At 54.8% G+C, this 228,321-nt stretch carries 224 protein-coding genes, 1 tRNA gene, 14 pseudogenes and 1 riboswitch (2 of these 240 only partly in view); of the genes and pseudogenes, 116 read left to right on the top strand and 123 right to left on the bottom strand.

Annotated features, from left to right (window positions below; translation table 11 throughout):
* Positions 1-1,701: the 5' portion of an acetate--CoA ligase gene (gene acs, locus K7R23_RS09250; RefSeq protein WP_012907514.1), read on the bottom strand. Its footprint begins 258 nt before the window's first position; only the first 1,701 of its 1,959 coding nucleotides appear in the window; its start codon is at positions 1,699-1,701; the stop codon falls past the left edge of the window.
* 430 nt (positions 1,702-2,131) lie between these two features.
* Here acs and nrfA point away from each other — a divergent pair, with 430 nt between their 5' ends.
* The 7 genes and pseudogenes from nrfA to gltP all read left to right on the top strand — a co-directional run bounded on the left by nrfA (position 2,132) and on the right by gltP (position 10,327).
* On the top strand, positions 2,132-3,568 hold the full coding sequence (gene nrfA / locus K7R23_RS09245; RefSeq protein WP_012907515.1) for an ammonia-forming nitrite reductase cytochrome c552 subunit: 1,437 nt from the start codon (positions 2,132-2,134) through the stop codon (positions 3,566-3,568).
* A 112-nt stretch (positions 3,569-3,680) separates the two neighbouring features.
* On the top strand, positions 3,681-4,244 hold the full coding sequence (gene nrfB / locus K7R23_RS09240) for a cytochrome c nitrite reductase pentaheme subunit (RefSeq protein ID WP_012907516.1): 564 nt from the start codon (positions 3,681-3,683) through the stop codon (positions 4,242-4,244).
* Positions 4,241-4,912: a cytochrome c nitrite reductase Fe-S protein gene (nrfC, locus tag K7R23_RS09235; RefSeq protein ID WP_012907517.1), complete on the top strand. Its 672-nt coding sequence runs from the start codon at positions 4,241-4,243 to the stop codon at positions 4,910-4,912. Before nrfB ends, nrfC begins: the two co-directional genes overlap by 4 nt.
* Positions 4,909-5,865 (top strand): cytochrome c nitrite reductase subunit NrfD, encoded by a 957-nt coding sequence (gene nrfD, locus K7R23_RS09230; RefSeq protein ID WP_012907518.1) that lies wholly within the window; start codon positions 4,909-4,911, stop codon positions 5,863-5,865. Before nrfC ends, nrfD begins: the two co-directional genes overlap by 4 nt.
* Positions 5,858-8,078 (top strand): annotated as a pseudogene (gene nrfF / locus K7R23_RS09225) (heme lyase NrfEFG subunit NrfF). Before nrfD ends, nrfF begins: the two are co-directional and overlap by 8 nt.
* The gene (nrfG, locus tag K7R23_RS09220) at positions 8,065-8,673 is read left to right on the top strand and encodes a heme lyase NrfEFG subunit NrfG (RefSeq protein WP_012907521.1); all 609 of its coding nucleotides are present in this window, start codon (positions 8,065-8,067) and stop codon (positions 8,671-8,673) included. Before nrfF ends, nrfG begins: the two are co-directional and overlap by 14 nt.
* 343 nt (positions 8,674-9,016) lie before the next feature.
* The gene (gltP, locus tag K7R23_RS09215) at positions 9,017-10,327 is read left to right on the top strand and encodes a glutamate/aspartate:proton symporter GltP (protein ID WP_012907522.1); all 1,311 of its coding nucleotides are present in this window, start codon (positions 9,017-9,019) and stop codon (positions 10,325-10,327) included.
* Positions 10,328-10,429: 102 nt separating this feature from the next.
* On the opposite strand, the gene yjcO is transcribed toward gltP, so the two are convergent.
* The 9 genes from yjcO to K7R23_RS09170 all read right to left on the bottom strand — a co-directional run bounded on the left by yjcO (position 10,430) and on the right by K7R23_RS09170 (position 21,047).
* Positions 10,430-11,119 (bottom strand): Sel1 family TPR-like repeat protein YjcO, encoded by a 690-nt coding sequence (gene yjcO, locus K7R23_RS09210; protein WP_012907523.1) that lies wholly within the window; start codon positions 11,117-11,119, stop codon positions 10,430-10,432.
* 241 nt (positions 11,120-11,360) lie between these two features.
* Positions 11,361-12,341, bottom strand: coding sequence for an IS110-like element ISCro4 family transposase (locus K7R23_RS09205; RefSeq protein WP_012904434.1), 981 nt, complete (start codon positions 12,339-12,341; stop codon positions 11,361-11,363).
* 292 nt (positions 12,342-12,633) lie between these two features.
* Positions 12,634-14,781 (bottom strand): formate dehydrogenase subunit alpha, encoded by a 2,148-nt coding sequence (fdhF, locus tag K7R23_RS09200; protein ID WP_081442325.1) that lies wholly within the window; start codon positions 14,779-14,781, stop codon positions 12,634-12,636.
* 196 nt (positions 14,782-14,977) lie between these two features.
* Positions 14,978-15,883 carry an allose kinase gene (gene alsK / locus K7R23_RS09195; protein WP_012907525.1) on the bottom strand — a complete coding sequence of 302 codons (906 nt, stop codon included), beginning with the start codon at positions 15,881-15,883 and terminating at the stop codon, positions 14,978-14,980.
* Positions 15,867-16,562 carry a D-allulose 6-phosphate 3-epimerase gene (gene alsE, locus K7R23_RS09190; RefSeq protein ID WP_012907526.1) on the bottom strand — a complete coding sequence of 232 codons (696 nt, stop codon included), beginning with the start codon at positions 16,560-16,562 and terminating at the stop codon, positions 15,867-15,869. The genes alsK and alsE overlap by 17 nt, the downstream gene beginning before the upstream one ends.
* Positions 16,563-16,572: 10 nt before the next feature.
* Positions 16,573-17,553: a D-allose ABC transporter permease gene (gene alsC, locus K7R23_RS09185; protein ID WP_012907527.1), complete on the bottom strand. Its 981-nt coding sequence runs from the start codon at positions 17,551-17,553 to the stop codon at positions 16,573-16,575.
* Positions 17,532-19,064 (bottom strand): D-allose ABC transporter ATP-binding protein AlsA, encoded by a 1,533-nt coding sequence (gene alsA / locus K7R23_RS09180; protein ID WP_012907528.1) that lies wholly within the window; start codon positions 19,062-19,064, stop codon positions 17,532-17,534. The genes alsC and alsA overlap by 22 nt, the downstream gene beginning before the upstream one ends.
* A gap of 98 nt (positions 19,065-19,162) precedes the next feature.
* Positions 19,163-20,098, bottom strand: a complete 936-nt coding sequence (gene alsB / locus K7R23_RS09175) for a D-allose transporter substrate-binding protein (RefSeq protein WP_012907529.1) — start codon at positions 20,096-20,098, stop codon at positions 19,163-19,165.
* Between the two features lie 58 nt (positions 20,099-20,156).
* Positions 20,157-21,047, bottom strand: coding sequence for a MurR/RpiR family transcriptional regulator (locus tag K7R23_RS09170; protein ID WP_012907530.1), 891 nt, complete (start codon positions 21,045-21,047; stop codon positions 20,157-20,159).
* Positions 21,048-21,394: 347 nt separating this feature from the next.
* On the opposite strand from K7R23_RS09170, the gene rpiB reads away from it, so the two are divergent.
* From rpiB to K7R23_RS09150, 4 genes are all read left to right on the top strand, one after another.
* Positions 21,395-21,838 carry a bifunctional allose-6-phosphate isomerase/ribose-5-phosphate isomerase RpiB gene (gene rpiB, locus K7R23_RS09165; protein WP_012907531.1) on the top strand — a complete coding sequence of 148 codons (444 nt, stop codon included), beginning with the start codon at positions 21,395-21,397 and terminating at the stop codon, positions 21,836-21,838.
* A gap of 74 nt (positions 21,839-21,912) precedes the next feature.
* Positions 21,913-22,242 carry a DDRRRQL repeat protein YjdP gene (gene yjdP / locus K7R23_RS09160; RefSeq protein WP_012907532.1) on the top strand — a complete coding sequence of 110 codons (330 nt, stop codon included), beginning with the start codon at positions 21,913-21,915 and terminating at the stop codon, positions 22,240-22,242.
* Positions 22,243-22,390: 148 nt separating this feature from the next.
* Positions 22,391-23,269 (top strand): hypothetical protein, encoded by an 879-nt coding sequence (locus tag K7R23_RS09155; protein ID WP_012907533.1) that lies wholly within the window; start codon positions 22,391-22,393, stop codon positions 23,267-23,269.
* Positions 23,270-23,327: 58 nt separating this feature from the next.
* Complete coding sequence (locus K7R23_RS09150) at positions 23,328-24,221, top strand: hypothetical protein (RefSeq protein ID WP_012907534.1); 894 nt, start codon at positions 23,328-23,330, stop codon at positions 24,219-24,221.
* Between the two features lie 34 nt (positions 24,222-24,255).
* Here the strand turns inward: K7R23_RS09150 and K7R23_RS09145 are convergent, their stop codons facing one another.
* Complete coding sequence (locus tag K7R23_RS09145) at positions 24,256-24,591, bottom strand: zinc ribbon domain-containing protein YjdM (RefSeq protein WP_024132924.1); 336 nt, start codon at positions 24,589-24,591, stop codon at positions 24,256-24,258.
* 210 nt (positions 24,592-24,801) lie between these two features.
* The gene (kdgT, locus tag K7R23_RS09140; RefSeq protein WP_012907536.1) at positions 24,802-25,800 is read right to left on the bottom strand and encodes a 2-keto-3-deoxygluconate transporter; all 999 of its coding nucleotides are present in this window, start codon (positions 25,798-25,800) and stop codon (positions 24,802-24,804) included.
* Positions 25,801-26,502: 702 nt separating this feature from the next.
* Here kdgT and proP point away from each other — a divergent pair.
* Together proP and pmrR are read left to right on the top strand one after the other, a co-directional pair.
* Positions 26,503-28,005: a glycine betaine/L-proline transporter ProP gene (gene proP / locus K7R23_RS09135; RefSeq protein ID WP_012907537.1), complete on the top strand. Its 1,503-nt coding sequence runs from the start codon at positions 26,503-26,505 to the stop codon at positions 28,003-28,005.
* 215 nt (positions 28,006-28,220) lie between these two features.
* The gene (gene pmrR / locus K7R23_RS09130; protein ID WP_042623084.1) at positions 28,221-28,310 is read left to right on the top strand and encodes an LpxT activity modulator PmrR; all 90 of its coding nucleotides are present in this window, start codon (positions 28,221-28,223) and stop codon (positions 28,308-28,310) included.
* Here the strand turns inward: pmrR and pmrB are convergent.
* From pmrB to K7R23_RS09090, 8 genes are all read right to left on the bottom strand, one after another.
* Positions 28,307-29,386 (bottom strand): two-component system sensor histidine kinase PmrB, encoded by a 1,080-nt coding sequence (pmrB, locus tag K7R23_RS09125; RefSeq protein ID WP_024132926.1) that lies wholly within the window; start codon positions 29,384-29,386, stop codon positions 28,307-28,309. The genes pmrR and pmrB overlap by 4 nt on opposite strands.
* Positions 29,387-30,061, bottom strand: coding sequence for a two-component system response regulator BasR (gene basR, locus K7R23_RS09120; protein ID WP_012907539.1), 675 nt, complete (start codon positions 30,059-30,061; stop codon positions 29,387-29,389). It abuts the gene before it with no gap.
* Positions 30,058-31,701, bottom strand: a complete 1,644-nt coding sequence (eptA, locus tag K7R23_RS09115; protein ID WP_012907540.1) for a phosphoethanolamine transferase EptA — start codon at positions 31,699-31,701, stop codon at positions 30,058-30,060. Before eptA ends, basR begins: the two co-directional genes overlap by 4 nt.
* 97 nt (positions 31,702-31,798) lie before the next feature.
* The gene (gene fumA / locus K7R23_RS09110) at positions 31,799-33,445 is read right to left on the bottom strand and encodes a class I fumarate hydratase FumA (RefSeq protein WP_012907541.1); all 1,647 of its coding nucleotides are present in this window, start codon (positions 33,443-33,445) and stop codon (positions 31,799-31,801) included.
* Between the two features lie 76 nt (positions 33,446-33,521).
* The gene (gene dcuB, locus K7R23_RS09105) at positions 33,522-34,862 is read right to left on the bottom strand and encodes an anaerobic C4-dicarboxylate transporter DcuB (RefSeq protein ID WP_012907542.1); all 1,341 of its coding nucleotides are present in this window, start codon (positions 34,860-34,862) and stop codon (positions 33,522-33,524) included.
* 632 nt (positions 34,863-35,494) lie between these two features.
* Complete coding sequence (dcuR, locus tag K7R23_RS09100; RefSeq protein WP_012907543.1) at positions 35,495-36,214, bottom strand: two-component system response regulator DcuR; 720 nt, start codon at positions 36,212-36,214, stop codon at positions 35,495-35,497.
* Positions 36,211-37,842 (bottom strand): sensor histidine kinase, encoded by a 1,632-nt coding sequence (locus K7R23_RS09095; RefSeq protein WP_012907544.1) that lies wholly within the window; start codon positions 37,840-37,842, stop codon positions 36,211-36,213. Before K7R23_RS09095 ends, dcuR begins: the two co-directional genes overlap by 4 nt.
* A gap of 120 nt (positions 37,843-37,962) precedes the next feature.
* Positions 37,963-38,856 (bottom strand): nickel/cobalt transporter, encoded by an 894-nt coding sequence (locus tag K7R23_RS09090; RefSeq protein ID WP_374952018.1) that lies wholly within the window; start codon positions 38,854-38,856, stop codon positions 37,963-37,965.
* 263 nt (positions 38,857-39,119) lie between these two features.
* On the opposite strand from K7R23_RS09090, the pseudogene K7R23_RS09085 reads away from it, so the two are divergent.
* From K7R23_RS09085 to K7R23_RS08970, 24 genes and pseudogenes are all read left to right on the top strand, one after another.
* Positions 39,120-41,551 (top strand): annotated as a pseudogene (locus K7R23_RS09085) (DMSO/selenate family reductase complex A subunit).
* A 13-nt stretch (positions 41,552-41,564) separates the two neighbouring features.
* A complete protein-coding gene (locus K7R23_RS09080; protein WP_012907546.1) occupies positions 41,565-42,191 on the top strand; it encodes a DMSO/selenate family reductase complex B subunit in 627 nt (208 codons plus the stop codon).
* Positions 42,184-42,954, top strand: a complete 771-nt coding sequence (locus K7R23_RS09075) for a dimethyl sulfoxide reductase anchor subunit family protein (RefSeq protein ID WP_012907547.1) — start codon at positions 42,184-42,186, stop codon at positions 42,952-42,954. The genes K7R23_RS09080 and K7R23_RS09075 overlap by 8 nt, the downstream gene beginning before the upstream one ends.
* A 145-nt stretch (positions 42,955-43,099) precedes the next feature.
* Positions 43,100-43,696 carry a TorD/DmsD family molecular chaperone gene (locus K7R23_RS09070; RefSeq protein WP_012907548.1) on the top strand — a complete coding sequence of 199 codons (597 nt, stop codon included), beginning with the start codon at positions 43,100-43,102 and terminating at the stop codon, positions 43,694-43,696.
* Positions 43,627-44,238: a 4Fe-4S dicluster domain-containing protein gene (locus K7R23_RS09065; protein WP_232796115.1), complete on the top strand. Its 612-nt coding sequence runs from the start codon at positions 43,627-43,629 to the stop codon at positions 44,236-44,238. Before K7R23_RS09070 ends, K7R23_RS09065 begins: the two co-directional genes overlap by 70 nt.
* 411 nt (positions 44,239-44,649) lie before the next feature.
* On the top strand, positions 44,650-45,180 hold the full coding sequence (locus K7R23_RS09060) for a fimbrial protein (protein WP_012907550.1): 531 nt from the start codon (positions 44,650-44,652) through the stop codon (positions 45,178-45,180).
* Positions 45,181-45,252: 72 nt separating this feature from the next.
* Positions 45,253-45,801 (top strand): fimbrial protein, encoded by a 549-nt coding sequence (locus tag K7R23_RS09055; RefSeq protein WP_012907551.1) that lies wholly within the window; start codon positions 45,253-45,255, stop codon positions 45,799-45,801.
* A 63-nt stretch (positions 45,802-45,864) separates the two neighbouring features.
* Complete coding sequence (locus K7R23_RS09050; protein WP_012907552.1) at positions 45,865-48,339, top strand: fimbria/pilus outer membrane usher protein; 2,475 nt, start codon at positions 45,865-45,867, stop codon at positions 48,337-48,339.
* 43 nt (positions 48,340-48,382) lie between these two features.
* Positions 48,383-49,126 (top strand): fimbrial biogenesis chaperone, encoded by a 744-nt coding sequence (locus K7R23_RS09045; protein WP_012907553.1) that lies wholly within the window; start codon positions 48,383-48,385, stop codon positions 49,124-49,126.
* Between the two features lie 18 nt (positions 49,127-49,144).
* On the top strand, positions 49,145-49,768 hold the full coding sequence (locus K7R23_RS09040; RefSeq protein WP_012907554.1) for a fimbrial protein: 624 nt from the start codon (positions 49,145-49,147) through the stop codon (positions 49,766-49,768).
* Positions 49,768-50,826, top strand: a complete 1,059-nt coding sequence (locus tag K7R23_RS09035; RefSeq protein WP_012907555.1) for a fimbrial protein — start codon at positions 49,768-49,770, stop codon at positions 50,824-50,826. Before K7R23_RS09040 ends, K7R23_RS09035 begins: the two co-directional genes overlap by 1 nt.
* A gap of 21 nt (positions 50,827-50,847) precedes the next feature.
* Positions 50,848-51,384, top strand: a complete 537-nt coding sequence (locus tag K7R23_RS09030) for a fimbrial protein (RefSeq protein ID WP_438265332.1) — start codon at positions 50,848-50,850, stop codon at positions 51,382-51,384.
* 22 nt (positions 51,385-51,406) lie between these two features.
* The gene (locus K7R23_RS09025) at positions 51,407-52,069 is read left to right on the top strand and encodes a transcriptional regulator (protein ID WP_012907557.1); all 663 of its coding nucleotides are present in this window, start codon (positions 51,407-51,409) and stop codon (positions 52,067-52,069) included.
* Positions 52,070-52,156: 87 nt separating this feature from the next.
* Positions 52,157-52,354 (top strand): DUF4762 family protein, encoded by a 198-nt coding sequence (locus K7R23_RS09020; protein WP_012907558.1) that lies wholly within the window; start codon positions 52,157-52,159, stop codon positions 52,352-52,354.
* Between the two features lie 62 nt (positions 52,355-52,416).
* Positions 52,417-53,088, top strand: coding sequence for a thiol:disulfide interchange protein DsbA/DsbL (locus K7R23_RS09015; RefSeq protein ID WP_012907559.1), 672 nt, complete (start codon positions 52,417-52,419; stop codon positions 53,086-53,088).
* 4 nt (positions 53,089-53,092) lie between these two features.
* Positions 53,093-54,043, top strand: a complete 951-nt coding sequence (locus K7R23_RS09010) for an ABC transporter (RefSeq protein ID WP_012907560.1) — start codon at positions 53,093-53,095, stop codon at positions 54,041-54,043.
* A gap of 8 nt (positions 54,044-54,051) precedes the next feature.
* Complete coding sequence (locus tag K7R23_RS09005) at positions 54,052-56,160, top strand: peptidase domain-containing ABC transporter (RefSeq protein ID WP_012907561.1); 2,109 nt, start codon at positions 54,052-54,054, stop codon at positions 56,158-56,160.
* Positions 56,157-57,308, top strand: a complete 1,152-nt coding sequence (locus K7R23_RS09000; protein WP_012907562.1) for an efflux RND transporter periplasmic adaptor subunit — start codon at positions 56,157-56,159, stop codon at positions 57,306-57,308. Before K7R23_RS09005 ends, K7R23_RS09000 begins: the two co-directional genes overlap by 4 nt.
* 3 nt (positions 57,309-57,311) lie before the next feature.
* Positions 57,312-59,243, top strand: coding sequence for an ATP-binding cassette domain-containing protein (locus K7R23_RS08995; protein WP_012907563.1), 1,932 nt, complete (start codon positions 57,312-57,314; stop codon positions 59,241-59,243).
* On the top strand, positions 59,240-60,667 hold the full coding sequence (locus K7R23_RS08990) for a TolC family protein (RefSeq protein ID WP_012907564.1): 1,428 nt from the start codon (positions 59,240-59,242) through the stop codon (positions 60,665-60,667). The genes K7R23_RS08995 and K7R23_RS08990 overlap by 4 nt, the downstream gene beginning before the upstream one ends.
* Positions 60,654-61,907: a beta-ketoacyl-[acyl-carrier-protein] synthase family protein gene (locus tag K7R23_RS08985; protein ID WP_012907565.1), complete on the top strand. Its 1,254-nt coding sequence runs from the start codon at positions 60,654-60,656 to the stop codon at positions 61,905-61,907. The genes K7R23_RS08990 and K7R23_RS08985 overlap by 14 nt, the downstream gene beginning before the upstream one ends.
* Positions 61,904-62,698 carry a hotdog family protein gene (locus tag K7R23_RS08980; protein ID WP_024132928.1) on the top strand — a complete coding sequence of 265 codons (795 nt, stop codon included), beginning with the start codon at positions 61,904-61,906 and terminating at the stop codon, positions 62,696-62,698. Before K7R23_RS08985 ends, K7R23_RS08980 begins: the two co-directional genes overlap by 4 nt.
* Positions 62,695-62,946: an acyl carrier protein gene (locus tag K7R23_RS08975; protein ID WP_012907567.1), complete on the top strand. Its 252-nt coding sequence runs from the start codon at positions 62,695-62,697 to the stop codon at positions 62,944-62,946. The genes K7R23_RS08980 and K7R23_RS08975 overlap by 4 nt, the downstream gene beginning before the upstream one ends.
* Position 62,947: 1 nt before the next feature.
* The gene (locus K7R23_RS08970) at positions 62,948-63,685 is read left to right on the top strand and encodes an SDR family oxidoreductase (protein ID WP_024132929.1); all 738 of its coding nucleotides are present in this window, start codon (positions 62,948-62,950) and stop codon (positions 63,683-63,685) included.
* Positions 63,686-63,721: 36 nt separating this feature from the next.
* On the opposite strand, the gene K7R23_RS08965 is transcribed toward K7R23_RS08970, so the two are convergent.
* The 4 genes from K7R23_RS08965 to K7R23_RS08950 form a co-directional block, all read right to left on the bottom strand.
* Positions 63,722-64,894 carry an HD-GYP domain-containing protein gene (locus K7R23_RS08965; protein ID WP_012907569.1) on the bottom strand — a complete coding sequence of 391 codons (1,173 nt, stop codon included), beginning with the start codon at positions 64,892-64,894 and terminating at the stop codon, positions 63,722-63,724.
* A gap of 51 nt (positions 64,895-64,945) precedes the next feature.
* Positions 64,946-65,245, bottom strand: coding sequence for a FidL-like protein (locus K7R23_RS08960; RefSeq protein ID WP_012907570.1), 300 nt, complete (start codon positions 65,243-65,245; stop codon positions 64,946-64,948).
* A 173-nt stretch (positions 65,246-65,418) separates the two neighbouring features.
* The gene (locus tag K7R23_RS08955) at positions 65,419-66,387 is read right to left on the bottom strand and encodes an IS5 family transposase (RefSeq protein ID WP_012904651.1); all 969 of its coding nucleotides are present in this window, start codon (positions 66,385-66,387) and stop codon (positions 65,419-65,421) included.
* Between the two features lie 84 nt (positions 66,388-66,471).
* The gene (locus K7R23_RS08950) at positions 66,472-67,200 is read right to left on the bottom strand and encodes a winged helix-turn-helix domain-containing protein (RefSeq protein ID WP_012907571.1); all 729 of its coding nucleotides are present in this window, start codon (positions 67,198-67,200) and stop codon (positions 66,472-66,474) included.
* Positions 67,201-67,371: 171 nt separating this feature from the next.
* On the opposite strand from K7R23_RS08950, the gene K7R23_RS08945 reads away from it, so the two are divergent.
* The 3 genes from K7R23_RS08945 to K7R23_RS08935 all read left to right on the top strand — a co-directional run bounded on the left by K7R23_RS08945 (position 67,372) and on the right by K7R23_RS08935 (position 70,064).
* On the top strand, positions 67,372-67,752 hold the full coding sequence (locus tag K7R23_RS08945) for a FaeA/PapI family transcriptional regulator (protein ID WP_012907572.1): 381 nt from the start codon (positions 67,372-67,374) through the stop codon (positions 67,750-67,752).
* A gap of 476 nt (positions 67,753-68,228) precedes the next feature.
* Positions 68,229-68,681, top strand: a complete 453-nt coding sequence (locus K7R23_RS08940) for a VOC family protein (RefSeq protein ID WP_012907574.1) — start codon at positions 68,229-68,231, stop codon at positions 68,679-68,681.
* Between the two features lie 99 nt (positions 68,682-68,780).
* The gene (locus K7R23_RS08935) at positions 68,781-70,064 is read left to right on the top strand and encodes a PDDEXK-like family protein (RefSeq protein WP_232796114.1); all 1,284 of its coding nucleotides are present in this window, start codon (positions 68,781-68,783) and stop codon (positions 70,062-70,064) included.
* A 595-nt stretch (positions 70,065-70,659) separates the two neighbouring features.
* On the opposite strand, the gene K7R23_RS08930 is transcribed toward K7R23_RS08935, so the two are convergent.
* Positions 70,660-71,589, bottom strand: a complete 930-nt coding sequence (locus K7R23_RS08930; RefSeq protein ID WP_012907576.1) for a nucleotidyl transferase AbiEii/AbiGii toxin family protein — start codon at positions 71,587-71,589, stop codon at positions 70,660-70,662.
* Positions 71,576-72,358, bottom strand: a complete 783-nt coding sequence (locus K7R23_RS08925) for a type IV toxin-antitoxin system AbiEi family antitoxin domain-containing protein (RefSeq protein ID WP_024132931.1) — start codon at positions 72,356-72,358, stop codon at positions 71,576-71,578. Before K7R23_RS08925 ends, K7R23_RS08930 begins: the two co-directional genes overlap by 14 nt.
* Before the next feature lie 316 nt (positions 72,359-72,674).
* Between K7R23_RS08925 and K7R23_RS08920 the strand changes: the two genes are divergently transcribed.
* The 10 genes and pseudogenes from K7R23_RS08920 (at position 72,675) to K7R23_RS08875 (ending at position 80,287) form a co-directional block, all read left to right on the top strand.
* Positions 72,675-73,001, top strand: coding sequence for a hypothetical protein (locus K7R23_RS08920; protein WP_148222105.1), 327 nt, complete (start codon positions 72,675-72,677; stop codon positions 72,999-73,001).
* A 367-nt stretch (positions 73,002-73,368) separates the two neighbouring features.
* A complete protein-coding gene (locus K7R23_RS08915; RefSeq protein ID WP_162467723.1) occupies positions 73,369-73,638 on the top strand; it encodes a hypothetical protein in 270 nt (89 codons plus the stop codon).
* A 457-nt stretch (positions 73,639-74,095) separates the two neighbouring features.
* On the top strand, positions 74,096-74,389 hold the full coding sequence (locus K7R23_RS08910) for a type II toxin-antitoxin system TacA family antitoxin (protein WP_012907581.1): 294 nt from the start codon (positions 74,096-74,098) through the stop codon (positions 74,387-74,389).
* Positions 74,386-74,727, top strand: a pseudogene (locus tag K7R23_RS08905) (GNAT family N-acetyltransferase); the annotation flags it as partial. The gene K7R23_RS08910 and the pseudogene K7R23_RS08905, both read left to right, overlap by 4 nt.
* 54 nt (positions 74,728-74,781) lie before the next feature.
* A complete protein-coding gene (gene tnpA, locus K7R23_RS08900; RefSeq protein WP_012904569.1) occupies positions 74,782-75,459 on the top strand; it encodes an IS66-like element accessory protein TnpA in 678 nt (225 codons plus the stop codon).
* Positions 75,459-75,806: an IS66 family insertion sequence element accessory protein TnpB gene (tnpB, locus tag K7R23_RS08895; protein WP_012904570.1), complete on the top strand. Its 348-nt coding sequence runs from the start codon at positions 75,459-75,461 to the stop codon at positions 75,804-75,806. The genes tnpA (K7R23_RS08900) and tnpB (K7R23_RS08895) overlap by 1 nt, the downstream gene beginning before the upstream one ends.
* Positions 75,807-75,825: 19 nt before the next feature.
* On the top strand, positions 75,826-77,397 hold the full coding sequence (locus K7R23_RS08890; RefSeq protein ID WP_012904571.1) for an IS66-like element ISCro1 family transposase: 1,572 nt from the start codon (positions 75,826-75,828) through the stop codon (positions 77,395-77,397).
* A gap of 30 nt (positions 77,398-77,427) precedes the next feature.
* Positions 77,428-78,257: pseudogene (locus K7R23_RS08885) on the top strand (type VI secretion system Vgr family protein); the annotation flags it as partial.
* Between the two features lie 51 nt (positions 78,258-78,308).
* A complete protein-coding gene (locus tag K7R23_RS08880; protein ID WP_012907582.1) occupies positions 78,309-79,076 on the top strand; it encodes a PoNe immunity protein domain-containing protein in 768 nt (255 codons plus the stop codon).
* A 443-nt stretch (positions 79,077-79,519) separates the two neighbouring features.
* A complete protein-coding gene (locus K7R23_RS08875) occupies positions 79,520-80,287 on the top strand; it encodes a PoNe immunity protein domain-containing protein (RefSeq protein ID WP_012907583.1) in 768 nt (255 codons plus the stop codon).
* A gap of 119 nt (positions 80,288-80,406) precedes the next feature.
* Here the strand turns inward: K7R23_RS08875 and gss are convergent, their stop codons facing one another.
* The gene (gene gss / locus K7R23_RS08870; RefSeq protein WP_012907584.1) at positions 80,407-82,266 is read right to left on the bottom strand and encodes a bifunctional glutathionylspermidine amidase/synthase; all 1,860 of its coding nucleotides are present in this window, start codon (positions 82,264-82,266) and stop codon (positions 80,407-80,409) included.
* A gap of 192 nt (positions 82,267-82,458) precedes the next feature.
* Between gss and K7R23_RS08865 the strand changes: the two are divergent.
* Positions 82,459-83,020, top strand: a pseudogene (locus K7R23_RS08865) (glutathione S-transferase family protein).
* A 107-nt stretch (positions 83,021-83,127) separates the two neighbouring features.
* Here K7R23_RS08865 and hybG read toward each other — a convergent pair.
* The 9 genes and pseudogenes from hybG to K7R23_RS08820 all read right to left on the bottom strand — a co-directional run bounded on the left by hybG (position 83,128) and on the right by K7R23_RS08820 (position 90,881).
* A complete protein-coding gene (gene hybG / locus K7R23_RS08860; RefSeq protein WP_012907585.1) occupies positions 83,128-83,376 on the bottom strand; it encodes a hydrogenase maturation factor HybG in 249 nt (82 codons plus the stop codon).
* Between the two features lie 18 nt (positions 83,377-83,394).
* Positions 83,395-83,736 (bottom strand): hydrogenase maturation nickel metallochaperone HypA, encoded by a 342-nt coding sequence (hypA, locus tag K7R23_RS08855; RefSeq protein WP_024132935.1) that lies wholly within the window; start codon positions 83,734-83,736, stop codon positions 83,395-83,397.
* Complete coding sequence (hybE, locus tag K7R23_RS08850) at positions 83,729-84,217, bottom strand: hydrogenase-2 assembly chaperone (protein ID WP_024132936.1); 489 nt, start codon at positions 84,215-84,217, stop codon at positions 83,729-83,731. Before hybE ends, hypA begins: the two co-directional genes overlap by 8 nt.
* A complete protein-coding gene (locus tag K7R23_RS08845) occupies positions 84,210-84,704 on the bottom strand; it encodes a HyaD/HybD family hydrogenase maturation endopeptidase (protein WP_012907587.1) in 495 nt (164 codons plus the stop codon). The genes hybE and K7R23_RS08845 overlap by 8 nt, the downstream gene beginning before the upstream one ends.
* A complete protein-coding gene (hybC, locus tag K7R23_RS08840; RefSeq protein ID WP_012907588.1) occupies positions 84,704-86,407 on the bottom strand; it encodes a hydrogenase 2 large subunit in 1,704 nt (567 codons plus the stop codon). Before hybC ends, K7R23_RS08845 begins: the two co-directional genes overlap by 1 nt.
* Entirely contained in the window at positions 86,404-87,582 is a 1,179-nt protein-coding gene (hybB, locus tag K7R23_RS08835; RefSeq protein ID WP_012907589.1) for a Ni/Fe-hydrogenase cytochrome b subunit, read from the bottom strand. Before hybB ends, hybC begins: the two co-directional genes overlap by 4 nt.
* Positions 87,572-88,559 (bottom strand): annotated as a pseudogene (hybA, locus tag K7R23_RS08830) (hydrogenase 2 operon protein HybA). The gene hybB and the pseudogene hybA overlap by 11 nt, the downstream one beginning before the upstream one ends.
* A gap of 2 nt (positions 88,560-88,561) precedes the next feature.
* Entirely contained in the window at positions 88,562-89,680 is a 1,119-nt protein-coding gene (gene hybO, locus K7R23_RS08825) for a hydrogenase 2 small subunit (RefSeq protein WP_012907591.1), read from the bottom strand.
* Positions 89,681-89,958: 278 nt separating this feature from the next.
* Positions 89,959-90,881 (bottom strand): annotated as a pseudogene (locus K7R23_RS08820) (methyl-accepting chemotaxis protein).
* 170 nt (positions 90,882-91,051) lie between these two features.
* Here K7R23_RS08820 and K7R23_RS08815 point away from each other — a divergent pair.
* Positions 91,052-92,092, top strand: coding sequence for an aldo/keto reductase (locus K7R23_RS08815; RefSeq protein WP_012907592.1), 1,041 nt, complete (start codon positions 91,052-91,054; stop codon positions 92,090-92,092).
* 397 nt (positions 92,093-92,489) lie between these two features.
* Here K7R23_RS08815 and K7R23_RS08810 read toward each other — a convergent pair whose 3' ends face one another.
* The gene (locus K7R23_RS08810) at positions 92,490-92,987 is read right to left on the bottom strand and encodes a TIGR00645 family protein (RefSeq protein ID WP_012907593.1); all 498 of its coding nucleotides are present in this window, start codon (positions 92,985-92,987) and stop codon (positions 92,490-92,492) included.
* A 68-nt stretch (positions 92,988-93,055) separates the two neighbouring features.
* Positions 93,056-93,550: an ESA_00282 family adhesion-associated protein gene (locus K7R23_RS08805; protein WP_012907594.1), complete on the bottom strand. Its 495-nt coding sequence runs from the start codon at positions 93,548-93,550 to the stop codon at positions 93,056-93,058.
* A 104-nt stretch (positions 93,551-93,654) separates the two neighbouring features.
* Between K7R23_RS08805 and K7R23_RS08800 the strand changes: the two genes are divergently transcribed.
* From K7R23_RS08800 to K7R23_RS08790, 3 genes are all read left to right on the top strand, one after another.
* On the top strand, positions 93,655-94,065 hold the full coding sequence (locus K7R23_RS08800) for a hypothetical protein (protein WP_012907595.1): 411 nt from the start codon (positions 93,655-93,657) through the stop codon (positions 94,063-94,065).
* Positions 94,058-94,495, top strand: a complete 438-nt coding sequence (locus K7R23_RS08795; protein WP_012907596.1) for a hypothetical protein — start codon at positions 94,058-94,060, stop codon at positions 94,493-94,495. Before K7R23_RS08800 ends, K7R23_RS08795 begins: the two co-directional genes overlap by 8 nt.
* A 76-nt stretch (positions 94,496-94,571) precedes the next feature.
* Positions 94,572-95,456 (top strand): SDR family oxidoreductase, encoded by an 885-nt coding sequence (locus tag K7R23_RS08790; RefSeq protein WP_012907597.1) that lies wholly within the window; start codon positions 94,572-94,574, stop codon positions 95,454-95,456.
* 143 nt (positions 95,457-95,599) lie between these two features.
* Here K7R23_RS08790 and exbD read toward each other — a convergent pair whose 3' ends face one another.
* Positions 95,600-96,025: a TonB system transport protein ExbD gene (gene exbD / locus K7R23_RS08785; RefSeq protein ID WP_012907598.1), complete on the bottom strand. Its 426-nt coding sequence runs from the start codon at positions 96,023-96,025 to the stop codon at positions 95,600-95,602.
* A 6-nt stretch (positions 96,026-96,031) separates the two neighbouring features.
* Complete coding sequence (exbB, locus tag K7R23_RS08780; RefSeq protein ID WP_012907599.1) at positions 96,032-96,766, bottom strand: tol-pal system-associated acyl-CoA thioesterase; 735 nt, start codon at positions 96,764-96,766, stop codon at positions 96,032-96,034.
* A 249-nt stretch (positions 96,767-97,015) separates the two neighbouring features.
* On the opposite strand from exbB, the gene metC reads away from it, so the two are divergent.
* Positions 97,016-98,203 carry a cystathionine beta-lyase gene (gene metC / locus K7R23_RS08775; protein WP_012907600.1) on the top strand — a complete coding sequence of 396 codons (1,188 nt, stop codon included), beginning with the start codon at positions 97,016-97,018 and terminating at the stop codon, positions 98,201-98,203.
* Positions 98,204-98,342: 139 nt separating this feature from the next.
* Complete coding sequence (yghB, locus tag K7R23_RS08770) at positions 98,343-99,002, top strand: DedA family general envelope maintenance protein YghB (RefSeq protein WP_012907601.1); 660 nt, start codon at positions 98,343-98,345, stop codon at positions 99,000-99,002.
* A 25-nt stretch (positions 99,003-99,027) separates the two neighbouring features.
* Here the strand turns inward: yghB and K7R23_RS08765 are convergent.
* Positions 99,028-99,930: pseudogene (locus K7R23_RS08765) on the bottom strand (AraC family transcriptional regulator).
* A gap of 193 nt (positions 99,931-100,123) precedes the next feature.
* Here K7R23_RS08765 and yqhD point away from each other — a divergent pair.
* Together yqhD and dkgA are read left to right on the top strand one after the other, a co-directional pair.
* Positions 100,124-101,287, top strand: a complete 1,164-nt coding sequence (gene yqhD, locus K7R23_RS08760; RefSeq protein WP_012907602.1) for an alcohol dehydrogenase — start codon at positions 100,124-100,126, stop codon at positions 101,285-101,287.
* A gap of 104 nt (positions 101,288-101,391) precedes the next feature.
* Complete coding sequence (gene dkgA, locus K7R23_RS08755) at positions 101,392-102,219, top strand: 2,5-didehydrogluconate reductase DkgA (RefSeq protein WP_012907603.1); 828 nt, start codon at positions 101,392-101,394, stop codon at positions 102,217-102,219.
* Between the two features lie 33 nt (positions 102,220-102,252).
* On the opposite strand, the gene K7R23_RS08750 is transcribed toward dkgA, so the two are convergent.
* From K7R23_RS08750 to K7R23_RS08725, 6 genes are all read right to left on the bottom strand, one after another.
* Positions 102,253-102,669: a carboxypeptidase-like regulatory domain-containing protein gene (locus K7R23_RS08750; RefSeq protein WP_012907604.1), complete on the bottom strand. Its 417-nt coding sequence runs from the start codon at positions 102,667-102,669 to the stop codon at positions 102,253-102,255.
* A 116-nt stretch (positions 102,670-102,785) separates the two neighbouring features.
* Complete coding sequence (locus K7R23_RS08745) at positions 102,786-104,951, bottom strand: YgiQ family radical SAM protein (protein ID WP_012907605.1); 2,166 nt, start codon at positions 104,949-104,951, stop codon at positions 102,786-102,788.
* A 109-nt stretch (positions 104,952-105,060) separates the two neighbouring features.
* Positions 105,061-106,473, bottom strand: a complete 1,413-nt coding sequence (gene ftsP, locus K7R23_RS08740; protein WP_012907606.1) for a cell division protein FtsP — start codon at positions 106,471-106,473, stop codon at positions 105,061-105,063.
* A 76-nt stretch (positions 106,474-106,549) separates the two neighbouring features.
* The gene (gene plsC / locus K7R23_RS08735; RefSeq protein ID WP_012907607.1) at positions 106,550-107,287 is read right to left on the bottom strand and encodes a 1-acylglycerol-3-phosphate O-acyltransferase; all 738 of its coding nucleotides are present in this window, start codon (positions 107,285-107,287) and stop codon (positions 106,550-106,552) included.
* 247 nt (positions 107,288-107,534) lie between these two features.
* A complete protein-coding gene (parC, locus tag K7R23_RS08730) occupies positions 107,535-109,793 on the bottom strand; it encodes a DNA topoisomerase IV subunit A (RefSeq protein WP_012907608.1) in 2,259 nt (752 codons plus the stop codon).
* Positions 109,794-109,923: 130 nt separating this feature from the next.
* Positions 109,924-110,316, bottom strand: a complete 393-nt coding sequence (locus tag K7R23_RS08725; protein ID WP_024132938.1) for a YgiW/YdeI family stress tolerance OB fold protein — start codon at positions 110,314-110,316, stop codon at positions 109,924-109,926.
* A gap of 151 nt (positions 110,317-110,467) precedes the next feature.
* Here K7R23_RS08725 and qseB point away from each other — a divergent pair, with 151 nt between their 5' ends.
* The 4 genes from qseB to K7R23_RS08705 all read left to right on the top strand — a co-directional run bounded on the left by qseB (position 110,468) and on the right by K7R23_RS08705 (position 113,508).
* On the top strand, positions 110,468-111,127 hold the full coding sequence (gene qseB / locus K7R23_RS08720; RefSeq protein WP_012907610.1) for a quorum sensing response regulator transcription factor QseB: 660 nt from the start codon (positions 110,468-110,470) through the stop codon (positions 111,125-111,127).
* Positions 111,124-112,476 (top strand): quorum sensing histidine kinase QseC, encoded by a 1,353-nt coding sequence (qseC, locus tag K7R23_RS08715; RefSeq protein WP_024132939.1) that lies wholly within the window; start codon positions 111,124-111,126, stop codon positions 112,474-112,476. Before qseB ends, qseC begins: the two co-directional genes overlap by 4 nt.
* A 105-nt stretch (positions 112,477-112,581) precedes the next feature.
* Positions 112,582-113,163: an NAD(P)H-dependent oxidoreductase gene (locus tag K7R23_RS08710; protein WP_012907612.1), complete on the top strand. Its 582-nt coding sequence runs from the start codon at positions 112,582-112,584 to the stop codon at positions 113,161-113,163.
* Positions 113,164-113,193: 30 nt separating this feature from the next.
* Positions 113,194-113,508 (top strand): putative quinol monooxygenase, encoded by a 315-nt coding sequence (locus tag K7R23_RS08705; protein ID WP_012907613.1) that lies wholly within the window; start codon positions 113,194-113,196, stop codon positions 113,506-113,508.
* A 51-nt stretch (positions 113,509-113,559) separates the two neighbouring features.
* Here K7R23_RS08705 and K7R23_RS08700 read toward each other — a convergent pair whose 3' ends face one another.
* The 4 genes and pseudogenes from K7R23_RS08700 to K7R23_RS08685 form a co-directional block, all read right to left on the bottom strand.
* Positions 113,560-114,744: an aminotransferase-like domain-containing protein gene (locus tag K7R23_RS08700; RefSeq protein WP_012907614.1), complete on the bottom strand. Its 1,185-nt coding sequence runs from the start codon at positions 114,742-114,744 to the stop codon at positions 113,560-113,562.
* Positions 114,745-114,919: 175 nt separating this feature from the next.
* On the bottom strand, positions 114,920-116,110 hold the full coding sequence (locus K7R23_RS08695) for a glycoside hydrolase family 88 protein (protein ID WP_012907615.1): 1,191 nt from the start codon (positions 116,108-116,110) through the stop codon (positions 114,920-114,922).
* Positions 116,111-116,133: 23 nt separating this feature from the next.
* Positions 116,134-117,401: pseudogene (locus tag K7R23_RS08690) on the bottom strand (oligosaccharide MFS transporter).
* A 33-nt stretch (positions 117,402-117,434) separates the two neighbouring features.
* The gene (locus tag K7R23_RS08685; protein WP_012907616.1) at positions 117,435-119,255 is read right to left on the bottom strand and encodes a DUF2264 domain-containing protein; all 1,821 of its coding nucleotides are present in this window, start codon (positions 119,253-119,255) and stop codon (positions 117,435-117,437) included.
* 164 nt (positions 119,256-119,419) lie between these two features.
* Here K7R23_RS08685 and K7R23_RS08680 point away from each other — a divergent pair, with 164 nt between their 5' ends.
* Positions 119,420-120,271, top strand: coding sequence for a helix-turn-helix transcriptional regulator (locus K7R23_RS08680; protein ID WP_012907617.1), 852 nt, complete (start codon positions 119,420-119,422; stop codon positions 120,269-120,271).
* Positions 120,272-120,444: 173 nt separating this feature from the next.
* Here K7R23_RS08680 and parE read toward each other — a convergent pair whose 3' ends face one another.
* From parE to nudF, 5 genes are read right to left on the bottom strand one after another with little or no spacing between them, the layout of a single operon-like run.
* A complete protein-coding gene (gene parE / locus K7R23_RS08675) occupies positions 120,445-122,337 on the bottom strand; it encodes a DNA topoisomerase IV subunit B (protein ID WP_012907618.1) in 1,893 nt (630 codons plus the stop codon).
* 28 nt (positions 122,338-122,365) lie between these two features.
* Positions 122,366-122,947, bottom strand: a complete 582-nt coding sequence (gene yqiA, locus K7R23_RS08670) for an esterase YqiA (protein ID WP_012907619.1) — start codon at positions 122,945-122,947, stop codon at positions 122,366-122,368.
* Entirely contained in the window at positions 122,947-123,774 is an 828-nt protein-coding gene (cpdA, locus tag K7R23_RS08665) for a 3',5'-cyclic-AMP phosphodiesterase (RefSeq protein ID WP_012907620.1), read from the bottom strand. Before cpdA ends, yqiA begins: the two co-directional genes overlap by 1 nt.
* A 24-nt stretch (positions 123,775-123,798) precedes the next feature.
* On the bottom strand, positions 123,799-124,221 hold the full coding sequence (locus K7R23_RS08660) for a DUF1249 family protein (protein ID WP_012907621.1): 423 nt from the start codon (positions 124,219-124,221) through the stop codon (positions 123,799-123,801).
* Positions 124,218-124,850: an ADP-ribose diphosphatase gene (nudF, locus tag K7R23_RS08655; protein WP_012907622.1), complete on the bottom strand. Its 633-nt coding sequence runs from the start codon at positions 124,848-124,850 to the stop codon at positions 124,218-124,220. The genes K7R23_RS08660 and nudF overlap by 4 nt, the downstream gene beginning before the upstream one ends.
* Before the next feature lie 208 nt (positions 124,851-125,058).
* Between nudF and tolC the strand changes: the two genes are divergently transcribed.
* From tolC to K7R23_RS08640, 3 genes are all read left to right on the top strand, one after another.
* The gene (tolC, locus tag K7R23_RS08650) at positions 125,059-126,540 is read left to right on the top strand and encodes an outer membrane channel protein TolC (RefSeq protein ID WP_012907623.1); all 1,482 of its coding nucleotides are present in this window, start codon (positions 125,059-125,061) and stop codon (positions 126,538-126,540) included.
* Positions 126,541-126,737: 197 nt separating this feature from the next.
* Positions 126,738-127,409, top strand: a complete 672-nt coding sequence (locus tag K7R23_RS08645; RefSeq protein ID WP_012907624.1) for a DUF1190 family protein — start codon at positions 126,738-126,740, stop codon at positions 127,407-127,409.
* A 5-nt stretch (positions 127,410-127,414) separates the two neighbouring features.
* A complete protein-coding gene (locus K7R23_RS08640; RefSeq protein WP_012907625.1) occupies positions 127,415-128,575 on the top strand; it encodes a glutathionylspermidine synthase family protein in 1,161 nt (386 codons plus the stop codon).
* 31 nt (positions 128,576-128,606) lie between these two features.
* On the opposite strand, the gene ygiD is transcribed toward K7R23_RS08640, so the two are convergent.
* Positions 128,607-129,404 (bottom strand): 4,5-DOPA-extradiol-dioxygenase, encoded by a 798-nt coding sequence (ygiD, locus tag K7R23_RS08635; protein ID WP_012907626.1) that lies wholly within the window; start codon positions 129,402-129,404, stop codon positions 128,607-128,609.
* 131 nt (positions 129,405-129,535) lie between these two features.
* On the opposite strand from ygiD, the gene zupT reads away from it, so the two are divergent.
* Entirely contained in the window at positions 129,536-130,309 is a 774-nt protein-coding gene (zupT, locus tag K7R23_RS08630) for a zinc transporter ZupT (protein WP_012907627.1), read from the top strand.
* A 28-nt stretch (positions 130,310-130,337) separates the two neighbouring features.
* On the opposite strand, the gene K7R23_RS08625 is transcribed toward zupT, so the two are convergent.
* On the bottom strand, positions 130,338-130,514 hold the full coding sequence (locus tag K7R23_RS08625; RefSeq protein ID WP_042623240.1) for a hypothetical protein: 177 nt from the start codon (positions 130,512-130,514) through the stop codon (positions 130,338-130,340).
* A gap of 402 nt (positions 130,515-130,916) precedes the next feature.
* Here K7R23_RS08625 and K7R23_RS08620 point away from each other — a divergent pair, with 402 nt between their 5' ends.
* Genes K7R23_RS08620 through dsbI form a run of 3 tightly spaced genes read left to right on the top strand, consistent with a single transcriptional unit; the run spans position 130,917 to position 134,101 of the window.
* Entirely contained in the window at positions 130,917-132,713 is a 1,797-nt protein-coding gene (locus tag K7R23_RS08620; RefSeq protein WP_012907628.1) for an aryl-sulfate sulfotransferase, read from the top strand.
* Positions 132,714-132,740: 27 nt separating this feature from the next.
* Positions 132,741-133,409: a thiol:disulfide interchange protein DsbA/DsbL gene (locus K7R23_RS08615; protein WP_012907629.1), complete on the top strand. Its 669-nt coding sequence runs from the start codon at positions 132,741-132,743 to the stop codon at positions 133,407-133,409.
* A gap of 14 nt (positions 133,410-133,423) precedes the next feature.
* Complete coding sequence (gene dsbI, locus K7R23_RS08610; RefSeq protein WP_012907630.1) at positions 133,424-134,101, top strand: protein-disulfide oxidoreductase DsbI; 678 nt, start codon at positions 133,424-133,426, stop codon at positions 134,099-134,101.
* A gap of 98 nt (positions 134,102-134,199) precedes the next feature.
* Here the strand turns inward: dsbI and ribB are convergent, their stop codons facing one another.
* Complete coding sequence (gene ribB / locus K7R23_RS08605) at positions 134,200-134,853, bottom strand: 3,4-dihydroxy-2-butanone-4-phosphate synthase (RefSeq protein ID WP_012907631.1); 654 nt, start codon at positions 134,851-134,853, stop codon at positions 134,200-134,202.
* A gap of 105 nt (positions 134,854-134,958) precedes the next feature.
* Positions 134,959-135,108: riboswitch (FMN riboswitch) on the bottom strand.
* Positions 135,109-135,240: 132 nt separating this feature from the next.
* Here ribB and ubiK point away from each other — a divergent pair.
* On the top strand, positions 135,241-135,543 hold the full coding sequence (ubiK, locus tag K7R23_RS08600; RefSeq protein ID WP_024132940.1) for a ubiquinone biosynthesis accessory factor UbiK: 303 nt from the start codon (positions 135,241-135,243) through the stop codon (positions 135,541-135,543).
* Positions 135,544-135,576: 33 nt separating this feature from the next.
* Here the strand turns inward: ubiK and glgS are convergent, their stop codons facing one another.
* On the bottom strand, positions 135,577-135,783 hold the full coding sequence (glgS, locus tag K7R23_RS08595) for a cell surface composition regulator GlgS (protein WP_012907633.1): 207 nt from the start codon (positions 135,781-135,783) through the stop codon (positions 135,577-135,579).
* Positions 135,784-136,045: 262 nt separating this feature from the next.
* Here glgS and K7R23_RS08590 point away from each other — a divergent pair, with 262 nt between their 5' ends.
* Positions 136,046-136,675, top strand: coding sequence for an OB-fold-containig protein (locus K7R23_RS08590; protein ID WP_012907634.1), 630 nt, complete (start codon positions 136,046-136,048; stop codon positions 136,673-136,675).
* A gap of 23 nt (positions 136,676-136,698) precedes the next feature.
* Complete coding sequence (locus K7R23_RS08585; protein ID WP_012907635.1) at positions 136,699-138,378, top strand: flotillin family protein; 1,680 nt, start codon at positions 136,699-136,701, stop codon at positions 138,376-138,378.
* A gap of 49 nt (positions 138,379-138,427) precedes the next feature.
* Here K7R23_RS08585 and hldE read toward each other — a convergent pair whose 3' ends face one another.
* From hldE to K7R23_RS08565, 4 genes are all read right to left on the bottom strand, one after another.
* Positions 138,428-139,861 carry a bifunctional D-glycero-beta-D-manno-heptose-7-phosphate kinase/D-glycero-beta-D-manno-heptose 1-phosphate adenylyltransferase HldE gene (gene hldE / locus K7R23_RS08580; protein WP_012907636.1) on the bottom strand — a complete coding sequence of 478 codons (1,434 nt, stop codon included), beginning with the start codon at positions 139,859-139,861 and terminating at the stop codon, positions 138,428-138,430.
* Between the two features lie 47 nt (positions 139,862-139,908).
* The gene (gene glnE, locus K7R23_RS08575; protein WP_012907637.1) at positions 139,909-142,740 is read right to left on the bottom strand and encodes a bifunctional [glutamate--ammonia ligase]-adenylyl-L-tyrosine phosphorylase/[glutamate--ammonia-ligase] adenylyltransferase; all 2,832 of its coding nucleotides are present in this window, start codon (positions 142,738-142,740) and stop codon (positions 139,909-139,911) included.
* A gap of 359 nt (positions 142,741-143,099) precedes the next feature.
* Entirely contained in the window at positions 143,100-144,080 is a 981-nt protein-coding gene (locus tag K7R23_RS08570; RefSeq protein ID WP_012904434.1) for an IS110-like element ISCro4 family transposase, read from the bottom strand.
* Between the two features lie 233 nt (positions 144,081-144,313).
* Positions 144,314-145,615, bottom strand: a complete 1,302-nt coding sequence (locus K7R23_RS08565; protein ID WP_012907638.1) for a CYTH domain-containing protein — start codon at positions 145,613-145,615, stop codon at positions 144,314-144,316.
* A 240-nt stretch (positions 145,616-145,855) separates the two neighbouring features.
* Here K7R23_RS08565 and K7R23_RS08560 point away from each other — a divergent pair, with 240 nt between their 5' ends.
* Both K7R23_RS08560 and K7R23_RS08555 read left to right on the top strand, forming a co-directional pair.
* Positions 145,856-146,470 (top strand): TIGR04211 family SH3 domain-containing protein, encoded by a 615-nt coding sequence (locus K7R23_RS08560; RefSeq protein ID WP_012907639.1) that lies wholly within the window; start codon positions 145,856-145,858, stop codon positions 146,468-146,470.
* A 65-nt stretch (positions 146,471-146,535) separates the two neighbouring features.
* Positions 146,536-147,768, top strand: a complete 1,233-nt coding sequence (locus tag K7R23_RS08555) for a multifunctional CCA addition/repair protein (protein ID WP_012907640.1) — start codon at positions 146,536-146,538, stop codon at positions 147,766-147,768.
* Between the two features lie 122 nt (positions 147,769-147,890).
* Here the strand turns inward: K7R23_RS08555 and K7R23_RS08550 are convergent, their stop codons facing one another.
* The 3 genes from K7R23_RS08550 to folB form a co-directional block, all read right to left on the bottom strand.
* A complete protein-coding gene (locus tag K7R23_RS08550; RefSeq protein WP_012907641.1) occupies positions 147,891-149,462 on the bottom strand; it encodes a glycosyl hydrolase family 18 protein in 1,572 nt (523 codons plus the stop codon).
* A 282-nt stretch (positions 149,463-149,744) separates the two neighbouring features.
* On the bottom strand, positions 149,745-150,566 hold the full coding sequence (bacA, locus tag K7R23_RS08545) for an undecaprenyl-diphosphate phosphatase (protein ID WP_012907642.1): 822 nt from the start codon (positions 150,564-150,566) through the stop codon (positions 149,745-149,747).
* Between the two features lie 99 nt (positions 150,567-150,665).
* Positions 150,666-151,031, bottom strand: coding sequence for a bifunctional dihydroneopterin aldolase/7,8-dihydroneopterin epimerase (gene folB, locus K7R23_RS08540; RefSeq protein WP_012907643.1), 366 nt, complete (start codon positions 151,029-151,031; stop codon positions 150,666-150,668).
* A gap of 106 nt (positions 151,032-151,137) precedes the next feature.
* Between folB and plsY the strand changes: the two genes are divergently transcribed.
* Complete coding sequence (gene plsY / locus K7R23_RS08535; protein WP_012907644.1) at positions 151,138-151,755, top strand: glycerol-3-phosphate 1-O-acyltransferase PlsY; 618 nt, start codon at positions 151,138-151,140, stop codon at positions 151,753-151,755.
* 45 nt (positions 151,756-151,800) lie between these two features.
* On the opposite strand, the gene ttdR is transcribed toward plsY, so the two are convergent.
* The gene (gene ttdR, locus K7R23_RS08530) at positions 151,801-152,736 is read right to left on the bottom strand and encodes an L-tartrate utilization transcriptional activator TtdR (RefSeq protein ID WP_012907645.1); all 936 of its coding nucleotides are present in this window, start codon (positions 152,734-152,736) and stop codon (positions 151,801-151,803) included.
* A 210-nt stretch (positions 152,737-152,946) separates the two neighbouring features.
* Here ttdR and ttdA point away from each other — a divergent pair, with 210 nt between their 5' ends.
* The 10 genes from ttdA to ureG all read left to right on the top strand — a co-directional run bounded on the left by ttdA (position 152,947) and on the right by ureG (position 161,030).
* Entirely contained in the window at positions 152,947-153,858 is a 912-nt protein-coding gene (ttdA, locus tag K7R23_RS08525) for a L(+)-tartrate dehydratase subunit alpha (protein WP_012907646.1), read from the top strand.
* Positions 153,855-154,460: a L(+)-tartrate dehydratase subunit beta gene (gene ttdB, locus K7R23_RS08520; protein ID WP_012907647.1), complete on the top strand. Its 606-nt coding sequence runs from the start codon at positions 153,855-153,857 to the stop codon at positions 154,458-154,460. Before ttdA ends, ttdB begins: the two co-directional genes overlap by 4 nt.
* A 48-nt stretch (positions 154,461-154,508) precedes the next feature.
* Positions 154,509-155,972, top strand: a complete 1,464-nt coding sequence (locus tag K7R23_RS08515; RefSeq protein WP_012907648.1) for an anion permease — start codon at positions 154,509-154,511, stop codon at positions 155,970-155,972.
* A gap of 125 nt (positions 155,973-156,097) precedes the next feature.
* Positions 156,098-156,922 (top strand): urease accessory protein UreD, encoded by an 825-nt coding sequence (locus tag K7R23_RS08510; RefSeq protein WP_197534111.1) that lies wholly within the window; start codon positions 156,098-156,100, stop codon positions 156,920-156,922.
* A gap of 10 nt (positions 156,923-156,932) precedes the next feature.
* The gene (locus K7R23_RS08505) at positions 156,933-157,235 is read left to right on the top strand and encodes an urease subunit gamma (protein ID WP_012907650.1); all 303 of its coding nucleotides are present in this window, start codon (positions 156,933-156,935) and stop codon (positions 157,233-157,235) included.
* A gap of 9 nt (positions 157,236-157,244) precedes the next feature.
* On the top strand, positions 157,245-157,565 hold the full coding sequence (locus K7R23_RS08500) for an urease subunit beta (RefSeq protein ID WP_012907651.1): 321 nt from the start codon (positions 157,245-157,247) through the stop codon (positions 157,563-157,565).
* Entirely contained in the window at positions 157,558-159,261 is a 1,704-nt protein-coding gene (gene ureC, locus K7R23_RS08495; RefSeq protein ID WP_012907652.1) for an urease subunit alpha, read from the top strand. Before K7R23_RS08500 ends, ureC begins: the two co-directional genes overlap by 8 nt.
* 9 nt (positions 159,262-159,270) lie before the next feature.
* Positions 159,271-159,729 (top strand): urease accessory protein UreE, encoded by a 459-nt coding sequence (ureE, locus tag K7R23_RS08490; RefSeq protein WP_012907653.1) that lies wholly within the window; start codon positions 159,271-159,273, stop codon positions 159,727-159,729.
* Positions 159,729-160,403 carry an urease accessory protein UreF gene (locus K7R23_RS08485; protein ID WP_012907654.1) on the top strand — a complete coding sequence of 225 codons (675 nt, stop codon included), beginning with the start codon at positions 159,729-159,731 and terminating at the stop codon, positions 160,401-160,403. The genes ureE and K7R23_RS08485 overlap by 1 nt, the downstream gene beginning before the upstream one ends.
* Positions 160,404-160,412: 9 nt before the next feature.
* Complete coding sequence (ureG, locus tag K7R23_RS08480) at positions 160,413-161,030, top strand: urease accessory protein UreG (protein ID WP_012907655.1); 618 nt, start codon at positions 160,413-160,415, stop codon at positions 161,028-161,030.
* A gap of 39 nt (positions 161,031-161,069) precedes the next feature.
* Here ureG and tsaD read toward each other — a convergent pair whose 3' ends face one another.
* On the bottom strand, positions 161,070-162,083 hold the full coding sequence (gene tsaD / locus K7R23_RS08475; protein ID WP_012907656.1) for a tRNA (adenosine(37)-N6)-threonylcarbamoyltransferase complex transferase subunit TsaD: 1,014 nt from the start codon (positions 162,081-162,083) through the stop codon (positions 161,070-161,072).
* Positions 162,084-162,311: 228 nt separating this feature from the next.
* Between tsaD and rpsU the strand changes: the two genes are divergently transcribed.
* The 3 genes from rpsU (at position 162,312) to rpoD (ending at position 166,384) form a co-directional block, all read left to right on the top strand.
* Positions 162,312-162,527 (top strand): 30S ribosomal protein S21, encoded by a 216-nt coding sequence (gene rpsU, locus K7R23_RS08470; protein WP_001144069.1) that lies wholly within the window; start codon positions 162,312-162,314, stop codon positions 162,525-162,527.
* A gap of 113 nt (positions 162,528-162,640) precedes the next feature.
* Complete coding sequence (gene dnaG / locus K7R23_RS08465) at positions 162,641-164,389, top strand: DNA primase (RefSeq protein WP_012907657.1); 1,749 nt, start codon at positions 162,641-162,643, stop codon at positions 164,387-164,389.
* A gap of 150 nt (positions 164,390-164,539) precedes the next feature.
* Positions 164,540-166,384, top strand: a complete 1,845-nt coding sequence (rpoD, locus tag K7R23_RS08460; protein WP_012907658.1) for an RNA polymerase sigma factor RpoD — start codon at positions 164,540-164,542, stop codon at positions 166,382-166,384.
* Between the two features lie 104 nt (positions 166,385-166,488).
* Here rpoD and mug read toward each other — a convergent pair whose 3' ends face one another.
* Positions 166,489-166,995, bottom strand: a complete 507-nt coding sequence (mug, locus tag K7R23_RS08455; RefSeq protein WP_012907659.1) for a G/U mismatch-specific DNA glycosylase — start codon at positions 166,993-166,995, stop codon at positions 166,489-166,491.
* A 125-nt stretch (positions 166,996-167,120) separates the two neighbouring features.
* Between mug and K7R23_RS08450 the strand changes: the two genes are divergently transcribed.
* The 6 genes and pseudogenes from K7R23_RS08450 to K7R23_RS08425 all read left to right on the top strand — a co-directional run bounded on the left by K7R23_RS08450 (position 167,121) and on the right by K7R23_RS08425 (position 171,831).
* A tRNA-Ile gene (locus tag K7R23_RS08450) sits at positions 167,121-167,196 on the top strand.
* A 186-nt stretch (positions 167,197-167,382) separates the two neighbouring features.
* Positions 167,383-167,784, top strand: a complete 402-nt coding sequence (gene tnpA, locus K7R23_RS08445; RefSeq protein WP_024132944.1) for an IS200/IS605 family transposase — start codon at positions 167,383-167,385, stop codon at positions 167,782-167,784.
* A gap of 36 nt (positions 167,785-167,820) precedes the next feature.
* Positions 167,821-168,498, top strand: coding sequence for an IS66-like element accessory protein TnpA (gene tnpA, locus K7R23_RS08440; RefSeq protein WP_012904569.1), 678 nt, complete (start codon positions 167,821-167,823; stop codon positions 168,496-168,498).
* Entirely contained in the window at positions 168,498-168,845 is a 348-nt protein-coding gene (gene tnpB, locus K7R23_RS08435) for an IS66 family insertion sequence element accessory protein TnpB (protein WP_012904570.1), read from the top strand. The genes tnpA (K7R23_RS08440) and tnpB (K7R23_RS08435) overlap by 1 nt, the downstream gene beginning before the upstream one ends.
* Before the next feature lie 19 nt (positions 168,846-168,864).
* On the top strand, positions 168,865-170,436 hold the full coding sequence (locus K7R23_RS08430; RefSeq protein ID WP_012904571.1) for an IS66-like element ISCro1 family transposase: 1,572 nt from the start codon (positions 168,865-168,867) through the stop codon (positions 170,434-170,436).
* 77 nt (positions 170,437-170,513) lie between these two features.
* Positions 170,514-171,831, top strand: a pseudogene (locus tag K7R23_RS08425) (IS4-like element ISCro6 family transposase).
* A 120-nt stretch (positions 171,832-171,951) separates the two neighbouring features.
* Here the strand turns inward: K7R23_RS08425 and K7R23_RS08420 are convergent.
* From K7R23_RS08420 to ssb1, 3 genes are all read right to left on the bottom strand, one after another.
* Entirely contained in the window at positions 171,952-172,383 is a 432-nt protein-coding gene (locus K7R23_RS08420; protein WP_012907660.1) for a universal stress protein, read from the bottom strand.
* 363 nt (positions 172,384-172,746) lie between these two features.
* Positions 172,747-174,627: a reverse transcriptase domain-containing protein gene (locus tag K7R23_RS08415; protein ID WP_012907661.1), complete on the bottom strand. Its 1,881-nt coding sequence runs from the start codon at positions 174,625-174,627 to the stop codon at positions 172,747-172,749.
* Positions 174,628-175,241: 614 nt separating this feature from the next.
* On the bottom strand, positions 175,242-175,772 hold the full coding sequence (gene ssb1 / locus K7R23_RS08410; RefSeq protein WP_012907662.1) for a single-stranded DNA-binding protein SSB1: 531 nt from the start codon (positions 175,770-175,772) through the stop codon (positions 175,242-175,244).
* Between the two features lie 253 nt (positions 175,773-176,025).
* Between ssb1 and uvrA the strand changes: the two genes are divergently transcribed.
* The 3 genes from uvrA (at position 176,026) to K7R23_RS08395 (ending at position 179,765) form a co-directional block, all read left to right on the top strand.
* Entirely contained in the window at positions 176,026-178,848 is a 2,823-nt protein-coding gene (uvrA, locus tag K7R23_RS08405) for an excinuclease ABC subunit UvrA (RefSeq protein ID WP_012907663.1), read from the top strand.
* A 154-nt stretch (positions 178,849-179,002) separates the two neighbouring features.
* Complete coding sequence (locus tag K7R23_RS08400) at positions 179,003-179,449, top strand: hypothetical protein (protein WP_231851581.1); 447 nt, start codon at positions 179,003-179,005, stop codon at positions 179,447-179,449.
* Positions 179,436-179,765 (top strand): hypothetical protein, encoded by a 330-nt coding sequence (locus tag K7R23_RS08395; protein ID WP_012907665.1) that lies wholly within the window; start codon positions 179,436-179,438, stop codon positions 179,763-179,765. Before K7R23_RS08400 ends, K7R23_RS08395 begins: the two co-directional genes overlap by 14 nt.
* Position 179,766: 1 nt before the next feature.
* On the opposite strand, the gene K7R23_RS08390 is transcribed toward K7R23_RS08395, so the two are convergent.
* The 6 genes from K7R23_RS08390 to dnaB form a co-directional block, all read right to left on the bottom strand.
* Positions 179,767-180,114, bottom strand: a complete 348-nt coding sequence (locus tag K7R23_RS08390) for an MmcQ/YjbR family DNA-binding protein (protein ID WP_012907666.1) — start codon at positions 180,112-180,114, stop codon at positions 179,767-179,769.
* A gap of 2 nt (positions 180,115-180,116) precedes the next feature.
* Positions 180,117-180,533, bottom strand: coding sequence for a secondary thiamine-phosphate synthase enzyme YjbQ (locus K7R23_RS08385; RefSeq protein WP_012907667.1), 417 nt, complete (start codon positions 180,531-180,533; stop codon positions 180,117-180,119).
* A gap of 106 nt (positions 180,534-180,639) precedes the next feature.
* The gene (aphA, locus tag K7R23_RS08380) at positions 180,640-181,353 is read right to left on the bottom strand and encodes an acid phosphatase AphA (RefSeq protein WP_012907668.1); all 714 of its coding nucleotides are present in this window, start codon (positions 181,351-181,353) and stop codon (positions 180,640-180,642) included.
* A gap of 200 nt (positions 181,354-181,553) precedes the next feature.
* The gene (gene tyrB / locus K7R23_RS08375; RefSeq protein WP_012907669.1) at positions 181,554-182,747 is read right to left on the bottom strand and encodes an aromatic amino acid transaminase; all 1,194 of its coding nucleotides are present in this window, start codon (positions 182,745-182,747) and stop codon (positions 181,554-181,556) included.
* A 298-nt stretch (positions 182,748-183,045) separates the two neighbouring features.
* The gene (gene alr, locus K7R23_RS08370) at positions 183,046-184,125 is read right to left on the bottom strand and encodes an alanine racemase (RefSeq protein ID WP_012907670.1); all 1,080 of its coding nucleotides are present in this window, start codon (positions 184,123-184,125) and stop codon (positions 183,046-183,048) included.
* A 151-nt stretch (positions 184,126-184,276) separates the two neighbouring features.
* Entirely contained in the window at positions 184,277-185,692 is a 1,416-nt protein-coding gene (gene dnaB / locus K7R23_RS08365) for a replicative DNA helicase (RefSeq protein WP_012907671.1), read from the bottom strand.
* Between the two features lie 64 nt (positions 185,693-185,756).
* On the opposite strand from dnaB, the gene K7R23_RS08360 reads away from it, so the two are divergent.
* The gene (locus tag K7R23_RS08360; RefSeq protein ID WP_012907672.1) at positions 185,757-186,740 is read left to right on the top strand and encodes a quinone oxidoreductase; all 984 of its coding nucleotides are present in this window, start codon (positions 185,757-185,759) and stop codon (positions 186,738-186,740) included.
* A gap of 179 nt (positions 186,741-186,919) precedes the next feature.
* Here the strand turns inward: K7R23_RS08360 and pspG are convergent, their stop codons facing one another.
* Together pspG and dusA are read right to left on the bottom strand one after the other, a co-directional pair.
* Positions 186,920-187,162 carry an envelope stress response protein PspG gene (pspG, locus tag K7R23_RS08355; protein ID WP_012907673.1) on the bottom strand — a complete coding sequence of 81 codons (243 nt, stop codon included), beginning with the start codon at positions 187,160-187,162 and terminating at the stop codon, positions 186,920-186,922.
* 133 nt (positions 187,163-187,295) lie between these two features.
* Entirely contained in the window at positions 187,296-188,333 is a 1,038-nt protein-coding gene (gene dusA, locus K7R23_RS08350) for a tRNA dihydrouridine(20/20a) synthase DusA (RefSeq protein WP_012907674.1), read from the bottom strand.
* 344 nt (positions 188,334-188,677) lie between these two features.
* On the opposite strand from dusA, the pseudogene K7R23_RS08345 reads away from it, so the two are divergent.
* Together K7R23_RS08345 and K7R23_RS08340 are read left to right on the top strand one after the other, a co-directional pair.
* A pseudogene (locus K7R23_RS08345) lies at positions 188,678-189,024 on the top strand (type II toxin-antitoxin system RelE/ParE family toxin).
* Position 189,025: 1 nt separating this feature from the next.
* Positions 189,026-189,343: a helix-turn-helix domain-containing protein gene (locus K7R23_RS08340; RefSeq protein WP_012907676.1), complete on the top strand. Its 318-nt coding sequence runs from the start codon at positions 189,026-189,028 to the stop codon at positions 189,341-189,343.
* A 136-nt stretch (positions 189,344-189,479) separates the two neighbouring features.
* Here K7R23_RS08340 and K7R23_RS08335 read toward each other — a convergent pair.
* The 6 genes and pseudogenes from K7R23_RS08335 to K7R23_RS08310 form a co-directional block, all read right to left on the bottom strand.
* A pseudogene (locus tag K7R23_RS08335) lies at positions 189,480-190,556 on the bottom strand (conjugal transfer protein TraF); the annotation flags it as partial.
* Between the two features lie 155 nt (positions 190,557-190,711).
* Positions 190,712-191,605 (bottom strand): type VI secretion system-associated protein TagO, encoded by an 894-nt coding sequence (locus tag K7R23_RS08330; protein ID WP_001504485.1) that lies wholly within the window; start codon positions 191,603-191,605, stop codon positions 190,712-190,714.
* A gap of 4 nt (positions 191,606-191,609) precedes the next feature.
* Positions 191,610-191,942, bottom strand: a complete 333-nt coding sequence (locus K7R23_RS08325; protein WP_012907677.1) for a zinc ribbon domain-containing protein — start codon at positions 191,940-191,942, stop codon at positions 191,610-191,612.
* 264 nt (positions 191,943-192,206) lie between these two features.
* Entirely contained in the window at positions 192,207-192,347 is a 141-nt protein-coding gene (locus K7R23_RS08320; protein ID WP_000078910.1) for a Hok/Gef family protein, read from the bottom strand.
* Positions 192,348-192,537: 190 nt separating this feature from the next.
* Positions 192,538-192,798, bottom strand: coding sequence for an Ogr/Delta-like zinc finger protein (locus K7R23_RS08315; RefSeq protein WP_000488107.1), 261 nt, complete (start codon positions 192,796-192,798; stop codon positions 192,538-192,540).
* A gap of 42 nt (positions 192,799-192,840) precedes the next feature.
* Positions 192,841-193,950, bottom strand: a complete 1,110-nt coding sequence (locus K7R23_RS08310; protein WP_012907678.1) for a phage late control D family protein — start codon at positions 193,948-193,950, stop codon at positions 192,841-192,843.
* Between the two features lie 157 nt (positions 193,951-194,107).
* On the opposite strand from K7R23_RS08310, the gene K7R23_RS08305 reads away from it, so the two are divergent.
* The 6 genes from K7R23_RS08305 to K7R23_RS08280 are packed head-to-tail and all read left to right on the top strand — an operon-like array spanning position 194,108 to position 199,693.
* Positions 194,108-195,292, top strand: a complete 1,185-nt coding sequence (locus K7R23_RS08305) for a phage tail sheath subtilisin-like domain-containing protein (RefSeq protein ID WP_012906208.1) — start codon at positions 194,108-194,110, stop codon at positions 195,290-195,292.
* The gene (locus K7R23_RS08300) at positions 195,292-195,804 is read left to right on the top strand and encodes a phage major tail tube protein (protein ID WP_000290462.1); all 513 of its coding nucleotides are present in this window, start codon (positions 195,292-195,294) and stop codon (positions 195,802-195,804) included. Before K7R23_RS08305 ends, K7R23_RS08300 begins: the two co-directional genes overlap by 1 nt.
* Positions 195,805-195,859: 55 nt before the next feature.
* Positions 195,860-196,234 (top strand): tail protein, encoded by a 375-nt coding sequence (locus K7R23_RS08295; protein ID WP_000651572.1) that lies wholly within the window; start codon positions 195,860-195,862, stop codon positions 196,232-196,234.
* Positions 196,235-196,242: 8 nt separating this feature from the next.
* The gene (locus K7R23_RS08290) at positions 196,243-196,398 is read left to right on the top strand and encodes a GpE family phage tail protein (protein ID WP_000333503.1); all 156 of its coding nucleotides are present in this window, start codon (positions 196,243-196,245) and stop codon (positions 196,396-196,398) included.
* Positions 196,385-199,192: a phage tail tape measure protein gene (locus K7R23_RS08285; protein WP_012906209.1), complete on the top strand. Its 2,808-nt coding sequence runs from the start codon at positions 196,385-196,387 to the stop codon at positions 199,190-199,192. Before K7R23_RS08290 ends, K7R23_RS08285 begins: the two co-directional genes overlap by 14 nt.
* A gap of 12 nt (positions 199,193-199,204) precedes the next feature.
* Positions 199,205-199,693 (top strand): phage tail protein, encoded by a 489-nt coding sequence (locus K7R23_RS08280; RefSeq protein WP_000979945.1) that lies wholly within the window; start codon positions 199,205-199,207, stop codon positions 199,691-199,693.
* Between the two features lie 28 nt (positions 199,694-199,721).
* On the opposite strand, the gene K7R23_RS08275 is transcribed toward K7R23_RS08280, so the two are convergent.
* Positions 199,722-200,321, bottom strand: coding sequence for a recombinase family protein (locus K7R23_RS08275; RefSeq protein ID WP_000905061.1), 600 nt, complete (start codon positions 200,319-200,321; stop codon positions 199,722-199,724).
* A 104-nt stretch (positions 200,322-200,425) separates the two neighbouring features.
* Here K7R23_RS08275 and K7R23_RS08270 point away from each other — a divergent pair, with 104 nt between their 5' ends.
* The gene (locus K7R23_RS08270; RefSeq protein WP_001171270.1) at positions 200,426-201,262 is read left to right on the top strand and encodes a phage tail fiber protein; all 837 of its coding nucleotides are present in this window, start codon (positions 200,426-200,428) and stop codon (positions 201,260-201,262) included.
* A gap of 3 nt (positions 201,263-201,265) precedes the next feature.
* Positions 201,266-201,793: a tail fiber assembly protein gene (locus tag K7R23_RS08265; RefSeq protein WP_012907679.1), complete on the top strand. Its 528-nt coding sequence runs from the start codon at positions 201,266-201,268 to the stop codon at positions 201,791-201,793.
* A gap of 28 nt (positions 201,794-201,821) precedes the next feature.
* Here the strand turns inward: K7R23_RS08265 and K7R23_RS08260 are convergent, their stop codons facing one another.
* The 17 genes from K7R23_RS08260 to K7R23_RS08185 all read right to left on the bottom strand — a co-directional run bounded on the left by K7R23_RS08260 (position 201,822) and on the right by K7R23_RS08185 (position 212,680).
* A complete protein-coding gene (locus K7R23_RS08260) occupies positions 201,822-202,355 on the bottom strand; it encodes a tail fiber assembly protein (RefSeq protein ID WP_000972170.1) in 534 nt (177 codons plus the stop codon).
* Positions 202,356-202,357: 2 nt separating this feature from the next.
* The gene (locus K7R23_RS08255; RefSeq protein WP_012907680.1) at positions 202,358-204,211 is read right to left on the bottom strand and encodes a phage tail protein; all 1,854 of its coding nucleotides are present in this window, start codon (positions 204,209-204,211) and stop codon (positions 202,358-202,360) included.
* 2 nt (positions 204,212-204,213) lie between these two features.
* On the bottom strand, positions 204,214-204,744 hold the full coding sequence (locus K7R23_RS08250) for a phage tail protein I (RefSeq protein WP_012907681.1): 531 nt from the start codon (positions 204,742-204,744) through the stop codon (positions 204,214-204,216).
* Positions 204,737-205,633 (bottom strand): baseplate assembly protein, encoded by an 897-nt coding sequence (locus tag K7R23_RS08245; RefSeq protein WP_012907682.1) that lies wholly within the window; start codon positions 205,631-205,633, stop codon positions 204,737-204,739. Before K7R23_RS08245 ends, K7R23_RS08250 begins: the two co-directional genes overlap by 8 nt.
* 3 nt (positions 205,634-205,636) lie before the next feature.
* Positions 205,637-205,987, bottom strand: a complete 351-nt coding sequence (locus tag K7R23_RS08240) for a GPW/gp25 family protein (RefSeq protein WP_000213447.1) — start codon at positions 205,985-205,987, stop codon at positions 205,637-205,639.
* Positions 205,984-206,550 (bottom strand): phage baseplate assembly protein V, encoded by a 567-nt coding sequence (locus K7R23_RS08235; protein WP_174435674.1) that lies wholly within the window; start codon positions 206,548-206,550, stop codon positions 205,984-205,986. The genes K7R23_RS08240 and K7R23_RS08235 overlap by 4 nt, the downstream gene beginning before the upstream one ends.
* A gap of 11 nt (positions 206,551-206,561) precedes the next feature.
* Positions 206,562-207,197 carry a phage virion morphogenesis protein gene (locus K7R23_RS08230; RefSeq protein ID WP_000356347.1) on the bottom strand — a complete coding sequence of 212 codons (636 nt, stop codon included), beginning with the start codon at positions 207,195-207,197 and terminating at the stop codon, positions 206,562-206,564.
* Positions 207,190-207,657, bottom strand: a complete 468-nt coding sequence (locus K7R23_RS08225; protein WP_000920594.1) for a phage tail protein — start codon at positions 207,655-207,657, stop codon at positions 207,190-207,192. The genes K7R23_RS08230 and K7R23_RS08225 overlap by 8 nt, the downstream gene beginning before the upstream one ends.
* Positions 207,644-207,841, bottom strand: a complete 198-nt coding sequence (lysC, locus tag K7R23_RS25935; RefSeq protein ID WP_097738121.1) for an Rz1-like lysis system protein LysC — start codon at positions 207,839-207,841, stop codon at positions 207,644-207,646. The genes K7R23_RS08225 and lysC overlap by 14 nt, the downstream gene beginning before the upstream one ends.
* The gene (locus K7R23_RS08220; protein ID WP_012907684.1) at positions 207,795-208,202 is read right to left on the bottom strand and encodes a DUF2570 domain-containing protein; all 408 of its coding nucleotides are present in this window, start codon (positions 208,200-208,202) and stop codon (positions 207,795-207,797) included. The genes lysC and K7R23_RS08220 overlap by 47 nt, the downstream gene beginning before the upstream one ends.
* Complete coding sequence (locus tag K7R23_RS08215) at positions 208,199-208,744, bottom strand: glycoside hydrolase family 108 protein (protein ID WP_012907685.1); 546 nt, start codon at positions 208,742-208,744, stop codon at positions 208,199-208,201. The genes K7R23_RS08220 and K7R23_RS08215 overlap by 4 nt, the downstream gene beginning before the upstream one ends.
* Positions 208,745-208,798: 54 nt before the next feature.
* Complete coding sequence (locus tag K7R23_RS08210) at positions 208,799-209,122, bottom strand: phage holin family protein (protein WP_012907686.1); 324 nt, start codon at positions 209,120-209,122, stop codon at positions 208,799-208,801.
* Between the two features lie 2 nt (positions 209,123-209,124).
* Positions 209,125-209,325: a tail protein X gene (locus K7R23_RS08205; protein WP_000864897.1), complete on the bottom strand. Its 201-nt coding sequence runs from the start codon at positions 209,323-209,325 to the stop codon at positions 209,125-209,127.
* Positions 209,325-209,819, bottom strand: coding sequence for a head completion/stabilization protein (locus tag K7R23_RS08200; protein WP_012907687.1), 495 nt, complete (start codon positions 209,817-209,819; stop codon positions 209,325-209,327). The genes K7R23_RS08205 and K7R23_RS08200 overlap by 1 nt, the downstream gene beginning before the upstream one ends.
* Positions 209,820-209,921: 102 nt before the next feature.
* A complete protein-coding gene (gpM, locus tag K7R23_RS08195; protein ID WP_000632330.1) occupies positions 209,922-210,722 on the bottom strand; it encodes a phage terminase small subunit in 801 nt (266 codons plus the stop codon).
* A 45-nt stretch (positions 210,723-210,767) separates the two neighbouring features.
* Positions 210,768-211,820: a phage major capsid protein, P2 family gene (locus K7R23_RS08190; RefSeq protein ID WP_001055104.1), complete on the bottom strand. Its 1,053-nt coding sequence runs from the start codon at positions 211,818-211,820 to the stop codon at positions 210,768-210,770.
* A 23-nt stretch (positions 211,821-211,843) separates the two neighbouring features.
* Positions 211,844-212,680: a GPO family capsid scaffolding protein gene (locus tag K7R23_RS08185; protein WP_012907688.1), complete on the bottom strand. Its 837-nt coding sequence runs from the start codon at positions 212,678-212,680 to the stop codon at positions 211,844-211,846.
* A gap of 154 nt (positions 212,681-212,834) precedes the next feature.
* Here K7R23_RS08185 and K7R23_RS08180 point away from each other — a divergent pair, with 154 nt between their 5' ends.
* The 3 genes from K7R23_RS08180 (at position 212,835) to K7R23_RS08170 (ending at position 216,842) form a co-directional block, all read left to right on the top strand.
* On the top strand, positions 212,835-214,586 hold the full coding sequence (locus K7R23_RS08180) for a terminase large subunit domain-containing protein (RefSeq protein WP_000613783.1): 1,752 nt from the start codon (positions 212,835-212,837) through the stop codon (positions 214,584-214,586).
* Positions 214,586-215,632, top strand: coding sequence for a phage portal protein (locus tag K7R23_RS08175; protein ID WP_000087812.1), 1,047 nt, complete (start codon positions 214,586-214,588; stop codon positions 215,630-215,632). The genes K7R23_RS08180 and K7R23_RS08175 overlap by 1 nt, the downstream gene beginning before the upstream one ends.
* A 691-nt stretch (positions 215,633-216,323) precedes the next feature.
* On the top strand, positions 216,324-216,842 hold the full coding sequence (locus K7R23_RS08170) for a DUF4760 domain-containing protein (RefSeq protein ID WP_012907690.1): 519 nt from the start codon (positions 216,324-216,326) through the stop codon (positions 216,840-216,842).
* Positions 216,843-216,932: 90 nt separating this feature from the next.
* On the opposite strand, the gene K7R23_RS08165 is transcribed toward K7R23_RS08170, so the two are convergent.
* The 17 genes and pseudogenes from K7R23_RS08165 to K7R23_RS08085 form a co-directional block, all read right to left on the bottom strand.
* Complete coding sequence (locus K7R23_RS08165) at positions 216,933-217,244, bottom strand: plasmid partitioning/stability family protein (RefSeq protein WP_012907691.1); 312 nt, start codon at positions 217,242-217,244, stop codon at positions 216,933-216,935.
* Between the two features lie 4 nt (positions 217,245-217,248).
* Positions 217,249-218,208, bottom strand: a complete 960-nt coding sequence (locus K7R23_RS08160) for a plasmid segregation protein ParM (RefSeq protein ID WP_000686539.1) — start codon at positions 218,206-218,208, stop codon at positions 217,249-217,251.
* A 76-nt stretch (positions 218,209-218,284) separates the two neighbouring features.
* Complete coding sequence (locus tag K7R23_RS08155) at positions 218,285-221,107, bottom strand: replication endonuclease (protein ID WP_012907692.1); 2,823 nt, start codon at positions 221,105-221,107, stop codon at positions 218,285-218,287.
* A 6-nt stretch (positions 221,108-221,113) separates the two neighbouring features.
* On the bottom strand, positions 221,114-221,479 hold the full coding sequence (locus K7R23_RS08150) for a hypothetical protein (protein WP_000599402.1): 366 nt from the start codon (positions 221,477-221,479) through the stop codon (positions 221,114-221,116).
* Positions 221,480-221,551: 72 nt separating this feature from the next.
* Positions 221,552-221,782, bottom strand: coding sequence for a hypothetical protein (locus K7R23_RS08145; protein ID WP_000013445.1), 231 nt, complete (start codon positions 221,780-221,782; stop codon positions 221,552-221,554).
* 50 nt (positions 221,783-221,832) lie between these two features.
* Positions 221,833-222,093: pseudogene (locus K7R23_RS08140) on the bottom strand (ash family protein); the annotation flags it as partial.
* Between the two features lie 9 nt (positions 222,094-222,102).
* Positions 222,103-222,654, bottom strand: a complete 552-nt coding sequence (locus K7R23_RS08135; RefSeq protein WP_000769444.1) for a hypothetical protein — start codon at positions 222,652-222,654, stop codon at positions 222,103-222,105.
* Positions 222,655-222,668: 14 nt separating this feature from the next.
* The gene (locus tag K7R23_RS08130) at positions 222,669-222,968 is read right to left on the bottom strand and encodes an ead/Ea22-like family protein (protein ID WP_000104288.1); all 300 of its coding nucleotides are present in this window, start codon (positions 222,966-222,968) and stop codon (positions 222,669-222,671) included.
* Positions 222,965-223,210: a MarR family transcriptional regulator gene (locus K7R23_RS08125; RefSeq protein WP_000153674.1), complete on the bottom strand. Its 246-nt coding sequence runs from the start codon at positions 223,208-223,210 to the stop codon at positions 222,965-222,967. Before K7R23_RS08125 ends, K7R23_RS08130 begins: the two co-directional genes overlap by 4 nt.
* Positions 223,207-223,410 carry a hypothetical protein gene (locus K7R23_RS08120; RefSeq protein WP_000985716.1) on the bottom strand — a complete coding sequence of 68 codons (204 nt, stop codon included), beginning with the start codon at positions 223,408-223,410 and terminating at the stop codon, positions 223,207-223,209. The genes K7R23_RS08125 and K7R23_RS08120 overlap by 4 nt, the downstream gene beginning before the upstream one ends.
* A 23-nt stretch (positions 223,411-223,433) precedes the next feature.
* On the bottom strand, positions 223,434-223,844 hold the full coding sequence (locus tag K7R23_RS08115; protein ID WP_000543041.1) for a hypothetical protein: 411 nt from the start codon (positions 223,842-223,844) through the stop codon (positions 223,434-223,436).
* Positions 223,845-223,937: 93 nt separating this feature from the next.
* Positions 223,938-224,051 (bottom strand): hypothetical protein, encoded by a 114-nt coding sequence (locus tag K7R23_RS08110; RefSeq protein WP_000021656.1) that lies wholly within the window; start codon positions 224,049-224,051, stop codon positions 223,938-223,940.
* The gene (locus tag K7R23_RS08105) at positions 224,048-224,290 is read right to left on the bottom strand and encodes a DUF4754 family protein (protein WP_000514277.1); all 243 of its coding nucleotides are present in this window, start codon (positions 224,288-224,290) and stop codon (positions 224,048-224,050) included. The genes K7R23_RS08110 and K7R23_RS08105 overlap by 4 nt, the downstream gene beginning before the upstream one ends.
* A gap of 11 nt (positions 224,291-224,301) precedes the next feature.
* Positions 224,302-224,589 carry a hypothetical protein gene (locus K7R23_RS08100; RefSeq protein ID WP_000159450.1) on the bottom strand — a complete coding sequence of 96 codons (288 nt, stop codon included), beginning with the start codon at positions 224,587-224,589 and terminating at the stop codon, positions 224,302-224,304.
* Positions 224,590-224,599: 10 nt separating this feature from the next.
* The gene (locus K7R23_RS08095; RefSeq protein WP_000813104.1) at positions 224,600-224,950 is read right to left on the bottom strand and encodes a DUF4761 family protein; all 351 of its coding nucleotides are present in this window, start codon (positions 224,948-224,950) and stop codon (positions 224,600-224,602) included.
* Between the two features lie 119 nt (positions 224,951-225,069).
* Positions 225,070-225,276 (bottom strand): hypothetical protein, encoded by a 207-nt coding sequence (locus K7R23_RS08090; RefSeq protein ID WP_000203260.1) that lies wholly within the window; start codon positions 225,274-225,276, stop codon positions 225,070-225,072.
* A gap of 6 nt (positions 225,277-225,282) precedes the next feature.
* Positions 225,283-225,570 (bottom strand): Cox family DNA-binding protein, encoded by a 288-nt coding sequence (locus K7R23_RS08085; protein WP_000004248.1) that lies wholly within the window; start codon positions 225,568-225,570, stop codon positions 225,283-225,285.
* A gap of 115 nt (positions 225,571-225,685) precedes the next feature.
* Between K7R23_RS08085 and K7R23_RS08080 the strand changes: the two genes are divergently transcribed.
* Entirely contained in the window at positions 225,686-226,006 is a 321-nt protein-coding gene (locus tag K7R23_RS08080; RefSeq protein WP_000581442.1) for a helix-turn-helix domain-containing protein, read from the top strand.
* A 96-nt stretch (positions 226,007-226,102) separates the two neighbouring features.
* Positions 226,103-227,107 (top strand): phage integrase, encoded by a 1,005-nt coding sequence (locus tag K7R23_RS08075; RefSeq protein ID WP_000023399.1) that lies wholly within the window; start codon positions 226,103-226,105, stop codon positions 227,105-227,107.
* A gap of 185 nt (positions 227,108-227,292) precedes the next feature.
* Here the strand turns inward: K7R23_RS08075 and K7R23_RS08070 are convergent.
* Positions 227,293-227,535 (bottom strand): annotated as a pseudogene (locus K7R23_RS08070) (conjugal transfer protein TraF); the annotation flags it as partial.
* Positions 227,536-227,820: 285 nt separating this feature from the next.
* Here K7R23_RS08070 and zur point away from each other — a divergent pair.
* Positions 227,821-228,321 carry the 5' portion of a zinc uptake transcriptional repressor Zur gene (zur, locus tag K7R23_RS08065; protein ID WP_012907694.1) on the top strand. It continues 15 nt past the right edge of the window, so only the first 501 of its 516 coding nucleotides appear in the window; it begins with the start codon at positions 227,821-227,823; its stop codon lies off the right edge, out of view.

Here is a 228,321-nt window from a genome sequence, read left to right as displayed (position 1 = left end):
ATGATTCAGGGTCACGTAGGCGTAAATCGCCTGGCCTTTGATGCTATGCGGAATACCGACCACCGCGGCTTCGGCGATCTTCGGATGCGCCACCAGCGCCGATTCAATTTCTGCCGTGCCCAGACGGTGGCCAGAGACGTTCAGCACGTCGTCCACGCGACCGGTGATCCAGTAGTAACCGTCTTCGTCACGCCGCGCGCCGTCGCCGCTGAAGTACATATTCTTAAAGGTGGAGAAGTAGGTCTGCTCGAAGCGTTCGTGATCGCCAAACAGCGTACGCGCCTGGCCAGGCCAGGAGTCGGTGATCACCAGATTGCCCTCGGTCGCCCCTTCCTGCGGATTGCCTTCGTTGTCCACCAGCGCAGGCTGCACGCCGAAGAACGGACGCGTTGCGGAACCGGCTTTCAGCTCCGTTGCGCCGGGCAGCGGAGTGATCATGAAGCCGCCGGTTTCGGTCTGCCACCAGGTATCCACCACCGGGCACTTTTCATTGCCGATCTTCTTCCAGTACCACTCCCACGCTTCCGGGTTGATCGGCTCGCCGACGGAGCCGAGAATGCGCAGCGAGGCGCGGCTGGTGCCTTCGGTCGCCTTATCGCCTTCCGCCATCAGCGCGCGGATCGCGGTCGGCGCGGTATACAGAATATTCACCTGGTGCTTATCGACCACCTGCGCCATGCGCGCCGGAGTCGGCCAGTTTGGCACCCCTTCAAACATCAGCGTCGTCGCGCCGCAGGCCAGCGGGCCGTACAGCAGATAGCTGTGCCCGGTTACCCAGCCCACGTCGGCGGTGCACCAGTAAATGTCGCCCGGATGATAGTCAAAAACGTACTTAAAGGTGGTGGCGGCATACACCAGATAACCGCCGGTGGTATGCAGTACGCCTTTCGGTTTGCCGGTGGAGCCAGAGGTATAGAGGATAAACAGCGGATCTTCCGCATTCATTTCAACCGGCTCATGCTGGTCGTGGGCCTTTTCAGTCACCTCGTTCCACCACAGGTCGCGGCCTTCGCTCCAGTCGACAGGGCCGCCGGTGCGCTTCAGCACAATCACGTGCTCAATACTGTTGACGTTCGGGTTTTTCAGCGCGTCGTCGACGTTTTTCTTCAGCGGGATGGTGCGTCCGGCGCGCACGCCTTCATCGGCGGTGATCACCAGCTTTGAACTGGAGTCGATAATACGCCCGGCGACCGCTTCCGGCGAGAAGCCGCCGAAGATCACCGAATGCACCGCACCGATGCGCGCGCAGGCCAGCATGGCAACGGCCGCTTCCGGCACCATCGGCATATAAATCGCCACCACGTCGCCTTTTTTAATGCCTAAGTCTTGCAGGGCGTTGGCAAAGCGGCAGACGTCGCGGTGCAACTGGCGGTAGCTGATGTGTTTGCTCTGCGAAGCGTCGTCGCCTTCCCAGATGATGGCGGTGCGATCGCCGTTTTCCGCGAGGTGGCGGTCAAGGCAGTTTGCCGCTAGGTTTAGCGTGCCGTCTTCGTACCATTTAATGGACACATTGCCCGGCGCAAAGGAGGTGTTCTTGACGCGAGTGTACGGTTTTATCCAGTCGAGAATTTTTCCCTGTTCGCCCCAGAAGGTATCAGGATCGTTAATTGATTGTTGATATTGCGCCTCATACTGCTGCGGGTTAATCAGGCAACGGTCCGCAATACTGGCGGGAATAGCGTGTTTATGTATTTGGCTCATGGCTTTTGTTCTCCTTGTAAGATGTTAATAATATGTCTCACAAACGTTAAATGTAGGGGCATTTACAGTTTTGTTTAGTATTTGCGCGGCAGATCACGCAATAGGGGAACTGTGCAAATAAGCGGCAATACGTTTTTTGAAGAAGGCCAAAAAAAGTTGCGTAACCCTTTCTGTAACAGCAGGTTATGTTAATTTTTTTGCAGGTGGCCGGGCAGAGGAAAACAGGGGCGGTGAAATGCTAAAACGGAGTGAATAACTCTAAAGTGGTATTTTACATACACTTACAATTGATTAAAGACAACATTTTCTTTGTGGTTTTTTGTTACATCTGGATCAGAGCAATGTCATGACGGTTATGTGCGGTTATCGTCATGGAAAGAATAAAAAGAACCGCCATTGTGAGCAATGGCGCAATCTGGATGAGACCTCTATGGCAAGGATTACACAACGTGCACGCCGTTTTTTCAGCCTGATAGTACCGCTGTTTTTCATTTCTGCTGTTTACGCTGAGCAAACTGCCGCCCCCGCAAAAACCGTTACCGTTGAAGCGAAAAATGAGCTGTTCGCGCCTCAACACCCCGATCAATATCTCTCCTGGAAAGCTACTTCGGAACAGTCGACGCGGGAAGACGCGCTGGCGGAAGATCCGCGGCTGGTGATCCTGTGGGCGGGATATCCCTTCTCTCGCGACTACAACAAACCGCGTGGGCACGCTTATGCGGTGACCGACGTGCGGGAAACTCTGCGTACCGGCGCGCCGAAAAACGCCGAAGATGGCCCGCTGCCGATGGCCTGCTGGAGCTGTAAAAGCCCGGACGTGGCGCGTCTGATCCAGAAAGAGGGCGAAGATGGCTACTTCCACGGTAAATGGGCGCGCGGGGGACCGGAAATCGTCAATAACCTGGGCTGCGCCGACTGCCACAACACCGCCTCCGCCGATTTCGCCAAAGGCAAGCCGGAGCTGAACCTGTCGCGCCCTTATGCCGCGCGCGCAATGGAGGCTATCGGCAAACCGTTCGATAAGGCCAGCCGTTTCGATCAGCAGTCGATGGTCTGCGGCCAGTGCCACGTGGAATACTACTTCGAGGGTAAGAACAAAGCCGTGAAGTTCCCGTGGGACGACGGGATGAAGGTCGAGAATCTGGAGAAATATTACGATGCCATCGCCTTCTCCGACTGGACCAACTCGCTGTCAAAAACGCCGATGCTGAAAGCGCAGCACCCGGAATATGAAACCTGGAGCGCGGGTATCCACGGCAAAAATAACGTCACCTGTATCGACTGCCATATGCCGAAGGTGCAGAACGCCGCGGGTAAACTCTACACCGACCATAAGATTGGCAACCCGTTCGACAGCTTCGCCCAGACCTGCGCCAACTGTCACACCCAGGACAAAGCCGCGCTGCAAAACGTGGTGGCCGAACGTAAGAAAGCGATCGGCGAGATGAAAATCAAGGTGGAAGATCAGCTGGTCCACGCCCACTTTGAAGCGAAAGCGGCCTGGGATGCCGGCGCGACAGAAGCGGAAATGAAGCCGATTCTGCAGGATATTCGCCACGCCCAGTGGCGCTGGGATCTGGCTATCGCCTCTCACGGCATTCATATGCATGCTCCGGAAGAGGGGCTGCGGATGCTGGGCGGCGCGATGGATAAAGCCGCCGACGCCCGCACCAAACTGGCGCGTCTGCTGGCGACCAAAGGCATCACTCATGAAATCGCTCTGCCGGATATCTCCACCAAAGAGAAAGCCCAGGCGGCAATTGGTCTGAACATGCAGCAGATTAACGCCGAGAAACAGGAGTTCATCAAAACGGTGATTCCGCAGTGGGAAGATCAGGCGCGTAAAAACGGTCTGTTAAGCCAATAACCTCACATGTGACAAATTTGCCGGATGACAGCGCAAGCGCTTTATCCGGCCTACGGAAGTCTTGTAGGCCTGATAAGCGTAGCGCCATCAGGCATTATGCAACGGAGTGAATATGAGCGTATTACGTTCGTTATTAACTGCTGGGGTGCTGGCGTCAGGTCTGTTATGGAGCCTGAGCGGGGCAACCGCCACGCCAACGCCGCAGGAGTCTGAACGCTGGGAGGTGACTCCACAGCGTAGCCCGGACGCCGCGTGTCTGGACTGTCACAAACCGGATAGCGAAGGGATGCACGGTAAACATGCGTCCGCCACTAATCCGAACAACAAACTGCCGGTCACCTGCACCAACTGCCACGGCCAGCCGTCGCCGCAGCACCGTGAAGGGGTGAAGGACGTGATGCGCTTTAACGAGCCGATGTACAACGTTGAGCAGCAGAACAGCGTCTGTATGTCCTGTCACCTGCCTGAGCAGTTGCAAAAAGCGTTCTGGCCGCATGATGTTCACGTCACCAAAGTGGCCTGCGCCAGCTGTCACTCGCTGCATCCGAAGCAAGACACGATGCAGACGTTAAGCGATAAAGGACGGATTAAAATCTGCGTCGATTGCCACAGCGATCAGCGCAACAATCCGGACTTTAATCCGGCGTCGGTTCCCTTGCTTAAGGAGCATCCATGAGTTGCACCCGTCGCCAGTTTATCACCCGCGTCGGCGCGCTGGCGGCGGTCAGCGGTACGGCAGGACGCGTGGTGGCGAAAACGTTGAACATCAATGGCGTGCGCTATGGCATGGTGCATGACGAATCGCTGTGCATTGGCTGTACCGCCTGCATGGACGCTTGTCGGGAGGTGAACCAGGTGCCGGAAGGCGTCTCGCGGCTGACGATTATTCGCAGCGAGCCGCAGGGGAGCTTTCCGGACGTGAAGTATCGCTTTTTCCGCCATTCGTGCCAGCACTGCGATCGTGCGCCGTGCGTTGACGTCTGTCCGACCGGCGCGTCATATCGCGACGCCGCCAACGGCATTGTCGATGTGAACCCGGATCTCTGCGTCGGCTGCCAGTACTGCATCGCCGCCTGCCCGTACCGCGTGCGCTTTATTCACCCGGTGACGAAAACGGCGGACAAGTGCGATTTCTGCCGCAAGACCAACCTGAAAGCGGGCAAGCTGCCGGCCTGCGTTGAAGCCTGTCCGACGAAGGCGCTGACCTTTGGCAATCTCGACGATCCTAACAGCGACATTTGTCGGCTGCTGCAACAGAAAACCACTTACCGCTACAAGCTGGCGCTGGGCACCAGGCCGAAGGTCTACCGCGTTCCCTTTAAATATGGGGAGGTGAGCCAATGACAAACGCATCTGCTTTCCACTTTGAATCGCTGGTGTGGGACTGGCCCATCGCCATCTATCTGTTTCTGATCGGCATCTCCGCCGGGCTGGTGACGCTGGCGATCCTCTTACGCCGTTTTCACCCGGAGGCGGGCGGTTCAGAGAGTACCCTGCTGCGCACCACGCTGGTGCTCGGGCCGGGAGCGATTATTCTCGGCCTACTGATTCTGGTTTTCCACCTGACGCGCCCGTGGACCTTCTGGAAGCTGATGTTTCATTACAGCTTTACCTCGGTGATGTCGATGGGGGTGATGCTGTTTCAGCTTTACATGGTGGTGCTGGTGCTGTGGCTGGCGAAAATCTTTGAAAAAGAGCTGATCGCCCTGCAACAGCGCTGGCTGCCGCGGCTGACGCTGCTGCCGAAAGCGCTGGTGCTGATTACCCCGTTCCATCGTCTGCTTGAAACGCTGATGCTGGTGCTGGCGGTACTGCTTGGCGCGTATACCGGTTTTCTGCTGTCGGCGCTGAAGTCCTATCCGTTCCTTAATAACCCGATCCTGCCTGCGCTGTTCCTCTTTTCCGGGATCTCTTCCGGCGCGGCGGTGGCGCTGATGGCGATGGCGTTACGTCTGCGCAGCAACCCACACAGTACCGAAGCGCACTTTGTTCACCGTATGGAAACGCCGGTGGTGTGGCTGGAGATCTTCCTGCTGGCGGCGTTCTTCGTCGGCCTGGCGCTGGGCGATGACGGAAAAATGCGCGCGCTTTCCGCGGCGCTGGGCGGCGGATTCTGGAGCTGGTGGTTCTGGCTCGGCGTGGCGGGACTGGGGTTAATCGTGCCGATGCTGCTGAAGCGCTGGGCCAGTCGCAGCCCGACGTATTACGGCGTGCTGGCGGTTTGCGGCGCCAGTCTGACTGGCGTCCTGCTGCTGCGCTTTTTTATTCTTTATGCAGGACAGCTGACGGTTGCATAATCCAGGCGTCTTCCTTCCTGAAGCCGGTTTTCTGGCGCTGTTATTAAGCTTCGGGGTCAACCTGTTGACCCCGCTTGCCGTGCTGACGGGAATACGGCGGCGCTGGCAGGGGGTGATGCGGCTGGCAGCACTCGGCGTCTGGACGCAGTTTGCCCTGCTGCTGCTCGCCTTTTCTCTGCTGGTTTACGCCTTTCTGACCAGCGACTTTTCGGTGATTTACGTGGCGCAGCACAGCCACAGCCTGCTGTCGTCGGGACTTAAGCTGGCGGCGACGTGGGGCGGCCATGAAGGTTCGCTGCTGCTGTGGGTGCTGTTTCTTTCCGCCTGGAGCGCGCTGTTCGCCTGGCGCTCACGCCGCGAAGCTGACGCGCTGTTTCCGCTGACCCTCTGCGTTCTCTCGTTCATTACCGCGCTGCTGCTGCTGTTTGTGATGCTGTGGTCCGATCCGTTCGCCCGCATTTTCCCGCCCGCTATTGAGGGGCGGGACCTTAACCCGATGCTGCAACATCTGGGGCTGATTCTGCACCCGCCGCTGCTCTATCTCGGCTACGGCGGGCTGATGGTCGCGGCGGGCGTGGCGCTGGCCGCGCTGCTGAGCGGCGGGTTTACTCCCGGGGCAGCCTGGCTGTGCTGGCGCTGGGCGCTGCCTGGCTGGTGCGCGCTGACGCTCGGCATTATTCTCGGTTCCTGGTGGGCCTACTGCGAGCTGGGCTGGGGCGGTTGGTGGTTCTGGGACCCGGTGGAAAACGCCTCGTTACTACCCTGGCTGTCCGCCAGCGCGCTGCTGCACAGCCTGTATCTTTCCCGCCGGAAGGGGATCTTCAGGCACTGGTCGCTGCTGCTGGCGATTGCCACCCTGATTCTGTCGCTGCTGGGGACGCTGATCGTCCGTTCCGGCATCCTGATTTCCGTTCACGCCTTTGCGCTGGATAACGTGCGTGCCGTTCCGCTGTTTGCGCTGTTTACCCTACTGAGCCTGGCCGCGCTCGGACTGTACGCCTGGCGCGCCCGCGCCGGTGAACAGGCGGTGCGCTTCGCCGTCTGGTCGCGCGAAATGCTGATTCTGTCGGCGCTGCTGCTGTTTAGCGCGGTGCTGTTGATTGTGCTGATCGGCACGCTCTACCCGATGATTTACGGCCTGCTGGGGTGGGGACGGCTGTCGGTGGGCGCGCCCTATTTCAACCGCGCCACGCTGCCGTTCGGCCTGCTGATGCTGGGGGTTATCGTGCTGGCGACGATAAAAGGCCGGAAATCTTTGCGTCGCCAGCTTCCGGCGCTGATCGCCCATGTGGGGGTGCTGATTGCGGCAGCGGGAATTGTTCTTTCCGGCGTCAGTCGCCAGGAGATCAGCCTCAATCTGAGTCCGGGACAGCAGGTGGAACTGGCCGGATACACCTTCCGTTTTGATCGTCTTATGCTTGAGGCGAAAGGCAATTACACCACCGAGAAAGCGCAAATCTCGCTGTGGCAGGGGGATAAACGCATCGGCAGCCTGACGCCGGAACGGCGGTTTTACCCGGCGCGTCGCCAGCAGATGATGGAGCCGGGCATTCGCTGGAACCTTGTACACGACTGGTATGCGGTGATGGGCGAGAAAACCGGGCCGGAGCGTTACGCCATGCGGCTGTACGTGCAGAGCGGCGTGCGCTGGATCTGGGGCGGCGGCTTGTTGATGATCGTCGGGGCGTTGTTAAGCGGCTGGCGCGGGAGGAGAGAGGATGCTTAATGTGCCTGAATTTTTGCCGGATGGCGCTGCGCTTATCCAGCCTACAGAGAGAGAAACGTGTAGGCCGCCATCCGGTATGATGATCCTCTTGTTTACCCTTTTATTTATTTCGTTCACCGCCCGCGCCCAGGTGGTCGATACCTGGACGTTCGCCAGCCCGCAGCAGCAGGAGAAAGCGCTCGCGATTGCCAGCCAGCTGCGCTGCCCGCAGTGCCAGAACCAAAACCTACTGGAATCCAATGCGCCGGTGGCGGTCAGTATGCGCCATCAGGTCTACACGATGGTGGCGGAAGGCAAGGATGAGGCGGAAATCACCGCCTGGATGACGCAACGCTATGGCGACTTTGTGCGTTACAACCCGCCGCTGAACGAACAAACGCTGCCGCTGTGGGCGCTGCCGTGTCTGCTGCTGCTGCTGATAGCCGTCGTGATCTGGCGCGTCGCACGAGGTCAAAAAAAGGGGAGGGCGAACGATGACTCAGCCTGAACCGCTGCGCCCGCTGCCGGTAAAGCGACTGGCGGCTGCCGCGCTGCTGATGGCGATCGCCTGTTTCGGCGGGTATCTGCTGACGCCGAAATGGCAGGCGGCGCGCGACGAACAGCGGCGTCTGGCGGACCCGCTACGGGAGTTTAGCGAACCGCAAACGCCGCAGGCGCAACTGCTCGCCCTGCAAAAGCAGATCCGCGCCAATCCGCAGGATAGCGAAAAATGGGCGCTGCTCGGCGAGTATTATCTCTGGCGCAACGATTACGCCGACGCGCTGCTGGCCTATCGTCAGGCGCTGCGCATCCGCGGTGAGAATGCCGAACTTTACTCGGCGCTGGCGACGGTGCTTTACTATCAGGCCGGACAGCATATGACGCCGCCAGCCCGCGAGATGATTGATAAAGCGCTGGCGCTGGATGCCAGCGAGGTGACCGCGCTGATGCTGCTGGCGTCGGATGCGTTTATGCAGGCCGATTACCGGCAGGCGATGTTACTGTGGCAAAAAGTCCTTGATTTGAATTCGCCGCGGGTAAATCGTAGGCAGCTGATCGACTCAATCAACATGGCGAAACTTCTGCAAAACCGGTCGGAATGATTTGGTTTACTTATCGAATGTAGCGAACGCGCTGTATAAAAAATGCGCAAATGAACCGTCAGAACAAAATAATTCCAGAAAGTTATAATTCAAAAATATATCTGTGAAAATCTTTCCATAACAAATAGTTATTCATGATTATCACCATAAACTCGCGTTATTATGCATTATTTCAGCTAAATGCGCCGTTCTGAAAGGGTTGCACTGAATACCCCGCAAATGGTACTGATTATGCGCGTTAAAAAACTCTATTAACCAACGCAACACAAATCATACCCTTTCAGTATGTATCCATTCCCGCCTGTACGAGGGGTCTGGCGCTCCATTGAGGAAGTCCGCTGTTATGAAAAGTTTTAAGTTCAGCCTGGCCTGGCAGATTCTGATTGCCATGATATTGGGCATTTTATTGGGGAGTTACCTCCACTATCACAGTGACAGCCGTGAATGGCTGATAGCTAACCTGCTGTCGCCCGCAGGCGATATCTTTATCCATCTGATTAAAATGATCGTCGTGCCGATTGTTATCTCTACGCTGATTGTCGGTATTGCCGGCGTGGGCGATGCGAAACAGCTGGGGCGTATCGGCGCCAAAACCATTATTTATTTTGAAGTGATCACCACCATTGCCATCATTCTGGGCATTACGCTGGCGAATGTGTTTCAGCCTGGCGCCGGTATCGATATGTCGCAGCTGGCGACGGTGGATATTTCGAAGTACCAGAGCACGACGGCAGAGGTGCAGAGCCACGCGCATGGCCTGATGGGGACGATTCTGTCGTTGGTGCCGACCAACATCGTGGCGTCGATGGCGAAAGGCGATATGCTGCCGATCATCTTCTTCTCGGTGCTGTTCGGGCTGGGGCTGTCCTCGCTGCCGGCTACCCATCGTGAGCCGCTGGTAACGGTGTTCCGTTCAATCTCTGAAACCATGTTTAAAGTGACCCACATGGTGATGCGCTATGCGCCGATCGGGGTATTTGCGCTGATTGCCGTGACCGTCGCCAACTTTGGCTTTGCCTCGCTGTGGCCGCTGGCGAAGCTGGTGCTGCTGGTTCACTTCGCGATCCTGTTCTTTGCGCTGGTGGTGCTGGGGATTGTCGCCCGGCTGTGCGGCTTAAGCGTCTGGATCCTGATCCGCATCCTGAAAGACGAGCTGATTCTGGCATACTCTACCGCCAGCTCCGAGAGCGTGCTGCCGCGTATCATTGAGAAAATGGAAGCCTACGGCGCGCCAGCGTCGATTACCAGCTTCGTGGTGCCGACTGGTTATTCGTTCAACCTTGACGGTTCGACGCTGTACCAGAGCATTGCGGCGATCTTTATCGCCCAACTGTACGGCATCGACCTGTCGCTGTGGCAGGAGATCGTGCTGGTGCTGACGCTGATGGTGACCTCGAAGGGGATTGCCGGCGTGCCGGGCGTTTCGTTTGTGGTGCTGCTGGCGACGCTGGGAAGCGTTGGTATTCCGCTGGAAGGTCTGGCGTTTATCGCTGGCGTCGACCGTATTCTCGACATGGCGCGTACTGCGCTGAACGTGGTGGGGAATGCGCTGGCGGTGCTGGTTATCGCCAAGTGGGAACACAAGTTCGACCGCAAGAAAGCGCTGGCCTACGAGCGTGAAGTGCTGGGCAAATTCGACAAAACCGCCCAGTGATGGTTGACGCGTTGAGTGCCTGATGGCGCTACGCTTATCAGGCCTGCATTCGCTTTGTAGGCCTGATAAGACGCGTGAGCGTCGCTATCAGGCGCTCAGCGTTTACCCGTTGGTTAGCTTCTCAAACTCTTCGCAGCCGGTATCGAATCCTTCGGTACAGCTCAGATTCAGCCAGTGCAGCGCCTTCTGTTTGTTCTTCTCAATAAAGCCCTCCTCGCCGTTGAGGAACATCATTCCCGCCCAGTATTCGGAATAGCCGGTACGGGATATCGCGGAGCTGCGTTTGAAGTACCAGGTCGCCTTATCGTCGTCTCCCGGAATGCCGACGCCGTTGGCGTAAATCAGCCCAAGCAGCATTTGCGCATCAACCGCCACGTCGCTCTCCAGGTTTTGCGACGCGTTTTGCAGCAGGGAAATGGCCCGCGGATAGTCCGGCTTACCGGCCTGAGTGTTCACCAGGATCCGCGCCAGCGTGATTTCGCCCGCTTTACTGCCCGCCTGCGCGGCTTTTTCCGCCAGCGTTTTTGCTTCGGGGTAATCCAGGCTGACCGGATTGGTGATTTTGATCTGCGCCAGCAGCGCGCAGGCGTCCGCATCGCCGTTACTGGCCGATTTCTGCGCCCAGTATTCGGCTTTGCTCAAATCGCCGAAGCTGAACCAGCTTTCGGCGAGGAAATACTGCGCGCGTTTGTCGCCTGCCTCTGCGGCCTGCAAGTACTGGCTCCCCGGCTCAGGATCGGCGGCATGGGTAAAGGCGGTAATAAATAGCGTTAACGCTATAAGTCGTTTCATTTTGTATAGTTGGGTAGGTAGGGAAGAAACAGTATAAAGAGATTGTATGGATAAAAAAACAGCCTCCGCGAAGGAGGCTGCGGACGAGTATGACCTTGCCGGACAGCGGCCAGGCCTGCACGAACCCACTCTGTAGATACTGTTATCGCCTGCAAGCTTTTTTATTTTCCGCCTTACCGGATTGCAGGCATACCAGTCACAGCGCCGTCAGGCGCTGTTTTTTCATCCCTTCCACCATATTTTACGCTGCTACCGGATTATGCCGGGACGCATCGAACGGCACGCCTGACTTCAGAACACCGTACGCCACCTGCGCCAGCTTGCGCATCATCGCACCGATTATCACTTTCCCTTTTTTACCGTTCCCTGCCAGACGGTCACGGAACGCTCTTCCCCATTCCGTTTTACTTACCGCCACCATCGCAGGCATATACAGCGCCCTGCGAAGCGACGCATGTCCGGCTTTACTCATCCGGCTGGCCCTGTTCACACTGCTGCCTGATTCATACCGCCGCGGCGTCAGACCCGCAAAAGCGGCGAACTGCCTGGCATGGGTGAAGCGCTCCTTCAGACCGGTATAAGCCAGTAATACCGCGGACGTTTTCTCCCCGATGCCCGGGATACTTTCCAGCAGCTTCCTGCGGTGCTTCATATCCGGGTCATCATCCGTCAGGTCCTTTATCTGCTTTTCGATGCGCTTAAGTTCGGCATGAAGCCACAGCAGATGGGCGTCTATACTCGGACGCTGCACCTCACGCGCTGTCTCCAGGCGGTTCAGCTCCTGCGTGTGCATGTCCGTCAGCGACTGATGGCGCAGCACCAGAGCCCGCAGGGCCCGTTCAACCGGATGCGGGGCTTCCCACGCCGGAGGGCGCTTCTGACGACAGAACTCTGCCAGCATACGGGCATCCACTGCATCGGTTTTGCTGCGCAGACCTTCACTCTGTGCAAAGGCTTTACCCAGGGCGGGGTTGATGACGGAGACGGTGTAACCGGCATCACTGAGATGAGCGGCAACGTCTTCCATATACGTACTGGTGGCTTCCATGCAGATATGTGCCGGTGCCACGCGATGACCGCTGAGCCAGCGGAGAAGTTCGTCGTGGCCCTTCGGGGTGTTGGCAAATTTTTTGCTGCGGTGACGGCCATCAGGCCGCAACACATCGACATCCAGCTTAGCTTTAGAGACATCGATACCGATAAAATGAAGTTCCTGTTCCATAGTGAGACCAGCCTTGTGAATGCGGATTACCGGGAAAACCGGTCCATGATACTGTCCGGTTTGTCACTTGTGGAGAACGGCGGTCCGCTGCATAAATCTACGTCACAGGTTATTAGCCTGAGGCCTGATACGGCATGCGGACCGCATGGCAGAGAGAACTGGCCGGTTCTCCCTGCACTGAAGGGATAATACAAGGCCTGATAAGATGCGTCAGCATCGCCATCAGGCATTTTGCATACAGCAGCCTGATGGCGCTACGCTTATCAGACCTACCAGGTGGGCCTGATAAGCATCACCCCATTGCGCTTTCGCGCAGACGGGTTTTCAACTTGTTATACTCGTCAATCACATACTGCTCGGCGGCTCGCTGATCGGCGATCGGCTCGACGCGCACGGCGCAATACTTATACTCCGGCGTTTTGGTAATCGGGCTCAGGTTCTCGGTTACCAGCTCGTTACAGGCGCCAATCCACCACTGGTAGGTCATGTAAATCGCCCCTTTGTTCGGGCGATCGCTGACCTGCGCGCGGGTAATGATCTTGCCTTTGCGCGAGTGAACCCAGACCAGCGCTTCGTCTTCAATCCCCAGACGCGCGGCGTCGGCGGTGTTGATCTGCGCATAGCCCGGCTCGTCCGCCAGCGCCGCCAGCGCCGCGCAGTTACCGGTCATCGAGCGGCAGGAGTAGTGGCCGACTTCGCGCACCGTCGACAGCACCAGCGGGTACTCTTCGGTCAGCTTGTCGATCGGCGCGACCCAGTCGCAGGTGAAGAACTGCGCGAGGCCGTTCGGGGTATCAAATTTCTCTTTAAAGAGATAAGAGGTGCCCTGATCGGCGTCTGAGGTATCGCGGCACGGCCACTGGATATAACCCAGTTCGCCCATCTTCTCGTAAGTGGCGCCGTAGAAATCCGGGCACAGATGACGCAACTCGTCCCAGATCTCCTGGGTGTTGTTGTAGTGCATCGGGTAGCCCATCCGGGTGGCGATCTCGCTGATGATTTGCCAGTCCGTTTTCAGATCCCACTTCGGCTCAACCGCTTTGAAGAAGCGCTGGAAGCCACGGTCAGCGGCGGTAAAGACCCCTTCATGCTCGCCCCACGACGTTGACGGTAAAATCACATCCGCCGCCGACGCGGTTTTGGTCATAAAGATGTCCTGCACGATGACCAGCTCCAGATCCTCAAACGCTTTACGCACCGCAGACAGCTCGGCATCGGTCTGTAGCGGATCTTCGCCCATGATGTACGCCGCGCGCACTTCGCCATGCGCCGCACGGTGCGGCAGCTCGCTGATGCGGTAGCCGGTATGGGCCGGCAGGCTTTCCACGCCCCAGGCTTTGGCGAATTTCTCGCGGTTTTCCGGGAACTTGACGTACTGGTAGCCCGGATAGGTATCCGGCAGCGCGCCCATGTCGCACGCGCCCTGTACGTTGTTCTGCCCACGCACCGGGTTGACGCCGACGCTCGGCTTGCCGAGGTTTCCGGTCAGCATCGCGAGGCTGGTCAGCGAACGCACGGTTTCCACGCCCTGGTAGAACTGGGTGACGCCCATGCCCCACAGGATCGACGCGCTTTTCGCGCCAGCGTACATCCGCGCCGCCTGACGAATGTCCTGCGCGCTGACGCCGGTAATATCCTCAACGGACTCCGGCGTGTAGCCTTCGACAATCTTGCGGTACTCTTCAAAGCCTTCCGTACGCGAAGCGACGAACGCCTGGTCGTACAGATTTTCTTCAATAATGACATGCCCCATTGCATTCAACAGCGCGATGTTCGAGCCGTTTCTCAATGCGATGTGCATATCGGCAATGCGCGCGGTTTCAATTTTGCGCGGATCGCAGACAATAATTTTCGCTCCGTTACGCTTCGCGTTAATCACGTGATTCGCCACGATTGGGTGGGAATCCGCCGGGTTGTACCCGAAGATAAACACGAGATCGGTGTTATCAATTTCGTTAATCGCATTACTCATTGCGCCGTTACCGACCGACTGGTGCAGACCTGCAACCGATGGGCCGTGTCAGACGCGAGCGCAGCAGTCAACGTTATTGGTACCAATAACGGCGCGCGCGAATTTTTGCATGATGTAGTTGGTTTCATTCCCGGTGCCACGCGACGAGCCGGTCGTCTGGATGGCGTCAGGGCCGTATTTCGCTTTAATGGCGCTCAGGCGCTCGGCGACATAATTCAGCGCTTCATCCCAGGAAACAGATTCCAGTTTGCCGCCGCGCTGGCGACGAATCATGGGGGTTTTCAGGCGCGGGGTCAGGATCTGGGTATCGTTAATAAAATCCCAGCCATAATAGCCCTTCAGACACAGGGTACCCTGGTTGGTTTTCCCCTGCGCCGCCTCAGCCCGGACGATTTTGCCGTTATCGACCACCAGGTTGATTTTGCAACCTGATGCGCAATACGGGCAAACCGTGACGACTTTTTTCATCGGTCTCGCTCCAGTTAATCAAATCGCGCATACACGCTTCTCGCCCTGAGTATGCATCTTTTATGCCACATTTTAATTGGGGGCTTTCCCTGATATTACGGGCAAAATTTGGTCAAAACCCTGACGAAAAACAGGCTGTCGACAGTTTTGACGTGACGAAAAGGCAATAAGCGACGATAACCGACGTTGCGGAGCATCAGCCAAAACGACTTCGCGCCAGCGTGGCGGCGCCTTGCGCGCCGTTAAAGTCGGAGGAGGAGGCGGCAAAAAAGCGCACAGCCTGAAACGGCAACGGACGGCGCAGATATGTTTGGGTGCGAGTAATCAATTTTTCGCGTGGGAAATCAGGCATATCAATTACTCCGCCGCCGAGAATGACCGCGTCTGGATCAAAAAGGTTGATTGCGGTGGCGATGGCGCGGGCGGCGTTTTCGAGCAGCGTTTCGATAAACGGCTCCCGTCCGGCGTGGCGGAATAAATCGCCCAGTGCATATTCGCGCGGCTGTTGTTCATACCAGCGTTTTAAGGCGAGTCCGGAGCAGATTGTTTCCAGACACCCGGGATTGCCGCAGGCGCACCGATGCGTCATATCGCCGAGGGGAATATGGCCCAGTTCCCCTGCCACACCGTGCGCGCCGGTCCAGGGGGCGCCGTTCATCCACACAGCGAACCCCATACCGGTGCCCAGATAGGCGGCCAGAACCTGCTGTTGCGTGAGATGGTGTTCCGTTACGTCCCAGGAAAGCTGTAGATTGACGTCGCGGGAAAACTCTACCGGGCAGCGCAGCGCATCTTCCAGTTTACCGGCAAGTCCTGCGAACTCTTCTGGCTGCAAAGGCAGATTAGGCGTCGAGATGATGGTGCGTTTATCTTTGCCAACCAGCGCCGGAAAGCCGATGATCAGGCCGGAGCATCGCGCCTGAAATCGCGCGAGCTGTTCGCCGAGCAGGGCGGCGATACCCGCAACCACACCGGGAGCGATGACCTCTGCGGTGCGCTGTTTTGCGCAGTGCAGGACCTCACCGGTATGTGTTTGCAGACAAAAACGGATATGGGTTGCTCCCATATCCACGCCAGCCACCACGTTACGCTGTTTTTGCATGGGGAAGCGCCTCGTTTTTCGCCGCCAGAATTTGCGCGGTCATGATATTCCATGCCTTATCAATGTCCGCGGCATGGTTAAACAACCCGGAGGTGCCGACGATAAAGACATCCGCTCCGGCCGCCATCAGTTGCTGGTAGGTTAGCTGGTTACAGGAGCCATCCACCTCGATCTCATATTGCCATCCTTCCCGCTCGCGCCAGCGTTTTAGTTCGGCAATTTTATCTAACATCTCCGGAATAAACGGTTGGCCTGCGAAGCCGGGATCGACGGTCATCACCGTAATTTTATCGGCTTTGTGAATGTAATACTTCATCGTCTCAACCGGCGTTTCTGGGTTGAGGATCAGACCGACCTTCATGCCGTGGCGGCGAATTTCATCAATCAGGCGGAAGGCCTGGCCGTTGATGGTTTCAGGGTGCAGGGTGATGAAATCGGCTCCGGCCTGAGCAAGCTGGCTAATGTAGTCCTGGGGACGGGTGACCATCAGGTGGCAGTCCAGCGGAATGCTTGCCAGTTTCTTAACCTGGCTGACGAAAAAGGGCGATAGCGTCAGGTTCGGCACGAAATGGCCATCCATAATATCGATGTGAAAATAGTCTGCATGGCTGTCGATAAATTCAATCTGTTCTTTAAACTTCAGCAGGTCCATACACATGAGAGAGGGAGAAATTTTCATTATGAATTCCTTACTTACTGATAAGACGGTCGAGGGCGACAGCCGCGATAATTAGTCCACCCATTACCACCAGCTGGTAATAGGTTTGAACCTGCAGAATATTCAGGCCGTTGTTAATGGTGCCGATGATCAGGCCGCCAATGACCACCGAGAAGATGCGTCCCTTACCGCCGAAGAAGCTGGTGCCGCCAATGATGGCGCTGGCGATGGCATAGGTTTCAAAGCCCATTCCGGCCAGCGGTTCCGCCGCGCCCAGCCTCGCGGTGGAGACGACGCCTGCCAGTCCTGCGCAAATGCCGGAGATAATAAACACCACCAGGATGTGAAATTTGACGTCAATCCCGGAGTAGAACGCCGAATTTTTATTACCGCCAAGCGCGTAGATATTGCGCCCGAGTCTGAGGCGGGTCGTCAGGAACCAGAGGATGAGCGCAATAAGCAGCGAGAAGATCACGGGAACAGGAATGCCGATTACGCTGGCGGCAAAGAAATTGACGAAATCGAACGAAAAGCCATATACCGAGTTGGCGTCAGAAATCACCAGCGTGATACCGCGAAAAATAGCGTTAGTGCCGAGAGTGATAATAAAAGGATGCAAACCGGTCCAGTTGACCAGGCAACCGTTAATCGCTCCCAGCACGCCGCCAACCAGCACGCCGCCAATAATTGCGGCAAAAAAAGGATCGACGCCCGCCAGCATCAGTTTAGCGGTTACCATCCCGGAAAGCGCCAGAATAGCCCCGACGGAGAGGTCAATGCCCGCCACCAGAATGGCGAAGAACTCCCCCATACCGATCAGCACCGTCACGGAGCTTTGCACAAAAATCTGCGTGATATTGTTGGTGGTCAGAAAATATTCGGGTGACAGTGAGCCGAAGATCGCGACGATAATACCGAGGATAAAAAAGGTGCCATATTTATCCCAGAACAGCGGGAAGTTGAACGGCTTTTTCTCGCGCAATTCGCCTTTTACTCTTGTGGTAATGCCCATACCATAATCTCCTCTTCGCTCATGTCATCACGGTTTGTCAGGATTTGCGTCAGTCGTCCTTCGCAGAACACGGCGATGCGGTCGCAGACGGCGATAATTTCAGGAAGTTCAGATGAAACCATCAGGATGACTTTTCCTTCGTCCGCCAGTTGGCGCATCACTTTATAAATTTCGGCTTTGGCGCCAATGTCGATTCCCCTGGTGGGTTCATCGAAAATGATTACTTCCGGATGACAGCACAGCCATTTAGAGATAAGGACTTTTTGCTGATTGCCGCCGGAAAGCTCCGTGATGTTCTGGTTAACCGAGTGGCACTTTAACGCCAGGAGTTCGCGCTGCGCTTCGGCGGTACGCAACTCTTCGCTTTCATCCAGTAGACCCATCGCGCCTTTGTAGCCGCCTGTTTTCAGGCTGCGGCTGATGGCCATATTCTGCGCGATCGAAAAATTGGGGAAAAATCCGTTATCCCGGCGGCTTTCGGTGATGTAAGCCATGCCTTTTTTCACCGCATCCAGAGGCGAGCGGGGAGAGATATCTTTGCCGTTCAGGAGAATTTCGCCACCGGCGCGTTTATCCACCCCAAACAGACAATCCATCAGTTCGGTGCGCCCGGAGCCGACCAGCCCGGCAAACCCTAAGATTTCTCCACGGCTGACGCTAAAGGAGATATCGCGAACCTTTTTCCTGTCGCGGCTGGTGACGTTTTTCACCTCAAACACCGTATCGCGATCGATGTTACCGGTGCTCTCCTTCATGGTGTTAAAGCGGTTTTGTAGCTCGCGGCCCACCATCAGCCGGACGATATCGTCGTTTGACACATCACTTACCATCCCGCTGCATACGCTGCTGCCGTCTTTCATGACCGTATAGCGGTCGCAAATGCGGCGAATCTCCGCCAGTTTGTGCGAGATATAGACAATGGCGGCACCCTCTTTGCGCAGCTGATTCATAATCAGGAATAAATAGTCCACCTCTTTATTGGTCAGTGAAGAGGTGGGTTCATCCATGATCAGCACTTTGGCGTCGAGCATCAGGGTTTTGGCGATTTCCAGCATCTGCTTGTGACTAATTGATAAATTCGCCACTTTTTCATCTAAATCGACCTTTAAACCGACGCGCAATAGCATCATCGCCGCCCGTATACGCATCTCTTTCCAGTCGATAACGTTGACGCCGCAGACTTTTTTTGTCAGATGGCGACCAATATATAAATTCTCCAGCACCGTTAATTCATCAATAACGCTGAGCTCCTGGTAAATAATACCGATGCCGAGCTGGGCTGCTAATTTATGATCCAGCTTGTCATAACTGATATTATTAAGAGTAATGGTGCCTTTGGTCGGTTCATATATCCCCGACAAGATTTTCATCAACGTTGATTTACCGGCGCCATTCTCCCCTAATAAGGCATGTATTTCGTGAGGGTAAATCGTTAAATCAACCGCTTTTAATGCGTGAACCGGGCCAAAGGATTTGCCGATCCCCGCCATTGAAATATATGGCGTGACCATAATTAACCTCTCTGCACCAGACTTCGTGTTAATGCCTGATGGCGCTGCGCTTACCAGGCCTACATCCAGGCGGTAGGCCCTCCGGCATAATGACAGACTTACTTCGTGACCAGAATGGAATCCACCAGCCTGAATTCCGGCGTTTTATCCAGTGGGATGACTTTGCCGGTTTTTGCAGCAGCGACCATCAGTTTAAGGCCGGTCGCGCCGATATCTGCCGGATTCTGGGCGATGGTTGCGGTCATTTGCCCTGCTTCAACCATTTTACGCGCCTCCGGAATACCGTCCGTGCCGACGACCAGTACTTTGCTGGTTTTCCCGGCGTTTGCCACCGCCTGGGCAACGCCCATCGCCATGGTGTCGTTGGCGCAATATATCGCTTTAATATTCGGGTTGCGTTGCAGCACGTTGGTCGCGACATCAAGGGCTTTAATACGGTCCCAGTCTGCGGGCTGGCTTGCCACTAATTTGATTTGGCTTGCTTTTTTAAAGGATTCGGTGGCGCCATTACGCCGCGCTTCGCCGGACGCGTTTCCCGCCTTACCTTCAATAATCGCCACTTCGCCGCCTTCCGCGCCCAATTTTTCGATAATAAACGCTGCTCCTTTTGCGCCTACCGCCACGTTGTCAGTGGTGACAAATCCTTCAACGTTCCCGCCCGCTTTTTTCAGGTTATCCATATCGATTTTTTCATCAAGATTGACCAGATAGATCCCTTTTTTCCAGGCTCTGGCGACGGGCATTACCAGGTTAACGGAGGAGAGCGGCGCAAAGGCGATGCCTTTGTAATTTTTATTGCTGAGATCTTCAAAGAGCTGTAGCTGCGACTGGAAATCGCCTTCTGAAGGCGAGGCAAAAATATCAACGCTGACACCGGATTTTTTTGCTTCGTCTTCTATTCCTTTTTTCATATCCACCCAGAATGGATTGGATAACGTTTTTAATACCACAGCGTAATCGGCGGCGGCAAAAGCGCTGCCGGATAATATCAGGCCAATAGCTGCGCCGCTGAAAAATTTCAGATATTTATTCATGATAATATTCTCAGTGTAGTTTTCAGAGGATTAATCCCGCAGATGCGGGATTAACAATTTATTTCAGCGCGCCGGGAGAAAAGAAATCAACAATCGCGCCGGTTTTTTGCATATTCACGGTTGCCTGTTCAATATTAAGCTGGGCGACAGAAACAAAAAATGCGTCCAGCAGGGTCAGTTGTAATATCCGCGCCGAAGCGTTTCTGCCTAATAACGGCGTATCCGGCGCGGGCGAGCAAATAATAAAATCAGCTAATTTTGCAATCGGTGAATGATAGCTATGGGTGATGCAAATAATTTTTGCGCCATTCTTTTTCGCCAGTTCAACCGCGGCTTTAACATCACTGGTACGTCCGGAATGGGTGACCACCAGAACCACATCGCCTTCTTTAAGTAATGATGCTGACATCATCATAATATGGGCGTCCGGGTAGGTCTGGCAGCGTACGCCAATGCGCAAAAATTTATGCTGCATGTCTGCGCAGATCGCGTTAGAACCCCCCGCGCCGTAGAGATCGCGCTGCCTGGCCTGCGCGAAGAAGCGTGCCGCCCGGTGAATCTCATCCACGTTGACGATCGACTGGCCTTCGATAATGGTGCGCAAGGTGATGTTAAATACTTTATTCACCACATCCTGCGGCGCTTCATCAAAGGAGAGTTCTGCCGGGAGAACCTGCTCCGACTGGGAAAAATAGTCTTCCAGCGCGCTGCGCAGGTTGCGAAAGCCGCTAAATCCCAGCAGCTTCGATACCTTAACAATCATGGCCTCAGATACTGCTAACGCCTCTGCGACATCTTTAATTGCCGGGGCATTGCTGAGATTACCGGGCTTTAGCAACCACTCCACGATCCGGCTTTCATTCCCGGTCATCCCCTCCTGCTTCATACGCAGGTATGGCGCAAGACCGATCCCGTTGGGCAGTTCTGAATCAAACTCTGACTGACTCATTACGTTCTCTTGTCCTTAAAATGTAGACGCCACTATATCACCACAGCGGAAGCAGAAAAGATGTCGGTAACTTCACAAAATCAGTAATTTTATAAAGTTTTTGGTTTCGTGAAACTTTAGCGATGCAGGAAGAGCCTTTTTTAAATAATCCAAAATAAAACAGTATGTTAAGTTTGTTTCGGAAAAGGCGGGCATCTTTTACTTCAGCCAGGCGGCAATTTTAAGCTATTGCTTTGTCTGATTCAGGTATGTAGAACAGACCAAAAGCGCCGGAATTGGCGTTTTATTGGCCTTGATGGTTGTTTAAATCACAAAAAAATTTAACTTGTGAAGTGAGGCGGGTGGATATGAAAAAAATAGCTTTTGGCTGTGACCATGTTGGATACATTCTTAAAGAGGATATCCTGGACCACCTTATGCAGCGCGGTATAGAGGTGATTGATAAAGGCGCCTGGTCCGGTGAACGCACCGATTACCCCTTATATGCCAGTAAGGTTGCGCAGGCGGTCGTCAAAGGAGAGGCCGACGGCGGGATTCTGATTTGCGGTACGGGAGTGGGCATTTCGATTACGGCGAATAAATTTGCGGGGATCCGCGCTGTCGTCTGTAGCGAGCCCTATTCGGCGCAGCTTTCCCGTCAGCATAATGATACCAACGTACTCGCTTTTGGTTCCCGGGTGGTTGGGCTGGAACTGGCGAAAATGATCGTTGACGCCTGGCTGAATGCGGAATTCGAAGGGGGGCGCCATCAACAACGGGTGGAGGCGATAGCTGCGGCTGAGCGGAGATGAATTGAGATTCCTCCGCTACAGCTGCCATTAACCATTTATTAACGTAGAGCCAGTCCATCTGTGAGGCTGACGCTATGAAACGCTATCCGACGCTCTTTTTATTCGGCTTCCTGTCGCTGACCGCGATTCCAGCGCAGGCCGATATTATTGATGACGCCATCGGCAACATTCAGCAGGCGATTAACGATGCTTATCAGCAGGATAACGGTCGCGATTATGACGATGAGCGTGACGACGGCTGGCGCAGCGAAGTGAGCGACGATCGCCGCCGACAGTATGATGACCGTCGCCGTCAGTTTGAGGACCGGCGTCGTCAACTGGACGAACGCCAGCGCCAGCTTGACCGCGAGCGCCGTCAGCTTGACGACGAAGAGCGCAGAATGGAAGAGGATTACGCGCGCTGACAGTATCCATCGTAGCCGCTTCCTGCTCATACTCAGGCGCGGACCGCCATGGCTTTTTAATTAAGAATCTGACAGAGTCTCCTCTGTTTACAGCGCTGGTACGCTATGCAATTATCTTTGCTACCTGTAGGGATGAGGTGGCATTGTTATGGATAATTTTCCGCAACGCGGGTATGCGTTGCTGCGTAATGTTGTTAAGCGAAAAACTCTCCTCGCGATATTGATTATTTTGTGCGGCGGCTACAGTTCATCTGTGTTTGCTAATAAAAATTCTCTTTCTCTGACCTGCAATACCCTTAGCCATGTTTATGCCAGTTATAAAACAGGTTTTTCCGACCTGGGTAAAAATGTTGAAGAGTTAGCTTCACTTTCATTTGAGAAACGGGTCGACATCTTTCAGGATTATTTCGTCAGGAAAGAGTTTGATGAGTATGACTGCGATGGCGGCCTGGATGAAGTCTACGATGGAATAGAGCAATCTCTGCAAAGCGCGACGCAATATGAAAGTGAAGACGAGGCGAAAGAAAGCGTACTCTACGCGCTTTCCTTGCCTGATGCCTGCCTCGCCTACAGAGAGGTTTACAGGCAGCGTATTTCCACAAAGCTGGCGGAGGTGGAACGTCTGCTTCCTGAGATGTTGTCTTTTATCGACGTTCTCATGGTTAAAATGAGATCTAACCAGACCCGTGCAACGTTAAACGAGTATTGTCATTTTGCCAGGAAAACCTGGGAACAGGATCCTGATATCACCAGAGAAGCCTATCGGGACAGTACGCGTATTTATAAACTTTCTCCCTTTTGTGAAAAACAATTCGCGAAGTTTGAAGACAGGGTATTCAACAAGTCAGGTCCCCGGGAAAAAGACAAGCGTCTTGATGGAATGGCGGTAACGATTTTACGCGGTATGCCGGTTTTCGATTTTACCGCGTCAGGTTTAATGGAAAGAAGAGCATGGCTGGCGTTACTGTATAAGGGCAGGGAAGAACAGATGGATCATGCCTGTCATTATCAACGTTTAATCCGCTAAATAGCCCGTCTTTCTGGCGGTGAATGTGCTGTATTTCTCTTAAACGGTGAGAACAGAGATGGCCATCAATAATAGTGAAAAGAGAACGTTGATACTTTACGTTGCTGTCGTGATACTCAGCGGATATGGGTTGCATGACTTTTCGCCCGTGGTATCGGGAACGCTGGTTGCCCTTATTACCGCGGCGCGGGGATTCCAGGTGATTAAATCAGGCATACCCGCCCGCATCATTTTTTGCCTGCTGTTGGGCTGTTCGGTGGCGTTAATTCACACTGGCTGGCAGCAATACGGCTGGGTGCCCGGTATTTTCATTATTTTCGCGGTCATGCTGTGCTTAACGTTCTGGGCGCCGGAGCAAAGTGAGCAGGAGGCCACTGCTGAGACGTTGATACCTGCAGAAAAGGAGCGGCGGGCGTGGCAAAAGCAGCCGGGTTTCACTCTTCGGCAACTGGACAGCCCTTATAGTTTCTTTTCGCCCGCCGGTACGCGCAGAAATGGCATTGTCGCGTATCGTCTCCCTGATATCGTGAATTATCCTTCAGCGAACGACCACGATTGTGACGCCTGGCGCTTTGCTTTTATTGAACGAAGCCTTGCTGTTCTTCCTGGCGGCGGCTACGTTACGCCTGTCATATCCGGTGATGTCAATACCGACCAGATATTTGACTGGGGAATATATGCCTTCAGGAAAGTAACGGGGAAACATTATGGTCTGCGCTATAAACATGCCTGCGTGGAGTTTCCAGCCGGTTGGCTGAACAGCATTGCCGTAGTAGAAAATACCTGTCGCGGCTCTGACTGGCACACGCTGCTTTTTTGCTCAGCGGGCAGTGCGGTGGAGCTTGATTTTTCCGGCACAAACATCAGCCCTGAAAAGCTCTATGCGTTTGCCGTTTTGCTGTCAGACGCATGGGGTGTGCGCCTGACGCTGCGATATGCGAACCACAACTGATCGCCCCCGGCAACATGACGGCAGGCGCAAGAAATCAGTTCTTTTTCACAAACTCGGATTTCAGCTTCATCGGGCCAAAGCCGTCGATTTTGCAATCGATGTTGTGGTCGCCTTCCACCAGACGGATATTTTTCACTTTGGTGCCGATCTTGAGCATGGAAGAGCTGCCTTTCACCTTCAGGTCTTTAACAACGGTCACGCTGTCGCCATCGGCCAGCAGGTTGCCGTTGGCATCTTTCACAATCAGTTCGTCGCTCTCCTGCGCTGGATCCGCATCGTTCCATTCGTGCGCGCACTCCGGACAGATGTACATGCCGTTATCTTCGTAGGTGTATTCAGAATTGCATTGTGGGCAGACAGGTAATGACATGGTGTGTTCCTCAAACGTCAGCAGGGCCAAAAGCCCAAAAAATATGGCAGATTGCCGAAAAAGGCGGCAATTATACACAAAATCCCCAATGTTGTCGGGTCTACTGGCGTTTAAAAATTGGATGACGAAATCAGACGAGACGAAAGAGGGAAAACGTGCGTGGTCGTTAATCGCCCCCTCCCACGGAGAGGAGGGGGCTGAAAGTGAAGGTTAGTGATTCAAAGATTGCGCGGTTTTCTCCTCCGCACCGATCGGCGCCGGAACATTGCCGAAGCGTCTGGCGTACAGCGCGGTAATAATCGGCACCAGAATGGCGGTGACAATCACGCTGGCGGCCACCAGCGCCGTTGCGGAGGCCGCGACCGGTTCAAACGCCGGGTTGATCTGCGCGATAATCACCGGGTTAGCCACCGCAGCGCCCGCCGCAGAAGAGGCCGCCACCCCCGCCGTACCGTTACCGCCGCCGATCACGCGGTCGGCGATAATCAGCGGAATACCGGTGATAATAATTACCGCCACACCCAGCAGAATACCCAGCAGGCCGGTATCGACGATAACGCTCAGGTTAATAGTGTTACCCAGCGCGAAGCCGAAGAACGGGATCAGCACCGGCGTCGCCTTGCTGAAGAATGCGCGCAGATCGTGGTCGAGGTTGCCCAGCGTAAAGCCAATCAGGAACGGCAATACCGCGCCGATGAAGTGATGCGGCTCGAAAGAGGCAAGGCCAGCGGTACCGAGGATCACCATTGTCATCAGCGGACCGGACTCCAGCGACATCAGAACGAACGCGCCGGACTCCTCTTTGGTGCCGTACTGGTTCATCAGGCTGGCGTACAGGCCGCCGTTGGTCATATCCATCGCGGAGACAATCGCCAGCACCGACAGGCCGGCAAAGAAACCGGTCTGAATGCCGGTATCCGGAATAAACGAGGCGGCGATCATGGCCACTACCCACGCCACGGCAATTTTGGTAATCACCAGCGTACCGGATTTACGTAATACCGTACCGGTGGCGCGTAAATCTATCGACGCACCGATACAAAAGAACCAGACGGCGAGAATCGGCACCGTGCCGCTAATCATGCCTTTCGTAAACGAACCAAAATACGCGCCCGTTTCCGGCGCCAGGGTATTTAAAATTGCGCCAAGCAGCAATGGAATCAACATCATCCCACCAGGGATGCGTTCAATAGTGGCTTTAATTTTCATAAACATCCTCACTTCTCGTTCGCAGAATGCGCGAACAAGGCGGCAAAAGGTATTGAAATTCAGTTTGTTATATTGAAAAGACAGGCAGGGGAAGCTGCGTTTTCTTTTCGTGGTACGTAACGATTGCGCCAGCTGTCAGCGGCTTTCGCGCCCCGGTGGTGTTACCTCGTCTCTTATCTTGCATTCATTGGAATATTGATTCAATCAAAACGAAACAGTGTTTTAGTTATCTTTGTCACATAATTAATCTAAACATTCGCACGAACTTTGCTTATTCAAAATAAGCGTAAAGAAGTTGTAAAAAAGCGCGGAAAATTTACATAGCAGGGGAATAGTGACCGCGGTGATTTTTCAGCAGGGAATAAGGATTTACCCAGAGCAGAGAGAGTAAAAAATGTGAACCTGTTACTGAGAAAAAGGGTCTGAGAATCACCTTATTTACGTTGTTTGACGGAATGCGCACATATATGTGAAGTTGATCACAAATTTAAACACTGGTAGGGTAAAGAGGTTATTAACCGCCCAATTCAGGCGTCAACAGGTTCGGTTGTACGACCCTTAACCGGTCTGTGTAAGTAAACCTGCTACGCTTGTTAAAGGAATTGCGCCCGCGCGATTCCAGCGCTCGACGGTGACGTTCGCGCAGGTTGCGCCAATGAACGCGGTATGCAGCGAGACAGGGCTTAGTCTATGAGGACAGCTATGCTGAAAAGGAAAAAAGTAAAACCGATTACGCTTCGCGACGTCACCATTATTGACGATGGTAAACTGCGCAAAGCCATTACCGCCGCTTCGCTGGGTAACGCGATGGAGTGGTTCGATTTTGGCGTCTACGGCTTCGTTGCCTACGCATTAGGTAAAGTCTTCTTCCCGGGGGCAGACCCCAGCGTGCAGATGATTGCCGCACTTGCCACCTTCTCCGTTCCCTTTCTGATTCGCCCGCTCGGTGGTTTGTTCTTCGGTATGCTCGGCGACAAATATGGTCGTCAGAAGATTCTGGCTATCACCATTGTCATTATGTCGATCAGTACGTTTTGTATCGGTCTGATCCCCTCCTATGCCTCGATAGGCATCTGGGCGCCGATCCTGCTGCTGCTGTGTAAGATAGCGCAGGGCTTTTCGGTGGGCGGCGAGTACACCGGCGCGTCGATCTTTGTCGCCGAGTATTCGCCTGACCGTAAGCGCGGCTTTATGGGCAGCTGGCTGGACTTTGGCTCGATTGCCGGGTTTGTGCTGGGCGCGGGCGTGGTGGTGCTGATCTCCACGGTCGTCGGCGAACAGAACTTCCTTGACTGGGGCTGGCGTATTCCGTTCTTTATCGCCCTGCCGTTAGGGATTATCGGGCTTTACCTGCGCCATGCGCTGGAAGAGACTCCGGCGTTCCAGCAGCATGTCGAAAAACTGGAACAGGGCGACCGCGAAGGGCTACAGGACGGGCCGAAAGTCTCCTTTAAAGAGATTGCGACGAAGCACTGGCGCAGCCTGCTGGCCTGTATCGGCCTGGTGATCGCCACCAACGTCACCTACTACATGCTGTTGACCTATATGCCGAGTTATCTGTCGCATAACCTGCACTACTCGGAAGATCACGGCGTGCTGATTATTATCGCCATTATGATCGGGATGCTGTTTGTCCAGCCGGTGATGGGGCTGCTGAGCGACCGCTTTGGCCGTCGACCGTTTGTGATTTTAGGCAGTATCGCGCTGTTTGTGCTGGCGATCCCGGCCTTTATCCTGATTAACAGCAACGTTATCGGCCTGATTTTCGCCGGTCTGCTGATGCTGGCGGTGATCCTGAACTGCTTCACCGGGGTTATGGCCTCCACGCTGCCGGCGATGTTCCCGACGCACATTCGTTACAGCGCGCTGGCGGCGGCATTTAATATCTCGGTGCTGATCGCCGGTCTGACGCCGACGCTGGCCGCCTGGCTGGTGGAAAGCTCGCGGGATCTGATGATGCCCGCCTATTACCTGATGGTGATTGCGGTGATTGGTCTTATTACCGGTATGACCATGAAAGAGACGGCGAACCGTCCGCTGAAAGGGGCGACGCCTGCCGCTTCCGATATTCAGGAAGCCAAAGAAATTCTTGGCGAGCACTACGATAACATCGAGCAGAAGATCGACAATATCGATCAGGAAATTGCCGACCTCCAGGAGAAGCGTTCGCGTCTGGTTCAGCAGCATCCGCGCATTGATGAGTAGGCCGGATAAAGCGTAAGCCGCCATCCGGCAGGTATTGCCTGATGGCGCTGCGCTTATCAGGCCTACAGATTTACCAGGCCTACGGGTGCCGACCTCCAGGAGAAGCGTTCGATGAGTAGGCCGGATAAGGCGTAAGCCGCCATCCGGCAGGGCGCCTTAAGGTTTACTTAATCTCACGCGGGCATACTCTTCTCTGTTTTCCGGAGGAGAGTGTGATGAAAAAACGTATCTGTGAAAGTCTGACAACAATATTCAGCGTTCTGGTGGTCAGCAGCTTCCTGTACATCTGGGTGACCACCTACTAAACCTTCTCCAGCACCACCGACGCGCGGGTGCCCGTGGCGTCGGCGCGGTTTTGCAGAAAGAACTGTCCGCGATGCAGCTGCGTGATGCGGCTGACAATGCTTAATCCCAGCCCGATGCCGCCAAAACGGCTGTCCATGCGCACAAAGGCTTTGCTTAATTCGCCGCACTTGCTCTCATCAATCCCCGGCCCCTGATCCTCAACTCCCATCACCGCCTGCTTCTCTGCGCATAACGTGATACTTATCGTCGTCCCCTGCGGGCTGTAGCGGTGGGCGTTTTCCACCAGATTGCGCAGCAGCATACGCAACAGCGTGGCGTCACCTTTGACCATTACTTCATCGCACGCTTGCGGCAGCAGCAACGTCTGCTCGCGCTGCCTGAGCATCGCGCTCAGCTCATCCCGGGAGGGCAGAATCACATCCTCCAGCAGCCGGACCTGCTGATAATTTCCCGATGAGAATGACTGGCCGACGCGGGCGAGCTGCAACAGCTGCGAGACGCTGTCCATCATCTGGTCCAGCCGCGCCACCAGCGGCGCGACGTCGATATTGTGCGCCTTTGACAGCAGTTCCAGGTGCAGGCGCACCCCGGCCAGCGGCGTGCGCAGTTCGTGCGCCACGTCGGCGGTAAACAGCCGTTCGTTTTCGAGGGTCGTGGTCAGCCGGTGCACCAGCTGATTGAGCGCGGAAACCACCGCTTCTATTTCGAGTGTTGAGCTACGGATGTCGACAGGCGTCAGGTTATCCGCCGTGCGGGTCTCCAGCTCCTTTTGCAGAGTGGCGAGCGGACGGGTAATGCGCCGCACCGCCTGATAACAAATCAGCAGCGTCAGGCTGACCATAAACACGCCGGGGACAATCAGGCTGGCGACCGCCTCGCGGATTTCATGCATAATGTGGCGGTCGTTGTTACGGTTATCCCGCAGCGCCTGTTCAAAAAGCTGAATCTGTTCGGTGCTTTCGTGCCAGAGCCAGAAGGTGCTGATAAGCTGGAAAACCAGCAGAATCAGGCCGATAGTCAACATCAGCCTCTGGCGCAGGGTCATGGGGCGGTGCAGAAAACGCGTCAGCTTCAATTAGCTTTCCTCCGTTGCGGTCGCCACCAGCATATAGCCAAAGCCGCGCACGGTGCGAATACGCGACTTGCCGACCTTGTCGCGCAGATTATGAATATGCACTTCCAGGGTGTTGGTGGAAGGTTCGTTGTCCCAGTTATAAATGTCGTTATAGAGAATTTCCCGATGCACCGGGCTACCGGCCTTCAGCATCAGCCTTGAGAGCAGGGCGTACTCTTTTGGCGTGAGCACCAGCTCTTCACCCGCTTTCCACACCTGCCGACGTCCCATATTGAGGGTCAAATCGCCGACCGTCAGTTCGCTTTCGCCCTGATTATGATGGCGGCGCAGCAGCGCGCGGATGCGGGCGTGCAGCTCCTCCAGCGCGAAGGGTTTTACCAGATAGTCGTCGGCGCCGACGTCCAGCCCGGAAATTTTGTCGGTAAGGGTGTCGCGGGCGGTCAGGATCAGCACCGGCAGGGTATATTTTTTCTGCCGGATACGCGCCAGGAAGTGCAGGCCGTCTTCATCCGGCAGGCCGAGGTCCAGCACCACCAGACTGTAGTGGCCGCTCTCCAGACATTGCTCCGCCGCGCGGGCGGTAGAGACGCCGTCGCAGGCGTACCCTTCCGTTTGCGCCGCCAGGATCAGTCCCTGCAACAACAGCGTATCGTCTTCCACAATCAATATTTTCATTCAGCGATTCTCCTGCAAGGCCGCAGGATGTCATCAGCGGCCCGGTACTGCGTGGTCTGCACGCCGGTCAGTCCCAGCATGGTTGAAAAAAGGTTGTCCTGCGAGTAATCCTGCGTGCGCGCCAGCTGTTGCAGGCAGTCCGCATTTACGCCGTAGCGCTGCTGATAATCCGGCGACAGCCACAGCAGCATCGGCACCTGTTTTTGCGTCTGTGGCGCAATGGCGTAAGGCAGGCCGTGCAGATAAACGCCATCTTCCCCCAGCGACTCGCCGTGGTCGGAAAGATAGACCAGGCTGGTGGTGAACCTGTCCTGGTGCGCTTTCAGGATATTAATTGCTTTATCAATAATATAGTCGACATAGCGCACGGTATTATCATAAGTATTCACCAGCTGCTGCTGTGAGCAGGTCTGGATTTCGTTGCTGTCGCAGGTTGGGGTAAATTGCCTGAACTGCGGCGGGTAGCGGTTGTAGTAGGTCGGACCGTGGCTGCCGATGGTGTGCAGCACAATCACCCCGTCGCCCTGCAAATGGCTGATGTACTCCTCCAGACCGTGGAACAGCACCTCGTCATAGCATTCGCCGTCAATACACTGTCCCTTCAGATTGAGGGCGGTGACGTTCTGGTGCGGCACGCGATCGCACGCGCCTTTGCAGCCGCCGTCGTTGTCGTTCCACAGCACGTTTATGCCCGCGCGCTGAATAATATCCAGCAGGCCTTCCTGATGGTGCGCCAGCTCCGCGTCATAATGCTTGCGTGGCATTCCGGAGAACATGCAGGGGACGGAGACGGCGGTGGCGGTGCCGCAGGAGGTGGTATGCGCGAAATAGATCACATTATCCTGCGCCAGCCGCGGGTTGGTTTCCCGCGGGTAGCCCCCAAGAGAGAAATTGGCCGCCCGCGAGGTTTCGCCGACGATGAGAATGGTCAGGTTTTTGCGCTCACCCGCCGCCATATGCGGGTTGCGATGGGCGTCTTCGCCAATGCGCACCAGCGGCAGATTCGCCAGCCTTTCGTGCGAGTACCACGACCACGAGGCTACCAGGCTGTTCGAGGGGCTGAGCGCCTTCACCAGCTGTTTATTATTACGAAACAGCGAGGCGTAATCCTTATAAAAGCAGGCGGCGACCAGCGCTATCAGCAATACGGAAGCGATGATGCTGACGCTGCGCCACAGTACGCCGCGCAGCGCGGATGAAGCCGGTTTGATTTTAATCCAGCAGGCGATAACGGCGGCGGCGATCCCGCTCAGGCCGAGCGTGAGCGCCATCTGCGGCGTGAGCAGGGCGAACGTTTCGGCGGGGGTGGTATCCATCATATTGGCGATCATTGAGCGATCGATAATGATGCCGTAGGTCAGAATGAAATACTGCGCCGCTGCGCCCGCCAGAATAAACAGACAGGCCAGCGGCCTGTGCAGCCAGAGAAACGAGGCCAGCGACAGAACGATATTGATCGCGCTAAACGCTACCAGCGGCATCGACAGAAAGACCAGCACGTTGCGCAGGGAGTCCAGCGGCAGATCCTGTATGAGCTGCTGATAAAAGGCGATATTCAGGCCAACGGCAAGATAAAACGAAACCAGCAGCAGCCAGGCGAGCAGTCTGAGAGAGGGTCTTTTGAACAGGCGCTTTAACATGGTGGTGAAGTCCATCAACGAAGTCGCGCCGATCTTCGCAGAGTAAAATTAAGCCAACCTTAAGAACTTAAGGTTGGCTTGTGCAGGGAGGCCGGGATTACTTCGCGCAGTTAGCGCACTGTTTGCTGACGATTTGCTGGAAGAAGTCGTTGCCTTTGTCATCCACAAGGATAAACGCCGGGAAGTCTTCCACTTCGATTTTCCAGATCGCTTCCATACCCAGTTCCGGATACTCCACGCACTCCAGATGTTTGATGCTCTGCTGCGCCAGTACCGCCGCCGGGCCGCCGATGCTGCCCAGATAGAAACCGCCGTGTTTGTGGCAGGCGTCGGTCACCTGTTGGCTGCGGTTGCCCTTTGCCAGCATGATCATGCTGCCGCCGTGAGACTGTAGCAGATCGACGTAAGAGTCCATGCGGCCTGCGGTGGTCGGGCCTAACGAACCGGACGGATAGCCCGCCGGGGTTTTCGCCGGTCCGGCATAGTAGATTGGGTGATCTTTGATGTACTGCGGCAGCCCTTCGCCGGACTCGATGCGCTCTTTCAGCTTCGCGTGGGCAATGTCGCGACCCACGATAATGGTCCCGGTCAGCGACAGGCGCGTGGAGACCGGATACTGCGAAAGCTGGGCTAAGATCTCTTTCATCGGACGGTTGAGGTCTACCTTCACCACGTCGCCTTCGCCTGCCTGACGCAGGGCTTCTGGAATGTAGCGGCCCGGATTGTGCTCCAGTTTTTCGATCCAGATCCCTTCGCGGTTGATCTTCGCCTTAATGTTACGATCGGCGGAGCAGGAGACGCCCATCCCTACCGGGCAGGACGCGCCGTGGCGCGGCAGACGGATCACGCGGATATCATGGGCGAAATATTTGCCGCCGAACTGCGCGCCGAGGCCCAGTTTTTGCGCTTCCGCCAGCAGTTCCTGCTCCAGCTGCGTATCGCGGAATGCCTGGCCGTGCTCGTTGCCTTCGGTTGGCAGACCGTCGTAATAGTGCGTACTGGCGAGCTTGACGGTTTTCAGCGTACTTTCCGCTGAGGTGCCGCCAATCACAAAGGCGATATGGTACGGCGGGCAGGCCGCGGTGCCGAGCGTGCGCATCTTCTCAACGAGGAAGTTTTTCAGCTTGCCGGGGGTGAGCAGCGCTTTGGTTTCCTGGTAAAGATAGGTTTTGTTTGCGGAACCGCCGCCCTTCGCTACGCAGAGGAATTTGTACTCGTCGCCGTCGACGGAATACAGGTCGATCTGCGCCGGCAGGTTGGTGCCGGTGTTCACTTCCTTGTACATATCCAGTGCCGCGTTCTGCGAGTAGCGCAGGTTGTCCTCAATATAGGTGTTATATACGCCGCGGGACAGGGCCGCTTCGTCACCGCCGCCGGTCCAGACGCGCTGCCCTTTTTTACCGACGATAATCGCGGTGCCGGTATCCTGGCAGGTCGGCAGAATGCCTTTGGCGGCGATTTCGGAGTTTCTCAGGAACTGCAGGGCGACGTATTTGTCGTTTTCGCTGGCTTCGGGGTCGTGGAGAATGGAGGTGACTTGTTGCTGATGTTCAGGGCGGAGCAGGAAAGAGGCGTCGTGGAAGGCTTGCTGCGCCAGCAGCGTCAGGGCCTGCGGCTCGACCTTCAGGATGGATTCTCCTTCGAACTCGCTCACGCTGACGTAGTCGGAGGTGAGCAGGTAATACTCTGTTTTGTCTTCCCCCATCGGGAAAGGCGCCTGATAAAAGAACTCTTTATTTGACATGTGCTTCCAGCCTGTTGATTTTTCTGAATATTATAAGTGGCGTGCCGCCCGGCGACGAGCGGCACGCGGGATGCCTTTACAGGAATCCGTACATGGCGGCGAAGATCCAGCCAAACACGCAGGATACGCTTACGCCAATCAACCCCGGCAGAATAAAGCTGTGGTTAATGACGAAGCGACCAATGTGGGTGGTGCCGGAGCGGTCGAACTGAATCGCCGCCAGATCGCTCGGGTAGGTCGGCAGAATATAGTAGCCGTAGCACGCCGGCGCGGACGCCACGATATACGCCGGATCGACGCCGATGGCCAGCGCCAGTGGGACCACTGCCGCCAGCGCCGCGGCCTGCGAGTTAACAAACTTGGAAACCAGCAGCAGCACGATCGCGTAGGCCCACGGATACTCTTTCACCATGTTGCCCAGCACGCCTTCGATCTCAGACAGATGCGCGCCGAACATTGTTTCCGCCATCCAGGCGATACCGTATACCGCCACAATGGCGATCATACCTGAGCGGAAGACCTCGTTTTTTGAGATAGACGCGGGATTGGTTTTGGTCAGGATAATAATTAACGCGCCGGTCAGCAGCATAAACATCTGAATGACCAGAACCATCGACAGCGGTTTACCGTTAAAGACCGGACGCAGTTCAGAGAAGGCGCCCAGCAGCGCGACGACGGCAATAGCCGCGAGGAAGATCCACATCGCCAGCCAGTTGCTCTTCGGCAGCTTTTTGTCCAGTAGCGTCGCGGTGTCGCCATAGACGTAGTGATGGTTTTCCGGAACGGAGATGAACTTCTGGAACGCTTCGTCTTTATCCAGATCTTTACCGCGGAACCAGCTGAAAATACCGATCGCCAGGATACCCAGCAGTGTGGACGGTATGGTGATGGAGAGCAGGTCGAGGAACTCGAGGTGTCTGCCGTTGAAGGTAAAGTTGCCCAGCATGGCGACCAGCGAGACGACCGCTACGGAAACCGGGCTGGCGATAATCCCCATCTGCGCGCCGATAGAGCTGGCGGCCATCGGACGTTCCGGACGAATGTTGTTTTTAATCGCCACGTCGTAGATGATCGGCAGGATGGTGTACACCACGTGGCCCGTACCGCAGAGGATTGTCAGCGTACAGGTCACGAACGGCGCGACGATGGAGACATATTTCGGGTTGCGGCGCAGCATTTTTTCGGCGATCTGCAGCATCACGTCCAGACCCCCGGAGGCCTGTAGCGTTGCCGAGGCCGCGACCACCGCGATGATGACCAGCATAACGTCAACCGGCGGTTTACCCGGCTGGAGGTGGAAAACGAAAACCAGAATGACCAGGCCGATACCGCCTAACAGACCCAGCGCGATACCGCCTTTCCTGGCGCCATAAAACAAACATATTAATATTATGATAAGTTGTATACTAAATAGCATTTATTTACCCTCGCGAAAAACAATCAATTTTGATAAATAGATCACAGCCATGTTCTGTTTTTTGTGAATTGGGTGCAGAGCCTGGCGAATATGCGTTTCGTTTAAAAGCGTGATTAATTTGTGAACATTGAATAAGAATTTTCATTGCGCGCAGAGAAATTCTTATCGACTAATTTGATGTTTTCAGGAAGCCGCGCTCCCTGGCGATGGGCAGGTTTGAAAAAGGAAGGCAGAAGCCGTCCTGGCGCTTCTTTTTCTATTGTATTGAAATAGATGAACATCTTTTCTGCTCACAAAATGCGCTTGTCCCTGAGTCGCGGCATGAACGCCTTTGCCGCTGTTTATATTTTTTATCTGTCCGTCGATATTTCCAGACTACTCCTTTTTGGTTAAAAATACAGACTCCATCAGTCAGTTAATACTTTATTAACTTTTGTTAGCGTTTTTGAAATTAAAAACAATGTGACGCCCGGCAATAATAACCCAGAGGACGCGAAGGTGGATAGTTAATATATTTGATCTGGCACAATTTACGAATTTTCTCGCGCCGGCCGCAACGTTATTAATTTTTCATTATTGTAATAATTGTTACCAATATATAACGAAATAATCCGCAGCAGCGCCGTTGGCGTCTACTGACAATATTGCTTAAGTAAAGAATAATGTTCAGCCTGAATACGGTAGCGGTATACCGGACGTCCCGTTACGCCATAATGGATGCTGGTAAACAGAATATGACAGTTAACCAGCCAGATAAGGTATTTACGACAGGAGACGCGGGAGATATTCACCGCATTCGCCAGTTCATCGGTGGAAAACTCATAGTCCTGATGGGCGTCAATCCACTGGCACAGCGTGCGCAGCGTTTGCGGCGTTAAGCCTTTCGGCAGGCGACGGGCGTCCTGCTCGTGGGAAGCGCTGCCGTGAATCAGCTGGTCAAGCTCAGACTGTTCATAATACTGGTGCTTATCCATGTCCCGTTTCTTTTGCAGCCAGCCGGTGAGCGCTTCTGCAAAGCGCGACGCCTGGAACGGCTTGATCAAGTAGTCAACGACACCGTAGTGCAGGGAGTCCTTGATGGTGGCGGCGTCGGCAGCAGAGGAGATCACGATCACGTCGCTTTTACAGCCGGCCGCGTGCAGCTGCGGCAGCAGATCCAGTCCACTCTCTTTTTGCAGATAAATATCCAGCAAAATCAGATCGATGTGCGTATCGCTCTCGAAAATAACCTCTTTGGCCTGGGTAAGCGTAGAGGCGGTGCCACAGCACTGAAAACCGGGGATCTGCGCGACATAGCGGCGATTTAACTCCGCGACCATCGCATCGTCATCGATAATAAAGACATTGATCATGTGCTGGCCCTCTCCCCATCCCAGGGGATCTGTACGAAAAATTGTGTGTAAACGCCGGGTTCGGATTCCACGGAAATATTGCCGCCAAGACTTTCAACTTGTTGTTTAACAAGCGCTAAACCAACGCCGCGTCCAGTTCCTTTAGACGAGACGCCTTTAGCAAAAATAGCGTCGATACGGTCCGGCTCGATGCCAGGACCGTCATCGTTGACTTCACAGTGTAGCCAGCCGTTGCGATAGTATAAGGAGACGCTAATTTCACCGTCGGGCTGTTGCGCTAAGGCATCGAGCGCGTTTTCGATCAAATTTCCCAGTACGGTAATTAATACCGCAACCTGATTTTCATTGCCGCTGTCCGGTACCTGGCTGTCGTGGCTAATCAGCAGCTTATGCCCTGAATCGGAGGTGCGATTAATCTTACTGAGTAAAAATCCCGCGATCACCGGTGATTTTATTTTGCCCAACAGCGAGCCGATCTCTTCCTGATAGTTATTCGCTGTCTTAATAATATACTCTTCAAGCTGCTCATAACTCTTCAGATGTAACAAACCGAGAATCACATGTAATTTATTCATGAATTCGTGGGATCGTTCACGGAGTGAGTCGGCGTAGTTCTCCATGCCGTCCAGCCGCTGCATCAGCTGGCGGACTTCGGTTTTATCCCTGAAGGTCGAGATCGCGCCAATAATGTTGCCGTTGCTGCGTACCGGAACGGTGTTAATCAACAGCAGCCGGTCTTTGATGTTGATCTCTTCGTCGCGATGCGGCGTGCCGTCGCGCAGGACGTCGCTTAAATCCACCACCTGCGCCCACGCGTGGCTCAGGGTGGAAAGCTGGGCATCATCCTGCGACTTACGGTAGTTCAGCAGCTCCTGCGCGGCGTGGTTGATAAGCGTGACTTCGCCGTTATCGTCAACGGCAATCACCCCTTCTTTTATCGACTGCAACATCGCCTGGCGCTGTTCAAACAGGGTGGAGATTTCATAGGGTTCCAGCCCGAACAGGATCCGCTTAAGCACTTTCACCAGCGCCCACGTGCCCAGCAGGCCGACCAGCACGCCAAAGAGCACCGACCAGATGATGCTGCCGCGGCTGTTGTTGATCTGCTCGGTGACCCGGCTTAGCTCCAGACCTATCGACACCACGCCTATCTGCCGGTGCTGGTCGTCATAAACCGGCGTAAACACGCGTAGCGCTTTGGCGAGAAAGCCACGGTTGATGGCGACATTCTCTTTGCCATCCAGCGCCAGCAAAATATCGTCGCCTTTGAACGGCTGGCCAATACGCTGGGCCTCCGGATGGGAATAGCGCAGGCTGTTCATGTCGGTAACGACGATGAACAGCATATCGTTTCGCTTGCGCACCGCTTCGGCAATCGCCTGAATCCCGCTCTCTTCCGGCTTTTTCATCAGCCCCTGGCGAATATCCGGCGAATCGGCCAGCGCGCGGGCCACCGCCAGCGCTTTATCCGCCAGCGCATCACTCGTCATGCGGCTGATTTGGGAAAAGTAAATCAGATGGACCACCAGCAGGACGGAAAACAGCACGGCGCTGACCATTAAAATCACCGTCGTACCGAGTTTCATCGGTCTTTTGCGTAGCTTGCGGCAGGGCAGGGGATATCTCATGGTGGTCCCGGATTGACATTCGAGTCGGTATTATCCCTATTGAGAGGCGTAATTCAAAGGCGCCAGGATCGATCGGCGTAGCAGGCGCGCGATTATCAGATAATTTTTTTCCCGTCTGGCTCAGCAGCCGGCGGCAATATAATCGCCGTTAGCGCTGATGGGGATCACCGTCAGGAACAGGACGGCGGCAAACAGTATCAGCACTACGCCGCCGACGATTTTCGCCGCCGGGGCAAGCCATTGCAGCGTGGAGCCATTATCGAACCACGCCAGCGTCCGGTTACGCGCGTAGCGCACCGCCAGCGACAGCCCCATGATCGACAGCGCGGTGCCGAAGGACATTGTCATCACTGCCGCAATGCCCCAGCTGACAATGCCGAGGGCGTTGGAAAAGAGCAGGATCATGATTGCGCCGCTGCAGGGACGGGCGCCGATGGCGAGGATCACCCCCAGGCGCGTTTTCCATCTGCTGTCGGCGAGATCGCGGCCCACGCCGTGATGACCGCAGCCGCACTTTTCGCTGTGCGAATGCTGTGGGGTGAAGCGGGTGAAGACGACGGGATGTGGGCGCAGACTTTTCAGCGCCTGATAGATCAGAAACGCGCCAAAGCTGCCGATCAGCACGGCGCTGATTTTTTCCACATACCAGCGGCTGGTGCTGAGATCGCCGGAGGCGAGGTTAAAGCCAATCGCCAGAATAAACACAAACAGAATTGCGCTCACCCCCTGCATCAGACTGCCGACAAACGGCACAACCCGCGCGGCCAGCAGGCTTTCCTTATTGGTGCTCAGATAGGTAGTGACAATAAATTTCCCGTGCCCCGGACCGATGGCATGCAGCACGCCATACAGAAACGCGCCGGTCAGCAGCCAGAACCCGCCGCTGTACTGGTGGTTGTTGAGCTGTAGCAGATACATCACCAGATAACGGTGCAGGGTGATTTGCGCCGCCAGACACCACTGAATAAACGCGCCCCAATGCATATGCAGGGTATAGCCGACGGCAAACAGCATCAGGGTCAGGATGCCAGCCAGCGACAGGCGCAGGGAAGGGGCTGCTCTTAACAGGGACATAATTTCGCCTGGTGATGAATACTGCAAAAAGTATAACTGCGGTCAGACAATAAAGGAAAACGTTGCGCTAAGCGGCGCAGCGCTGGTTACTCTTCGACCATTTTTCGCTTGATCGGCGTCAAGCGCCTAACTGCCATACTACTTTATGATGATAATCGCTTACTTATTAATAATAAGTATGGACGCAATGTGGGAAATTTAACATGGAAATAAACAAGTGGCTCAACGCCAGGCTGTCCCGACGAGACGCCGTGACCGGTACGGCAAAAGTCGGCGCTGCCGTCGCCCTGAGTAACGCGATTACCTTACCTTTCTCTACCGCTGCGCATGCGCAGGCCCCTTCTTCCCCGGCTCCGGCTGAAAATGGCGAAACCGTCCGCCACAGCGCGTGCCTGGTCAACTGCGGCAGCCGCTGTCCGCTGAAGGTGATCGTCAAAGACGACCGTATTGTGCGTATTGAACCGGAAGACGCGAAGGATGACGCGGTATTTGGCGAACACCAGATTCGCCCCTGCCTGCGCGGGCGCTCCAGCCGCTGGCGCGTTTATAGTCCGGATCGCATTAAATATCCGATGAAGCGCGTCGGCAAACGCGGCGAAGGGAAATTCAAACGCATTTCCTGGGATGAGGCGACCGCCTTTATCGCTGCGGAAATGAAGCGCGTCAGCGAAAAATATGGCCGGGAAGCCATTTACTATAATTATCAGTCTGGCGCCTACTACCACACGCAGGGGTCGCCAGCGTGGAAGCGCCTGCTTAACCTCACCGGCGGCTATCTGAACTACCACAACACCTATTCCACCGCGCAAATCGCCACCGCAACGCCTTACACCCACGGCAAGTATGTCGGCAGCCACTTTACCCAGGTCGCCCATTCCGATCTGGTGGTGCTGTTTGGCCTGAATCTGTCAGAAACGCGGATGTCCGGCGGCGGTCAGGTGGAGGAGCTGCGTCGCGCGTTGGAAGTCTCCAGAGCGCGGGTGATTATTATCGACCCGCGCTATACCGACTCGGTGATTACGGAACACGCCGAATGGCTGCCGATTCGCCCGACCACCGATGCCGCGCTGGTGGCCGGTATCGCCCATACGCTGATTAGTGAGCAACTGATTGACGAAGCGCAGGTGAATAAATATTGCGTCGGCTACGACAGCAGCACCCTGCCGGAAGGGGCCGCGCCGAACGCCAGCTACAAAGATTATGTGCTGGGCAACGGCGATGACGGTATCGCCAAAACGCCGGAGTGGGCGGCAGAGATCACCGGTATTCCGGCGGCGCGGATTCGCCAGCTGGCGCGTGATATCGCCTCAGCCCGCGCCTGCTACATCTGCCAGGGCTGGGGGCCGCAGCGCCACGCCAACGGCGAACAGACCGTGCGCGCAATTCAGACGCTGCCGGCGTTAACCGGGCATTTCGGTCTGCCGGGCACCAACAACGGCAACTGGCCGTACGGCACGCCGTATGGCGTACCGTTGCTGCCGATTCTGACCAACCCGGTGAAAACGTCTATCCCATGCTATCTGTGGACCGATGCGATTCAGAACCCGGAAAAAATGACCGCCACCACGATGGGGGTCAAAAACGCGGAGCGGCTGAAAACCGGCATTAAGCTGTTCTTCAACCAGGCCGGGAACACGCTGCTGAACCAGCACGGCGAAACCAACCGCACGCGCAAAATTCTCGCCGATGAAAGCCTGTGCGAAACCATTATCGTCATTGAAAACCATATGACGCCGAGCGCGAAATACGCCGATATTCTGCTGCCGGAAACCAGCTATCTCGAAGCGGAAGATCTGGTGGACAGTTCCTACTCGGCGGGGTCGCATAACTACATGATCGCCATTCAGAAAACCATCACTCCGATGTGGGAAGTGCGCAGCACCTACGACGTTTGCGCCGACATCGCCGGGCATCTGGGGCTGCGCGAAGCGTACACCGAAGGCAGAACCCAGGCGCAGTGGGCGGAACTGCACTATCAGCAGATCCGGGAAAAACGCCCGTACCTGCCGGAGTGGTCGGTGGCGAAAGAGATGGGCGTGATCGATCAGCGCGTCGCGACGGAGAAACAGAGCCTGGCCTTTGCCGACTTCCGCGCCGACGCCGGGGCGAACCCACTCTCCACGCCCTCCGGAAAGATTGAGATCTACTCCCGGGCGCTGGCGGATCTGGCGAAAAGCTGGACGCTGCCGGAAGGCGATCGCATCCCGGCGATACCTGAGTTCTGCGTCGTCAAAGAGTCGCATCTTAATAAAACGCTGACCGCGAAATATCCGCTACAGCTGAGCGGTTTTCATACTAAAGGCCATACCCACTCCACCTACACCAACTACTGATGCTGCACGAAGCGGTGCCGGACGAGGTGTGGATCAACCCGATCGACGCCGAAGCGCGGCAGCTGAACTCCGGCGATCTGGTGCACGTGTATAACGATCGCGGCGTAGTGGCGATCCCTTGTAAGGTGACGCAGCGTATTCTGCCGGGCGTGGTGGCGATGCCGCAGGGGGCGTGGACCCGGCTGGATGGCAACGGCGTGGACGTCGGCGGGTGCATCAACACCCTGACCAGCCATCTGCCGTCGCCGCTGGCGAAAGGGAATCCGCAGCATACCAACCTGGTTGAAATCAAACGCGCTTAAGGAGTGAACCGCAATGAAACAGTATGGCTTTTACGTTGACTCCTCGCGCTGCTCCGGCTGTAAAACCTGCCAGGTCAGCTGCAAGGATAATAAAGATCTGGATGTCGGGCCGAAATTCCGTCGCGTCTATGAATACGGCGGCGGCAGCTGGGTGAAAGAGGGCGAAAGCTGGCATAACGATACCTTCAGCTACTATCTCTCGATCGCCTGTAACCACTGCGATGAGCCGGTGTGCGTTTCCGGCTGCCCGACCGGGGCGATGCATAAGCGCGAAGAAGATGGTCTGGTGCTGGTGGACGACAGCGTCTGCGTGGGCTGCCGCTACTGCGAAATGCGCTGCCCGTACGGCGCGCCGCAGTTCGACCCGCAGGCGAAAGTAATGCGTAAATGTGACGGCTGCCTCGACCGGCTGGAGAAAAACCTGCGTCCGATCTGCGTGGACTCCTGTCCTCAGCGCGCGCTGGACTTCGGCCCGATTGATGAACTGCGGGCGAAATACGGCAGTGAAAATGAAATCGCGCCGCTGCCCTCCGCGTCATTTACCCATCCGAACCTGATTATTAAACCGCACCCGAAAGCGCGACCGACGGGGGACAAGGAAGGGGCAATCATGAACATCAGGGAGGTGCGTCATGCATGAGTTACCGCTGGTCTTTTTTACCGTCTTTACCCAGAGCGCGGTCGGCGCGTTTATTCTGCTGCTGATTGGCGGCACGCTCGGCAAGATTGACGCGCGGCGGATGGCGATTGGCCTGTTTTCCGCGATGTGTCTGTTCGGCGTTGGCGTGCTGTTGGGGATCTTCCACGTTGGACAGCCGCTGCGGGCGTTAAATATGCTGCTGCGCGTGGGCCACTCGCCCATGAGCAATGAGATTGCGCTTTCCGCCGTGTTCGCCACGCTGGGCGGCCTGGGTTCCCTCGGGTTGCTGCTGAATCGTGGCGTGGCGCTGTGTAAGGCGCTGGTGTGGCTGGCGGCAATTGTCGGCGTGGTCTTTATTCTGGCGATCCCGCAGATCTATCAGTTGCCGACCGTAGCGACGTGGCGCTCGTCTTATACCACCGCGATGATGGTGCTGACGCCGTTAATTGGCGGCGGTATTCTGGCGGGTCTGTTCGGTCTGCGTCCGGCGCTGCTGGTCAGCGTGCTGGCGATCCTCGTCAGCTTCTGCCTGCGTCCGGGCTATATGTCGACGCTGATGAGCGCCGACGGGGTATTAACCGCCGCTCAGGCCAGCTGGTTTACCGCGCAGGCGGTACTGCTGGCGGCGGGCGTTATGGGCATTGTGGTCTGGGCGCGATTCAGAACGAACGTGGCGGCGCTGGCGGCGACGGCGCTGGTGGTTATCGGCGCGGAGCTGGTGGGGCGCATCGCGTTTTACAATCTCTGGACGCTGCCGATGTAACCTTTCAGGCCGGATAAGCGCCATCAGGCAGATATAGTGCCGGATGGCGGCGTAAACGCCTTATCCGGCCTACATATACGCTTGTTTTATAATTTTGTAGGCCTGATAAGCACCGCGCCATCAGGCGCTTTCCTGGAGTTTAACTATGCCCACCGGTGCTGTACTACCGCGTATTCTCGGCGCGCTATTTTATTATTCCCCGGAAAAACCCGAGGTGAACGCGCTTTTCGACTGTCTGCCCACGCTGCCGGAGCTTTATCCGTGGCGCGATCCGGCGCAGATTACCCGGCTGTGCGCCGACTGGCCGTTGCCGGATGCGCAGAAGCTGACCTGGCAATTTTCAGTCCTGTTTGAAGGGCAGGGCGATATGCCCGTACCGCCGTGGGGCTCCGTCTGGCTGGAGCGGGATAATCTGCTGATGGGCGACACCACCGCGGAATACCGGGCGTTCCTGCAATCTCACGGAATGGTTTTTGATGCACGCCATAGCGAGCCGGAAGATCAGTTTGGCCTGATGCTGCTGGCCTGTAGCGCCCTGCTGGCGTCCGGAAAGCAAGCGGCGGTTAACCAGTTGCTGGAAGCGCATTTGCTGCCGTGGGGGTATCACTATCTGCAAAAATTACGCGGCAACACGGTAAGCCCGTTCTATTCCCGCCTTGCCGCCGTTACGGAATGCTATTTACGCGAGGTAGCGCAGCAGCAGGCGCTGCAACCGGCGGTGAAACGGATCTGGTTCGGATGACGAAGTCAGAGAAATACTATCAGGAGCTGATGAGCCACCGGCACGTCAGCCGCCGGGGACTGTTCCGCGCCTTTGTCAGCGCGGCCAGGCAGAAACCGCCCGCGACGTCGGACTTGCGGCTGCCGCATCCGCTGCCGCCCGGCGCGTTGCCTGACGCGCTTTTCAGCGCGCAATGCACCCGCTGCCATCACTGTATTGCCGCCTGTCCGATGGGCATTCTGACGCAGCATCAGGACGGCTTCCCGCAGCTGGCGATTGACTATGCCGGCTGCGACGGTTGCGGAGCCTGTATCGCTGCCTGCGCAACCGGCGCCCTGCGCGTACAGCCGCGTTTTGATACCGCCCTGCGCCCGCAGTTCAGCAATGCCTGCGTCAATCCGCTTCGTCCTTGCGGCGCCTGCATCGGGGCGTGCCCTGAACAGGCCTGCGCGATCGGCGCGAACGGCGTCCCGGCGGTAGATACCGGGCGCTGCAACGGCTGCGGTGAATGTCGCGTACAGTGCGGCTATGATGCCGTCACCCTGGCGCGCCTGCCGGAGTGACTCTGCAAATGGGGTTATTCAATATAATAACCGCCAGAATATATCCTTTATTGCGAAATATCCTATATCCACTTTTGATTATTCCGATCAATTTTTCCCATTAAAAACAATCACGCGATTAAGATTCTTCTGTTTCTTTTGCGAGATATTGTTTCGCCTTTTATGTTCCTGCGAGTTAACAATGCGTATATAACCCATAGCAAACGTAGTGCTTTGTGGTCAAATTTTGATTTGGTAGCATTTTGCTCAGTTCAAAGGAGTGACGTTAATTAATATCGTATAACTTTCATATTAATTACTACCAGGACGTTTCCGGAACCAAAACAAGAGTTGTTTACCGCATAGCGAAATAACGATCGCGTCGTGATGACTCTTTATTTCACAGGACTTTGGTACAAACAGGATATTGTTATGAAAATGAATAAAGTTGCTCTGACTGTTGCTTTCACTGCCGCTCTGAGCTCTGCGTCTGTATTCGCTGCAACCACAAATGGCCAGATCGAATTCCAGGGTGAGCTGGTGAATACCGCTTGCGGACTGGCGCCGAATTCAAGCCCGGTAATCGTTGATTTTGGTCAGATTCCGGTTTCGGCTCTGGCAAACGGCGCGCGCGCCGGAAACGTACACCAAAACATCGAACTGCAACACTGCGATACCACCGTAGCTGCCTCGGCTGAAGTGACCTACAACCCGACCAGCCTGAACCCGACGGACAACACCCTGGCCGCCTTCACTTCCGGCACCGCCTCCGGCGCGGGTATCGGCCTGCGCGACAGCGCCAGCCAGGACGTCGTCTGGGGTCAGGCAACAACGGCTGTACAGCTGGTTGACGGCACCAACACCATTCCGTTTGTCGCCTATGTGAAAGCAGAAAGCGCAAGCGCGACCGTGGCGGCAGGTTCCTTCCAGTCAACGGTTAACTTCGAGATTGCTTACCAGTAATTAGATTTGACCCGGGTGCGGGGGCCCTCCCGCACTCCTTTCAGCGCCTTATTCGGACCAGGGAGGGACAAGATGAAATCAGGCAACGCGGGCTTATTGTCGCTCTGTTTGTGCGCTCTGCTGGCGACAGATTCTGCTGCTGGATCAACCGTGACGCCGGGAAAATTAGCCATGAGCGGCGAAATCATCGAAGCCGCGTGCAGCCTTGATCCGACAAGCCGTGATGTGCAAGTGGAATTTGGCGACGTCTCCGCCAGCCAGATTAACCGTAATGATGAAGGTAATCTCTCCCGGCCATTTTGGGTGCGCCTTACCGGCTGTTCGATTGTTAAAAGAGGCCTGGATGGTTCGCTTTATCCTTATGCGTCGGTCACGTTTATTGGTAGCGCCGCCGCAGCCGATCCCACCACCTTATTAATTCGCGGCAAGGCCGATGGGTTTGGTATTCGTTTTCGTGACAGCCACGGAGAAATATTAACGCTGGGCCAGCCCTCTCGCGGATATGAACTGAGCGACACCGATAACGCTTTAAAATTTTCCGCATCGCTGGTACCGCTGGAGAAATATATAAAAGCAGGCGAATTTTCCGCCGTTGCGCAATTTTTTATGGATTACAACTAACAATATAACAATAACGCGGCGGGACGCAGGACGTTTTTAACGGACTTATTCGGGACGAAAATCATGTCGGTAAAACTAAAAACAAAGATGACGATAATAGCCCTTCAGGTATTCAGCTGCTGTTATGTTTCAGCGGTCTGGTCCGAGGCAAGCGTTGAATTTAATACCGATGTCCTGGATGCTGCGGATCGCACCCGCATCGATCTGTCGCGCTTTGCGACGGACAACTATGTTACCCCTGGCGATTATCTGCTGGATATCCGTATTAACGGGCAGCAGATTGGTCAGGAGAAAATTCGTTACATCGAGGCCCCCGACGGCAAACGCACGCTGCCGTGCATCAGCAGCGACCTGCTGGCTAAACTGGCGCTGAAGGAAGACGCGCGGCTGCAGGTCACTCCGCTGTATGAGAACTGCTATTCGCTGCAAAGCCTGCCGGGAGCAAAGCTGACCAACTACGCCGGCGTGCTGGAAATCACCGTACCGCAGGCGTGGATGAAATATAACGACCCCGACTGGACGCCGCCGGAGCGCTGGGACGAAGGGGTGGCCGGGCTGATTTTTGACTACAGCCTCAACGGGCAGCTCACCCGTCAGTTCAACAATCATGAGAACTACAGCTCGCTGTCGGGCTACGGCCAGGCGGGCGCTAATATCGGCGGCTGGCGTCTGCGCGGCGAGTACCAGACCAGCTACTACAGCCAGAACCACCAGTTCGATTTCGACTGGAATCAGATCTACGCCTATCGCCCGCTGCCGATGATGGCGGCGAAGCTGACGCTCGGTGAGATTTACCTTAACTCGCAGGTGTTCGACACGCTGCGCTTCACCGGGATCAACCTCGCCAGCGATGAGCGGATGCTGCCGCCTGCGTTGCAGGGCTATGCGCCGGAAATTCACGGCATCGCCCGCAGCAACGCCAAAGTCACCGTCAGCCAGAGCGGGCGCGTTATTTATGAAACCACCGTGCCCGCCGGACCGTTCAATATTCAGGATTTACGCAGTTCGGTGCGCGGTACGCTCGACGTGCGCGTGGAGGAGCAGGACGGATCGGTGTCCACTTTCCAGGTGAATACCACCAATATCCCGTATCTGACGCGTCCGGGCTATGTGCGCTACAACATTTCCGGCGGTACGCCGTCTCGTTATAACCACAAAATGCAGGGGCCAACCTTCCTCTCCGGCGATTTCTCCTGGGGGGTCAGCAACGCGTGGTCGCTGTACGGCGGCCTGCAGTCCTCCGGTGAAGAGTACACCGCGGCCTCGCTGGGTATCGGGCGCGACCTCTATCTGCTGGGAGCGATATCGGTGGACGCCACCGAGTCGTGGAGCCGCACGCCGGAAGGCGAGCGCAAGAAGGGCACCTCTTACAAGCTGAGCTATGCGAAAACCTTTGATGAGTACCACAGCGCCATCACCTTCGCGGGCTACCGTTTCTCGCAGGAAGATTTTCGTTCAATGGCGCAATACCTCGACGAGCGCTACGAGGACTATGACCACCTCGGACGTGAAAAAGAGTTGTATACCATCACCGGCAATAAAACCTTCTGGGCTGATGAAGCGGATAAAGCGACCACGCTCTTTCTGACCTGGACGCATCAGAACTACTGGGACAGGCGCAGCCAGGATCGCTACGGCATGTCGGTCGGGCGCTCTTTCCGCATCGGCAATATCCGCGGCGTGACCGCTAACCTCTCCGCCTGGCGTACAGATTATAAAGGGCGTAAGGACGACTCCATCTCCTTCTCCCTGTCAGTGCCGGTTGGCGACAACAAATGGGCGGGGCTGGATGTACAGACCAATAACGGCAAAACCAGCCCGATGGCCTCTTACACCGATAACAGCGATTACAACAACCTGTGGCGGATCCGCGCCGGCGCCAGCCTGAACGGCAACGCCAGCGTGGACGGTTATTACCAGCATCGTTCGCAGCTGGCGGAAATTAATACCAACGCCAGCTATCAGCAGAACGAGTATATGGCGCTGAGCGCCACCCTGCGCGGCGGCTTCACGGCGACCCGATACGGCGCGGCGATGCACAACAGCGGCGCGACGCTTAACACGGCGCGCGTGATGGTCGACACCAACGGAATTGGCGGCGTGCCGCTCAACGGCGAGAAGTCGCGGACCAACCGCTTCGGCATCGCCGTGGTGCCGGATGTGGTGAGCTACAACAGCTTTGACACCCGCGTGGACGTGGACGCGATGGACGGCGATATCGAACCGTCAAAAGCCATCAGCACCACCACGCTTACCGAAGGCGCTATTGGCTATCAGACCTTCGGCATGGCGAAAGGGATGAAGATGATGGGCACGCTGCGCCTCGCGGATAACAGCGTCCCGCCGTTCGGCGCGGAAGTTTACAACGCCGACGGTATCAGCGTCGCGATGGTGCTGGAGGACGGCCAGGCCTGGCTTGCCGGGGTGAATGCCGATGAAACGCTGAAGGTGATGTGGGGCGGAAAACAGCAGTGCCAGATCACCATTCCGCCAGGCGCGACGGACGGCGGCGAGAACATGCTGCTGCCGTGTCGTTAAGCCGCGACGAAACGAGTTATCTCACTGTAATAAAAGGCCAAACATGAGCAAGAAAAGACATAACGGATATCTGCTGGCGGCGCTGGCGCTGGGTGCGATTGGCGGCTATGCGCAGGCGGGCGTTTCCCTGGATCGGACCCGCGTCATTATTACGGAGAAAGAGGCGTCGTCGAGCGCCAATCTGACCAATACCAGCCCGGATATTCCGTTCCTCGCCCAGTCGTGGGTGGAAGACGAGAACGGCAACAAGATCACCTCGCCGCTGCTTGTGCTGCCGCCGCTCCAGCGGATCAACGGCGGGCAGAAAGGGATCGCGCGCGTCACCAAAACGGCCGGTATCGAAAAGCTGCCGAAGGACAGGGAGAGCCTGTTCTATCTCAACGTCAGGGAGATCCCGCCAAAGCCGGATAAACCGAACACCTTACAGTTGGCGATGCAGTCGCGCATCAAGCTGTTTTACCGCCCGGCGGCGGTGATCCCGAAAACAAAAAGCGAAATCTGGCAGGACCAGGTGGTGTTTCACAAGAACGGCAGCCAGATGACGGCGGAGAACCCGACGCCTTACTACATCACTATCCTCGGCCTGTCGAAAGGCGCCGGACAGAAGATCACCCGCTTTCCGGGGATCATGATCGCGCCAAAATCGAGCAAGCAGTTTGCGGTGACGGACTCCGGCGTGAATCAGTTTTCGATGATGTATGTGAACGACTACGGCGGTCATCCGGAGCTGAAATTTCGCTGCGATGGCAACACCTGTAAAGCGTTGCCGCCCGCTCAGCAGGGCTAATCAAGAGGGAACCTGACAATGCAAAACCGATTTCCATGTATTGCCCTTCTGGCGATGGGCGTGACCTTTTCAGGTCAGGCGGACGTACCGGCGCAGCCGCAGCATAACGCTCAGCTGCAGGCCGGCGAAGACAGCGGCATTGTCCGGTTTCACGGTTCGGTGTTTGCCTCCCCCTGCGTGCTGATGACCGAGGGACGTATTCAGGACGTTGAGCTGGGCGAAATCAGCGCGCAGCGCTTTCATCAGGCGGGCGACCGCAGCCAGCCGGTGCGCTTTACCCTGCACCTCAAGGATTGCCTGAAAGGGGCGTCGCAGTCGCGGGGCAGTCTGGCCTCCGCCACGACCGGCAGCCGCTGGCGCGCATACAGCACCGGCGAACAGGCGGTGCAACTGACGTTTGTCGGCGAGGCCGATATCAATAATACGCAGCTTTTGCGCACCACCGGCGTTAGCCGCGGCGCGGGCATTCGCCTGCTGGATGAAAACGGCAAGGCGCTGGACGTTGGGCAGACCCACGCCCCCTGGCTGATTAACAATGGGGACAGCGAGCTGAATTTGATGGCGGCGCTGGAGTCCACCGGCCCGCACGTTAGCGCGGGGGAGTTCAGTAGCCTGGTGCGCCTGAAAATGGAGTATCTGTAATGAACGTAACAGGCCTGTTGCGCCGCAAATCGTCAGTTTTACTGCTGTGCAGCGCGCTCGGCGCGTCGGGATCGGCATGGTCCGTGGATGGCGAAATCGTGCCGGTCGGCGGCACCTATGACTATCTGGTCAACATCACGAACACAGACATTACCAGCAACCAGCCAGGAACAACCCATACGGACACATTTGACCTTGCCGGGATGTTTCAGGGACAAGCTTACTGTTCCACATCAATGGTAAATGAATCTGTGTACTACACGGCGCAGGCGACATTATCTCAGCCCGGCGTCAATCCCGGCTACCTGAAGCTCAATGACTATATGGACGTCAAAATTGAGATCTTTATTGGCGGGGAAGTGAAAGATTACAAAACCGTACCGTTTGATAACGTCTCAAACAATACCAACCAGAACTATTGCAACGTGCCGAGTACGGTTCTGCCTAACCAGTTCACCTCCGGAGCAAAGGGAAGGGTGACCTTTATGATCACCAAACCCATTATCAACGGCGTGAACTTACAGGGCTCTGAGATCGCTAAGCTGTACGGGCGTCTGGGGCCGGGTCCCATCGGCGGCACCCCGCTGTCGCGCGTCACTATTGCCTCCGGGGTGATCACCGTGCCGGATAAGTGCGTGATAAATCAGGGCACCCCCATCGTTGTCGATTTCAACACCATTCCGGGGACGGGCAGCCAGCTTGACGGCAATAATTTCAGCCGCAACGTGCCGATTCACGTGAAGTGCGAAGGCGGCAGTTTTTCCAACGGGGCGCTCAATATCAAACTGGGAATTCAGCAGCCTAATCCGGCCTTTACGGACGGGTCGTATCTGAGCACCCAGGGAAGCGGCGACCTCGATCGCTCCATGCTGGGCATTGCGCTACGCGATCAGCAGGGCACTCTCATTAAACCGAATACTTTTTATAACGTACCGGGCTTTGCCAATAACGAAGGCGACTGGAATCTGATTGCCGCGCCGGTGGCAAAAAGCGCCACCTCAGTGATTCCGGAAGGTGAGTTCCACGCGTCGGCAACGGTTGTGGCTGAATTCCAGTAAGGAGGCGATATGCATCGCATTATGATTTTCCTCGCCAGTCTCCTGACGCCCCTTTGTACCGCGCCTGCGTGGGCGCAGGGGCAGCTGATTGGCGGCGATCTGAGCTTTAAAGGGGTGGTCGTTGCTTACCCGTGCAGCATTGCGCCTGACTCCGAACGGATACCGGTCGACTTTGGCAAAATATCGACCAAATCGTTGTCGATTAACGGGAAAACCACCCCCGTTCCGTTCACCATCAAATTACAGGACTGTAATCCGAGCGTGTTCCATAGCGTGACGGTGACCTTTAGCGGCACAGAGAATCCCAATCTGGCGGATCGGCTGGCTATCAGCGCCACCGCGCCGGGGAATGCGGGCGGCGTGGGGGTGGGGCTGCTGGAGGCCGACGACACGCCGGTGCGGCTGAACGTGCCGACTACCCCCACGACCGTCAGCGACACCGTGTTGCGGCTGAATTTCCAGGCGTTTGTTGAAGCGGAGCCGGACGCCTTAGCGAACGGAACGCTGACGACCGGGCCGTTCACCGCAACGGCGAATTACACCCTGAACTATCAGTAAGGCAACGACAGGGAATTGTGGTATGGATTATCAATGTTTCCTTTACGATAAAAATTTCTTTTATTCCCAGGGAATTAAAACCGTCATTAGCCGTGTGCTTGCCGGGCAGGCGGAGCTTCTGTTTTCGCTAACGGATGATTATGCCCGGCTCATCACGGCATTACAGATGACGGGAGGTGAAGAAAGCCGCCAGTTAATTCTCTGCGATCTCGATAGTTTGCCACGCGAACGCTTCAGCGCGCTGCAATTAATGAAATCCTTTTACCGCCAGCAAAATAAGCATCTGGTGGTTTTAGTGAACGAACATAATTTACCGCTGTTTTTTACGCTTTATTCGCTATTACCGGAAGCGCACTGGCTGTTAAAAAATGAGCATATTGACTGCATCGCCGCTTTTTTTCAAAACCTCGTCAGTAAAGGTGGCGATAAACGGCGCTGTTTTAGCGACTCGCTGGTGAACTATACCCGGGAAAGACTGCATAGCCGGGAAGGCCATTATGCTATTTCCGGCAATGAATGGTGGCTGATGGAAGAGATCTTCAAAGGGAAATCGCTGTCGCAAATTTCCAGTGAAGTGAATATGGACGTTCGTCGTCTCAGCTATATCAAGCGCCACTTAATGAAGCGGCTCAATATCAGAAACAATATCGCTTTATTCGCCGCGTTTAAGGGAATTATGCCCTGAACCCGCGAAAACCCTTTTCGGCGAAGGCTTTCGCCGGATATCCGGTGCCGATAAGCACCTTTTAATCATAAATTAAGGAAAACAGAGATGAAAAAATTGACTGCTATTGAAGCTGCGAACGTTGTCGGCGGAACCTGTAAGACCTGTGAAACCACGTATCAGAACGTGACCATCGGCGGCGTGACCTCCTGTAAGGCGGTGACGACCTGCACCGACAAACACGGCACCACAATGTCCCTGAGAGATGCGGATACCAGCAAATGTGGCGGTGTTCCGAACCGTTGATAGTCCAACATGCCTGGAGGCGATCGTGCCTCCAGGCTTTTCTTTTACGTGGCGGGAATATTATGGCGACTCACTTTAAACGCATTACGATTATTAGCTATTCGCTGTTTCTGATCGTTATCTCTTCGCTGATGACGGTGCTTTGTTACCATATTTTTGTGTTTAAAACCTTTGCCGCGGATGACGGGCAGACGCAGGCATTCCGTGAAGTCAGCGCAGAGTATGTCGCGAACAGCCCAATCAAAGAACAACGCAGTATCGTTGAGGTGATGTCTTACGGTTGCCATTATTGCGCAGCCAATGAGGATAATCTGGCCGAATTTGCCCGTTCATTGCCACCGGGCAGTACATTTACCTCCATTCATATTGCCGGAAACGATAGCGGGCTTGCTGCCTGGGCGCCGATATTCGCCACTCTGGAAGAGATGGGGATTGAAAAAACGGTACGCGACAGCGCCTATAACGCGGTTATTACCCGTAATGTCAACCTGGCCGATGAAAAAACGCTGGCCGACTGGCTGGCGAAAAATAATATCGACACGGCGAAATTTAACGCGCTTCGCCAGAGTGACGCGGTGAAAAAACGGCTCAGCGAGATGGCGGCCATTACCACCCACTATAATATTAACGCCACCCCGATATTTATTATTAATAAGCGCTATGTCGTCGCCCAGGACCGCGACTTTCCGCAATTTGCCGAGCGTATGCTGCAACTGCTGAAAGAGGAACGGTAATTCCGTGGGCAGATTTTTAATTATCTGGAGCGTCTTCAGCGTCAGACAGCAGTGGCAACGGATCTACGCCGCCCGGCGTTATATGTCGCAGGGGGCAATATTCCTGCTGCGTAAAGTCCTGCGCTACGGACACCTGCCTGCGCTGCTGGCGCTGGCGAGAGGGCTGTGCGCGCTGCGGCTGGCTGGAAGCGCCTTCCGCCCGCGCAATGCGGTGGCAAAGGAAAACGCGCGCTGCCTGGTCGGGCAGGCGGAGCGGGTGGACGCCGTCTGGATCGCCGTCCGCCGCCGCCTGCTGGAAGAGGCGGCAACCTGGGGGCAAAATCCCGAACTGCTGCGGCAGATTCACGCCTGCGCAACGGAGCTGGATGCGGTGGTTGCGCCGCTGCACCGGCAAAACATTCCTTACATTCTGGCGCCGCTGCATACGGTTTCCGACGTGCTGGCGGCGATGGTCGGCGCCAGCGTGATGCCGGGCAGCGCCTGCGTGGTGGTCTCTTCAAGCGCGGAGCTGTATAACGCGCAGATCCGCGCGCTGGGCGGCGTTGCGCTCTCCTATTGTTCGATTCACCAGCCAAATAAAGCGCTGGCGGGCGAGCTGATGACGCTGATTACCGACGTCGCGGTCGGTCGGCAAAATATGATCATTTTTCCTGATATCTCACCGGATTACACCCTCCAGGCCGAAGGCGCGCTGGCGGCGAAGCTGCCGTGCCGCTTGTTCGGGCGCAGCGCGAAGCTGCACAACGGCGTGGTGCGTCTCTCCGGGGTGATTAAGGCGCAGGTGGTGTTCTATCACCTCAGCTATCGCAACGGCCTGCGCATCCACATCCATCCGCCCGTTGATCATCGGGAGATTGCCCGCGCGCTGCCGCGGATCGTTGAAAAGACCTTACAGGACTACCCGCAGGAGTGGCTGCTCTGGCACAGCCATTCGCTCTATTTTATTAACCACTAATGATAAAAATGAAAACCACGATCCCGACGCTCATTTTTCAGGAAGAGACTAACGAATGCGGCCTGGCGTGTGTGGCGATGCTGGCGCAAACGCAAGGGCAATCCGTTTCGCTGGAGACGCTGCGCGATATTTTTCCGGCTTCCGACCACGGCACTTCGCTGGATACGCTGATGAAGATTCTGGCGCGGCTGGGGATCGCCACGACGCCGGTCCTGTTTGAACATCATGAATTACGCGATCTGCCGCTGCCGGCCATCCTGCACTATGGCGCCAGCCACTATGTCCTGCTGGCCTGGCGCAAGGGCAATCAGGTCTGTGTGATGAACCCGGCGATTGGCGAACAGTGGCTGCCGTTTTCCGCGCTCAAGCAGGAGATCAGCGGCTATGCCCTGGTTGTCGAGCCGGAGCAGACGCTGAAGGCCGATCCCGATTTACCGCTGTCGACCGCCGGACAGCGCGCGCCGCGCGCCATGAGTATGCGCGAAACCGCAGCGGTGCCGGGTATCTATCGCCTGATGCTGTTGACCTTCCTTGTCTCGCTGTCGCTGTTCCTGATGCCGACGATGGTCAGCAACGCCATCAACCAGGCGTTTTCCAGCGTGGAGCGCAGCGACTTTCCCTACGGCTGGTTTATCGTAGCGTTCGTGGCCGCTTCGCTGATGGCGCTGGGCGTGCGGGTCATCAGCGAGCGCTTTATCAAACGCTTTGTACTGCTGCACAGCGGAACAGGCTTTGCCCGTTTACTCAGTAATCCGCTGCGCTTTTTCGAAAAACGCGCGCCGGGGGAGATCTTCAGCCGCTTCACCGCCTGGCAGGTGGGGCTGCTGCAAAAGATTGAACTGGATAACGGCCTGCGCTCCGACTGGGTGATTTGCGCCATCGCGCTGGCGGTGATGTTCTGGATCGCGCCGGTGCTGGCGGCTATTTCAGCGGTGGGCGTGACGGTGATGGGAATCATCAGCGTCTGGGCGGTGATCCGCGACCGCTGGTTCACTCAGCAGATACAGCTGAAAAGCGCCACGCTGAACGATTTCTTTATGGAAACCCTGCAGGGCATTCTGACCGTCAAGACCGCCGGTTTGACCGGCCAGCGGCAGGGGCAGTTCGCCGCTCTCAGCCGCGATCTCTTTAGCTGCCTGCAGCGCCAGAAAATCTATCAGCAGGTGAAAGAGGGGCTGTATCAGCTGACCGGCAGCCTGGAGATGGTGGTATTTATGCTGGTGGTGCTGCCGATGGTGCACGGCAAACTCATCTCGCTGGGCGATTTTTTTGCCTACAGCTTTCTGCGGCAGATTTTTACCTCCTACGTCACGCGGATCTTCTACGCCATTATTCAGAAAACGCAGCTGAACGTGATTGATACCCGCGCCCATAGCCTGTTCGCTCCGCAGAACGCGCAACCGCCCGCGCCGTTGAGCGATCGGATGCCTTCCGGCACGACGCCCGATCTCCGCTTTGAGGCGCTGCGCTACGACTACGATCCGGGCAAACCGATCCTCAACGGGGTGTCGTTCTCGCTGAAAGCCGGTGAGCAAATAGCGATTATCGGCGAATCCGGGGCCGGGAAAAGTACCCTGCTGCGGCTGATTGCCGGGCTGTTCGCGCCGCAGTCGGGCGGTTGCTACGCGGGCGAAACGCGTCTGCCGCCGGAGCTGCTCACCCAGTTTGTCTGCCTGCAAAGTCAGGAAGATATTCTGTTCAATGCCCCGGTGCGGGACAACATTACCCTGTTCGACGCGCAGTACCGTGAAAGCGACCGTGGACGCATCGAAGCGCTGCTGGACGCCCTCGCGCTGGGCGACGTGGTGCGCGGCCTGCCGGGCGGGATTGACGCTCTGATCCGTGAAAGCCACGCGGCGCTTTCGCTGGGGCAACGTCAGCGACTGCTGCTGGCGCGGGCGCTGTACAGCACGCGTCCGGTGCTGCTGCTCGATGAGCCGACCGCCAATCTCGATGAAGAGACTGCGGCCACCGTTATGGACACCATTCGCAGCCAGTGCCGGCAAAGCGGTAAGTCGCTGATTGTCGTCACCCACAGCGACAAGGCGCTGGCGCATTTTTCGCGCGTTTACCGGCTTGCCGACGGCCAATTGCAGGCGCTGGAGGCTGACATATGAAGCGCAACGTTCGCTGGATGCTGGCAGGCTGCGGGCTGGCGCTGGTCGTCGCGACCGGCGCGGCGTGGACCTCAATGGCGTCCGATTCGCCAGCGGAAACGCTGCCGCTGGAGACGATTGGCGCTGGCGATATCGAAAAAGTGGTGCTGGTGACGGGCGTCCTGAAACCTGCGGTGCAGGTCAACGTCGGCGCGCAGGTCAACGGACAGCTGCGCAAGCTGTATGTCCGTCAGGGCGACAAGGTGCGAAAAGGCCAACTGCTGGCGGAGATCGACCCGACGCTACAGGAGTCCGATCTCAATAACGCCCGCGCCCAGCTTGCCAGCGCCAGAGCGCAAAAGCTGTCGGCGCAGGCGACGCTTTTACGCTATCGCCAGGAGCTGCAACGCCAGCGCATGATGATGCGCGACGGTTCCGGCGTGCGCAGCGATCTCGAGCAGGCGCAGGCGCAATACGACGCGCAAGTGCAGCAGATCGCGGTGAGCGACGCGCAGATTGTGCAGGCGGAGATGGCGGTGAAAACCGCACAGGCCAACCTCAGCTATACCCGCATCGTCGCCCCTATTGACGGCGAAGTGCTGGGAATCGTCACCCGTGAAGGGCAAACCATCGTCTCCTCGCAAACGGCGCCGACCATTCTGGTGCTGGCAAACCTCGACACCATGCAGGTGCAGACGCGCATTTCGGAGGCGGACGTGCAGAAAATCCGTCCAGGGCAGCCGCTGCGTTTTTACGTCATTGCCAACCCGGAAAAACGCTACAGCGGTACGATGGGCTTTGTGCAGCCCGCGCCGCAGGAGGCGCTGGAAGCGACGGGCGAGAGCCGGATGGGCGGCAATCAGCAGGCGATGGCGGTCTATTACACCGGCGCCTTTGAGGTGCCTAACGCCGATCGCCAGCTCAAAACCTCAATGACGGCGCAGGTGTTTATTCAGATCGCTGAAGCGAAAAACGTGCTGCGCGTACCGGTCGCCGCGCTTGGCCAGGCGCTGGACGCTGAACGCTACACCATCACCACCCTGGAAAACGGCAAAACGCGCGAGCGTATTATCCGCATCGGCATTAATGACCGGCGGTATGCCGAAGTGCTGGAAGGGCTAAAGGCGGGGGATCGCGTAGTGCTCTCTGCGGATACGGTACGGGGGTAGCGTATGACGCCAGTGATTGTTTTACGCCAGGTCTGCCGGACGTTTACCGCCGGTACGCAGCAGATTGCGGTACTGCGCGATATCTCCCTGACCCTGCACGCCGGGGAGATGGTGGCGATTGTCGGCGCGTCGGGATCGGGGAAATCGACGCTGATGAACATTATCGGCTGCCTCGACAAACCGACGTCCGGCGAGGTGCTGATCAACGGCACGCCGGTGCATGAGGCCGACGAGCTGCATCTTGCCGATCTGCGCAGCCGCTATCTGGGCTTTATTTTCCAGCGCTATCACCTGATGCCGTACCTGACGGCGGAAGAGAACATCGCGATTCCGGCGCTGTATACCGCGATGCCGGAAGCTGAGCGTAAAGCCCGCACGCAGCGGCTGGCGCGACAGCTCGGTCTGGAAAACCGCCTGTCTCACCGCCCGGCGCAGCTCTCCGGCGGCCAGCAGCAGCGCGTAAGCATCTGCCGGGCGCTGATCAACGGCGCGCACATTATTCTGGCCGATGAACCGACCGGCGCACTCGACAGCGTCAGCGGAAAGGCGCTGATGGACGTGCTGCACCAGCTTCATGCCGCAGGGCATACGGTGATTATCGTCACCCACGATCGCGACGTTGCCCGCCAGGCGCAGCGAATCATTGAAATCAGCGACGGGCGGATAATCAGCGATGTGCGACATACCGCTGTCCGCCGTTCCGTCGCGCTGCCGGAGCAGGATAACGGGCGTGCGTCGCTGGGACGCAGTCTGCATGAGTCGGTACGAATGGCCTGGCGTTCGCTGCTCGGACACCGGATGCGCGCCTTTCTGTCGATGCTGGGGATCATTATCGGCATTGCCTCGGTGGTGTCGTCAATGGCGGTTGGCGAAGGGGCGCGACAGGCGATCATGAGCGAGATCGGCAAGCTGGGCAGCACCACGCTGGAGATTCGCCCCGGAACGGGATGGGGCAGCAAACGGCCGGATATGGAGCGCGCGCTGTCGCTGGATGATGTGCGCAGCCTGCAGGCGCTGCCGTGGATTACGGGCGTCTCGCCGGTGGTCAGCAGCACCTCGCTCGCGGTGCGCAAAGGACTGGATTCGTCAGTGATGCTCTCCGGCGTGTCGCAGGACTATTTTGCCCTCCAGGGGCTGCGCTTTGTACAGGGGAATGGCTTTACCGCGCGCGACGTCGCGGAGGGCGAACCGGTGCTGATCCTCGATGAAACCGGGCGCGATACGCTGTTTCCCGGCGGTGAAGATCCGCTGGACGGCATCGTGCAGATTGCCGGCGCGCCGTGGCGGGTGAGCGGCATCGCCACGCGGCCCGGCCCGAAAGTGGTGGGCGGCTTTATGGCGGCCTGGGTGCCACATACCGCGCTGCAGCAGCGGCTGACCGGCGAAAAGCCGCTGGAGTCGCTGATTGCGCGCTTTCAGCCGTCTCTGGAACCTCATCAGGCCGCGCAGCGGGCGGAACGGCATCTGCTGCGTGAACACGGCAGGAAGGATTTTTTTATTCAGACCGACGATCAACTGGCGAACGCCCTGCAAAAAACCTCCGATTCGATGTCGCTGCTGATCACCGCCATCGCGGCCATTTCGCTGCTGGTGGGCGGCGTTGGGGTGATGAACATCATGCTGGTTTCAGTGACCGAGCGCACCCATGAAATCGGCATTCGCCTGTCGGTTGGCGCGCGTCCGTCGGACATCATGAACCAGTTTCTGATTGAGGCGGTGATGATCTGCGCCCTCGGCGGCCTGCTGGGCGTGCTCGGCTCGTGGGTGGCGGGGCAGCTTTTCGCCTTCATTACCGATGCGTTCTCAATGGTCTTTACCGTCACGCCGTTACTGATGGCCTGCGGCTTTTCCGCGTTGATTGGCCTGACCTTTGGCTATTTCCCGGCGCGCAGAGCGGCTCGCCTTAACCCGACGGAGGCGCTGGCGCGCGAATGACGACACCTGTTTGTAAGCCGGATAACACGCTGCCGCGCTCCGGTATCTTCGCCGGGGCGACTTGCCTGATCGCGCTGCTGCTTGCCGGCTGTGGGCACCTGACCCGCAGCGACTACCAGCGCCCGCTGCTCTCTCTGCCCGTTCAGTGGCAGGCCGCCACGGATAATCCGTCAGACGACGGCTGGCAGCGTTTTGGCGACCCGCGCCTGACGCGGGTGATCGAACAGGTGCTGGAGAGCAATAACGATCTCGCGGCGGCGGCGATAACGCTGCAACAGGCGCGGGTGGCCGCCGGGTTAACCAATACCAACCTTACGCCGGACGTGACGGTGAGCGGCGCCGCCAGCAACAGCAAAAACGTGCGACGCGGCAGTACGCCGCAGGAGAACTACAGCAGCGGCATCGCCATCAGCTATGAGCTGGATTTGTGGGGCAAGCTGGCGCGTATTCGCGAACAAAGCGAGTGGCAGGCGGTGGCGAGCGAGCAGGATTACCGTGCGACGGTGCTTTCGACCATCGGCACCACCGCGCAGCTCTACTGGCGGATTGCGCTGTATAACCAGCAGATCCGCAACCAGCGCGCCGCGCTGACCATCGCCGAACAGACCGTGGAGCAGGTGGCGTCGTGGTTTAACGCCGGAAAGGTCGGCCGGCTGGATCTGCTACAGGCGCAGCAGGCGCGGCTTGAGCGGCAGAACCAGCTGCGCGCCTATCAACAACAGCGGCGCAGCGCGCGCAATGCGCTGGCGCTGCTGCTTAACAGACCGGCGGAACAGCATACCGATGAGTCCCCGGCGCTGGATGTGAACCAGCAGGTGCCGGTGGCGCAAAAAACGCCGCTGCGCGTGATTGCGCAACGCCCGGATATTCAGGCGGCGGAGTCCCGCCTGCGCGCGGCGCTGGCCGGATACGACGCCGCGCGGCTGCGCTTTTATCCCTCGCTGTCTCTTGACGCGTCGCTGAATGCCGGAAGCCAGGCATTCAGCCAGTGGTTCAGCGATCCAATACGTACCGTCGGCGGCGCGCTGGCCTTGCCGTTTATTCAGTGGAACACCCGGCAGCTCAGCATAAAACAGGGCGATTTAGAGGTGAAGCAGGCGGCGATTGCCTTCCGCTCAACCGCCTACGCCGCCCTCGCCGAAGTGGATGAGGCGATGGAAAACCGGTTGAGCGCGTGGGAACAGCGCGCCCGACTGCATCAGTCGCTGGCCCTCAGCCAGCAACGCTTAACGCTGACGGAAAGCCGCTATCGCGCTGGCGCCGTGGACTTCCGGACGCTGCTCGACGCGCAGGACGATTTGCTGACTTTAGAAAACGCCCTCGCACAAACCCAATACGACTACCTCTACGCCACGATGCAGCTGTGGCTGGCGCAAGGGGGTGGCGAAACGCAATACAGGATAATGCAACATGAAGCTGAATAATCACTTTAAGCGGGTCGTCGTTACCGGGTATGGCGCCGTGACCCCGCTTGGCGCAACGGCAGAGGAGAGCTGGCAGGCGATTATGGCTAACCGGCTCGGCTATCGCTACGTCGACAAGACCGCGCATAATATCAACACCCATTTTCTCGGGCTGGTGGACAACGAACCGGGCCTCGCGGGCGTCCCTGCCGCCATCCGCCGACGGCTGCCGCGCTTTGCCCGCCTGACCGTTGGCGCGGCGCGTCAGGCTATGGAGATGGCGTTTGGCGGGAAGCCGCCGCAGGAGTTCTACAATTCGCTCGACTGCGGCGTGATTATGGGCACCGGCTGGGCGGGGCTGGATGAAAGCTACGAGGCCCAGAGCGAGTTTGCCGCAACGGGCGTCGCCTCGCCGTTTAACTGTTTTTACGCCATGCCCAGCGTGACCACCGCCGCCTGCAGTCAGTTCTGGGGGCTGAACGGCTACCAGAATACGGTGATCGCCGCGTGCGCCACCGGCACTATCGCCATTGGCGACGCCTGGGAAGCGATCCGCAGCGGCAGGGCGCAGATGATGCTGGCCGGGGCCGGTGAATCGCTCACCAGCCACTGCGCGGTATGGAACATTGACGTCCTCGGGGCGCTCAGTAAAGAGCCGTCGGACCCGCAGCGGGCAAGCTGCCCGTTCAGCGCTCACCGCAGCGGTTTTGTCCTCTCGGAAGGGGCGGCGGTGCTGTGCCTGGAAGAACGGGAGGGCGCGCTGGCGCGCGGGGCGACGATCCTCGGGGAAATTACCGGCTACGCCAACTTTTCCGATGCCTGGGATTTCACTTCGCCGGCGGAAGATTGTCTGGCGCGCGTACAAACCATCACCCATGCGCTCCAGCAGGCGGGGCTGGCGCCGGAACAGCTGGACTACATCAACGCGCACGGCACCTCGACGCCGCTGAACGATATCAACGAAACCCAGTCGTTAAAAATGGCGCTGGGCGACGCGGCTTACGCCATTCCGGTCTCCAGCACGAAATCCTATTCCGGGCATTTAATCTCCGCCGCCGGCGCGTTTGAAAGCATTATCTGCTTACAGGCTATCGCCCACGGCGTGATGCCCGCGACCGCCAACTTCCAACAGGCCGATGAACGTTGCGATCTCGATTATATCGTCGAGGGACATCGGGCGGGCGATATCCGCCGCACGCTGAACCTGAGCTTTGGCTTTGGCGGGGCTAACGCGGCGCTGATTCTGGAGAAGCAGAGATGATGGCGCTTCACTATGGTCAGCAGGATGCCAGCCGCTGGGCGGCGTTTTCCGGCGATTACAACCCGGTGCATTTTGATGAGGCGTGGGTGAAAGCGCGGGGCGGCAGCGCGCTCAGCGTTCATGGGATGCGCGCCTTACTGGACGTGAAGCGCTATATCAGCCCGCCCGCCGACAGCGCCCCGTTCCTGAAATGCACCGTGCGTCTGCGCAGGCCGCTGTGGCGGGACACGGCCTATTCTCTTATGCGCGAAGCGAGTAAACGGGTGGCGGCAACGGTCAGGGCGCATCCAGGCGGCGAAACCTGTCTCTCCTGCCAGCTCACGGCGGAGCGCCGTTTTCCTCCTGAGGCAGGCCAAAGCCAGCGGCGACTCGATGCCGCTACGCTTGCCGCGCTGCATCAGGCGTTTCAGCCGCTGCTGCCTGACGCCCAGCAGTGGCATTTTCTCGACGCCTTGCTGTTTCGTCATCTGTTGCAGGACAAAACGCTGCTCCGCCAGCCTGCTGTCGCTGCCATGCTGCCGGAGTGCCGCAGCATGGAGGCGCTGTTTAGCCGTTTTCCGGTGGTGCAGACCCATCAGGAGGTGATTTTCGACAGTCATCTTCTTGCGCCCTGGCGGGCGGAGTCCGTACCACAACATCTGACGGTCGATACACTGCCTGCGCTGGTGGTGGGCGACCTTACCAACGGCGCCGTGGTGCGAATCGCTGCGCGAACCCATTATCAACATCACGCCATCAGCAGCGCCGTGACGCTGAAAGTCGGCGCACTAGACAGAAGGAAAATCACATGAGCCTATATGAAGTAATCTACAACACGATCAGCGAGATGATTTGTGACGCAAAGGATATGGCGCCGGAGGATCTCACGCCGGAGACTACGTTGCCCGAACTGGAGCTGGACAGCCTGGACTATGTGGAGCTGATGGTGCTGGCGAAACGGGAGTTTAACGTGACGCTAAACCCGGAAATGTTTATGAAAAACCCATTTATGACGCTGCGCGAGCTGAGCCTGCGCATTGAGAAAAGCATGGCAGGCTGATATGACGCGGAAATGGATGCTGATCACCGGCGGTAGCCGGGGGATTGGTCAGGCGCTGGTACATGATTTGCTGGCGGAATGGAATATTGTCTTTACCGGGCGTAATGAGGCGGGGATCGCCCGAACGCTGGCAAGCGCGGGCAGCCTGCAGGCTGGACATTGGGTAAAGGGCTTCCGTTGCGACGGCAGCGATGAGGCCAGCGTTTCGACGCTGGCCTCATCGCTACTTGAGACGTTTGGCGCGCCTTCTGCGGTTATCCATAACGCCGGGATGACCCGGGACGGACTGCATATTCATCAGAACGCGCAGGACTGGCAGGCCGTGCTGAACAATAATCTGATCTCTGCGGTGAACTGGAATCAGACGCTGCTGCCCGCGATGATGACGCAGGGGGAAGGTTCCATTGTGTTTATGTCCTCGGTGTCGGCGCTAAAGGGCAACAGCGGTCAGACGGCTTACGCCGCAAGCAAGGCGGCGATGATCGGCCTGACGCGTTCGCTGGCCCGTGAGGTCGGACGCTTCGGCATTCGGGTCAATTGTCTGGCGCCGGGTCTGATTGACGGTGAAATGGTGCAAGCGATCCCGGAGGCACACCTGAAGGCGATGCGGCAGAATATTCCCCTGCGTCGTCTGGGGCGAACGCAGGACGTTGCGCGCGCCGTCGCGTTTCTGGCGGGGGAGGAAAGCGGCTATCTCACCGGGCAGACGCTGGTGCTGGATGGCGGTTTGTCTGCCTGATGAGCGTAAACCGCGAGAGATTGCTGTTCTCGCGGTTTACGTCGCATTCAATTGATTAATGCGCTGGACCAGCGCGCGTCGCTCTTTCACCGACTCCTGGAAGATCTGCAACAGGACCGTGCTGTGCTGCCGTATGATACCCGCCAGTTCAGGCGCGATTTCTGCCGTTTCCCCCACGCGAGCCTTAAATTCCGTCGACAGCGTGACGCCCTGTAATAACGAGGCCAGCCAGATGCTGGCGCGCAGAATTTTCGCTTCCGGCGGGGCGGTGGATTGCGCCACCGCCTTTGTTTGCATCCGGCACCAGCTCGCAATGTCGCGGATCGCGGCAATGGGGTACAGCTCTTGCCAGATGGCATTTTCATCGCCGGTATGCGCCGGTGCGGAACAGCGGGCAAGGGAGGGAAGATTATGCAGCAGGCCGCCGATTTCAATTTTCAGACACTCAATCGGCGCAATGCCCATCTCTTTTGCCAGATAGCCCGATATCCGGCCGACAACCAGAGAGTGCTGGACGCCATGCTGGCTGAAGCCATCAATGATGAATGCCAGCATACCGGCAATGTCGCGAAAATTATGCAAAGAGACGGAATCATTATGAATGCGGGGAATTTCTTTTATATAGTCAATAAATTCTGTTGATTTGATTCGTAACCAGAAGTGTTCGCAGTTTGCTATTTTCCTGAATGCGCTAATATATTCCGGTTTATATAAGAGATGTTCGCCGCCAGTGATTATATTAATAATTTCTGATTTAGCCGATATGATATCGTCTGTGCGGTAGCGCGCGATTAAAACGTCTATACGATCCGCAAGGTAGATGAGATGGCTCTCTTTGGGAACTTTTTCATCCTTTACACAGCCGCCATCGCCGTTATGCCAGCGGATATGATGATACCGCACAATCGAACTCAGCGGGTTCAATAGCGGCACGCTGGCCAGAAGTTCTGCGCCGACCGCCGCGTGGTTGTTCAGCTCATTATCATAGTAACTGAGCGGCTGAAGCCGCGACTCTTCGCTCAGGCCGCCAATATCATGAAGTAGCGCCGCCAGCAGGGTTTTTCGGCACTGCGCAGGCGTGAACTGAGACTCGCGGGCTAAATGCCAGGCGATAAAAGCGGTTCTGACATGATGCAGGTTAAGTCTGGGATTGATCATGTCTATAATTTTTGAAATACAAGCCAGTGATTCTATTAAGTTTATATTCATGATTTGAGAAATTTAACATATGCTGTGCTTCGTGAAAGAAAACCACACAAATTAATCTCGTTTGCAACCATACTGCGGAAATGCGTGGTTACCAAATAATATTGCATTATTGTTAATGCTTTTAAGAAAAATAATTTTTTCGTCCGGACCTTTGCTGAATAGCAAACTATTAGCAATCTCATCATCTACATTGTCAGTGTTGTCGCGCACAACATCGACACTTGTTATTTTATACAGATGCGCATTAGCGTTATACAACTTAAACTTGAGTTGCAAAGTGCGTGAGATTAAATATTTTTTGTGGTTATGGGTGAGCAGACCATCAATATTGACCAGTAAACTGTTATTCATCAGATTGGCAAAAATCAGCCCTTCCGCCTGGATAGTATCGCGGTTGATCGTTTGTGTTACCGAAAATTTTGAGGTACAGGAAAAAGCAGGCGTACGGGCAAAACTGTATATCGCGCCGGCTTTGTTGAATAAATCAGATTTCGGGTAAGTCTCCCCCGTAGCGGGTTGTGTTTTCAGGCAATACGCACGCTTTCAGGCATACCTGCTTTCGTCATTTTGTTCAGCGCTCGTACCAGGGCCATAGCCTCCGCAACCTGACCATCGTAGTCACGCAGCGTCAGTGAACCCCCGAACAGCTGTTTTACCCGGTACATCGCCGTTTCCGCTATCGAGCGACGGTTGTAATCTGTTGTCCATTTCCACCGCGCATTACTCCCGGTCATTCGCTGATTAGCCACTGCACGGTTACGGTCTGCATATTCACCGGGCCAGTAACCCGCACCTTTTCGGGGAGGAATAAGCGCGCTGATTTTTTTGCGGCGCAGTTCATCGTGACAGAGCCGGGTATCGTAAGCCCCGTCTGCCGCGGCTGCCCTGATTTTTCTGTGAGTCTGCCGGATAAGGCCCGGGAAGGCTTCTGAGTCCGTGACGTTATTCAGCGACAGGTCTGCACAGACAACTTCATGTGTGTTGCTGTCAACAGCAAGATGCAACTTTCGCCAGATACGACGGCGCTCTTTGCCGTGCTTTCTGACTTTCCATTCGCCTTCACCAAAGACCTTCAGCCCGGTGGAATCAATCACCAGGTGTGCGATTTCACCCCGGGTGGACGTTTTGAAACTGACATTAACCGACTTTGCCCGCTTACTGACACTGGTGTAATCCGGGCAGCGCAACGGAACGTTCATCAGGGCAAAAATGGAATCAATAAAACCCTGCGCAGCCCGCAGGGTCAGCCGGAATACGCGTTTAATCACCAGAACGGTGGTGATGGCGAGATCAGAATAGCGCTGGGGCCTTCCTCGTGATGAAGGTGTTGCCGACTCATACCAGGCCTGAATCGCCTCATCATCCAGCCAGAAAGTGAGGGAGCCACGGTTGATGAGAGCTTTGTTGTAGGTGGACCAGTTGGTGATTCTGAACTTTTGCTTTGCCACGGAATGGTCTGTGTTGTCGGGAGGATGCGTGATCTGATCCTTCAACTCAGCAAAAGTTCGATTTATTCAACAAAGCCTATCGCGCCGATAAAAATTAAGCCAACGCAGATAAACAGAACACAGATATGCTTAGACATTATTTTTTTCTCTGTAATAAAAGCTTACGCAACCCTCATTATCACACTCCATGAGCAGCAATTGCATAATATTACCTAACGTACCCTGTACCTGTTGCCTGTAGATATACAATTCTTTTGCTTTCGAACAGTCGAAAGGCTGAGCGGTTAAATCAAAACTCCTCTTTACATCCATCAACGACAATGATGCAGGGATAAAAATAACGCAGTGACCTTTTACAATTTTATGAATATCTGCCTCTGGCCTGTACACGCCAGGCTTCATCATCAACAGCAGAAAAGCGATCGTCAGCGCAATAATGCGGGTAAACAGATGATGAAAGGGACTGGTTTGTGCGCTGAGGCTGAGAGAAGCGTCCTTCTCATCCAAAAAAGGCGTTCGATACTCACGATCGTTATTGACGATAGCATCTTCGGAAATTTTGAAACCAATACGCGGAACCGTAACAATGATTTCTTTTTTTACCCCCAGATCGCTGAGGTTTCTGCGCAATGTCGAGATATATTGATTGAGATTACTGTTCGACGCCCTGGCGCCATATTTATCAAAAACGGACTGAAAGATTTCATTGCGCGACAGGATATCGCCGCGATGGTTGAGCAGCTCGGCCAGCAGTCGCGTGGACGTTTGGGATAATTCGATACAATCCCCGGTCAGTAGGTTAACGAGAGACGCGTCCTCGGTATCAAAAGTGATAAATCCCTCTATGTCGAACCTCATGTTCCTCTCCGCGCTTAATCCTACTTCTTACTAACATGCAGCTTTTAAAAAATAAAAAGAAGTTAATATCAGATAAAAAATCTGTTTTAATGAATATTTACAGCTAATGTTGCTAGCTTGTTGCTCATCAATGCATACTGGGCACTCCTTTGCAACCCAGGAGGCTGTGCCATGAAACTTTCGCTATGTGCCTACCCTTCAGGCGCGTTACCCATTCGGTATAATGCACCGTGTAACAATCTGCAGTTGGTAGCGGTGGAAATGGGAATAAGCAGCTTTGCTACGGTCAGGGTTCCGGAGCAAGTATATATTCTTGAATTATTAAAAGATCACAGTGCTAATGGACTTTCTACAAGGGAACTTGCTGACCTTTGCGGCATTTCAATTTATAAAGTTAGGCACTTACTGCTTCCGCTGGAAAAATATGGACAAGTTATACGAGATAAAATGCAAAAACACCATCAATGGTTTTTATCCAGTGAATCTACAGAAGTTATCGAGGATTCTAGCAAGGGGGATTATCATTTGCAACAAACAGTCGTAAATCAATAAGTTAGACTTTATATCGAGATTTTTCCCTGCTAATATCTCGCGAGGCATTCGGAATATTCCCAATAAAAATGTTTGACCTCGCGTCATGGTTTTTTTGTTCCCCCAAATTTTTATTTTCTTTTTCTTCCAGTAACTATCTCCCCTACAGTTATCGCGCCAGGTGACTAAAATTTATTAACAATTTTAACATCGGCTAACAGGTGATAATAGTTTGTCATTGACGTCAGCGTAAATATCCACTGTAAGCCAGAACAGAACAAATTGCTTTGTCACTGTTTATTCCCTTAGTTTACGCGTGGCTAATTATTAGAAGCGTAAGTGAGTTATGTTATGGTGGCATTATCAGGACCACCTTTATCAATCCTGCAAAACAGTCATGCCAGGGCTACGTCGGGAAGTGCGGTTACAAAATTAAAAAAATTCCTTTTAATCGTCAGGCAAGGGCATAATAGGTTAAAGAAAAGACAGGGGGACATATGACAGCAGATTTAAATGACATTGAGGTATTGTTTGTTGCAGGCTTTGGCCCGGTTACGCTCGATACAGAAATCAGTAAAGCGTTTTATAAAGATACCCTCCGCTTGCCTTTAAAACATATGGAAGGCAATCACGATTATATGCTGACGGACGTTGAGGCATTAAAGGGAGTCAAGCATTTTGCGCTCTGGCCTCTGTCTCAGGCGGCACTCTCCTGTTTTGGCGCAGAAGCGTGGCCGGAAGCGATACCCGTTCCCCAGGGATGGGTCGAGTTTGAAGTGCAGGATATTGATGTTGCGACGGATATCCTGATTAAAAAAGGGTATCAGCTGTTAATTGCGAAACGTCTGGAACCCTGGGGCCAGACCGTCACCCGTTTACTGAGCCCGGAGGGGCTGCTGACAGGGGTAACCATTACACCGTGGTTGCGCACGGAAACGACACAGGATTAACGCTGCAGGTATTGAACGGCCTGATTCCGAAGGAGGCCGTTTGAGACGAATAATTGCACTAAATCAAATCTCGTGTCAGTTGGCGGCTACTTGCCAGATATGGGCTATTTACCACATACCGTGGATGGCGTTAGTGTGACGAGTATCGTTTATCAACAGGCTAAGATAATGAATGGCATACAGCAAAATGCCGCGGCGCTTTTGGATAGTGTTGCACGATGGAATGAAGTGACGACCCGGGCTAAATTACGCTATCAGGTCGAACTGGCACCTGATTTCAGCCTTATGGAATGGCTGAAAAATGACGAGCTGGCGCTTTCACGTTATTTACAATTTTTACTTTCTCCTGATGAAACTCATGGTCAGTCAGGGCTGTTTCTGAAGGGATTTCTTTCCCTCATTGAAAGAAGTGGAAGCGATAGCCCTTTAGCTATGGGGGATAAAGTCAGGGTTGATTATGAAGTTACTATCGAAAACGGAAGAAAGATAGACTTGTTAATGACCTCTTCAGGAGGTGTTATTGCTATCGAAAATAAACCATGGGCAGCCGATCAGGAAAACCAACTACGGGATTACGCATTATGGTTGAACAAACGTGAAAGGCCATGGAAATTAATTTATTTATGCAACCATGAACCGGGGGAGCGGACTCTTTCTGAAAATACGCCAGAAGCGCTAAGGCAACATATCCTCACCATATCCTGGCATGACGTCGTTGAATGGCTGAATGCGTGCTTACTACATGTCAGGGCTAATGCAGTCAGAGTATTTGTTGAGTCTTTGATTAAATATATCAGTCAGTCAATTAATGGTAAATTCATAATGGATAATAGTCGGGAGCTGTCAGAAATCATTCGCAAGGATAGTCGTTCAATAGAATCGGCATTTATGATATTTAACCAGATCAATGAGGTTCGCCGTGATTTATTCAACGAATTGATTTCTGATTTAAATGACCGATTTGCGGATTATCCTTTCGTTATTAACGTTACTTATGTCGAGCCATCGAGTCGGTGGGCTGGTTTTTACGTACCGCTAAGCCCTGATGGAGTCTATTCTTTGTGCTGGGAGTTTGACAGAACAAACTATAACGGTTTGTATTTTGGGATCTCAGGAAAAGGTAAGAATGAGCAACATGAAGCTTTAATCAGCGCTGCTATATCGGACATTTTTCCCCATATGCAGGGAAAGCCCAGTAAACTTTGGTCATGGTGGAGCTGGGATCTTGATCCGCAAGGGAAAAACCGTATTCCTCAAAACTGGGGTAATGATGGCGCTATCTGGGCGAAGCTGGGTGAGCGTGGAGAAGACAGTATTTTTGCTGCACTGTGTGAAGTGATTCTGGCGGTTCACGAAAAGCTGGATATGAATCTGTTTCGCTAATGCTTTGCCGGGGCAAGGGGGCGAACGCTTACCTTCTCCTGACCAGACAAAAAACGGATATTACTGTGTGGTGATGCAATTAGCCAATGGCTAAACATGATTGAGATGGTGTTGATTCGCTGTCTGAAGTCGAACAGGCAACGACGGACTGACCGGAAGGAGTAGGTGTGGCTCAAAGGGCAAATAAAATAGTGGCTTCTGTGGTGATAACGACCACAAATCTACCAAAATCCCGGAAAGCAAAACCCACGAAAATCGTTATTTAGCGAATAGGGACTTCGTTATGTGTGGAGTCAGGTCCACACATAACGGTATGAGGTCCACATATAGTGGATGGAGCTCCACACATAACGGTTTGAGGTCCACATATAACCGCGTAAAAACATACTTTCCTTGCCCGCAGGGTGTTAATTCGTCACCCCTGCATTGAGCTGTAAGTTGATATGTCGGGTTAGTCACTTTTGAGATAATATTTGATGGAGTTTATTATTATTTATTGAATTATATGAATATTTTAATCTTTTTTTGAGATATAGCCATCAGGGCGTTGAGATAACTAAGCATCATGGCTCAATTCAATCCCTCAGAACCAGAGCTAAAAATACTGCTTCAGAACCCCCTCCAGCTTACTCACTGCCGCTGCATACTTGGCCGGATTCTTATCATTCAGCACCTCCAGGTTACGCAACTTCCAGCGAATAGCCGGTAGGTGTTGAATTTCAGGATAGCGATACAGCGACCAGTCAGGAGTATTTTGCTTATAGGTGAGCAGGAACTGGCGATCTTTGCCCGTAAGGTGCGATTTCAGCGCCTGCGGTAGCAAGGTTGTGACTGACAAAAGAGAGTCCAGCGAAGTTTCCTGTTGTGTCATCCCTGAAAATTCCTGTGCGTACAGCGTGGCGATCTGGGTCGTGTCCCAGTTTGGTGCCAGCAGTTCAGCAATGGGGCGGGGATGGCCTACCAGATAACAAAGAAAACCGTCAAAGATCTCACGTGTCAGACCCGGTTTCTCCAGCATATTCAGCACGTCAAACAGATCGCGTGGATGCTGGCGGTCAAGCGCAGCGCAGATTTTACCGCCGTAAAGATCCGCCAGCGAGACAACATTCATGGTGGTGAAGCCATATTCCATTTCCACCTGTTCACATACTGGCATTTCTGTTGGTGGCAACAGTAGTCCACGCCAGACCGGACTAACCTCAATCTTTATCTTCGCATCGGCGGTGTTAACGATGATGCGCTTTTCATCCGCTTTATTCTCCTGCCGGATCGCCGTGATCCCTGGCCTGCCATTCAGCGATTTAGTAATACGCATCAGGGCGTCATGGATGGCAACCAGATCGGTATCGCGATCCGCAAAGCTCTTATAAGCAAGATCGATATCCACCGACAGGCGAGGGAAATCCTGTACAAACAAATTGATTGCCGTGCCGCCTTTCAGCGCGAAGCAGGACTCCTTTGCCACAAGCGGCAGAGCAGTCATTAATAGCCTGACCTGTCGGGCATAAATATCACGCAGATCCATCTTCGACTCCTTCCGGTTTAAATGCGCGGGGAACGGTGATTTGATAATCCGGTTCCAGCCAGCCGCCGGGAACAATTTGCCGTTTTCCCGTGCCTGTTTCTATACCGCTTTGATCGAGATACTGAAAGTAAGGATGCTCATTGCGTCGGGCAAGGTAAAGCATCACCCGGTTGGTTTTAACCGAATGACTGGCGCAGAGCAGTGTCTGTAATTTACGCGGGCTGAGAAGATTCATCCCCTGAAACAGAGCGTCGGCATGTTCGAAGGAGATCAACGAAGGAACGCCGCAGGCTATCTCATATGCGGCCAGTTCCGGGACACTGCCCATTAACTGCCGGTCGCCGATATTTAGTTTTGTTGCGAATAGTGTTGTATCGACGGTGAGACCAGAGGTATACAGCGTGACAAACGTCGCGGATTGCTCAAAGGCGGTGAACCATCCCGGCAGTTTGACGTAAGCCGGTAGTGCAAGCCAGATTTGTTGTCTACCCGGTTCGGTATAGTGAGCGTGGCCCTGTAGCGCAAGGCTGGTCAGCCCCGCCACGCGAACTTTTTTCCCCCACTGCGTTTGCAGACAGTAAACTGCGTCCACCCAGTTCGGCTCACGGCCCGTCCGACAATATACGCCGTGCGCGATCCGCCTGAGCCAGTCATTCTGCACATAGAGGTAAGAGAGCTTACGATCTATGCCATTGCGGGTGAGCCATGACTGGAGCAAAACCTGACCGGGGAGGGTGTTCTGCATCAGCCAGTTTAGATAGTTTGCCAAATGTCGTCTCTTGATGGACATAACAGTTAAAATTTAAACCATTATAATGTTTTAATGGAAAATAATATAGGCAGGTGAAGACACTTTTTTCAGTGAATGAGCTTAATGAACATTGGCAACATCCATTATCTATGAAAATCATGTGGTTACTATAATAAAATGTTTGTAAAAAATACTTGTCAGACAGATTACCAGGGAGAGTTATGGCTCAATTACATGTCAGAGTAAAGCCCCGTATACAATAATTTTTAATAAATCATTAACAGGCCCTCAATTATGGCGATTGATTCAAGTATATAGATATATCGAAATACGGTTGAGTCATCTAAAAAAGACAATTGAGGGAAAGGAAAGAGCGATTTCTGTTCATGGTAATCGGTTTATTACACATATTGTTATGCAGTCTGCTACTTTTGATATCTCCAATGGCTCTGAAAAAATTAGTCTTAATGAAATTGAAGAACTATACAAATTATGTAGCTTTGCTGTTACAGCCACACATAAAAAATTAAATCGTAAGTATCCTGATTCATATGTGGCAAATATATTTAAAAATCAGATGAAAAGTGCTGATCTTAAAGAATTAGTACTAAATGATATATTAAAAGAAAGAAATAAAAAATTAAATGGTAATTTTGTTTAACTTTTTTAAAAAATAAAATGCCTCGTCATCGATAACAAATCGCAGTATCATTCCCCGGCGCCTTTAAATTCAGGTGCTGGGTTTGGTTTCCTGAAGATATTCCTTACTGATGACATGTGACGCTTTTTGCGTCTTTTTATGTCATGCACGTTCAGCTACATTCAATAATGAGCTGGGAGAAAGTGTCGCGAGATGCACCGGTGCCCAGTAAGACCGGTAAGACTAAGCTGTCCGGTTCCACTATTGTTAAGGCTGGTCTGTTTTGTGGTGGAGGCTGTTACTACTCTATTCAAATACACCCATTACTTTCCTTTTTCTTCAATGCTGCCACCAACATCTCCGGATTTGAACTTTACTCTGGATCATTTTGCGATTACTCATTCGCGCTGACATAGTTTCTGACAGGGAAGGCTCTATAACCCGCAATGGAAAAGACGCTGATCAGATTAATTTATGCACTGATCTGGTATTTTGCTGCCGAAATGAAGGCCCCGGCTGGTTACGTGTGGCTGATAGCGTGAAGTTTATTGATGAGTTTGCAGCAGGATTAACAGGAATGCCTGAGGTGTTGCGCTTAGCGGTCTGTGATGAAAGAACTAATGAGGTATTTACTCGCCATCCGACGAAAGTTGGATAAAGCCAGAAAGCAAAAACTCAGCCATAGGCTGGGTTCTCTGAATAGTGGTGCCCGGACTCGGACTAACGCCGTAGGCGTTGAACAGCGTGCTTGTCGCGCTGGCCCCGAAGGGGTGAGCCGCTTGCGGCGAATAATCGAACGAAATTCGATGAAGAGTCCGTAGCTCCAAAAGCAAAAACCCAGCCATAGGCTGGGTTCTCTGAATAAGTGGTGCCCGGACTCGGGAACATTCAATTACTTACCAATTTGATTTCTATCATAAATTCTTCTGCTACTTATTGTCAAGACCCAGAGGTTGACCCTCGTTTCTGCTTGTAAAGCATAAAGGTGGATTAGAATGAATAGAAAATCTTTCGGTTCGATACTCCGGTTCGATTCCTTCTGAATTTATCGTAATGACATCTGCGTTACGCGTGTTGTATACTTAATATCCACAGAAACACAAGAGGACAATACCATGCCAGCCGCAAATAGTATGGCGATGAAACGCGAAACCCTGAACCTGCGCATCAAGCCCGCCGAGCGCGATCTTATCGATCGGGCTGCAAAAGCCAGAGGGAAAAACCGCACAGACTTTGTGCTGGAGGCCGCCCGCGCTGCCGCTGAAGAGGCGCTGATCGAACAGCGTATCATTATGGCCGATCCGGAGGCTTATCAGGCGTTTCTGACCCGTCTGGATCAGGCTCCCGCGCCAAACGATGCGTTGCGTAAAACCATGCTGACCCCCGCGCCGTGGGAGCCGGAAAAATGATCTCCGCCCCTGAGCCCCTTCACGCCGGGCATATTCTCACCCCGTTCTGCTGCGGTGTGGATTCGATGGATAACTGGCTGAAACAGCGGGCGATGAAAAATCAGGTCACTGGCGCATCGCGTACCTTTGTATGTTGCGGCAGCGATTCTAACGTACTGGCGTATTACTCGCTGGCGTCCAGCGCGGTAACGACCAACACCGCCCCCGGTCGCTTTCGTCGCAATATGCCCGATCCGATCCCAGTGGTGGTGCTGGGCCGTCTGGCTGTGGATCGGTCGCTACATGGGCAGGGCGTCGGACAGGCGCTGGTGAGGGATGCCGGACTGCGGGTGATTCAGGGTAAGCGTCTCATTTAAACCGTCTGGTCTGTTTCCTCCGGCTCCACAAAAATAATGTCCATCATTTTTAGTGGACACTATCGTATGGAATACCGGACCTGGATTACTGAAGCTTTACGCCTTCACTTCGAAGAACATTTACCTCGGGTTGTGGCCGGACGTCGCCTGGGTGTACCAAAATCAACAGTTTGTAGTATGTTCGTGCGCTTTCGGAGAGCTGGCCTTTCGTGGCCTTTGCCCGCAGGCATGTCGGAGCAGGAACTTGATGCCTGCCTTTACGGACAATTTTCCACGGTACCAGTCGTACGTCCTGAAAGCACCGTTATATCCGAAACCCCCGTGGTAAAAAAACGTCCCCGGCGGCCCAACTTCCCTTATGAGTTTAAAATCGCCTTAGTGGAGCAGTCACTGCAGCCCGGAGCCTGTGTGGCGCAGATCGCCCGGGAAAACGGAATCAACGATAACCTGCTCTTCAACTGGCGCCATCAATACCGGAAAGGTGGCCTGCTGCCTTCCGGAAAAAATATGCCGGCACTGCTTCCCGTGACGTTAACGCCGGAGCCGGATAATAAAATCCCGGCCCCCGCACAGGAACCAGAGCAGATAAATACACCGTCCGACAGTCTGTGTTGTGAGCTGGTTCTGCCGGCCGGAACTCTCAGGCTTAAAGGTAAACTGACGCCGGCGTTATTACAGACACTTATCCGCGAAATAAAAGGGAGCAGCCACTGATGATATCTCTCCCTGCAGGTTCGCGTATCTGGCTGGTTGCAGGTATCACCGATATGCGAAATGGCTTTAACGGCCTGGCATCAAAAGTTCAGAACGTCCTGAAGGATGACCCGTTCTCCGGACACCTGTTCATCTTCCGCGGACGCCGGGGTGACCAGATAAAAGTGTTGTGGGCTGACAGTGACGGACTGTGCCTCTTCACCAAACGCCTGGAGCGGGGCCGCTTCATCTGGCCAGTCACCCGTGACGGCAAGGTGCACCTTACTCCGGCTCAGTTATCCATGCTTCTTGAAGGTATCAACTGGAAGCACCCGAAACGAACGGAACGCGCTGGAATCCGCATATAACCCGTTGTAAAGTGAGGATATGGACACCTCACTTGCTCATGAGAACGCCCGCCTGCGGGCACTGTTGCAGACGCAACAGGACACCATCCGCCAGATGGCCGAATACAACCGCCTGCTCTCACAGCGGGTGGCGGCTTATGCTTCCGAAATCAACCGGCTGAAGGCGCTGGTTGCGAAACTGCAACGTATGCAGTTCGGTAAAAGCTCAGAAAAACTTCGCGCAAAAACCGAACGGCAGATACAGGATGCACAGGAGAGAATCAGCGCACTTCAGGAAGAAATGGCTGAAACGCTGGGTGAGCAATATGACCCGGCACTGCCATCCGCCCTGCGCCAGTCTTCAGCCCGTAAACCGTTACCGGCCTCACTTCCCCGTGAAACCCGGGTTATCCGGCCGGAAGAGGAATGCTGTCCTGCCTGTGGTGGTGAACTCAGTTCTCTGGGATGTGATGTGTCAGAGCAACTGGAGCTTATCAGCAGCGCCTTTAAGGTTATCGAAACACAACGTCCGAAACTGGCCTGTTGCCGGTGCGACCATATCGTGCAGGCACCAGTACCTTCAAAACCCATTGCACGCAGTTATGCCGGAGCGGGGCTTCTGGCCCATGTTGTCACCGGGAAATATGCAGACCATCTGCCGTTATACCGCCAGTCAGAAATATACCGTCGTCAGGGAGTGGAGCTGAGCCGTGCCACACTGGGGCGCTGGACAGGTGCTGTTGCTGAACTGCTGGAGCCGCTGTATGACGTCCTGCGCCAGTATGTGCTGATGCCCGGTAAAGTCCATGCTGATGATATCCCCGTCCCGGTCCAGGAGCCGGGCAGCGGTAAAACCCGGACAGCCCGGCTGTGGGTCTACGTCCGTGATGACCGTAACGCCGGTTCACAGATGCCCCCGGCGGTCTGGTTCGCGTACAGCCCGGACCGGAAAGGCATACATCCACAGAATCACCTGTCCGGTTACAGCGGAGTGCTTCAGGCCGATGCTTACGGTGGCTACCGGGCGTTATACGAATCCGGCAGAATAACGGAAGCCGCGTGTATGGCCCATGCCCGGAGAAAAATCCACGATGTGCATGCAAGAGCGCCAACCGATATCACCACGGAAGCCCTGCAGCGTATCGGTGAACTGTATGCCATCGAAGCAGAAGTCCGGGGATGTTCAGCAGAACAGCGTCTGGCGGCAAGAAAAGCCAGAGCTGCGTCACTGATGCAGTCACTGTATGACTGGATACAGACTCAGATGAAAACACTGTCGCGTCACTCGGATACGGCAAAAGCGTTCGCATACCTGCTGAAACAGTGGGATAGCCTGAACGTGTACTGCAGTAATGGCTGGGTGGAAATCGACAACAACATCGCAGAGAACGCCTTAAGGGGAGTGGCCGTAGGCCGGAAAAACTGGCTGTTCGCGGGTTCTGACAGCGGTGGCGAACATGCGGCGGTGTTGTACTCGCTGATCGGCACATGCCGTCTGAACAATGTGGAGCCAGAAAAATGGCTGCGTTACGTCATTGAGCATATCCAGGACTGGCCGGCAAATCGGGTACGCGATCTGTTGCCCTGGAAAGTTGATCTGAGCTCTCAGTAAATATCAATACGGTTCTGGCGAGCCGCTTACCACGGCCGTGTCCGGGTGCGTTTTCACTGGGACCGTTACTGCCCGGGCAACGAGGAGAGCTCCTGCTGGGTGCGGGTGTCCCAGGCGTGGGCCGGGGCCGGCTTCGGCAACCTTGCCATTCCCCGCGTCGGCCAGGAGGTGATTGTCGACTTCCTCAACGGCGACCCGGACCAGCCCGTCATAACGGGGCGCACTTACCACCAGGACAACCGCGCGCCGGGCAGCCTGCCGGGAACCAGGACGCAGATGACCATCCGCTCGAAGACGTACAAGGGCAGCGGATTTAACGAACTGCGCTTTGAGGATGCGACGGATAACGAGCAGGTGTATATCCACGCCCAGAAGAACATGGACACGGAGGTGCTGAACAACCGCACCACCGACGTGAAGGTGGACCACACGGAAACCATCGGCAATAACCAGCGCGCATTACCGTGGGCGTCGGGCAGACGGTGAAGGTCGGTCAGGAGAATACCGGCGGGCATGACCAGAGCGTGACGGTCGCCCACGATCAGAGCGTGAGTGTGGGTAACGATCAGAAACTGGAGGTCACAAATAATCGTAACAAGAGCGGCGGTAATGACCAGGACAGCAAAGTGTCAGGAAACGATACCGAAGCGGTGGAAAAATCACAGACCATCACGGTGGGGGAGAACTTTTCCCTGACCGTGACCAGCAGTTCAACAATAGATTCAGGCGATGTGATTGAGCTGAAATGTGGCGCCAGCCTGCTGAGAATGGACAGTAGCGAAAAAGTGACCATTACCGGTAGGGCATTTGATTTTGAGGCCGATCGACCAGTCAAAATTACCGGTAACTTCCATCTGTAAAATAGATGAAGATGGTAATGTTATACGTGGAAATAAAGGTAAGGTTGAATAATGAGCGAAAATTTTCAGGTCAGAGATAGCCGTAGAGATAAAGCCTATTTTGATAAATGGATTGAGTTTCAACAGAAAGCTATACTTGAAGATAAAAATGACATTGACAGTATACCTATCCAACATAGAATCCTTGCTCAATTATCCAGCATTCATGACTACATTTTGTCTGTATGTATAATGAAATATGGACGAGGTGATCCAGTTTCTTCTTTCTCTGACGAATTAAAAGAACTGGCACAAATAAGAAAGTTATTTAACGAAAAATTTAACAGTTTAACAGAACTAAGTGACCAAACAAAAAAAATGTATAGTAAGTTAACTCTTTATCTATACTATGATTTTTTTTGCTGGCTGGGTTTTTTGTATTGTTCTGGCGGGAAGAAGTCTGATTTTTTAGAAGTACTCGATCTTTTTGGACATAAAGGAGAAGATGCCTTATTAGATCATGTCGCTGTATTACTTGGTGATACGAACCGCTCCATCGCCAGTAATAACACTCTTGTGTATGGTAAAAAATATAAACCTTTGCTTGATGTTATACTGGCTTCAGAAAACGATCGGCCGGCACTGATGAAGAAATTTGTCGAGGGCTGGTACAGAAGCATGAAACCGGCAGCCTGGCATGGTAATGATAAAGGAGGTGAAGGAGCTTATTTTGGTTACTGGTGCTTCGAGGCTGCACTGGTCGTGAATTTACTAAATATAGATGACTCCTCTTTCAAAGATAATGTTTACTACCCCAAAGACATGATCATAAAAAGATAGAAAAAATAAACATAGAGGGCTGAATAATCTTAGTTAATAATGCCCTCTGCTAAACCATCCATATTTATGTTTACTGTTAATTCAGAAGAAATTATGCGTACGATAGATTTCATTTACCTCCAAAACAAACTGGAAATTAAGACTGTAAATGACATATTCTGTAATAATAATGGAGTCGGGTAATATTAACCACATCGCAGCTTTTCAAAAATGAAGTCAAACTTAAGTCAAGGATGCCAAACATGGTAAAACAGAGATCCATTTCTCCGTGAAATATTAGATTAAAACAACCAAATTGCTTTTGTTAAATAAAGACAATGTAATCATTGGATAATAATAGAAAAATCTCAAGATCCTCCGAAACAATAATATACTGTTAACGAACCACTGAAGCCAGATGTAGATGCTAGCGTTATACCTGGAAATAAAGGTAAGGTTGAATAATGAGCGAAAATTTGCAGGTCAGAGATAGCCGTAGAGATAAAGCCTATTTTGATAAATGGATTCATTTTCTACAGAAGGCTGTATATGAAACAAGGAAAGATATTGACAGCATACCTATCCAACATAGAATCCTTTCCCGATTATCCAGAATTCATAGCTATATTTTGACTAAATGTATTATGAAATATGGACGAGGTGATCCAGTTTCTTCTTTTACGGACGAATTAAAAGAACTTGTACAGATAAGAAAATTATTTAATGAAAAGTTTACCTGCTTAACAGAACTAGGTGAACAAACTAAAAAAATGTACAGCAAGTTAACTCTTTATATCTATTATGATTTTTTTTGCTGGCTGGTTTTTTTGTATTGTTCTGGCGGGAAGAAGTCTGATTTTTTAGAAGTACTCGATCTTTTTGGACATAAAGGAGAAGATGCCTTATTAGATCATGTCGCTGTATTACTTGGTGATACGAACCGCTCCATCGCCAGTAATAACACTCTTGTGTATGGTAAAATATATAAACCTTTGCTTGATGTTATACTGGCTTCAGAAAACGATCGGCCGGCACTGATGAAGAAATTTGTCGAGGGCTGGTACAGGAGCATGAAACCGGCTGCCTGGCATGGTAATGATAAAAGCTATGAAGGTGTTTATTATGGCTACTGGTGCTTCGAGGCTGCACTGGTCGTAAATTTATTAAATATAGATGACTCCTCTTTCAAAGATAATGTCTACTATCCCAAAGACATGATCATAAAAAGATAAAAAATATAGAGGGCTCAATAATCTCAATTAATAATGCCCTCTGCTAAATCATCTGTGATTATAGAAAGATATATCAACCTCTGCCCCGGCCCCATCCCAGGCCGGAGCAGCGCAGTTACCTACTCTTTCACCACTATCAGCGGCTCGATATCGCTCTCTTTCTTAATTACCAGCGACTCATCGCCGCGCAGGCAGGTGCCGCCGTAATTGCCGCCCACGGTAAAGGTACAGACCTGGATATATTTCCCGTCGACCTTTGGCAGACACCAGAGCTGTTGATAGATGTTCTTCTGCTCGGCAAATTTACCGCTGGTTTTATCCAGCAGCTCTTCCTGGTGGCTTACCAGGTCGATATTGCTGCCGCAGCGGCCCGCTATCGGTTTCACCGCATAACCGGTTTGCGCCAGCTCGTCGTTCACCACGAAATCGGTATCCAGCAGATAACGATGTTGCGGGAACAACTGCCACAAAATCGGCAGGATCGCTTTGTTGCCGGGGATCACGGTCCACAGCGGCTCAAAAACCAGCACTTCCGGGCGCAACAGCACGTCTATCAGCCGCACTTCCTGCTCGGTATGCCCTGTGCGAATCGGCACCGCCGCATATTCAGTTTCGCTGACCTCGCGCACCTGCTCGATCGCTGTCTCCCACGCCCAGGTTTTCCAGACGCAGTTCACCAGCCGACCGTCGCCGTCAATCAGTTGCCCGGCTTCATCCCAGCGCAACTCATCCAGCCCGCGCAGGATTTTACTTTCAAACCCGGCCTGATGCAGCGCCTGCTGCATAAACTGCGCGTGGTAGTTCTCCTCAATGTCCTTGTCCTGCATGATATGCACGAAAGGACGCGCGCGGCTGTGCTTCCACGCGCCGGCCAGCTCGTTGATTAATCCTTCCGCCGGATTATGCCCTTGCCCCGCATAGCCCTGTTCCGCCCAGCGTTCGAGAATCAGACCAGCCTCGGTATGACATGAGGCGGAATCGGCGTTGTACTCGTAGACCTTCAGCCCGCGTTCATCCATGCAAAAATCCATACGACCGGTGATCATATGGTGGCGTCGACGCTTCCAGGAAAGGCGCAAACGCGGCCAGAGTATTTTTGGTATATCGAACAGCGCCAGCAGATTATCATCTTTCAGCACCTTGTCAGTAGCGTGCAGATACATCAAATGCAGTTCGTTGGTCGCTTTTATCAGCTCCTGCTCGGCGCTTTCGCTGATGGTGAAAAACTGATACGGGTCCTGATTAATGACATGGCCGTTAGCGGCGATATAGGCTTTTTGCAGCGGATCATGTTCATCCAGCCATTTGCCGTCAAACTGGCCTTTATTCTCCAGCCTTGCGCCGCGGATCTTCAGCGAATCATTGCCAATCTCCGGCTGTGGCAGGCTATGCTGCGTATCCCCGGTCTGGATCATCCAGCCCAGAATCGTAGTGTCGTCAAAGGTATCTTTCAGGGTATAGCAGCCGTTGTCGACCACCATCTCCAGCTCGCGCGTCCACTGTTGACCCGGCGGCAGCGGCATATGAATCACGTTCTGCTCGGCAATACGGATTTTGTTATCCAGCAACTGGGTGATAATCGCTACATGGCCGGTGTCTTTAAACTCTCCGCCCTTCTGCCAGATCAGCAGCGCCCCGGCAACCGGCGCGCGGGCGGAACCATTGGCAAACGCCTGTAGCGGCAGAATATTGTCGTTGACCACTTCGCGTAAGAAACGCAGCGAAAAGATCTCCCACGCCATGCCGACGTCGGTAAACACCACGCCATAGTTAAGAAAAAGAAAACGGCGGGCGAACTCAACGCACTGCCATTTGTGGCCCATATATTCGTTGCCGATGTAGCTACGAAACGCGGCGTCGTCGGCATAGTCCCGTGGGTCGAGGGAGCTGTAATCTGAAGAGTAAATTGCTACGCCACCGGGGGCATAGCCCAACAATGTCCCGAAGGGAGCATCCTGACTGGTCGTTCCTTTGCTCATGCACCTTACCTCAAAGCTGTACAGCCTGAGCAGCATTTGCCTGCTCAACAACATGTATCATCATACACCTCAACGCAGCGGGCAGACGCCTGGCGACAAAAAATAGCCGCGGATAAATGTGCCAATCGGCTAAATGTCCAAATGGCGAACTGCTACACTGCTTCAACACAACTCATCAGAAGGCAGGTCAACATGTCAGATAACGCTTATCAGCCCGCAAAAGTCTGGACGTGGGATAAATCAGGCGGCGGCGCGTTCGCCAACATCAACCGCCCTATCTCGGGTCCGACGCACGACAAAACGCTGCCCGTCGGCAAACATCCGCTTCAGCTTTATTCGCTCGGCACGCCGAACGGTCAGAAGGTGACGATCATGCTGGAAGAACTGCTCGCGCTGGGCGTCACCGGCGCAGAGTATGACGCCTGGCTGATCCGCATCGGCGAAGGCGATCAGTTCTCCAGCGGCTTTGTTGAGGTTAACCCGAACTCGAAGATCCCGGCGCTGCGCGATCATTCGCAAAACCCGCCAGTGCGCGTGTTTGGTGGTGCTGGGCAATGTGTATGACGCAGCCGAGTTCCTGGATGCAGGCAGCTACAAAAACGTGCAGCGCTGGGCGAAGGAAATTGCCGAACGTCCGGCGGTTAAGCGCGGACGGATTGTCAACCGCACCAATGGTCCGCTGAACGAACAGTTGCATGAGCGCCATGACGCCAGCGATTTTGAAAACAATACGGAAGATAAGCGACAGGGATAAACGTATTGCCGGATGGCGGCGCATCACGCGCCGTATCCGGCCTGCGGTTATGCGCTCGTATGCCTGATAAGCGACGCGCCATCAGGCATTGCATCCAGCGGTACGCGTCACGCGCTGGTGACGTCATACTCCATACGGCGCAGCGCGTCCAGCGTGGCTCTGGCTTCATCTTCATCAATAATGCTCATCGCGAAGCCCACGTGCACCAGCACCCACTGTCCGACCAGGTCCGCAGGATCGCCCTCGCAGATCAGGGCGATATTCACCTCGCGCCTGATGCCGCATACTTCCACCTGCGCCAGTTGGTGAATATCTTCACCTACCGCCAGAACCTGCCCAGGAACGCCAATACACATAATTAACCACCCAACGGTTTATTCAACTTCAATACTTTTTACGGTCAGCGAATCGCCGGTATCGACGCGCAGACGATCGCCATGACAATGTGGACACGACGCGTCGTGGCGGAAAATTTCAACCGCCTGACTACAGTCCCAGCACCACGCCTGCGCGGGTTTGTAGTCGATATGCAGCGCGCAGCCCTGCGCCACCGTTCCCTGGCAAACGATATCAAAACTAAAGCGGACGGCGCTCTCCTCAACGCAGGAAAGCGCGCCGATTTCCAGCCAGACGCCGGTCACCCGCGTTACCGCGTGCTGCTCAGCCTGCTGCTGAATAATTTCAACCGCGCTCTGGCACAGCGACAGCTCATGCATGCTCACCGCTCCGACGGCCAAACAGCAGCGCCCGGCGGCTGGTCTGCGGCGCGTCAGGATTGCTGACCGGCAGCGACAGCAGCATCCGCGCACAGTCGTCCGCCAGGCGCATCCCCTCTTCCGCCGACAGGCTGTGATTGAGCGGCGACATCAGCGAACAGGAAAGGTATTGCGATACCCCCTCCAGTTCGCCCACCGTAAAGGTCATCGTGCCATACGGCAGACGCAGGCCGATTTTCTCACTGACTTTGCGCAGCGGCCAGAGCTGATCCGGCCCGGGGAAAATCAAAGCGCTCAGCATCCACGGCGTGACCACGCATCCCGTCCATTGCCCTTCAAACAGCGTAAAGTCAGAGACATACACCGGCATATCGGGATGGAGGAATGAGAGATCGTGCATGGAACGCCGGGCTATTGCCTCAAAAGCGGCCTGAACCTGCGTCCTCGGGGCCGTCCGGAAGCCGGAAATTTCCTCAGACATGGGCAGCCTCCCGGGGGACAGCATCCACACCTGATTCGCGCAGCGCGGCCAGAACCTGCGCAAGCGCAGGTTCAATCATCGCTTCCACCGTCGGCGTCAGGCCGATATGCGGCTCCAGCGACTGCGGGATAACGCCCACCAGCGTCAGCTTTTTCGGAAACTCGCCGGTGAAGCGCAGGGCCGACAAAACGTCGGCCAGGCCCAGCTGGTGCGGGGAAATTTTATTGGTAAACAGCGCAGGCACTTCCTCATCCCGCAGGACCATAAGGGTGCCCGGCGCGTTTTTCCTCGAGACAATGGCGTCCGCGATGATCAGGTGATCCCGGTTCGCCATGTCGCCAAGCAGCTCCATTCCCGCCGTGCCGCCATCGAGGATCTCAACGAAATCCGGCAGTACATAACGCTGCTCTAACGCCTCAACGATCCGTACTCCGATGGCTTCATCGGTCAGCAAAATATTGCCGACCCCTAAGACTAAAATCCGCATTACAGAACCTTCACAGAGACAACTTCGTTCCCGTCAGCGTCGACAACGTGCACCGCGCACGCCATACAAGGGTCGAAAGAGTGAATGGTGCGCACCACTTCCAGCGGTTTTTCCGGATCGGCGATCGGCGTTCCCACCAGCGACTGTTCATACGGACCAACGTCATCGTTAAAGTTGCGCGGACCGGAGTTCCAGGTTGACGGCACAACCGCCTGGTAGTTGCTGATAATGCCGTCTCTGATCACCATCCAGTGAGAGAGCATACCGCGCGGCGCTTCAAGGAAGCCGACGCCTTTAAACTCGCCGGTGGCCGGAATGTTCGGCTTGACGAAGGTGGTGTGGTCGCCCTTGCCGATATTGGCGATCAGCGCGCTGTACTGGTTCTGCAGAATCCCCTGCAGCTCGCAGCAATGAACGGTACGGCCAATGATGCGTCCCAGAGTGGAGTGCAGTTGTGCCACTTCCAGCGTTTTGCCGGTCAGCTTCTGGTAGATGGCGACGATTTCATTCAGCTTCGCCTGCGTAGACTCACGCCCCGCCGCCAGCTTGACCAGCATATTCGCCAGCGGCCCCACTTCGACGGTTTTACCGTAGAAGGTCGGCGATTTCACCCACGAATATTTACCGTCATCCGCCCAGCCGTTGTATTCCGGAATGGTGGTTCCTTCCCACGGCGCCTGCGGCGCTTCGTCTTTATACCAGGCGTGCTTCGCGCTCTCCTGAATACCCTTAATCAGATACTCATCGGAGTGAGAGCTGATTGGCCGGTAGGTCGCCAGATCGGCGTTTTCGATATAGCCGCCCGGGAACAGGAAGCTGCCGTTCTTACCGTCGGTCGGGAATTCCGGCGCGCTCAGGTAGTTCACCGCGCCTTTACCGCGCTCCAGCCACTCCGGATAGAAGGCGGCGATAACCGCAGTATCAACCTTGTAAACATGCTCAACAAAGTCGCTCAGCTTGTCGATGAAGGACTTGATGTACATCAGGCGTTCAAGGTTCAGTACGCCCAGACCGTCGAGGTTAATCGGGTTTGCCACCCCGCCCACCGCCAGGTTCTGAATGTGTGGCGTTTTACCGCCCAGCAGCGCCACTACGCGGTTGGCGTCGCGCTGGCACTCCAGCGCCTGCAGGTAGTGCGCGACGGCGATCAGGTTGACTTCCGGCGGCAGTTTCATCGCCGGGTGTCCCCAGTAGCCGTTGGCGAAAATGCCCAGCTGGCCGCTGGCGACCAGATCTTTAATCTTGTTCTGTACCTTCGTGAACTCTTCGGCGCTGTTCAGATGCCAGCTGGAAACGCCTTTCAGCAGCGCTTCCGCTTTTGCCGGGTCGGCATTCAGCGCAGAGGTGATATCCACCCAGTCCAGCGCGGAAAGCTGATAAAAGTGAACGATATGGTCATGCGTGGTGTGCGCCGCCAGAATGATATTACGGATGTACTGCGCGTTAACCGGCACGTCGATGTTCAGCGCACTCTCCGCCGCACGAACGGAGGAGATGGCGTGCGTGGTGGTGCAGACGCCGCAGATACGCTGCACAATCATCCAGGCATCGCGCGGATCGCGGTTTTTGACAATCTCTTCCATCCCGCGCCACATGGTGCCGGACGCCCATGCTTTCGATACAACGCCATTTTCGATTTCGCAATCGATGCGTAAATGCCCCTCAATACGGGTGACCGGATCAATAGTAATTCTCTGGCTCATGCTTTGCTCGCCTCATGACGATTGTGATCGTTTTGTTTTAAAGGAGGAAGTATCGGCAGTAGACGAATGAGAACGATATAAGCGCAAATCTCAATAGCCACAAAACCAATAGAAATCAACAGCTCTTCCCAGGTCGGGAAGTAGTGGTAGCCGCCGCCTGGATTGAATGCCACCAGCGAATAGGAGAGACGCCAGGTCGCGCAGCCCAACAGCGCGCTCAGCGCCGACAGATACAGCATCCGCGAGTCGTTACGCAGTTTCGCCACGCGCAGCACCGCCAGCGGGAAGACCATCAGCACGACTTCAATCCAGAACATGATGGAATAGAGGTCGCCGGCAAAGGCATACGCTAATTTGTCGCGCCAGATCAGCTCGCCGAAGCGCAGCACAACAAAGATCGCCAGCATAATGCTGATGGTATTCGTCAGTTTGATGAACAGGTGCTTCTCATCCGGCCCCTTGCCTTTCAGCCCCGCCTGCACCAGAGAGCCTTCAAAGATGACGATTGAAAAGCCCATGATAAAAGCGGTGAGCACTGAGAACAGCGGCAGCATTTCATAGCTTTGCCACAGCGGATGCACCTTATAGCCCGCCGAGATCATCAGCGATCCCATTGAGGACTGGTGCATGGTCGGCAGCAGCGCGCCGAGAGCGATGATGAAAAACATCACTTTATTCAGGCGCTGTAGCGACACTTTCCAGCCCAGACGTTCAAACACCGCTGGCGCGAACTCCAGCGCCATCACGCCGATGTAGATGGTCATACAGACCGCCGTCTCGAACAGCACCGAGTTCACGTTGAAGTGGCCCGGAATGTAGAAATACGGCAGGTTCCAGTAACGCCCTACGTCAATGGTGATCGACAAACCGCCCAGCGAGTAACCGAACAGGCTGGCCAGCAGCGCCGGACGCACCAATGGGTGATACTGTCCGCGGTTGAAGACGTACACCGCCCACGCCAGCGCCCAGCCGCCGCAGGCAAAGCCGGTGCCGATCAGCAGGTCGAAGGCGATCCATACGCCCCACGGAAAGCCGCCGTTCAGATCGGAGACAGACCCCAGCCCGAACACCAGACGCTTCACTATCAGGAGCATACACAGAACGATTAACGGCCCGAAGATAATGACCGGTTTACTGATAATTTTGCCGCCCAGCGGTTTAGGATCATGACTCATGATCGTCTCCTCCGTCGTGATGGTCGTTTTTCGTATTACGACGAACCAGCACGGATAAGCCCGCCAGCGCAGCCAGGGGTAATATCATGCCTTTATAAAGCGTGTGTTGAACATGTTCGGAACGCGCGCCGGTAGAGAGGTCATCCAGCTTCGGCAGATCCAGATTTTCGTAAGGCACTCCGGTAAGCACCAGTACTTGCGTACCACCGCCCTCTTTTTCGCCATACAGGTGCGGGTAATACTTCGGCACGGTGTGTACGTAGGTGTCGCCCGTTTTCAGCGTCTGGCGCGGATAGTGATATTGGCTGCCAGGCTTAAGCGCCAGGCGTTTTTTTCGCCTCGGCCATCAGCTCCTCGCGAGTGCCAAAAATCACTGCGCCCGCCGGACAAACCTCCACGCAGCCGGGTAAACCGCCCTTATCAAGACGCTCAACGCCCTTCTGGTTGCACAGTTCACACTTGTGCAGCGCGCCAAACGGGTTGTTGTAGTCGTACTTCGGAACGTTGTACGGGCAGGCGACCATGCAGTAGCGACAGCCAGTGCACACGTCTTTGTTGTAATGAACGATGCCGGTTTTCGGATCTTTTTTCAGCGCCGAGACCGGGCAGACGGAGACGCAGTTCGGATCGACGCAATGCATACACTGCTTCTTAATATACGCGTAGCCGTTCTCTGTCTGATCCTTATTCACACCGTCGCCGCTGCGCCACACCTAGATGATGTTGTTAGTGTATGGCGACAGCTTGTCGTTGTTCGACCAGGTCTGCTCACCTTCCGGGTTGCGCGCCGGGAAGTTGACGTCCTGACACTTGGTGACGCAGGCCTGACAGCCCACGCACAGCGTCGAGTCATACAACATACCGAGCGAACCGGGGATCGGCGGGCGGTTTTCCGCAGCCGCATGGCTGACAGACGGCGCGCCGCCTAACAGCAATGCCCCGCTGGAGGCTGCTTTAATAAAATTACGTCTGTTCACGGTTATTCTCCCCGTGAGTCAGCGTTATCTTTCTTTTGCTGACGCCCCAGTTCACGCACCGCCATCACGCTGACGCCTGCGACAAGACCGACGACCCCGCCGAGCAGCCCGATGGCCCCGGCAGAGACGTTGCCGCCCTCTTTCATCTTCACGTCAGGCTTCTCAGATCGCGGCGTCTGGTTTTCCACGTGAGCAAGCTGGTGAATGCCCTTATGGAACCCCACCCCTTCTTCGTTACAGCCGTAGCAAGGGTGGCCGATCGCCACCGGCCATACGCCGCCGACATCGCAGAATTGCAGCGTGGAGCAGTTGCCCCAGGTTTCCGGTCCTTTACAGCCCAGATGGTATAAGCACCAGCCTTCGCGGTGCCCTTCATCGCCGAACTCTTTGGCAAAACGACCGGCGTCAAAGTGCGGGCGGCGTTCGCAGTGTTCGTGAATCAGGCGGCCATAGGCGAAGGTCGGACGATTTTTCGCGTCCAGCTTCGGCGGCTTGCCATAGGTGATAATGTGCGCGACCGTCGCGAGGAAGTTATGCGGGTTTGGCGGACAGCCTGGGATGTTGATGACGGTTTTGCCCGGCAGGACTTCCTGCAGGCCAACCGCGCCGGTCGGGTTCACGCCAGCGGCGGCCACGCCGCCCCAGGCGGAGCAGGAGCCGATAGCGATAATCGCCGCCGCGCCTTCCGCCGCTTTGCGGATGTGATCCACAATCGGCTCGCCGGCGACCATACAATAAATACCGTTATCTTTTAGCGGGATGGAACCGTCGACAACTAACACATACTGCCCTTTATACTTCTCAAGCGCGTTGTGTTTGTTCTCTTCTACCTGGTGACCAAAAGCGGCGGAAAGCACTTCATGATATTCCAGAGAGATCGTCTCCAGAACCAGATTTTCTACCGTGGGATGGGTCGCACGAAGGAGAGATTCAGTACAGCCCGTACACTCCTGAGCGCCAATCCAGACAACCGGCGGGCGCTGCGGACGGGATACTGACTCGGCCATTTCTGCGGCGGCTTTGCTACTGAGCCCCATGGTAGCGGCTAGTGCTGCACAAAGCTTCATGAAATCACGACGGTTTACGCCGTGAGAATTAATGAGAGTATTATCTCCAGTCATTTTATAGTTATTCCGTTGCGAAGACCTGGCTTTTATTTTGCATCGTTCGCGCAAACGTATCTGCGATCGATGCGCCATTTACCACACTTTTATTATGGTTATGTAGCCTATGATACTGCGACGGATGACTAAAACGAAGGGAGTAGCCAGTAGTGTAATTAATTAAATCGCCTGAATACCCCTTCTGGATCAATCTTCGTATCGAAAGTTTGCCAGTTTGCCATATCGCGGTATAAGGCAGCAGTAGCGATATGGCCTGCCGAACGGAAGATAACGGCTTATAACGACACCCATTCACCGCCTGAAGCATCTGCACGCCGCGTCTCAGGCGAGGCGACAGCCGGGGCGTCGCTTTGCGACAGTCGGAACTGTTGCACCGAACGCTGCAAATCTTCCGTTTGCCGTTCCAGCGCAGCGGCGGCTGCGGACACCTGCTCAACCAGCGAGGCGTTTTGCTGCGTGACGCCATCCATTTGGCTAATCGCCACGCTAACCTGCGAAATGCCTTTGCTCTGCTCCTCAGAGGCGCAGGCAATCTGTTTCATAATGGTGTCCACTTGCGTCCATGGTCGCGCCGGTATCTTTCACCAGTTCCGCACCTTGTTCGACACGGCGAACAGATTCGGCAATCAGCGTCTCTATCTCTTTCGCGGCATTGGCGCTGCGGCTGGCAAGGTTGCGCACTTCGCCAGCCACGACGGCGAAACCACGCCCCTGTTCGCCCGCGCGGGCGGCTTCCACCGCCGCATTCAGCGCCAGGATATTAGTCTGGAAGGCGATGCTGTTAATCACGGTAGTGATTTCAGCAATCTGTTTCGAACTGGCGGAGATGCCGTTCATGGTTTCCACCACCTCCGATACCAGCGAGCCGCCCTTACTGGCGGTACGTGAGGCGGTATCCGTAAGCTGGCTGGCCTGGCGGGCATTGTCCGCATTCAGCTTCACCGTTGCGGTAAGCTGCTCCATGCTGGCGGCAGTTTCCTCCAGCGCGGCTGAGGCGGGTAACAAAACGAAAGTATTGATCGTTGCCCTGGCTGAGCACCGTCATCTGGCGGACAAGATGGCGATCGACCTCATTACCCTCTGCGACGCGGGAAAGAGACCAGGTACTGTACAGCCCGACGCCCAACCACATTAAACAGAAAACACCAAGGATTGTCAGCATGACGACCCGGATGGTGAAATTACGCAGTATTTTCATAAGTGTTCCTTACCTTGTGAGTGATCGCCAGAAGCGAGCCTTAGTTCGTTATCGGCAGAAACAGGCGAAAATATAATCTTTCTTGCTTCCCATATTTATCCGGGTATTGTGGTGTGCCAGGCACAAAATAAAAACGCTGTTTCGAAATTCTTCACAAGAAAGGAGACAACATGTCCTGGAACGCCTCCCCTGACCGTTACGAAAATATGCAGTATCGCTACTGCGGGAAAAGCGGCCTGCGCCTGCCCGCGCTGTCGCTCGGCCTGTGGCACAGCTTTGGTCACGTTCAGGCGCTGGATTCTCAGCGCGCGCTGCTGCGTAAAGCCTTCGATTTGGGCATCACTCATTTCGATTTAGCCAATAACTACGGGCCGCCGCCGGGCAGCGCGGAAGAAAACTTCGGTCGCCTGCTACGCGAAGATTTCGCCCCTTATCGCGACGAGTTGATTATCTCCACCAAAGCCGGATATGACATGTGGCCCGGTCCCTATGGCTCCGGCGGCTCGCGTAAATATCTGCTCACCAGCCTCGATCAAAGCCTGAAACGGATGGGGCTGGATTACGTCGATATTTTCTATTCCCACCGCGTGGATGAAAACACGCCGATGGAAGAAACCGCCAGTGCGCTGGCGCACGCCGTGCAGAGCGGAAAGGCGCTGTACGTCGGTATCTCCTCCTACTCACCTGCGCGCACGCAAAAAATGGCGGAACTGCTACGCGAGTGGAAAATCCCGCTTTTGATCCACCAGCCCTCCTATAACCTGCTTAATCGCTGGGTAGATAAAAGCGGTCTGCTGAACACGTTGCAGGAAAACGGCGTCGGCTGTATCGCTTTTACGCCACTGGCGCAGGGGCTGCTGACCGGAAAATATTTAAATGGCATTCCAGAAGGGTCGCGAATGCAGCGGGAAGGCAAAAAAGCGCGCGGTCTGACGGAAAATATGCTGACGGAAGCGAACCTCAACAGCCTGCGACTGCTTAACGAGATGGCGCAGCAGCGCGGCCAGTCGATGGCGCAAATGGCGTTAAGCTGGCTGCTGAAGGATGAGCGGGTCACCTCGGTGCTGATTGGCGCAAGCCGAACGGAACAGCTGGAAGAGAACGTTCAGGCGCTGAATAATCTGTCATTCAGCACGCAGGAGCTGGCGCAGATAGATAAGCATGTCGCCGACGGCGAGCTGAATCTGTGGCAGGCGTCTTCTGATAAATAAACTATAAGGTTGATAAGATATTTTGCCGGGGGCGCTTCGCTTGCCCGGCCTACGAACACCCGCGCCGGATAAAATGTTTTGCCGGGGCGCTTCGCTTGCCCGGCCTACAAATATCCGCACCGGATAAGACGTTTTGCTGGGGGCGCTTCGCTTGCCCGGCCTACAAATACCCGCGCCGGATAAAATGTTTTGCCGGGGACGCTGCGCTTGCCCGGCCTACAAATACCCGCGCCGGATAAAATGTTTTGCCGGGGACGCTGCGCTTGCCCGGCCTACAAATACCCGCGCCGGATAAAATGTTTTGCCGGGGCGCTGCGCTTGCCCGGCCTACGGATACTCAGTCCGTAGGCCGGATAAGGCATCGCCGCCATCCGGCACCTGGCTGGGGGAATGTCGCTTAGTCGTACTTATGCCGGGTCAACCTGTCGAGATAACCCATCACAAAGGCCGACAGAACGAAAGTCAGATGGATGATGACATACCACATCAGCTTGTTGTCCGGTACGTTTTTGGCATCCATAAACACTCGCAGCAAATGAATTGAGGAGATGGCGACAATTGAGGCCGCAACCTTATTTTTCAGCGAAGTGGCATCCATCTTCCCCAGCCAGTTAAGCTTTTCCCGACCTTCAGAGATATTGAGCTGAGAGACGAAATTTTCGTAGCCGGAAAACATCACCATCACCAGCAGACCGCCGACAAGGGTCATATCAACCAGCGACAGTAAAACCAGAATCAGGTCAGCTTCCGCCATCGAAAAGATATTCGGCAGAACGTGAAAGATCTCCTGAAAGAACTTCAGCACCAACGCAATCAGCGCAAAGGACAGCCCAAAGTAAACGGGAGCAAGCAGCCAGCGTGACGCGTACATGATATTCTCGAAAAAGCGTTCCATAAAATCCTGTCAGGTAGCAAAACCGGTTAACAGTATATCGCAACAGCGCAACACCAGATAAACCTCTCTCAAACGTCCTCCGGCTGGATCCACGGACGCTGATAGTCGGGCCACACCAGCGCGACCAGCGAAGGATAGGCTTCGAGGCTAAATTCGCTGAAGCACTGGCGCAGGTTGAGCACGTCCAGGTCGGAATACGGGACCTCTTCGCCATTAAGACAGCGTTTTTTTATTGTATCGTAGTATTTATACACCGCCGAATTAAGATCGCTGCACCGCCGCTGAGCGTCAAACAGACCCGGCGTGTCATTCAGCTGCGCCATCGTCATGCGCTTTACCGTCGCGTGCAGAAAATCAATATATTCATGATTAACGCGCCAGTACCACACCGGCGTAATCGCATTCATCAGCGCGGAGAAATGGTCCTCCCCCTCCTCTTTCGTCAATAGCAAAGGGGGCAAGTCGGCCTGGCTATTGTGTGGTTTACTCAACTCGCAGATGACAAAATACACCACGCCGCTGAGCAATAGCAGGGCAATAACAGAATAAAAAAGACTGTTCATAAAATGACTCCATTTTTTTTGATTTTAAATTTACCCCATGCTATTGTCAACGCAGCCAGCCAGGCGAAAACAAATATCACATTGATAATAAAGGATATTCTGACATGCTTCCCGAGCATCTTGTCCCGGCGCATTTTCATCTGCTGTCATCAGGATCAACGAATAAGACAGCAGAGAATCCTGATAATTTAACTCAGGGGAAGAAAACGCTTAGCGATTACGAAGCGGATATTTTAATTAGCGCTACCCACACCGGGCAAGCCAAAAATATGTTACTTGAAGAACATGACCGTCATTTCAAAGAGCGCCTTTATCGGGTGGCGAAAATTGAAACTTTTGCCCGCTTGATTAATTCATTACAGGCAGAAGGCGACATTGATGCGCAGGCCTTAAGTAAAATAATCGCCGAAGCCACTACCCATATTAATGAGAACGGTAATGAAATTTGGCTTAATTTAATTACGCGCGAAACAAGTGCTCCCCTGTTCTATTCTCTGGAAGCTGAAAATGAGTGAAGCTGCTGACAATAATGTTTATCTGGCTTTAGATGATAATAAAAGCGATCAATTTGTTTTAAAGCAAAATCTGGCCGCGCTGATCGCCAATAAAAATGCGCTCCTGGAAAGCGTCGCCCAGGATGACACGTCGATTCCCGCCGCGCTGGTACGGCTGAAATGGCAGAATCGGCGGGAAATGTACGCGCTGCAAGTGAAAGAAGAAATTTATGGCGCGACCATCAATGCCATCGTCAGACAACATCCTGAATTACACGATAAAATCTTGGCGAAACTGGAAAACAGCTGGCAGCGACTGCTGGCGCGCGAGACGGCGACGCTGCGCCTGACGCGTAAGCTTGCTGAAGGGAATTACCGCACCCTCAACATCACCACCGTCGCGCTGAATGAACATTTCGCTTCAGCGAAAACGGAACAAACCGGGCGTTAAGGATCGTCCTGGTTCCCCCCTCTTTCCCGCACAGCGTCTACCCTTAAAGGATGATTAACCTGAAGGGAGATACGTTATGACGCAATTAAAAGACCCGACCACCCAGTACTACACCGGTGAATATCCCCAGCAGAAACAGCCCGCGCCGGGCGTGCAGGCGAAAATGACCCCGGTTCCCGACTGTGGCGAGAAAAGCTACGTCGGCAGCGGTCGCCTTAAAGATCGTAAAGCACTGGTGACAGGAGGTGACTCCGGCATCGGACGTGCTGCCGCCATTGCTTACGCGCGTGAAGGCGCAGATGTGGCGATCAACTACCTGCCAGCGGAAGAAGAAGACGCGCAGCAGGTGAAAGCGCTTATCGAAGAGTGCGGACGCAAAGCGGTGCTGATTCCGGGCGATCTGAGCGATGAAACGTTCGCCCGCTCTCTGGTGCATAAAGCGCGCGAAGCGCTGGGCGGTCTGGACACGCTGGCGCTGGTGGCCGGGAAGCAGGTGGCGATTCCGGAAATCAAAGATCTGACCAGCGAACAGTTCCAGAAGACCTTCGCGATAAACGTCTTTGCGCTGTTCTGGATCACTCAGGAAGCGATTCCGCTACTGCCTGCCGGTTCCAGCATTGTCACCACCTCCTCTATTCAGGCTTATCAGCCGAGCCCGCATCTGCTGGACTACGCCTCAACCAAAGCCGCTATCCTTAACTACAGTCGTGGACTGGCAAAACAGGTGGCGGAAAAAGGGATCCGCGTCAACGTTGTTGCGCCGGGGCCAATCTGGACCGCGCTGCAAATCTCCGGCGGTCAGACCCAGGATAAAATCCCGCAGTTTGGTCAGCAAACGCCAATGAAACGCGCAGGACAGCCGGCGGAACTGGCGCCCGTGTATGTTTATCTGGCAAGTCAGGAATCAAGCTATGTTACCGCGGAAGTACACGGTGTGTGCGGCGGGGAGCATTTAGGCTAGCGATAAATCTGTAGTGAAGTGCCCGGTGGCGCAGGCTTACCGGGCCTACATATAAACATCGGTGTAGGCCGGGTAAGGCGTAGCCGCCACCCGGCATTTTCATTACGACGCGTATTCGGCCAGCTCTGTCCGTCGCGGCGGGCTTATTTCGCTTTCGCGACCTCTTCACCCACCAGACCAATCTTCAGGTAACCTGCCTGGTGCAGCGTATCCATTACCTTCATCATGGTTTCGTAATTAACGGTTTTGTCCGCGCGGAAAAAAATCGTGGTGTCTTTCTTCCCGGCCGTCAGCGCGTTCAGCTCGGCGATCATGGTTTCATCCGTCACCGGATCGTTGCCAATAAACATACTGTTATCGGCTTTCACGGAGAGATAAACCGGCTTTTCCGGACGCGGCTGCGGGGTGCTGGAGGAGGCCGGCAGGTTGACCTTCACATCCACCGTCGCCAGCGGCGCGGCCACCATAAAGATGATCAGCAGCACCAGCATGACGTCGATAAACGGCGTCACGTTGATTTCATGCATTTCACCGTTATCGTCCAGATTTTCGTTAAGACGCATTGCCATGAAACATTATCCTACACGTAATTTCTGCGCGGTACGTACCGGATGCGCGGAAGCGCTCGCATCCAGATCCAGGTCACGACTTTGCAGCAGCAGCACCTGCGCGGCGATATCGCTCAGCGTCGCTTTCAGGCCGCCGATCTGACGGGCGAAGATGTTGTAAATAACCACGGCAGGAATCGCCGCCACCAGGCCAATAGCGGTCGCCAGCAGCGCTTCAGCGATCCCCGGCGCAACCACGGCGAGGTTAGTGGTTTGCGTTTGCGCGATGCCGATAAAGCTGTTCATGATGCCCCACACCGTACCGAACAGACCGACAAACGGCGAGATCGCCCCGATAGTGGCGAGGTAGCCATTTCCGCGCCCCATCTGCCGCCCGGCTGCCGCCACGCGACGCTCCAGACGAAAACCGGTGCGCTCTTTGATTCCTTCGTTGTCTTCGCTGCCTGCGGAGAGTTCAAGTTCGTTCTGCGCTTCATTAAGCAACTGCGTGTTCAGGCTTTTCGCGCCAAAGCTGGCGGCGATGTCGCTTGCCTGATCCAGTGAGCGGGCTTCAGCCAGCTGCTGCTGTTCGCGCTTGAGGCGACGCCTCTGCGAGAAGAAGTCGACGCTTTTACTGAAGAAGATAGCCCAGGTGACCACTGACGCCAGAATCAGACCAATCATCACGCACTTCACTACGATGTCAGCGTGCTGATACATACCCCAGACGGAGAGATCCGTCTGCATCAAATTATTACCCACTGTGTATCTCCAGGACGCAAATCACAAAATCTGAGCATAATAATATCAAAACGACGTCGAATTGATAGTCGTTCTCATTACTATTTACATAGTGCCGCACCTTCGGTTTCTTTTCTTTGCGCTTACGCAGTAAAACCTCATGAGGGGCACATTTGGGAAAATATTGTGCTTAATGCCGTCCGATGGGGTGCGGTTTTTACCATTCATGGTAGTTTAGACATCCAGACGTATAAAAACAGGAAAACCCACATGGCAGACAAACAACTGGATACCAGACTGATCACTGCGGGACGCAGCAAAAAGTATACGCTCGGCTCGGTAAATAGCGTTATACAGCGCGCCTCATCGCTGGTCTTTGAAACGGTGGAAGCCAAAAAGCACGCCACCCGCAACCGCGCGAAGGGCGAGCTTTTTTACGGTCGCCGCGGCACGCTAACCCACTTCTCGCTTCAGCAAGCGATGTGCGAACTGGAAGGCGGCGCCGGCTGCGCGCTGTTTCCCTGCGGTGCGGCGGCGGTCGCCAATACCATTCTGGCCTTTGTGGAACAGGGCGATCACGTGCTGATGACCAACACCGCCTACGAACCAAGCCAGGATTTCTGTAGCAAGATTCTCGGCAAACTCGGCGTCACCACCAGTTGGTTCGACCCGCTGGTCGGCGCGGATATTGTTAAGCATATCCAGCCCAACACCAGAGTGGTGTTCCTTGAGTCGCCCGGCTCCATTACGATGGAAGTGCATGACGTACCGGCAATCGTCGCCGCGGTAAGGCGCGTCGCGCCGGAAGCCATCATTATGATCGATAACACCTGGGCGGCGGGCGTACTGTTTAAGGCACTCGACTTCGGGATTGATATCTCCATTCAGGCGGCGACCAAATACCTGGTCGGCCACTCTGACGCGATGATCGGCACTGCGGTTTCCAATGCCCGCTGCTGGGATCAACTGCGGGAAAACGCCTATCTGATGGGGCAAATGGTGGATGCCGATACCGCTTATATGAGCAGTCGCGGGCTGCGAACGCTGGGGGTGCGCCTGCGCCAGCACCACGAGAGCAGCCTGAAGATTGCCGAATGGCTGGCCGCGCATCCGCAGGTTGCGCGAGTGAACCATCCGGCGCTCCCCGGCAGCAAAGGCCATGAATTCTGGAAGCGCGACTTTACTGGCAGCAGCGGTCTGTTCTCGTTTGTGCTCAATAAAAAGCTTACCGATGCCGAACTCTCCGCCCTGCTGGACCACATGGGCCTGTTCAGCATGGCTTACTCGTGGGGCGGTTTTGAGTCGCTGATCCTGGCGAACCAGCCTGAGCAGATAGCGGAAATTCGCCCTCAGGGCGGCGTTGATTTCGACGGCACTTTAATTCGTCTGCATATCGGTTTAGAAAACGTTGACGATCTGATTGCAGATTTAGCCGCCGGTTTCTCCCGCATCGTATAATATTGACGCCGATGGACATGAATGCAGACAAATCGAGCGAAATTGTCTGCATTTGTTGCGCCCCGGATCAAGGCATCCGGGCCTGTTAAGGAGTACAATATATTCATTAAGGCGTAAACGCTGTTCCACAGGAAAGTCCATGGCTGTTATTCAAGATATTATCGCTGCGCTCTGGCAACACGATTTTGCCGCGCTGGCGGACCCGCATGTTGTCAGCGTCGTCTACTTCGTGATGTTCGCCACGCTGTTTTTAGAAAATGGCCTGCTGCCGGCCTCATTTTTACCGGGCGACAGCCTGCTGCTGCTGGCGGGCGCGCTGGTTGCGCAGGGCGTAATGAGTTTTATCCCCACGCTGCTGATCCTGACGACCGCCGCCAGCCTCGGCTGCTGGCTGAGCTATATTCAGGGACGCTGGCTGGGCAATACCCGAACGGTTAAGGGCTGGCTGGCGCAACTGCCGGTGAAATACCATCAGCGCGCCACCTGCATGTTCGATCGCCACGGTCTGCTGGCGCTGCTTGCCGGGCGTTTTCTGGCGTTTGTACGTACCCTGCTGCCCACGATGGCGGGAATTTCCGGGCTTTCCAACCGTCGCTTCCAGTTCTTTAACTGGCTGAGCGGCCTGCTATGGGTCGGCGTGGTCACCAGTTTTGGCTACGCCCTGAGCATGATCCCCTTTGTAAAACGCCATGAAGATCAGGTTATGACCTTTCTGATGATCCTGCCCATCGTCCTGCTGGCCGCCGGTCTGCTGGGTACGGTAGTGGTAGTGATCAAAAAGAAATACTGCAACGCCTGAGCATTACCGCCGGATAACGCTGCGCTTATCCGGCCTGTCCCTGCATCGTGCGGATCCGCGCCGCATCTTCTCCCGGCGTCACGCCAAAATAGCGCTTGAACTCGCGGCTGAACTGCGACGCGCTTTCATAACCCACCCGCATCGCCGCCGCGCTGGCCTTCATACCGTCGTGGACGATCATCATTCGCGCTTTATGCAGCCGGTAGGTTTTCAGATACTGCAACGGCGAGGTGCTGGTGACCGACTTAAAGTTATGGTGAAACGCAGAGACGCTCATATTGGCCTCCGCCGCCAGTTATTCGACGTTGAGGCTTTCCGTGTACTTGTTCTCGATGCGCTTAATCACCCGGCTGATCAGGCTGAAATGGGTCTGGCGGCTCACCAGCGCCAGCAGCGCGCCGCCGCAGGGACCCGTCAGCACGTGATAGAGGATCTCGCGAATAATCTGCTTGCCTAAAATCCGCGCGTCCAGCGGTCGCGCCATCACATCCAGCAGACGCTCCGCCGCGCAAAGGATCTCATCGGAGAGCGTGGCGGAGTTTATCCCGCTCGCCGCCATCGACGGCTGGAACCGTTCATCCTCGCCAATGTCCATCAGCAGCTCCTGCAGTTGCAGGATATCGACGTTAATGCGCATACCGGCCAGCGGTAGCGACGGCGTGGCGAAGGTTTCGCATTCAAAGGGCAAGGGAACGGTCAACAGCAGATATTCATTGGCGTCATACTGAAAAACGCGCTCATTGATATAACCAATTTTATGCCCCGAAAAGAGAAAAATGATACCGGGGTCGTACATTACCGGCGTGCGCGGCGCCGGTTCGGTGCCGTACAGCAGACGAATCCCCGGCAACCGATCGTCAATATTTTCATTACCTTTCAGCTTCTTAATTTTATCTGTCAGCTGTAAACAGATCGCTTCACGGTTCATAGCGGTGTCTTTACTCAATCAATGGCGACGTTTTGATTGTGCGCAAATTTATCGCTTTTCTCCAGCGTTCTGGAGGATCAGGCAAAACATTGGCAGAAATGAGCATTGAGGGACCGGCCGCGCGTGCTCACAATATTTCCCATCAGGCAGACTGACGCCTGCCCTCTTTTTTACCCACATAAGGGAACGAGCAATGAATAACTTTAATCTGCATACCCCGACCCGCATTCTGTTTGGTAAAGGCGCCATTGCCGATCTGCGCGCGCAGATCCCGCAGGAGGCACGCGTGCTGATCACCTACGGCGGCGGCAGCGTGAAAAAGACCGGCGTACTGGCACAGGTTCTGGAGGCGCTGAAGGGCATGGACGTGCGCGAGTTTGGCGGCATCGAACCCAACCCCTCCTACGAAACGCTGATGAAGGCGGTGCAAATCGCCCGCGATGACAAGATTACCTTTCTGCTGGCGGTCGGCGGCGGCTCTGTGCTCGACGGCACCAAGTTCATCGCCGCGGCGGCGCACTATCCGAACGATATCGATCCGTGGCACATCCTGCAGACCAGCGGCAGCGAGATTAAAAGCGCCATCCCGATGGGCTCCGTGCTGACCCTGCCCGCCACCGGTTCTGAATCTAACAAAGGCGCGGTCATCTCGCGTAAAACCACCGGCGACAAACAGGCGTTCCATTCCGCGCACGTACAGCCGGTGTTCGCGGTGCTGGACCCGGTTTACACCTACACCCTGCCGCCGCGTCAGGTGGCGAACGGCGTGGTTGATGCCTTTGTGCATACCGTTGAGCAGTACGTGACCCGGCCGGTTGACGCCAAAATTCAGGATCGCTTCGCCGAAGGCATTCTGCTGACGCTGATCGAAGACGGCCCGAAAGCGCTCCAGCAACCGGAAAACTACGCGGTGCGCGCGAACGTCATGTGGGCGGCGACGCAGGCGCTCAATGGCCTGATCGGCGCTGGCGTGCCGCAGGACTGGGCAACGCATATGCTGGGCCACGAACTGACGGCGATGCACGGTCTGGATCACGCTCAGACGCTGGCGGTGGTGCTGCCTGCGCTGTGGAATGAAAAACGCGACGCCAAACGCGCCAAACTGCTGCAATACGCGGAGCGCGTCTGGAACATCACCGACGGCTCTGAAGATGAGCGTATTGATGCGGCCATTGCGGCAACGCGCAACTTCTTTGAGCAGCTTGGCGTACCGACGCGCCTCTCCGGCTATGGTCTGGACGGCAGTTCCATCCCGGCGCTGCTGGCGAAATTAGAGGAGCACGGCATGACGCAACTGGGTGAAAATAAAGATATTACTCTTGACGTCAGCCGCCGTATTTACGAAGCCGCACGCTAAGCTTTTTTCGCCTCTGCCTTTCGTTTTTGGACATTTCGTCCAGACTTAAGTCACACCACACCACCGGAGGCAGACTCCGGTGGTGAGCACATGAAGGAGGAAAAATGGCAAACCAAACCGTAATTAAGCTTCAGGATGGCAATGTAATGCCCCAGCTGGGGTTAGGCGTATGGAAAGCCGGTAACGACGAGGTCGTCTCCGCCATTCATAAAGCACTGGAAGTCGGCTACCGGTCAATCGATACCGCCGCCGCCTACAAAAATGAAGAGGGGGTGGGCAACGCGCTGGCCAGCGCGGGCGTCCCACGCGACGAGCTGTTCATCACCACCAAATTGTGGAATGACGATCAAAAACGTCCGCGCGAAGCGCTGCTGGAAAGTCTGGAAAAACTCCGCCTCGACTACGTGGACCTGTACCTGATGCACTGGCCGGTGCCGGCTATCGATCGTTACGTTGAGGCCTGGCAGGGCATGATCGATCTGCAAAAAGAGGGGCTGATCAAGAGCATCGGGGTGTGCAACTTCCAGATCAACCACCTTCAGCGCCTGATTGATGAAACGGGCGTGACGCCGGTGATTAACCAGATTGAACTGCACCCGCTGATGCAACAGCGCCAGCTTCACGCCTGGAATGCGACGCATAAAATCCAGACGGAGTCCTGGAGCCCGCTGGCGCAGGGCGGCGAAGGCGTGTTCGATCAGAAAATCATCCGCGACCTCGCGGACAAGTACGGTAAAACCCCGGCGCAGATTGTTATCCGCTGGCATCTGGACAACGGCCTGGTGGTGATCCCGAAATCGGTCACGCCGTCGCGCATTGCTGAGAACTTTGACGTCTGGGACTTCCGGCTTGATAAAGACGAGCTGGGCGAGATCGCCAGACTGGATCAGGGCAAGCGACTTGGCCCCGACCCGGATCAGTTCGGCGGCTGATTTTTCCCCCGGCCCGGCGCTCTGCCGGGCTGCTTATAACCCGTACCGGCAGATCATCTCACCCGGTTCATCTGGTACCGTGCAAACCACCTTAATCACTTTATCCTCAAGCGCGAACGGCCCGCCAGGGCCGCCGCCAAGGTTTCCTTCGTACACCTTACCGTTGGCATTCGCCCGCAGCAGGCTGTGATAAAACCAGTCCATCGGACCTATCGGCAGAAAGAAGATCCATTCGTGTTGGGGTTGAAAGGCAAAGCGACCGTCATTATCTGAAAGCGTCTCGTCCGGCTTATCAGCGGTGCCGACTAAGGTTAATCTGGCGTGAGTGACCGGCCTCCCCCCGCTGTCGATAAGCCGCCCTTCCACTTCCGGCTGCGTCTGGCGATGTATCACGCAACCACTTTGCAGTAAGGCAATCACGATTGCCCCTGCCATCATCCCTGCTTTCATCCCGGATTCTCCGTCCTGATTTATCTTTTCCTGATAACAGCCGGATGGCGCTTAACGCTTATCCGGCCTACGAAACTGATAACAATATACAAGCGCACTGCCGGAGGCGCTAACGCTTATCCGGCCTGGCCGCGTTTTTTACGGGCGACAGGGGTCTGGCGCTGATGCGCTACCGGCGTATGTTTGGTCAGCGCCGGACGGGTATGGCGGTTCTGACGACGCGCTTCACGCATCTCTTCAATGGTCGGCGCCGGCACCAGACAGTCACGGCGTCCGCCGATCAGATGCTTCTTGCCCATCTCTTCCAGCGCCTGACGGATCAGCGGCCAGTTAGCCGGATCGTGATAGCGCAGCAGCGCTTTGTGCAGACGGCGCTGCTTGTCGCCCTTCGGCACCACCACATCTTCACTCTTATAGCCAATTTTACCCAGCGGGTTCTTACCGGTGTAATACATAGTCGTCGAGTTAGCGAGCGGCGACGGGTAGAAGTTCTGTACCTGATCGAGGCGGAAACGGTGGCGCTTCAGCCACAGCGCCAGGTTCACCATATCTTCATCGCGCGTACCGGGGTGCGCGGAGATAAAGTACGGGATCAGATACTGCTCTTTGCCCGCCTGCTTCGAATAGAGATCGAACAGCTCTTTGAAGCGGTCATAGCTGCCCATGCCCGGCTTCATCATCTTCGACAGCGGCCCTTCTTCGGTATGTTCCGGGGCGATCTTCAGATAGCCGCCGACGTGATGGCTCGCCAGCTCTTTAATGTAGCGCGGATCTTCAACCGCAATGTCATAACGCACGCCGGAGGCAATGAGGATCTTCTTGATGCCTTTCAGATCGCGCGCGCGGCGGTACAGGTTGATTGTCGGCTCGTGGTTAGTATCCATATGCGGACAAATATCCGGATAGACGCACGACAGACGGCGGCAGGTCTGCTCTGCGCGCGGCGACTTACAGCGCAGCATATACATGTTGGCCGTCGGGCCGCCGAGATCGGAGATCACGCCGGTAAAGCCCGGCACGGTATCGCGGATTGCTTCAATCTCATTGATGATCGAATCTTCAGAGCGGCTCTGAATAATGCGCCCTTCGTGCTCGGTGATCGAACAGAACGAACAGCCGCCAAAGCAGCCGCGCATAATATTGATCGAAAAACGGATCATTTCATATGCCGGAATGCGGCGGTTGCCGTAGGCCGGATGCGGCACGCGCTTGTACGGCAGCGCAAACACGCTGTCCATCTCTTCGGTGGAGAGCGGAATGGCCGGTGGGTTAATCCAGACATAGCGGTCGCCGTGCTTTTGCATCAGCGCCCGCGCGCAGCCGGGGTTGGTTTCATGGTGCAGAATGCGGGAAGCGTGGGCGTAAAGCACCTTATCGCCCTTCACTTTCTCAAAAGAGGGCAGCAGTACGTAGGTTTTTTCCCACGGTTTTGGACGCGGCGGCTGCACGGTAACGGCTTTAGCCGCCTGCTTACCCGGTACGACCGGTTTGTTATCTGCACACGGCAGATCTTCACCATACGGATGCGGGATCGGGTCGATTTTGCCCGGCGTGTCGAGGCGGGTGGAGTCGACGCCGCTCCAGCCCGGCAGCGCCTCTTTCACCATAATCGCGGTGTTACGCACGTCGCGGATCTGGTCGATGGTTTCCCCCATCGCCAGACGATGCGCCACTTCCACCAGCGGACGCTCGCCGTTGCCGAACATCAGCATATCGGCTTTGGAATCCACCAGCACGGAGCGGCGCACGGTATCGGACCAGTAATCATAATGCGCGGTACGCCGCAGGCTGGCCTCAATGCCGCCGAGAATGACCGGGACATCTTTCCACGCCTCTTTGCAGCGTTGGGTGTAAACCAGCGTGGCGCGGTCCGGGCGCTTGCCCGCGACGTTATCCGGCGTATAGGCATCGTCATGGCGCAGGCGGCGATCGGCGGTGTAGCGGTTGATCATCGAGTCCATATTGCCTGCGGTCACGCCGAAGAACAGATTGGGTTTACCCAGACGCATAAAGTCGTCTTTGCTGTTCCACTCCGGCTGAGCGATGATGCCGACGCGAAAGCCCTGTGCTTCCAGCATACGTCCGCAAATTGCCATGCCGAAGCTCGGATGGTCGACATACGCGTCGCCCGTCACCAGAATAATGTCGCAGCTATCCCAGCCAAGTTGATCCATTTCGTCGCGAGACATCGGCAAAAAAGGAGCAGGTCCAAAACAGGCCGCCCAGTACTGAGGCCAGGAGAAGAGATCTCTGTCTGGCTGGATCAGGGATATTGCGCTCATAGTGCTTCCAAAAATGGTAAAAAAATAATCAAAGGCCGGGGATTATAAGCCGGAACGTAAGAGAAATCGAAAGGTATTCACTCGCCCTTTCGGGCGAGCTGGCAGCGCGTTACGGCGCCGGATTCACCAGAATCTGACCGATAGATCCACGATCGGCCATCTCCAGAGTCTGGCTGTTAAAGTAGAACGGGAAGTGCGCCCAGGAAGGCTGCCCGTAGTAAACCAGCAGTTCAACCTGACCATCCACCCAGACGGTATCTTTCCAGCCGCGGTCTTCCGGGAACGGCATAGCGCCGTTGACGTTACGCACCAGGAAAGAGACGCCTTCAATATGGAACGACTGCGGCATATCGGCGCGCACCGTCCAGCGCTCCCACGTCCCCTGCTGCGCGGTAATATCAATGCGGTTAACGTCCCAGAGCTGACCGTTAATGCCCGGATCGTCGCCGAGGCTGATATCCCGACTGCGAATCGGCGCGCCGCTGATGATTTCATTCGGCAGCAGGCGCATCGGCAGGCTGTCGGTCACCAGCGGCAGCAGCCCGGTAGGACGCAGGGTTAACACCAGCGTCGAGATCAGGATGCTGGACGGCTCAAAGAAACCGCGGATCCTGTCGACGATGCCTGCCGCTTCGCCACAGGTGATCGACACCTCATCGCCGTTGGTCATATCCACCAGGATTTCACGGCGCTCGCCCGGCGCCAGCGACAGCTGCTTCACCGAAACCGGCGCGGGCAAAAGCCCCTGATCGCCAGAGATAACGTGCAGCGCGCGGCCATCACTCATTTGCAGCTGATAGCGGCGCGCGTTGGACGCGTTCAGTAAACGCAGCCGCACCCAGCCGCGGGAAACCTCAACGTAGGGGCTTTGCGCGCCGTTAACCAGCAGCGTATCGCCGATAAATCCGCCGCTTCCCGGCTCGCTGTACTCTGGCGTGCCAAAGTTATCCAGCCGTTTGTCCTGAATAATGACCGGAAAATCATCCACGCCGTAGTGATTCGGGATCGGCAGCGTTTTACTCACCTCATCTTCCACCAGCCACATTCCGGCAAGCCCGTTGTAGACCTGCTGGGCGGTACGGTTGGGAGTATTGGCGTGATACCACAGCGTGGCGGCGCTCTGGCGGATCGGCAGAACCGGCGCCCAGTCGGCATTCGGCGACATCATTCGCGCCGGACCGCCCATCAGCGGCCCCGGCACCTGCAATCCGGCAACGGTCATAGAGACGTTTTCAGTCAGGCGGTTGCTGTAAATAAGCTTTACATCGTCGCCCTTCCAGACGCGAATCGTCGGCCCGAGATAACGTCCGTTGACGCCCCAGACGGACGCGCGCGTCCCCTGGCTAAAGGACCAGTGCGCCCGCTGTAGCGTCATAAATAGCGGCTGGCCGCGACGGGACTCCAGCAGCGGCGGAACGGGCAGCGGCTGTTGCTGACCGGCAGCCTTTGCCCTCAGCGGAACCGCGCCTGCGCACAGTGCGATTCCCGATGCCTGAATGAACTGACGCCGACTGAGTGACATATAAGCTCCATGTAAATCTGGCTAAATAACGGGCAGAAAAGGGTGTCCTGCTTCCTGCAAAATAACGCGAGCTGAATCAAATCTTTCCGTCAGCTTCCCGCTCAGCGACTTCTTGATCAAGCTCGGCAATCTTCTGCTCCATCAGCGCGCGGCAATGAGCAGCCAGTTCGCGAACCTGATCTTTTCCGTACTGGCTGACGTCCACCGGCGGCAGCATCTCAACGATCACCAGACCATTCTTCAGGCGATTTAGATTGATTTTATTCGAGGTATTGGAAACGCAAACCGGAATAATCGGCACGCCAGCGGCAATGGCGGCGTGAAACGCGCCGGTTTTAAACGGCAACAGCCCGCGGCCACGGCTACGGGTGCCTTCCGGAAACATCCAGATAGAGATGCGGCGTTTTTTAAAATGGTTGACCACCTCAGCGATAGTGCTATGCGCTTTCGCACGATTATTGCGGTCAATCAACAGGTTGCCCGTCAGCCAGTAGAGCTGGCCGAAAAATGGGATCCACAGCAGGCTCTTTTTGCCCACGGTGACGGTTGGCGGCTGCACGATATTCGCTGCGGTAACCATATCGAAATTATTCTGATGGTTTGCGATATAGATGGCGTTGCCATAGCTCTCGGCATCGGCAGGTTTGCGGCATTCCACTTTCAGACCGAACAGCGGCGCAAGGCGGCCAAACATATGGCCAAAGGTCGCGACATGTTTTGGATTACGCGGGCTGAACAGGCAGTAAATCGATCCAAAAACGCAAACCAGAATGGAATAAATAACGGTAATAATAAAGCGAAAAATAAATAGCATAACAACCTCTGAAGGCCTAAGAGCCCGGGATTCTACGTCACCTGCTATCAGGTTAGGGTATTGTTAATGTGGCTCTCTGGAAAACTGTATTGTTAATCGCTATTGACGAATAAACAACGGTTTTACGGGAAATTTTAATGTTTATCCGGCCCGACGGCATGATTAAAACCGCAGGCCGGAAAGTGGTAGCAGCGCCATCCGGCACGATGGTATTGCCAGATGGCGCCTTCAGGCGTTTAAAAACATCTTACTCTTCGCTGTCGCCCTGGCTTGCGCGACGCGGCGAATCAATGTCAATGCGATCGATTCGCTGGAGGCCGCGCATCAGCGTACCGCGACGACCGCGTTCACCGGTCACCTTCTGCAACTCTTCAGGACGCAGCTTGATTTTACGCTTACCGACGTGAATGGTCAGCGTGCTCTGCGGCGGCAGAACGTACAGATGCGCCAGACCGTCCTCGCCTTTCAGCGCTTCCGCCGACGGAATGTTGATGATCTTGTTCCCCTTGCCTTTCGACAGCTGCGGCAAATCGCTTACCGGGAACATCAGCATACGTCCGGCCTGGGTGATCGCCAGCAGCATGTCGCTTTCATCGTCAATAACCACCGGCGGCATCACGTGCGCGTTTTCCGGCAGCGTAATCAACGCTTTGCCCGCACGGTTACGCGCCACCAGATCGTTAAAGGTGCAGACGAAGCCGTAGCCCGCGTCGGATGCCATCAGCAGCTTGCGCTCGTCGGCTTCCATGAGCATATGCTCAACGGTAGCGCCCGGCGGCAGCGTCAGCTTGCCGGTCAGCGGCTCGCCCTGACCACGCGCCGACGGCAGGGTGATCGGGTCAATGGCGTAGCTGCGTCCGGTAGTGTCAATAAACACCACTGGCTGGTTGCTCTTGCCTTTGACGTCTGATTTATAACTGTCGCCCGCTTTGTAGTTCAGTCCCTGAGCGTCAATATCATGGCCTTTGGCGCTGCGCACCCAGCCCATCTGCGACAGCACGATGGTCACCGGCTCAGACGGCAGCATATCGTGCTCGCTCATCGCTTTGGCTTCTTCGCGCTCATGCAGCGGCGAACGACGGTCGTCGCCATAGGCGTCGGAATCCGCCTGTAACTCTTTTTTCAGCAGGGTGTTCATTTTACGTTCAGAGGCGAGGATCCCCTGCAGCTGATCGCGCTCTTTCTCCAGCTCATCCTGTTCACCGCGGATCTTCATCTCTTCAAGTTTGGCGAGATGTCGCAGTTTCAGCTCGAGGATCGCTTCAGCCTGGGTTTCCGTGATGCCAAAGCGCGACATCAGCGCCGGTTTCGGCTCATCTTCCGTACGGATGATCTCAATCACTTCGTCGATGTTGAGAAACGCTACCAGCAAACCTTCCAGGATATGCAGGCGCTTCAGGACTTTCTCCAGACGGTAGTTCAGGCGACGACGCACGGTATCGCGACGGAACGCCAGCCATTCGGTGAGGATCTCCAGCAGATTTTTCACCGCCGGGCGACCGTCCAGGCCGATCATATTCAGGTTAATACGGTAGCTTTTTTCCAGATCGGTGGTGGCGAACAGGTGGTTCATCACCTGCTCCATATCCACGCGGTTGGAACGCGGCACCACCACCAGGCGGGTCGGGTTTTCGTGGTCGGACTCGTCACGCAGATCGTCCACCATCGGCAGCTTTTTATTGCGCATCTGGGCGGCGATTTGCTCCAGCACCTTCGCGCCGGACACCTGGTGCGGCAGCGCGGTAATCACCACCGCGCCGTCTTCTTTGGTCCAGACCGCGCGCATACGCACCGAGCCGCGCCCGTTTTCATAAATTTTACGGATTTCAGCGCGCGGAGTAATAATTTCCGCTTCGGTCGGGAAGTCCGGCCCCTGCACGATCTCCAGCAGCTCATCCAGCGTGGTTTTCGGCTTTTCAATCAGGGTGATGGCGGCTTTCGCCACTTCCCGCAGGTTGTGCGGCGGAATATCGGTCGCCATGCCGACCGCGATACCGGTGGTGCCGTTAAGCAGAATGTTCGGCAAACGGGCGGGCAGCATTTTCGGTTCCTGCAGCGTACCGTCAAAGTTCGGCACCCAGTCAGCGGTGCCCTGCCCCAGTTCGCCCAGCAGCACTTCCGCATACTTCGACAGGCGCGATTCGGTATAACGCATCGCCGCGAAGGATTTCGGATCGTCAGGCGCCCCCCAGTTCCCCTGCCCGTCGACCAGCGGGTAACGGTAAGAGAACGGCTGCGCCATCAGCACCATCGCTTCATAGCAGGCGCTGTCGCCGTGCGGGTGGTATTTACCCAGCACGTCGCCGACGGTACGGGCGGATTTTTTAAATTTGGCGCTGGCGTTCAGCCCCAGCTCTGACATCGCGTAAACGATGCGACGCTGAACGGGTTTCAGACCATCGCCAATAAACGGTAGCGCCCTGTCCATGATGACGTACATGGAGTAATTCAGATAGGCGTTTTCCGTGAATTCATGCAGCGCAAGGCGCTCTGCCATATCGCTCATTAATCGTGATTCCTCAACTGTAAGCCCGCCAGATACCCGGTATCTTTTCAGGCAATATTGCCGCAGATACTACCTTATCTGACGCGTTGAGTCACAAAGAAAAGGGCCGCGAACGCGGCCCTGATGGGGATTATTTACTGACTTTCCTGATTTGCTTCACGTCGATTTCAACGGAATTCCAGTCTTTATCCACTTCGCCCTGAATTTCGACGGTATCCTGCGGCGTGACCGTCAGGCCGTACCAGCGCTTATGATCAATATCGACATTAATAGAGCCCGTACCATCTTTGAACAAATAGAGGTCATCGGAAATACGCTCGACGATATTGCCGCGCAGCGTTACCCAGGTGTCATCGCGCAGCGATTTTGCGCTTTCTACCGTCGCGCTGCTCCCGTTAGGTCCGACGAAGCCGCCGCCCTGGGTTTGTGTGGCGGTCGGGCCGGAAAAACCGCCCTGCTGGACCGCGATAGCCGGTGCAGTACTGAGTACCAGAACGGCAAAAATTGCAGCTGATTTTTTCATGTTCATTTCTCCCTTCTCGTCTTTTGCATCCATTAAATAAGTGAATCCTTAACGACTTCTTAAGGCAAAAAAAAGATTTATTTTTTTCTGTACATTGCGGGCGGCAACGGGGTTTACTTGCCCTGAGTGAATCCGACCCTGGGATGAAAAGATGCGAATTTTACTGATTGAAGATGATGCGTTGATTGGCGATGGCATTAAAACAGGTCTGAGTAAAATGGGCTTTTGCGTCGACTGGTTCACCGACGGTCGTCAGGGGAAGGAAGCGCTGCATAGCGCGCCGTATGACGCGGTGATCCTCGACCTGTCGCTGCCGGGAATGGACGGGCGCGACATTCTGCGCGACTGGCGCGAACAGGGTAAACGTGAGCCGGTATTGATACTGACCGCGCGCGATGCGCTGGCGCAGCGGGTCGAAGGCTTGCGCCTCGGCGCGGACGATTATCTCTGTAAGCCCTTCGCGCTTATTGAGGTTGCCGCCAGGCTGGAGGCGTTAATGCGCCGCGCCAGCGGCCAGGCCAGCAGCGAACTATGCCACGGACAGGTAACGCTCAATCCCGGTAACCGGGTCGCCGCGCTGAACGGCAGCGCCTTAGCGCTTAAGCCAAAAGAGTTCGCGCTACTTGAACTGTTAATGCGTAATAAAGGGCGAGTGCTGCCGCGTAAACTTATTGAAGAAAAGCTCTATAACTGGGACGAAGAGGTGACCAGCAACGCCGTTGAGGTTCACGTCCACCATCTGCGCCGTAAGCTGGGCAGCGATTTTATTCGTACCGTTCACGGCATCGGCTATACCCTTAGCGAGGCATAAAAGTGACTCAGCGTCTTAGCCTGCGCGTCAGGCTTACCCTCATCTTTCTGATTCTGGCGGCCATTACATGGGTGGCCTCAAGCTTTGTCGCCTGGAAGCAAACCACCGACAACGTGGACGAACTGTTTGACACCCAGCTGATGCTGTTCGCCAAACGGCTGGTGACGCTGGATCTGGATGAACTGAAGGCCCCTGAGCGAATGGCCCGCACGCCGAAAAAGTTTAAGCACGGCCATATTGACGATGACGTGCTGGTTTTTGCCATCTACACCCTCGACGGCAAGATGGTGCTGCACGACGGCGATAACGGGCAATATATTCCCTACAACTATCGCCGGGAGGGATTTGACGATGGTCAACTGGACGACGACGACGATCCGTGGCGCTTTGTCTGGCTGACTTCTGCGGACGGCAAGTATCGCATTGTGGTCGGCCAGGAGTGGGAATATCGTGAAGATATGGCGCTGGCGATCGTTATCGCCCAGCTGGTACCGTCGCTTATCGCGCTGCCGCTGATGCTGCTGTTATTGATTATACTGCTGCACCGAGAACTTAAGCCGCTGAAGAAAATGGCTGGCGCATTGCGTTTACGCGACCCGGAATCCAGCGAACCGCTCAGCGCGCAGGGGGTGCCGAGCGAGGTGCGCCCGCTGATCGACTCCCTTAACCAGCTCTTTGCCCGCACGCATAAAATGATGATGCGCGAACGGCGCTTCACCTCTGACGCGGCCCATGAGCTGCGTAGCCCGCTGGCGGCCCTCAAGGTGCAGGCCGACGTGGCACAGCTATCTGACGACGATCCGCAGGCGCGCGCGAAGGCGCTGGCGCAGCTGCATACCGGGATCGATCGCGCCACCCGTCTGGTCGATCAGCTGCTAACCCTTTCCCGTCTCGACTCGCTGGATAATCTGCAGGATGTGACGACGGTCGCCCTGGACGAGCTGCTGCAATCGGCGGTGATGGATATATACCATGCCGCACAGCAGACGGATATTGACGTGCGGCTGCACATTAACGCCCGCGACGTGAAGCGCACGGGCCAGCCGCTTCTGCTCAGCCTGCTGGCGCGCAATCTGCTGGATAACGCCATTCGCTACAGCCCGCGCGGCAGTATTGTCTGCGTCACCCTGAATGCTGACCACTTTACGGTCAGAGATAACGGCCCCGGCGTGACGCCGGAAGCGCTGGACCGCATCGGCGAACGTTTTTACCGCCCGCCCGGTCAACATGTTACCGGCAGCGGTCTGGGATTATCGATTGTGCGCCGTATTGCCGCGCTGCACGGCATGACGCTGTCGTTTGGCAATCTGCCGGAGGGAGGATTTGAAGCCACGGTGAGATGGAAATAGCGAATTATTGCACCAGCAGCAAAAGACTTTGTACATTTTTCTCATTTCTCCGTCCCGTCTGCAGGCGTAGAATTAGCCTCAAACGCATTTTGCAGAGGACAAATAATGAGCAACATCCTGATTATCAACGGCGCGAAAAAATTCGCTCACTCTAACGGACAGCTGAACGACACTCTGACCGAAGTCGCGGACGGCACGCTGCGCGGCCTCGGGCATGATGTTCGCATTGTGCGCGCAGACGGCGAATACGATGTGAAAGAAGAAGTCCAGAACTTCGTCTGGGCCGACGTGGTGATCTGGCAGATGCCAGGCTGGTGGATGGGCGCGCCGTGGACGGTGAAAAAATACATTGATGATGTCTTTACCGAAGGCCACGGTACGCTGTACGCCAGCGATGGCCGTACCCGTTCCGACGCCACGAAAAAATATGGCTCCGGCGGCCTGATTCAGGGCAAAAAATATATGCTGTCGCTGACCTGGAACGCGCCGATGGAAGCCTTTACCGAGAAAGATCAGTTCTTCCACGGCGTGGGCGTTGACGGCGTTTATCTGCCGTTCCATAAGGCGAATCAGTTCCTCGGTATGGAAGCGCTGCCGACCTTTATCGCCAATGACGTGATCAAAATGCCGGACGTTCCGCGTTATCTTGCAGAATATCGCGAGCATCTGACCGCGATTTTTGGTTAACTGGTAGCCTGGAATTAGAAGGAGTTAACCATGCTTACAGTGATTGCTGAAATTCGTACCCGTCCGGGTCAACATCACCGCCAGGCGGTGCTGGAACAGTTTGCGAAAATCGTTCCAACCGTACTGAAAGAAGAAGGCTGCCACGGCTACGCGCCGATGGTGGATCACGCCGCAGGCGTCAGCTTCCAGACCACCGCGCCTGACTCAATCGTGATGATTGAACAGTGGGAAAGCATTGCGCACCTTGAGGCACACCTGCAAACCCCGCATATGAAAGCGTATAGCGAAGCGGTGAAGGGCGACGTGCTGGAGATGAATATCCGTATTCTGGAATCCGGAATCTAAGCGTTCTGCGTCATGCCGGGTCGGCAAGAACGACGACCCGGCGGCGGTGCCTTAAGGCAACGCTCTTTTCAGTCTGCGCACCGCTTCTTCCAGTTCAGCCATCGTCGGCGTGGCAAAAGAGAGTCGTAGCGTGCGCTTGTCCGGGTTATCGCTGTAGAAAAATTCCCCCGGCACATAGACAACTTTTTCCTCTAAGGTACGGGAAAGCCAGGCCGTGGCGTCAAAATCGTGACGGAAGGTCGCCCACAGAAACATCCCGCCCTGCGGCATATGGAAAGTGATATGTTCGTCCAGTTCGCTGCGCATCATATCCGCCAGTACATAACACTTCTCGCGATAAGCCTGACGGATTAGCGTAATCTGCTCCGCCAGCCGTCCCAGCGACAGATAGCTGGCGGCCATCGCCTGCGAATGCGCGCTGGTATGCAGATCGGTCGCCTGCTTCACGATGGTCGCTTTTTGGCTGATCCACTCCGGCAATACCACCCAGCCCACCCGCAGGCCCGGCGCCAGAATTTTAGAGAAGGTCGAGGTATAAATCACATGCCCGGCGCAGCCCGCTTCCGCAGCGTGCCGGAACAGCGGTTTCCAGTGCTGGTCAGTGAAGTTAATTTCACCGTAGGGATCGTCTTCGATAATCACGAAATCGTGCTGTTTCGCCAGCTGTACCAGCTTGCGACGACGCGCTTCGCTCAGCACCACGCCCCCCGGATTGCCAAAGGTCGGCACGACATACAGCGCTTTAATCGTATGGCGCTGCAACAGCTGCTCCAGCTCGTCAACGATCATGCCGTCCTTGTCGGTGCCCACCGACAGAATATCGGCCTGCGACAACTGTAGAACCTGCAAGGCGGCAAGATAGGTCGGGCGCTCAACCACCACCTTATCCCCCGGATTCACCAGCGTTCTGACCAGAATATCCAGCGACTGCTGGGAACCGTTGGTGATCAAAATTCGATCCGCCGCGCAGTCAACGCCACGCTCCCGACAGAGCTGGCTGATAGCCTCGCGCAGAGGCGGAAAGCCCTCGCTCAGACCATACTGGAAGGCATCAAGAAACTGATTTTCCATCATCTGATGGGTGGCGAGTTCAAGACCGGTTTTATCGAACAGTTCGGGGCTGGGGATCCCGCCGCCAAGAGAGATGACGCCGGGCATTTTGCTGTGTTTTAACAATTCGCGGATCGCCGACGGCTTTAACGCATCGACGTTGCGGGCGAGATGTGTGTTGTTCATGCTGTTTCCTTATCACGTATTTTGGCGTTCATCCCCGGTATCAGCTATCCACCTGTCGATACCCGCCAGATTACGTTGCGCCCCCGCGTTCTCGCCTCCGCTTGAGCGTAATAGACCTCTCTACCAGAATCAATAAGTCTCTTCCGCGCCTGGCCCTTCCCGGCGCGGAAATAACTTACCAGTACAGCTTCCAGCACTGGGTGAAACGCATCAGCGCTTCCACATAGAAATAATCCCCCCAGCTCGCACACTCATCCACACCCTTATTGCTGGACAGGTGATACACCGAGTGCTTCAGTAAACCGTTGCCCTTCTCGTCTTTCGCCATCAGGTAGTGCGAGGTCAGCGAAGACATTATCCCCATTGCCCACTGCTGATAGCATTCGCGATCCGGATCGGTGACCGGCAGATGTTTAATCAGCTCCAGCAGGCCGCAGACCGCAATCGCCGCCGAGGAGGAGTCGCGCAGCGCGTCGGTTCCCACCAGCGCCAGATCCCAGTGACAAACGGCATCGTCTGGCAGTCGGTTGAGGAAGTAGTTCGCCAGCTTTTTCGACAATGCGACCATCTCTTTATCGCCGGTGTAGATGTAGCTCAACAAGAAGCCGTAAATGCCCCACGCCTGCCCGCGCGACCAGCACGAGTCGTCGGCGTAGCCCTGCTGCGTGTTGCCATAGCGCGGCGCGCCGGTTTCCACATCCATATAGTAAGTATGGAATGTAGAAGTATCTTCACGAATCAGATATTTCGCTGCCTGCGCCACGTGCGCCTTCGCCGCTTCGGCAAAACGCCTGTCGCCGGTCTGCTCGCTGGCCCAGTAGAGCAGCGGCAGGTTCATATTGCAGTCGATGATCATCCGTCCGGCCTGTTGCGGATCGTTAAGATCGCCCCACGCCTGAATGATCTGCGCCTTCTTATGAAAACGTTCCAGCAGCGCTTCCGCCGCCATCAGGGCAAAACCGCGCGCATCGCGATTGCCCGTCAGGCGCCAGGCCGCCACGCAGGAAAGCGTATAGAGAAAGCCGAGATCGTGGGTGTTGGTATCATGGCGTCCGGCAATGCGCAGACCGAATGAACGCACATGCTTTTCCGCCAGTTCACGGAACGTCGCTTCGCCGCTCATCTCCCAGGCCAGCCAGAGCTGCCCGGTCCAGAAGCTGGTAGTCCATTCAACGTTGTCGGTTAACGGGTAATAGCCTTTAACGCAGGTTTCGGCGGGAAATTGTTCACCGAATTCCGTTAAATGACGGCTAATCAGTTCAAGGACATGCTGACGCGCGCCATTCATTTGATCCTGAAATGCTCCCATAGCGATTGGGCTGCCAGGGAAGGCGCGTAACGTCTCCTCAACGATATGGTTTAACATATTTCGGTTCCTTAATGCGTAATTTATCTTGAAGCGTTATTCTCAGCGATATCAAGCGCGGCATTGCTCCGGCGCTTACTTTTACATGCCGACAGGGTAAATGCGGAAATGAGCGTAAAGACCAGGGCGATAATACCCATAATGATATAGGTTTTCTCAAAACCAATACGGTCATACATTAATCCGGCAGGGGACGAGACGACTACGTTACCGACATACAGCATCGCCTGATAACCCAGCAAATACATGGTGGCATTGACGCGTTTATCAAAATGTTCGGCGATATATTTAAATACCGAAACCAACAGTAAACAGATTTCCAGACCGTACAGCGGCTTCAGCACCGAAATTAACAGATGGGAATCGCACAGCCCGGAAATAACCAGCCGCGCTCCTACCAGCGCCCCCACAATCAGCAGCCCCGTTTCGCGCCGACGTAGTTCACGAACAGCGGAATCACCATATACATGACGAATTCCATGCCCGACTGCACGGTGCCAAGATAACCAAACACCGCATTCCCTTCCTGCACGTCGGAAAAGAAGGTGACGAAATAGCGGGAGAACTGCTGCTCGGCGATAAACATCATCCACGCCACGCCCGCGACATACAGGCAAAAGGCCCAGAATTTACGATTCTGCAGCAGGGCATACACGTCCGCCGGCGCGATTTTCTCTTTGGTCAGCACCTCGGCGGCGTTGGCCGCATTGACGTTAACCTTGAGGCTCAGCAGGACGATCAGCATCACCACCGACGCCACGCTGCCGAGCATAAAGTTATACGCAGGAGAGAGGTTGAACAGCAGACCAGAGAAGGAGGAAGCCACCGCCCAGCCAAGCGATCCCCACATGCGGATCTGGCCAAACTCCATACCGTTGAGGCGGCTATAGCGATCGGAATAGGATTCACAGGCCGCCACGCCGGCATACCAGGCAAAGCTCAGGTAGATCGCGCCGATAATAATCCCCAGCATGGTGCTGGACATTAACAGCGGCTGATAAACGTAAATAAAGAACGGCGCCATCAGGGCGGACATAATGACGACAAAATAGAGCAAATATTTGCTCATGCCGATTTTATCAAGAATATAGCCGTAGATCGGTTTCAGAATAACCGAAAAGATACCATTCACCGCAAACACGGTGCCAATCACCGTACCGCTAAGCTGCGCTTTTTGTCCCAGCCAAATCGCTAACAGACCAATACTGGCTGACCAGGTAAAAAAATAGAGGAATATAAAACTACTGATTTTGTAATATTCCACTCTGTTATTCAGTGACAGTTTATTCATATCATCCTCGCCGACGTGTAGAGTGCCAGTTTTTTATAAATCGAACGACAGCTGGCGTGCGCTTCCAGGCTCGCGAATAACGACCTGGTTATTGTTGAGTTCAAGCTGCGGGATCGCCGCATAATTTTTCGGTTTGCCAGAGGCCGCCACCGCACAGCACAGCCAGCTTTCTCCCTGCCCAATCTCTGCGGCGAGCACCGGTACAGAGGCGCATTCGGCAAACATAATGCTGCTGTTTGGCGGGGTAACGACGCTGTCAGCCTGGCGATGAATAACCGGCGACAGATCGACGATCGCGCTGCTGCCGTTGCTGGCGGTAATCACACAGCCGCGCTCGTACAGCTGGTGCTCCGCTTTCTGCACCGCAAATCCGCCCTCTACCGTCTGTAAAATACGGGCGCTGTTGATGCGGTGCAGACGAATATGCCACTCGCCAAATGGCGCAAGCCAGGTATCGATGGTGACGTCATGCCACGGCGACCAGCGGGAGAAAATCGCATTTTCATCCACCCGCACCATCTCGCAGTCGCGTCGGCCACGGTAGTAATTGTCTCCGTCCGCCAGCAGCAGCATTGAATCGCACGCCGCATGTTTAATGCCGTATCGTCCGCGTTCGATGGTGAAACCAAAGCGGCTGGAATAGGCGAATTTGGTGTATTTGGCTTCGGTATTGACGTAGTTATTCAGCTCAAGCTGGCCGGAGGTCAGCAGGGTGACGTGATCGGAGCGCTCGCTGTGCTGCGCTATTTGTCCGGCATGGGGCATTGCCCGCGTTTCGGCAAGCGTGGGAAGCGGCAGCTCGTCCGCCTGCCAGAACGGATGCGTCGACGGCAGGGCAAGGATCAGAAATACCTTCAGCGCCCAGTAGGGAGAGCCCGGCGAGTTGTAGTCTTCGCACATCGCCAGATTCGGGTAGGCAAAACCCAGCGTCAGGATGCCATCGCGATCGAAAACAGGCTGCTGTTGCCACCAGCGCAGATGGCGCAGAATAATCCCTTTGATCACCCCCGGCGAGAAAACATCGAGATCGGCAAAAGCCGCCGCGCTCCAGAACGCCACCATCGCGAAGCGATAGGTCAGGCTGCGGCCAAACGGCACCGAGGCGCCGTCCGCCGCCGACATATAGATAAAATCCTGCGCAAACAGCCGTGAGCGTTCACGCAGCGTGGCGGCGCGTTCGGCATCCTGCGGATTGAGCGTGGCGTACAGCAGGCCGTAAAAATGGAAGGCCATGGAGATGTAATAATCCTTTGGCCGTCCCGGACCGTCGGAGTACCAGCCGTCGCCCAGATAGTACGCCTCCATCATTGCAAAACGGCGGTCGATGGCGTCCTGATCGAACGGCAAACCGGCGCGCATGAAGCCGAGCTGGACGATAATGGCGAAATAGTTCCAGTTGCTGTCGGGCATTTGCGCGTCGGTAATCTGATTCAGCCAGCGATGCAGATTTTCCCGCTCGGCTGCGCTGAACGCATCGGTCAGACGCCTCTGCAACAGGGCAAGGCCAAGACCGTAAGCGGCCATCTCCACCAGACGCTGATCGTAAGGACCGGTATCGCCCCAGTAATGCGGACTTTGCGGATCGGTGCCGAGCTTAATCGCCTGAATATATTTATCCGCAAACGGGACTTCCGCGCCGCCAGCCAGCAGTGGAAACAGTCCCCACAGCGCGCGGGAAAGGCCCTCCATGCAGGCGATATCCACACTGTAATGCGCGCAGGTGTCCCCCAGCGAAAACTGCGCCTGCCCCGCCGGAAACTGCTTATCCAGCGCGCTTAAGATGTCATTAACGGCTCGCGTTACGTCTTCGCGGGATGACAAAGGATTTGATGTTTCTTCAGCAGCCGACCACATAGCCTGTCCTCCAGATTAAGAGGCCAAATCATAGTGAATGGCGGCGAAGCGGAAATGTTAGCTCAGTCACACCCTTGAACGCGCAATAAAACAGCTATTGAGAAAATTTAAAAAAAGGGTTTATAAATGAAATCAGGCCGATAAAAATTTAAATTGGTTGCACTATGAACCTCACGCTGAATGCAGAACATCTGGAACTGATCACGCTGAATGACGCTATTGCGTCATTCAGTCGGCTGTTTGCTAATACGGTTCGCTATCACCACTGGCATCAGTGTCTGGAAGTGCTGTATGTGGAAGACGGGTTCGGCGTGGTTACGGTCGATCATAAGCAGTACACCATGCGACCGGGACGAATGTTCTTTTTTCCACCGTTTACGCTGCATAAAATCATGGTCGACGAGCAGGCGCAGGATCGCTACCGGCGCACCATTATTCATCTCGATCAGCACGCGGTGCTCAAGGTACTGCGCGATTTTCCGCTCAGCCAGCAGCGTCTGCAAAAGCTCAGCGCCCGCGGCAGCGAAGCCTGGGTGATTGATGCTGCGGAGATCCACCGGCATATCGATTTTCTGTTCAGTCGCTATGAGAGCCTGAGCACGCGCAAGCCGCTGAACGCCGAGCACGTTGCCTGCCTGTTGTTGAATCTTCTCAGCATGTTGCCCGAAGACAGGCACAGTATGCAGGAGATCGACAGCGGGATCGCCAGTCAGGTGATGTTCTGGCTTGATGAAAACTACACGCGAAAATTCCGTCTGGATGCGCTGGCAGCCGAAATCGGCAAATCAAAAAGTTACGTTTCACGCCGTTTCCATTATGAAACCGGCGAGAGCATTCTGGAGTATCTCAATACCTTACGGCTCAGAAAAGCCTGCGAGGCGCTGTTGCACAGCAAAGCCAGCGTGCGGGAAATTGCCGGTCAGGTGGGATTCTCGGATGTGACCTATTTCATCAGCGCTTTTGGCAAGGGGATTGGCGAGACGCCGTTACAGTACCGAAAAAGGCATTCCGCATAAAATTGCCGGATGGCGGCCCACAGCCAACCCCAGTCTGTAGGCCCGGTAAGCGGCAGCGCCACCGGGCAAATTTGCCGGAGGGCGACCCACAGCCAACATCAACCCGTAGGCCCGGTAAGCGTCAGCGCCACCGGGCAATTTGCCGGATGGCGGCATGCTTCAAAGACGAAGGACTATGCCTCAATATCGGCGAGATCGCCTTTCTCCTGCAACCAGTTGCGGCGGTCTTCGGAGCGTTTCTTCGCCAGCAGCATATCCATCACCGCGTTGGTACGCTGATCGTCTTCATCGCTGATGGTGAGCTGCACCAGGCGGCGGGTGTTCGGGTCCAGCGTCGTTTCACGCAGTTGCATCGGGTTCATCTCCCCCAGCCCTTTAAAGCGCTGAACGTTCGGCTTGCCTTTCTTACGCTTGAGCTGCTCCAGCACGCCCGCTTTCTCTTCTTCGGTGAGGGCGTAATAGACCTCTTTGCCGAGATCGATACGGTACAGCGGCGGCAGCGCAACGTAGACGTGTCCGTGCTTCACCAGCGTGCGGAAGTGCTTCACAAACAGCGCGCAGAGCAGCGTGGCGATATGCAGGCCGTCGGAGTCGGCATCCGCAAGAATGCAGATCTTACCGTAGCGCAGCTGGCTCAGATCCTCGCTGTCCGGATCGATACCGATCGCCACCGAGATATCGTGAACCTCCTGCGAGGCCAGCACCTCATCAGAGGAGACTTCCCAGGTATTAAGGATCTTCCCTTTGAGCGGCATGATCGCCTGATATTCCCGATCGCGCGCCTGTTTCGCCGACCCGCCCGCCGAGTCCCCTTCCACAAGGAACAGCTCGGTCCGGTTCAGATCCTGGGCGGTACAGTCCGCCAGTTTTCCCGGCAGCGCCGGTCCGCTGGTCAGCTTTTTACGCACCACTTTCTTCGCCGCGCGCAGTCGACGCTGGGCGCTGGCAATCGCCATTTCCGCCAGCATTTCAGCGGACTGAACGTTCTGATTCAGCCACAGGGTAAAGGCGTCTTTCACCACCCCGGAGACGAACGCCGCGCACTGACGCGAAGAGAGGCGTTCTTTGGTCTGACCGGCAAACTGCGGATCCTGCATCTTCACCGAAAGCACGTAGGCGCAGCGGTCCCAGATATCTTCCGCCGACAGCTTCACGCCGCGCGGCAGAATATTGCGGTATTCGCAGAACTCGCGCATCGCGTCGAGCAGCCCCTGACGCAGACCGTTAACGTGCGTCCCGCCCTGCATGGTGGGGATCAGGTTGACGTAGCTTTCGGTCAGCAGCTCGCCGCCTTCCGGTAGCCAGAGCAGCGCCCAGTCGACCGCTTCCGTATCGCCTTCGAAATTGCCGATAAACGGTTTTTCAGGCAGAGTCGGCAGGCCGTTGACCGCCTCGCCCAGGTAGTCGTTCAGCCCATCCTGGTAGCACCAGCGCTGTTCACTGTTGTTGACCAGATCCTTGAAAGTGATTTCGACGCCAGGGCACAGCACCGCTTTCGCTTTCAGCACGTGCGTTAAGCGGGAGACAGAAAAACGCGGGCTATCGAAGAAGGATTCATCCGGCCAGAAGTGTACGCTGGTGCCGGTATTGCGTTTGCCACAGGTGCCGACGACCTGGAGATCCTGGACTTTCTCACCGTTTTCAAACGCAATGTTATACACCTGACCATCGCGGCGCACGTTGACCTCCACGCGCTTCGACAGGGCGTTCACCACTGAGATCCCGACCCCGTGCAGACCGCCGGAGAACTGGTAGTTCTTGTTGGAGAACTTACCGCCCGCGTGCAGGCGGCAGAGGATCAGCTCAACCGCCGGGACACCCTCCTCCGGATGAATATCTACAGGCATACCGCGCCCGTCATCAATGACTTCCAGCGATTGATCGGCATGTAAAATCACGTCCACGCGTTTCGCGTGGCCCGCCAGTGCTTCATCAACACTGTTATCAATCACTTCCTGCCCAAGATGATTGGGGCGGGTGGTATCGGTGTACATCCCTGGGCGGCGGCGCACCGGCTCAAGCCCAGTGAGTACCTCAATGGCATCAGCGTTATAACTTTGCGTCATGGTGTTTAATAGCAATTCGAAATGATTGTCAGCAACTGTGCAGTCCAAGGAAATCGACAATCTGGTTGAAATAATCTTCGAAGCCCGTGAATGCGTGGCAGCCGCCGTCAATGACTGTCTGTCGGCAGGAGGCGTAATACGCCACCGCCTGGCGGTAATCCAGTACTTCATCCCCCGTCTGTTGCAGCAGCCAGATAAGATCCGGCGCTTCCAGCGGGTCAATCTGCATGACTTTAAGATCGTAAATATGACGAGACTCTAGCACATATTGCTGCCCCGTCCAGGGGTTCTCGTTCTGGCCCAGGTAGTCCGTCAACAATTCAAAGGGCCGTACCGCCGGATTAACCACAACGGCAGGCAGCATAAAGCATTGCGACAGCCAGGTCGCATAATAACCGCCCAGAGAAGAGCCGACAACGCCCAGCGGCGCCCCGCCGTGCTCCAGCACGATAGATTCCAGCATTTCCGCGGCGTCGGCCGGATAGGGCGGCAGCTGCGGCACAATCATCTCCACGCCGGGATGCTGTTCACGCAGCCACGCTTTCAGCAGGCAGGCTTTCGCCGAACGGGGTGAACTATTGAAGCCGTGAAGGTAAAGAAGCGTCGACATCAGTAACCTTCGGAATCGGTATCAGGCCGAAACGCGTCGCCCTGTAAACGGCAGATGTCCGTTTGCAGCGTACCGTCGGCAAACAGCTCCAGCGTGCGCCAGCCCGGACTGATGGTGTCGAGGGTAAAGTTGGCGCAGTGCGGTTTGAACTGGACGCAGGTTGACGGCGTCGCCAGCAGGCGGCGTCCATTCCAGTCGACATCCAGATCCTGATGGATATGCCCGCAAAGCAGATGCGTCACGCGCGGGTAGTTCGCCAGCACGCTGTCCAGCTCCGCGGCATTACGCAGGCTGTGCTGATCAAGCCAGCTGCATCCTGCCGGCATAGGATGATGATGTAAAAGCAGAAGGGTGTAGCGTTCCGGCGCTGCGGCCAGCTTATTTTCCAGCCACTCGAGCTGGAATTCGCTCAGTTCGCCGTGAGGCACGCCAAAAACCTGACTGTCGAGAAGCAGAATTTGCCAGTGTTCGCCCGCCATAACGCACTTGGCCGGAGAGATCCCCGCCTCCTGAAGCGCGCTGTACATCGCGGGCTGAAAGTCATGGTTGCCCGGCAACCAGACGCAGGGCGCGCGGAAGCTTGCGATGCCCTCCGCAAAATGCTGGTAGGCCGCAGCGGTTTGATCCTGCGCTAAATCGCCTGTCGCCACGATCAGATCGTATTCCTGCCCGTCGGCATGAATCGCCTCCAGCACGGCCTGGTAGCTCTCCCAGGTATTCACGCCCAACAGCGTTTCGTGCTTCTCGGCAAACAGGTGAGTATCGGTAATTTGTAAGATCCTGACTCTGGCCTCACCAGCCAGAGGAAGGTTTAACAGGCTTTCCAAATGGTGTCCTTAGGTTTCACGACGCTAGTAAACCGGAATCGCCATCGCTCCATGTGCTAAACAGTATCTTAGCCAGTCGGCCAAAAACTGATTAATTTGATGCTTTTCGTCGCGTTGATGCAACTTTTTATTTGGGTAATCATACCGCGCTTTAAAGCGAAAGATCTGCTGGCTTGAACACACTTCGGCCACCATCGCGTCATGATAGAGGCGTACGGTCAGCGACGGCAGGCTCCAGTAGGTGATAGCCGGCGCCGTCTGCTCGATAGTGACAAGCGTAGTGTATCGGGTCGATTCAACGACCGTCAGGCGATATTGTGCGTTTCCTACCTGATAGCTTACCGTTTCGCCGGGTGCGTCATTGCGCGGCAGCAGGCGGCGTAATTGCGAAAAATTGGTTTCGCAAAGACGCATCATTTCCGGGAAGTCAGGTGTATAGCGCTTCATTTTTTCCACTCGTGTATTAACTCTTTATAGTGCAGCTGTAGCCATTGCAGGGCGATGACAGAAGCCGCGTTATCAATTTTCCCCTCCACAACCCATTGGTAAGCCTGCTCCCGGCTTACCACATGAACCCGAATATCTTCGTTTTCATCAGCCAGACCGTGAATCCCCTTCGCGGTCGTGGCGTCCACTTCACCCACCATAATTGACGAGCGTTCGCTGGTGCCCCCGGGGCTTGCCAGATAGCTGAGCACCGGTTTCGTCCGTTTCACCATGATGCCGGCCTCCTCCATCGCCTCGCGGCGGGCCACCTCTTCGACGGTTTCGCCCTCTTCAATCATCCCTGCCACCAGCTCCAGCAGCCACGGCGTATCGCTGGTGTCATAAGCCGCGATGCGCACCTGTTCAATCAGCACCACTTCGTCGCGCTCAGGGTCAAAGGGTAGCAAGACAGCGGCGTGACCGCGCTCAAAAATTTCGCGGCGCACCTCCTGACTCATCTCGCCGTTGAATAAGCGGTGGCGAAAGCGGTACAGATCCAGCGAAAAAAAACCGCGGTAAAGCGTTTCACGTGCAATAATTTCTACATCGTTTTTGGTGAAAGTTACTGGCGAGTTGTCTGATTTACGCATTGTGCCGTCCGTTCTGTACCAATAGTGATTTAAATGTGAATTTCAAGGGCGTTAGCCTGCTGTTTCCGCAACCTTGTGGTAAATTGGTGCAAATTAACGCCTGATGGCACAGAACGCCAACTTTTTGCAGTGGCGGATTCTGCTAGAATCGGCAATTATTTTTACAATTTGATCAGCGCTAAATACTGCTTCACAACAAGGAATGCAAATGAAGAAATTGCTCCCCATCCTTATCGGCCTGAGCCTGTCGGGGTTCAGCACACTGAGCCAGGCAGAGAACCTGATGCAAGTTTATCAGCAAGCACGCCTGAGCAACCCGGAACTACGTAAATCCGCTGCCGATCGCGATGCTGCATTCGAAAAAATTAACGAAGCGCGTAGTCCTTTACTGCCTCAGTTGGGTTTAGGTGCCGATTACACCTACAGCAACGGCTTTCGTGACGCTAACGGCGTAAACTCTAACGCCACCAGCGCCTCTCTGCAATTGACCCAGACGCTTTTCGACATGTCGAAATGGCGCGCGCTGACCCTGCAGGAAAAATCAGCCGGCATTCAGGATGTCACTTACCAGACAGACCAGCAAACGCTGATCTTAAACACCGCCAGCGCCTATTTCAGAGTCTTGAACGCCATTGACGTTCTCTCTTACACCCAGGCGCAGAAAGAGGCGATTTACCGTCAGTTGGATCAAACCACGCAACGTTTCAACGTGGGTCTGGTGGCAATCACCGACGTGCAGAACGCCCGCTCACAGTATGACACCGTCCTGGCGAACGAAGTGACCGCGCGTAACGATCTCGACAATGCGGTGGAAGAACTGCGTCAGGTCACCGGCAACTATTATCCGGAACTGGCGTCGCTGAACGTCGACAGTTTTAAAACCGACAAGCCGCAGCCGGTGAACGCGCTGCTGAAAGAAGCGGAAAACCGTAACTTAACGCTGTTGCAGGCCCGTCTGACGCAGGATCTGGCACGCGAGCAGATTCGCCAGGCGCAGGACGGCCATCTGCCGACGCTGGATTTAACCGCCTCTACCGGCGTCTCTGACACCTCCTACAGCGGTTCAAAAACCCGCGGCGCTGCCGGTTCACAATATGACGACAGCAACATGGGCCAGAACAAAATCGGTCTGAGCTTCTCGCTGCCGATTTATCAGGGCGGAATGGTCAACTCGCAGGTCAAACAGGCGCAGTACAACTTTGTCGGCGCGAGCGAGCAGCTGGAAAGCGCCCACCGCAGCGTCGTGCAGACCGTGCGTTCCTCTTTCAATAATATCAACGCCTCCATCAGCAGCATTAACGCCTACAAACAGGCGGTAGTCTCTGCCCAGAGCTCTCTGGACGCGATGGAAGCCGGTTACTCCGTTGGTACGCGTACGATCGTCGACGTGCTGGATGCGACCACCACGCTGTACAACGCCAAGCAGCAGCTGGCCAATGCGCGCTATAACTACCTGCTTAACCAGCTGAATATCAAATCAGCGCTGGGTACGCTGAACGAGCAGGATCTGCTGGCGCTGAACAATACGCTGGGCAAACCGATTCCGACCAACCCGGACAGCGTGGCGCCGGAAACGCCGCAGCAGGACTCCGCCGTTGATAACTTTAACGGCAATGCTGCTGCCGTACAGCCTGCAAGCGCGCGGACGACAACCTCCTCTGGCAACAGCGGTAATCCGTTCCGCAACTAAGCGTTACCCGATGGCGCTTCGTTTATCGGGCCTACACTCTCGTAGGCCCGATAAGGCGCAGCCGCCATCCGGCATTAAACCGCCGTTGAACGTAAGACAACGTAAAGATCCTCACATTCCGCCGCCTTCTCGCTTCATTTTCAACCACTCATCCTCTATCCTGAGCAGTAATTACCACTGGGTCCTGGAAGACGAATATGAAACGGACAAAATCTATCAAACACGCTGCGTTCCGTAAAAACTGGAGCGCACGTCATCTGACGCCTGTGGCGTTAGCCGTCACCGCGGTGTTTATGCTGGCGGGTTGTGAAAAGAGCGACGAAACCGTGTCGCTGTATCAGAATGCGGATGACTGCTCGACGGCCAATCCGGGCAAGAGCGCGGAGTGTACCACCGCTTACAACAACGCCCTGAAAGAAGCTGAACGCACCGCGCCGAAATACGCCTCCCGCGAGGACTGCGTCGCCGAGTTCGGCGAAGGCCAGTGCCAGCAGGCGCCCGCCCAGGCAGGTATGGCCCCCGAAGGTCAGGCGCAGGCGCAGCAGTCCAGCGGCAGCTTCTGGATGCCGCTGATGGCGGGCTATATGATGGGCCGGATGATGGGCGGCGGCGCGGGCTTTGCCCAGCAGCCGCTGTTCAGCTCGAAAAATCCGGCCAGCCCGGCCTACGGCAAATATACCGATGCGAGCGGCAAAAACTACGGCGCGGCAACGCCGGGCCGTACCATGACGGTGCCGAAAACCGCAATGGCGCCGAAGCCTGCCACCACCTCAACCGTTACTCGCGGCGGCTTCGGTGAATCTGTCGCTAAACAGAGCACCATGCAGCGTAGCGCCAGCGGCACCAGCACGCGTTCGATGGGTGGTTGATCCGCATGGAAAGAGTCAGTATCACCGAGCGCCCGGACTGGCGCGATAAAGCTACTGAATACGGTTTCAATTTTCACACCATGTACGGCGAACCGTACTGGTGTGAAGATGCCTACTACAAGCTGACGCTGGCGCAGGTCGAAAAACTGGAAGAGGTGACCGCCGAACTGCACCAGATGTGCCTGAAAGTGGTTGAGAAAGTGATCGCCAGCGATGAGCTGATGACCAAATTCCGCATTCCGAAACACACATGGGGCTTCGTCCGCCAGTCCTGGCAGACGCATCAGCCGTCGCTCTATTCCCGACTCGATCTGGCGTGGGACGGCACTGGCGAGCCTAAGCTGCTGGAAAATAACGCCGATACGCCTACGTCGCTGTACGAGGCGGCATTCTTCCAGTGGATCTGGCTGGAAGATCAGCTTAATGCCGGTAACCTGCCGGAAGGCAGCGACCAGTTTAACAGCCTGCAGGAAAAGCTCATTGAGCGTTTTGCCGAACTGCGCGAGCAGTACGGTTTTCAGCTTCTGCACCTCACCTGCTGCCGGGACACCGTGGAAGATCGCGGTACGATCCAGTATCTGCAGGATTGCGCCGCCGAAGCGGAAATCGCCACCGAATTCCTCTATATCGACGATATTGGTCTGGGCGAGAAAGGTCAGTTTACGGATCTGCAGGATCAGGTCATCGCCAACCTGTTCAAGCTGTACCCGTGGGAGTTTATGCTGCGCGAGATGTTCTCCACCAAGCTGGAAGATGCTGGCGTTCGCTGGCTGGAACCGGCCTGGAAAAGCATTATCTCCAACAAAGCGTTGCTGCCGCTGCTGTGGGAGATGTTCCCCAACCATCCAAACCTGCTGCCTGCGTACTTCGCCGAAGACGACCATCCGCAAATGGAAAAATATGTCGTGAAGCCAATCTTCTCGCGTGAAGGCGCCAACGTCTCGATCGTTGAAAACGGTAAAACGATCGAAGCAGTGGAAGGCCCATACGGCGAAGAAGGTATGATCGTGCAGCAGTTCCATCCGCTGCCGAAGTTTGGCGACAGCTATATGCTGATTGGCAGTTGGTTGATCAACGATCAGCCTGCCGGGATCGGTATTCGCGAAGACCGGGCGCTGATCACCCAGGATCTCTCCCGCTTCTACCCGCATATTTTTGTCGAATGACCGGAAGTGCCGGATGGCGGCGCAAAGCGCCTTATCCGGCCTCGCCCACCTGCACCGACAGCATACTCAGGCTGCCCATTTCAATGCCATCCACCGGAAGGGTGATGGCCTCTTTGCCATCCCATGTGCCCAGCGCATACAGCAAAGGCAGATAGTGATCTGGCGTTGGATTCGACAACGAACCGCCTTCATGGTCGAGATAGTTGACCAGTGGATGCTGCTCAACCGGCCCCTGCCAGCGCAGATTCGCTTTGACAAAATCATTGAACGACGTTGCCCACGGATAGGGCGAATTGTCGCCATGCCAGCGAACGGTGCGCAGGTTATGCACCACGTTACCGCTGGCTACCAGCAAAATACCTTCATCGCGCAGCGCCGCCAGTTTGCGTCCCAGCGCAAAATGCCAGGCCGCCGATCTGGTGCTGTCGATGCTCAGCTGCACCATAGGGATATCGGCATTCGGGTACATTTTAAACAATACTCCCCACGAACCGTGGTCAAATCCCCAGGCCTCTTTGTCGAGCGTCACTGCGACCGGGGCCAGAAGATCCACCAGATGCTGCGCCAGCTGCGGCGAACCCGGCGCCGGATAGCGCATGTCGTACAATGCTTGCGGAAAGCCGCCGAAATCATGGAGCGTTTTTGGCGCTTCCATCGCCGTCACGCCGGTTCCGCGTGTGTACCAGTGGGCGGACACCACAACAATCGCTTTGGGCCGCGGCAGGCGCTCCCCCAGCTGCCGCCAGCTACGGGTATAACGATTATCTTCCAGCACGTTCATTGGGCTGCCGTGGCCTAAAAACAATGCTGGCATACGAACTGCAGACATGATGATATCCTTACTAAGGGAGTCATTTGATAGTCTTACAATACGCTCTTTCAATGTGTGAAGAACTCAGATAACCATGATGATCATCATCAGTTATTTTGAAGGTCAGGTCGATTTCTAAGGAGATTTTAATGTCAGTACCTTTAATTCTGACCTTACTGGCGGGGGCCGCCACGTTTATCGGCGCGTTTCTGGGCGTACTGGGCCAGAAACCGTCAAACCGTCTGCTGGCATTTTCGCTTGGGTTTGCCGCCGGGATCATGCTGCTGATCTCCCTGATGGAGATGCTCCCCGCCGCGCTGGCCGCAGAAGAGATGTCGCCGATCCTCGGTTACGGCATGTTTATCGTCGGCCTGCTGGGCTATTTCGGCCTGGACCGGCTGCTGCCTCACGCCCACCCGCAGGATCTGGTGCAAAAAACAAAGCAACCGCTTCCCGGCTCGATTAAACGTACCGCCATACTGCTGACCCTGGGGATCAGTTTGCATAACTTCCCGGAAGGGATTGCAACCTACGTCACCGCCAGCAGTAATCTGGAGCTGGGGTTTGGCGTGGCGCTGGCCGTTGCCCTGCACAATATTCCTGAAGGATTAGCGGTAGCGGGTCCGGTCTATGCCGCAACCGGCTCTAAGCGAACGGCGGTATTCTGGGCGGGCATTTCCGGCATGGCTGAAATCCTGGGCGGGGTACTGGCCTGGCTGATCCTGGGGAGCCTGGTGTCGCCGGTCGTGATGGCCGCCATTATGGCCGCCGTCGCGGGGATCATGGTCGCGCTGTCGGTCGATGAGCTGATGCCGCTGGCGAAAGAGATCGATCCCAATAACAACCCAAGCTACGGCGTCCTCTGCGGTATGTCGGTGATGGGGTTAAGTCTCGTGGCGTTGCAGAGCATGGGGCTCGGCTAATCGTCTCGTCGCTGCGCGCAGAATGCGCCTACTTCTGCTCTTTCGCCGTCAGACGTTCTTCGTCCTGGCGGCGCAGTAATTTATTACGAATTTCCAGCAGCGCATCCCGGTCCTGCCTGAACGCTTTGCAATAGCGCTTCATATGGCAATAATAACCAATGGCGACCACAACAATTAATACAATCCAATACCAGGCGATAAACATCCTTTTACCCTTTTAATTTAACATTAATAAATAAATAGCGTTAAAAATTTAACATACCCACGCCGCAACATATTCATATACTCGCACAGTACGCCAACAATTATATGATTTTGATCATATAAAAAGGCAGAATTTATAAATAGTGAATGACAATATTTAAAGTAAACATTGTCGATAAGATCACAATCTCACAGATTACTTATTTACCTGACAGAAACTCACTTTTACTATCAAAAACGTAATATCACCAAACATATTCTTATCACGAATATATGCCTCGTAAAACAATACTCTTTTCACCGTGGAAAAGATTAGTGTTATTTATTTTTAAGTACTAATAATCATTAAACAGAATATATTTGCCATTATCTTATGCTCAGCGTTATATAAGGAGATATATCCATGTTTCATCCCTATCGAAAAACCCTCCTCTCGGGAACCGTTGCGCTCGCGTTAGGCTTATTTGCAACAGGTGCGATTGCTGCCGGCTTTCAGCCTGCGCAACCCGCGGGCAAATTAGGCGCGATTGTTGTCGACCCCTATGGCAATGCGCCGCTGACAGCGCTGATTGAACTTGATAGCCATACTATTTCAGATGTAAAAGTCACCGTGCACGGCAAAGGCGAAAAAGGCGTGCCCGTTTCTTATTCCGTCGGCAAACAATCGCTGGCAACCTACGACGGCATACCTGTTTTCGGGCTTTATCAAAAGCATGCCAATAAGGTTACCGTTGAATATACCGAAAACGGTAAAGCGATGAAGGAAGATTACGTCATACAAACGTCCGCCATCGTGAACCGCTATATGGATAACCGCTCCATCTCAGACCTGCAGAAAACCAAAGTCATTAAGGTTGCTCCCGGTTTTGAAGATCGCCTTTATCTGGTGAATACTCATACCTTTACTCCCCAGGGGGCGGAATTCCACTGGCACGGTGAAAAAGACAAGAATGCCGGTCTTCTGGACGCCGGTCCGGCGGGAGGCGCGCTGCCGTTTGACATCGCGCCGTTCACCTTTGTGGTTGATACCGAAGGTGAATATCGCTGGTGGCTGGATCAGGACACCTTCTATGACGGCCACGATATGAACATCAACAAGCGCGGCTATCTGATGGGGATCCGGGAAACTCCGCGCGGCACCTTTACCGCCGTTCAGGGCCAGCACTGGTATGAGTTTGATATGATGGGACAGGTTCTGGCGGATCATAAGCTGCCGCGCGGATTCCTCGACGCCACTCATGAATCGATTGAAACGGTTAACGGCACGGTGCTGCTGCGCGTAGGCAAACGCAATTATCGTAAAGAAGATGGCCTCCATGTTCATACCATTCGCGATCAGATTATCGAAGTGGATAAATCAGGCCGCGTGATTGACGTCTGGGACCTGACGAAGATCCTCGATCCTCTTCGCGACTCGCTGTTGGGCGCGCTGGACGCGGGCGCCGTCTGCGTTAACGTCGATCTGGAACATGCAGGGCAGCAGGCGAAGCTGGAGCCGGATACGCCGTTTGGCGACGCGCTGGGCGTAGGCGCGGGACGCAACTGGGCGCATGTCAACTCCATTGCTTACGATGCCAAAGACGACGCCATTATCCTCTCATCCCGCCATCAGGGAATCGTCAAAATAGGCCGCGACAAGCAGGTGAAATGGATCCTTGCGCCAGCGAAAGGCTGGAATAAACAGCTTGCCAGTAAATTACTGAAACCGGTGGACAGCAAAGGCAATCCTCTTACCTGCAATGAAAACGGCAAGTGTGAAAATACCGACTTCGATTTCTCCTATACCCAACATACCGCGTGGCTTACCGATAAAGGAACGTTGACGGTATTTGATAACGGCGATGGACGATGGCTGGAGCAACCTGCGCTGCCGTCAATGAAATATTCGCGCTTTGTGGAATATAAAATTGATGAGAAAAATGGAACCGTGCAACAGCTCTGGCAATATGGCAAAGAGCGCGGGTACGATTTTTATAGCCCGATCACCTCGGTAATTGAATATCAGAAAGATCGTGACACCATCTTTGGCTTTAGTGGATCCATTAATTTATTTGAAGTCGGACAGCCGACCATCGGTAAAATAAATGAAATCGACTACAAAACGAAAGACGTTAAGGTGGAAATCGACGTGCTTTCCGATAAGCCCAATCAGACCCACTATCGCGCCTTACTGGTTCACCCACAACAGATGTTTAAATAAGCGAATTATTTTTGTTAAGGATTAATTATGTCTGCAAAATGGATTAATTCAATATTTAAAAGCGTGGTGTTAACGGCTGCGCTGGCGTTGCCCTTTACCGCATCGGCATTTACGGAAGGCACCGATTATATGGTGCTGGAAAAACCCATTCCCGATGCCGATAAAACGCTGATCAAAGTGTTCAGCTACGCCTGCCCATTCTGCTACAAATACGACAAGGCGGTGACCGGTCCGGTTGCGGATAAGGTCGCCGATCTGGTCACCTTTGTCCCTTTCCACCTGGAAACCAAAGGCGAATATGGCAAACAGGCCAGCGAACTCTTTGCGGTGACGATGGCGAAAGATAAAGCGGCAGGTGTTTCATTATTCGATGAAAAATCTCAGTTTAAGAAAGCTAAATTCGCCTGGTACGCTGCCTATCACGACAAGAAAGAGCGCTGGTCAGACGGTAAAGACCCGGCGGCGTTTCTGAAAACCGGGCTGGATGCCGCGGGAATGAGCCAGGCCGAATTTGAAGCCGCGCTGAAAGAACCTACCGTCCAGCAAACGCTGCAAAAATGGAAAGCCGCTTATGAGGTGGCCAAAATCCAGGGCGTTCCGGCCTACGTCGTCAACGGCAAATACCTGATATATACCAAAAATATCAAGTCAATTGACTCAATGGCACAGCTGGTCAGAGAGTTAGCGACGAAATAAACAGGGAAAGGCTTATGGTTGATATTAAGGGGATGTGGAAAGACCTGCGCGCCACGCCGGTGGAAACGCTTGTCAGATGGCAGGAGCAGCGGTTTTTATGGTTACTGATGGCCGTCGCAATGGGCGGGCTCATTATCCTTGCTCACTCTTTCTTCCAGATTTATCTCTACATGGCGCCGTGCGAACAGTGCGTTTACATTCGCTTTGCCATGTTTGTGATGGTCTTTGGCGGTCTGATTGCGGCGATAAACCCGAAAAACATTATCCTGAAACTGATTGGCTGCCTTGCGGCGTTTTACGGCAGCATTATGGGTATTAAGTTCTCTGTGAAGCTGAACGGTATCCATTATGCGGTCCACAACCCCGATCCCGACGCGCTTTTTGGCGTTCAGGGCTGCTCCACCGACCCCACCTTCCCCTTCGGTTTACCGTTAGCGGAGTGGGCCCCGGAATGGTTCAGGCCCACCGGAGATTGCGGCTATGACGCGCCAGTAGTGCCTGACGGCGTAACGCTCAGTTCTGTCCAGCAGTGGTTTGTGGAAATGTATCAGCACTCCGAAGGCTGGTATCTGATCCCGCCCTGGCATTTTATGAATATGGCGCAGGCGTGCCTGCTGGCGTTTGGGCTATGTTTTGCACTGTTGCTGATTATGAGCGGCGCCTGGGCAATCAAGCTGATTAAAGCGAAGTAATCTGCCGCGCTAACAAAAAACCGAAGTCAGCAGGCTGGCTTCGGTTTTTTTATGGTGAGCCGCTACGGGCCCGTCGTCCTGCGACGTTTCAGTCGCGCTTAGCTGGCTTTACGCTCATGCGCCTGACGGTACGCCACCAGGTCTTCAATCGTCACCACGGCCATATTGTGCTTACCGGCAAATTCAATGCACTCCGGCGCGCGCGCCATGCTGCCGTCATCATTGGTCAGTTCACACAGCACGCCTGCGGGTTTAAAGCCGGCCAGGGTCACCAGATCGATGGTCGCTTCGGTATGACCGCCGCGGGTCAATACGCCGCCCGCCTGAGCGCGCAGCGGGAAAACGTGTCCCGGACGGTTCAGATCGGAAGGCTTCGCGCCGTCGGCAATCGCCGCACGCACGGTAGTAACGCGGTCAGCGGCGGAGACGCCTGTGGTCACGCCTTCGGCGGCCTCGATGGTCACGGTAAAGCCGGTGCCGTATGCACTGGTGTTATTTTCCACCATCATCGGCAGGTCAAGCTGTTTGCGGCGATCTTCGGTGATGCACAGGCATACAATACCGCTGCCGTGACGAATGGTCAGCGCCATTTGTTCAACGGTCATGGTTTCTGCCGCAAAGATCATATCGCCTTCGTTTTCACGATCTTCGTCGTCAAGCACCATCACGCCGCGGCCTTCGCGCAGCGCGGTCAGTGCGTTTTCGACACGTTCAAAAGGCGTACCAAAAGAGGAAAGTAGCGTCTGATTCATGGTAAAAAAACCTCACTAAAATTATGGTTACCAGAATCAGGGCAGTCTTAGGAGTGCCGACAAGCGGCAAAAAAATAACGTGAGCGGGTCCATGCCCGACTGGATCGTTACTCTCTCCCATCCGGACTTTAACCGTCGGCCCCGGAATTACACCGGATCTGCTGACCTTTGAGTTTGACCCAAAGCGCTCGCGGGCTTTCAGCCTGAGGCTGATTTACCGCCGGTGGGGAATTTCGCCCCGCCCTGAGAATAAGCGGGTTAACTATAACGCTATTGATTACCGCCTTCAACGTCTTTACCCGTATAAGCTTCACACAATTCTGGTTTATGCCTCGCGCATATCGCACTACAATGTCACTTAACACTTACCAGTTCAGGGAAACCATTATGATTGACCCGAAAAAAATTGAGCAGATCGCTCGCCAGGTTCACGAGTCGATGCCGAAAGGGATCCGGGAGTTCGGGGAAGATGTCGAGAAGAAGATTCGCCAGACGCTGCAATCTCAGCTGACGCGTCTCGATCTGGTGAGCCGCGAGGAGTTTGACGTGCAGACGCAGGTTCTGTTGCGTACCCGTGAAAAGCTGGCGCTGCTGGAACAGCGACTCAGCGAACTGGAAGCGCGCCAGAGCGGTATGAGCGACGAGGTCAAACCCGCGCCCGCCATTCCGCCGGTGGAACCGCAAGAGTAAAAACCGCAACGGGCCGCAGGGCCCGTTGTCGTATCAGTGTTCCACTTCTAATTTTCTCGCCCGTAGCGCCTGCTGGCAGTAGTGGGCGTAACGTTTGCAGAACCAACTGCGGTGCTCTTCATCCATATTGCCGGTGACGGCCTGGATATCCACCGGACGGCCTTCTGCCTGCATTCTGGCGAAACTGCGCGCCAGGAAATCAAAATTGTTCAACGAATAAACCGTGTTGTTCATCAGCATACCCTCCAGTTAGTAAAACTCTGCTAAGGCCATATGCTTTTTCTGGTTTCAGTATTTACCCGGCCACGCCGCAGGGTTGTACATAACGTGCGCAAAAGCGCCGCGTCACCTCACATTTTTCGCCAAAAAATGAGGAAGGCGAAAATCCGTATTCAGAATTAGAAATTATCGCCAGACATGTTATTGTAACAAGACGTAAAAGTAACCTGGACAACTGTTACTAACGTCACCACCAGGGAACACGGTTTCAGAAGGAGAAGGGATGGTTTTATTTGCGGCATATAATAACCCCTATTTGTTTGCTCTTTGTTTTGTCCTGCTTATCGGCCTGCTGGAAATACTCTCTCTGGTCTTTGGCCATTATCTCTCCGGCGCGCTTGATGCTCATCTCAGTCAGTATGACTCACTCACCTCCGGCAATATCGGACAAGCGCTGCACTACCTGAATATCGGACGCATTCCTGCGCTGGTCATACTCTGTTTGCTGGCGGGATTTTTTGGTCTTTTCGGCATACTTTTCCAGCATGGCTGCATCACGGTCTGGCAAGCCCCGCTCAGCAACCTGGCGCTGGCCCCGATCTGCTTTATCCTCGCGGTCCTCGCCGTCCATTATTGCGGAAAAATCATCGCGCCCTGGCTGCCCCGGGATGAAAGCAGCGCCATTGCCGAGAATGACTTTATCGGCAGCATGGCGATTATCACAGGACACTCAGCCACTGCCGGGACGCCCTGTGAAGGAAAATTTACCGATAAATTTGGCCAGACGCATTATTTGCTGCTGGAACCGGAAGAGGGAAAGGAATTTAAAAAAGGGGACAGGGTGCTGATTATCTGTCGACTCTCCGCGACGCGTTATTTAGCCGAACTTAACCCCTGGCCGGATGTTTTATAATTTTAACTGAGAGGGATCTAACAATGGATGAGATTTTTGGCATATTGCCATCATGGATGTTTAGCGCGGCTATCGCGGTCTTCGTTTTAGTCATTATCGGCATTATTTTTGCCCGCCTCTATCGCCGCGCCTCGGCGGAACAGGCATTTGTCCGAACCGGGCTGGGCGGACAAAAAGTGGTCATGAGCGGTGGCGCGATAGTGATGCCTATCTTTCATGAAATTATTCCAATCAATATGAACACGCTCAAACTGGAAGTCAGCCGCTCGACGGCAGACAGCCTGATCACCAAAGACCGTATGCGCGTGGATGTGGTGGTCGCGTTCTTTGTGCGCGTTAAACCGTCGGAGGAAGGCATTGCCACCGCCGCGCAAACGCTGGGGCAGCGGACGCTGTCGCCGGAAGATCTGCGTATGCTGGTTGAAGATAAGTTTGTCGACGCCCTGCGCGCCACCGCGTCGCAGATGACAATGCATGAATTGCAGGATACCCGCGAAAACTTCGTTCAGGGCGTACAGAACACCGTCGCGGAAGATCTGTCGAAGAACGGTCTGGAGCTGGAGAGCGTCTCGTTAACCAACTTTAACCAGACCGAGAAGGAACACTTTAACCCTAATAACGCCTTTGATGCCGAAGGCCTGACCAAACTGACCCAGGAAACGGAGCGTCGTCGCCGGGAACGTAACGAAGTCGAACAGGACGTTGAAGTGGCGGTGCGTGAGAAAAACCGCGATGCGCTGTCGCGTAAGCTGGAAATTGAACAGCAGGAAGCCTTTATGACGCTTGAGCAGGAGCAGCAGGTGAAAACCCGCACTGCCGAGCAGAATGCCCGCATCGCCGCCTTTGAGGCAGAACGTCATCGCGAAGCGGAGCAGACGCGTATCCTCGCCGAACGCCAGATTCAGGAAACAGAAATCGAACGCGAACAGGCCGTTCGTACCAGAAAGGTCGAGGCTGAGCGGGAAGTGCGTATTAAAGAGATCGAACAACAGCAGGTGACGGAAATCGCCAACCAGACGAAATCCATCGCCATTGCCGCCAAATCTGAACAGCAGTCACAGGCGGAAGCGCGCGCCAACGACGCGCTGGCCGAAGCGGTTCGCGCGCAGCAGAACGTTGAAACCACTCGCCAGACCGCAGAAGCCGATCGCGCCAAGCAGGTGGCGCTTATCGCAGCCGCCCAGGATGCGGAAACCAAAGCGGTAGAACTGACCGTGCGGGCGAAGGCGGAGAAAGAGGCGGCGGAGCTGCAGGCGGCTGCCATTGTGGAACTGGCGGAAGCAACGCGGAAAAAAGGTCTTGCGGAAGCAGAAGCGCAACGCGCGCTGAACGATGCCATCAACGTGCTTTCGAACGAGCAGACCAGCCTCAAGTTCAAACTGGCGCTGTTGCAGTCACTGCCGGCGGTGATTGAGAAATCCGTTGAGCCGATGAAGTCTATCGACGGCATTAAGATCATTCAGGTTGATGGCCTGAATCGCGCAGGCGCAGCCGGGGAAGTGACCACAGGCAGCGTAAACGGCAACAATCTGGCAGAACAGGCGCTATCGGCCGCCCTCTCCTATCGTACTCAGGCGCCGTTAATCGACTCGCTGCTAAACGAGATTGGAATTTCCGGCGGCTCGCTGTCAGCGATGGCTGAACCGCTGAAATCCATCTCCCCAGGCGAGCTGGAAGCGGAACAGAAATCTGCGGAAGCCTGATCCCATGACCGCCGGATGGCGCAGCGCCATCCGGCACTTTACAGGACGTTTATTTCTCGCTGTCTTTCTGAATTTTCTTGATGATATTGGTGGTTGAGCAACCGTCTTCAAAGTTCAGCACCAGCACTTCGCCGCCGTTGGCCCACACTTCCTGGCTGCCGGCGATCTCCTCCGGCTTGTAATCGCCGCCTTTAACCAGCAGATCGGGCAGAATACCGGCAATCAGACGCTGCGGCGTATCTTCTTCAAACGAGACAACCCAGTCCACGGCTTCCAGCGCGCCGAGGACGATCATCCGCTGCTCAAGCGGATTCACCGGGCGCGTGTCGCCTTTCAGACGCCGGGTCGAGGCATCGCTGTTTACCGCCACGATTAAACGGTCGCCCAGCTTGCGGGCGTTAGCGAGATAGGAAACATGGCCCGCGTGCAGAATGTCGAACACGCCGTTGGTCATCACCACTTTCTCGCCGCGCTTACGGGCGCTGGCGACCGCCTGTTTAAGCTCGTTCTCGGTCATTACGCCAAAACCGGTTTCCGCACGCCCACGCACCGCGTTTTCCAGTTCGATCGGAGCAACGGTGGAGGTTCCCAGCTTGCCGACCACCACGCCTGCCGCCGCGTTAGCGAAGAAACAGGCCTCTTCCAGCGAATTTCCCGCGGCAAGCGTCGCCGCCAGCACGCCAATCACCGTATCGCCCGCGCCGGTGACGTCATACACTTCCTGCGCCTGAGTCGGCATATGCAGAGGCGCTTTGCCCGGCTGCAACAGCGTCATTCCCTGCTCGGAACGGGTCACCAGCAGCGCGGAGAGATCGAAGTCGGCGATCAGTTTCATCCCGCGCGCCACAATCTCTTCTTCGCTTTTGCATTTACCGGCCACCGCTTCAAACTCAGACAGGTTCGGCGTTAACAGCGTCGCGCCGCGATAGCGTTCAAAATCGGTGCCTTTCGGGTCGATCAGCACCGGAACGCCCGCCTTACGCGCAAGGGCAATCATCTGCTGAACGCTGGCCAGCGCCCCTTTGGCATAGTCGGAGAGCACCAGCGCGCCAATGGAACTCAGCGCCTGGTTGATGCGCTCATGAATCGGCTGCGGATCGACGCCCTCAAATCCTTCTTCAAAATCCAGGCGAATCAACTGCTGGTTACGCGAAAGCACGCGCAGCTTGGTGATGGTCGGATGGGTGGGCACAGAAACGAAGTCGCATTTAACGTTCACATCGGCCAGGGTTTTGCTCAGCGCGCGCGCCGCGTCGTCAATACCGGTCAGCCCGACCAGACGCGAACTGGCGCCCAGAGAGGCGATGTTCATCGCCACGTTTGCCGCACCGCCCGGACGTTCTTCGATGGTATCCACTTTGACCACAGGGACCGGCGCTTCCGGTGAAATACGGCTGGTTGGCCCGTACCAGTAGCGATCCAGCATCACATCACCAACAACCAAGACTCCTGCACGTTCAAACTCTGGCAGCGTAACTTTCATTCCTGTCTCCTGAGAGATTCAAAATTTGCGCGCGATAATAGCACACTTCAAACGGCGACCAGCCACTTCTGCCAGCTTGCCCGCACCAGGGTGCGTTCCGCCGCAAAACAGGTTTGCGCCACATGCCCCGGCAACTCCTGCAAAGCCAGATGGTGTAGCTCATCGCGCAGCGTGGTATAGGCGCGGGTCAACGCCATCGCCTCCTGCTCATCCATAATATCGTTTTGCGCCAGCAGCTCCAGTATGCGCACATTATCCGACCAGCGCGTCAGCTTCGGTTTTTCATGGGCATAGCGCAGCACCAGATACTGCGTAATAAATTCAATGTCGGTAATTCCGCCCTCATCCGCTTTAATATCAAAACGATCGCGATGCTTGTTAGCGAGGTGAGCGCGCATTTTTTCCCGCATTTCACGCACTTCGGTTTGTAAGGCGGCGCCGTCGCGGGGCTGCGTCATAATATCGCGGCGCACCGCGTCGAACTGCGCGGTTAACTGCGGATCGCCATAAACCACCCGCGCGCGCACCAGCGCCTGATGCTCCCACGTCCAGGCTTCGTTTTTCTGGTAGTCGGCAAAGGCCTCAGCGGAGGTGACCAGCATCCCCGCCGCGCCGGACGGCCGCAAACGGGCGTCCACTTCATACAGGATGCCGGAGGAGGTGCGGGTGCTGAACAGATGCATAATGCGTTGCGCCAGCCGCAGATAGAACTGCCGTCCGTCGATTTCACGATCGCCATCGGTCATCACGTCGACAGGGCAGTCATGCAGGAAGATCAAATCCAGATCGGAGCTGTAGCCCAGCTCCCAGCCGCCCAGTTTACCGTAGCCGACCACCGCAAAGCCGCGCCCTTCACGATCGGCCAGATGCGTCGGCTGCCCGTAGCGCGCCACCATTTGCAGCCACGCCTGCTGCACCACCGCGTCAATCATCGCCTCCGCCAGCCAGGTTAAATGGTCGCTAACCTTCATTACCGGCAGGGTGCCGGCGATATCCGCGGCGGCAATGCGCAACAGCTGAGTCTGCTTGAACTGACGCAGCGCTTCCAGCTGTTGCTCTTCATCATCTTCCGGAACGCGCAGCAGATACTGACGCAGCTCATCGCGGTATGCGTCAGTGGCGGTAGGCTGATAGAGGGTGTTGGGGTCAAGCAGTTCATCGAGCAACAGCGGATAGCGGGCAAGCTGGCTGGCGACCATCGGCGAAGCGGCGCATAGCGATATCAGGTGCTTCAGCGCGCCGGGGAACTCGCTCAGCAGTTCAAGATAGGTGGTACGCGTGACGATGCCTGCCAGCAGCGGCGTAATGCGCGACAGCGGGAGGGAAGCATCCTGGCGGGAGCAGACGTCACTGAGCAGATGCGGCATCAGATGATCTAGCACCTGGCGCCCGCGCGGGCCAATCGTGCGTTTATCCAGCTCTTTACGGAAATCGGCAATCAGCGCCAGCACCTGCGTCCGGTCCTCGTCGGTCAGATGAGAGAGCACCGGCGGCACATCATCTTCCTGGAGCGCATCCTGCCACAGTTCGCGCCACTGCTCCGAAAGCGCCTCTTCCTGCGTTTCGCTCTCGTCGTCGCCAATCAGCTCATTAAACACGCGGCGCACGTTCGCCATATGGTCATCCAACGCCCCGGTCAGTTGCTGCCAGTCATCAACGTTCATTCCCCACGCCAGACGCGCCCGGTTAAGTTCATCGCCCGGCAGCGTCTGGGTCTGTTCGTCGTTGATGCTTTGCAACAGGTTTTCCAAGCGGCGCAGGAAAAGATAGGCCGAGCGCAGCTGGTCAGCGTCGCTGTCCGCCAGCAAATGCAGCGCGGCGATAGCGCTTAAGGTGGGAAGCAGAGAACGCGATTGCAGCGACGGCTCGCGTCCGCCGCGAATCAACTGAAACACCTGAACGATAAATTCGATTTCGCGAATGCCGCCCGCGCCAAGCTTAATATTGTCTTTCAGACCACGACGCCGCACCTCCCGGGCAATCATGCCCTTCATATTGCGCAGGGACTGGATGACGCTGAAATCGATATAGCGGCGGAAAACAAACGGACGCAGCATGGCGCGTAGCTCATCGACATAACGACCATCGGTATCACCCATGATCCGCGCCTTCACCATCGCGTAGCGTTCCCAGTCGCGCCCCTGCTCCTGATAATAATCTTCCAGCGCGGCGAAGCTCAGCACCAGCGGGCCGCTGTCGCCAAACGGACGCAGGCGCATATCGACCCGATAAACAAAGCCGTCCTGCGTTGGCTGGTCCAGCACTTTAATCAGCCGCTGTCCCAGGCGCGTGAAGAACTGCGCGTTATCCAGTTCGCGACGACCGCCCCGGGTGGCGCCATGCTCCGGCCAGGCGAAGATGAGATCGATATCGGAGGAAAAATTGAGCTCGCCGCCGCCCAGTTTGCCCATTCCTAAAATCAGCAGCGGCTGCGGAACGCCCGCCTGATTGCACGGCGTTCCCCACTCCCGGCAGCAGGCGTCATACAGCCAGTCGCGCGCGCCGACGATCAGCGTCTCCGCCAGTTGGCTGAGCTGCTGAAGGATAGCGGTATCATCCACCAGCGACAGCGCCTGCGCCCAGGCAATCCGCACCATGATGCGACGGCGAAACAGGCGCAGTTCACGCATCAGCGACGCTTCGTCGCCTACCTCAGCCAGCGCCGCCTCCAGCCACTCGCCGTAGCGTTGCCATTCGTCAGCCTGCGGCGGCGCGTTTTCCAGCTCGCTCAGCCAGTGCGGATGAGCGATAACGCTGTCCCGCACAAAGTCACTGAATGTGAGCACTGACTTCGCCTCTGCGCCAGGCGTAATACACTCTGGCAGCCGTTCAACGATGGTTTGCCAGTACTGCTGTAACGGTGGGGAAAGCGGCTTCATTAAAGGGTTCCTTGTACAGTTGCCGGATGGCGGTGTTCCACCTTATCCGGCCTACAGTTTCTTCCGGCCCGCAGGACTGATAAGCGCTGCGCCATCAGCCATTACCTTATTGCCGGATGGCGGTGTCCCACCTTATCCGGCCTACAGTTTCTTCCGGTCCGTAGGTCTGATAAGCGTAGCGCCATCAGGCATCACCTTATTTCCGGATGGCGGTGTTCCACCTTATCCGGCCTACAGATTCTTCCGGTCCGTAGATACTGTTATCGCCTGCAAGCTTTTTTATTTTCCGCCTTACCGGATTGCAGGCATACCAGTCACAGCGCCGTCAGGCGCTGTTTTTTCATCCCTTCCACCATATTTTACGCTGCTACCGGATTATGCCGGGACGCATCGAACGGCACGCCTGACTTCAGAACACCGTACGCCACCTGCGCCAGCTTGCGCATCATCGCACCGATTATCACTTTCCCTTTTTTACCGTTCCCTGCCAGACGGTCACGGAACGCTCTTCCCCATTCCGTTTTACTTACCGCCACCATCGCAGGCATATACAGCGCCCTGCGAAGCGACGCATGTCCGGCTTTACTCATCCGGCTGGCCCTGTTCACACTGCTGCCTGATTCATACCGCCGCGGCGTCAGACCCGCAAAAGCGGCGAACTGCCTGGCATGGGTGAAGCGCTCCTTCAGACCGGTATAAGCCAGTAATACCGCGGACGTTTTCTCCCCGATGCCCGGGATACTTTCCAGCAGCTTCCTGCGGTGCTTCATATCCGGGTCATCATCCGTCAGGTCCTTTATCTGCTTTTCGATGCGCTTAAGTTCGGCATGAAGCCACAGCAGATGGGCGTCTATACTCGGACGCTGCACCTCACGCGCTGTCTCCAGGCGGTTCAGCTCCTGCGTGTGCATGTCCGTCAGCGACTGATGGCGCAGCACCAGAGCCCGCAGGGCCCGTTCAACCGGATGCGGGGCTTCCCACGCCGGAGGGCGCTTCTGACGACAGAACTCTGCCAGCATACGGGCATCCACTGCATCGGTTTTGCTGCGCAGACCTTCACTCTGTGCAAAGGCTTTACCCAGGGCGGGGTTGATGACGGAGACGGTGTAACCGGCATCACTGAGATGAGCGGCAACGTCTTCCATATACGTACTGGTGGCTTCCATGCAGATATGTGCCGGTGCCACGCGATGACCGCTGAGCCAGCGGAGAAGTTCGTCGTGGCCCTTCGGGGTGTTGGCAAATTTTTTGCTGCGGTGACGGCCATCAGGCCGCAACACATCGACATCCAGCTTAGCTTTAGAGACATCGATACCGATAAAATGAAGTTCCTGTTCCATAGTGAGACCAGCCTTGTGAATGCGGATTACCGGGAAAACCGGTCCATGATACTGTCCGGTTTGTCACTTGTGGAGAACGGCGGTCCGCTGCATAAATCTACGTCACAGGTTATTAGCCTGAGGCCTGATACGGCATGCGGACCGCATGGCAGAGAGAACTGGCCGGTTCTCCCTGCACTGAAGGGATAATACAAGGCCTGATAAGCGCAGCGTCATCAGGCAATAAGGTCGGTTTATCGTTTTCCGCTGTGCAGCCAGAACGGTTGCTGATTGATCGCCTCATTGCGGAAATGTTCAATTTCAATGCGCTGTCGGGTAGCGATAGCGTGCAGCAGCCCCTGCCAGTTTTCCAGCCACGCCTGCACCACCACGGCGTCGTAATAGCCCGCCAGCAATAACGCCGTATCAATATCACGACGAAGCCGCGGTAGCTGATCCTGATACTGGTCACCCAGCGGCTGCGCAAAAACGCTTTTCAGCTCAGCGGCGGTACGGGAAAGATGAATATCCGCGAAGCGCTTAAAGGAATCGGCAAGTTTATCCTGCGCTTTGGCATCAAGGAATGGCCGCCAAGCTTTGGTCACCAGCCACTCGGTCAGCGCCAGTTTCGCCTGCGCCGTCTGCGTGGTGTACACCGCCGTCACGGCAGATACCGCCGAGGCGATCGTCGCCTCCGATTGGGTCAGCAGATCGCGTAAGTGAGTGCTCGCTTTTCTCGGAACAATACCGCCGAAAAGGGTAAGGGTGTGGCGTACCAGCCCCATTGCGGCGGTCACTTCGTCCTTTGCCGCATCAACGCCGCGCAGCCATAGCTCTTCGTGATACTGCCACTGCGCTAACGCCAGCGCCATCGCCGCTTCCAGCCCCTGCTCAACGCTGGCCTTTGCGGGCAGCTTCAGCACCGCTGTCGGTTTGATCTCACGGCGAACGTTCCCCTGAGCCAGATGATAACCGCGCGCCGCTTTACTCAGGCTGCCCTGGCGTAGTCCCGTCTGGGTTACCAGCTGGTTCGCCAGCTTCAGCACCGCCCGGGTATCGCCGCTCAGCAGCTCAAGCTCCAGTTCGCAAATCGGTTCGGCAAACTCGCCAGCCTTCACTTCCCCGAGATCGAGCGCAATCTCAATCCGGCTGTCATCCACCTCCAGCCGCCACTTTTCGCGGTAAAAATCGGTACTGAACAGCGGCTGCACGCGAGAAGCCAGGTCGGTCGGCAGTTCGCCGTTCGGCCAGATCTCCAGCGGAAGCTGCGCTAAATCCAGCGCGGGTTCGCTGAGCGGCACATTATATTCAGGCCGCTGGTGTAACCCTCCGGTCACCTGACCGGCGGTTTTCAGGGTCATTTCATAGCGCCCGTTCTCACCGCGGATCCGTAATCCCATATCGTGACGACGCAGCCAGTTATCCGCCGTCTCGTAGTAAATATTCAGCAGCTGGCTGGGCGCATGATGCTCGCCGCCGAGCGTGTTCAGATGGTCGCGCAGCGCAGTGACCGCGTCGTGATTAACGATAAATTTTAATTCGATTTCCTGAGCCATGGCCTTGTACTTACGGGTTATGTCACAGTTGAAGGGCCGACTGCGAACTTAGTGCACTCTTTATTGTCAGTAGATAGTATTTTGCGCCAGATTGCCATGCAACGGGCAATTTAACGGGCGTAAAAGTTTGAAGTAGTGGCAAAGCGGACACAGATGATTCCGATTGATGCCGAATGCTTTGCGTAGAGACACTGATATCACTACTATCGTTCCACTTTCTATGACAATAACGACAGCCTGATGCCAAAATTACGCCTGATTGGATTAACATTACTTGCGCTTAGCGCCACTGCCGTCTCCCACGCCGAAGAAACGCGCTATGTCTCAGATGAACTAAGCACCTGGGTCCGCAGCGGCCCGGGAGATAATTATCGTCTCGTCGGCACCGTTAACGCTGGCGAACAGGTCACTCTCTTACAGACGGACAACAACTACGGCCAGGTGAAAGACAGCACCGGGCGTACCGCCTGGATCCCGCTGAAAGAACTGAACACCTCCCCCAGCCTGCGCACCCGCGTGCCGGACCTGGAAAATCAGGTCAAAACCCTGACCGACAAGCTGACCAATATCGACACCACGTGGAACCAGCGCACTGCCGACATGCAGAAAAAAGTGGCGCAGAGCGACAGCGTAATCAACGGTCTGCAAAAAGAAAACCAGAAGCTGAAAAACGAGCTGATCGTGGCGCAGAAAAAGGTCAGCGCCGCTAATCTGCAGCTTGATGACAAGCAACGCACCATCATTATGCAATGGTTCATGTATGGCGGCGGCGTGCTCGGCCTCGGTCTGCTGCTGGGCCTGGTCCTGCCGCATATGATCCCAAGCCGTAAACGTAAAGACCGCTGGATGAACTAAATCGCCTTCTCCGCCACACTGTCATATGATTAAAGGAATGTATTTCTCAGGAGAGGTGGTGTGGCGTGAAGATTTATCTGGTCGGTGGTGCAGTGCGGGATACGTTGTTAGGGCTACCGGTTAAAGATAAAGATTGGGTTGTGGTTGGCGCCACGCCGCAGGAGATGCTCGACGCGGGCTACCAGCAGGTAGGCCGTGATTTTCCTGTTTTTCTCCATCCGCAAACGCACGAAGAATATGCGCTGGCGCGCACCGAGCGTAAGTCCGGCCCGGGCTATACCGGCTTTACCTGCTACGCCGCGCCGGACGTCACGCTGGAAGAGGATCTGCAGCGCCGTGACCTGACGATTAACGCGCTGGCGCAGGATGATGATGGCAATATTATCGATCCCTATCATGGTCGCGCCGATCTCAAAAACCGTCTGCTGCGTCATGTCTCTCCCGCTTTCAGTGAAGATCCGCTGCGCGTTCTGCGCGTGGCGCGCTTTGCCGCCCGCTATGCGCATCTGAGCTTCCGCATTGCCGACGAAACGATGGCCCTGATGCGGGAAATGACCCATGCCGGAGAGCTGGAGCATCTGACGCCTGAGCGCGTCTGGAAGGAGACGGAGAACGCGTTAACCACGCGTAACCCGCAGGTCTATTTTCAGGTGCTGCGCGACTGCGGCGCGCTGCGCGTGCTGTTTCCCGAGGTTGATGCGCTGTTCGGCGTTCCCGCTCCGGCAAAGTGGCATCCGGAAATTGATACCGGCGTCCACACGCTAATGACGCTGTCGATGGCGGCAATGCTGAGCCCGGAAGTCGATATCCGTTTCGCCACGCTGTGTCACGATCTCGGCAAGGGGCTAACCCCGCCGGAACTCTGGCCGCGTCATCATGGTCATGGTCCGGCAGGCGTCAAACTGGTGGAACAGCTGTGCCAGCGCCTGCGCGTACCGAACGATATACGCGATCTGGCAAAACGGGTGGCGGAATTTCACGATCTCATCCATACCTTCCCCGTCCTGCAACCCAAAACTATCGTGAAGCTGTTTGATTCGATAGATGCCTGGCGCAAGCCGCAGCGCGTAGAGCAGATAGCGCTCACCAGCGAGGCCGATGTGCGCGGACGTACCGGCTTTGAAGCCGCCGATTACCCGCAGGGACGCCTGCTGCGCGAAGCCTGGCAGGTGGCGCAGTCGGTGCCGACGAAAGAGGTGGTGGAGTCCGGATTCCAGGGCATGGAGATTCGCGAAGAGCTGACCAGGCGGCGTATTGCGGCAGTCGCAAAATGGAAGGAAGAAAAGGTCCCCCGCTAACCAGAGAAACTCGCCCTTATTGCAAGGGCGAGCTAATCAGCGTCATGTTCCTTTAAACCGTTACGTACGTACGGCCGCGTCCATATCGATACGTGACCCGGAGAATACTATTCAGCTCTCATTTACTTAGCGGTAAGAATATCATCAACGATGTTACCCAGCTCATGTTCCGGCGTATCACCACTGATATCCCAGATAATTGCCCCACCGAACCCCTGCTGTTTGATGTAATCCACTTTTTCGCGAATAGATTGCGGATCGTCATAAGTAAGGAATTCTTGCTTGCTCGAGCTGTAGAGATACGGAACGCGTGATTGAGAATCCCAGTAACGCTTGTACTCTCCGCTTGCCAGTTTCGCTTTCAGCACATACCACGGGTTCGTTCCGGTATACTGCCCCACATCATCCCATGCGCCTTTTACAGAAGCATCGCCCGGCGCAAACAGACCCGGCAAACCCGGTTCTATTTGGGTGGAAGGAACCGATCCCCATCCCCTGCCGTAATAGGGAACGCCCATCATCAGTTTGTCTTTAGGGATCTGCCAGACTTCCGCATATTCGCGCATCGCTCCGGCGACATTCAGTTTCTGATCGGCATCTTTTTTGTTGGCAAATAGCGGCGCGTTATGACCGGTTATCGGGTCAAAAGCACCGTGGATGTCATATGCCATCACGTTAATGCTGTCGAGATATTCCGCCGTAACAGCCGGATTAATGTACTTCACATTTTTATGGTTAGTGGTGACGGCAGCCGAGAGCTGATAATACTTATCGTCTTTCCGTCCCTGCGCATCAAGCTTGCTGCGTAACGATTTTACGAGTTTAGTAAACTGATTTTTTTCGGTTTCGTTGTCCGGGTATTCCCAGTCAATATCCAGACCGTCAAATTTCCAGTCGTGGACATATTTAACCATGCTGTCCGCCAGCTTCTCGATCCCTTCATCAGAACTGGTCGCCGCTTCAAACGCCCCCTCCTGCGAGTTATCCCAGCCGCCGACGGAAAGCATAAAGGTCACATTATTTTTTTCGGTTAACTTCTCGAGAGTACGCATTAAATCAGGCGCCTGCGCGGTATCATGCATTGTGACGACGCCATTCTTAACGACGGCAAAGCCATAATTCAGATGGCTCAATCCCTTATAGTTTACCTTATCCGGCGTAAAGAAATTATGCGCCTCATAAACGCCCCATTCAGGGAAATAGCCAATGACCTTACGCTGCGCTTTAACTTTCTTTTTCTCGCTATTCTGCAAATCTACCGCTTGCTGACCGGTATAAGGAGTGAACTGAAACTCTGAATAGATGTTAAAGTTAACTTTATCCCCTTGTTTCCATACCGGATCGGTTGACGGGCTAATCCCCTGATCCACCCACCATTGCGCTGTCCAGTAATAACCCAGGAAGCGAACTTTTTCGCCCCCTCTATAGGTTGAATTTGGATCATAAGGTTGAGATATTATTGCCAGTTCGTCTTTAGCGGCAATCATCGCGTAAGTTGAACCCGGGAAATTATTCTGGCTGCTATCGGTATACGCTTCCCAGCTATAACCCAGATCCTTCGATATCATCATCCACGGGTCAAGCCCGGAAAAAGAGTTCGTCTGGTCGTTGGGAACCACTGAAGCCGCTGAAGCGACTAACGGGAGCCCCAGAGTCGCCAGGATTATGGCCTTCGTGAGCTTATTTAATGTCATAACGCCTCCATTTAATTACAATCCATCAATTAAGCGAATATATTAAAATATTTCCTAATATATCGGAGAGATCAATTAACAGATGTAATTACCGCTGGCAAATATTTATTTTTAATTTCTTTATAAATAAGCCCAGAGGAAAATAAAACGCCTTGATGGTTATCTTTAAATGAGTTTTTATAGAAAGTAACAATACTATCCAGTCAGAGAATTAAATTTATTTATTCATTTTATAAATAAAAGCCGCCCTGATATAAATCAGAATGGCTTTCATTTGTTAAATCAGAAAAAAACGACGTAAACCGCTGCCGCCACGATAAAACGATAAATAGCAAACGGAATAAACGAAATGCGTTTAATGAGCTGCAGGAAGGTTTTGATAGCAATCAATGCAACGATAAAAGCCGTCACAAAACCCACGGCGAACATTGGAATATCCGCCACCGTCAGGAACGACCAGCTTTTGTAGAGATCCAGCACCGTCGCGCCCATCATCATCGGCACCGCCAGCAGGAAGGAGAACTCCGACGCTGCGTACCGGCTCACTCCCATCAGCATCCCGCCGGAAATGGTCGCCCCGGAACGAGAGAAACCCGGCCACAGCGCCAGACACTGAAAACAACCGATCATAAACGCCTGGCGGTAAGTCATATCGTCGAGGCCGGGGGCGCGCGGTTCTTTCGGCTTCAGGCACTCTGCGGCGATCAGCAATAAACCGCCAACCACCAGCGCATACATCACGTTAATCGGGTTAAACAGCGATTTAATCATGTCGTGGAAGAGCAGTCCCAGCACCACTGCCGGGATCATCCCCAGCAGAATATGAATAAGCGTTAAGCGCCCTTTGCTCTCGCCTTCGCGCTGTAGCGGACGACCAAAATGAATGCCGATCAGGCCGAACAGCCGCCGCCAGAACATCACCACCACCGCCAGAATCGACCCCAGCTGGATCACCACCTCAAAGGTCTTTGCCGTGTCGCCCTCAAAACCCAGCAGATGGCCGACGATGATCATATGGCCGGTACTGGAAACCGGTAAAAACTCCGTCAATCCTTCGACCACACCCAGAATCGCCGCAACCAGCAGCGAGTGCATATCACTCATCAATAAACCCCTAAACAGAAAAAACCAAAAAATTGCAGCAAAAGCGATCCTGCCGTAAGACTCTTTTATATCCGTTTGGTTTAATATTTATGAAGTTAATTATTTCCCTTTCAGATTACTGCTACGTTCGATCACCACGCCAACGTTCGCCGCGCGCGCCACCGCGCCGGGCTTGCTGAGTTTGATGCGCACCCACGGCGAATTAAAGCGGCTCAGCAGCAGTTCAGCGACCTCTTCAGCCACACGCTCCACCAGCGCAAAACGTCCGCCCTCGACATGATCGATTACCGTCTGCGCGATATCCGCATAGCTCAGGCAATCGGCAACGTCGTCGCTTTTGGCTGCTTTGCGGTTATCCCACGCCATTTCGATATCGAACACCAGCTTCTGTTCGATGGTCTGTTCCCAGTCATAAACACCAATGGTGGTGATTACCGAAAGTTGCTCTATAAATACAATATCCATCACGACCTGCCCGCTTTTTGGCTCCCCCGGATACCACTTCCGGCGAAATATGCGTATTATCCACAGAAGTAGCGTTTTACACGACATTTTCAAAACGGAACAGCTTATGAGTGCAATCGCGCCTGGAATGATCCTCATCGCGTACCTCTGCGGCTCCATTTCCAGTGCCATTCTGGTCTGCCGCCTTGCCGGCTTGCCCGACCCGCGTACCAGCGGTTCCGGCAATCCCGGCGCGACCAATGTGTTACGAATCGGTGGCAAGGGAGCAGCCGTAACGGTATTGATTTTCGACATCCTGAAGGGGATGTTGCCCGTCTGGGGCGCATACGCGTTAGGCGTTACCCCCTTCTGGCTGGGCCTGATCGCCATTGCCGCCTGTCTGGGCCATATCTGGCCGGTGTTCTTTGGATTTAAAGGCGGCAAAGGCGTCGCGACGGCCTTCGGCGCCATCGCCCCTATCGGCTGGGATTTAACCGGCGTAATGGCGGGCACCTGGCTGCTTACCGTCCTGCTGAGCGGCTACTCGTCGCTGGGCGCCATTGTCAGCGCGCTGATCGCGCCGTTTTACGTCTGGTGGTTCAAACCGCAGTTCACCTTTCCGGTTTCCATGCTCTCGTGCCTGATCCTGCTGCGCCATCATGACAACATCCAGCGTCTGTGGCGTCGCCAGGAGACGAAGATCTGGTCAAAGCTGAAGAAGAAACGCGAGAAAGACGCGGAGTAGATTTTCGCACACGCTCCGGGCCTGACATCAGGCCCGGACAGCGGCTTAGCGCGCCGCCTGATACCCCTCATCCGGCCTGCCTAACCGCTGCTGGCACCACGCCGCCAGAAACTCGACGCAGACCCTTAGCTTCACGCTGCGATATAGCGGTTCCCGATAGACCGCCCAGATATTCGCGCTCTGGGCATACTCAGGTAACACCCGCACCAGTTTGCCGCTCGCCAGAAACGGCTGCACGTCCCACTCGGAGCGCAGCATAATCCCCTTCCCCTCCAGCGCCCATTGCAGCACAATTTCCCCGCTATTCGACGACAGATGCCCGCTCACTTTTACCGATTTTTTCTCCTTACCGTTGCCTAATTCCCAGATCCCGTGCGTCATATCACGCTCTTTCGTCACCAGACAATCGTGGCGGCTTAATTCCTGCAAGGTTTTCGGCTCCGAATATTTTTTCAGGTAGGCGGGCGCCGCGCATAATATCCTGCTGTTTTTTGTTAACAGATGCGCAATATAATAATCCGGTATGGCGTCATTAATCCGAATATCCAGGTCGATATTATCCTGCGCTAAATCGATTTGCCGATCAAAAAGCTCAAAATGGACCTGTAGCTCCGGATAATTGCGCATCAGTTCGGTAATGGCGGGCGCAATATGGCTACGGCCAAAACCGAAGCTACAGCCAATACGAATCATCCCTTCCGGACGCGTTTTAATTTGCGTTACCTCATCCACCAGCCGCTGATAGCGGGTCAGGATCTCCAGCGCATGTTCATAGCACCGTTGTCCGCACTCGGTGAGCGCCACCCCTCTTGCCGAGCGGTTGAGCAGCGTGGTGGCCAGCGCGGACTCCAGAATCTGGATCCGTTTCGTCACGAACGCCGGCGTTTGTCCGAGGGCCGCCGCCGCCGCGCTAAAGCTTCCCGTATGGACAATTTCAACCAGCACCTGCAGGTCTTTCGCTAAAGGATAGTTGTTCAGCATGTTCGGCTTATCCGTGAATAGATTGCCCACAGTGTAATTTCCTTCAGCGCCGTGTTCCCTGCCCTTGCTCAATTTTCCACGTCTTTCAGCGCCATGATTCACGAACTGTTAATTACAGATACACAGGGGCGACAAATAAAAAAACCACAACTTTAGTGGTAGTTTACTGCAGAGAATTTATTTCCAGACAAATAAAAAACTGGAGTTGACATGATGAGCAATCAAAATAAGCAAGACGCGATAAATAAGCTGACGGAAATTGTCGCCGATTTTACCGCGATGATTTCCACCCGGATGCCCGACGACGTGGTGGACAAATTAAAACAGCTGCGCGACGCCGAAACATCGTCGATGGGGAAAATCATCTACCACACGATGTTCGACAACATGCAAAAAGCGATCGACCTGAACCGCCCGGCCTGCCAGGACACCGGTGAAATCATGTTCTTCGTGAAAGTCGGTTCCCGCTTCCCGCTGCTGGGCGAGTTGCAGAGCATACTGAAACAGGCGGTAGAAGACGCCACCGTCAAAGCGCCGCTGCGTCATAACGCGGTGGAAATTTTTGACGAAGTGAATACCGGGAAAAACACCGGCAGCGGCGTGCCGTGGGTGACATGGGACATCATTCCCGACGGCGACGACGCGGAAATCGAAGTGTATATGGCGGGCGGCGGCTGCACTCTGCCGGGCCGCTCGAAAGTGCTGATGCCTTCCGAAGGTTACGAAGGCGTCGTTAAGTTCGTCTTTGAAAACATCTCTACTCTGGCGGTGAACGCCTGTCCGCCGGTGCTGGTCGGCGTGGGTATCGCCACCTCCGTGGAAACCGCCGCCGTGCTGTCGCGCAAAGCGATTCTGCGCCCCATCGGCACCCGCCATCCAAACCCCAAAGCCGCCGAGCTTGAGCTACGCCTGGAAGAGGGGCTGAACCGCCTGGGTATTGGTCCGCAGGGGCTGACCGGCAACAACTCGGTGATGGGCGTGCATATTGAATCCGCCGCGCGCCACCCGTCCACCATCGGCGTGGCCGTCTCCACCGGCTGCTGGGCGCACCGTCGCGGTACGCTGCTGGTCCATGCCGATCTCTCCTTCGAAAACCTGTCTCATACCCGGAGCGCGCTATGAAAAAGATCCTGACGACCCCGATCAAGGCCGAAGACCTGGAAGATATTCGCGTTGGCGATGTGATCTACCTGACCGGCACGCTGGTCACCTGCCGCGACGTCTGCCATCGCCGTCTGATCGAACTCAAGCGCCCAATCCCTTACGACCTCAACGGCAAGGCGATTTTCCACGCCGGGCCGATCGTGCGTAAAAACGGCGACAAATGGGAGATGGTATCCGTCGGCCCGACCACCAGTATGCGTATGGAAGCATTCGAAAAAGAGTTCATCGAGCAGACCGGCGTCAAACTGGTTGTCGGCAAAGGCGGTATGGGACCGCTGACGGAAGAAGGCTGCCAGAAGTTCAAGGCGCTGCACGTGATCTTCCCGGCTGGCTGCGCGGTGCTGGCGGCGACTCAGGTGGAGGAGATCGAGGAAGTGCACTGGACGGAACTCGGTATGCCGGAATCGCTGTGGGTTTGCCGGGTAAAAGAGTTCGGCCCGCTGATTGTCTCCATTGACACCCACGGCAACAACCTGATCGCCGAAAACAAAAAGCTGTTTGCCGAGCGTCGCGGCCCGATCGTCGACGAAATCTGCGAACACGTACATTACATCAAATAACCCTTCCGGAGAGGCGCTGCGCCTCTCCCCATTCGCAGGGATACGACAATGGCACCTTTAGCTGGTTGGTGGCGATACCTGGCTCCGCTGGTGGTCATCGCCATTATTGCTGTTTTGCCCGTCCCCGCCGGGCTTGAAAGCCACACCTGGCTCTATTTTGCGGTTTTTACCGGCGTGATTGTAGGACTCATTCTGGAACCTGTCCCCGGCGCGGTGGTGGCGATGATCGGCATCTCGATTATCGCCATCCTCTCGCCGTGGCTGCTGTTCAGCCCGGCGCAGCTGGCGCAGGACGGCTTTAAATTCACCGCCAAAGCGCTGTCACGGGCGGTGTCAGGTTTTTCTAACTCGGTTATCTGGCTGATTTTCGCCGCCTTTATGTTCGGCACCGGATATGAAAAAACCGGCCTCGGACGGCGTATCGCGCTGTGGCTGGTGAAGAAAATGGGCCATCGCACGCTGTTTCTCGGCTACGCGGTCATGTTCTCCGAACTGATCCTCGCCCCCGTTACGCCGTCTAACTCCGCGCGCGGCGCCGGGATCATCTATCCGATTATCCGCAACCTGCCGCCGCTGTACCACTCGCAGCCGAATGACGCCAGCTCGCGTTCTATCGGCTCATACATCATGTGGATGGGCATCACCGCCGACTGCGTGACCAGTGCCGTTTTCCTTACCGCGATGGCCCCGAACCTGCTGCTGACGGGCCTGATGAAAAGCGCCTCCAATACGACGCTGAGCTGGGGCGACTGGTTCCTGGGGATGCTGCCGCTGAGTATTCTGCTGATTCTGCTGGTGCCGTGGCTCGCTTACGTGCTCTATCCGCCGGTACTGAAGTCGGGCGATCAGGTGCCGCGCTGGGCGCAGGCGGAGCTGAAAGAGATGGGGCCTCTGTGCGCCCGTGAGAAAAAGATGCTGGCGCTGATGGTCGGCGCGCTGGTGCTGTGGATTTTCGGCGGCGACTATATTCACGCAGCGCTGGTCGGCTACAGCGTGGTGGCGCTGATGCTGGTGCTGCGCATCATCTCCTGGGACGACATTATCAGTAACAAAGCCGCATGGAACGTCTTTTTCTGGCTGGCGTCGCTGATAACCCTGGCCACCGGGCTGAACAACACCGGTTTTATCACCTGGTTTGGCAAGCTGCTGGCAAGCGGTCTGAGCGGCTATTCGCCGACGATGGTGATGGTGGCGCTGATCGTGGTGTTTTACCTGCTGCGCTACTTCTTCGCCAGCGCCACGGCCTACACCTCCGCCCTGGCGCCGATGATGATCGCCGCGGCGCTGGCAATGCCGGACATTCCGCTGCCGGTATTTTGCCTGATGGTCGGCGCGGCGATTGGCCTGGGCAGCATTCTCACTCCGTATGCCACCGGCCCCAGCCCTATCTACTACGGCAGCGGCTACCTGCCGACGGCAGATTACTGGCGGCTGGGGGCCATTTTTGGTCTGACCTTTATGGTGCTGTTAATCATCACCGGCCTGGTCTGGATGCCTCTCGTTTTGCTTTAACCCTCGTTGGGGCGGCCGGGCGGCTGCCCCTTTTTTCTATAAGCTTCTCATATGACCGCTTTCACCGCCTGCTGAGGCATACTTTTTTGCCATGCAAACATCCTCACGCAGACAGGGGAAACGCTCTGGACACGGTTGCGCACAAGACACTCACTCGGGGCTGGCAGGCTGAACTGGATCTGCGCTTTACCCGCGCCGCCGACAAAACGCTGCTGACCTCGGCGCGCCACGTTGGCCCCTTAACCGTGCAGCGTCCGTTCTATCCGGAAGGAGACGTTTGCCACCTCTATTTACTCCATCCGCCCGGCGGAATTGTCGGCGGCGATGAGCTGACGCTCTCCGTCACGCTGGAGGCTGACAGCCATGCGTTAATCACCCAGCCCGGCGCGGGAAAGTTTTACCGCAGCGCGGGCCAGCAGGCGCGGCTGCGGCAGACTTTTACTCTCGCCCCTGGCGCCACGCTGGAGTGGCTGCCGCAGGATACGATCCTCTTTCCCGGCGCTGACGCCCGCATCTGCTCCACGTTTCATTTGACTGCTGAAAGTCGGCTGCTCGGCTGGGACGTCATCTGCTTCGGACGACCGGTTATGCAGGAAACCTTTAGCCACGGCGTGCTGAATAACCGCCTCGGGATCCGGCGCGACGGCCTGCCGCTACTGATCGAAGGCCTGCGGATTACGCAGGGTCAGCTGTCCCGTATCGCGCATCAGCCGTGGTGCGGCACGCTGTTCTGCTGTCCGGCGACAGAAACCATGCTCGACGGCGTGCGTGAACGCCTTACGCCGTTCGGCGAATACGCGGGCGCGACGCTTGTCGATTCGCTGCTCGTCGTGCGTTTTCTGGCGGACGACAATCTGCTAATCCAGCGCGCGATGCGCGATATCTGGCGCTTCCTGCGCCCGCAGCTCACGCAAAAACCCCCGCATCTGCCGCGCATCTGGCAAACCTGAGAGACGCCCTATGGAACTGACACCCCGAGAAAAAGACAAGCTGTTGCTCTTTACCGCCGCGCTGGTGGCGGAGCGCCGTCTGGCGCGCGGCCTGAAGCTGAATTATCCGGAAGCGGTGGCGCTGATCAGCGCTTTTATTATGGAGGGCGCACGCGACGGCAAAAGCGTGGCCTCGCTGATGGAGGACGGTCGCCACGTGCTCGCCCGCGATCAGGTGATGGAGGGCGTCCCGGAGATGATCCCCGACATTCAGGTGGAGGCCACCTTTCCGGACGGATCCAAGCTGGTCACCGTCCACAATCCGATCGTATAAGGAGCGGCTATGATCCCTGGCGAATACCGGATCGCGGCGGGCAACATCGCGATCAACAGCGAACGGGAAACCTGCACCCTCGTGGTGGAAAATCACGGCGACCGCCCCATTCAGGTCGGGTCGCACTACCACTTTTTTGAAGTCAATCCCGCCCTGCGCTTCCCGCGCCAGGCGGCGCGCGGATTCCGCCTGAACATTCCTGCCGGTACTGCGGTGCGTTTTGAACCGGGACAGAAACGCGAGGTCGAGCTGGTGCGGGTGGCGGGCGCAGCGCGCATTTTTGGCTTTCGCGGCGAGGTGATGGGCCCACTGGAGACAGATAATGGCTGAAATTTCCCGGCAGGCCTATGCCGACATGTTTGGCCCCACCACCGGCGATAAGGTGCGCCTGGCGGACACGGATTTGTGGATCGAAGTGGAACGCGATCTCACTACCTATGGCGAAGAGGTGAAATTCGGCGGCGGCAAAGTGATCCGCGACGGCATGGGACAGGGCCAGATGCGCGCCGAAGCCTGCGTGGATCTGGTGATCACTAACGCGCTGATTGTCGATCACTGGGGGATCGTTAAAGCGGATATCGGCATTAAAGACGGCAGGATCTTCGCCATCGGCAAAGCCGGTAATCCCGACATTCAGCCTGACGTAACGATCCCGATTGGCGTCGGAACGGAAGCGATCGCCGGGGAAGGCAGGATCGTCACCGCAGGCGGCGTCGATACCCATATCCACTGGATCTGCCCGCAGCAGGCGCAGGAAGCGCTGGTTTCCGGCGTGACGACGATGATCGGCGGCGGCACCGGACCCGCCGCGGGCACCAACGCCACCACCTGTACGCCCGGCACCTGGTATATCGCCCGAATGTTGCAGGCGGCGGACGCTCTGCCGGTGAATATCGGCCTGCTCGGCAAAGGCAACGGCTCGAATCCTGACGCCCTGCGCGAACAGGTCGCCGCCGGGGCGATTGGCCTGAAAATCCATGAGGACTGGGGAGCGACGCCTGCGGCCATCGACTGCGCGCTGACCGTCGCCGACGAGATGGATATTCAGGTGGCGCTGCACAGCGACACGCTGAACGAGTCCGGCTTTGTTGAGGATACGCTGGCGGCGATCGGCGATCGCACCATCCATACTTTTCACACCGAAGGCGCGGGCGGCGGCCATGCGCCGGACATTATCACCGCCTGCGCGCACGGCAATATTCTGCCGTCATCGACCAACCCGACGCTGCCCTATACCGTTAATACCATCGACGAGCATCTCGATATGCTGATGGTCTGCCATCATCTCGATCCGGATATTGCCGAGGACGTGGCGTTTGCCGAGTCGCGCATTCGTCGCGAAACCATTGCCGCTGAGGATGTGCTGCACGATCTCGGCGCGTTTTCCCTCACCTCATCAGACTCCCAGGCGATGGGGCGCGTGGGCGAAGTGATCCTGCGCACCTGGCAGGTGGCGCACCGGATGAAAGTTCAGCGCGGCGCGCTGGCCGAAGAAACCGGCGATAACGATAACCAGCGGGTGAAACGTTATATCGCCAAGTACACCATTAATCCGGCGCTGACCCACGGTATCGCCCATGAAGTCGGCTCGGTCGAGGCCGGAAAGCTGGCGGATCTGGTGCTGTGGTCACCGGCGTTTTTTGGCGTTAAGCCAGCTGTGATTATCAAAGGCGGGATGATCGCCTGCGCGCCGATGGGCGATATCAACGCCTCAATTCCCACCCCGCAGCCGGTGCATTACCGGGCGATGTTCGGCGCGCTGGGCGCGGCGCGACATCACACCCGCCTGACCTTTCTTTCACAGGCCGCCCAACAGAACGGCGTGGCGCAACGGCTGAATTTACACAGCGCCATTGCAGTGGTGAAAGGCTGCCGGACGGTGAAAAAAGCCGACATGATCCACAACAGCCTGCAACCCGACATCACCGTCGATGCCCAGACCTACGAGGTGCGCATTGACGGCGAATTGATTACCAGCGAACCGGCAGACGTGCTGCCGATGGCGCAACGTTACTTTTTATTTTAAGGAGCCGACATGCTGCTATTAACGCAACGCGTTGCGTCAACGGCGCAAGCCACCGCTACCCTGACGCTGCCGATTGATATCCGCGTAAAAAGCCGGGCCAAAGTGCGGCTGAACGACGGGCGCGAAGCGGGGCTGATGCTGCCGCGCGGCCTGCTGCTGCGCGGCGGCGACCGTCTGAGTAATGAAGACGGAACGGAAGTGGTGGAGATCGTGGCCGCCCACGAAGCGGTTTCGGTGGTGCGCTGCGCCAGTCCGTTCCTGCTCGCCCGCGCCTGTTACCACCTCGGCAACCGCCACGTTCCACTGCAAATCCTGCCGGACGAATTGCGTTATCACCACGATCACGTTCTGGACGCCATGCTACGCCAGTTCGACCTGGAGGTGACATTCGCCCATTTGCCGTTTGAACCGGAAGCGGGCGCCTATGCCAGCGAAACTCACGTTCATCACCACGGCCATGCGCACTGATGCGCGACGCCCGACAACAGCTGCGTCTGATGCAGCTCGCCAGCGCCAGCCTGCCGGTGGGATCGTTTACCTGGTCCCAGGGACTTGAGTGGGCGGTGGAATGCGGCTGGGTGAACAGCATTGACGCCTTTGAGCGCTGGCAGCGACAGCAGATGGAACACGCTTTTTTTACCGTCGACCTGCCGCTGTTCGCCCGGCTTTATCGCGCCTGCGAAGAGAACGATCTCGTGGCCGCCCGCCGCTGGACGGCCTATCTGCTGGCCTGCCGGGAGACCCGCGAACTGCGCGAAGAAGAACGCAACCGGGGGGCGGCGTTTACCCGGCTGGTGACAGACTGGATACCGGACTGTCCGCCCGCCTGGCGCACGCTGTTCGCCGACAGCCAGCTCTGCGGGATGGCCTGGCTCGGCGTGCGGTGGCGGCTGTCGCTGAGCGATCTGGCGTTAACCCTGGGCTACAGCTGGATTGAAAGCGCCGTAATGGCGGGCGTTAAGCTGGTGCCCTTCGGCCAGCAGTCGGCGCAGCGGCTGATCGCCTCGCTTTGCGAACAGTATGCGCAGGGCATGGCGCAGGCGCTGGACTGTCCTGACGAACACCTCGGTTCCGCCACGCCGCTGGCCGCTATCGCCTCGGCCCGTCACGAAACCCAATACTGCCGTTTATTCCGCTCCTGAGGAGAAACCATGAGTCATTACAAGCATCCCCTGCGCGTTGGCGTAGGCGGCCCGGTCGGTTCCGGAAAAACCGCCCTGCTGGAAGCGCTATGCAAAGCCATGCGCGACACATACCAACTGGCGGTGGTCACTAACGACATTTACACCAAAGAGGATCAGCGCATTCTGACCGAGGCCGGCGCGCTGGCGCCGGATCGCATCGTCGGCGTCGAAACCGGCGGCTGTCCGCATACCGCCATTCGTGAAGACGCCTCAATGAACCTGGCGGCAGTAGAAGCATTAAGCGAGAAGTTCGGCGATCTGGAGCTGATCTTCGTGGAAAGTGGCGGCGACAATCTGAGCGCCACCTTCAGCCCTGAGCTGGCGGATCTGACCATCTACGTCATCGACGTGGCGGAGGGTGAGAAGATCCCGCGTAAAGGCGGGCCGGGGATCACCAAATCCGATTTTCTGGTGATCAATAAAACGGATCTGGCTCCCTACGTCGGGGCATCGCTGGAGGTGATGGAGCGCGATACTCTGCGGATGCGCGGCGATCGCCCGTGGACATTCAGCAATTTAAAATCGGGAGAGGGTCTGGCGACGATTATTGCGTTCCTGGAAGAGAAAGGCATGTTAAAGGCGTAGGCCCGGCAAACGTAGCGCCGCCGGGCAAGAGAAAAGAGGTTACGCCGCAGGCAGCTCCGCCAGCGGCCAGCGCGGACGCACGCTCACGCCAAGGTCGGCCAGCGCGCCCGCTTTAAAGCGCACCATTCCGGCATAGGCGATCATCGCGCCGTTATCGGTACAAAATTCCGGGCGCGCATAGAACACTTCGCCACGGCGTTTTTGCATCATCTCCGCCAGCTTCGCGCGCAGGGTGCGGTTGGCGCTGACGCCGCCCGCCATCACCAGCCGTTTGAAGCCCGTCTGCTCCAGCGCGCGTTTGCATTTGATCATCAGGGTATCAACTACCGCATCCTCGAAGGCGCGCGCGATGTCGGCGCGGGTCTGATCGTCGTCGCCGTTGCTGCGAATGGTATTGGCCGCAAAGGTTTTCAGGCCGGAAAAGCTGAAGTCCAGCCCCGGACGGTCAGTCATCGGGCGCGGAAAGACAAAACGTCCGGCGACGCCCTGCACGGCCATTTTCGACAGCATCGGGCCGCCCGGATAATCGAGCCCCAGCAGCTTGGCGGTTTTATCAAACGCTTCGCCTGCGGCGTCATCAATCGACTCGCCCAGCAGTTCATACTGACCGATTCCGGTCACGCTGATAAGTTGGGTATGACCGCCGGATACCAGCAGCGCCACAAACGGAAATTCCGGCGGGTTATCTTCCAGCATCGGCGCCAGCAGATGCCCTTCCATATGGTGCACAGGAATAGCCGGCACGTTCCAGGCAAACGCCAGCGAACGACCGACCGTTGCGCCTACCAGCAGCGCGCCGACCAGGCCCGGACCGGCGGTATAGGCCACGGCGTCGATCTCTTTTGCGCTCAGCCCCGCCTCTTTCAGCGCCGCCTGGATCAGCGGTACGGTTTTACGCACGTGATCGCGGGAGGCCAGTTCCGGCACCACGCCGCCGTAGTCAGCGTGTAATTTCACCTGGCTATACAATTGGTTGGCTAACAGACCTTGTTCGTCGTCGTAAATGGCGATGCCGGTTTCATCGCAGGATGTTTCAATTCCCAGTACACGCATGACTTGTTTCTACCTCGCTTGATTACCGCGCAGTTTAGGGCGAATACGGGTCGATGTATACCCTGCGACCCGACTTCGTGTATACTCTGCCCCCTTACAAAAGTCCCTTTCAAAAAAGGCCGCGGTGCTTTACAAAGCAGCAGCAATTGCAGTAAAATTCCGCACCATTTTGAAATAAGCTGGCGCTGATGCCAGCGGCAAACCGATTTAATCAAAGGTGAGAGGCACATGCCGGTAATTAAAGTACGTGAAAACGAGCCGTTCGACGTAGCTCTGCGTCGCTTCAAGCGTTCCTGCGAAAAAGCAGGTGTTCTGGCGGAAGTTCGTCGTCGTGAGTTTTATGAAAAACCGACTACCGAACGTAAGCGCGCTAAAGCTTCCGCAGTGAAACGTCACGCGAAGAAACTGGCTCGCGAAAACGCACGCCGTACTCGTCTGTACTAATCCGTTGAGGGTTAAGGCTCTCAATTCAGACAGAGTTGTAGTTGTAAGGCCGTGCTTCCGAAAGGAATGCGCGGCTTATTTTCGTTTATGAATGCTAACTACTTGCGGGGCTTATGGCTGGACGAATCCCACGCGTATTTATTAATGATCTGCTGGCAAGAACCGACATCGTCGATCTGATCGACACGCGGGTGAAGCTCAAAAAGCAGGGCAAGAATTATCACGCGTGCTGTCCGTTCCATAACGAAAAAACCCCCTCCTTCACCGTAAACGGTGAAAAACAGTTTTACCACTGCTTTGGATGCGGCGCGCACGGCAACGCGATCGACTTCCTGATGAACTACGACAAGCTCGAGTTCGTGGAAACCGTCGAAGAGCTGGCGGCGATGCACAACCTTGAAGTTCCGTTTGAAGCAGGCTCTGGCCCCAGTCAGATAGAGCGCCATCAACGGCAGAATCTTTATCAATTGATGGACGGTCTGAATACGTTTTATCAGCAATCTCTGATGCAACCCGCCGCTACCCCTGCGCGCCAGTATCTGGAAAAGCGAGGACTCAGTAGCGAGGTGATCGCGCGTTTTGCTATTGGTTTTGCGCCCCCCGGCTGGGACAACGTCCTGAAACGGTTTGGCGGCAATAGTGAAAATCGCCAGTCGCTTATTGATGCGGGCATGTTGGTCACCAACGATCAGGGACGCAGTTACGATCGCTTTCGCGAACGGGTGATGTTCCCTATCCGCGACAAGCGTGGCCGGGTGATTGGCTTTGGTGGTCGGGTGCTGGGCGATGCCCTGCCGAAGTACCTCAACTCCCCGGAAACCGATATTTTTCATAAAGGCCGTCAGCTGTACGGCCTGTATGAAGCGCAGCAGGATAATGCCGACCCACAGCGTCTGCTGGTCGTGGAAGGCTATATGGATGTGGTGGCGCTGGCGCAGTACGGCATTAACTATGCCGTGGCCTCGCTGGGCACCTCAACCACCGCCGATCACATCCAGCTCCTGTTTCGGGCGACCAACAATGTGATTTGCTGTTATGACGGCGACCGGGCGGGACGAGACGCCGCCTGGCGCGCGCTGGAAACCGCTCTGCCTTATATGACGGATGGACGCCAGCTGCGCTTTATGTTTTTACCCGACGGCGAAGATCCGGATACGCTGGTGCGTAAAGAGGGAAAAGCGGCATTTGAAGCCCGGATGGAGCAGGCGCTGCCGCTCTCCGCGTTTTTGTTTAACAGTCTGCTGCCGCAGGTTGATTTGAGCACGCCGGACGGGCGCGCGCAGCTTAGCACGCTGGCGCTGCCGTTGATTACCCAGGTGCCTGGCGAAACGCTGCGTATCTATCTGCGCCAGGAATTAGGCAACAAGCTCGGCATCCTCGACGACAGCCAGCTTGAACGATTAATGCCAAAATTATCTGAAAATGGCCCTTCCCGGCCCGTTCCTCAGCTAAAACGCACGACCATGCGTATACTGATAGGACTACTGGTGCAAAATCCGGAACTGGCGCCGCTGGTGCCGCCGTTAGGCGGACTGGACCACAATAAGCTGCCCGGACTTGGCTTATTCGCCGAACTGGTCAACACTTGTTTGTCCCAGCCCGGGCTGACCACCGGGCAACTTTTAGAGCACTACCGTGGCACAAAAGATGCGGCCACCCTTGAAAAACTGTCGTTGTGGGACGATATAGCAGATAAGGATATTGCTGAAAAAACCTTCACCGACTCACTCAACCATATGTTTGATTCGATGCTTGAGCTGCGCCAGGAAGAGTTGATTGCTCGCGAGCGCACACACGGTTTAAGCAGCGAAGAACGCCGGGAGCTCTGGACCCTAAGCCAGGAGCTGGCGAAAAGTAAATGAACAGAAGGCTTAATTGCCGAATATCGTTCGGGAAGATCCCGACAGCCGCACTGAGAGGCAGCGGCAACAATATAAGTACGCCCTCGCTTTAAATGTTGGCGGCAACGCTGGCTGACACCAATCAAACGAATTAAGTGTGGATACCGTCTTATGGAGCAAAACCCGCAGTCACAGCTGAAGCTTCTTGTCACCCGTGGTAAGGAGCAAGGCTATCTGACCTATGCCGAGGTCAATGACCATCTGCCGGAAGATATCGTCGATTCCGATCAAATTGAAGATATCATCCAAATGATCAACGACATGGGTATTCAGGTGATGGAAGAAGCGCCGGATGCCGATGATCTGCTGCTTGCTGAAAACACCACCAGTACCGATGAAGACGCAGAAGAAGCGGCAGCGCAAGTTCTCTCCAGCGTAGAGTCCGAAATCGGTCGTACCACCGACCCGGTGCGTATGTATATGCGCGAAATGGGCACCGTTGAACTGTTGACCCGCGAAGGTGAAATTGACATCGCAAAACGCATCGAAGACGGGATCAATCAGGTTCAGTGCTCGGTTGCCGAGTACCCGGAAGCCATTACTTATCTGCTGGAGCAGTACGATCGCGTTGAAGCTGAAGAAGCGCGTCTGTCCGATCTGATCACCGGTTTCGTCGATCCGAACGCGGAAGAAGATCTGGCGCCTACCGCCACGCACGTCGGCTCTGAACTGTCGCAGGAAGATCTGGACGACGATGAGGATGAAGACGAAGAAGAAGACGACGATAGCGCGGACGACGACAACAGCATCGACCCTGAGCTGGCGCGTGAGAAATTCGCCGAGCTGCGCACGCAGTATGAAGTGACGCGTGACACCATCAAAGCGAAAGGTCGTAGCCACGCGGATGCGCAGGCAGAGATCCTCAAGCTTTCCGAAGTGTTCAAGCAGTTCCGCCTAGTGCCGAAGCAGTTCGACTACCTCGTGAACAGTATGCGCGTGATGATGGACCGCGTGCGTACGCAGGAACGTCTGATCATGAAGCTCTGCGTTGAGCAGTGCAAAATGCCGAAGAAGAATTTCATCACCCTCTTCACCGGCAACGAAACCAGCGAAACCTGGTTCAACGCGGCTATCGCGATGAACAAACCGTGGTCTGAGAAACTGCACGACGTGGCGGATGAAGTCCATCGCGGTCTGCAGAAACTGCATCAGATTGAAGAAGAGACCGGGCTGACCATTGAGCAGGTAAAAGATATCAACCGTCGTATGTCTATCGGCGAAGCGAAAGCGCGTCGTGCGAAAAAAGAGATGGTTGAAGCGAACCTGCGTCTGGTTATCTCGATCGCCAAAAAGTACACCAACCGTGGCCTGCAGTTCCTCGATCTGATTCAGGAAGGCAACATCGGTCTGATGAAAGCGGTAGATAAGTTTGAATACCGTCGCGGTTACAAGTTCTCCACCTATGCAACCTGGTGGATCCGTCAGGCGATTACCCGCTCTATCGCGGATCAGGCGCGCACCATCCGTATTCCGGTGCATATGATTGAGACCATCAACAAGCTCAATCGTATCTCCCGCCAGATGCTGCAGGAGATGGGCCGCGAGCCGACGCCGGAAGAGCTGGCCGAGCGGATGCTGATGCCGGAAGATAAGATCCGTAAGGTGCTGAAGATCGCGAAAGAGCCGATCTCTATGGAAACACCGATCGGCGATGATGAAGATTCGCATCTGGGTGATTTTATCGAGGATACCACCCTCGAGCTGCCGCTGGATTCAGCGACCACGGAGAGTCTGCGCGCCGCCACTCATGACGTACTGGCGGGCCTGACTGCCCGTGAAGCGAAAGTCCTGCGTATGCGTTTTGGTATCGATATGAACACCGACCACACGCTGGAAGAGGTGGGTAAACAATTCGACGTTACCCGCGAACGTATCCGTCAGATCGAAGCGAAAGCGCTGCGCAAGCTGCGCCACCCGAGCCGTTCTGAAGTGCTGCGTAGCTTCCTCGACGATTAATCTCGTCGCATAAGCCTGCTAAAACGCCACCTTCCAGGTGGCGTTTTTTTATCTCTGCGGCGCAAACCCGGTCTGTTAAGTCAGGGCCATCGCCATTACATTTTCTATAACCCGCGCGTAATCAGCGCCTCATCCAGCTCCCGGTACGCTTCAACCAGTTTATCCAGCGTAATGCGGCTCAGGCCGCTGGTATTGGGCAGCACCCAGACCTCCGTCGCGCCAATGGTGATGCTCTGCTTGCCCCACTGCGCACCACGCTGGCTGAAGCCCTGCTCAAATGCCTGCTTGCCCAGAATGGCCAGCGCCTGCGGCTGATAATCTTCTATTTTGGCTATCAGGTTGCGCCCGCCGTCATGCAGCTCTTTGCGCGTGACCTCATTGGCCTGCACCGTCGGCCTGTCGACCAGTCTGGTGACGCCGCAGCGAAAATCCAGTAGCTGTTCAGCCTCCTCCGGCTTCAGCTGACGGTCGGTAAACCCGGCCTGATGAATAACCTTCCAGAAACGATTCCCCGGATGTGCAAACGGATACCCCGTTCCCGCCGAAGAGAGCCCCGGATTGATACCACAGAACACTACCCGCAGTCCGGGCGCTAAAATATCCTTCACCATGATTTCTCCAGAACAATACATCATGATAAAAGTATAACGGATTGAAAATACGTTGTTTAATAAATCAGCACACGTGCGGTTATGGCTGGATTGCAGGACGGAGTTACTTTATAATTCACCGCCACGGCCCCTTAGCTCAGTGGTTAGAGCAGGCGACTCATAATCGCTTGGTCGCTGGTTCAAGTCCAGCAGGGGCCACCAGATATATCAAGGGCTTAGATAAGAGATTATCTAAGCCTTTTTTGTCTATAGAAAACCCCCAGCTAGGCTGGGGGTTCAGTAAAGCTTTCAGCTTTGGGCCAGTTATTAAAACCCCTTTTGATTTGTTAAAACACCTTGCGGTCTGGCAACTGCAAGTGTCAAACAAGAAATCAAAAGGGGGTCCCAATGAGGGACGAAAAGAGCTTAGCGCACACCCGATGGAACTGTAAATATCACATAGTTTTTGCGCCAAAATACCGAAGACAGGCGTTCTATGGCGAGAAGCGTAGAGCAATAGGCAGTATTTTGAGAAAGCTGTGTGAATGGAAAAACGTACGGATTCTGGAAGCTGAATGCTGCGCAGATCATATCCATATGCTTGTTGAAATCCCGCCCAAAATGAGCGTATCCGGCTTTATGGGATATCTGAAAGGGAAACGTAGTCTGATGCTTTACGAGCAGTTTGGGGATTTGAAATTTAAATACAGGAACAGGGAGTTCTGGTGCAGAGGGTACTACGTCGATACGGTAGGTAAAAATACGGCGAAAATACAGGATTACATAAAGCACTGTAAGCGTCTCATTTAAACCGTCTGGTCTGTTTCCTCCGGCTCCACAAAAATAATGTCCATCATTTTTAGTGGACACTATCGTATGGAATACCGGACCTGGATTACTGAAGCTTTACGCCTTCACTTCGAAGAACATTTACCTCGGGTTGTGGCCGGACGTCGCCTGGGTGTACCAAAATCAACAGTTTGTAGTATGTTCGTGCGCTTTCGGAGAGCTGGCCTTTCGTGGCCTTTGCCCGCAGGCATGTCGGAGCAGGAACTTGATGCCTGCCTTTACGGACAATTTTCCACGGTACCAGTCGTACGTCCTGAAAGCACCGTTATATCCGAAACCCCCGTGGTAAAAAAACGTCCCCGGCGGCCCAACTTCCCTTATGAGTTTAAAATCGCCTTAGTGGAGCAGTCACTGCAGCCCGGAGCCTGTGTGGCGCAGATCGCCCGGGAAAACGGAATCAACGATAACCTGCTCTTCAACTGGCGCCATCAATACCGGAAAGGTGGCCTGCTGCCTTCCGGAAAAAATATGCCGGCACTGCTTCCCGTGACGTTAACGCCGGAGCCGGATAATAAAATCCCGGCCCCCGCACAGGAACCAGAGCAGATAAATACACCGTCCGACAGTCTGTGTTGTGAGCTGGTTCTGCCGGCCGGAACTCTCAGGCTTAAAGGTAAACTGACGCCGGCGTTATTACAGACACTTATCCGCGAAATAAAAGGGAGCAGCCACTGATGATATCTCTCCCTGCAGGTTCGCGTATCTGGCTGGTTGCAGGTATCACCGATATGCGAAATGGCTTTAACGGCCTGGCATCAAAAGTTCAGAACGTCCTGAAGGATGACCCGTTCTCCGGACACCTGTTCATCTTCCGCGGACGCCGGGGTGACCAGATAAAAGTGTTGTGGGCTGACAGTGACGGACTGTGCCTCTTCACCAAACGCCTGGAGCGGGGCCGCTTCATCTGGCCAGTCACCCGTGACGGCAAGGTGCACCTTACTCCGGCTCAGTTATCCATGCTTCTTGAAGGTATCAACTGGAAGCACCCGAAACGAACGGAACGCGCTGGAATCCGCATATAACCCGTTGTAAAGTGAGGATATGGACACCTCACTTGCTCATGAGAACGCCCGCCTGCGGGCACTGTTGCAGACGCAACAGGACACCATCCGCCAGATGGCCGAATACAACCGCCTGCTCTCACAGCGGGTGGCGGCTTATGCTTCCGAAATCAACCGGCTGAAGGCGCTGGTTGCGAAACTGCAACGTATGCAGTTCGGTAAAAGCTCAGAAAAACTTCGCGCAAAAACCGAACGGCAGATACAGGATGCACAGGAGAGAATCAGCGCACTTCAGGAAGAAATGGCTGAAACGCTGGGTGAGCAATATGACCCGGCACTGCCATCCGCCCTGCGCCAGTCTTCAGCCCGTAAACCGTTACCGGCCTCACTTCCCCGTGAAACCCGGGTTATCCGGCCGGAAGAGGAATGCTGTCCTGCCTGTGGTGGTGAACTCAGTTCTCTGGGATGTGATGTGTCAGAGCAACTGGAGCTTATCAGCAGCGCCTTTAAGGTTATCGAAACACAACGTCCGAAACTGGCCTGTTGCCGGTGCGACCATATCGTGCAGGCACCAGTACCTTCAAAACCCATTGCACGCAGTTATGCCGGAGCGGGGCTTCTGGCCCATGTTGTCACCGGGAAATATGCAGACCATCTGCCGTTATACCGCCAGTCAGAAATATACCGTCGTCAGGGAGTGGAGCTGAGCCGTGCCACACTGGGGCGCTGGACAGGTGCTGTTGCTGAACTGCTGGAGCCGCTGTATGACGTCCTGCGCCAGTATGTGCTGATGCCCGGTAAAGTCCATGCTGATGATATCCCCGTCCCGGTCCAGGAGCCGGGCAGCGGTAAAACCCGGACAGCCCGGCTGTGGGTCTACGTCCGTGATGACCGTAACGCCGGTTCACAGATGCCCCCGGCGGTCTGGTTCGCGTACAGCCCGGACCGGAAAGGCATACATCCACAGAATCACCTGTCCGGTTACAGCGGAGTGCTTCAGGCCGATGCTTACGGTGGCTACCGGGCGTTATACGAATCCGGCAGAATAACGGAAGCCGCGTGTATGGCCCATGCCCGGAGAAAAATCCACGATGTGCATGCAAGAGCGCCAACCGATATCACCACGGAAGCCCTGCAGCGTATCGGTGAACTGTATGCCATCGAAGCAGAAGTCCGGGGATGTTCAGCAGAACAGCGTCTGGCGGCAAGAAAAGCCAGAGCTGCGTCACTGATGCAGTCACTGTATGACTGGATACAGACTCAGATGAAAACACTGTCGCGTCACTCGGATACGGCAAAAGCGTTCGCATACCTGCTGAAACAGTGGGATAGCCTGAACGTGTACTGCAGTAATGGCTGGGTGGAAATCGACAACAACATCGCAGAGAACGCCTTAAGGGGAGTGGCCGTAGGCCGGAAAAACTGGCTGTTCGCGGGTTCTGACAGCGGTGGCGAACATGCGGCGGTGTTGTACTCGCTGATCGGCACATGCCGTCTGAACAATGTGGAGCCAGAAAAATGGCTGCGTTACGTCATTGAGCATATCCAGGACTGGCCGGCAAATCGGGTACGCGATCTGTTGCCCTGGAAAGTTGATCTGAGCTCTCAGTAAATATCAATACGGTTCTGGCGAGCCGCTTACGTGGGTAGGTGACAATAGCCTCATCAATTTTCTGATGGGGCTTTTTTATGCTTTCGACCTGGCTTGACGATACCCAGACCTGGGCTGAACCCGCTTCACTTTCCTGTTTTCAGCGTGCCATTCTCCTTGAGTGGATTTCTCAGGTCCTTGATTCCACCAATAAAGCCAGTATCCGTAAACGTAAGCTCCCCCGCAGAACTCGTGGTCTGGCTGATTGTGGGCATGGGCCTGTATCGCGACCGCTCCATCACGGACGTTGTGACAAAACTCGATCTCGTCCTGAGTTCACAGGAAGGCGAGACTCTCGCCGCCAGCTCTGTTGCCCGGGCCCGTCAGAGACTCAGTGATGAACCGCTCCGGGAGCTCTTCACCCTGACGGCCAGCCACTGGACGCAGCAGGAAGACAAGGATGACCTCTGGCACGGGCTGCGCCTGTTTGCCGTTGATGGCACGCTTTTTCGTACTCCCGATACGCCCGAACTTGCTGGGCATTTTGAGTACATAAAGCATCGTCCGGACAGACACACCGAGTACCCGATGGTCAGGCTGTGCGCCATGATGTCACTGCGCAGCAGATTGATTCACGGCGTAAAATTCGGCCCGGCAAACTCCGGCGAGGTCAGTTACGCGAAGCAGTTATCGCCGCAGGCGAAGAGCCTGACCCTGTTTGACCGATGTTATCTGTCTGCAGAGTTACTGATTAACTGGCAGCGCAGGCAGCAGGAAGCGCACTGGCTGGTTCCCCTGAAGGGCAATACAAAATACCGCATAGTTGAAACCTTCGCCGGAGGAGACCATCTGGTGGAGATGCAGGTCTCGCCGCAGGCCCGCAAACAGGACAGTTCGCTGCCAGAAAACTGGCAGGCCCGGCTAATAGAATATGAAGATGAATCAGGCGATTACAAAGGTTTTATCACCTCTCTGACAGAGCCGGGGCAGTATCCGGCAGAGGCGCTGCGTTATGTATATCAGGAACGATGGAGCATAGAAAATGGTTATGGAGAACTGAAACAGTTCCAGCTGAGCACAGCCACGCTGTTGCGCAGTCAGAAAGTGAGCGGGATTTACCAGGAAATATGGGGCCTGCTGACGGCCTATAATCTGATACGGATGGAGATGAGTCAGATAGCACGGGAAGCAAAAGTGCCGCCGCTGCGGATAAGCTTCGTGATGGCGATGAGACTAATCCAGGATGAACTTGTCTGGTGCTCACTGGGTAAACCGGGGACGATCCCAACGAAGCTAAAGAAAATGCGGGAGAATGTGAAGCAATTTATCCTGCCAGAAAAGAGAAAACGGCCCAAAAAGAGGACCGTCAGAATCTCAAAAACCCAGTATCCCGTTCACTCAAAACATCTTAAGTGAACGGTGTTATCCGCTTCGGAGGCTTTTTGCCGGATGGCGGCGAAATGCCTTATCCGGCCTACAGACGGTACCCTTTCCCATGCCTGATAAGCGCCGCGCCATCAGGCCTGGGTTTGCGACTTAACGTACAACCAGCACCGGAATCTTCGAGTAGCGCAATATATTGGCGGCCGCCGAGCCGAGTAAGTGAGTGCTTATTCCCGGCTTACGGGAGCCGATAATAATGGCGTCCGCATTCAGCGCAGCCACCGCGCTGTTCACTTCATCACGGATATTGCCGTAGCGCACCTCGAAGTGAATCCGCTCAAGGGGGGTTTTAAACTTTCTCGCCAGCGCCAGCAACTTTTCCCGCGCATCGTTAGCCATATACTCTTCGTATTTTTTGATATCCGAAGCAAAACCGCGAATCGCAGAGGTGTGCAGCTTAGGAAAAACATGCAGGAGGTGCAGCACGCCCTCCTCTTTGTCGAGCAGCCGATCGGCCCAGGCAATCGCTTTATCGGAAAGGTCCATCGCCAGAATATCAACGGGCATCAAAATCACTTTGTTCATCATAATTTCCTTATGTTCACTGACAGGCTATCTGTAATTCCATGAAACGCCTGGCAAGGTTCACTGGTCGTTTTGAAGATTGCCACCCGAGGATAGCTGACTGAACGAGGATGATTGTGATCGCGAGCAATTTTGGTAACTTAATGAAAAGTATGTAGATTAGTTTACCTGAGATGACAAAACTGACACGCCTGCTAAGGAATTTTCTTTCTGAATGCCATAAAAAAGCTCCCGGGCGGGAGCTTTTCGATATGCAGGCAAACAGCGCAAGTTGGGTAGGGCACGTGCGCCCAGAACGGGTTAGCCGTTGCCCCCCCACCGAACCGTACGTGCACATTTCTGTGCATACGGCTCTCCATTGGATCAAACAAAGCTTATTCGGTCTGGCAGTGTTCCTCTGTGAAGGTTAACGTGACAGGTCCGGCAGATCACTAATGTTTTCCTGTTACGGGCAATCATCAGCTTCTTCCAGTTATCTGTACCCGACTTGATATCCTTAAGTTTCCTCACATGGTGGACTTCAAAAGGACCGGTTCTGGTACCGCAATATTCACATTGGCATGCAGCCATCCTGTCCAGCAATTCAGTTCTACCAGAATATTTATGCGTGTTCGGCAATATATCCGGTGAACTGTGTTTTGGCGCACTCCTGTTTTTGAGTCTGAATACCTCCAACTCATATACCTTTCCATTACGATTTTCCCAATAAACATACCTGCCATCCGCTTGCCTTAACCGCCGCGCGATTTTGGTGCGTGACATCCGATGTTTACCTGCCAGCGTCTTATAAAGACTATTTTCCCATATCCAATGCAACTTATTGAGATAGAGAACGGGGGCAAGATTGTAGTAATTCGCATAGCCGCGCATTTCGGCGTTGTACTGACCAATTATTTCATAGTCAGACATGTGCATCATTGCTGGCCGACCAGCACTATTACCATATCCGCCATCGTAATTCCCATAGCCACGTAGAGAGCAGAATTTCAGGATTCTTTCCCTCGGTACACCCAGATGGACGTGTTCCGTTATCGTACGTTTTACCGCATGAGTTTTACTTCCATCTGCATTAAGCCCTACAACACATTTGACCTGTTTGCTTTCTCGGCGTGTTTTAATTTCATAACCGAGAAAAGTGAATCCTTTCTTTGGGTCAATAATGCCAGATTTTTCTTGTGATATTTCCAGATGAAGTTCAGTTTCAACAAAATCGACAACCTCTTTCATTATCTTTTTCGCCTCACTTTTACTTCCTGTCACACCAATCAGAAAATCATCAGCATATCGAACATACCGCATTCTTTTGAATTCAGTATCATCCATAATAACACTGGATAATGTGCGCAATTGTTTCTCCAGTTCATCAGCTTCATTTTTCCATTTTTGGATTTTCTGCTCATCAGCAGGCATTCCTGAAGCGCCGAAACCTTGCCTGATCCATTTAATACGATTTGCCCGGTTTTGTAGTGCTCTTTTGTATATGGGATTGGGTTTCCTCCGTCCTCCTTTGCCGAACTCGGTGATTCTATTTTTCATAAATTCATCAAGCTCGTGGAGAAATACATTGGCAAGAATAGGGGAGATAATACCGCCTTGTGGTGTCCCGCTATGTGTGCCAAAGTAACGCCAGTTGTCCAGATAGCCAGCTTTCAGGAACTTCTTGAGAAGCGCCAGAAATTTGTTATCAGCGATCCGCTTGCTCAGGAATTTCAGCAGCAGACCGTGGTCAATGTTGTCGAAGTAACCTTTGATATCAACATCACATACCCATTTTGTTCCTTTCCAACCGTTTCTGATTTCTTTTAATGCAGAATGACAGGAACGTTTAGGCCTGAATCCATAACTCCAGTCGCTAAAAACCGGTTCATAGATCTCTTCCAATAACATCCTCATTACTTCTTGTATTAATTTATCGTCTCCAGTTGGAATACCTAATGGACGTTTCTTTCCATTCGGTTTTCGGGCATCTTTAGGTATGTGCGTGCGCCGGCAAGGTTTGGGTTTATACGAGTCTGAGTTTATAAGCTGAATGAGATTAATAATCCTGTCCACGCTCATTCCATCCATCGTATTATTATTTATTCCTCTCGTCATGGCTCCCTGATTAGAATAAATATTGGCATAGGCCTGTGCCCAAAGATCTTTATTGCTACACATGATTTTGTGCAGCTTCTTGATCTTATAACCTTGTGTACTGGCTTTGTTTATACCACTTAGAGCATTGAGTGTTCTCTGTGATAGCACTGACTATCGAACCTCGCTTCTATTAGTATAGATCCAACTGACTCCCTTCCCCCTTACGAATATAATTTCATTGATAATTTCTTATCAATTTATATATATCTTTCAGATTGGTTAGCCAATTGCGACTCCATTACAGAGCTACGTTGGGTACTACGGAGTCTCCGTTACCATATTGGTTAATTACTCAACCAACTTAGGTAATCCCGTATTTCTTTGTAGTCAAGGTGCATCCCACTTAGGTTCCACTTACGTTCAATTACCACTCTCACCGAGCAGGTGCCAATATTGTTGGATATAGTAACCTTCTCGACATGATTACTATAAATATTGGTATGACTCCTGAATAACCGTGAGCCATAGATATCCCGAAACCCACTATGAACTATGATTCAATCAATCAGGCTTAACCATATGGGACTTGCAATGGCTGGCGCAAAGTAGGTTATTTCCCCGCAACCAGCCTTTTCCTGACATGCTACACTCCCCTCCCTCTTTCGAGGTTCAAACCCATTACTGGGTAAGGATAAGTCAGGCTTGCAATAGGCATTCCAACAGCCTATGATTAACTCAATGACTTGAATTAACCACTTGATTTACAAAGCAAAACGGCGCACTCAGAACGGGATGTCGTCGTCGAAATCCATCGGCGGTTCGTTAGACGGCGCTGCTGGCGCAGACTGCTGCGGGCGAGACTGCGCGCCGCCGCTGAACTGGTTGCCGCCCTGCTGCGGTTGCTGCGGCTGGCCCCAACCGCCCTGCTGCTGCTGACCGCCCGCTGGCGCGCCGCCGCCCTGACGGCTGCCGAGCATCTGCATCACGCCGCCAATCTGCGGCACGTTGATCTCGGTGGTGTAGCGCTCCTGCCCGCTCTGATCGGTCCATTTACGGGTGCGCAGCTGGCCTTCGATGTAAACCTGGGAACCTTTACGCAGGTATTCGCCTGCCACTTCAGCCAGCTTGCCGAACATCACGATGCGGTGCCATTCGGTCTGTTCTTTCATTTCGCCGGTCTGCTTGTCGCGCCAGGAGTCCGACGTAGCCAGCGTAAAGTTGGCAACTGCGCCGCCACTCGGCAAATAGCGGACTTCCGGGTCCTGACCCAGATTACCAACCAGAATAACTTTGTTTATGCCTCTGCTGGCCATGATCGAGTCTCCTGAAAACGTTTCTTAATAAGTGTAAACGCGGGATTGTAGCATTACCAATAGCGGTTTTACCACGTTGTGACGTCGATTCCGCGAAACGACCCCGGCCGGACATTGTTACACACTACTCTGCGTTTTGCATTCCAATACTGTATATCCATTCAGGTTATATTGTGTCATAATTAACCGTTTGTGATCGCCGGGCGCACCTTGCATGCAGCCGGGCAAAAAGCGTTTAATCCGGGAAAGGTGAATGGATAAGATCGAAGTTCGGGGCGCCCGCACCCATAATCTCAAAAACATCAACCTCGTTATCCCCCGCGACAAACTGATTGTCGTGACCGGGCTTTCGGGGTCTGGCAAATCCTCGCTCGCTTTCGACACCCTGTATGCCGAAGGGCAGCGTCGTTACGTTGAATCCCTTTCCGCCTATGCGCGTCAGTTTCTGTCGCTGATGGAAAAGCCGGATGTCGATCATATTGAGGGGCTGTCGCCCGCTATCTCAATCGAGCAAAAATCGACGTCGCATAACCCACGCTCCACCGTCGGCACCATTACCGAGATCCACGACTACCTGCGTCTGCTGTTCGCCCGCGTCGGCGAACCGCGCTGTCCGGACCACGACGTTCCGCTGGCGGCGCAGACGGTGAGCCAGATGGTCGACAATGTGCTTTCGCAGCCTGAGGGCAAACGCCTGATGCTGCTGGCGCCGGTGATCAAAGAGCGCAAAGGCGAGCACACCAAAACGCTGGAAAACCTGGCAAGCCAGGGCTATATCCGCGCCCGTATCGACGGCGAAGTGTGCGATCTCTCCGATCCGCCAAAGCTGGAGCTGCAAAAGAAACATACCATCGAGGTGGTGATCGATCGCTTCAAAGTGCGCGACGATCTCAGCACCCGCCTGGCGGAATCGTTTGAGACCACGCTGGAGCTTTCCGGCGGAACGGCGGTGGTTGCCGATATGGACGATACCAAAGCGGAAGAGATGCTCTTTTCCGCCAACTTCGCCTGCCCGATTTGCGGCTACAGCATGCGCGAACTGGAACCGCGCCTGTTCTCGTTCAACAACCCGGCGGGCGCCTGCCCGACCTGCGACGGCCTCGGCGTGCAGCAGTATTTCGATCCGGATCGCGTGATCCAGAATCCGGATCTGTCGCTGGCCGGCGGCGCGATCCGCGGCTGGGATCGGCGCAACTTTTATTATTTCCAGATGCTGAAATCGCTGGCGGAGCACTATAAGTTCGACGTGGACGCGCCGTGGGCAAGCCTGAGCGCCAACGTGCACAAAGTCGTGCTGTACGGTTCCGGCAAAGAGAGCATTGAGTTCAAATACATGAACGATCGCGGCGACACCTCCGTGCGCCGCCACCCGTTCGAAGGCGTGCTGCATAACATGGAGCGCCGCTATAAAGAGACGGAATCCAGCGCGGTACGTGAAGAGTTAGCGAAGTTCATCAGCAATCGTCCGTGCGCCAGCTGCGAAGGGACGCGTCTGCGTCGTGAAGCGCGCCACGTCTTTGTCGAAAATACGCCGCTACCGGCCATTTCCGACATGAGCATCGGCCATGCGATGGACTTCTTCAACAATCTCAAACTTTCCGGTCAGCGGGCGAAAATTGCCGAGAAAGTGCTGAAAGAGATTGGCGATCGCCTGAAGTTTCTTGTCAACGTCGGCCTGAACTACCTGACGCTTTCCCGCTCAGCGGAGACGCTCTCCGGCGGCGAAGCGCAGCGTATCCGCCTGGCAAGCCAGATTGGCGCTGGCTTAGTCGGCGTAATGTACGTGCTGGATGAGCCGTCAATCGGCCTCCACCAGCGCGACAACGAGCGTCTGCTGGGTACGCTGATTCACCTGCGCAACCTCGGCAATACCGTGATTGTGGTCGAGCACGATGAAGATGCGATTCGCGCCGCCGACCACGTGATCGATATCGGTCCGGGCGCAGGCGTTCACGGCGGCGAAGTGGTGGCCGAAGGCCCGCTGGCCGCGATTATGGCGGTGCCGGAATCGCTTACCGGACAGTATATGAGCGGCAAGCGTAAAATCGAGGTGCCGAAGCAGCGTGTGCCCGCTAATCCGGAAAAAGTACTGAAGCTGACCGGCGCGCGCGGCAATAACCTGAGAGACGTTACGCTGACGCTGCCGGTGGGCCTGTTCACCTGCATCACCGGCGTATCCGGTTCCGGGAAGTCGACGCTGATCAACGATACGCTGTTCCCGATTGCCCAGCGCGCGCTGAACGGCGCGACTATCACCGAACCGGCGCCGTACCGCGACGTGCAGGGACTGGAACATTTCGACAAGGTGATCGATATTGATCAGAGCCCAATCGGGCGTACCCCGCGTTCCAACCCGGCCACCTATACCGGCGTGTTTACGCCGGTTCGCGAGCTGTTTGCCGGCGTACCGGAAGCGCGCTCGCGCGGCTATACGCCGGGTCGTTTCAGCTTTAACGTGCGCGGCGGACGCTGTGAAGCCTGTCAGGGCGACGGGGTGATCAAAGTGGAAATGCACTTCCTGCCGGATATTTACGTCCCGTGCGATCAGTGCAAAGGCAAACGCTATAACCGCGAAACGCTGGAGATTAAATACAAGGGTAAGACCATCCACGAAGTGCTGGATATGACCATCGAAGAGGCGCGTGAATTCTTTGATGCGGTGCCCGCGCTGGCGCGGAAGCTGCAAACGCTGATGGATGTCGGCCTGACCTACATCCGTCTCGGCCAGTCCGCCACCACGCTTTCCGGCGGCGAGGCCCAGCGCGTGAAGCTGGCGCGCGAGCTGTCAAAGCGCGGTACCGGCCAGACGTTGTACATTCTGGACGAGCCGACCACCGGTCTGCACTTCGCCGATATCCAGCAACTGCTGGACGTGCTGCATCAGCTACGCGATCAGGGCAATACCATCGTGGTCATTGAACACAACCTGGACGTGATTAAGACCGCGGACTGGATTGTCGATCTCGGTCCGGAAGGCGGCAGCGGCGGCGGGGAAATTCTCGTCTCCGGCACGCCGGAAACCGTGGCGGAATGTGAAGCCTCACACACCGCGCGCTTCCTGAAACCGATGCTCTGACCCTCCTCAGCCGCTTCCTGCCCTGGCGGGAAGCGGCCTCCCCGTCCCACATTTTTCCTCATCTTTTCTCATTTTTCACCCGTGAGTATTTGTGATTTGCCGCCCGCCCCGCTCTGACGTTTGATGGCGTCAACGGTTTTGGTTGCGGTAAAAAATGATGAAGTTAACTCACTGGTTTGTGCTTTCCGTCTGCCTGTTTCTGTCCGCCTGCGTCCTTACCGACCGGTATGACGCGAGGGCTTTTCAGCAGTTGCAGACGCTGGAAACGCTCTCTTTGCGCTTTATTAACGACGCCGGGCAATCGCCGTGGGACGGAGAACAGCTGGCGCAGGACGATCGGGCTATTCGCCAACGGTTTTCGCAGGCCTGGATGCTGGCCGAGCGCCTGGGCGACGAACTGCGGCTCGACAATCTGACGATCCTTGAGCGCAGCTACTCGCGGCTGTACACGCGAGTGTTAGCGCGCGGCAAACCTCTCACGCCCGCCCAGCTCAGCCTTTATCAACAACAGACGCAGCGCGCCTGGCAATTAGCCATGCAGGGGGAGTGTCTGAGAACGGATTCCCCCTGCCGCACAGGAGGAGATGATGCCATTCACTGAAAAACGCAACCCGCAGCTCGCCGAAGCAGGACCAGACCAACAATATCTGGCATTTGAGTTTACCCGCCTGCTCGAGCAGGCGCGCCAGGATGATGACGCCGGGATCCGCGAAACCAGCGCGTTCATCGCCCGCATATTACAGGAGAAGGCGTGCGGCTGGCTGGACTTGGAGGATGTCGTCATTTTGCTGGAGGGTCAGCGGGAAATGGCGCTGATACGCGCCAATAACGCGCAGATTGCTCTGCGCAGCCGGATCCATGCAACGCTTATCCGGCTGATCGATCTTGCTCTGACGACGCTACTGAAAGCCTGTTAAGTCAGAGCTGCTTACGCTTCTCTTCCGGCAGGGTATTTACCGCCAGCTGGTAGGAGGCGTCCACCAGGTAGTAGATTTGCGAATCCGGCAGCGAACCATCGAGATAAACGGTGCTCCAGTGCGCCTTGTTCAGATGGCGGCTCGGACGCACGTCGCTGTGCTGCTGGCGCAGCAGTTCCGCCAGTTCGGGGCTGGTTTTCAGAGATACCGCCGGGCGTTCTTCCACCTCTTTCACCATGGCAAAGAGCACGTCTTCAACCTTGATTTGCGTGGCTTTCCAGTCGCTGTGCACGCTCTGTTCCGCGCCGGGTTTCGCCATGCAATATTGCAGTAACTCTGAATTGGTCATCTTTATTCCCCTTGTAGTGTCGCGATAATCTGGCGCGAACCGCCGTGGATACGATGCTCGCCAAGCCAGATGCCTTGCCAGGTTCCCAGCTTTACGCGCCCTTTATGAACCGGCAGCAGCAGCGATACGCCGAGCAGGGAGGATTTGATATGCGCAGGCATGTCATCCGGCCCTTCATAGTCGTGTTCGTAATCGCCGTTATCGGGAACGGTTTTCAGGAAGAAGCGTACCATATCCTGCCGGACGGTGGGATCGCAGTTCTCATTAAGCGTCAGAGATGCGGAGGTGTGTTGCAGCAGCAGATGCAGCAAGCCATTCTCCACGCGCGGCATTTCCGCCAGTTGCCCGAGGATCTCATCCGTAATGAGATGAAATCCGCGCGGCTTCGCGTGTAAGGTCAGGGTTTGCTGATACCACATAGGCTGCTCCTTGTTGAAACGTCTCTATTCAGTTTGCAGCAAGTCAGCGAAAGGTAAAAGCGATGGGCTAATTTTTGTTTAAAAAAACAGCGTACAAGGGCAGATATTAATATTCCGAGTTCACAATCACCTCTTCGCCAAACGCCCCGGCCTGCGGTAACGGTTTGTACGTTGAGTTGGAGGCGCGCAGTATACGTATGCCGCGGATGCCCAGTTCCCGGGCGGCAGCGATGTCGTTATCCGAATCGCCATAGAAGATGCGGATATTTTTGGCCTGTAGCCACTGAATTTTGCTGTTCTGCCCAGGCTTATCGCCGGCAAAAATCACCGGATTCATCACCGTCGCGGGGATCAGAAAGTCATCGGCCAGCGTTTTCGACACCCTTTCATTGCTGGTCTGGCTGCGGCCGGTGACAAAGAAGATGCTGTCGCCGCGGCGAAGATGCAGGGCAATCAGTTGACGCGCCACCTCTTTTGGAATACTGAATTCGTCCCAGCCGTTATTCATCTTCTCCCAGAATGCCGGGTTCTTCAGATACTCTTCGCTGTCCGGCGAGTACATTTTCTTGCCGCGCCAGAAGCCGGGGCTGGAAAACAGCACGGTATCGTCGATATCAAAACCAACGGCCATCGGCGGACGTCCGGTCAGGCTTTTTTCGATCTGGGCGACGGAAACCCAGTGGACCGGCGCCTGCTCCGCAAGCTTCGCGACGTTAGTGCCCGGATTGAGCGGTGAAGGAGAAGAGGCCAGCGCGCTGGCAGTATAGTTTAAGGTAAACAACAAACAGGCGGCGCTCAGCGCCAGCGAGACCTTACGCATACTTTTCCCTTTAAAGTCATTTAGTTATCTATTTTAGGTACGACTGTCCAAAAAACCCCCTGACCTTACCCCCGGAGGCGGGTGAAAGGAAGAATTTTTTGCCGTTTCGTCAGGAAAATGCAGAAAAATAAGATAATCGCGCAGAGAATTTCGTTTTGCCAGATAGCGATATACCGCATATCCGGCAAGGGAGATAAAACTTACATTACGGCGGCAAAGGCTTTTGCCACGCGCTGGACGTTAGCGGCGTTCAGCCCGGCCACGCACATGCGGCCGCTGGCGATCAGGTAAACGCCAAACTCGTCGCGCAGGCGATCGACCTGCTGAGCGCTCAGCCCGGTATAGCTGAACATTCCGCGCTGTTTTAACAGGTAATCAAAATTACGCCCCGGAATGGTCGCCGTCAGCACCGTCACCAGTTCCTGACGCATCGCCAGAATTCGCGTTCGCATCGCTTCCACTTCCGCCAGCCAGTTTGCTTTCAGCGCCGCATCGCCCAGCACCGTCGCAACCAGCTGCGCGCCAAAGTTTGGCGGGCTGGAGTAGTTGCGGCGCACGGTGGCTTTCAGCTGTCCCAGCACCCGCCCGGCGGTTTCCGCATCTTCACACACCACCGACAGCCCGCCGACGCGCTCGCCGTAGAGCGAGAAAATCTTCGAGAACGAATTGCTGACCAGAGCAGGCAGCCCGGCGCTGGCGATAGCGCGAATCGCATAAGCGTCATCGTCCATCCCGGCGCCAAAGCCCTGATAGGCGATGTCGAGGAACGGGATAAGATCGCCTGCTTTCAGGATCTCAATCACCTCATCCCACTGCGCGTGGGTTAAATCCGCCCCGGTTGGGTTATGGCAGCAGGGATGTAGCAGCACAATACTGCGCGCGGGCAACGTTTTGAGACATGTCAGTAAGTCGTTGAAACGCACGCCGTTAGTGGCGTCATCATACCAGGGGTAAGTACTTACTTCGAAGCCTGCCCCTTCAAAGATAGCGATATGATTTTCCCACGTCGGGTCGCTGACCCACACGCCGGAATCCGGAAAATAGTGTTTGAGGAAATCGGCGCCGACCTTCAGCGCGCCGGAGCCGCCAAGCGTCTGAATGGTGGCGATACGCTGTTGCCGGAGAACCGGGTGATCGGCGCCAAACAGCAGCGGCGCAATGGCGTGACGGTAGCTGTTCAGTCCTTCCATCGGCAGATACAGTGAAGCGCCGTGCGCCCGGGCATTCAGCCGCGCCTGCGCTTCCGCTACCGCGTCGAGCTGCGGGATGATGCCGTCTTCGTTGTAGTAGAGGCCGATACTCAGATTCACTTTGTCACTACGCGGGTCATCCTTAAACCGCTCCATGAGCGACAGGATCGGGTCGCCCGCATAGGCGTCAACTTTTTGAAACACGCGATGGTTCTCCGGGTTTACAGACAGGGAATAACAACACAATAAACCGGAAGGATGAGAAGATCGAGAGGATGTTGCGCAGATAATAACGGTATCTGCCGAAGGGCGGCTGCGCCTTATCCGGCGAGATTGCCCGGTGGCGCTGACGCTTACCGGGCCTACGGGTGGCCACCCTTGATGTCAGGCGCGTGATATACCCGTAGGCCGGATAAGGCATTTATGCCGCCATCCGCCGAAATTGCCCGGTGGCGCTGACGCTTACCGGGCCTAGGGGTGAATGTAAGCGCACGCCGCACGATTAATCAATGTACTTCATCGCCACCCTTGATGTCAGGCGCGTGATAAGTTCGTAAGCACTTACTTTTGTTATTTCGGCAATCCGTTCCACGGGTAACCCTTCGCCCCACAAAATCACCGGATCGCCCGCTTTATCCTGCGCTTCTGGCCCCAGGTCGACGCAGATCATATCCATCGCCACGCGACCGACGATCGGTACTTCGCGACCGTTTACCAGCACCGGAGTTCCGGAAGGCGCCGCGCGCGGATAGCCGTCGCCGTAGCCCATCGCCACCACGCCAAGGCGCGTGTCGCGTTCGCTTTGCCACGTACCGCCATAGCCGACCGGTTCGCCCGCCTTATGCTCACGCACCGCAATCAGACTTGAAGTTAATGACATCACCGGCTGGCAGCCGAAATCGGCGCCGGTAGAACGGTTCTCCAGCGGCGACACGCCGTAAAGAATAATCCCCGGACGCGCCCAGTTGAAATGCGACTGCGACCACAGCAGGATCCCGCCAGAGGCGGCAATGGAACGCTGACCCGGTTTGCCTTCACAGAAAGTGTTGAAGATATTAAGCTGCTTTTCCGTCGCCCCGCTTTCCGGCTCGTCCGCACGGGCAAAATGACTGATGATATTCACCGGCTGGCGTACGTTTTTGCATTTCGTCAGGCGCTGGTAAAAAGCCTCAGCCTGCTCCGGCAGCACGCCCAGACGGTGCATCCCGGTATCAAGCTTCATCCACACCGTCACCGGCTCATCCAGGCTGGCGCTTTCCAGCGCGGCCAGTTGCTCCTCGTTATGTACCGCTGTGTGCAGATGCTGCGCGGAGATGGTCGGTAAGTCTGACGCCTCAAAAAAGCCTTCCAGCAGCAGTACTGGCTGCGTAATGCCGCCCGCGCGCAGGCGCAGAGCCTCTTCGAGACGCGCGACGCCAAAAGCGTCGGCATCGGGGAGCGTTCGCGCGGTCTCTAACAGACCGTGTCCATAGGCGTTCGCTTTCACTACTGCAACCAGTTTGCTGGCAGGGGCCAGCTGACGCAGACGCTGCAGATTGTGTCGCAGAGCGCGGCGGTTAATAACAACTGTTGCCGCTTGCATTTGAATTCCTTGAATTATTTGTCCCAAATTTGGCGTTATTGTTGCAGCAAGTTTGGGTGAGGCCAGCGCGCAGCCACCGGAGCGTACTGAAGTACGTGAGGATGGCGAGCACTGCCCAATCCCAAAATCGCAAATAAAATAGCCAAATTATTTATTCGTCGTCGTATTGTGGCCCGGCATAATTATCAAAACGCGACCATTGCCCGTTAAATGTCAGTCGTACCGTACCGATAGGGCCGTTACGCTGCTTACCAATAATGATTTCCGCGATGCCTTTCAGGTCGCTGTTCTCGTGATAGACCTCATCACGGTAGATAAACATGATCAGGTCGGCATCCTGCTCGATGGAGCCGGATTCACGCAGGTCTGAGTTGACCGGGCGCTTATCGGCGCGCTGTTCCAGCGAGCGGTTAAGCTGCGACAGCGCCACCACCGGCACTTGTAGCTCTTTCGCCAGCGCCTTCAGCGAGCGGGAGATTTCGGCGATTTCCAGCGTACGGTTATCAGAAAGCGACGGCACGCGCATCAGCTGGAGGTAGTCGATCATGATAAGCCCGATGCCGCCGTGCTCGCGGGCGATACGGCGCGCGCGGGAACGCACCTCCGTCGGCGTCAGGCCGGAAGAGTCGTCAATGTAGATGTTACGTTTTTCCAGCAGAATGCCCATCGTGCCGGATATGCGCGCCCAGTCCTCATCGTCAAGCTGGCCGGTACGGATGCGGGTCTGATCGACGCGCGACAGCGAGGCCAGAGAACGCATCATAATCTGTTCCGAGGGCATCTCCAGACTGAAGATAAGTACCGGTTTATCCTGCAACATCGCCGCGTTTTCGACGAGGTTCATCGCAAAAGTGGTTTTCCCCATTGACGGACGCGCGGCGACGATAATCAAATCCGAGGGCTGCAAACCGGCGGTCTTTTTATTCAGATCGTCGTAGCCGGTATTGACGCCGGTTACGCCGTCGTGCGGCTGCTGGAACAGCTGTTCGATACGCGCGACGGTGGCGTCGAGCACATCGGCGATATTTTTTGGCCCTTCGTCTTTATTGGCCCGGCTTTCGGCAATTTTAAAGACGCGGGATTCGGCGAGATCGAGCAGGTCTTCGCTGGTGCGCCCCTGCGGATCGAAACCCGCTTCGGCTATCTCATTAGCCACGGAGATCATTTCGCGCACAACGGCGCGCTCGCGCACGATATCGGCGTAGGCGCTGATGTTCGCCGCGCTTGGCGTATTCTTTGACAGTTCAGCCAGATACGCAAAGCCGCCGACGCTGTCCAGTTGCCCCTGACGCTCAAGGGATTCTGCAAGCGTAATCAGATCGATCGGACTGCCGCTCTCCTGCAACCGCCCCATCTCGGTAAAGATATGACGATGCGGACGGGTATAAAAATCATCCGCCACCACGCGTTCGGCAACGTCGTCCCAGCGCTCGTTATCCAGCATTAAACCGCCCAACACCGACTGTTCCGCTTCAATCGAGTGCGGCGGCACTTTCAGCCCGGCAACCTGCGGGTCGCGCTCACGGGCATCAGTCTGTTGTTTGTTGAAGGGTTTATTTCCTGCCATAGTGAAAGGAGTTACCGAAATAGTGATTGGGTCGAAAGATTATCACATTTTTTCTGGAGGAAGCATGGCAACACGTATTGAATTTCACAAGCATGGTGGTCCTGAAGTGCTTCAGGTCGTGGAGTTTACCCCCGCCGATCCGGCGGAGAATGAAATCCAGGTCGAAAACAAAGCAATCGGTATTAACTACATCGACACCTACATCCGCAGCGGGCTTTATCCGCCGCCGGCGTTGCCCAGCGGGTTAGGCACCGAAGCGGCTGGCGTGGTGAGCAAGGTTGGCCGCGGCGTGAGTCATATTAAACCGGGCGATCGCGTAGTGTACGCGCAGGCCGCGCTCGGCGCCTACAGTTCGCTGCACAACGTACCGGCTGACAAGGCGGCTATCCTGCCTGACGCCATCTCTTATGAACAGGCCGCCGCTTCATTTCTGAAGGGGCTGACCGTCTTTTATCTGCTGCGTAAAACGTATGAAATCAAGCCCGACGAGCCGTTCCTGTTTCATGCCGCGGCAGGCGGCGTGGGCCTGATTGCCTGTCAGTGGGCAAAAGCGCTGGGCGCCCGGCTTATCGGCACCGTGGGCAGCGCGCAAAAGGCGCAGCGGGCAAAGGACGCGGGCGCATGGCAGGTCATCAACTACCGCGAAGAGAATCTTGTTGAACGGATTAAAGAGTTGACCGACGGCAAAAAAGTGCGCGTCGTGTACGACTCTGTCGGCAAAGATACCTGGGAAGCCTCGCTGGACTGCCTGCAACGCCGCGGCCTGATGGTAAGCTTCGGCAACTCTTCCGGCCCGGTTACCGGCGTCAATCTTGGTATCCTCAATCAGAAAGGGTCTTTATACGTCACGCGCCCCTCTTTACAGGGCTATGTCACCAACCGCGATGAGCTTACTGAAGCCAGCAATGAGCTGTTCTCGCTGGTAGCCAGCGGCGTGATCAAAGTGGATGTTGCGGACGCGCAGAAGTTTGCCCTGAAAGACGCGCAGCGCGCACATGAAGCGCTGGAAAGCCGGGCCACGCAGGGCTCCAGTCTGCTGATTCCGTAAGGATGAAGCGGATGAAAGAATTAGGGCTTCCACTCGGGAAGCCCTTTCTTTTTTTAGTTCGGCTGTATGTAGGGTACAGCGCGATGAATACGTCAGACGCGCATAGTGACAGATTTGCTAATCAATTCCTATTTGCTTCTGAAGGCAAAGTGACAGGGTGTGATCCTCTGCACAATACCTTAGTAACGCCAACGGTTATTTCGCTGATACTGCGGCACTTTTGGCGATTTGATCGCCTTTATGACCCATACCGCAGCAACAGCCAGCAGCAGCCACGGCAGCAGTTTGATCATCAAAACAAACATCCCGCCGAGGAACATCACGACGGTAGCTACCACCAGCGCGGCGAGAACCCCCAGCAGCGAGACGCCCGTGACCATCAGCATGATAAAAAAGCCCAGCACAAAAAGTAGTTCCAGCATGACGCTCTCCCATAATGAAATTCTGCTCAGATCATTACAAAATTCATGCCAGATTTAATTGCTTGTTTTATCAATAAAATGCCCCGCGACATAGCGCAGGGCGTGGTGAAATTGACTAACTATTGGTGAAATTTTAACGCTTATCTGCAACCAGCTTTAACGCATGCTCAAGGACGTTAATATCGGCGCCAGCTTTATGGGCATTTTCACTCAGGTAACGACGCCACTGGCGCGCTCCCGGAATCCCCTGGAACAGGCCGAGCATATGGCGGGTGATATGTCCCAGGTAAGTGCCGTTACTCAGTTCACGCTCGATATAAGGATACATGGCGCGGACCACGGCAACCGGATCGGCATCCGGACTATCGACACCGAAAATTTCCCGGTCTACAGACGCCAGTATCCCCGGGTTCTGGTAGGCTTCGCGACCAACCATCACGCCATCCATATGTTCAAGGTGCGCTTTGGCTTCCGCCAGCGATTTAATACCGCCGTTAATCGACATCGTCAGGTGCGGGAAATCACGCTTAAGCTGATAAACGCGCGGGTAATCCAGCGGCGGAATCTCGCGGTTTTCCTTCGGGCTAAGCCCGGAGAGCCAGGCTTTACGCGCGTGGATAATAAACGTTTCGCATTCGCCGTGACCGGACACCGTGTCGATAAAATCGCAGAGGAATTCGTAGCTGTCCTGGTCGTCGATACCGATGCGCGTTTTCACGGTTACTGGAATCGACACCGTATTACGCATCGCCTTCACGCAATCGGCTACCAGTTGCGCGTTCCCCATCAGGCATGCGCCAAACATCCCGTTCTGCACGCGATCGGACGGGCAGCCAACGTTAAGGTTGATCTCATCGTAACCGCGCGCTTCCGCCAGCTTCGCACACTGCGCAAGCTGGGCCGGATCGCTACCGCCAAGCTGCAGGGCAAGCGGATGCTCTTCCCCGCTGTACGCCAGATAATCGCCTTTGCCATGAATAATCGCCCCGGTGGTCACCATCTCGGTATAGAGCAACGTCTGACGGGACAGCAGGCGCAGGAAATAGCGGCAGTGGCGGTCCGTCCAGTCGAGCATGGGAGCGATGGAGAAGCGGTGGGCGGGAAAGTGGGCCACTTTCTCAGGTATCCTGCTGGTTTGCAAAGTATTCTGCGGTTCTATATTTTGCTGCATTTTAAACTTTTTGGCGTATTTTTAATTCCTCAGTACACCAAATAGTACACGCATTAATGGTGTATTCAGTTACGGAGGGTGATGAAGATATGGCTTACTATAACACAGGAGAACGTCCTCGCGTGGACGGCGCTCTGTATGTGGGCTTAAAACAAGACGGAAAACGCCTCTGTCGACCCTGTGGAAAGGGAAAAGTATATGGAAAAAGTGAAATTTAGCACTGGCCGGGCTGCCACCTGGCTCAATTAAACCAATACCTCCCCCTCCTTTTTTGTCTATACATTAGCCAATCACCGTGTTAAATTATACCCATATGGGTATAATAAAGCGCATGGATAACGCGGATGAAGCCACTATATTGGGTGGGTGTAGTAGTAAGAAAGATCTCCAGTCATTGCCTGAAGATGTACAGGATATTTTCGGCTATGCCCTGCATCTGGCGCAGGCAGGCGGTAAACACTCCCAGACCAGGCCACTGAAGGGATTTGGTGGAGCTGGCGTAATTGAGGTGCTAGAAGACTTTCTCGGTGATACTTATCGTGCGGTGTATACCGTTAAGTTCGGTGATGCCGTCTATGTTTTGCACGTATTCCAGAAAAAGTCTTCATCGGGGATCGCCACGCCGAAGCCCGATATGGACAAAATACGTGAACGATTGAAAGCCGCAGAAAGCCATGCCAGAGGAGCATAATATGAGCCACGATATTGAAGTCAGCAGCGGCAATGTTTATGCCGATATTGGCAAAGACGATGCTGAAGAAATGCTGGTAAAAGCCCAGCTTGCCACCACCATTGGCAACATCATCAAAAGCCGTCGTCTGACGCAGGAACAAGCGGCAAAACTGCTGGGAATGACGCAACCCAAACTATCCAATATGTTGCGCGGTCAGTTCCGGGGGATCAGTGAAGCCAAAATGCTGGAGTGCCTGACCCGCTTAGGACGCGACGTACAGATTGTGGTAGGAAAGCCGCGCCGGACACCGGGCAGCCTGAAAGTGGTGTTTGCCTGATCACTTAAATAGTCCGATCTTCGGGCCATTTTTAACTCCCCGCGCAAAAACTACCTGCATAGCAGGTAGCATTGATAACGCCCTAAAGGGGGAGGCAGGGAAATTAAAAGGGCATCATAAAGATGCCCAAATATCATCAGAACGTCATGCTCAGCTGCGCGCCTGCGCCCCAGGTTTCGTCTTCCCCGTACAGCCCCATTAAATCCACGTGGACGCGGTTAAAGGGCGAGAATCCGACGCCGCCGGTAAACACATTGCTGTCGTTATCCTTTACGTCAGCGCGATAACCGGCGCGGACAGCCAGCCAGTTTAGCGGACGCACTTCCGCGCCGACGCCCACATACTGGGAGTTATCCTCGCTCTTGAAGCCTTTGGTTTCCGTTAAATCGCCGTCAGCCGTCAGGGTGACGAGGTCGTTATGCCAGGCGACGCCAGCGGTAACCAGCGGGCGAATCTGGTAGGTATCCTGGTAATTTCGCGTTTCACCCGTGAGACCGTGGGTAATGTAAATCGATTTGGTATCAATATCGCGCGAAATAAGGTTCTGCCCGCTGACGCCCAGCGTCCAGTTTTCGCCAAAATCCGCCGCGATCCCGGCATCCACGTTAAAACCGGTATCATCGTTACGATAGCGGCTACTGTTCCAGTCGCTGCTGTCGTAGTTATAGATCGAGGTGGTGTAATTATAGAGCCAGGTTTTTTGCAGTTTCGGCGTGACGCCAATGGAAAGCGGCACCTCGCCCAGCGTAAACTGGCGCGCCACGGCGATGCCGTAATCTGAGACGATTGCCGCCCGCCCGGAGGCCGTCGAGTTCAGGTGTTTAGTAAGCTCATCTGAACCCTGCAGCGCTGCCCGTCCCGCCTCAATGAGCGCGTAAGCATCGCTGCCTTCGATTCTGCGCAGGTAATCGATATCCCCCTGATCGATTGACGAACTTACGCGGCCATGCGCGTACCCTTTCGCCACGAAAGCCACGGACAGCACGTCATTGGGAATGCTGACCGCCAGCCCGGCGCCGGCGTTGGCGCGCGCCGTTTTGCCGCGCAGGTACTCCAGTTCATCGGCGAGATCGCGCGCTGCCCCCTGAAACTGATTCAACACGCCGCGCGGATTCAGTAACACCTCTGCGGGCGTCAGGTTATCCACTACATCGTCGTAGTAATCAATTTTGTCGCTGATATCGTCGATCTCATCCTGAAGATTATCCTTGTTGATGAAAAAAATGATTACTTAATTTATTGATTTAAAAGGATTTATGTCGGCGCGTGTCCACGCAGTGACCACATTTTCGAGTTACAGATAACACAAAGCCCGTTTTCACGGGCTTTGTGTTATCTGTGATTGTGGCTAAGCCACATGATTTAATACTATTTCCAGTTACAAGCAGCTTGAAGCGGTTTTAGCGCGTTTGACAGGCCGTTTAAATTGAAAGTTGCACTTACGGGGCTCTCATTATAAGGCGTTATTTTTGTATACATTTTGCTTGAGTTGGCTAGTTTTCGGATGAAATCAATGTCATTACCTTTATAAAAAACAGCCTTTGTATCTGTAGATACTAGCCAGTTTCGCTCAACTGCTTTCTGTTTATCAAGGCGATAAAGCATGCTGGTTTGTTCAAGGCCTAAATATACATCCCAACTAAGAAATACTTCGGTTTTCTTTTCTCGGCAAGCTATAAAAAGAGTAGGAGTAACCGCTTCTCCAAATGGAGTTCTGATATAATCATCACTTTCTAACGATAAAATTACATTTTTCGAATCATCAATTGGCGATGTAGTAATGGATGTGTGCCATTTTCCTACATCTGTGGCTTTCTCTAATTTTGATTCAGCTTGAACGATTTTATCCTGTGGGAATAGTTTATCGTAGCAGTTTAGTCTGGCTTCTTTATCATTTTCTGCACGACATTTAGATATCTCAGAAAGATTTGGTTGCTGAGCCTCTGTTGTTACTGGCTTTTCCGTTTTAGATTTTGAGTTTACAGATGGAGTAAATGTTGGAGAAAAGAAACGATCATAACAAGATAAACGTCTATCATCATCTTTCTCATCAGGGCATTGATCTCTGCTTTCGAATTTTTCAGCAACTTTCGTTCGAGTCGGTTGTATTGACTTATCGTAACAAGAAAGTCTGTCTTTATTATTTTCTATTGCTCGGCACTGGAGTACTGCATTGAAGTTCTTATGTTCAGTTGCTGCGTGAACAGGCAGTACACTAATTGATATAAATGATGCACCTATAGAAAAAATTATATTTTTCATTTTATTATCCCTTTGGTTTAGTAAGAAATACTAAAATTCCGATAATGATATCGCCAATAACCCATAAGCTTCCAATGGTAATTAAACCTAAGCCCGTACCAATAACTGCACCGGCTTTTTCGGCATCGGATGTGGCATTATTTATTATTTCACTAGTGCCTCCTAGTCCAACTAAAAGCGTATAGATCATAAAAATATTAAATAATATAAAAACCCACTTAATGACCCGTCCAAAAAATGAACGCTTAAGTTTTTGCAGTTGTTTACCACAAGCAGGGCAATACAATGCTGAATCGCTCACCTCTTTCTGGCATTCAGGACATTTGATTAATGCCATGTAATCCGCCTCCTTTGGATTAATACGAGTTGATATTTGTGACAAAACATTTTGATTTTATCAGATTTATTTTTATTGATAAGTGTCAATTTATTAGCTGGTATATAGAGTGAGGCATATAGAAGGGCTGGTCTGTATCAGTATGTGATGCAAAAATCCCACAGTTTCATGGAATTTTTGCATTTAGAGCTGTGAGATAGGGTGCCTTATCGACCTTACCCTAGCAACCGATTGACGGGGGATTACTCCCCCGTCGCGGTTTCCTTACTGCTTACACTGTAAGAACGCCGCAAACTCCGCTCCCCAGAAGCTCATCCGTATTTCACACAGCGAACCGTGTAGCATCCAGATGATGAGGATTGCCGTCACGCAGAATGTGATGGCCATAAGCGATTTTTGCGACATAGCGCTTGCTCCTTTTTTGGGGAGGCGCTAACCTATCACTTGCTAAGGTTAGATGGTCAGGGCCTCGGTTAAACAGAAATGTTTTCCGGGGCCTTTCCACATCTGGCCTTCGGGCATTCCCTCCGACCATCAGCCGAAAGGCACCCGCGCGTAATCTATCGCTTTTTTGTTACTCCGGCAATTCTGCCTGTTAATTCTGAGGTAAAGGCAAACTCATCTGATTGTTTCCCCTGTGTGAAGCTGGCAGCTCATGCCACGGGATACCTTCTGAAGAGTGAACGCCGGAGGCGTGTTTCGATGTGAATTTATGGAAAGCTTCCAGTGTTGAGAAGCATACGCCGCATTCCAGATTGTTACACTGGTAATACTTTTGCCGCACGGTGTTTGAATCATTTTCCGGACGACTGGTGCGGATACGGGCAGATGCGCCACAAAGCGGACAACGGAACATAGCGACCTCCCTTAACGTGGTGCTGCCGCTATTCTAAGTTGCTCACTCTGTTTCCGCTATCCATTCCGGGATTTTTGCCTCAAGCTCAAGCTGCGTGGTAAAGCCGCTGTTATCAATGGTGTGCTCGGCTTTTGCAATAATCCAGTCCTGATTATCAATCTCGCTTTTAAATCCTGTTACCGTGCCATGCATTTCGGGGTAGAGTTCTGCGCGTCCACGTGCCAGTGTGATGGAGAATGATGCGGCTCCGCGTTGTAGCTGCTGCCACTTTGCCGCCGCTGCGCGTCTTGCTGCCTGCTCGTTCTGATAAGTCTTGCGTAACACAAACACATTGCCTTCTGCGCCTTCCATATAATCACCTTCACGGCTGCTGCTTTTCTCTTTTTTGGGTTTTGGCGGTTTGCGGCGTTTCACGCTGACTTTTTTCTTTTTCCCGTAATTAAGATCAAGCCAGTAGGCGCGTACCCCCGTATACGCCTCGCGGTCAGCAATGCGGAACTGATGGCGATCGCTGCTGCTGCGTGTGATGGCGAACGATGGCAACGGCTGGCCCTGTGCGTTCACGCCACCGCCGGGCATGATGAATAACAGATTACCTCTTTTTACCGTGGTGATTGCACCCAACATTTCCGCCATGCGCGTAAGGAAGGACATGTCGCTTTCTTCGGTCTGGTCGGCGTGGTCGATTTCGATATCCATCAGCATTTCGCTGATTTGCGGTTTCAGACCATACCGATGAGCGATGGCGGATACCACGCGCTCAACGGTCACATCATGCCAGGACACCTCACGTTTAACGTTAAATTCATCCCGAAAATCTGCGCTTCTGGCTGAAACCGTCAGCCTGTCCGGCGGTCCTTCGTGAGCGATTTCATCAACAATGTAAGTGCCTTTTTCTGTCAGCGGTTCTCCTTTCCAGCCAATGAGAACCGTCAGGCGCGCGCCCCGTGGCGGTAGCTGCAACTGACCATCTGCATCATCCATCGTGATGGTGAGCTGGTCCGCCTCAAATCCCCGGTTGTCGGTCAGTGACAGGCTCATCAGGCGCTCTGCCACGCCTGACAGCGTTTTACCCTCCGCGAGAATATCAAAATCCGGCATTTTCACGGGGTCTGTGCCCTGACTGAGCAATTGCATGGTGGTGTCGGTCATCTGTTCCCTCCCTGTGCGGCATGGTCGCATGTGCGTGCGGAGGGGGTTACTGCTTTTTGTTGTCGCCGGGTCGGGAGAACGGCGCAGGGGTGAGATTACGCGCGTGGTAGGTGATGATTGTTGCTGAATCATTTAACGGATACAAGGGGCTGAAGCTATGAGTGAAACTCGTTTTCATGGTGCCCGTGTTACGGAAAATACCGACCTGGTAACAGCGATTAACGATGTTGATTCCAGCGTTATCGGTATCGTGGCAACGGCGGATGATGCGGACGCGGAGCTGTTCCCGCTGAACAAGCCCACACTGCTGACCCGCGTCAATGACGTGCTGGGAAAATGCGGAACAACGGGGACGCTTTATCGTGCGCTTAAGGCCATCGCAGACCAGGTGAGCACAAAGGTGATCGTCGTTCGCGTGGCTGAACACAAAGAAGAAGACGGAAAGACGCAGGATCAACTGGTTATCGGTGGTTCTGAGGATGACGGCAGCTATACGGGGATGTATGCGCTGCTTGTTGCAGAGCAGGATGAAAGCATCGGATACCGTCCGCGTATTCTGGCCGCGCCGGAGCTGGACACGGAGGCGGTAACAAAATCCCTGTGCGTGATTGCGGGTAAACTGCGCGCGTTTGTGTATGCCACATGTCATGGTTGTAACACGATGGCTGAGGCGATTACCTACCGCCAGAAATTCAACGAACGTGAGGTGATGCTCTTATGGCCTGACTTCATCGCCTACAACCCGAAAAGTGGCAAAAACGAAACGTTCCCCGCGCCTGCTTATGCGTGCGGCCTTCGTGCGTACATTGACCATGAGCAGGGCTGGCACAAATCGCTGTCCAACGTTCCGGTTAAAAATGTGCTGGGAATGTCCAGGCATGTGTTCTGGTCGTTGCAGGCCGAAGACAGTGATGCCAACAGCCTCAATAACAAAGAAATCACGACCATTATTCGTCGCAACGGGCTCCGCTTCTGGGGCAACCGCACACCGGAAACGAACGCCTACATCTTTGAGGTGTATACCCGAACCGCACAGGTGCTGGCTGATTCAATTGCGGAAGCGCAGTTTGAAACCATCGACAGTCCACTGACGCCTGCGAACGTGAAGGATGTTATCAGTGCCATCAGGGCAAAACTGGATTCGCTGGTTACTGCCGGGAAACTGATTGGTGCGGAGTGCTGGTATGACGTGGTGGATAACGGCACCACGAATTTACGTCAGGGACGTGTGCGTATTCGCTACAAATATACGCCCGTTCCGCCACTGGAAGACATGGAGCTTTACCAGACGTTTACTGATGAATTCTTTGGTCCCGCATTTGCGGTGCTGGGAGGTGCCTGATGGCTGTACCAAAACATCTTCGCTTTTTTACGTTGTTTGTGGATGGTGAAAACGAAGTGGGTAAAGTGACATCCGTCACGCCGCCCAAACTGACGCGCAAAACCGACAGCTATCGTGGTGGTGGCATGATGGGGGCGGTAAGTATTGATCTCGGTCTGGACGACTCCGCGCTTGATGCGAGTTTTGTTATGGGGGGAGCTGTTCGTGCGCTGTTCCTTAAATATGGCGGCACGATTGACGGCACGCTGCTGCGTTTTGCGGGTGAATACTACACCGATGCAGAAAGCGATCTGTATGAAATCGAGATGCGCGGGCGTGTGACGGAAATTGATATGGGGGAAGCCAAACAGGGCGAAGCCACATCACACACTTACGCTGTCAAAAACACCTACTACAAGCTGAGCGTTAACGATCGCCCGCTGTGGGAAATCGACCTGTTGAACCACATCTACCGGAAGGACGGCAAGGACATTGTGCCTGACCGTATCCGTTCCGCGCTTGGGCTTGGCTGATAAGTAATATGCAGGCGGCGCAGTGCGTCGCCTCTGACTGAAAAGGAGACAACTGATGAAAGACATCGATACTGAAACCCGGAATAACACCGTGGCGGATGATGTGACGGCAGGTGAGGATATGGCTGTCGAACGTGGCGTAAAACTGACCCGACCAATTGAGCGTGGTGGCGAAAAAATCACGTATGTGGAGATCACCGGGGCTATTGAGCAGGCTGGATCCCTGCGTGGTCTGTCGCTGTCTGATGTGCTGAATCTGAAAGCGGATACCATGTTCACGCTGTTGCCTCGCGTGACCTCGCCACGACTGGATGAAGTGATGATTAAAAAAATGTCGTCACGCGATTTTATTCAGTTGTGCGCTGTGGCTGTAAATTTTATGAGCGAGCCAGACTCTGGCGCGAAGAGCGTGCAGGAGACGGCAGCGTAATCACCCTGGTGTGCTTTGAGCACATCGAAGATCTGGTGGCGGATATTGCCGCTATTTTTAACTGGTCGCCCGCCGAAATCTTCATGATGACGCCCGGCGAAGTGGTTAGCTGGCGCGAGCGGGCGGCACTTCGCAGCGGGAATGCAGATAATGAAGACTCTTGATATCCGGGTCGCTTTCAGCGCCGTTGACAGGCTGACCCGGCCTGCCGAAAACGCCCGCCGCCTGATGGGGCAGTTTGGTGACTCCATCCAGCGAACTCAGGGGGCGATCAAAAATCTCGAGCGTCAGGCGCGTTCATTTGAGCGCGCCCGTGACGCTGTCAGTAAAGCGGATGCTGGCATATTGAAAGCACGACGCCAGCTTAACGCCCTTAATCAGTTACAACGCACGGGTACAGTGCTCAGCGAAAAACAACAAAAGCTGATGCAGCAGTTAAGCACCCGGCTTGAACGCCTGAATGAATCGCGCACACGGGAAATTCAGAAAATGCGGGAACTTGGCGGAGAGCTGAAACGCCACGGCATTTCCCTGACAGGCAGCGATAACACCATCCAGCAGGCCATCAGACGCACCGAACAGTATAACAACCAGCTTGAACGCGAACGGCAGGCGCTTGCGCGTGTAACGCGGGCGCGTGAGCGGTATTCGCGCGCGCAGGAAACAGCGGGAAAACTGAAAACAGGTGGTGCGCTGGCAATTGGTGCGGCAGCGGCGGGCGGCTATGCTGCCGGGCGTTTTTTGCAGCCTGCGATCGGGTTCGGCAAAGAGATGTCCCGCGTTCAGGCACTGACGCGAATCGACCAGAACAGCCCGCAGTTTAAGGCGATGCGTGAGCAGGCGTTAAAACTTGGCTCTGAAACGCAGTTCACCGCAGGCGATGCCGCCAGTGGACAGGCATTTCTTGCAATGGCTGGCTTCACTCCGCAGGCCATTCAGGCTGCGCTTCCCGGCGTGCTGAGCATGGCAACGGCTGGCGGTATGGATCTCGGCGAGACGGCAGATATTGGCTCAAATATCCTGACGCAGTTCGGCCTTTCTGCTGACCAGATGGACCGGGTCGGTGACACACTCACCGCAGCGTTTACCCGTACCAACACTGACCTTCGCGCACTGGGCGAAACCATGAAATATGCAGGTCCGGTGGCGGGCAAGCTGGGAATATCGCTGGAGCAGGCCGCAGCGATGGCGGGCGTGCTGGCGAATATGGGTATCAGGGGAAGTGATGCCGGGACGGCAATGCGTGCCAGCCTGGCTCGTCTGGCATCACCGCCAAAGGCGGCAGCAGAGGCGCTGAAAGAGCTGGGCGTGTCTGTCTCGGATGCCGGGGGCAAAATGCGCCCGATGGAGGATGTGCTGGCCGACCTTTATAAAGCCACCCGCAAATACGGGGAAGTTGACCGGGTATCGTTCTTTAAGGACATTGCCGGAGAAGAGGCTTTCACATCGTTTATGGCGCTCGTTGATGCAGCGGGTGACGGTTCCTTACCCAAACTGAGAAAAGAACTTGAAGGCGCGCGCGGTGAGGCTGAACGCACAGCAAAGGTTATGGCCAACAACCTTGACGGCGATCTGAAATCACTCGGCAGTGCATGGGAAGGGGTGCGCATCCGCATTGCAGATCTGATTGACGGTCCGCTGCGTTCTGTCACGCAGTGGCTCACGCGGGTGGTATCAAGGGTGACGGCGCTGGCGCAGGCCCATCCGGCACTGACGCGCCAGCTACTGATAGCAGGCGGTGCGTTGCTGGCAATGACTGCAACGGTTGGCTCGTTGTCGCTGGCTATTGGTGTGCTTGCTGGTCCGCTGGCAAAACTGCGTCTTGGTTTTTCTCTCCTGACCGGATCAATGAATGCTGTCATGGTCCTGCCAGCGCTGTGGGGAATGGTGACGGGTTCCGTTTCTTTACTGGGAGGCGCTATCGGGGCGCTGTTCAGTCCGGTTGGTCTTATCGTGGCTGCGCTTGCCGGAGCTGCCGTTCTTATCTGGAAATACTGGGATCCCATCAGGGCATTTTTTGCCGGGGTGTTCAGCGGGATTATGGAAAGGCTGACCCCGCTGCGCGAAACCTTTGAACGGTTTGGTCCTGTTTTTGACGCAGTCGGAAGCGGGATCAGCCAGGTGTTTAACTGGTTTAAATCGCTGCTGTCACCGATGGAGTCCAGCAAGGAAACGCTGGATAAATGTACCAGTGCTGGCGAGATATTCGGTAACGTTCTTGGCGGTGCGTTACAGCTTGTTCTGACACCTGCAAAAATGCTACTGGATACGCTGGCGTGGATACTTGAAAAACTTGGCGTCCTTCCGGATGAAGCGGAAAAGGCGCGCAAGAAAATCGAAGACGCACAGCGTGCGGCCATTCTTCAGGACAAGGTTGCCTTGCTTCAGGGGGACCTGGCGAAAATCAATCCGCCGAAGCCTGTGGAAAATGGCAATGGCACCGGAGGTGATAAACCCAAAGACAACAAACCGCTCACAGACAGCAATACCGGGACGCTACGCAGACTCAGCAAAATTGCTGATAACACAGGTAAGCTGGTTGATGAGACGAAAAAACGCATTGGCCCCGGCGATATTGTCTTTAAGAACCTGCCCCGCGCACTGGCTGTTCGTGGGGAGTGGCAGGAGCGGAAGATTGCGCAGGTCAGTAAGCCTGCCCCCGCAATTAATATCACACCCGTGGTCCCGGCTCCGCTGCCTCCGGCGCTGGTCCCTGTTGTTGCGGCCAGCTCCCGCCCGGTGGCGGAGGCCATACGATCGCCAGTGGCATCAGTTCCTGCAGCTTCCCGTAATCGGGAGCCGGTTGCCTCCGGATTTGGCGGTGAAATTCATGTTCATCTGCATAACGTTGTTACGCAGAATCCCCGCGAACTTGCGAAACTGGTCGGTGAAATGGTCAGGGCAGAAATGGAACGGCGCGCCCGTGCCGGGCGTGGCAGTTTTTACGATAAAGATTGAGGAGTCATGGCCATGATGATGATCTACGGCATGTTTGTTTTTGAGCTGCGCACGCTGCCGCATCAGCAGTTACAGCAAAACAAAAGCTGGCGGCATGTGAAAAATGAACGCGTTAACCGTTCAGCAAGCTGGCAGTATATCGGTGCAGGAGATGATCGCATCGTTCTTTCTGGTGTGCTTTATCCTGAAATTACAGGTGGCGAAGTATCGCTGTCGCTGCTGACCACGCAGGCGTATACAGGACGACCCTGGCCTCTGATTGATGGCGTCGGGCAGATTTACGGCATGTATGTGCTGACTGAAACGAATACGACCCGTTCCGAGTTTGATCGCTACGGTAAGGCGAAAAAGATAGAATTTTCACTGACCCTTGAACGCTGTGATGAGGATTTGCGGGAGCGCCTGCAATCCTCATCGTTCAGTGATATGCTATCCGGCTTCAAAGATAAGGTGACATCATCTCTTAACAGCGCGGCCAGTTCAGTTAAAGGGCTGTTCTGATTTAACACAAAAACCGCTAATGGTCAGATTAGCGGTTTTCATTTTCCTGAGTCTGCCCGGTTGTTTCTTCAGTCTGTATATCGCCTACAGGGTGATAACGATAAATCGTCGATGTGCCAATGCCGTAAATTATTGCCAGTTGTTTTCTGTCGTGCCCGTTTTTGATTAGCCTTGCTATTTGCTCATGCTGTTCTTTTGTCAGCTTCGGTCGACGTCCGCCTGTGCGCCCCCTTGCGCGCGCTGCCGCCAGCCCGGCCAGTGTACGTTCAACAATTAATTCACGTTCCATTTCAGCCAGGGCACCCATCACGTGGAAGAAAAAACGCCCCATTGGAGAAGATGTGTCTATGCTGTCGGTCAGACTGCGAAAATTAATCCCTCGCTCCCGTAGTTCCCCGACGAGAGAAATCAGATGTTTCATGCTTCGCCCGAGGCGATCCAGTTTCCAGACAACCAGCGTGTCACCTTTTTGAAGGCGCTTTAAAGCGCGTTTTAATCCCGGTCGGTCTGTCTTTGTCCCGCTTAATTTATCTTCAAATATTTGTTCACATCCTGCACAAACAAGAGCGTTTCGTTGCAGGTCTGTATTCTGGTCATTTGTTGATACCCTTACATAGCCAATCAGCACACTGAATCTCCCGTCCAAAAGCGCAAATCATGCCATGCAGGCCAGAAACGGCCATTATTTAAAACCTCGGTTTACAGGAAACGGTAAACAGGGCTGGTAACGCCGTGCAAAAAAATGGCGATACCTTGTCCGGTGGGCTTACTTTTGAAAATGACTCAATCCTTGCCTGGATTCGAAATACTGACTGGGCGAAGATTGGATTTAAAAATGATGCTGATGGTGACACTGATTCATACATGTGGTTTGAAACAGGCGACAACGGCAATGAATATTTCAAATGGAGAAGCCGCCAGAGCACCACAACAAAAGACCTGATGACGCTGAAATGGGATGCACTAAATATTCTGGTAAATGCCGTCATTAATGGCAGTCTTGGAGTTGGTACGACGAATGCGTTAGGTGGTAGCTCTATTGTTCTTGGTGATAATGACACCGGATTCAAACAGAATGGTGATGGTATTCTGGATGTTTACGCTAATAGTCAGCGAGTATTCCGCTTTCAGAATGGAGTTGCTATTGCTTTTAAAAACATTCAGGCAGGTGATAGTAAAAAGTTCTCGCTATCCAGCTCCAACACCTCCACAAAGAATGCAACGTTTAATTTATGGGGTGCTTCAACCCGTCCAGTAGTTGCAGAGTTAGGCGATGAGGCAGGATGGCATTTCTATAGCCAGCGAAATACAGATAACTCGGTAATATTTTCTGTTAACGGTCAGATACAGCCCAGCAACTGGGGGAATTTTGATTCACGCTATGTAAAAGATGTTCGCCTGGGTACGCGTGTTGTTCAATTGATGGCGCGTGGTGGTCGTTATGAAAAAGCCGGACACGCAATTACCGGATTAAGAATCATTGGTGAAGTAGATGGCGATGATGAAGCCATCTTCAGACCAATACAAAAATACATCAATGGCACATGGTATAACGTCGCACAGGTGTAAATTATGCAGCATTTAAAAAATATTAAGTCCGGAAATCCAAAAACAAAAGAACAATATCAGCTAACAAAGAATTTTGATGTTATCTGGTTATGGTCCGAAGACGGGAAAAACTGGTACGAGGAATTAAAGAACTTTCAGGAAGACACAATAAAAATTCTTTATGACGAGAATAATATTATTGTCGCCATCACCAAAGATGCCTCCACGCTTAACCCTGAAGGCTATAGCGTCGTTGAAGTTCCTGATATAACAGCCAATCGTCGTGCCGATGATTCAGGGAAGTGGATGTTTAAGGACGGAACTGTGTTTAAGCGGATTTATACAGCAGACGAACAGCAACAACAGGCCGAATCACAAAAGGTCGCGTTGCTTTCTGAAGCTGAAAGCGTTATTCAGCCACTGGAACGCGCTGTCAGGCTGAATATGGCGACGGATGAGGAACGCACACGACTGGAGTCATGGGAACGCTACAGCGTTCTGGTCAGCCGTGTGGATACAGCAAATCCCGAATGGCCACAAAAGCCTGAGTAAAAATTAAGGCCCGATAGCGGGCCTTGTTTCATTCTGGTTGTTCTGGAAACGTTACTGGCAGGCTGGAGGTGTCTGTGGATTCGACCTTCTGCGCATAGAGCATCCACTCGGTTAATTTTTGTTTATTCTCGTTGGAAATGATACCCAGCCGTAGCTGTGAGTCCCATAGCTGGGTTTTATCCCTGACAAGTTGCAATAGGCTTTGCTTTTCATTCTCTGCCTGCTGCCTCTGTTCCTCCTCGGTATAAGTTCGCTTTATCACTACGCCATCTTTGAACATCCATTTACCCGAAATATCAGCCCGGCGATTTGCTGTAATATCAGGAACCTCAACGACGCTTGCGCCTTCTGGATTAATTGCTGAAACATCCTTTTCAATACAAATAATAACGTCGTTGTGGTCATAGACCATTTTCAACGTATCAGGCTGAAAGTTCTTTTGTTCCTCATACCAGTTTTTCCCATCCTCTGTATAAAGCCATTTGATGTTAAATTGCTTTGTTAGCTGGTATTGCTCTTTTGTTTTAGGGTTGCCAGCAGTAATATTTTTTAAGTGCATCATAATTAAATACTCCCCGCGTTATACCACGTTCCATTAATGCAATACTGAATTGGCCTTGCCTGAGTTGTATCAATTAATTCATCACGGTTTCCGTTAACTGAACCCGTAACGACATAACCTGACCTGTCAGACCAGCCGGGACCATTCCATGTCTGAACAGATGACAGACCGCCAAGGCGAATACCTGTAATAAACCTTGAGTTACATTCTGCCTGCGTATATGCACCAACATCTCCCGCTGATGGTTTTCGTGTCGTGGTATAGAAATCTGACCAACCTAATTCAAACCCATAACCATCACGAGCTGACCTGTAGGAAATGCCACCATTTTTATAATTCACACGGAATTGTACGGCAGGACAGCTACCAGCATTTATATTAAAGTGAAGAATTAATGCAGATGCACCACCAATCAGGGCGTTATATGCACCACTATCCCAATTCCATCCAACGGATGTATCACCATTAACAGTATTACCTGTTTGTCGGAGTGCAAATGCATTGACATTTTTGGCACTAATTGAAATATCGCTAGAACCATCAAAACCAACTCCAGCAATTTTTCGTGCTGTTTTCAGCTTTGTTGCAGTAGCGGCATTGCCGGACAGTTCCCCAGAAAGGCCACCGCTGAATGTTTGTCGATTAGTCCAGGTATTCGCTGTACTGAGTAACGGTATTTTCTCCCCGCTTGTGCCGAGTTCTCGTAAACCGAGGTATTCGATAACGGCGGCAACGGTCGATTTCGCAAGAATATCCCGCCCGACTTTTGTCAGAGTTGCCAGGCTGGCGACATCATTCCCCGTAAAATACGGAAACCTGTCTGCCGCAGTAGCAAGCCCGGCCAGCGCCGTCAGGGTGGCATCTTTCGGTTGCTTACCCGCAAGCGCGTTAGTCATGGTGGTCGCAAAATTCGGGTCGTTGCCCAACGCCGCCGCCAGCTCGTTCAGCGTGTTCAGTGCATCAGGTGACGAATCTACAAGGGCGGCAATCGCAGCCATAACGAAAGCCGTGTTTGCGATTTGGGTATTATTCGTTCCCTGTCGCGCAGTTGGTGTTGTTGGCGTTCCGGTCAGCGCAGGACTGTTTAAGGGCGCTTTCTTGTTCGTTTCATCCATTACCGCCTTAACCGCTTTCGATGTCGCGGCCAGTGTTTCAGACGTGCTGTTGGTGGCACTACTGAGCTGGACTATCCCTTTTTGTGCCGTCGTGGCGTCCTGAGCGGTATATTTTGCGTTAGCAAGGTCATACGCGGCCTTTACTGCTTTCGGCGTTGCAGCCTGCGTTTCAGACACGCTGTTAGTGGCGCTACTGAGTTGAACAAAGCCTTTTGCGGTCAGCGAGGCGTCCGGGTGACGTCGTGACTGTTCATGCTCTTTCAGTTTGTCATCCACGTAATCCACTGTGGCCATCACCATGGTGTTATCCACGGTAAGCGCCACGGTGGCTGTGCTGGATACGGTCAGAATGGTGCGAAATGTTTGTGCACGTCCGGACCCTTCGGCAACGGTTGGCTTGTAACTTTCGGCAGTATTGCCCACCGCGATTAAATCGCCGTGCTCATCAAACACACCAATTTCCCGGATCCAGAATCCGCCCGTTTCAGGAGGAATAACCAGCTCCGCAATAATGCGGTTCTGATGTGTTGCGTCCAGGATGACGCGATTAACAGTATGTCGCCACACCTCATGCACCAGACGGGTCTGCTTACTGTCTGGTGTGGGCAACGTGCCGCCACCGTCGCCCACGGCCATATGAGTCAGGCGGACAGGCTTACCATCTGGCGCGGCTGCCTGCGCTAATTTTTTTGCACCCGTATCGGTGATAACGGTTTTAAATTTTCGTGTTGTGGTACTCATGCTTAATCGCCTGGATAAATGGTAATAACTTCACCGTCATAAGTTGCCGCCGCTGCGAAAATATCCCCTGGAATTTCCTGAATGATATTCAGCCCTGTCATGTGGCGGCTGACCGGGCGGGCATCAGCAATCAACCGCTCCATTTCCAGATACATTTCCTCCGTCACGCCACTGTCCAGTGTGCCGACTTCAACGGTAAATGTTCCCGGTTCTCCGCCGAACTCCCACCACTCAGACACGCGAATGAGGTATCCCAGCGGTTCAATGGCCCTGCGCAGTGCGCTGATGGTCCCTTTGTGTCGGTGTATCAGCCATGCATCACGAATAACCTGTCGCTTTGTCTCTTCCGGCCAGTTGCGATCCCAGCGGTCAACGGAAAATGCCCAGGCGAGATAAGGCAGCAGATGCACCGGGCAGGTATCCGGCGACCACAGTGTGTTGAGGTCTACCGGAATGTCTGTAATGCGTGTTCCGATGGCTTCGGCACAACGCATGAAATTGCTGGCTGATGGTGGTAACAACGAATTACTCATTGCGCCCACCTTCGCTGATGGTGAATGACTCACAGCGCGCCGCCTGTATGTCGCTGATGGCCATATTCTGTGTGGGTTCGATTATCTCCACGCGTTGCACACCGTGCACATGCAGTGCGGCAGCAATGGCGGACAACGCCACGTCCTGACCGATAAGCCCCTGCTCAGCCAGCCACTTCCTGAACGACGATTCAGCCGCAGCCAGAATAGGTTCGGATTCCGGGCCGGGATAAAAGTACAGTTTTGCATTCAGCCGCCATGTCACGATTCTGGCACTCTGTACGGTCAGGCGGTCGGCCACCGGGCGGGCATCCTCTGCATTCAGAACGGCGCTAACGGTATTAAGCAACGCCTCCGTTGCTGTGCCGTCGCCTTCAGTGGACAGGATGGAAACCGTCACATTTGCCGGAGACGGACTGATAGCCCGCGCATCACGCACCAGACCGCTGGCGCTGCGGGCAAAATACTCGTATGCACCTGACGGGCCAGCAACACTCAGGCCGTCGTACGCCCGCTGCGCCCGCAGTCTCAGCGAGGTGTCGCTCTCCATCACCGCGTCGGTGGTATCCGTTGCCGGAGTGATAACCAGGCGCTTTGTGTTCATATTGCCCGCGAGGTTGTCCAGGTCTGTCCCGGCGCTGTGGCTTAACATGCAGGCGCGTGCACCCTCATTGACCCGCTGGCGTAACAGCATTTCACGAAACGCTGTTGTCTGGGCGATAACGTTCAGTGGTTCCGATTCCAGCTCCAGCGCGGCGGAGACGGCTTCACGCTGTTCGGCGGGATAAGCCGCAATCATCATGGCCTTTGTGTCAGCCAGAATTGCCTCAAAGTCAGGCTCCGCGATGATGGCGGGTTCCGGTAACTGGGAAAGGTCAACGGCAGGCATGATTTACTCCCTCAGCGTGATGGTTAATTCAACATTCTGCATGGTCTGCATGACAGTGCCCGACAGAGTCACCCCGGCGCGGCCTCCTGCCTTCCAGACAACGTCGATGGCATCCAGGGCAATGCGGGGTTCCCATCGTGTCAGCGCAATCACGGCAGCACTCATGCATTGCAGACGCGTGGTGTTATTCATGGGTTCGTCAATCAAATCAGGCACAAGGCTGCCATATTCCCGTCGCATAACCCGGCTTGCCAGCGGGGTGGTCAGGATGTCCCTGACTGACTGTTTCAGGTGCTCCATATCGTTCAGGTTTCCCGTCCCGTCCGGATTCATTCCTGTGTAGCGGGTTGTCACTGCGGGCCTCCTGTCGAATCGCTGCCGCCTTTCACGCCACCGTGTTTATGCGTATGCACGGTAATGCCGTTTGAGGTGAAATTGCCGCCGCTGTGCGTGATATTGCCGCTCATCTTTCCTCCTTTTGTGACGTCAAGCGTCGCCGTTCTCAGAAGGTTTGTGCATTCCACGACGGGCGTATCCAGTTTCACGCTGACGGATGCCTGCAAAGTGGCCGTTTTCATGCCGCTGGCGCTCAGTGCGCCTGCGTCCGCGTCGTAGCGGAACACCGCGCCATCCGGCGCGCTGACCACGATTTCTTTCAGGCTTTTGCCGGGGGCCGGAATGGTATCACTCCACAGACTGCCGATTATCATGGCGGTTTCCGGGTTGCCGCCGATGCAGGCAATTGCCACCTGTTCGCCTGGTGATGGCGGCAGCCACACATTGAAGGCTCCCGCGCGCGTGGTGTTCCAGCGCAACCAGCCTGTTTCCAGTTCGCCGCTGCGAACGCGCACGCACCAGGATTCCTCATCAACTTCAGAGATGATCCCGGTGCGGATGATGTTGCTCAGCAGTCGCATGAGTTCTGCGCTCACCGTACAGCCTCCGCAATCCGGCCCAGCACCGTGTTATAAATCAGGCGCTCATCTGCCTGGCTGATACCCAACAGCTCACGTACCGGGTAATCGGTGAAAATGCCCGGCGCAACCTGATCGCGCTCACCGAACTGATGAACGCGTGCAATACGTGCGGCCACGCCGCTGTAACCCACCGTCACACCGGAAGTATCCGCACGGGCTTTCAGGTAGCGGGCGGTGCGCAGTTTTACGAACATGGGGACGCGCTTTGTGCTGTCCTGGTTGATGCGCCGGGTGCGTATTTCCAGAAAACGGTCGATGTCATCCCGGTAAAACGTGCGGATATTGTTTTTATCCTCATCCCACCCGGTAATGGTTCGCCCGTATTTCCCCGTGTCGTGATGCCAGTTTTTCAGCGTGCGTGCTTCGTTATTCCAGATAAAGCGAATGCGTTCCTGTATCCGGGTTACGCGGCGTCTGCGTGGTGTCCACGCGGTCCCGTCCGGCGCTTTCTGTGACCGGATACGCGCCTGCTGGGCGCGGCGTAAATCCTGTGCCAGCTTTCTGGCGATGTTATTAATGGCCTGCTGATTCAGGCTGTCGCGGATGGCCTCAAAGGTTTCATCCACACGGGTGAATGCCTTATCCATCGCTTTCACCCCACGTCACATCCTGGAATACATGCGACCAGTCGCCTTCGGAAGAGGGCAGGCGGGGTTTTGGCTCCGGCAGGTGTTCTGCCTGCGGTGTGCCCTGACTGCTGCGCGTGATGCGAACGCGTTCCCGCAGGGGGAGCGTAAACAGGAGATCGGCGCTGTCATCGTCATTGATAACGGCGGAGAATTTGATGTCCTGATTACGCTCAGGGTTGAGCAACAACTGTGGCTGATTTTCGGATAACCACGCCAGCAGCGGCAGCGTGAGGTCATCCAGCTCCCCGGCGTAATCCATGACAAACATCACCATCTGATAGCGGTAAACAAACGATGGGGTTTCTCCTGTCGTTTCAATGTTGCCGCTCTCCACGAAAATGGTGAATTTTTCCGGGTTGGCCTGACACCATCGGCATGAACGGGTCATGGCTTCACGCAGGGAATCAGTTTTCAGCATGGTTGTTATCCTCGTTGTTCAGTCGTTGCAGCCTGCGCTGTTCCAGTAATTCAATGGCCCGTTTATCCGCGTTACAGGTTTCCAGTGCATCCAGAAGGCGGTCGCCCCATATACCGAGATTTCCCCATGTGGGAGTATCAGGGAAGGGGGGAGGCGTTACCGGTATGGTCAGCGTCTGTGGTATAAGCCGGACTGACGGCGCTGGCAGTGGCGCGTTCTGCGTGCCTGCGCAACCTGTCAGTAAAACGAGCGTCAGGCAAAGCGTGGGCGCATTCATCTTTTGCAATATCGTTACGTAGCTGTTCACGTCTGGCCTCTCCGTCCTGATTGCGTTGCTGATTTTCCGTGCGGAGTTGTGCCAGCACCTGCTGCATATCCTGTACCCCGGCGCTGATGATATTCAGGGTGTCGACGGTACTTTTCAGGGTGCTGGCCTGCGCTTCGTTTCTGGCGTTCTCCCGGCCCAGCGACCACGACAGACGCACGGATGCTCCCCATACGGCAATCAGAAGAAAAGCGACGCCCGGAGAAGTCCATAACCTCATACCGCCACGCGTTCCTTTATCCAGCCGTAGACAAACGACTCGTTGGCTTCGCGTTTTTCTGCCAGCTCCAGATAGCGTTCACCCTGTGTACAGTTCAGTGCAGCTAACATCACCATCTCGCCGTCCCGACCGCGTTTTTCCAGATATGCACGCAATGCGTTAATCGTGCGTGGGCCAGTGCGTCCGTCCGTGTCCATATCGGGATACAGTTTCCCGCCCTGATTGAATGCGTTCAGCCAGCGCTGAAGCATTCTGGTTGCCACAGACGGTCCCATATTTACTCCGGTGTCACACAGTTCTGCGGCAATATCCGGGGACAGCTTCGCTATCTGATCAAAACGCGGTCCGTACCAGTAATCAGCTTCAAGGATTTCCAGTGCCTGTCCGCGCGTTAAATCACGCATATCGCCACGGTATCCGTGCGCCCGTGCCACCTTTTCAGTGATGCCCCATTTTGTCGGACCGCCTCTGTCATCCGGGTGATTGACGTAGCCGCCTTCTTTGCCAAGAACGGCATCAAAAATTTCGTCTTTCGATTTCATTTCGTCACCTCTGTGAATGATTTTTATGGTGATTACCGGCTTTAAGCCTGCGACTTATTCATCTCCCTTTTGGGTTATGCGGTTAAAGGCGGCAATGATCTTGTCGCGTGCTTTTTCTGCGCCCATAAAACCGATAGATGCGCCGAAAAACGTCACGGCATCTTCAGGAACTCCGAAGAAGCGCAACGACCCGGCCACGGCCATGGCAAGAACGCCGCACGCCAGCGATCCCGTTACGGTCTGAACCAGCGTTCGTCCGTCATAAAGACTCATCAGCGCGGAAATGCTGACCGCCGCGCCTGCTGCATACACCGCTGGCAGGTGGTCAAAGAGCCACGCAATAACCTGCTCTGTGATCCCTGTTTGAATGGTGCTCACTACTACTCTCCCCACAACTGAATCATTTCTCGTTTCTTCTTCTCCGGCTCCGGCATCTCCACGTCCTGCCCGGCGTCCAGAAATACCTGCTGACAGAGTCCGGGGTTGGCATCCAGCACCTTTTCGGTGACGCCCTGCGTCGTGCCGTAGTACCGGAAACAGAGCGAATCCACGGTGTCGCCTTCCAGTGCCTTCACTTTCATCAGCACAACTCCGCAAAGATTCGCGGGCGGCACAGAATGTCAGAGATGGCCCAGCTCACATCGCGCCACAAATCCGATGTCTGTATATCCAGTGCGTCCGCCCGGCGGTCGCCCTTGTCCGTTGTGTCCGCATCGCGGTAACGCTCCAGAATCAGGGCGCGTGTGGCGGTATAAACAGCATTGCGCCAGTGCCAGAGATTGACGCTTTCTCCGTTAATTACGGGTGCCGGAACATCGGCCAGCGTCTGATGGCCAGCCGCCTGCTGTTCCTGCTGCCATGCTTCCAGCTCGCGGGTAACGTGTGCCACAGCCCCGGTGGCGGTATGCAGCAGGCGGGAGGTGGTCACACGTCCCGGCAGTCGTACCGCCAGACGCAGCTCACGCAGCACAATATCCGGCCAGAATGCACCCGCTGAAATACGGGTATCACCATCATCGGTATCGGTGATGTCGTCCTCTGCGGGTCTGGGGTTGGTTCTGGCAACCATACTCATGGGGTTCACTCCTGAAAAAAATCGGGCGGTGGGTGCGCGGTGTAAACGGTCACGGAGTCAGACCGGAACACCGCGTACGCCGCCCGCTGACGGGGTCAGTCGTTAACCGCGCTTCGCCTTCTGCGTCGCGGTGGTTTTTCGTGTTGCAGGCTTCCGCGTTGTCTTTTTACTTTTGCTGCTTTCGTCCTGCGCCTGCTGTGCGCTGGCGTCTTCTGGTGCGGCTGCGGAATCGGCTTTTTTCAGGGCGCGGGAAAGGGTTGCAATCTCGCGTTTCACACCTGCGTTCGGGTTCAGGTGCATCGCTTCGCGCAGCAGCTTCAGTGATAAGGCCATGTTGTCTGCATCGGTCAGACCACGACGGGCAAAGGCGCACGCCTTGCATAATTTGGCGCGTACTTCGTCCGGCATATCCTGGTCTGTGACAATCTCCCGGAGGATGTCCAGTGGTTCGATAAAGGCGGACAAATCCGCGTCGGCATCCGTCCCGGCCTGCGTCAGCACCGGGTTGCAGATTTCTTCGGTCAGCACTGTGGCAGCAGTACGGCCAAAGTTATCCGGCATGATGAGGTTGTGACGGACCACATACGCACCAATACGCAACGCCAGCGGAAGATCGCCGCAGTCAATCGCCCACACCATCAGCGTGGCAATCACTTCATCCTGCTGCCCGCCGTCAGCCTCCAGCGTTCCCTCAATCCAGCCGGAAAAATCCGGCAACAACTCTTTTTTGATGGCGGCTTTCGCGCTTCTGGCCTGTACGCCCTTAAGCCGGGCCTGTGCCAGACGCAGACGATACAGCACCTCTTCATGCGCGGTACGCGCGGCGTGGTCCACGCCTTCATTCGCCCGGCCTGCGCGCTGTGCCATCACGTTCTGCCAGTGTTGCTGTGCAGGAGTAATCATTTGTTCTCTCCGTTACTGGCGGGCATGATGCCCGCCGTGAGTTGATTAGCTGTCGGCGAACTTCAGGCCAGTGACCATCGCGCACTTGCCATAGTCTTCAACGACATAAGCGTCATTGATGGACTGGTAGGTGGCGATGCGGTTGTATTCCGGCTCGTCTTTCATCAGGCGACGCATTGAACCTTTCTGCCAGTAAATCGACAGGTTGTTGAACGAGGTGATCAGCATCGTTGCATCCGGGAAGAACGGCGCAAGGAACACGCCCAGCCCGCCAATGGTGCGCGATGACAGGATGAGCTGCCCGGCAAGTAATTCCGCATTGGGATTCTGGCCGCTGATGCTGTTCAGCACGGGCAGACGCAGCGAGTTAAACAGGTTGCGCCCCATAATCACCACAAGGTCGTCAGCTTCCTTGTGCCATTCATCCAGCAGGGATGAACGCGCGTCCTGTACCAGTGCATCAGCGTTCGCATACTTACCCGCGTGCGCCACGGTGTTGTCCATGTTGCGGGAGGTCAGCGTCACGTCATTCATAACGCGTTCGCTGGCGTCGGTTCTGATGTGCTCCAGCCATCCCACGTTAACGTCCTGAAGCAGCTTGTTGGTGCTGAAGTTGGACTCATCCGCGTGAGACGTGCCGTTGAAACCGATCATGATGCGGTCAAGCGCCACCTGTCGGGCAATCTGTGCGCTGATGCGGGACTGAAAATCAGGATGTGCCGCCCAGGCATCAAGCTGCGGATATGAAATAAACGTGTCGTAGTTCACCTGTTCGCACTGGTATTTGCGGTTTTTCAGATCAACCACGTTATTCGGGTTACGGCGTTTTGTGCCGTCATAACTGGTATTCGTGCGTGCAATTGGCCCGGTGGTGTCCAGGAGGATTTTTTCGCCTTTCTGGTCGGTCACGCCGATCACGTTAATTCTTTTCGTAAATTCGGTGCTTTCCTTTGAGGCGTTTTCAAAACGCTGCTGCACCGAGGGTTCCACGGTAAATCGCGATACCAGTGCGGAAACCGGAATATTATTAAGCGACGCCTGCTGCGCCATATAGCAACCCAGCTTGTTGCGGGTAATATCTGACATCACCAGATTCATAAAAAATTTGCTCCTTTGTCTTATCAGAAGTCAGCCAGCTGGTCGGAGGCTGCACCTGTTGTGGTGAACCGGTTCTGCGGATCGCCGTCCTGCGTGCGCAGTTTTTCCTTCAGTGCTGCCAGCTCTGTGGTCAGTGACGTAATTTTCTGGCTGTCCTGCTGATGGCGGGTTTCCAGCACATTAAAACGGTCGATAATGTCGGCCTGTGACGTTGCGACGCCTTCCACCGCTTCCTGAATACGGGAAAAACTGGCGTCATCCGCTTTGCGGCCACGGCCAATAATCCCCATTACGCGGTTAAACCACTGGGTGCCTTCTTCCTGGCGTTGTTCTGCCATTTCGATGATTTCAGACTCGATGGCTTCGGAAATGAGCGGTGCTTCACCCTGGACACTGTTGAACGTCATCACCGCCTGACGTTGCTGTGCCGTGAATTTCAGGCGCTCAGTGCCCAGGCTTGCCGGGGTGTCGGTCATCGCCAGCCCGACCAGATAGGCGCGCCCGTTAACGGAGAACTGCGGGTGCAGTTCGATACTGGAATAGATTTTCTTGCCGTCCGCGACAAGCTGCTTCATGCGCTCGGTCGGTTCGATTTCTGCATACAGCGCAGTACGTCCGGCCAGCGGACCTTCCGTAATGTCTTCCGTACTCAGTGCGGTGACATCGCCCATTGCGGAAAATTCGCTTGACGGGCATGGCGAGAGATAGTGCTCAACGTTCACGCGGGCAGCGTAAACATCCGGGTTGAAGTTCTCGGCGGCTTCACGCAGATGTACCGGGCTGATTTCGCGGCCATCAACAGTTGATCCGGAGACAGCCACGCGAAACTTTTTGCGGGATGTCTTTTTTTCATTAGCCATAGTTTTTGCCCCTCTGACTGGTTCTTCAGTCATGATGGCAAAGCGTAACAGGCTGATACAAAGGGCTTTTGTTGTAAGAAAACGGCCAGAACAGGGGGTTAAGGAGAACGGTTTCGCGCGCGGGTAATCTTCCTGTAATTACTCAGGGGGAGCAATGATTCAGGACGCTTTTGTGCGCCAGCGTGCGCGGCAACTTTACTGGCAGGGTTATCCGCCCGCAGAAATATCACGTCTGATGGGAATAAACCCGAACACGATTTATGCGTGGAAAAAACGCGACCAGTGGGATGAAACGCCACCCGTGCAGCGTGTCACGCAGTCCATCGATGCGCGCCTCATCCAGCTTACTGAAAAACAGAATAAAACAGGCGGTGACTTTAAGGAAATAGACCTGCTGACCCGGCAGCTTAAAAAGCTGCATGATGGCCAGCCGGATGTGATGGCCGCAGGAAAGAAAGGCCGGGCGAAAAAACTCAAAAATCATTTCACGCCGGAACAGATTGCCGCACTGCGGGAAAAAATCATCAGCAGGCTGGAGTGGCATCAGCGGGGCTGGTTTGACTCCCTGACACTTTGCAGGGAAGCCGGGATACGTAACAGGATGATCCTGAAATCCCGACAGATTGGGGCGACCTGGTATTTTGCACAGGAAGCTCTGCTGATGGCGCTGCGTGACGATGTGGCGCAACCTTACCAGCGTAACCAGATTTTTTTGTCTGCGTCGCGTCGTCAGGCGTTCCAGTTTAAAAGCATTATTCAGAAGGCCGCGGCTGAAGTTGATGTGGAGCTGAAAGGGGGCGATAAAATCATCCTCTCCAACGGCGCAGAGCTGCATTTTCTCGGCACTTCTGCTGCGTCGGCACAGTCCTATACGGGCAATTTTTATTTTGATGAATTTTTCTGGGTCAGTCGCTTTGCTGAACTGCGCAAGGTGGCTGGCGCTATGGCAACCCTCAGCGGACTGCGGCGCACCTACTTCTCCACGCCATCCACCGAAACGCACGAGGCATACGCCTACTGGAACGGCGACCGCTGGAACGAGAAAAAGGCCTCGCATAAACGCCAGCGTTTTTCTGTGGACTGGAAAACGCTGCATAACGGGCTTATCTGCCCTGACCGGACGTGGCGGCAAATTGTCACGCTGGAAGATGTGGTTAATCACGGCTGGAAACACACCGATATCGACGAAATTCGTGATGAAAACACCGAAGACGAGTTCCTCAATCTCTATATGTGTGAGTTTGTCCGCGAAGGGGAATCGGCATTTAACCTGAATATCCTGATTGGCTGCGGTGTTGACGGATACGACGACTGGAAAGACTGGAAACCTTTTGCTCCCCGCCCGATGGGGAATCGTCCGGTATGGATTGGGTATGACGCAAACGGCAGCAGTGGCAACGGCGACAGCGGCGCTGTGTCCGTGGTGGTTCCTCCGTCTGTTCCTGGTGGCCGTTTTCGAACGGTGGAGACGCGACGCGTTCAGGGGCTGGAGTTTGAAGAACAGGCCAGAGTCATTGAAGAGTTCACGTGTCGCTACAACGTGGAACACATCGGCATTGATGTGACGGGCGGGAACGGGGAGGCTGTTTATCAGATAGTGAAACGGTTTTTCCCTGCCGCTATTCCGTACACCTTCACGCTGTCATCAAAACGGTCGCTGGTACTGAAAATGCTGCAAATAATGCGTGCCGGGCGGTGGGAATACGATCGCGCCGAACGCGAGCTGGTCGCGGCCTTTAACGCCGTGCGTAAGGTGAAAACACCGGGCGGCTTTATCACTTACGAAACGGACCGCGCGAGGGGGATCAGCCACGGCGACCTTGCGTGGGCAACCATGCTTGCTGTCATTAACGAACCAATTGGCGGCGAAGGAGAAAACGAGCGTTTCACGGTTATGGAGTTCTGATGAGCAGAAAAAATAAAAAAGTGCGCATGAGTTCACGCATTGATCTCGCTGATGCGCTCAGGAAAGAATCGTCTCTCAGTGCATTCACATTTGATGGTCCTTATCGCCTGACCGGGCATGATTTGCTGGACAATATGTACTGTGCTGATAACGGGCGGTGGTATGAAACCCCGGTGGACTGGTACGGTCTGGCAAGAGCCGCCCGGCAAACGTCCTGGCATCAGTCTGCGCTTTACTTTAAGCGCAATGTATTGCTCGGTTGCTATATTCCGCACCCGCTGCTTTCCCGGCAGGATTTCTCGGCGCTGGCGCTGGACTGGTTTGTGTTCGGTAACGCATTCCTTGAGCTTCGGAGCAATATGCTCGGCGAACCGCTTAAATTACGGCACGCCCTGGCGAAATACATGCGACGCGGAAGTGATCTTGAATCATGGTGGTATGTGCAGGATGGCAAGGATGCGTTTCAGTTTCGCCCTGGCAAAGTGTGCCACCTGATGAATCCGGATATTAACCAGGAAATCTACGGCATGCCGGAATATCTCGGCGCATTACTCTCGGCCAGCCTGTCTCATTCGGCGGACATGTTCAGAAAACTGTACTACGACAATGGATCCCACGCCGGGTGCATTATCTACATCGGTGCAGCGCAGGTAAACCGCGAAAGCATGGACTCCCTGAAAGAAACGTTACAGGGTGCACGTGGTGGTGGTGCGTTTAAAAATGTGCTCATTCATGCGCCCAACGGGGGCAAAGAGGGGGTGCAAATTTTGCCGTTCCAGCAGATCACCGCAAAGGATGAGTTCATGAATGTTAAGGCGGCATCCCGTGATGATGTGCTGGCTGCGCACCGCGTTCCGCCGCAACTGATGGGGGCGATGCCGGGTGAAAAAAGTGCGTTTGGTGATGTGGAGAAGGCCGCGCGGGTTTACGCAATTAACGAGCTGATGCCCGTCATGGAGGCCATGAAGCACATCAATGACTGGCTTGGCGAAGAGGTGATCCGCTTTAACCCTTACGCACTGTTAGACACCCAGCCCACATCCTGACGCGCTTCGCTTGTCTGCTGCTTCGCCGGGGCATAAAAAATTTATGCCCCGACTCTCCAGCTCCTGTATCAATCAGATAATTTCACGACGCCTTCCAGTATATCGCCACCATCGACGGTCAGACTCTTACGCAATCCCACCGCGTTGACTGTATTTTCTCGCCGCCTCAGTGCGATTTTGACGGCCTTACCTTTCACCCCATCAAATCAAAAGCCCTCACGTCTTTTTCACGCTCAGCGTGAGAAATATGGACATTCTGTTGTGTCGCTGCGACATCGCTCAGGGAATGCTATTTACCTCCTGAAACGCGGGCTGTTCCCCCGTCACCTGCGCGCAGAAAAAACGCGTTTTTTTGTGCACGCACGGATCCTTGACGGATCCAGCCGCCACGCGGGCCGGAAGGGCAAAAAGTCGTTCAAAAAAATTGTGCAAATTTGTGCACTATTGTGCAGTCAGAAAATGGCCATATATTTGACATGCGGGTTAGCTTTGCGTTAATTTGGATTGACTAAAAATTTCAGTGAATCGGGCGAAGTGGATCTGTAAACACAAAATCCCGGTTAACTAAGTAACGTTAATCTAAGAACATGTTTGAAGCGGAGGGGTTAATATGAAAAAAGTGTTTGATGAATTTGATGGTTTCTAAATGCGTTAACCTCTATGAGGCGGAGAGTCTATCTCCGCCTTTTTTATGGGTGAAGGAAAGATGACTCTGGATTCAACAGCGATACAAATCATTAGTAACGTGATAGTCCTGTTTGGCGTCATAGTTGCTATCTGCACGATTATCTATAACATTCGTACAGCCAAAAAAACACAGACTGCTAATTTTTTATTTGAAAGTCGCCAGGACAAAGAATACCTGGAATCGCTACATCTTCTCAGACGCATTCATCGTTCAGGAAAATCGTTTCGTGCTTATGTCTTTCCCTGTGAAGGCGGGGTGATTACGGAAGAAGAGATGACTGAACGTCGCAAATTCCAGTACATTCTTAACTTTTATGAGAGAGTGGCCGTAAGTATCCGTGAAGGGATTTACGATGAAAGGATGATTAAGCGAACATCCTTTACAACGGTCGTTACGACTTATGATATTGCGGAACCCCTGATTAAAGCCATCAGAGAGGATACCCAATCAAAAACGGCTTACCAGGAATTTGAGTGGTTGGTGAAGAGATGGAAAGCCAGGCCACTTGAGAAAGATGTGTAGATCTTCTGATTGGTTGTATTGGAACGGGGTGCATAGTGCTTTGCACCCCGTTCTTTATGTTGTGAGATGGGATATCGGGGCGAATACGTGTTATTCGGGAAATAACGCCCGGATATTTCCGGCCATCTGACAGGTTATCTGTGCGGTTGGTGCTGGTTGTGATACGGGGCGTTCTGTCCTGGTTTGCGTCAGGGATAACGCTTCATCGTCAGCCCATGCAGCCAGTCGGTAAGCCTCTGCCGGATTCATTTTCAGAAGTGCCAGCCCTGCCAGAAAAGCCACGCGTTGGCCACTTTTGCGGGCTTCTGGTGTAAGGCTGTCCAGCCAGGCGCATGCTTCGCCTTCGTTCTTGACGGCGGCGGGCTTCAGATAGAAACTTATCCGTCTGGTTGGTGTCGTCATTGGTTTACTCCTTGTCCATTGCGTACAGCCCATTAACCAGAGCAAACTGTGGCACCCCGTCCGCGATGAAAGTCGCATTAACTCCGCAGGCTTCGCGGATAGCGGGTGCCACAATCTCCGCCCCGCCACCGACAACCATCACCCGCCCGTAACCCGAAAAACCCGCCAGCGCGCGGATCACGCGTTGTTTCAGTGTTTCTTCCTTTTCACGAATAACCGCCATCAGGCTGGCGTAATGCGCGTCATTGTGGATGTGCTGGCGCAACCAGGCTTCATCATGGCGATGTTCGATAATGGTATTGGCGATGTGGTGACTGGTACGCATACCGTTAGTGGCCATCACCGACAGTACGGCATCGGCCATCAGGGAAACGCCTACGTGTGGATCGCAAAACACCTGGCTGATACCTGCCAGTTGTCCCTGAACCTTTGCCACATCCAGCGTGGTTCCGCCCAAATCCACAATCAGCAGGGATTCAAACGGACTCATGTCAGCCAGTGCTTTAAAGCCAGCCGGAATGGATTCAGGCATAACCCGTACATTACGGATAGTGAATGCCTCACCGTTCTGGTACTCCACCGGGCGCATAACGTTCGCTTTTTTGCGGTTGATGTTGGTCATATCCGGCTGGGCGTTTGTGTCGAAATACTCGCTCAGTGGCAGGGTGACAACAACATCCACCTCCTGTGGCGTGATGCCTGATTTGACCAGCGCGTGATGAATGGCAATGACATTCACATCGCTGTACTGGTATTGCGTGTCGGTCGTCTGGACAAAGCGATCGCTGACCGGATCAAAACCATAGCGCACGCCATCAAGCATATAGTTCGCGGGCTGCGTGCCACCGAACGGCGCAGACCATTCCGACTTGAAGCTGTTCGGGCTGATGGCGTTGCGGCGTTCGCCGTTCTCAGTCCATGCCAGCTTGATGTTGGTGGAGCCGTCGTCGATACAAATTTTCATGTCGTTTTTCCTTATGTTGATTAATTAATCGTTTACGGGATTCTGAAATCCCGTTTTTGCCTGTTTTATGCGCGCTTCATATATCGCGGCGCGTTTTTTGCTCATTTACGGGATTTGTGAATCCCGTTTTTGTCTGTTTTTTGTTTCCACTGGTCAGGCCACCCCGCAGCAGGTCTGCTTTGCGGCGGGCGCGTTCAGTGGTTTCACTGATTCTCTGTGCGTGCTCTGCGTCGCGGATGGCGCGCAGCATGTCAGAAAGCACGGTAACGGGTGTTTTCATGGTGTTCTGGTCTTGCTGAAGTGTGGATGCCAGGCGTGCGGCGGCTTCAGGGTCTGATACCCCCAGCTGTTCCAGATAGCTGGCGACCGGGTTATGGCGGATCTCCGTGCTGCTTACGCCGTGATTACGGCTCAGGCGTTGCCAGAGCTGCGTGATTCGGCTGTCCGGGCGGGTATCCGGTTTGCGTACAATTTCAAATCCCTGCGGTGCAATGATGCTGCCGTCAACGTACAGACTGCCGCCCCGTAACAGGTGCTGCATCTGCTGTTCACCGATATGCAGGCCGAGAGATTCAGCAGACTCCCGCCATTCTTTAGCGAGTAATTCGTGGTTATCAGGCAAAGGCCGCGGCTGTTTGCGGCTCTGTGTCCAGCTCTGCATTTCATCACTGCTGTTTTTTGCCTGTTTGTCACGAAGCGAACGCATCAGCGCCCGGCGTTCGTGCCGTTTCAGTGAGCGCATCCATTCATTCACTTCAACGCCGTCAGGAAGCTGCGGCCACGGTGTTGGCCGTTCTTCCGGCTGTTCTGTCCCGTTGTTGTCCGTTTCTTGTACACTGGGACAGTTATTGCCACGAGTCCAAGGGGCGGCAGGGCCGCCCTGAAGGTCAAAACCATTTTCGTGGGCGCTGCCTTCCTGTTCCGGTTTACGTCTTACCAGCTTCCAGTTATCCGGGTGCGTGCACACACGGGAGGATTCCCCGATGAGTGGTGACCAGATCCCGTAAATCTGTACACTCTGTTCGCCGTAATCGTTCAGCTCATCGGCGAGGTCGTAGGCGGTGCGAATCAGGTAGTCTTTGCGTGGAACAAGTACGCCGCCCTGTTTCTCTATGTAGGTGGCAAAACATCCGGCATCAGCGGCAGCGAGTACCGCATCCATTGCGTCATCCTTCAGCCGTTGCGGGCCTTCCGGGTTGCGTGCCATCTGGCTGGCAAGGCGGCGGAGTTCACGCCACACCTGACGGGAGGGGATGCCAAAGAACTGGAACTGGCGGACCCGGTGAAGGCGTGCCCAACCGATGGCGCGCTCCACGCTCTCGGCCATTGATTTTCCGGTTTCGTGGTCAACGCGTGGTTTGCCCGTTTTCGGGTCGATGCCATCCACGGCGCGGCTGTCCAGGTTTTTCCCGATGTAGGTCGCGATATAGCTGGTTGGTGTGCCTTTTGAGCCGTCGACATACTCCACTTTAAAGCGCGGAGTAATATCATTGCCCAGCTCGTGGCGGTCTTCCTGAATGGCAATATCGCGGGTGATGGCCACGATGCTGTCGATTTCTTCCGGATGAGCAAAGACCATCATATGCCAGTGCACGGTGCCGTCATGGTGAGGCTCCACCGTGCGGATGCCATACCAGCGCAGGCCGTCGCGGTTCAGTTTTTTGCGGACCGCCGCAAAAAACGTGTTAACCAGGTAATCGCTGGAGTCGCGCATGGTGGCCCCGTTCCATTTGGGGTTCGGATGACCGTTCTCCGTTGTTGCGTGGTATTTTGACGGGCAGGTGACAGTCAGAAACACCGCTCTGTCGCCACGGGCTTCGGCCAGAAGTTCCAGTCCCTTCATGGTGGCCATCATTTCTGCCTTACGGTGAACCGGGTTACTTACTCCCGCGTAATACACTGTCTCGAGATCAATCGTGAACCCGTCTTCGTTTTCCAGCATGAAACTTTTCAGGAAATCGCGTGTTTTCTCGCGCTGTGCGCGAAACTCGCTTAACGCGTCCTGGCTCAGATAGGGCGATGTTTTTCTGGAAACCAGACAGGCGGCGCGGAGTTGTTCTTCTCTCCACTCGCAACGTAACAGCCATAGTTTGCGTTTCCACCATTCCGCACAGGTCAGGCGAAGGATTGCGCCCGGCAGCAGCTCTGTGTCCGGTTCGTTCCTCCGGTCTTTGTCTGTTGTCAGTGCGTCATAATGTGGAGGCATGGCGTGCAGGTGTAACGCCATGCGGGCCAGCATCTGATACGCCTTCAGCGTTACATCCATGGTCAGTTCGCCATCAGTCGCGCCAAAGCCATCGCAGAGTTTTTCGAAGGTGCTGCTGAACATCGCCGCCGTCATGGTGGCCAGCGTCTGTATCTGGTGTTTGTTGAGCTGCGGCAGGTAAAGCAAATCGTCCAGGCGTTCGCGTCCAGCAAGGGAGCGATAACCCGGTGTCAGCCAGCGGTGATCGGTGCGGTCCAGACGTTCGAATATTTTGCGCAGGGTTCCGCGTGCATAGCGTTCCGCCTGCCAGCTCTTTTTGCCTTTCCGGCGATCGGCTTCCTGTTTTTTGCGCAGGAAGGAGAGGTGGCGAATAAGCGGATCGCGCAGATAGGACGGCAGCAGGCGCAGCGAGGCCATGGCTTCATCCACCGCGCCGCGTGCCTGTTTTCTGGCGTCTCCTGCCAGTGTGATGGTTTTGTCCTGTTTTTCCTGTGCGTCCAAGCTTTTATTAATCAGGTTGCCCAGCGGCGTGGCGGAGAACGCCGCATCAGCCATTTCCTGGCGGCGCTCGTTCTCTACCCGGTAGGCACCCAGCCAGGAGGAAAGCGCGGATTCAGGAGCGGGGATCCCCGTTCCTTCACGCCCCACCGCGTGGCGCGGTTGTTGCCAGTCCCTGATGTACTCTGCCGTCATAGTGATTTACTTCGTCATGCCATTCAGGGTGTCGCGGCAGACGGCAGCCAGCCGCTGAATTTCCAGCACGGTGTCTTCTGTGTCGGCATGGCGATGTGTGATGCGGATGCTGTCGGCAATCACATCGACGATTGCAGAGGATGGGCGCTGGTAAATGCCAATAACGGACGGGGTGCCACCTTCAATGCGGTAAAGCCTGTAATTTCCCTCGTGGCTGTCAATCATGTAGCGGCCATCAATAACAATCTTTCCGTCAGCGAGCTGCGGTACAGGCAGGGATTTCAGGTACATGTCATAACGGTCACGCACGCGAACGGCAAGATCACGCTCTGTGTTGAGCAGGTATTCAAGAAAGTCGTTGGCGAGAATCATTGCGGCAATCCTCTGGTTACAGATGTGCGAAGGCCTCCCGCCGCAAGGTGCAAGAAAGGCCCGGAACAGGAATTAATGGAGTTTGTTTTGCTGCTGGATGAGATCCTGAAGAGACAGGAGGTCTTCCGCCAGATAGCTGAATACAGCGGCGCAGTAGTCGGCTGAAATAGTGCTGTTGAGTCTGTGCAATGTGTTGGATTGCATGATAAAGGCGATGTGTGCGGCGCGGGTGAGTCTGCGATCGATTTCAGTCTGGATGTGACGACGCTCCGCGATAGCGCGGTGCTGTTTGCGGTTTGCCATGGTGTGGCCTCTTTGGTTGTAAGTTTTGAAAACTCACCATCCAGAGGTTCCAAGCTCGGGGTGGTGAGACGTACAGGGTTGGAACTACCGGCAACCAAAGAACCCGGCCCGACCGAAGTCGGCCCCATACGCCTCACCATAATTCGTGTGCGAAAAAGACGTGGCGATACGGTACGCACAAAAAAACCGCTGGCGCGGTTGTGCGCTTTGGTTGTCAGCGGGGTTCCAATCCCGGCACCCGTTTTATGAGGCGCAGCGGAAATGTAACCTGACTGATTGCGGCATGGCAAGCGGTTTTTTTGTGTGTGCATAGTGGTTACTCAGTCCGGTAGCAGTTCGCAAAGCACGGTGTCAGCGGCGGTATATCGTGCGTAAAGCCGGGCGGGAACCCATCTTTTAAGGGATATCCCGGCTGTGTCCCGGATGTGCTTCCTGATTTCGCTGAATGTCATCCCCTTCTCATCACGCAGTTCAGTTACCAACTCCACCAGGTGATCGCTGTATCTGGTTCTGTGGTGGAGTTCCCCGTATTTCCTGAACCGATACCCTCTTTTTCTCAGGTTCAGTTCCACCGTGGATGGCGAGCGCCCCAGCTCATTCGCGAGTTCCCGGATAGTTTTTGTGTGGCGATTCCTGATGAGCATGCTGAGTTCTTTTGTGCTCAGGTGGGGGCGTTTGGCGTGAATAACCCCCTGAGAGAGCAAAAGACGGATGCGACTTCGTATTGCTGACTCGGTTCTCTGAAGGTGCTTTGTCAGCTCCGGCGCTGTGTGGGAGTGGTATAACGTGGCTAAAAGTTCATCCTCCTGCTGTGTCCATGGTTTTACATGTGCCGGAGCCACACCAGGTGTACCCATTGGTTTGAGTTTCATTGTGATTTACTCCCTTACTGGTTAAGGAAAAAATCGAAAACGTTGTCGATGCGTTGCAGCAGCTCCTGCTGCATTGCTTCCGGCGTTTCTGATTCACCTGGTGACTCCAGCGTCGCGCAGAAATCCTTGATTTCATGATGGAGCGTCAGACGAATGGCAGGAGCCATGGTTCTGGCGTGCTCCAGCTCATCCAGCAGTGCCAGCACGGCAGATGGCGAGAGCATTGCGCGAAACGCCAGTAATTTTTGATGCGTTGCCATTCGTTGCAGGTCAGTCGCCAGTTCGCGTAGTTCCTGGTGGTTGATGGTGCTCATGCTCTGGCTTCCTTCAGTAGCTGGTTAAACATGTTGGTAAGTGGATTGCCGCACCCGAACGGCATCGGGTTTATCTGGTAAGAAAAGCGACCACCTGTTTTGCGCTCTTTTCTTATGACTGAACCGCTGCGCCAGAGTCGGCGTAACTCCGCATTAATGGCTGTGGTTGGGGTATTCAGTGCTGCGGCGATTTCTCCACCGCTACAACCCGGATTGGCGGCGATGTAGTCCAGAATGGTCATCTGCGTGACTCCTGTACCAGTCTGATAAGATTCACCTGCACCACGTTGGTGGCGCAGAAGTAAGTGTCGTCAGTGAGATAAATGTGATGCGCGTCAGGTTGCGAACGGTGACGGTCGATCGTTTTAATCAGCCGTTCGTCAACTTCGTATTCACGCCCTCTGGAGGTGAAACGAATGACGGAAAAACGCTTAATTGCCACTGCGCCCCCTTTGTCCAGTAACCCTATGCGTTAAATACGGTGCGCTGTGCGTCATCAATGAATGCGACTTGAGAGCGCTCTATCAGGCGGAGATTTGTCAGAATTTCTGATTCCCTTATGGGGTGAGGAGTGATCAGGTATTTATCCTGTAATCCGGCGATAATGGTGTATCGCTGTAGCTCCGAGCCAATTGTGTAAATAAGGCGTCCGGTGTTAGACAAATCCAGTCCGGTGACTGGTTGTGTTCTGAGAACCGCCAGTTCAGCATCCTGTTTTGCGATAATTTCGGCTGCTTCTGCCGTGACTCTTGCGACTATCAGTGTGTGGGTTGCGACGTCCATATGTGCATTTGCCACGGCTTTTTTCGCTACTTCGTTTTCTGTCTTTGAAATTTCTTTCAGTGCTCTGATGATACCTTCTTCTTTTGCGTGCATTTTTGTATCTCCGTTATTTGCGTGTGCGAATACCTCCGTTAATACGGAAGGTTTTCACGTTTTCTTATTTAATTTGATGCTTTATTTGTATCGTTATTCACCAGTGAAAAAGCGTTCAATCTTTTTTACTGAATGAATAATTCGCATAATCCCAATGGCGCAGGCCACCGAAATAATCAGAACAAGCCATGAGATAAATATACTCATGCAATATTCCCCAGCTTATACGGTTCAATATGTTCCCCGCATTCTGCGGCACAGATCAGCTCGGAAAGTTCGTTAAGTGCATCCAGATCATCAGCGTAAAAAGCCACGTCATACAGACTCCGGATTGCCCTGGTCAATGAGTCACGGGCTGCACGTTCAGCATGAGCGCCTGATGCACTTAAGCGAAAATAAAAACGCTCAAGTGCTTTGTTAATGAGAGTTTTATATTCTTTGCCCATCGCAACGCCCTTTAATCTGCTTTCTGAATTTCAGTTTCTGAATCCATACAAATAATTTCGATATAGGGTTCATCGCCATTAGCCAGGCGTGCCTTTTCAGCTTCACTAATGATTTCTCGTACGGTCTGGTACGGAAGTTCCACAAGCAGTCGCGTGCCGTTCAGATAAACGTAAGTGGCTTCGTCGGCTCCGTTTTTACCCGCCGGAGCCACTCCATCAATAGCGGATGCGCGTAATAACAGTTCACCGCGAAAATCAATAAAACGGATAAATACACCTTGTGCATGCTCTTTGGTCATAAAGCACCTGTTATAAATCAGCCTGTTTAATAAAACTTTGCCCGCGAAGCAGACGATCAACCGTGCGAAGTGCTTCGTATAATGTGAAATCCTGTCCGAAGTGATTGTCGCCGTTGCTCAGAGCAAAAATGCGGTTTCCGGTAAACGGATTGCGTGGGCATCTGTGAACCACGATTCCTGCTTTCTCAATCAGCCAGGTGTGCTCGCCGATTTGTTTTACAGCGTGTCCGTCTGGTGTTGCATGCGTTTCGCTCAGGCTGTAGCGAGAGCTGCTGCGTGATGCACTGGTAGCGAAACGGTTAGCATGGCGTTCCGCACCGTTGCGGAAGCGCTGCTGTGAAGAATTGCACTGTTGCTTCATGTCAAAAACTCCGTACCTATTTACTTCCCCGGCATAACGCCCATTTTCAAAGTAATTGCGACGAAGTCCCGTGTTATGGGGCTTGCCATTTCGCTGTTGCTTATTCATTTTTCGTGCCTCTACCCGATGAGCCAAATAACAAACGCCATGAGCACCGCACCAATGGTGATCGGAAAAAGACCTCTGGCATAAGCGGCGAGGTAATGAACGTTGAGAACAATAAAGCGTTCTTTTTGTCCTGTTAGCTTGCTAAGCAGATAAATCGCTATTACACCCACTTCTAGGAATACAAGGTCCAAAATGGCGCTGGTGATATTGCTGGTCATTTATGATTAAAGCCCCAGCCACAACAACCATGCATCGCGGCGTTCTTTCGGCTGATCAAAAAACGCTTTGCGCATACCTGCGTTAAATGCTGGCAGATATACCCAGTTTTCTGATGCTCGCGTCTTCACTGAACCTGGTTTTACAAAGTCAATCGTTGGTAACTTTGCAGCGTCAATCATGGTTCTGACGGTTGATTCTTTGCGACCAATCATCTTGGCAAATAGTTGATATGGCACCGCTTCAAGTGGATATGGTGCTACCTGAATGAACCCCTCAAGCTCTGATTCGCTCATTGTGGTAATCTCCTTAATTCGTCCAAATGGCCCAAAATGGCTTATATAGGCTTATTTTGGCTATTTGAATGTTTTGTATCACATGTAACCCAATAGCATGGAGTTTAGATCACATATGATCCATAAATCAAGCCTTGGAGAAAAACTTCGCCTGATTCGAGAGGCAGAGGGATTGTCACGTAGAGAGATGGAGGAGGTGACAGGGGTATCTCAATACAATCTCAAAAATTATGAAATATTGGGAAGAATGATACCTGGAGAAACGTTACTCCTGATTTTGAATCATCCTCGTTTTCGGAAGTATTCGGATTGGGTGATGTTTAATCAAACTAATGCTGCGACGGGGCAGATTGCTCCGCCTCTCTCTCTTGATGGCTTCTTCGATTCGGAGGGCGATCAGGTTTCAACCGAAACAAACCAAAAATCACCCCGCTAAGGCCAGAAAACTGGTTAGACCTGCTCTTTGTCTGGTCTGATTATTGCTGGAAAGAGGCTGGAGAAATTGTAGGGCGGTTCATTGGAGGGCTTCGCAATGTCAATTAAGAAGCTCGAAGATGGTCGTTATTTGCTGGACATCAGGCCGAACGGACGCAAGGGAAAGCGCGTGCGTAAGGTATTTGACAAAAAATCGGTAGCGGTGGCCACTGAACGCTACATCATGGCGAACGCTGAAAAGCGGGAATATATACAGGGCTACCGTGATCGCCGAACGCTAAATGATTTGCTTGAGTTGTGGTGGATGTATCACGGTCAACACAGGCGTAAGGCGGAAGAAGACCGAAAACAACTGTGCAACATAATCAATGAGCTTGGCGCTGATATGCAGGCTGTGGATCTTGATAAGCTGAAAATTATCGCGTGGCGTTCTCAAAAGATAGCTGCTGGATTGAAACCGTCATCTGCTAACAGGTACATGAACCGACTATCCGGCATGTTTACTGTTCTGAAAAGAATAGGCCTTTGGGATGCAGAACATCCGGTAAGGGGAATTTCTATTCTTTATGTATCCCCGCGAGAAATGGCTTTCCTGTCCCAGAAGGAAGTAGCGCTATTGCTCGATACACTGGAGGGCGACTACTGGCGTGTTGCGCTTTTGTGTTTAAGCACAGGGGCGCGCTGGAGTGAAGCTTGTAAGCTTCGTGGTGAACAGATAGTTCATAACCGTGTAACGTTTCTTGAAACCAAAAATGGCCGGAAGAGAACGGTGCCAATTTCACAGGCGGTTTGTGAGGCGATCAGAACCAGAGAAACAGGCAACTTGTTTGAGGTGAAGTACCGGGAATTCTGCCTAGCGCTGAAAAGGGTTAAGCCCGATTTGCCAAAAGGCCAGGCTGCGCATGTGCTGCGGCATACGTTCGCCAGCCATTTTGTGATGAACGGAGGAAACATTATTGCGCTTCAGAAGATTCTTGGCCACGCAACCATTCAGCAAACAATGGCATATGCACATTTTGCACCGGATTACCTGCAGGATGCGGTGGCCCTTAATCCGCTGAAAGGTGGCGTGAGTGTCCACGCAGTGTCCACGGGGGATTAATTTTATATAGCCTGAAACGGCTTAAAGGGTGATACTGAATAACAATTTTTCAGTATTGCCCGTCTAAATGGTTATGTTGTTATCTGTATGATTATGAATGTTTTTTCAGATTAAACAGCAGTTTGCAAATGGGCGTTTGTTAATAAAGGAGCCTTAGATTGTCAGAGACTGAAAAAGGGTTAAAAATCCTTGTCAGTGATTTGCGCCCCGACCGCAGGAAGGATGACGGTTACGCTGTCCTCCGGCTTCGCTTTTGCCAGCAGCGCCGGGTTGATCAGAACGCCGCTGCCATAGTTTGCCGAAGCTACGCCCGTCCCGCCCATCGCGTCGTTACGTGCTTCTGCCCAGGTATTTGCCGCGCTTGCGGATTGAGAAACCAGAAATGAGACCGCAATCGCCACCACCGAAAAGTTAAAATTTTTATTCACAATAAACCCATTTTTATTAGCAGTTGAAATAACACCCTCTGCCGTTAGCGGTAAGGCAGAGGAGTACTATTGCTGTGAAAAAAAATGAATAAAAAACGCTTTTATTCGCTCCATGCTGAACGTGCCGGAACTGTTTCTTTTTGTAACGTGCATCAATATGTATAGAAGAGTTTATAAAGAGGGGAAAGATGAGCAGACGATATATCGTTACTGGCGGGATCTCGGCGTTTCCGGCAGAACATGATAAAGTGAGGGTTTATCACCCCACGCAATCCGAGGTGCCCGATGGAAAAGACCACAACGCAAGAGCTGTTAGCGCAAGCTGAAAAATTGTGCGCGCAACGCAACGTGCGGCTGACCCCACAGCGTCTCGAAGTACTGCGTCTGATGAGTCTGCAGGAAGGGGCGATTAGCGCTTACGATCTGCTCGACCTGCTGCGGGAAACAGAGCCGCAGGCCAAGCCGCCAACGGTTTATCGCGCGCTGGATTTTCTGCTTGAGCAAGGGTTTGTGCATAAGGTCGAGTCCACCAACAGCTACGTGCTGTGCTACCTGTTCGATCAGCCAACCCATACCTCAGCCATGTTTATTTGCGATCGCTGCGGCGGCGTGAAGGAAGAGTGCGCGGAAGGAGTGGAGGATATTATGCATACGCTGGCGGCGAAGATGGGATTCGCTCTGCGCCATAACGTGATTGAAGCGCATGGCCTGTGTTCAGCCTGCGTGGAGGTGGAAGCCTGTCGTCACCCTGGCGAGTGTCAGCACGATCACTCCGTACAGGTGAAA

It is taken from the genome of Citrobacter rodentium NBRC 105723 = DSM 16636, from assembly GCF_021278985.1.
Lineage (GTDB): Bacteria > Pseudomonadota > Gammaproteobacteria > Enterobacterales > Enterobacteriaceae > Citrobacter_A > Citrobacter_A rodentium.
This window is presented reverse-complemented; position numbering and strand designations above follow the sequence as displayed.

Coding starts and splice junctions, on each gene's coding strand:
- K7R23_RS08205 (WP_000864897.1), bottom strand. CDS start 209,325: ATGAAAGTGAAGGCACTGGAAGGCGACACCGTGGATTCGCTCTGTTTC.
- alsC (WP_012907527.1), bottom strand. CDS start 17,553: ATGGGCATTACCACAAGAGTAAAAGGCGAATTGCGCGAGAAAAAGCCG.
- K7R23_RS08150 (WP_000599402.1), bottom strand. CDS start 221,479: ATGATTCTCGCCAACGACTTTCTTGAATACCTGCTCAACACAGAGCGT.
- kdgT (WP_012907536.1), bottom strand. CDS start 25,800: ATGAAAATTAAAGCCACTATTGAACGCATCCCTGGTGGGATGATGTTG.
- K7R23_RS09005 (WP_012907561.1), top strand. CDS start 54,052: ATGAAAACCACGATCCCGACGCTCATTTTTCAGGAAGAGACTAACGAA.
- ureG (WP_012907655.1), top strand. CDS start 160,413: ATGAGTCATTACAAGCATCCCCTGCGCGTTGGCGTAGGCGGCCCGGTC.
- K7R23_RS08235 (WP_174435674.1), bottom strand. CDS start 206,550: ATGCGACTGCTGAGCAACATCATCCGCACCGGGATCATCTCTGAAGTT.
- K7R23_RS08960 (WP_012907570.1), bottom strand. CDS start 65,245: ATGAATAACAGTTTACTGGTCAATATTGATGGTCTGCTCACCCATAAC.
- tolC (WP_012907623.1), top strand. CDS start 125,059: ATGAAGAAATTGCTCCCCATCCTTATCGGCCTGAGCCTGTCGGGGTTC.
- ureE (WP_012907653.1), top strand. CDS start 159,271: ATGCTGCTATTAACGCAACGCGTTGCGTCAACGGCGCAAGCCACCGCT.
- alsB (WP_012907529.1), bottom strand. CDS start 20,098: ATGAATAAATATCTGAAATTTTTCAGCGGCGCAGCTATTGGCCTGATA.
- plsC (WP_012907607.1), bottom strand. CDS start 107,287: ATGCTATTTATTTTTCGCTTTATTATTACCGTTATTTATTCCATTCTG.
- qseB (WP_012907610.1), top strand. CDS start 110,468: ATGCGAATTTTACTGATTGAAGATGATGCGTTGATTGGCGATGGCATT.
- K7R23_RS08260 (WP_000972170.1), bottom strand. CDS start 202,355: ATGATGCACTTAAAAAATATTACTGCTGGCAACCCTAAAACAAAAGAG.
- K7R23_RS08950 (WP_012907571.1), bottom strand. CDS start 67,200: ATGAGGTTCGACATAGAGGGATTTATCACTTTTGATACCGAGGACGCG.
- aphA (WP_012907668.1), bottom strand. CDS start 181,353: ATGCGTAAGGTCTCGCTGGCGCTGAGCGCCGCCTGTTTGTTGTTTACC.
- K7R23_RS09205 (WP_012904434.1), bottom strand. CDS start 12,341: ATGGAACAGGAACTTCATTTTATCGGTATCGATGTCTCTAAAGCTAAG.
- K7R23_RS08725 (WP_024132938.1), bottom strand. CDS start 110,316: ATGAAAAAATCAGCTGCAATTTTTGCCGTTCTGGTACTCAGTACTGCA.
- K7R23_RS08875 (WP_012907583.1), top strand. CDS start 79,520: ATGAGCGAAAATTTGCAGGTCAGAGATAGCCGTAGAGATAAAGCCTAT.
- hybG (WP_012907585.1), bottom strand. CDS start 83,376: ATGTGTATTGGCGTTCCTGGGCAGGTTCTGGCGGTAGGTGAAGATATT.
- K7R23_RS08295 (WP_000651572.1), top strand. CDS start 195,860: ATGAAAGACATCGATACTGAAACCCGGAATAACACCGTGGCGGATGAT.
- K7R23_RS08500 (WP_012907651.1), top strand. CDS start 157,245: ATGATCCCTGGCGAATACCGGATCGCGGCGGGCAACATCGCGATCAAC.
- K7R23_RS08115 (WP_000543041.1), bottom strand. CDS start 223,844: ATGCACGCAAAAGAAGAAGGTATCATCAGAGCACTGAAAGAAATTTCA.
- alsK (WP_012907525.1), bottom strand. CDS start 15,883: ATGCAAAAACAGCGTAACGTGGTGGCTGGCGTGGATATGGGAGCAACC.
- K7R23_RS08980 (WP_024132928.1), top strand. CDS start 61,904: ATGATGGCGCTTCACTATGGTCAGCAGGATGCCAGCCGCTGGGCGGCG.
- rpsU (WP_001144069.1), top strand. CDS start 162,312: ATGCCGGTAATTAAAGTACGTGAAAACGAGCCGTTCGACGTAGCTCTG.
- K7R23_RS08560 (WP_012907639.1), top strand. CDS start 145,856: ATGCCAAAATTACGCCTGATTGGATTAACATTACTTGCGCTTAGCGCC.
- K7R23_RS08200 (WP_012907687.1), bottom strand. CDS start 209,819: ATGAGTATGGTTGCCAGAACCAACCCCAGACCCGCAGAGGACGACATC.
- K7R23_RS08970 (WP_024132929.1), top strand. CDS start 62,948: ATGACGCGGAAATGGATGCTGATCACCGGCGGTAGCCGGGGGATTGGT.
- K7R23_RS09150 (WP_012907534.1), top strand. CDS start 23,328: ATGGCCATCAATAATAGTGAAAAGAGAACGTTGATACTTTACGTTGCT.
- dnaG (WP_012907657.1), top strand. CDS start 162,641: ATGGCTGGACGAATCCCACGCGTATTTATTAATGATCTGCTGGCAAGA.
- K7R23_RS08810 (WP_012907593.1), bottom strand. CDS start 92,987: ATGGAACGCTTTTTCGAGAATATCATGTACGCGTCACGCTGGCTGCTT.
- K7R23_RS08930 (WP_012907576.1), bottom strand. CDS start 71,589: ATGGATCTGCGTGATATTTATGCCCGACAGGTCAGGCTATTAATGACT.
- alr (WP_012907670.1), bottom strand. CDS start 184,125: ATGCAAGCGGCAACAGTTGTTATTAACCGCCGCGCTCTGCGACACAAT.
- ttdB (WP_012907647.1), top strand. CDS start 153,855: ATGAAAAAGATCCTGACGACCCCGATCAAGGCCGAAGACCTGGAAGAT.
- parE (WP_012907618.1), bottom strand. CDS start 122,337: ATGACGCAAAGTTATAACGCTGATGCCATTGAGGTACTCACTGGGCTT.
- K7R23_RS08215 (WP_012907685.1), bottom strand. CDS start 208,744: ATGAAATCGAAAGACGAAATTTTTGATGCCGTTCTTGGCAAAGAAGGC.
- K7R23_RS08990 (WP_012907564.1), top strand. CDS start 59,240: ATGACGACACCTGTTTGTAAGCCGGATAACACGCTGCCGCGCTCCGGT.
- nrfB (WP_012907516.1), top strand. CDS start 3,681: ATGAGCGTATTACGTTCGTTATTAACTGCTGGGGTGCTGGCGTCAGGT.
- K7R23_RS08660 (WP_012907621.1), bottom strand. CDS start 124,221: ATGAAGCGCTATACACCTGACTTCCCGGAAATGATGCGTCTTTGCGAA.
- K7R23_RS08615 (WP_012907629.1), top strand. CDS start 132,741: ATGTCTGCAAAATGGATTAATTCAATATTTAAAAGCGTGGTGTTAACG.
- K7R23_RS08280 (WP_000979945.1), top strand. CDS start 199,205: ATGATGATGATCTACGGCATGTTTGTTTTTGAGCTGCGCACGCTGCCG.
- yjcO (WP_012907523.1), bottom strand. CDS start 11,119: ATGAAACGACTTATAGCGTTAACGCTATTTATTACCGCCTTTACCCAT.
- K7R23_RS08515 (WP_012907648.1), top strand. CDS start 154,509: ATGGCACCTTTAGCTGGTTGGTGGCGATACCTGGCTCCGCTGGTGGTC.
- K7R23_RS09000 (WP_012907562.1), top strand. CDS start 56,157: ATGAAGCGCAACGTTCGCTGGATGCTGGCAGGCTGCGGGCTGGCGCTG.
- K7R23_RS08330 (WP_001504485.1), bottom strand. CDS start 191,605: ATGAAAAATATAATTTTTTCTATAGGTGCATCATTTATATCAATTAGT.
- K7R23_RS08310 (WP_012907678.1), bottom strand. CDS start 193,950: ATGACCGACACCACCATGCAATTGCTCAGTCAGGGCACAGACCCCGTG.
- K7R23_RS09055 (WP_012907551.1), top strand. CDS start 45,253: ATGAAATCAGGCAACGCGGGCTTATTGTCGCTCTGTTTGTGCGCTCTG.
- K7R23_RS08230 (WP_000356347.1), bottom strand. CDS start 207,197: ATGGATAAGGCATTCACCCGTGTGGATGAAACCTTTGAGGCCATCCGC.
- glnE (WP_012907637.1), bottom strand. CDS start 142,740: ATGAAGCCGCTTTCCCCACCGTTACAGCAGTACTGGCAAACCATCGTT.
- hybB (WP_012907589.1), bottom strand. CDS start 87,582: ATGAGTCATGATCCTAAACCGCTGGGCGGCAAAATTATCAGTAAACCG.
- K7R23_RS08620 (WP_012907628.1), top strand. CDS start 130,917: ATGTTTCATCCCTATCGAAAAACCCTCCTCTCGGGAACCGTTGCGCTC.
- nrfG (WP_012907521.1), top strand. CDS start 8,065: ATGACTCAGCCTGAACCGCTGCGCCCGCTGCCGGTAAAGCGACTGGCG.
- K7R23_RS08685 (WP_012907616.1), bottom strand. CDS start 119,255: ATGTGGTCGGCTGCTGAAGAAACATCAAATCCTTTGTCATCCCGCGAA.
- ttdR (WP_012907645.1), bottom strand. CDS start 152,736: ATGCTGAACAACTATCCTTTAGCGAAAGACCTGCAGGTGCTGGTTGAA.
- tnpB (WP_012904570.1), top strand. CDS start 75,459: ATGATATCTCTCCCTGCAGGTTCGCGTATCTGGCTGGTTGCAGGTATC.
- K7R23_RS08325 (WP_012907677.1), bottom strand. CDS start 191,942: ATGGCATTAATCAAATGTCCTGAATGCCAGAAAGAGGTGAGCGATTCA.
- K7R23_RS08570 (WP_012904434.1), bottom strand. CDS start 144,080: ATGGAACAGGAACTTCATTTTATCGGTATCGATGTCTCTAAAGCTAAG.
- K7R23_RS08625 (WP_042623240.1), bottom strand. CDS start 130,514: ATGTTTATCGCCTGGTATTGGATTGTATTAATTGTTGTGGTCGCCATT.
- plsY (WP_012907644.1), top strand. CDS start 151,138: ATGAGTGCAATCGCGCCTGGAATGATCCTCATCGCGTACCTCTGCGGC.
- K7R23_RS08680 (WP_012907617.1), top strand. CDS start 119,420: ATGAACCTCACGCTGAATGCAGAACATCTGGAACTGATCACGCTGAAT.
- K7R23_RS08700 (WP_012907614.1), bottom strand. CDS start 114,744: ATGAACAACACACATCTCGCCCGCAACGTCGATGCGTTAAAGCCGTCG.
- ssb1 (WP_012907662.1), bottom strand. CDS start 175,772: ATGGCCAGCAGAGGCATAAACAAAGTTATTCTGGTTGGTAATCTGGGT.
- K7R23_RS09020 (WP_012907558.1), top strand. CDS start 52,157: ATGAAAAAATTGACTGCTATTGAAGCTGCGAACGTTGTCGGCGGAACC.
- K7R23_RS08750 (WP_012907604.1), bottom strand. CDS start 102,669: ATGAAAGCAGGGATGATGGCAGGGGCAATCGTGATTGCCTTACTGCAA.
- K7R23_RS08890 (WP_012904571.1), top strand. CDS start 75,826: ATGGACACCTCACTTGCTCATGAGAACGCCCGCCTGCGGGCACTGTTG.
- K7R23_RS09015 (WP_012907559.1), top strand. CDS start 52,417: ATGGCGACTCACTTTAAACGCATTACGATTATTAGCTATTCGCTGTTT.
- K7R23_RS08975 (WP_012907567.1), top strand. CDS start 62,695: ATGAGCCTATATGAAGTAATCTACAACACGATCAGCGAGATGATTTGT.
- ureC (WP_012907652.1), top strand. CDS start 157,558: ATGGCTGAAATTTCCCGGCAGGCCTATGCCGACATGTTTGGCCCCACC.
- K7R23_RS08300 (WP_000290462.1), top strand. CDS start 195,292: ATGGCTGTACCAAAACATCTTCGCTTTTTTACGTTGTTTGTGGATGGT.
- K7R23_RS08255 (WP_012907680.1), bottom strand. CDS start 204,211: ATGAGTACCACAACACGAAAATTTAAAACCGTTATCACCGATACGGGT.
- K7R23_RS09095 (WP_012907544.1), bottom strand. CDS start 37,842: ATGAGATATCCCCTGCCCTGCCGCAAGCTACGCAAAAGACCGATGAAA.
- K7R23_RS08100 (WP_000159450.1), bottom strand. CDS start 224,589: ATGACCAAAGAGCATGCACAAGGTGTATTTATCCGTTTTATTGATTTT.
- tnpA (WP_012904569.1), top strand. CDS start 74,782: ATGTCCATCATTTTTAGTGGACACTATCGTATGGAATACCGGACCTGG.
- ttdA (WP_012907646.1), top strand. CDS start 152,947: ATGATGAGCAATCAAAATAAGCAAGACGCGATAAATAAGCTGACGGAA.
- K7R23_RS09025 (WP_012907557.1), top strand. CDS start 51,407: ATGGATTATCAATGTTTCCTTTACGATAAAAATTTCTTTTATTCCCAG.
- bacA (WP_012907642.1), bottom strand. CDS start 150,566: ATGAGTGATATGCACTCGCTGCTGGTTGCGGCGATTCTGGGTGTGGTC.
- K7R23_RS08385 (WP_012907667.1), bottom strand. CDS start 180,533: ATGTGGTATCAGCAAACCCTGACCTTACACGCGAAGCCGCGCGGATTT.
- K7R23_RS08505 (WP_012907650.1), top strand. CDS start 156,933: ATGGAACTGACACCCCGAGAAAAAGACAAGCTGTTGCTCTTTACCGCC.
- K7R23_RS08360 (WP_012907672.1), top strand. CDS start 185,757: ATGGCAACACGTATTGAATTTCACAAGCATGGTGGTCCTGAAGTGCTT.
- gltP (WP_012907522.1), top strand. CDS start 9,017: ATGAAAAGTTTTAAGTTCAGCCTGGCCTGGCAGATTCTGATTGCCATG.
- K7R23_RS08795 (WP_012907596.1), top strand. CDS start 94,058: ATGAGTGAAGCTGCTGACAATAATGTTTATCTGGCTTTAGATGATAAT.
- nrfA (WP_012907515.1), top strand. CDS start 2,132: ATGGCAAGGATTACACAACGTGCACGCCGTTTTTTCAGCCTGATAGTA.
- proP (WP_012907537.1), top strand. CDS start 26,503: ATGCTGAAAAGGAAAAAAGTAAAACCGATTACGCTTCGCGACGTCACC.
- ribB (WP_012907631.1), bottom strand. CDS start 134,853: ATGAATCAGACGCTACTTTCCTCTTTTGGTACGCCTTTTGAACGTGTC.
- tnpA (WP_012904569.1), top strand. CDS start 167,821: ATGTCCATCATTTTTAGTGGACACTATCGTATGGAATACCGGACCTGG.
- basR (WP_012907539.1), bottom strand. CDS start 30,061: ATGAAAATATTGATTGTGGAAGACGATACGCTGTTGTTGCAGGGACTG.
- zupT (WP_012907627.1), top strand. CDS start 129,536: ATGTCAGTACCTTTAATTCTGACCTTACTGGCGGGGGCCGCCACGTTT.
- K7R23_RS08225 (WP_000920594.1), bottom strand. CDS start 207,657: ATGCTGAAAACTGATTCCCTGCGTGAAGCCATGACCCGTTCATGCCGA.
- pmrR (WP_042623084.1), top strand. CDS start 28,221: ATGAAAAAACGTATCTGTGAAAGTCTGACAACAATATTCAGCGTTCTG.
- K7R23_RS08640 (WP_012907625.1), top strand. CDS start 127,415: ATGGAAAGAGTCAGTATCACCGAGCGCCCGGACTGGCGCGATAAAGCT.
- K7R23_RS09040 (WP_012907554.1), top strand. CDS start 49,145: ATGCAAAACCGATTTCCATGTATTGCCCTTCTGGCGATGGGCGTGACC.
- metC (WP_012907600.1), top strand. CDS start 97,016: ATGGCAGACAAACAACTGGATACCAGACTGATCACTGCGGGACGCAGC.
- K7R23_RS08170 (WP_012907690.1), top strand. CDS start 216,324: ATGGGTGAAGGAAAGATGACTCTGGATTCAACAGCGATACAAATCATT.
- K7R23_RS08585 (WP_012907635.1), top strand. CDS start 136,699: ATGGATGAGATTTTTGGCATATTGCCATCATGGATGTTTAGCGCGGCT.
- hybC (WP_012907588.1), bottom strand. CDS start 86,407: ATGAGCCAGAGAATTACTATTGATCCGGTCACCCGTATTGAGGGGCAT.
- K7R23_RS08315 (WP_000488107.1), bottom strand. CDS start 192,798: ATGTTCCGTTGTCCGCTTTGTGGCGCATCTGCCCGTATCCGCACCAGT.
- nudF (WP_012907622.1), bottom strand. CDS start 124,850: ATGCGTAAATCAGACAACTCGCCAGTAACTTTCACCAAAAACGATGTA.
- K7R23_RS08085 (WP_000004248.1), bottom strand. CDS start 225,570: ATGAGCGAATCAGAGCTTGAGGGGTTCATTCAGGTAGCACCATATCCA.
- hybE (WP_024132936.1), bottom strand. CDS start 84,217: ATGTCTGAGGAAATTTCCGGCTTCCGGACGGCCCCGAGGACGCAGGTT.
- K7R23_RS08390 (WP_012907666.1), bottom strand. CDS start 180,114: ATGACCAATTCAGAGTTACTGCAATATTGCATGGCGAAACCCGGCGCG.
- K7R23_RS08180 (WP_000613783.1), top strand. CDS start 212,835: ATGATTCAGGACGCTTTTGTGCGCCAGCGTGCGCGGCAACTTTACTGG.
- dnaB (WP_012907671.1), bottom strand. CDS start 185,692: ATGGCAGGAAATAAACCCTTCAACAAACAACAGACTGATGCCCGTGAG.
- K7R23_RS08420 (WP_012907660.1), bottom strand. CDS start 172,383: ATGAACAAAGTGATTTTGATGCCCGTTGATATTCTGGCGATGGACCTT.
- K7R23_RS08265 (WP_012907679.1), top strand. CDS start 201,266: ATGCAGCATTTAAAAAATATTAAGTCCGGAAATCCAAAAACAAAAGAA.
- K7R23_RS08945 (WP_012907572.1), top strand. CDS start 67,372: ATGAAACTTTCGCTATGTGCCTACCCTTCAGGCGCGTTACCCATTCGG.
- K7R23_RS08995 (WP_012907563.1), top strand. CDS start 57,312: ATGACGCCAGTGATTGTTTTACGCCAGGTCTGCCGGACGTTTACCGCC.
- dusA (WP_012907674.1), bottom strand. CDS start 188,333: ATGCAGCAAAATATAGAACCGCAGAATACTTTGCAAACCAGCAGGATA.
- fumA (WP_012907541.1), bottom strand. CDS start 33,445: ATGTCAAATAAAGAGTTCTTTTATCAGGCGCCTTTCCCGATGGGGGAA.
- K7R23_RS08160 (WP_000686539.1), bottom strand. CDS start 218,208: ATGAAAATTTGTATCGACGACGGCTCCACCAACATCAAGCTGGCATGG.
- rpoD (WP_012907658.1), top strand. CDS start 164,540: ATGGAGCAAAACCCGCAGTCACAGCTGAAGCTTCTTGTCACCCGTGGT.
- pspG (WP_012907673.1), bottom strand. CDS start 187,162: ATGCTGGAACTACTTTTTGTGCTGGGCTTTTTTATCATGCTGATGGTC.
- K7R23_RS08940 (WP_012907574.1), top strand. CDS start 68,229: ATGACAGCAGATTTAAATGACATTGAGGTATTGTTTGTTGCAGGCTTT.
- dkgA (WP_012907603.1), top strand. CDS start 101,392: ATGGCAAACCAAACCGTAATTAAGCTTCAGGATGGCAATGTAATGCCC.
- K7R23_RS09090 (WP_374952018.1), bottom strand. CDS start 38,856: ATGCTGTTTGCCGTCGGCTATACCCTGCATATGCATTGGGGCGCGTTT.
- K7R23_RS09080 (WP_012907546.1), top strand. CDS start 41,565: ATGAAACAGTATGGCTTTTACGTTGACTCCTCGCGCTGCTCCGGCTGT.
- K7R23_RS08220 (WP_012907684.1), bottom strand. CDS start 208,202: ATGAGGTTATGGACTTCTCCGGGCGTCGCTTTTCTTCTGATTGCCGTA.
- K7R23_RS08245 (WP_012907682.1), bottom strand. CDS start 205,633: ATGCCTGCCGTTGACCTTTCCCAGTTACCGGAACCCGCCATCATCGCG.
- nrfD (WP_012907518.1), top strand. CDS start 4,909: ATGACAAACGCATCTGCTTTCCACTTTGAATCGCTGGTGTGGGACTGG.
- K7R23_RS08565 (WP_012907638.1), bottom strand. CDS start 145,615: ATGGCTCAGGAAATCGAATTAAAATTTATCGTTAATCACGACGCGGTC.
- yqiA (WP_012907619.1), bottom strand. CDS start 122,947: ATGTCGACGCTTCTTTACCTTCACGGCTTCAATAGTTCACCCCGTTCG.
- K7R23_RS08800 (WP_012907595.1), top strand. CDS start 93,655: ATGCTTCCCGAGCATCTTGTCCCGGCGCATTTTCATCTGCTGTCATCA.
- K7R23_RS09045 (WP_012907553.1), top strand. CDS start 48,383: ATGAGCAAGAAAAGACATAACGGATATCTGCTGGCGGCGCTGGCGCTG.
- rpiB (WP_012907531.1), top strand. CDS start 21,395: ATGAAAAAAATAGCTTTTGGCTGTGACCATGTTGGATACATTCTTAAA.
- K7R23_RS09060 (WP_012907550.1), top strand. CDS start 44,650: ATGAAAATGAATAAAGTTGCTCTGACTGTTGCTTTCACTGCCGCTCTG.
- K7R23_RS08190 (WP_001055104.1), bottom strand. CDS start 211,820: ATGAATCTGGTGATGTCAGATATTACCCGCAACAAGCTGGGTTGCTAT.
- tnpB (WP_012904570.1), top strand. CDS start 168,498: ATGATATCTCTCCCTGCAGGTTCGCGTATCTGGCTGGTTGCAGGTATC.
- dcuR (WP_012907543.1), bottom strand. CDS start 36,214: ATGATCAATGTCTTTATTATCGATGACGATGCGATGGTCGCGGAGTTA.
- K7R23_RS08165 (WP_012907691.1), bottom strand. CDS start 217,244: ATGACGACACCAACCAGACGGATAAGTTTCTATCTGAAGCCCGCCGCC.
- K7R23_RS08105 (WP_000514277.1), bottom strand. CDS start 224,290: ATGGGCAAAGAATATAAAACTCTCATTAACAAAGCACTTGAGCGTTTT.
- K7R23_RS08145 (WP_000013445.1), bottom strand. CDS start 221,782: ATGGCAAACCGCAAACAGCACCGCGCTATCGCGGAGCGTCGTCACATC.
- yghB (WP_012907601.1), top strand. CDS start 98,343: ATGGCTGTTATTCAAGATATTATCGCTGCGCTCTGGCAACACGATTTT.
- gss (WP_012907584.1), bottom strand. CDS start 82,266: ATGAGCAAAGGAACGACCAGTCAGGATGCTCCCTTCGGGACATTGTTG.
- K7R23_RS08185 (WP_012907688.1), bottom strand. CDS start 212,680: ATGGCTAATGAAAAAAAGACATCCCGCAAAAAGTTTCGCGTGGCTGTC.
- tsaD (WP_012907656.1), bottom strand. CDS start 162,083: ATGCGTGTACTGGGAATTGAAACATCCTGCGATGAAACCGGCATCGCC.
- ubiK (WP_024132940.1), top strand. CDS start 135,241: ATGATTGACCCGAAAAAAATTGAGCAGATCGCTCGCCAGGTTCACGAG.
- K7R23_RS08845 (WP_012907587.1), bottom strand. CDS start 84,704: ATGCGGATTTTAGTCTTAGGGGTCGGCAATATTTTGCTGACCGATGAA.
- K7R23_RS08395 (WP_012907665.1), top strand. CDS start 179,436: ATGCCATTCACTGAAAAACGCAACCCGCAGCTCGCCGAAGCAGGACCA.
- alsE (WP_012907526.1), bottom strand. CDS start 16,562: ATGAAAATTTCTCCCTCTCTCATGTGTATGGACCTGCTGAAGTTTAAA.
- K7R23_RS08320 (WP_000078910.1), bottom strand. CDS start 192,347: ATGTCGCAAAAATCGCTTATGGCCATCACATTCTGCGTGACGGCAATC.
- K7R23_RS08935 (WP_232796114.1), top strand. CDS start 68,781: ATGGGCTATTTACCACATACCGTGGATGGCGTTAGTGTGACGAGTATC.
- K7R23_RS08305 (WP_012906208.1), top strand. CDS start 194,108: ATGAGTGAAACTCGTTTTCATGGTGCCCGTGTTACGGAAAATACCGAC.
- K7R23_RS08110 (WP_000021656.1), bottom strand. CDS start 224,051: ATGAGTATATTTATCTCATGGCTTGTTCTGATTATTTCGGTGGCCTGC.
- K7R23_RS08880 (WP_012907582.1), top strand. CDS start 78,309: ATGAGCGAAAATTTTCAGGTCAGAGATAGCCGTAGAGATAAAGCCTAT.
- yjdP (WP_012907532.1), top strand. CDS start 21,913: ATGAAACGCTATCCGACGCTCTTTTTATTCGGCTTCCTGTCGCTGACC.
- glgS (WP_012907633.1), bottom strand. CDS start 135,783: ATGCTGATGAACAACACGGTTTATTCGTTGAACAATTTTGATTTCCTG.
- uvrA (WP_012907663.1), top strand. CDS start 176,026: ATGGATAAGATCGAAGTTCGGGGCGCCCGCACCCATAATCTCAAAAAC.
- mug (WP_012907659.1), bottom strand. CDS start 166,995: ATGGTGAAGGATATTTTAGCGCCCGGACTGCGGGTAGTGTTCTGTGGT.
- hypA (WP_024132935.1), bottom strand. CDS start 83,736: ATGCATGAGCTGTCGCTGTGCCAGAGCGCGGTTGAAATTATTCAGCAG.
- K7R23_RS08790 (WP_012907597.1), top strand. CDS start 94,572: ATGACGCAATTAAAAGACCCGACCACCCAGTACTACACCGGTGAATAT.
- tnpA (WP_024132944.1), top strand. CDS start 167,383: ATGAGGGACGAAAAGAGCTTAGCGCACACCCGATGGAACTGTAAATAT.
- K7R23_RS09155 (WP_012907533.1), top strand. CDS start 22,391: ATGGATAATTTTCCGCAACGCGGGTATGCGTTGCTGCGTAATGTTGTT.
- alsA (WP_012907528.1), bottom strand. CDS start 19,064: ATGGTCACGCCATATATTTCAATGGCGGGGATCGGCAAATCCTTTGGC.
- nrfC (WP_012907517.1), top strand. CDS start 4,241: ATGAGTTGCACCCGTCGCCAGTTTATCACCCGCGTCGGCGCGCTGGCG.
- K7R23_RS08285 (WP_012906209.1), top strand. CDS start 196,385: ATGAAGACTCTTGATATCCGGGTCGCTTTCAGCGCCGTTGACAGGCTG.
- K7R23_RS08815 (WP_012907592.1), top strand. CDS start 91,052: ATGTCCTGGAACGCCTCCCCTGACCGTTACGAAAATATGCAGTATCGC.
- K7R23_RS09145 (WP_024132924.1), bottom strand. CDS start 24,591: ATGTCATTACCTGTCTGCCCACAATGCAATTCTGAATACACCTACGAA.
- exbD (WP_012907598.1), bottom strand. CDS start 96,025: ATGGCAATGCGTCTTAACGAAAATCTGGACGATAACGGTGAAATGCAT.
- gpM (WP_000632330.1), bottom strand. CDS start 210,722: ATGATTACTCCTGCACAGCAACACTGGCAGAACGTGATGGCACAGCGC.
- K7R23_RS08745 (WP_012907605.1), bottom strand. CDS start 104,951: ATGAGCGCAATATCCCTGATCCAGCCAGACAGAGATCTCTTCTCCTGG.
- dsbI (WP_012907630.1), top strand. CDS start 133,424: ATGGTTGATATTAAGGGGATGTGGAAAGACCTGCGCGCCACGCCGGTG.
- K7R23_RS09170 (WP_012907530.1), bottom strand. CDS start 21,047: ATGAGTCAGTCAGAGTTTGATTCAGAACTGCCCAACGGGATCGGTCTT.
- K7R23_RS08550 (WP_012907641.1), bottom strand. CDS start 149,462: ATGACATTAAATAAGCTCACGAAGGCCATAATCCTGGCGACTCTGGGG.
- hldE (WP_012907636.1), bottom strand. CDS start 139,861: ATGAAAGTTACGCTGCCAGAGTTTGAACGTGCAGGAGTCTTGGTTGTT.
- K7R23_RS09070 (WP_012907548.1), top strand. CDS start 43,100: ATGCCCACCGGTGCTGTACTACCGCGTATTCTCGGCGCGCTATTTTAT.
- K7R23_RS08095 (WP_000813104.1), bottom strand. CDS start 224,950: ATGAAGCAACAGTGCAATTCTTCACAGCAGCGCTTCCGCAACGGTGCG.
- K7R23_RS09065 (WP_232796115.1), top strand. CDS start 43,627: ATGCTATTTACGCGAGGTAGCGCAGCAGCAGGCGCTGCAACCGGCGGT.
- K7R23_RS08135 (WP_000769444.1), bottom strand. CDS start 222,654: ATGAAACTCAAACCAATGGGTACACCTGGTGTGGCTCCGGCACATGTA.
- K7R23_RS08705 (WP_012907613.1), top strand. CDS start 113,194: ATGCTTACAGTGATTGCTGAAATTCGTACCCGTCCGGGTCAACATCAC.
- K7R23_RS08080 (WP_000581442.1), top strand. CDS start 225,686: ATGATCCATAAATCAAGCCTTGGAGAAAAACTTCGCCTGATTCGAGAG.
- K7R23_RS09050 (WP_012907552.1), top strand. CDS start 45,865: ATGTCGGTAAAACTAAAAACAAAGATGACGATAATAGCCCTTCAGGTA.
- K7R23_RS08965 (WP_012907569.1), bottom strand. CDS start 64,894: ATGAATATAAACTTAATAGAATCACTGGCTTGTATTTCAAAAATTATA.
- ftsP (WP_012907606.1), bottom strand. CDS start 106,473: ATGTCACTCAGTCGGCGTCAGTTCATTCAGGCATCGGGAATCGCACTG.
- K7R23_RS09035 (WP_012907555.1), top strand. CDS start 49,768: ATGAACGTAACAGGCCTGTTGCGCCGCAAATCGTCAGTTTTACTGCTG.
- K7R23_RS08910 (WP_012907581.1), top strand. CDS start 74,096: ATGCCAGCCGCAAATAGTATGGCGATGAAACGCGAAACCCTGAACCTG.
- K7R23_RS08130 (WP_000104288.1), bottom strand. CDS start 222,968: ATGAGCACCATCAACCACCAGGAACTACGCGAACTGGCGACTGACCTG.
- K7R23_RS08805 (WP_012907594.1), bottom strand. CDS start 93,550: ATGAACAGTCTTTTTTATTCTGTTATTGCCCTGCTATTGCTCAGCGGC.
- K7R23_RS08340 (WP_012907676.1), top strand. CDS start 189,026: ATGAGCCACGATATTGAAGTCAGCAGCGGCAATGTTTATGCCGATATT.
- K7R23_RS08075 (WP_000023399.1), top strand. CDS start 226,103: ATGTCAATTAAGAAGCTCGAAGATGGTCGTTATTTGCTGGACATCAGG.
- K7R23_RS09075 (WP_012907547.1), top strand. CDS start 42,184: ATGCATGAGTTACCGCTGGTCTTTTTTACCGTCTTTACCCAGAGCGCG.
- ygiD (WP_012907626.1), bottom strand. CDS start 129,404: ATGTCTGCAGTTCGTATGCCAGCATTGTTTTTAGGCCACGGCAGCCCA.
- K7R23_RS08125 (WP_000153674.1), bottom strand. CDS start 223,210: ATGACCATTCTGGACTACATCGCCGCCAATCCGGGTTGTAGCGGTGGA.
- eptA (WP_012907540.1), bottom strand. CDS start 31,701: ATGTTAAAGCGCCTGTTCAAAAGACCCTCTCTCAGACTGCTCGCCTGG.
- K7R23_RS08485 (WP_012907654.1), top strand. CDS start 159,729: ATGCGCGACGCCCGACAACAGCTGCGTCTGATGCAGCTCGCCAGCGCC.
- K7R23_RS08645 (WP_012907624.1), top strand. CDS start 126,738: ATGAAACGGACAAAATCTATCAAACACGCTGCGTTCCGTAAAAACTGG.
- K7R23_RS08250 (WP_012907681.1), bottom strand. CDS start 204,744: ATGAGTAATTCGTTGTTACCACCATCAGCCAGCAATTTCATGCGTTGT.
- K7R23_RS08430 (WP_012904571.1), top strand. CDS start 168,865: ATGGACACCTCACTTGCTCATGAGAACGCCCGCCTGCGGGCACTGTTG.
- K7R23_RS08155 (WP_012907692.1), bottom strand. CDS start 221,107: ATGACGGCAGAGTACATCAGGGACTGGCAACAACCGCGCCACGCGGTG.
- yqhD (WP_012907602.1), top strand. CDS start 100,124: ATGAATAACTTTAATCTGCATACCCCGACCCGCATTCTGTTTGGTAAA.
- dcuB (WP_012907542.1), bottom strand. CDS start 34,862: ATGCTATTTAGTATACAACTTATCATAATATTAATATGTTTGTTTTAT.
- parC (WP_012907608.1), bottom strand. CDS start 109,793: ATGAGCGATATGGCAGAGCGCCTTGCGCTGCATGAATTCACGGAAAAC.
- K7R23_RS08695 (WP_012907615.1), bottom strand. CDS start 116,110: ATGTTAAACCATATCGTTGAGGAGACGTTACGCGCCTTCCCTGGCAGC.
- K7R23_RS08590 (WP_012907634.1), top strand. CDS start 136,046: ATGGTTTTATTTGCGGCATATAATAACCCCTATTTGTTTGCTCTTTGT.
- K7R23_RS08710 (WP_012907612.1), top strand. CDS start 112,582: ATGAGCAACATCCTGATTATCAACGGCGCGAAAAAATTCGCTCACTCT.
- K7R23_RS08090 (WP_000203260.1), bottom strand. CDS start 225,276: ATGACCAGCAATATCACCAGCGCCATTTTGGACCTTGTATTCCTAGAA.
- K7R23_RS08400 (WP_231851581.1), top strand. CDS start 179,003: ATGATGAAGTTAACTCACTGGTTTGTGCTTTCCGTCTGCCTGTTTCTG.
- hybO (WP_012907591.1), bottom strand. CDS start 89,680: ATGACTGGAGATAATACTCTCATTAATTCTCACGGCGTAAACCGTCGT.
- K7R23_RS08985 (WP_012907565.1), top strand. CDS start 60,654: ATGAAGCTGAATAATCACTTTAAGCGGGTCGTCGTTACCGGGTATGGC.
- folB (WP_012907643.1), bottom strand. CDS start 151,031: ATGGATATTGTATTTATAGAGCAACTTTCGGTAATCACCACCATTGGT.
- K7R23_RS08175 (WP_000087812.1), top strand. CDS start 214,586: ATGAGCAGAAAAAATAAAAAAGTGCGCATGAGTTCACGCATTGATCTC.
- K7R23_RS09030 (WP_438265332.1), top strand. CDS start 50,848: ATGATTTTCCTCGCCAGTCTCCTGACGCCCCTTTGTACCGCGCCTGCG.